This is a genomic window from Paenibacillus sp. FSL F4-0100 (genome assembly GCF_037993005.1).
Taxonomy (GTDB): domain Bacteria; phylum Bacillota; class Bacilli; order Paenibacillales; family Paenibacillaceae; genus Paenibacillus_AQ.
In genome coordinates, this window is sequence record NZ_CP150303.1 from 6,450,869 (window position 1) to 6,637,500 (window position 186,632).

181 protein-coding genes, 17 tRNA genes, 1 rRNA gene, 1 pseudogene, 3 riboswitches and 1 other annotated feature (1 of these 204 cut by a window edge) are annotated in these 186,632 nt (G+C 49.8%); of the genes and pseudogenes, 43 read left to right on the forward strand and 157 right to left on the reverse strand.

Annotated features, from left to right (window positions below):
* A protein-coding gene (locus MHH48_RS29305; RefSeq protein WP_076324730.1) for a M23 family metallopeptidase crosses the window boundary here: on the forward strand, positions 1–326 show its final stretch. Its footprint begins 646 nt before the window's first position; 326 of the gene's 972 nt are visible here — the last part of the coding sequence; its start codon lies off the left edge, out of view; the stop codon is at positions 324–326.
* Between the two features lie 32 nt (positions 327–358).
* Positions 359–778 carry a polymer-forming cytoskeletal protein gene (locus tag MHH48_RS29310; protein WP_076324731.1) on the forward strand — a complete coding sequence of 140 codons (420 nt, stop codon included), beginning with the start codon at positions 359–361 and terminating at the stop codon, positions 776–778.
* Positions 779–913: 135 nt separating this feature from the next.
* On the opposite strand, the gene MHH48_RS29315 is transcribed toward MHH48_RS29310, so the two are convergent.
* Entirely contained in the window at positions 914–1,687 is a 774-nt protein-coding gene (locus MHH48_RS29315; protein ID WP_256720732.1) for an ABC transporter permease, read from the reverse strand.
* Positions 1,680–2,597, reverse strand: a complete 918-nt coding sequence (locus MHH48_RS29320) for an ABC transporter ATP-binding protein (protein ID WP_076324733.1) — start codon at positions 2,595–2,597, stop codon at positions 1,680–1,682. Before MHH48_RS29320 ends, MHH48_RS29315 begins: the two co-directional genes overlap by 8 nt.
* Positions 2,598–3,183: 586 nt before the next feature.
* Between MHH48_RS29320 and MHH48_RS29325 the strand changes: the two are divergent.
* A pseudogene (locus MHH48_RS29325) lies at positions 3,184–3,375 on the forward strand (helix-turn-helix transcriptional regulator); the annotation flags it as partial.
* Between the two features lie 111 nt (positions 3,376–3,486).
* Here MHH48_RS29325 and MHH48_RS29330 read toward each other — a convergent pair.
* Together MHH48_RS29330 and MHH48_RS29335 are read right to left on the reverse strand one after the other, a co-directional pair.
* Positions 3,487–4,413 carry an LCP family protein gene (locus MHH48_RS29330; RefSeq protein ID WP_076324734.1) on the reverse strand — a complete coding sequence of 309 codons (927 nt, stop codon included), beginning with the start codon at positions 4,411–4,413 and terminating at the stop codon, positions 3,487–3,489.
* 387 nt (positions 4,414–4,800) lie between these two features.
* Positions 4,801–5,118, reverse strand: a complete 318-nt coding sequence (locus tag MHH48_RS29335) for a hypothetical protein (RefSeq protein ID WP_215157799.1) — start codon at positions 5,116–5,118, stop codon at positions 4,801–4,803.
* Positions 5,119–5,421: 303 nt separating this feature from the next.
* Between MHH48_RS29335 and MHH48_RS29340 the strand changes: the two genes are divergently transcribed.
* Positions 5,422–5,790 carry a helix-turn-helix transcriptional regulator gene (locus MHH48_RS29340; protein ID WP_076324736.1) on the forward strand — a complete coding sequence of 123 codons (369 nt, stop codon included), beginning with the start codon at positions 5,422–5,424 and terminating at the stop codon, positions 5,788–5,790.
* A gap of 91 nt (positions 5,791–5,881) precedes the next feature.
* On the opposite strand, the gene MHH48_RS29345 is transcribed toward MHH48_RS29340, so the two are convergent.
* The 4 genes from MHH48_RS29345 to MHH48_RS29360 all read right to left on the reverse strand — a co-directional run bounded on the left by MHH48_RS29345 (position 5,882) and on the right by MHH48_RS29360 (position 14,687).
* Entirely contained in the window at positions 5,882–6,028 is a 147-nt protein-coding gene (locus tag MHH48_RS29345) for a hypothetical protein (protein ID WP_179090689.1), read from the reverse strand.
* Positions 6,029–6,348: 320 nt separating this feature from the next.
* Entirely contained in the window at positions 6,349–10,944 is a 4,596-nt protein-coding gene (gltB, locus tag MHH48_RS29350; RefSeq protein WP_076324737.1) for a glutamate synthase large subunit, read from the reverse strand.
* Between the two features lie 696 nt (positions 10,945–11,640).
* On the reverse strand, positions 11,641–13,908 hold the full coding sequence (locus MHH48_RS29355) for a YhgE/Pip domain-containing protein (RefSeq protein ID WP_076324738.1): 2,268 nt from the start codon (positions 13,906–13,908) through the stop codon (positions 11,641–11,643).
* Positions 13,909–14,105: 197 nt separating this feature from the next.
* Entirely contained in the window at positions 14,106–14,687 is a 582-nt protein-coding gene (locus MHH48_RS29360; protein ID WP_076324739.1) for a TetR/AcrR family transcriptional regulator, read from the reverse strand.
* A 331-nt stretch (positions 14,688–15,018) separates the two neighbouring features.
* On the opposite strand from MHH48_RS29360, the gene MHH48_RS29365 reads away from it, so the two are divergent.
* Complete coding sequence (locus MHH48_RS29365; RefSeq protein WP_076324740.1) at positions 15,019–16,194, forward strand: glycosyltransferase; 1,176 nt, start codon at positions 15,019–15,021, stop codon at positions 16,192–16,194.
* 100 nt (positions 16,195–16,294) lie between these two features.
* Here the strand turns inward: MHH48_RS29365 and MHH48_RS29370 are convergent, their stop codons facing one another.
* The 3 genes from MHH48_RS29370 to thpR form a co-directional block, all read right to left on the reverse strand.
* Positions 16,295–16,978, reverse strand: a complete 684-nt coding sequence (locus MHH48_RS29370; protein ID WP_076324741.1) for a metal-dependent hydrolase — start codon at positions 16,976–16,978, stop codon at positions 16,295–16,297.
* 42 nt (positions 16,979–17,020) lie between these two features.
* Positions 17,021–17,920: a cell wall hydrolase gene (locus tag MHH48_RS29375; RefSeq protein ID WP_076324742.1), complete on the reverse strand. Its 900-nt coding sequence runs from the start codon at positions 17,918–17,920 to the stop codon at positions 17,021–17,023.
* A gap of 97 nt (positions 17,921–18,017) precedes the next feature.
* Positions 18,018–18,599 (reverse strand): RNA 2',3'-cyclic phosphodiesterase, encoded by a 582-nt coding sequence (thpR, locus tag MHH48_RS29380; RefSeq protein ID WP_179090690.1) that lies wholly within the window; start codon positions 18,597–18,599, stop codon positions 18,018–18,020.
* A gap of 301 nt (positions 18,600–18,900) precedes the next feature.
* Between thpR and MHH48_RS29385 the strand changes: the two genes are divergently transcribed.
* Together MHH48_RS29385 and MHH48_RS29390 are read left to right on the forward strand one after the other, a co-directional pair.
* Positions 18,901–19,854 carry a D-2-hydroxyacid dehydrogenase gene (locus MHH48_RS29385; RefSeq protein ID WP_076324743.1) on the forward strand — a complete coding sequence of 318 codons (954 nt, stop codon included), beginning with the start codon at positions 18,901–18,903 and terminating at the stop codon, positions 19,852–19,854.
* A gap of 180 nt (positions 19,855–20,034) precedes the next feature.
* Positions 20,035–20,346, forward strand: coding sequence for an MGMT family protein (locus MHH48_RS29390; protein ID WP_076324744.1), 312 nt, complete (start codon positions 20,035–20,037; stop codon positions 20,344–20,346).
* Positions 20,347–20,359: 13 nt separating this feature from the next.
* Here the strand turns inward: MHH48_RS29390 and MHH48_RS29395 are convergent, their stop codons facing one another.
* Genes MHH48_RS29395 through dgt form a run of 3 tightly spaced genes read right to left on the reverse strand, consistent with a single transcriptional unit; the run spans position 20,360 to position 23,762 of the window.
* Entirely contained in the window at positions 20,360–21,340 is a 981-nt protein-coding gene (locus MHH48_RS29395; RefSeq protein ID WP_076324745.1) for an RsmD family RNA methyltransferase, read from the reverse strand.
* A 40-nt stretch (positions 21,341–21,380) separates the two neighbouring features.
* Entirely contained in the window at positions 21,381–22,322 is a 942-nt protein-coding gene (locus MHH48_RS29400) for an LLM class flavin-dependent oxidoreductase (protein ID WP_076324746.1), read from the reverse strand.
* 24 nt (positions 22,323–22,346) lie between these two features.
* Positions 22,347–23,762 (reverse strand): dGTP triphosphohydrolase, encoded by a 1,416-nt coding sequence (gene dgt, locus MHH48_RS29405; RefSeq protein WP_076324747.1) that lies wholly within the window; start codon positions 23,760–23,762, stop codon positions 22,347–22,349.
* 585 nt (positions 23,763–24,347) lie between these two features.
* On the opposite strand from dgt, the gene MHH48_RS29410 reads away from it, so the two are divergent.
* The gene (locus MHH48_RS29410; RefSeq protein WP_076324748.1) at positions 24,348–29,309 is read left to right on the forward strand and encodes an alpha/beta hydrolase fold domain-containing protein; all 4,962 of its coding nucleotides are present in this window, start codon (positions 24,348–24,350) and stop codon (positions 29,307–29,309) included.
* Between the two features lie 302 nt (positions 29,310–29,611).
* On the opposite strand, the gene MHH48_RS29415 is transcribed toward MHH48_RS29410, so the two are convergent.
* From MHH48_RS29415 to MHH48_RS29570, 32 genes are all read right to left on the reverse strand, one after another.
* Positions 29,612–30,397 carry a glycoside hydrolase family 73 protein gene (locus tag MHH48_RS29415; RefSeq protein WP_076324749.1) on the reverse strand — a complete coding sequence of 262 codons (786 nt, stop codon included), beginning with the start codon at positions 30,395–30,397 and terminating at the stop codon, positions 29,612–29,614.
* On the reverse strand, positions 30,384–30,836 hold the full coding sequence (locus MHH48_RS29420) for a phage holin family protein (RefSeq protein WP_076324750.1): 453 nt from the start codon (positions 30,834–30,836) through the stop codon (positions 30,384–30,386). Before MHH48_RS29420 ends, MHH48_RS29415 begins: the two co-directional genes overlap by 14 nt.
* A 287-nt stretch (positions 30,837–31,123) precedes the next feature.
* Positions 31,124–31,261: an XkdX family protein gene (locus MHH48_RS29425; protein ID WP_076324751.1), complete on the reverse strand. Its 138-nt coding sequence runs from the start codon at positions 31,259–31,261 to the stop codon at positions 31,124–31,126.
* Between the two features lie 19 nt (positions 31,262–31,280).
* Positions 31,281–31,865 (reverse strand): hypothetical protein, encoded by a 585-nt coding sequence (locus MHH48_RS29430; protein ID WP_076324752.1) that lies wholly within the window; start codon positions 31,863–31,865, stop codon positions 31,281–31,283.
* 11 nt (positions 31,866–31,876) lie between these two features.
* Positions 31,877–34,513, reverse strand: a complete 2,637-nt coding sequence (locus MHH48_RS29435) for a hypothetical protein (RefSeq protein WP_076324753.1) — start codon at positions 34,511–34,513, stop codon at positions 31,877–31,879.
* Positions 34,514–35,059 (reverse strand): YmfQ family protein, encoded by a 546-nt coding sequence (locus MHH48_RS29440; protein ID WP_076324754.1) that lies wholly within the window; start codon positions 35,057–35,059, stop codon positions 34,514–34,516. It abuts the gene before it with no gap.
* Positions 35,052–36,113 carry a baseplate J/gp47 family protein gene (locus MHH48_RS29445; RefSeq protein ID WP_076324755.1) on the reverse strand — a complete coding sequence of 354 codons (1,062 nt, stop codon included), beginning with the start codon at positions 36,111–36,113 and terminating at the stop codon, positions 35,052–35,054. The genes MHH48_RS29440 and MHH48_RS29445 overlap by 8 nt, the downstream gene beginning before the upstream one ends.
* Positions 36,106–36,519: a DUF2634 domain-containing protein gene (locus tag MHH48_RS29450; RefSeq protein ID WP_076324756.1), complete on the reverse strand. Its 414-nt coding sequence runs from the start codon at positions 36,517–36,519 to the stop codon at positions 36,106–36,108. The genes MHH48_RS29445 and MHH48_RS29450 overlap by 8 nt, the downstream gene beginning before the upstream one ends.
* Complete coding sequence (locus MHH48_RS29455; protein ID WP_076324757.1) at positions 36,519–36,812, reverse strand: DUF2577 domain-containing protein; 294 nt, start codon at positions 36,810–36,812, stop codon at positions 36,519–36,521. The genes MHH48_RS29450 and MHH48_RS29455 overlap by 1 nt, the downstream gene beginning before the upstream one ends.
* Positions 36,813–36,818: 6 nt before the next feature.
* The gene (locus tag MHH48_RS29460) at positions 36,819–37,784 is read right to left on the reverse strand and encodes a hypothetical protein (RefSeq protein ID WP_076324758.1); all 966 of its coding nucleotides are present in this window, start codon (positions 37,782–37,784) and stop codon (positions 36,819–36,821) included.
* A gap of 12 nt (positions 37,785–37,796) precedes the next feature.
* Positions 37,797–38,516: a LysM peptidoglycan-binding domain-containing protein gene (locus MHH48_RS29465; RefSeq protein WP_076324759.1), complete on the reverse strand. Its 720-nt coding sequence runs from the start codon at positions 38,514–38,516 to the stop codon at positions 37,797–37,799.
* A gap of 1 nt (position 38,517) precedes the next feature.
* On the reverse strand, positions 38,518–40,395 hold the full coding sequence (locus tag MHH48_RS29470; protein WP_076324760.1) for a hypothetical protein: 1,878 nt from the start codon (positions 40,393–40,395) through the stop codon (positions 38,518–38,520).
* A 193-nt stretch (positions 40,396–40,588) separates the two neighbouring features.
* Positions 40,589–41,011 carry a phage portal protein gene (locus MHH48_RS29475; protein ID WP_076324761.1) on the reverse strand — a complete coding sequence of 141 codons (423 nt, stop codon included), beginning with the start codon at positions 41,009–41,011 and terminating at the stop codon, positions 40,589–40,591.
* A gap of 29 nt (positions 41,012–41,040) precedes the next feature.
* Positions 41,041–41,499 (reverse strand): phage tail tube protein, encoded by a 459-nt coding sequence (locus MHH48_RS29480; protein ID WP_076324762.1) that lies wholly within the window; start codon positions 41,497–41,499, stop codon positions 41,041–41,043.
* 1 nt (position 41,500) lies between these two features.
* Positions 41,501–42,820, reverse strand: a complete 1,320-nt coding sequence (locus tag MHH48_RS29485) for a phage tail sheath family protein (protein ID WP_076324763.1) — start codon at positions 42,818–42,820, stop codon at positions 41,501–41,503.
* Positions 42,821–42,994, reverse strand: coding sequence for a hypothetical protein (locus tag MHH48_RS29490; protein ID WP_179090691.1), 174 nt, complete (start codon positions 42,992–42,994; stop codon positions 42,821–42,823).
* Positions 42,991–43,428: a DUF6838 family protein gene (locus MHH48_RS29495; protein WP_076324764.1), complete on the reverse strand. Its 438-nt coding sequence runs from the start codon at positions 43,426–43,428 to the stop codon at positions 42,991–42,993. The genes MHH48_RS29490 and MHH48_RS29495 overlap by 4 nt, the downstream gene beginning before the upstream one ends.
* A 157-nt stretch (positions 43,429–43,585) precedes the next feature.
* Positions 43,586–44,821, reverse strand: a complete 1,236-nt coding sequence (locus tag MHH48_RS29500) for a hypothetical protein (protein ID WP_076324765.1) — start codon at positions 44,819–44,821, stop codon at positions 43,586–43,588.
* A gap of 1 nt (position 44,822) precedes the next feature.
* Entirely contained in the window at positions 44,823–45,389 is a 567-nt protein-coding gene (locus MHH48_RS29505; protein WP_076324766.1) for a YmfQ family protein, read from the reverse strand.
* Positions 45,382–46,536, reverse strand: coding sequence for a baseplate J/gp47 family protein (locus MHH48_RS29510; RefSeq protein ID WP_076324767.1), 1,155 nt, complete (start codon positions 46,534–46,536; stop codon positions 45,382–45,384). The genes MHH48_RS29505 and MHH48_RS29510 overlap by 8 nt, the downstream gene beginning before the upstream one ends.
* Positions 46,536–46,994 carry a DUF2634 domain-containing protein gene (locus tag MHH48_RS29515; RefSeq protein WP_076324768.1) on the reverse strand — a complete coding sequence of 153 codons (459 nt, stop codon included), beginning with the start codon at positions 46,992–46,994 and terminating at the stop codon, positions 46,536–46,538. Before MHH48_RS29515 ends, MHH48_RS29510 begins: the two co-directional genes overlap by 1 nt.
* Positions 46,987–47,376, reverse strand: a complete 390-nt coding sequence (locus MHH48_RS29520) for a hypothetical protein (RefSeq protein WP_076324769.1) — start codon at positions 47,374–47,376, stop codon at positions 46,987–46,989. Before MHH48_RS29520 ends, MHH48_RS29515 begins: the two co-directional genes overlap by 8 nt.
* Positions 47,369–48,346: a phage portal protein gene (locus tag MHH48_RS29525; RefSeq protein ID WP_076324770.1), complete on the reverse strand. Its 978-nt coding sequence runs from the start codon at positions 48,344–48,346 to the stop codon at positions 47,369–47,371. The genes MHH48_RS29520 and MHH48_RS29525 overlap by 8 nt, the downstream gene beginning before the upstream one ends.
* On the reverse strand, positions 48,343–48,987 hold the full coding sequence (locus MHH48_RS29530; RefSeq protein ID WP_076324771.1) for a LysM peptidoglycan-binding domain-containing protein: 645 nt from the start codon (positions 48,985–48,987) through the stop codon (positions 48,343–48,345). Before MHH48_RS29530 ends, MHH48_RS29525 begins: the two co-directional genes overlap by 4 nt.
* Before the next feature lie 66 nt (positions 48,988–49,053).
* Positions 49,054–50,826 carry a hypothetical protein gene (locus MHH48_RS29535; protein WP_076324772.1) on the reverse strand — a complete coding sequence of 591 codons (1,773 nt, stop codon included), beginning with the start codon at positions 50,824–50,826 and terminating at the stop codon, positions 49,054–49,056.
* A 17-nt stretch (positions 50,827–50,843) separates the two neighbouring features.
* Positions 50,844–50,978 carry a hypothetical protein gene (locus MHH48_RS29540; RefSeq protein ID WP_015737373.1) on the reverse strand — a complete coding sequence of 45 codons (135 nt, stop codon included), beginning with the start codon at positions 50,976–50,978 and terminating at the stop codon, positions 50,844–50,846.
* Between the two features lie 23 nt (positions 50,979–51,001).
* Entirely contained in the window at positions 51,002–51,436 is a 435-nt protein-coding gene (locus tag MHH48_RS29545; protein ID WP_076324773.1) for a hypothetical protein, read from the reverse strand.
* A 145-nt stretch (positions 51,437–51,581) separates the two neighbouring features.
* On the reverse strand, positions 51,582–51,989 hold the full coding sequence (locus tag MHH48_RS29550) for a phage tail tube protein (protein ID WP_076324774.1): 408 nt from the start codon (positions 51,987–51,989) through the stop codon (positions 51,582–51,584).
* A 93-nt stretch (positions 51,990–52,082) separates the two neighbouring features.
* Complete coding sequence (locus tag MHH48_RS29555) at positions 52,083–53,549, reverse strand: phage tail sheath family protein (protein WP_076324775.1); 1,467 nt, start codon at positions 53,547–53,549, stop codon at positions 52,083–52,085.
* A gap of 2 nt (positions 53,550–53,551) precedes the next feature.
* A complete protein-coding gene (locus MHH48_RS29560) occupies positions 53,552–53,761 on the reverse strand; it encodes a hypothetical protein (RefSeq protein ID WP_076324776.1) in 210 nt (69 codons plus the stop codon).
* Positions 53,762–53,771: 10 nt separating this feature from the next.
* The gene (locus tag MHH48_RS29565; RefSeq protein WP_076324777.1) at positions 53,772–54,611 is read right to left on the reverse strand and encodes a hypothetical protein; all 840 of its coding nucleotides are present in this window, start codon (positions 54,609–54,611) and stop codon (positions 53,772–53,774) included.
* Between the two features lie 456 nt (positions 54,612–55,067).
* Complete coding sequence (locus MHH48_RS29570) at positions 55,068–55,544, reverse strand: ArpU family phage packaging/lysis transcriptional regulator (RefSeq protein WP_076324778.1); 477 nt, start codon at positions 55,542–55,544, stop codon at positions 55,068–55,070.
* A gap of 297 nt (positions 55,545–55,841) precedes the next feature.
* Between MHH48_RS29570 and MHH48_RS29575 the strand changes: the two genes are divergently transcribed.
* Positions 55,842–56,261, forward strand: coding sequence for a transcriptional regulator (locus tag MHH48_RS29575; RefSeq protein WP_076324779.1), 420 nt, complete (start codon positions 55,842–55,844; stop codon positions 56,259–56,261).
* 70 nt (positions 56,262–56,331) lie between these two features.
* Positions 56,332–56,757, forward strand: a complete 426-nt coding sequence (locus MHH48_RS29580; RefSeq protein WP_076324780.1) for an ImmA/IrrE family metallo-endopeptidase — start codon at positions 56,332–56,334, stop codon at positions 56,755–56,757.
* 193 nt (positions 56,758–56,950) lie between these two features.
* On the opposite strand, the gene MHH48_RS29585 is transcribed toward MHH48_RS29580, so the two are convergent.
* The 6 genes from MHH48_RS29585 to MHH48_RS29610 all read right to left on the reverse strand — a co-directional run bounded on the left by MHH48_RS29585 (position 56,951) and on the right by MHH48_RS29610 (position 61,220).
* Positions 56,951–57,700: a hypothetical protein gene (locus MHH48_RS29585; RefSeq protein WP_256720733.1), complete on the reverse strand. Its 750-nt coding sequence runs from the start codon at positions 57,698–57,700 to the stop codon at positions 56,951–56,953.
* Positions 57,701–57,800: 100 nt separating this feature from the next.
* The gene (locus tag MHH48_RS29590) at positions 57,801–58,580 is read right to left on the reverse strand and encodes an AraC family transcriptional regulator (RefSeq protein WP_076324781.1); all 780 of its coding nucleotides are present in this window, start codon (positions 58,578–58,580) and stop codon (positions 57,801–57,803) included.
* 6 nt (positions 58,581–58,586) lie between these two features.
* On the reverse strand, positions 58,587–59,183 hold the full coding sequence (locus tag MHH48_RS29595; protein ID WP_076324782.1) for a LysE family transporter: 597 nt from the start codon (positions 59,181–59,183) through the stop codon (positions 58,587–58,589).
* A 331-nt stretch (positions 59,184–59,514) separates the two neighbouring features.
* Entirely contained in the window at positions 59,515–59,661 is a 147-nt protein-coding gene (locus MHH48_RS29600) for a hypothetical protein (protein ID WP_256720734.1), read from the reverse strand.
* Between the two features lie 222 nt (positions 59,662–59,883).
* Entirely contained in the window at positions 59,884–60,633 is a 750-nt protein-coding gene (locus MHH48_RS29605; RefSeq protein WP_076324784.1) for a polysaccharide deacetylase family protein, read from the reverse strand.
* The gene (locus tag MHH48_RS29610) at positions 60,630–61,220 is read right to left on the reverse strand and encodes a polysaccharide deacetylase (RefSeq protein WP_083659775.1); all 591 of its coding nucleotides are present in this window, start codon (positions 61,218–61,220) and stop codon (positions 60,630–60,632) included. The genes MHH48_RS29605 and MHH48_RS29610 overlap by 4 nt, the downstream gene beginning before the upstream one ends.
* A gap of 650 nt (positions 61,221–61,870) precedes the next feature.
* Between MHH48_RS29610 and MHH48_RS29615 the strand changes: the two genes are divergently transcribed.
* Positions 61,871–62,068, forward strand: coding sequence for a hypothetical protein (locus MHH48_RS29615; RefSeq protein ID WP_076324785.1), 198 nt, complete (start codon positions 61,871–61,873; stop codon positions 62,066–62,068).
* Positions 62,069–62,149: 81 nt separating this feature from the next.
* On the opposite strand, the gene MHH48_RS29620 is transcribed toward MHH48_RS29615, so the two are convergent.
* From MHH48_RS29620 to MHH48_RS29660, 9 genes are all read right to left on the reverse strand, one after another.
* Entirely contained in the window at positions 62,150–62,839 is a 690-nt protein-coding gene (locus MHH48_RS29620) for an ABC transporter permease (RefSeq protein WP_076324786.1), read from the reverse strand.
* On the reverse strand, positions 62,832–63,755 hold the full coding sequence (locus tag MHH48_RS29625) for an ABC transporter ATP-binding protein (protein WP_076324787.1): 924 nt from the start codon (positions 63,753–63,755) through the stop codon (positions 62,832–62,834). The genes MHH48_RS29620 and MHH48_RS29625 overlap by 8 nt, the downstream gene beginning before the upstream one ends.
* Before the next feature lie 143 nt (positions 63,756–63,898).
* Positions 63,899–64,831 carry a sensor histidine kinase gene (locus MHH48_RS29630; protein ID WP_076324788.1) on the reverse strand — a complete coding sequence of 311 codons (933 nt, stop codon included), beginning with the start codon at positions 64,829–64,831 and terminating at the stop codon, positions 63,899–63,901.
* On the reverse strand, positions 64,831–65,481 hold the full coding sequence (locus tag MHH48_RS29635; RefSeq protein WP_244878861.1) for a response regulator transcription factor: 651 nt from the start codon (positions 65,479–65,481) through the stop codon (positions 64,831–64,833). The genes MHH48_RS29630 and MHH48_RS29635 overlap by 1 nt, the downstream gene beginning before the upstream one ends.
* An 853-nt stretch (positions 65,482–66,334) precedes the next feature.
* On the reverse strand, positions 66,335–66,694 hold the full coding sequence (locus MHH48_RS29640) for a multidrug efflux SMR transporter (RefSeq protein WP_076324790.1): 360 nt from the start codon (positions 66,692–66,694) through the stop codon (positions 66,335–66,337).
* A 4-nt stretch (positions 66,695–66,698) separates the two neighbouring features.
* Entirely contained in the window at positions 66,699–67,268 is a 570-nt protein-coding gene (locus tag MHH48_RS29645; protein WP_076324791.1) for a TetR/AcrR family transcriptional regulator, read from the reverse strand.
* Positions 67,269–67,542: 274 nt separating this feature from the next.
* Positions 67,543–68,349 (reverse strand): energy-coupling factor transporter transmembrane component T, encoded by an 807-nt coding sequence (locus MHH48_RS29650; protein WP_076324792.1) that lies wholly within the window; start codon positions 68,347–68,349, stop codon positions 67,543–67,545.
* Entirely contained in the window at positions 68,346–69,977 is a 1,632-nt protein-coding gene (locus MHH48_RS29655) for an ABC transporter ATP-binding protein (RefSeq protein WP_179090699.1), read from the reverse strand. Before MHH48_RS29655 ends, MHH48_RS29650 begins: the two co-directional genes overlap by 4 nt.
* A 37-nt stretch (positions 69,978–70,014) precedes the next feature.
* Complete coding sequence (locus MHH48_RS29660) at positions 70,015–70,644, reverse strand: ECF transporter S component (RefSeq protein WP_076324794.1); 630 nt, start codon at positions 70,642–70,644, stop codon at positions 70,015–70,017.
* A 91-nt stretch (positions 70,645–70,735) separates the two neighbouring features.
* Positions 70,736–70,848: riboswitch (TPP riboswitch) on the reverse strand.
* A gap of 163 nt (positions 70,849–71,011) precedes the next feature.
* Here MHH48_RS29660 and asd point away from each other — a divergent pair.
* Entirely contained in the window at positions 71,012–71,815 is an 804-nt protein-coding gene (asd, locus tag MHH48_RS29665) for an archaetidylserine decarboxylase (protein WP_076324795.1), read from the forward strand.
* A gap of 65 nt (positions 71,816–71,880) precedes the next feature.
* Here asd and MHH48_RS29670 read toward each other — a convergent pair whose 3' ends face one another.
* The 3 genes from MHH48_RS29670 to MHH48_RS29680 form a co-directional block, all read right to left on the reverse strand.
* Entirely contained in the window at positions 71,881–72,735 is an 855-nt protein-coding gene (locus MHH48_RS29670) for an SDR family oxidoreductase (RefSeq protein WP_076324796.1), read from the reverse strand.
* A 626-nt stretch (positions 72,736–73,361) separates the two neighbouring features.
* Positions 73,362–74,147 carry an AraC family transcriptional regulator gene (locus MHH48_RS29675; RefSeq protein WP_076324797.1) on the reverse strand — a complete coding sequence of 262 codons (786 nt, stop codon included), beginning with the start codon at positions 74,145–74,147 and terminating at the stop codon, positions 73,362–73,364.
* 59 nt (positions 74,148–74,206) lie between these two features.
* Positions 74,207–75,670, reverse strand: coding sequence for a PLP-dependent aminotransferase family protein (locus MHH48_RS29680; RefSeq protein WP_076324798.1), 1,464 nt, complete (start codon positions 75,668–75,670; stop codon positions 74,207–74,209).
* 123 nt (positions 75,671–75,793) lie between these two features.
* On the opposite strand from MHH48_RS29680, the gene MHH48_RS29685 reads away from it, so the two are divergent.
* Both MHH48_RS29685 and MHH48_RS29690 read left to right on the forward strand, forming a co-directional pair.
* Entirely contained in the window at positions 75,794–76,408 is a 615-nt protein-coding gene (locus tag MHH48_RS29685; RefSeq protein ID WP_076324799.1) for a pyridoxamine 5'-phosphate oxidase family protein, read from the forward strand.
* 125 nt (positions 76,409–76,533) lie between these two features.
* Positions 76,534–77,832 carry an aminotransferase class I/II-fold pyridoxal phosphate-dependent enzyme gene (locus tag MHH48_RS29690; RefSeq protein ID WP_076324800.1) on the forward strand — a complete coding sequence of 433 codons (1,299 nt, stop codon included), beginning with the start codon at positions 76,534–76,536 and terminating at the stop codon, positions 77,830–77,832.
* 116 nt (positions 77,833–77,948) lie between these two features.
* Here MHH48_RS29690 and MHH48_RS29695 read toward each other — a convergent pair whose 3' ends face one another.
* Positions 77,949–78,623 (reverse strand): hypothetical protein, encoded by a 675-nt coding sequence (locus tag MHH48_RS29695; RefSeq protein WP_076324801.1) that lies wholly within the window; start codon positions 78,621–78,623, stop codon positions 77,949–77,951.
* A 135-nt stretch (positions 78,624–78,758) separates the two neighbouring features.
* Positions 78,759–78,935, reverse strand: coding sequence for a hypothetical protein (locus MHH48_RS29700; RefSeq protein ID WP_179090692.1), 177 nt, complete (start codon positions 78,933–78,935; stop codon positions 78,759–78,761).
* 123 nt (positions 78,936–79,058) lie between these two features.
* Between MHH48_RS29700 and MHH48_RS29705 the strand changes: the two genes are divergently transcribed.
* A complete protein-coding gene (locus MHH48_RS29705) occupies positions 79,059–79,190 on the forward strand; it encodes a sporulation protein YjcZ (RefSeq protein WP_083659776.1) in 132 nt (43 codons plus the stop codon).
* A gap of 131 nt (positions 79,191–79,321) precedes the next feature.
* On the opposite strand, the gene MHH48_RS29710 is transcribed toward MHH48_RS29705, so the two are convergent.
* The 4 genes from MHH48_RS29710 to MHH48_RS29725 all read right to left on the reverse strand — a co-directional run bounded on the left by MHH48_RS29710 (position 79,322) and on the right by MHH48_RS29725 (position 83,890).
* Positions 79,322–80,542 carry an ABC transporter permease gene (locus MHH48_RS29710; RefSeq protein ID WP_076324802.1) on the reverse strand — a complete coding sequence of 407 codons (1,221 nt, stop codon included), beginning with the start codon at positions 80,540–80,542 and terminating at the stop codon, positions 79,322–79,324.
* The gene (locus tag MHH48_RS29715; RefSeq protein WP_076324803.1) at positions 80,539–81,291 is read right to left on the reverse strand and encodes an ABC transporter ATP-binding protein; all 753 of its coding nucleotides are present in this window, start codon (positions 81,289–81,291) and stop codon (positions 80,539–80,541) included. Before MHH48_RS29715 ends, MHH48_RS29710 begins: the two co-directional genes overlap by 4 nt.
* 110 nt (positions 81,292–81,401) lie before the next feature.
* Complete coding sequence (locus MHH48_RS29720; RefSeq protein ID WP_076324804.1) at positions 81,402–82,748, reverse strand: DEAD/DEAH box helicase; 1,347 nt, start codon at positions 82,746–82,748, stop codon at positions 81,402–81,404.
* Between the two features lie 257 nt (positions 82,749–83,005).
* Entirely contained in the window at positions 83,006–83,890 is an 885-nt protein-coding gene (locus MHH48_RS29725) for a LysR family transcriptional regulator (protein WP_076324805.1), read from the reverse strand.
* Between the two features lie 211 nt (positions 83,891–84,101).
* On the opposite strand from MHH48_RS29725, the gene MHH48_RS29730 reads away from it, so the two are divergent.
* Entirely contained in the window at positions 84,102–85,382 is a 1,281-nt protein-coding gene (locus MHH48_RS29730) for an adenylosuccinate synthase (protein ID WP_076324806.1), read from the forward strand.
* Here the strand turns inward: MHH48_RS29730 and MHH48_RS29735 are convergent.
* Positions 85,369–86,121: an alpha/beta hydrolase gene (locus MHH48_RS29735; protein ID WP_076324807.1), complete on the reverse strand. Its 753-nt coding sequence runs from the start codon at positions 86,119–86,121 to the stop codon at positions 85,369–85,371. The genes MHH48_RS29730 and MHH48_RS29735 overlap by 14 nt on opposite strands.
* Positions 86,122–86,268: 147 nt before the next feature.
* On the opposite strand from MHH48_RS29735, the gene MHH48_RS29740 reads away from it, so the two are divergent.
* Both MHH48_RS29740 and MHH48_RS29745 read left to right on the forward strand, forming a co-directional pair.
* Positions 86,269–87,210, forward strand: a complete 942-nt coding sequence (locus MHH48_RS29740; protein ID WP_076324808.1) for a YafY family protein — start codon at positions 86,269–86,271, stop codon at positions 87,208–87,210.
* Positions 87,211–87,256: 46 nt separating this feature from the next.
* A complete protein-coding gene (locus tag MHH48_RS29745) occupies positions 87,257–88,090 on the forward strand; it encodes a nucleotidyltransferase domain-containing protein (RefSeq protein WP_076324809.1) in 834 nt (277 codons plus the stop codon).
* An 11-nt stretch (positions 88,091–88,101) separates the two neighbouring features.
* On the opposite strand, the gene MHH48_RS29750 is transcribed toward MHH48_RS29745, so the two are convergent.
* Entirely contained in the window at positions 88,102–88,875 is a 774-nt protein-coding gene (locus tag MHH48_RS29750) for an SDR family oxidoreductase (protein ID WP_076324810.1), read from the reverse strand.
* A 92-nt stretch (positions 88,876–88,967) separates the two neighbouring features.
* Positions 88,968–89,426: a chemotaxis protein CheX gene (locus tag MHH48_RS29755; protein WP_076324811.1), complete on the reverse strand. Its 459-nt coding sequence runs from the start codon at positions 89,424–89,426 to the stop codon at positions 88,968–88,970.
* Positions 89,427–89,844: 418 nt separating this feature from the next.
* Between MHH48_RS29755 and MHH48_RS29760 the strand changes: the two genes are divergently transcribed.
* On the forward strand, positions 89,845–90,747 hold the full coding sequence (locus MHH48_RS29760) for a LysR family transcriptional regulator (RefSeq protein WP_071222421.1): 903 nt from the start codon (positions 89,845–89,847) through the stop codon (positions 90,745–90,747).
* A 53-nt stretch (positions 90,748–90,800) separates the two neighbouring features.
* Positions 90,801–91,610 (forward strand): histidinol-phosphatase, encoded by an 810-nt coding sequence (locus tag MHH48_RS29765; RefSeq protein ID WP_076324812.1) that lies wholly within the window; start codon positions 90,801–90,803, stop codon positions 91,608–91,610.
* 235 nt (positions 91,611–91,845) lie between these two features.
* Here the strand turns inward: MHH48_RS29765 and MHH48_RS29770 are convergent, their stop codons facing one another.
* Positions 91,846–92,754 (reverse strand): metallophosphoesterase, encoded by a 909-nt coding sequence (locus tag MHH48_RS29770; RefSeq protein WP_076324813.1) that lies wholly within the window; start codon positions 92,752–92,754, stop codon positions 91,846–91,848.
* A 97-nt stretch (positions 92,755–92,851) separates the two neighbouring features.
* Here MHH48_RS29770 and MHH48_RS29775 point away from each other — a divergent pair, with 97 nt between their 5' ends.
* Entirely contained in the window at positions 92,852–94,231 is a 1,380-nt protein-coding gene (locus tag MHH48_RS29775; protein ID WP_076324814.1) for an aldehyde dehydrogenase, read from the forward strand.
* A 122-nt stretch (positions 94,232–94,353) separates the two neighbouring features.
* Here MHH48_RS29775 and MHH48_RS29780 read toward each other — a convergent pair whose 3' ends face one another.
* From MHH48_RS29780 to MHH48_RS29840, 13 genes are all read right to left on the reverse strand, one after another.
* Positions 94,354–96,252: a substrate-binding domain-containing protein gene (locus MHH48_RS29780; protein WP_076324815.1), complete on the reverse strand. Its 1,899-nt coding sequence runs from the start codon at positions 96,250–96,252 to the stop codon at positions 94,354–94,356.
* On the reverse strand, positions 96,249–97,451 hold the full coding sequence (locus tag MHH48_RS29785) for a response regulator (protein ID WP_076324904.1): 1,203 nt from the start codon (positions 97,449–97,451) through the stop codon (positions 96,249–96,251). The genes MHH48_RS29780 and MHH48_RS29785 overlap by 4 nt, the downstream gene beginning before the upstream one ends.
* 15 nt (positions 97,452–97,466) lie before the next feature.
* A complete protein-coding gene (locus MHH48_RS29790) occupies positions 97,467–99,233 on the reverse strand; it encodes a sensor histidine kinase (protein ID WP_340388727.1) in 1,767 nt (588 codons plus the stop codon).
* A gap of 137 nt (positions 99,234–99,370) precedes the next feature.
* Positions 99,371–100,417: an ABC transporter substrate-binding protein gene (locus MHH48_RS29795; protein ID WP_076324817.1), complete on the reverse strand. Its 1,047-nt coding sequence runs from the start codon at positions 100,415–100,417 to the stop codon at positions 99,371–99,373.
* Between the two features lie 72 nt (positions 100,418–100,489).
* The gene (gene yjfF / locus MHH48_RS29800; protein ID WP_076324818.1) at positions 100,490–101,518 is read right to left on the reverse strand and encodes a galactofuranose ABC transporter, permease protein YjfF; all 1,029 of its coding nucleotides are present in this window, start codon (positions 101,516–101,518) and stop codon (positions 100,490–100,492) included.
* Positions 101,515–102,525, reverse strand: coding sequence for an ABC transporter permease (locus MHH48_RS29805; protein WP_076324819.1), 1,011 nt, complete (start codon positions 102,523–102,525; stop codon positions 101,515–101,517). The genes yjfF and MHH48_RS29805 overlap by 4 nt, the downstream gene beginning before the upstream one ends.
* A complete protein-coding gene (locus MHH48_RS29810; RefSeq protein WP_076324820.1) occupies positions 102,497–104,032 on the reverse strand; it encodes a sugar ABC transporter ATP-binding protein in 1,536 nt (511 codons plus the stop codon). Before MHH48_RS29810 ends, MHH48_RS29805 begins: the two co-directional genes overlap by 29 nt.
* A gap of 304 nt (positions 104,033–104,336) precedes the next feature.
* Complete coding sequence (locus MHH48_RS29815) at positions 104,337–106,898, reverse strand: PA14 domain-containing protein (protein WP_083659778.1); 2,562 nt, start codon at positions 106,896–106,898, stop codon at positions 104,337–104,339.
* 317 nt (positions 106,899–107,215) lie between these two features.
* Positions 107,216–107,902 carry a potassium channel family protein gene (locus MHH48_RS29820; RefSeq protein ID WP_076324821.1) on the reverse strand — a complete coding sequence of 229 codons (687 nt, stop codon included), beginning with the start codon at positions 107,900–107,902 and terminating at the stop codon, positions 107,216–107,218.
* A gap of 212 nt (positions 107,903–108,114) precedes the next feature.
* The gene (locus tag MHH48_RS29825; protein ID WP_076324822.1) at positions 108,115–108,915 is read right to left on the reverse strand and encodes an AAC(3) family N-acetyltransferase; all 801 of its coding nucleotides are present in this window, start codon (positions 108,913–108,915) and stop codon (positions 108,115–108,117) included.
* 116 nt (positions 108,916–109,031) lie between these two features.
* Positions 109,032–109,796 carry a succinate dehydrogenase iron-sulfur subunit gene (gene sdhB, locus MHH48_RS29830; protein WP_076324823.1) on the reverse strand — a complete coding sequence of 255 codons (765 nt, stop codon included), beginning with the start codon at positions 109,794–109,796 and terminating at the stop codon, positions 109,032–109,034.
* Positions 109,797–109,815: 19 nt separating this feature from the next.
* Positions 109,816–111,558, reverse strand: a complete 1,743-nt coding sequence (sdhA, locus tag MHH48_RS29835; protein ID WP_076324824.1) for a succinate dehydrogenase flavoprotein subunit — start codon at positions 111,556–111,558, stop codon at positions 109,816–109,818.
* A 16-nt stretch (positions 111,559–111,574) separates the two neighbouring features.
* Positions 111,575–112,243 carry a succinate dehydrogenase cytochrome b558 subunit gene (locus tag MHH48_RS29840; protein ID WP_076324825.1) on the reverse strand — a complete coding sequence of 223 codons (669 nt, stop codon included), beginning with the start codon at positions 112,241–112,243 and terminating at the stop codon, positions 111,575–111,577.
* A gap of 261 nt (positions 112,244–112,504) precedes the next feature.
* Here MHH48_RS29840 and MHH48_RS29845 point away from each other — a divergent pair, with 261 nt between their 5' ends.
* Positions 112,505–113,422, forward strand: a complete 918-nt coding sequence (locus tag MHH48_RS29845) for a LysR family transcriptional regulator (RefSeq protein ID WP_076324826.1) — start codon at positions 112,505–112,507, stop codon at positions 113,420–113,422.
* A 36-nt stretch (positions 113,423–113,458) separates the two neighbouring features.
* Here MHH48_RS29845 and MHH48_RS29850 read toward each other — a convergent pair whose 3' ends face one another.
* Both MHH48_RS29850 and MHH48_RS29855 read right to left on the reverse strand, forming a co-directional pair.
* Positions 113,459–114,133, reverse strand: coding sequence for a TrkA family potassium uptake protein (locus MHH48_RS29850; protein ID WP_076324827.1), 675 nt, complete (start codon positions 114,131–114,133; stop codon positions 113,459–113,461).
* A 16-nt stretch (positions 114,134–114,149) separates the two neighbouring features.
* Positions 114,150–115,490, reverse strand: a complete 1,341-nt coding sequence (locus tag MHH48_RS29855) for a TrkH family potassium uptake protein (protein WP_076324828.1) — start codon at positions 115,488–115,490, stop codon at positions 114,150–114,152.
* A gap of 64 nt (positions 115,491–115,554) precedes the next feature.
* Positions 115,555–115,699, reverse strand: a riboswitch (cyclic di-AMP (ydaO/yuaA leader).
* Positions 115,700–115,990: 291 nt separating this feature from the next.
* Between MHH48_RS29855 and MHH48_RS29860 the strand changes: the two genes are divergently transcribed.
* On the forward strand, positions 115,991–117,679 hold the full coding sequence (locus tag MHH48_RS29860; RefSeq protein ID WP_076324829.1) for a CPBP family intramembrane glutamic endopeptidase: 1,689 nt from the start codon (positions 115,991–115,993) through the stop codon (positions 117,677–117,679).
* Here MHH48_RS29860 and uvrC read toward each other — a convergent pair.
* Together uvrC and trxA are read right to left on the reverse strand one after the other, a co-directional pair.
* Positions 117,651–119,657, reverse strand: a complete 2,007-nt coding sequence (gene uvrC / locus MHH48_RS29865; RefSeq protein WP_076324830.1) for an excinuclease ABC subunit UvrC — start codon at positions 119,655–119,657, stop codon at positions 117,651–117,653. The genes MHH48_RS29860 and uvrC overlap by 29 nt on opposite strands.
* A 135-nt stretch (positions 119,658–119,792) precedes the next feature.
* Positions 119,793–120,110: a thioredoxin gene (gene trxA, locus MHH48_RS29870; protein ID WP_076324831.1), complete on the reverse strand. Its 318-nt coding sequence runs from the start codon at positions 120,108–120,110 to the stop codon at positions 119,793–119,795.
* Between the two features lie 250 nt (positions 120,111–120,360).
* On the opposite strand from trxA, the gene MHH48_RS29875 reads away from it, so the two are divergent.
* Complete coding sequence (locus MHH48_RS29875) at positions 120,361–120,516, forward strand: hypothetical protein (protein ID WP_006212594.1); 156 nt, start codon at positions 120,361–120,363, stop codon at positions 120,514–120,516.
* A 117-nt stretch (positions 120,517–120,633) separates the two neighbouring features.
* On the opposite strand, the gene dnaI is transcribed toward MHH48_RS29875, so the two are convergent.
* From dnaI to MHH48_RS29890, 3 genes are all read right to left on the reverse strand, one after another.
* A complete protein-coding gene (gene dnaI / locus MHH48_RS29880; RefSeq protein ID WP_076324832.1) occupies positions 120,634–121,587 on the reverse strand; it encodes a primosomal protein DnaI in 954 nt (317 codons plus the stop codon).
* 33 nt (positions 121,588–121,620) lie between these two features.
* A complete protein-coding gene (locus tag MHH48_RS29885; protein WP_076324833.1) occupies positions 121,621–123,126 on the reverse strand; it encodes a DnaD domain protein in 1,506 nt (501 codons plus the stop codon).
* Positions 123,127–123,324: 198 nt separating this feature from the next.
* Positions 123,325–123,624, reverse strand: a complete 300-nt coding sequence (locus MHH48_RS29890; RefSeq protein ID WP_015737411.1) for a YuiB family protein — start codon at positions 123,622–123,624, stop codon at positions 123,325–123,327.
* A 250-nt stretch (positions 123,625–123,874) separates the two neighbouring features.
* Here MHH48_RS29890 and hemQ point away from each other — a divergent pair, with 250 nt between their 5' ends.
* A complete protein-coding gene (gene hemQ, locus MHH48_RS29895) occupies positions 123,875–124,624 on the forward strand; it encodes a hydrogen peroxide-dependent heme synthase (RefSeq protein WP_076324834.1) in 750 nt (249 codons plus the stop codon).
* Between the two features lie 156 nt (positions 124,625–124,780).
* Here the strand turns inward: hemQ and MHH48_RS29900 are convergent, their stop codons facing one another.
* Both MHH48_RS29900 and MHH48_RS29905 read right to left on the reverse strand, forming a co-directional pair.
* Entirely contained in the window at positions 124,781–125,041 is a 261-nt protein-coding gene (locus MHH48_RS29900) for a hypothetical protein (RefSeq protein WP_076324835.1), read from the reverse strand.
* The gene (locus MHH48_RS29905) at positions 125,042–126,235 is read right to left on the reverse strand and encodes an NAD(P)/FAD-dependent oxidoreductase (protein ID WP_076324836.1); all 1,194 of its coding nucleotides are present in this window, start codon (positions 126,233–126,235) and stop codon (positions 125,042–125,044) included. It abuts the gene before it with no gap.
* Between the two features lie 478 nt (positions 126,236–126,713).
* Here MHH48_RS29905 and MHH48_RS29910 point away from each other — a divergent pair, with 478 nt between their 5' ends.
* Positions 126,714–127,715 (forward strand): NAD(P)/FAD-dependent oxidoreductase, encoded by a 1,002-nt coding sequence (locus tag MHH48_RS29910; protein WP_076324837.1) that lies wholly within the window; start codon positions 126,714–126,716, stop codon positions 127,713–127,715.
* 197 nt (positions 127,716–127,912) lie between these two features.
* On the opposite strand, the gene sda is transcribed toward MHH48_RS29910, so the two are convergent.
* Together sda and MHH48_RS29920 are read right to left on the reverse strand one after the other, a co-directional pair.
* On the reverse strand, positions 127,913–128,056 hold the full coding sequence (gene sda / locus MHH48_RS29915) for a sporulation histidine kinase inhibitor Sda (protein WP_098748866.1): 144 nt from the start codon (positions 128,054–128,056) through the stop codon (positions 127,913–127,915).
* Positions 128,057–128,353: 297 nt separating this feature from the next.
* Complete coding sequence (locus tag MHH48_RS29920) at positions 128,354–129,016, reverse strand: YheC/YheD family protein (protein ID WP_076324838.1); 663 nt, start codon at positions 129,014–129,016, stop codon at positions 128,354–128,356.
* A 221-nt stretch (positions 129,017–129,237) separates the two neighbouring features.
* Here MHH48_RS29920 and MHH48_RS29925 point away from each other — a divergent pair, with 221 nt between their 5' ends.
* On the forward strand, positions 129,238–129,447 hold the full coding sequence (locus tag MHH48_RS29925; protein ID WP_076324839.1) for a hypothetical protein: 210 nt from the start codon (positions 129,238–129,240) through the stop codon (positions 129,445–129,447).
* 173 nt (positions 129,448–129,620) lie between these two features.
* Here the strand turns inward: MHH48_RS29925 and MHH48_RS29930 are convergent, their stop codons facing one another.
* Positions 129,621–129,980, reverse strand: a complete 360-nt coding sequence (locus MHH48_RS29930; protein ID WP_076324840.1) for an iron-sulfur cluster assembly accessory protein — start codon at positions 129,978–129,980, stop codon at positions 129,621–129,623.
* A 390-nt stretch (positions 129,981–130,370) separates the two neighbouring features.
* Between MHH48_RS29930 and mqnE the strand changes: the two genes are divergently transcribed.
* Both mqnE and MHH48_RS29940 read left to right on the forward strand, forming a co-directional pair.
* Positions 130,371–131,477 (forward strand): aminofutalosine synthase MqnE, encoded by a 1,107-nt coding sequence (gene mqnE / locus MHH48_RS29935; RefSeq protein WP_076324841.1) that lies wholly within the window; start codon positions 130,371–130,373, stop codon positions 131,475–131,477.
* Between the two features lie 157 nt (positions 131,478–131,634).
* Entirely contained in the window at positions 131,635–132,693 is a 1,059-nt protein-coding gene (locus tag MHH48_RS29940; protein ID WP_076324842.1) for an FAD-dependent oxidoreductase, read from the forward strand.
* 61 nt (positions 132,694–132,754) lie between these two features.
* Here the strand turns inward: MHH48_RS29940 and MHH48_RS29945 are convergent, their stop codons facing one another.
* Positions 132,755–133,003, reverse strand: a complete 249-nt coding sequence (locus MHH48_RS29945; protein ID WP_076324843.1) for a YuzB family protein — start codon at positions 133,001–133,003, stop codon at positions 132,755–132,757.
* 82 nt (positions 133,004–133,085) lie between these two features.
* On the opposite strand from MHH48_RS29945, the gene MHH48_RS29950 reads away from it, so the two are divergent.
* Entirely contained in the window at positions 133,086–133,331 is a 246-nt protein-coding gene (locus MHH48_RS29950; RefSeq protein ID WP_006212609.1) for a NifU family protein, read from the forward strand.
* Positions 133,332–133,518: 187 nt separating this feature from the next.
* On the opposite strand, the gene MHH48_RS29955 is transcribed toward MHH48_RS29950, so the two are convergent.
* The 7 genes from MHH48_RS29955 to MHH48_RS29985 form a co-directional block, all read right to left on the reverse strand.
* Positions 133,519–134,292, reverse strand: a complete 774-nt coding sequence (locus MHH48_RS29955) for an SDR family oxidoreductase (RefSeq protein ID WP_076324844.1) — start codon at positions 134,290–134,292, stop codon at positions 133,519–133,521.
* Between the two features lie 200 nt (positions 134,293–134,492).
* Positions 134,493–135,335 carry a MetQ/NlpA family ABC transporter substrate-binding protein gene (locus tag MHH48_RS29960; protein ID WP_076324845.1) on the reverse strand — a complete coding sequence of 281 codons (843 nt, stop codon included), beginning with the start codon at positions 135,333–135,335 and terminating at the stop codon, positions 134,493–134,495.
* A 68-nt stretch (positions 135,336–135,403) separates the two neighbouring features.
* Complete coding sequence (locus MHH48_RS29965) at positions 135,404–136,072, reverse strand: methionine ABC transporter permease (protein WP_076324846.1); 669 nt, start codon at positions 136,070–136,072, stop codon at positions 135,404–135,406.
* A complete protein-coding gene (locus MHH48_RS29970) occupies positions 136,072–137,088 on the reverse strand; it encodes a methionine ABC transporter ATP-binding protein (protein WP_076324847.1) in 1,017 nt (338 codons plus the stop codon). The genes MHH48_RS29965 and MHH48_RS29970 overlap by 1 nt, the downstream gene beginning before the upstream one ends.
* A gap of 107 nt (positions 137,089–137,195) precedes the next feature.
* A riboswitch (SAM riboswitch) is annotated at positions 137,196–137,342 on the reverse strand.
* Between the two features lie 121 nt (positions 137,343–137,463).
* Entirely contained in the window at positions 137,464–138,183 is a 720-nt protein-coding gene (locus tag MHH48_RS29975; RefSeq protein WP_076324848.1) for a Cthe_2314 family HEPN domain-containing protein, read from the reverse strand.
* 461 nt (positions 138,184–138,644) lie between these two features.
* Positions 138,645–139,619 carry a heme A synthase gene (locus MHH48_RS29980; RefSeq protein ID WP_076324849.1) on the reverse strand — a complete coding sequence of 325 codons (975 nt, stop codon included), beginning with the start codon at positions 139,617–139,619 and terminating at the stop codon, positions 138,645–138,647.
* A 244-nt stretch (positions 139,620–139,863) separates the two neighbouring features.
* Positions 139,864–140,208 (reverse strand): thioredoxin family protein, encoded by a 345-nt coding sequence (locus tag MHH48_RS29985; RefSeq protein WP_076324850.1) that lies wholly within the window; start codon positions 140,206–140,208, stop codon positions 139,864–139,866.
* Between the two features lie 138 nt (positions 140,209–140,346).
* Here MHH48_RS29985 and MHH48_RS29990 point away from each other — a divergent pair, with 138 nt between their 5' ends.
* Positions 140,347–141,738 (forward strand): DUF2515 family protein, encoded by a 1,392-nt coding sequence (locus tag MHH48_RS29990; RefSeq protein ID WP_076324851.1) that lies wholly within the window; start codon positions 140,347–140,349, stop codon positions 141,736–141,738.
* Positions 141,739–141,819: 81 nt separating this feature from the next.
* Here the strand turns inward: MHH48_RS29990 and MHH48_RS29995 are convergent, their stop codons facing one another.
* Genes MHH48_RS29995 through MHH48_RS30005 form a run of 3 tightly spaced genes read right to left on the reverse strand, consistent with a single transcriptional unit; the run spans position 141,820 to position 144,735 of the window.
* Positions 141,820–143,445: a polysaccharide biosynthesis protein gene (locus MHH48_RS29995; protein ID WP_076324852.1), complete on the reverse strand. Its 1,626-nt coding sequence runs from the start codon at positions 143,443–143,445 to the stop codon at positions 141,820–141,822.
* 56 nt (positions 143,446–143,501) lie between these two features.
* Positions 143,502–143,981 (reverse strand): DUF456 domain-containing protein, encoded by a 480-nt coding sequence (locus MHH48_RS30000; RefSeq protein WP_076324907.1) that lies wholly within the window; start codon positions 143,979–143,981, stop codon positions 143,502–143,504.
* A 7-nt stretch (positions 143,982–143,988) separates the two neighbouring features.
* Entirely contained in the window at positions 143,989–144,735 is a 747-nt protein-coding gene (locus MHH48_RS30005; protein ID WP_076324853.1) for a Cof-type HAD-IIB family hydrolase, read from the reverse strand.
* Positions 144,736–144,996: 261 nt separating this feature from the next.
* Here MHH48_RS30005 and MHH48_RS30010 point away from each other — a divergent pair, with 261 nt between their 5' ends.
* Positions 144,997–145,446: an SRPBCC family protein gene (locus MHH48_RS30010; protein ID WP_076324854.1), complete on the forward strand. Its 450-nt coding sequence runs from the start codon at positions 144,997–144,999 to the stop codon at positions 145,444–145,446.
* Positions 145,447–145,519: 73 nt separating this feature from the next.
* On the opposite strand, the gene MHH48_RS30015 is transcribed toward MHH48_RS30010, so the two are convergent.
* The 3 genes from MHH48_RS30015 to MHH48_RS30025 form a co-directional block, all read right to left on the reverse strand.
* Entirely contained in the window at positions 145,520–147,574 is a 2,055-nt protein-coding gene (locus tag MHH48_RS30015) for a penicillin-binding transpeptidase domain-containing protein (RefSeq protein WP_076324855.1), read from the reverse strand.
* A gap of 146 nt (positions 147,575–147,720) precedes the next feature.
* Entirely contained in the window at positions 147,721–148,869 is a 1,149-nt protein-coding gene (locus MHH48_RS30020) for a transglutaminase domain-containing protein (protein ID WP_144023501.1), read from the reverse strand.
* A gap of 109 nt (positions 148,870–148,978) precedes the next feature.
* Complete coding sequence (locus MHH48_RS30025) at positions 148,979–149,425, reverse strand: hypothetical protein (RefSeq protein ID WP_076324857.1); 447 nt, start codon at positions 149,423–149,425, stop codon at positions 148,979–148,981.
* Positions 149,426–149,605: 180 nt separating this feature from the next.
* Here MHH48_RS30025 and MHH48_RS30030 point away from each other — a divergent pair, with 180 nt between their 5' ends.
* Positions 149,606–150,775, forward strand: a complete 1,170-nt coding sequence (locus MHH48_RS30030) for an MFS transporter (protein ID WP_076324858.1) — start codon at positions 149,606–149,608, stop codon at positions 150,773–150,775.
* Positions 150,776–151,208: 433 nt separating this feature from the next.
* Positions 151,209–151,580 carry a toprim domain-containing protein gene (locus MHH48_RS30035; protein WP_076324859.1) on the forward strand — a complete coding sequence of 124 codons (372 nt, stop codon included), beginning with the start codon at positions 151,209–151,211 and terminating at the stop codon, positions 151,578–151,580.
* 59 nt (positions 151,581–151,639) lie between these two features.
* On the opposite strand, the gene MHH48_RS30040 is transcribed toward MHH48_RS30035, so the two are convergent.
* The 3 genes from MHH48_RS30040 to MHH48_RS30050 all read right to left on the reverse strand — a co-directional run bounded on the left by MHH48_RS30040 (position 151,640) and on the right by MHH48_RS30050 (position 153,780).
* Positions 151,640–152,257: an SCO family protein gene (locus MHH48_RS30040; RefSeq protein WP_076324860.1), complete on the reverse strand. Its 618-nt coding sequence runs from the start codon at positions 152,255–152,257 to the stop codon at positions 151,640–151,642.
* Between the two features lie 79 nt (positions 152,258–152,336).
* Positions 152,337–153,275 carry a heme o synthase gene (gene cyoE, locus MHH48_RS30045; protein WP_076324861.1) on the reverse strand — a complete coding sequence of 313 codons (939 nt, stop codon included), beginning with the start codon at positions 153,273–153,275 and terminating at the stop codon, positions 152,337–152,339.
* Between the two features lie 286 nt (positions 153,276–153,561).
* Entirely contained in the window at positions 153,562–153,780 is a 219-nt protein-coding gene (locus MHH48_RS30050; RefSeq protein ID WP_015737431.1) for an alpha/beta-type small acid-soluble spore protein, read from the reverse strand.
* A gap of 121 nt (positions 153,781–153,901) precedes the next feature.
* On the opposite strand from MHH48_RS30050, the gene MHH48_RS30055 reads away from it, so the two are divergent.
* On the forward strand, positions 153,902–154,069 hold the full coding sequence (locus MHH48_RS30055) for a hypothetical protein (protein WP_179090693.1): 168 nt from the start codon (positions 153,902–153,904) through the stop codon (positions 154,067–154,069).
* Between the two features lie 12 nt (positions 154,070–154,081).
* Here the strand turns inward: MHH48_RS30055 and trpS are convergent, their stop codons facing one another.
* A complete protein-coding gene (gene trpS / locus MHH48_RS30060) occupies positions 154,082–155,068 on the reverse strand; it encodes a tryptophan--tRNA ligase (protein WP_076324862.1) in 987 nt (328 codons plus the stop codon).
* 88 nt (positions 155,069–155,156) lie between these two features.
* Positions 155,157–155,399, reverse strand: a binding site (T-box leader).
* A 176-nt stretch (positions 155,400–155,575) separates the two neighbouring features.
* Here trpS and MHH48_RS30065 point away from each other — a divergent pair.
* Entirely contained in the window at positions 155,576–156,568 is a 993-nt protein-coding gene (locus MHH48_RS30065) for an aldose 1-epimerase (protein WP_076324863.1), read from the forward strand.
* A 212-nt stretch (positions 156,569–156,780) separates the two neighbouring features.
* Positions 156,781–157,002, forward strand: coding sequence for an alpha/beta-type small acid-soluble spore protein (locus MHH48_RS30070; RefSeq protein WP_076324864.1), 222 nt, complete (start codon positions 156,781–156,783; stop codon positions 157,000–157,002).
* Between the two features lie 93 nt (positions 157,003–157,095).
* On the opposite strand, the gene MHH48_RS30075 is transcribed toward MHH48_RS30070, so the two are convergent.
* A complete protein-coding gene (locus MHH48_RS30075) occupies positions 157,096–157,500 on the reverse strand; it encodes an O-methyltransferase (RefSeq protein WP_076324865.1) in 405 nt (134 codons plus the stop codon).
* A 287-nt stretch (positions 157,501–157,787) separates the two neighbouring features.
* Positions 157,788–159,581: a M3 family oligoendopeptidase gene (locus MHH48_RS30080; RefSeq protein ID WP_076324866.1), complete on the reverse strand. Its 1,794-nt coding sequence runs from the start codon at positions 159,579–159,581 to the stop codon at positions 157,788–157,790.
* A 144-nt stretch (positions 159,582–159,725) separates the two neighbouring features.
* Between MHH48_RS30080 and MHH48_RS30085 the strand changes: the two genes are divergently transcribed.
* Positions 159,726–159,911, forward strand: coding sequence for a YycC family protein (locus tag MHH48_RS30085; protein ID WP_076324867.1), 186 nt, complete (start codon positions 159,726–159,728; stop codon positions 159,909–159,911).
* Positions 159,908–160,138 carry a hypothetical protein gene (locus MHH48_RS30090; RefSeq protein ID WP_071222370.1) on the forward strand — a complete coding sequence of 77 codons (231 nt, stop codon included), beginning with the start codon at positions 159,908–159,910 and terminating at the stop codon, positions 160,136–160,138. Before MHH48_RS30085 ends, MHH48_RS30090 begins: the two co-directional genes overlap by 4 nt.
* 80 nt (positions 160,139–160,218) lie before the next feature.
* On the opposite strand, the gene MHH48_RS30095 is transcribed toward MHH48_RS30090, so the two are convergent.
* On the reverse strand, positions 160,219–160,914 hold the full coding sequence (locus MHH48_RS30095; RefSeq protein WP_256720735.1) for a DUF2225 domain-containing protein: 696 nt from the start codon (positions 160,912–160,914) through the stop codon (positions 160,219–160,221).
* A 57-nt stretch (positions 160,915–160,971) separates the two neighbouring features.
* A complete protein-coding gene (locus MHH48_RS30100) occupies positions 160,972–161,349 on the reverse strand; it encodes a globin (protein WP_076324869.1) in 378 nt (125 codons plus the stop codon).
* Between the two features lie 410 nt (positions 161,350–161,759).
* On the opposite strand from MHH48_RS30100, the gene ylbJ reads away from it, so the two are divergent.
* Together ylbJ and MHH48_RS30110 are read left to right on the forward strand one after the other, a co-directional pair.
* Positions 161,760–162,989 (forward strand): sporulation integral membrane protein YlbJ, encoded by a 1,230-nt coding sequence (gene ylbJ, locus MHH48_RS30105; protein WP_076324870.1) that lies wholly within the window; start codon positions 161,760–161,762, stop codon positions 162,987–162,989.
* 64 nt (positions 162,990–163,053) lie between these two features.
* Positions 163,054–163,857, forward strand: coding sequence for an NAD kinase (locus MHH48_RS30110; protein WP_009591431.1), 804 nt, complete (start codon positions 163,054–163,056; stop codon positions 163,855–163,857).
* A 42-nt stretch (positions 163,858–163,899) separates the two neighbouring features.
* On the opposite strand, the gene MHH48_RS30115 is transcribed toward MHH48_RS30110, so the two are convergent.
* Together MHH48_RS30115 and lipA are read right to left on the reverse strand one after the other, a co-directional pair.
* Positions 163,900–164,448, reverse strand: a complete 549-nt coding sequence (locus MHH48_RS30115) for a YutD family protein (protein WP_076324871.1) — start codon at positions 164,446–164,448, stop codon at positions 163,900–163,902.
* Positions 164,449–164,475: 27 nt separating this feature from the next.
* Positions 164,476–165,369: a lipoyl synthase gene (lipA, locus tag MHH48_RS30120; RefSeq protein ID WP_076324872.1), complete on the reverse strand. Its 894-nt coding sequence runs from the start codon at positions 165,367–165,369 to the stop codon at positions 164,476–164,478.
* 221 nt (positions 165,370–165,590) lie between these two features.
* Between lipA and MHH48_RS30125 the strand changes: the two genes are divergently transcribed.
* Positions 165,591–166,670: a M23 family metallopeptidase gene (locus MHH48_RS30125; RefSeq protein WP_076324873.1), complete on the forward strand. Its 1,080-nt coding sequence runs from the start codon at positions 165,591–165,593 to the stop codon at positions 166,668–166,670.
* A gap of 107 nt (positions 166,671–166,777) precedes the next feature.
* Here the strand turns inward: MHH48_RS30125 and yunB are convergent, their stop codons facing one another.
* The 6 genes from yunB to MHH48_RS30155 form a co-directional block, all read right to left on the reverse strand.
* The gene (gene yunB / locus MHH48_RS30130; protein WP_076324874.1) at positions 166,778–167,740 is read right to left on the reverse strand and encodes a sporulation protein YunB; all 963 of its coding nucleotides are present in this window, start codon (positions 167,738–167,740) and stop codon (positions 166,778–166,780) included.
* Positions 167,741–167,902: 162 nt separating this feature from the next.
* Positions 167,903–168,247: a metalloregulator ArsR/SmtB family transcription factor gene (locus tag MHH48_RS30135; protein ID WP_076324875.1), complete on the reverse strand. Its 345-nt coding sequence runs from the start codon at positions 168,245–168,247 to the stop codon at positions 167,903–167,905.
* 3 nt (positions 168,248–168,250) lie between these two features.
* Positions 168,251–168,676 carry an SRPBCC domain-containing protein gene (locus MHH48_RS30140; RefSeq protein ID WP_076324876.1) on the reverse strand — a complete coding sequence of 142 codons (426 nt, stop codon included), beginning with the start codon at positions 168,674–168,676 and terminating at the stop codon, positions 168,251–168,253.
* A 189-nt stretch (positions 168,677–168,865) separates the two neighbouring features.
* Positions 168,866–169,291, reverse strand: a complete 426-nt coding sequence (locus MHH48_RS30145; RefSeq protein WP_076324877.1) for a DUF1801 domain-containing protein — start codon at positions 169,289–169,291, stop codon at positions 168,866–168,868.
* A gap of 226 nt (positions 169,292–169,517) precedes the next feature.
* A complete protein-coding gene (locus tag MHH48_RS30150) occupies positions 169,518–170,315 on the reverse strand; it encodes an RNA methyltransferase (RefSeq protein WP_076324878.1) in 798 nt (265 codons plus the stop codon).
* A 72-nt stretch (positions 170,316–170,387) separates the two neighbouring features.
* Positions 170,388–171,050 carry a TrkA family potassium uptake protein gene (locus MHH48_RS30155; protein ID WP_076324879.1) on the reverse strand — a complete coding sequence of 221 codons (663 nt, stop codon included), beginning with the start codon at positions 171,048–171,050 and terminating at the stop codon, positions 170,388–170,390.
* Positions 171,051–171,190: 140 nt separating this feature from the next.
* Here MHH48_RS30155 and sspI point away from each other — a divergent pair, with 140 nt between their 5' ends.
* Positions 171,191–171,427, forward strand: coding sequence for a small acid-soluble spore protein SspI (gene sspI / locus MHH48_RS30160; protein ID WP_076324880.1), 237 nt, complete (start codon positions 171,191–171,193; stop codon positions 171,425–171,427).
* Positions 171,428–171,509: 82 nt separating this feature from the next.
* Here sspI and MHH48_RS30165 read toward each other — a convergent pair whose 3' ends face one another.
* The 28 genes from MHH48_RS30165 to MHH48_RS30300 all read right to left on the reverse strand — a co-directional run bounded on the left by MHH48_RS30165 (position 171,510) and on the right by MHH48_RS30300 (position 186,474).
* Positions 171,510–173,090 carry a peptide chain release factor 3 gene (locus MHH48_RS30165; RefSeq protein WP_076324881.1) on the reverse strand — a complete coding sequence of 527 codons (1,581 nt, stop codon included), beginning with the start codon at positions 173,088–173,090 and terminating at the stop codon, positions 171,510–171,512.
* Positions 173,091–173,211: 121 nt separating this feature from the next.
* Positions 173,212–174,759 carry a glucose-6-phosphate dehydrogenase gene (zwf, locus tag MHH48_RS30170; protein ID WP_076324882.1) on the reverse strand — a complete coding sequence of 516 codons (1,548 nt, stop codon included), beginning with the start codon at positions 174,757–174,759 and terminating at the stop codon, positions 173,212–173,214.
* A 137-nt stretch (positions 174,760–174,896) separates the two neighbouring features.
* Positions 174,897–175,745 (reverse strand): YwmB family TATA-box binding protein, encoded by an 849-nt coding sequence (locus MHH48_RS30175; RefSeq protein WP_076324883.1) that lies wholly within the window; start codon positions 175,743–175,745, stop codon positions 174,897–174,899.
* Between the two features lie 275 nt (positions 175,746–176,020).
* Positions 176,021–176,665, reverse strand: a complete 645-nt coding sequence (locus MHH48_RS30180) for a response regulator transcription factor (RefSeq protein WP_006212655.1) — start codon at positions 176,663–176,665, stop codon at positions 176,021–176,023.
* Positions 176,649–177,722 (reverse strand): sensor histidine kinase, encoded by a 1,074-nt coding sequence (locus MHH48_RS30185; protein ID WP_076324884.1) that lies wholly within the window; start codon positions 177,720–177,722, stop codon positions 176,649–176,651. The genes MHH48_RS30180 and MHH48_RS30185 overlap by 17 nt, the downstream gene beginning before the upstream one ends.
* Positions 177,723–177,763: 41 nt before the next feature.
* The gene (gene liaF / locus MHH48_RS30190; protein WP_076324885.1) at positions 177,764–178,408 is read right to left on the reverse strand and encodes a cell wall-active antibiotics response protein LiaF; all 645 of its coding nucleotides are present in this window, start codon (positions 178,406–178,408) and stop codon (positions 177,764–177,766) included.
* Between the two features lie 169 nt (positions 178,409–178,577).
* The gene (locus MHH48_RS30195) at positions 178,578–179,264 is read right to left on the reverse strand and encodes a PspA/IM30 family protein (protein ID WP_076324886.1); all 687 of its coding nucleotides are present in this window, start codon (positions 179,262–179,264) and stop codon (positions 178,578–178,580) included.
* A 1-nt stretch (position 179,265) separates the two neighbouring features.
* On the reverse strand, positions 179,266–179,745 hold the full coding sequence (locus MHH48_RS30200) for a PspC domain-containing protein (RefSeq protein ID WP_076324887.1): 480 nt from the start codon (positions 179,743–179,745) through the stop codon (positions 179,266–179,268).
* Positions 179,746–179,747: 2 nt separating this feature from the next.
* Positions 179,748–180,425, reverse strand: a complete 678-nt coding sequence (locus tag MHH48_RS30205) for a PspA/IM30 family protein (protein ID WP_076324888.1) — start codon at positions 180,423–180,425, stop codon at positions 179,748–179,750.
* A 68-nt stretch (positions 180,426–180,493) separates the two neighbouring features.
* Positions 180,494–180,793 carry a hypothetical protein gene (locus MHH48_RS30210; protein WP_076324889.1) on the reverse strand — a complete coding sequence of 100 codons (300 nt, stop codon included), beginning with the start codon at positions 180,791–180,793 and terminating at the stop codon, positions 180,494–180,496.
* Between the two features lie 616 nt (positions 180,794–181,409).
* A tRNA-Leu gene (locus MHH48_RS30215) sits at positions 181,410–181,489 on the reverse strand.
* 8 nt (positions 181,490–181,497) lie between these two features.
* Positions 181,498–181,574, reverse strand: a tRNA-Arg gene (locus MHH48_RS30220).
* 12 nt (positions 181,575–181,586) lie between these two features.
* A tRNA-Cys gene (locus tag MHH48_RS30225) sits at positions 181,587–181,660 on the reverse strand.
* A gap of 11 nt (positions 181,661–181,671) precedes the next feature.
* Positions 181,672–181,746 (reverse strand) — tRNA-Gly (locus MHH48_RS30230).
* A gap of 15 nt (positions 181,747–181,761) precedes the next feature.
* Positions 181,762–181,836: transfer RNA gene (locus MHH48_RS30235), tRNA-Gln, on the reverse strand.
* A 19-nt stretch (positions 181,837–181,855) separates the two neighbouring features.
* A tRNA-His gene (locus MHH48_RS30240) sits at positions 181,856–181,931 on the reverse strand.
* A 45-nt stretch (positions 181,932–181,976) separates the two neighbouring features.
* Positions 181,977–182,049 (reverse strand) — tRNA-His (locus tag MHH48_RS30245).
* 22 nt (positions 182,050–182,071) lie between these two features.
* Positions 182,072–182,145, reverse strand: a tRNA-Trp gene (locus MHH48_RS30250).
* 6 nt (positions 182,146–182,151) lie between these two features.
* Positions 182,152–182,236: transfer RNA gene (locus MHH48_RS30255), tRNA-Tyr, on the reverse strand.
* A 4-nt stretch (positions 182,237–182,240) separates the two neighbouring features.
* Positions 182,241–182,316: transfer RNA gene (locus MHH48_RS30260), tRNA-Thr, on the reverse strand.
* Positions 182,317–182,338: 22 nt separating this feature from the next.
* Positions 182,339–182,414, reverse strand: a tRNA-Phe gene (locus MHH48_RS30265).
* A 69-nt stretch (positions 182,415–182,483) separates the two neighbouring features.
* Positions 182,484–182,560 (reverse strand) — tRNA-Asp (locus tag MHH48_RS30270).
* A 30-nt stretch (positions 182,561–182,590) separates the two neighbouring features.
* Positions 182,591–182,667, reverse strand: a tRNA-Met gene (locus MHH48_RS30275).
* Between the two features lie 87 nt (positions 182,668–182,754).
* Positions 182,755–182,830 (reverse strand) — tRNA-Val (locus MHH48_RS30280).
* Positions 182,831–183,006: 176 nt separating this feature from the next.
* A tRNA-Glu gene (locus MHH48_RS30285) sits at positions 183,007–183,081 on the reverse strand.
* Positions 183,082–183,097: 16 nt separating this feature from the next.
* Positions 183,098–183,189, reverse strand: a tRNA-Ser gene (locus MHH48_RS30290).
* A gap of 5 nt (positions 183,190–183,194) precedes the next feature.
* Positions 183,195–183,270, reverse strand: a tRNA-Asn gene (locus MHH48_RS30295).
* A 155-nt stretch (positions 183,271–183,425) separates the two neighbouring features.
* Positions 183,426–186,474 (reverse strand): 23S ribosomal RNA (locus MHH48_RS30300).
* Positions 186,475–186,632: the final 158 nt, after the last annotated feature.

Sequence of the window (186,632 nt, forward strand, 5' to 3'; positions counted from 1 at the left end):
ACCCTTTTACCGGGCGTTCGGCCTATCATGCCGGCATCGATATTGCCGGTAAAACCGGTGATCCGATCTATGCCGCCGGTGCCGGTGAGGTAACGGCAGCGGAACGCAGCGGAGCCCGGGGGCTTTATATCGTGGTCAAACATCCGAATGGTCTGGAGACCTGGTACATGCATCTGGACAGTCTTGCCGTATCGGTAGGCGATCACGTCGATCAAGGTGAAACCATTGGCAAGCTGGGATCCTCCGGGCGAAGCACAGGCCCCCATCTTCATTTTCAGGTCGTCAAAAACAACCAGACGATTGACCCAATGCCTTATCTGCAGTAACATCATCCATTCATGATGAGGAGGAATGTAATATGAAAAAGAAAAACAAGAACAAGCGGGCTGCCCAGCGAACAGATACGCTGATTGGACCAGGTAGTGAAGTTGAGGGCGTGCTGCAATGCGAGGATAATCTGCGGATTGACGGGCGCTTTAACGGCTCCATCGAAAGCCAAGGCTGTGTAACTATCGGCGAAGAAGCGATTGCCCGCTCCAATATCTCCGCTCGGGAAGTTATCGTGGCCGGCAAGGTGTATGGCGATGTGACGGCGGAAAACAAACTGACCATCACACCTACGGGACAGATGTACGGGGATGTTCATGCCGCTTCCCTGATCGTTATGGAAGGCGGACTCCTCAATGGAGCAAGCCGAATGGAGCATCAAACCTCGACTCAAGAAGCTGCGGAGTCAACGGACACCACACTGCCACTTCAGCGCTCGGAAGCAGGTTAACCTGGCGTATGGACGACCACCCGAACCCGGCAGTTTTATATCGATCGGCCCGGTCTTTCAGCCGACATAATCAAAGAGCCCCTTCCCATCCATGTGATTCACAGGGGTAGAAGGAGCTCTTTTCTTAACCATAAATTAAGCTGCAACGTCTCTCTTCGTAAAGGCCAACCAAGAGATAAGCATGAACAACAAGCAATAAACAACCAGAATCGTGATGGAGAAACCCATCCCCACTCCTCCCGGTCCGACAGGCGATTGGATATAGCCGCTTAGGTCGATGTGGAGAAAGAGTAAATACTTCGCCCATTCAAACCGCTCCGGATTAAAGATAAAACCGAAAATATCCTTGGTGAACAAGAGCATCAGCGATAATCCAATCGCCAGACCGCCAGAACGAAACACCGTAGAGAGCATAAACGCAATTAACGAGATGACCAGCGCCTGGATCGTATCGGTCAACAGGAGAAGCAGCGAGTTGTTCATCGATGATCCCGCGAATCCGTCCGATAATCCGGTGTTGCCGGAAAACAACAGCAGCGACATAGCGATCCCTGCCACGGCCGTAATTCCCGTACAGAGCAGACCGAATAGAATCAGGGATGTGAATTTGGACAACAGAATCTTCCCTCGGCTCCACGGCCGGATCAGCAGCAATTTGATGGTGCCTCCGGCAAACTCCCCGGCCACGATATCCGCAGCGATAATTACCGTAAATATCGTACTTAGGTAGATGGTGAAACTCTCCGTCCATGTAAATACGGTCCAGACATCCATCGGGGCATTCGTATAGTACAGCATGATAGGCATGGCCGCATTAAACAAGAGGAGAATCGCCAGCATGACCCATGTCCTTACGCGATAGTAAATTTTCATATTCTCATTGGCAACAAGACGGGTAAAGTTATTCAACAACGGATCCCCCTCCCGTCATTTCCAAAAATTGATCCTCTAGCGAACGGGTCACCGGCTGAATGGCATATACGCGTATGCCTGCCCCAACCAATGCCGCGTTGATATCCGCAATCATATTCTCGTCGCCGCGAACAATGATTCGGTGATCGCGGGCTGACGCTTGATATTCCTGGAGCAGCGCTGCCGCTGCATCCGCATCATTGACGGTAAATGCGGTCTCTTCAAACACCCGCTCTCCCTCAGCCGTCCGCAGCTGACGGATATCAATCAGCTTACCGTGACGTATAATGCCAACGGTATCACACATCAGTTCCATTTCAGACAACAAATGACTGGAGACGAATACGGTCGTCCCTTCCTCCTGCGTCAATCTGCGCAAATAATCACGCAGCTCCCGAATGCCCTGCGGGTCCAAGCCATTCGTAGGCTCGTCCAGGATCAGAAGCTTCGGCCGGTGCAGCAGTGCCTGTGCCACGCCAAGCCGTTGGCGCATCCCCAGCGAATAGGTCTGCACTTTCTCATGAATCCGATTCCCGAGACCGACAAGTTCCACGACCTCATCGATACGTTCTTTGGTAATGCCCTGCATCATACGCGCAAAATGCTTCAGATTGTTATAACCAGACAAAAATTTATACATCTCAGGGTTCTCGACAATCGCCCCAATCTGAGCGGCTGCCTGTTCATAATTCTTCCGTATGCTGTAACCCCCGATGGTAATATCCCCTTGGGTAATGGACATCAGCCCGACCATCATGCGAATGGTCGTTGTCTTGCCTGCTCCGTTCGGCCCAAGAAATCCGAAAATTTGTCCAGGGGGGATATCTAAAGTCACATGATCTACCAAAACCTTGGACGAGATTTTCTTCGTAACCCCGAGTAGTCTTACCAGCGGTTCCTGCTTCATGTAATCTATTCTCCTTTGCCCTTGTATCATGTCAATCTCCACAATTATACAATACTAGGGCAAAGGACAAAATTGTTGAAATGCATGACCCCTACACTGCATAGGAATGGAGCCGTCTACTTGTAATGCACCAACAAAGCCGATTGACACTCCTTGCAGACTCCCGCCGGAACATTATGCTTATAGAAGCCGGTTTTATACAAGTTGTGGCATTGGGTGATGGGAAGCATCCGACAGCAACTGACGCAATACATCATCACTTCTTTCATCCCGTCATCTCCTCTTTCGGGATTGATGCATCTATTCTATGCACAGAATGATACATAATGTATCCACAATAAAAATTCTATATAAATTGTTACTCTTTGTCAAACGTAAATAAATCAAATCATGTTAAGACTATAGGACCTGAAATGTCCATTATATTAGAAGGTTAAAGATACATTTTTTTCTAAATTTTAAATAATTGCTACAATATGTATTGACGATAGACCGAAATTAAGATACATTTTGTATCATATTAGATGTTTTTATATGAATGTATGTTTGCTCTAAATTAATGGAACTTGTAGAGAGGTGAGTATGAATGTCATATGGATCTCGCATTGCAAAATTGCGGGAGCAAAAAGGTTGGACCCAAGAAGAGCTATCCGAGCGCATTGGAATCAGTCGGGCTTCTTTATCACATTATGAAAAGGATCGCCGAGAACCAAATCTGGAAACGCTAACAAGATTAGCGGACGTATTTCAAACCACGATTGACCAAATCATTGGAAGATAGTCTGTTCAATCCCCCTACTCAAAAAACAATCAAAATAACCTAAAACTTCGTTATTCTCCTTCACACACAAAACCCCCTCTACTCAAAAAGGGGGTTTTGTGTTACGAGTCATTCCATATACGCTCTTAAAGTAGACGTTATCTTGTCTCTTTCTTGATCACCGACGATATAATACCAAATTCCATTCATTTTTTGACCGTGGCCAGCAATTTCAACCTGCTCAACCTTTTTCAGTTTTTGACGGTACTCTGTTACAAACATCTTCATCTCTTCAAACGAAATATCCGTTTTGACACTGCTCCCAATGTTATCCAGAAGTGATTCCAGTTTAAAGACAGTCGAAATCCTTATTAACTTATTTAAGATCCCTTTCAGAACTTCCCGTTGTCTTGTATTTCTACCTAAGTCTCCCTTAGGATCTTCAAAGCGCATACGCGAGAATGCCAGTGCTTCATCACCGTTTAAGCTCAACTTCCCCTCATCAAAGTCATAGCCAGCATATGCGAACCCCATATTGTTATTTACGGTGACTCCACCCAATGAATCTACAATGCTGGAGAAGCCCTCCATGTCTACTTTAATGTAGTAATCGATAGGGTATTGCAAAAAATTCTCGACGCTGCTGACCGACATCTCAACGCCTCCAAAGGCATAGGCATGATTGATTTTATCCACCGTTCCATGTCCTACAATATCAGTCCTCGTATCACGTGGGATATTAAAAATCAGTACTGACCCCTTTGCAGGGTTTACTGCCATTAATATCATGACGTCGGATCGCCCACGATCGTAGGGCCTTTGGTCTACGCCCAAAACCAGAACAGTAAATGGATCAGCGTCCCTCATATTTTTATCGCCGACCTGAATTGTCGTCCGATCCTGTACGAAGGTTGGGACTACAGGCGAAGGCTCCCGTTCTTCGTAAATCCGATTAGCTGTCGATTTAATGGATTGATACGTATACAGAAGATACGCAGAAGGCAGCAGTATAAGAATAGCTAGAAGCCACAGGACCCATTTCCTTCTCATTTTCATCCAGTGATGCCCTCCATTGCATTGACCTTATCCTGTTCCGTTAAAGGTCAATGTTGAATCATTAAATACGTTGAATTCATAGTGAACAAGGGTCAGGGGATAAAGAACTCGCAGAAATATGTATCGAGGAGGTTTCATGATTACAATGAACTAGATATACAACTCCAATTCAAGATTGAATATAAATCTACATATGAAATCATATAAACATGTTCATTTATAGTAGGAGAAAAACAACGATATTCTAAACCCATCCCACATCATGCACAAGGATTTAAGGTAAAAGAACTAATGACCAAGCAACATAAATATAGTAGAATATCAATAAACCATGATAATGATTCATCGTGAATACCTGTTCGCTGCAGGCTATCCATGAATTACGTTTCAGTTATAGAGACTCATTTTATTCGACTCGCTGTGACCGAACATCATTCGGTTCAACATACCCACGATACGGGTCTTTTTATCGCCATCTGTATAGAATTCCGTATGATACAATTGGCGTCCATAAAAGAGTCCCCTTGATTCAATGTGGCCTGAAAGCAGAATATGATCCACATTATCATCAATTTCGTAACCCAATATAACATTAGAATGAATCGGTATTTCCCAAGGACATAGGAATACAAGACCACTTGGCAGCAACTCAAGCGGTGTAACGGAATGACTTTTCCCATGAATGGTTAATTCCCCGATCTGCATGACTCTAATCCTTACTGTAATTTGGTGTTGCCGTTCTCGTAACATTGGAGGTAACTCATCCGCTCCTTATTATAATTTTTTGGTATGGGACATTTCTGCACTGGATAAAATGATACTAACTGTACCCAAACCTTTACATTGCAGATACAATATGTATCTTATTAATGTTTATAATACGATACATATTGTATCTAGTCAATAAAAAGTAGTCTTTTTATGTATATAATAAACCGGCAATTTCAACTTATAGATCTATTCAATTAACTTCTATAGATACAAGCCATTCGAAAGGGGGATCAATGCGTGAACTACGGAGAACGAATATCTGAATTACGTGAACAGCATGGGTGGACTCAGGAAGAGCTCGCTACCTCTGTCGGTATTACACGTGCTGCACTATCCCATTATGAAAAAAATCGGCGCAAGCCCGATTTCGAAACATTGACCCGCCTGGCAGATCTGTTTGACGTATCCATAGATTATCTGATCGGGAGAACGACACAGGAAAAGACGGTGCTTGATGCGGAGGTTCGATCGTTTGTGGACGGACTTGAACTATCCGATGAGGATTTATTGGAACGCTTTAACCTTACAGTGGACGGCCGCAAGCTCACTGAAGATGAAGCCAAGCGATTTATTGCATTTGTTCGCATGGAACGGGCCATGAAATAACGGCTTTACGCCCAAGAACTACAAATCCCCGACGTGTAGGATACTACTATCACAACATGTCGGGGATTTTCTCGTCACCATGAGACCCTATCTAATCTTTTCGTAATTCCTCCATTTGCAGCCATTTATCAGGATGGATTCCCAATTGAGTCATGAGCTTATTGATGTCGATGTTCGTTTTCTGTTGGTCAAGCCGCTGCTCGGTGCTTCCGGAGCCTCTCTCCTTGTCCACACTCATTTCCACAACTACCTCGCTTATCTATAATTTCCTCTCCATCCCAGCTGCTCATACTTGTTGAAATTACATGTATACAGCAACAACCTATTAAACAACTTACTTACCAATATTATAACCAACGAATCCACATGATGCTGTCGTCTTATGGAGCCTTTGTCCTATGCTTCCGGTTCTAATTTTGTCGAATTTTCTTTTGAAATATTTTGTTGAAAATACAAATTTCTTAATAAGACTCATCGTAACTTATTTATATATGAAAAAAAACCACATTGCATTCATTAAAGAACACAATATGGTTTCTAATATCATAACATCAGATGTTAGTTCCCTGTACGAGCCAATTCTTTCATATTCGCCTCAAAAGCGGCGAGGAGTGCAGCTTCACCCGCCAGGCCTTGGTCTTGAGCCTTCTCGATATGCAGCAGCATGCGCTTGTAATCTTTCGGAATAATACGGACAAAGCGGCTGAGCGCCTGATCCCAATCTCCTAGAATTTGCTGTGCCGGCACACTGCCGGTGTACTGCTCATGCTGCTGGATAAGATGATGGAGTGCTTCCGCTTCTACTGTTTCCTCCACACGCTCAAGGAGTACCATCTCCAGATTGCAGCGATCCACAAAAGTTCCTTCAGGATCATAGACGTAGGCTACACCGCCAGACATCCCGGCCGCGAAGTTGCGTCCGGTTTCGCCGAGCACGACTACCCGGCCGCCGGTCATGTATTCACAGCCATGATCGCCAACGCCTTCAACCACAATGTTCGCACCCGAGTTGCGAACGGCAAAGCGCTCACCGGCAATGCCTCTTACGTAGGCTTCACCGCCTGTAGCACCATAGAACGCGGTATTACCGGCAATAATGTTCTCCTCGGCTTTGAAGGTTGCTTTTGGCGAAGGCTTCACGATCAGCTTGCCGCCGGAAAGGCCTTTACCGATATAGTCATTCGCATCCCCTTCCACCGTCAGCGTCATCCCTTTCGGCACAAAGGCACCAAAGCTCTGGCCTGCGGAACCCACGAAGTTAAATTGAATCGTGTCTTCAGGCAGTCCGGCAGCGCCGTATTTGCGCGTGACTTCACTGCCCAGTATGGTACCCACTGCACGATCCACGTTTGTGATTGGGAACGTTCCTTCCACCGCTGCACCCGATTCCAATGCAGGCGCAGCGCTGCTGAGCAGTGAACGCATATCCAGCGTTTCTTCCAGGCCATGATTCTGTCTTTGACTGCGATAGCGAGTGCTGCCTGCCGGAAGCTCCGGCGTATACAGCAATGCGGAGATATCCACGCCCTTCTTCTTCCAGTGATGATCCGCTTTGACGGCATCCAGGCAATCGGTACGTCCAATCATCTCATTAATGGTGCGGAAACCAAGCTCTGCCATCAACTCGCGCATGTCTTGAGCGACAAAGCGCATGAAGTTGGCAACATGCTCCGGATCTCCTGTAAAGTTCTTACGCAGCTCTGGATTCTGCGTGGCTACGCCAACCGGACAGGTATCCATTTGGCAGACACGCATCATGATACATCCGACGGCAACCAATGGTGCCGTAGAGAAGCCATACTCTTCGGCACCAAGCAGAGCCGCTACCACCAAGTCGCGTCCGTTCAGCATTTTGCCATCCGTCTCAAGCACAACGCGGTCACGCAGATTGTTCATGATGAGTGTCTGATGGGTCTCGGCAAGGCCAAGCTCCCAAGGCATACCAGCATGTCGGATCGAGCCTTGCGGCGAAGCCCCCGTTCCACCATCGTAACCACTGACCAGAATGATGTCCGCGCGGCCCTTCGCAACACCTGCAGCGATCGTCCCCACACCCACCTCGGATACAAGCTTCACGTTGATATCCGCACGCGGGTTGGAGTTCTTCAGGTCGTAAATAAGCTCCGCCAAATCTTCAATGGAGTAGATATCATGATGCGGCGGCGGCGAAATCAGGCCAACACCTGGCGTCGAACCACGAACCTCGGCTACCCAAGGATATACTTTACGGCCCGGCAACTGTCCACCTTCACCCGGCTTCGCGCCCTGCGCCATCTTAATCTGGATTTCGTCCGCATTCACCAGGTAGTTGGAGGTTACGCCGAAACGTCCCGAGGCCACCTGCTTGATGGCGCTGCGGCGGGAGTCGCCATTGGCCTCCGGGATGAAACGCGCCGGATCCTCTCCGCCTTCACCCGTGTTGCTCTTGCCTCCGATGCGGTTCATCCCGATCGCAATACTCTCATGCGCTTCCTTGCTGATCGAGCCGAATGACATCGCGCCCGTTTTGAATCGGCGCATAATGGATTCTACGGATTCAACCTCATCCAGTGGTACCGGTTCGCCGGCTGGCTTGATTTCGAGCAGTGAGCGCAGCGTAAGATGCTGCTCGTTCTCCCCTTTCACAAGCTCTGCATATTTTTTATAAGTTGCATAGTCATTGGTTCGGACAGCCTGCTGCAGCAAATGGATGGTTCTCGGGTTGAACAAATGCTCTTCCCCGTCAGCTCTCCATTGATATTCGCCAGCTGAATCCAGCGCTTTATCGTTCCCATCCTTATCGGTAAAGGCACGCTCGTGATGGGCCAGAGTTTCCTTGGCCACTTCTTCCAGCCCGATGCCCCCGATACGGGATGGCGTCCGCGTGAAATAGCTTTCTACGAAATCTTCTTTGAGGCCGACAGCCTCAAAGATTTGGGCCCCGCGATAAGATTGGATCGTGGAGATCCCCATTTTCGACAACACTTTGACAACGCTCTTGTTTGCCGCTTTAATGTAATTCTTCACGGCTTTCTCATGCGAGATCCCGCGAAGCATGCCTTCCGCAATCATGTCATCCAGTGTTTCGAACGCCAGATACGGATTGACCGCACTCACGCCGTAACCCAGCAGCAGGGCATAATGATGCACTTCGCGAGGCTCACCGGATTCAAGCAGGATCGCCACCTTGGTCCGGGTTCCCTGACGGATCAGGTGATGATGGAGAGATGAAACGGCAAGCAGCGATGGAATTGCAGCATTGTCTTTATCCACGCCGCGGTCCGACAAGATCAAGATGTTGTGGCCCTTGGCAATGACCCGGTCCGCTGCCTCGCAAAGGGTTTCGATTGCTTGGCGAAGCCCTTCTGCACCTTCCGCTGCCGGGAAGAAAATCGGAATGGTCATGGATTTGAAGCCGGGACGACGAATGTGGCGCAGCTTGGCAAAATCTTCGTTCGAAAGCACCGGCGAATCCAGACGGATGTGACGGCAGCTTTCGGGCTCAGGCTTCAGCAGGTTACGCTCCGGACCGATCGTTGTTGCGGTTGAAGTGACCAGTTCTTCACGAATCGCATCAATCGGCGGGTTCGTCACCTGGGCGAACATCTGCTTGAAGTAGTTGAACAGCCGTTGCGGACGATCGGACAACACCGCGAGCGGTGCATCATATCCCATGGATGCAACAGCTTCCGCACCCGTGATCGCCATCGGCTCGATTACTTTGCGCAGCTCCTCATACGTATAACCGAAGGCTTGTTGCAGCTGACGTACATTTTCATGCTTTGGATCCGGCAGTTCCGGTGGTTCAGGAAGATCATGAAGCTCTACCAGATGCTCATCCAGCCATTCAGAGTACGGAAGTTCAGCGGCGATACTTGCTTTGACTTCTTCATCGGAGATGATCCGGCCTTCCTGCGTGTCAACGAGCAGCATCCGGCCAGGACGCAAGCGGTCCTTATACAGCACATTTTCCGGCGGAATATCCAGTACGCCCGCTTCGGAGGACAGAATGATCAGATCATCCTTCGTTACATAATAACGGGATGGACGCAGTCCGTTCCGGTCCAGGGTAGCCCCGATCTGAACACCGTCCGTGAACGCCATTGCGGCCGGGCCGTCCCATGGCTCCATCAGGGTGCTGTGGTATTCGTAGAATGCTTTTTTGGTCTTATCCATACTCTCATGGTTGCTCCACGGCTCAGGGACCATCATCATGGCCACATGCGGCAGGGAACGACCGCTGAGATACAGGAATTCAAATGTATTATCGAACATACCAGTGTCGGATCCGTCCGGATTGATGACAGGTTTAACCTTCTCCAGATCGCTTCCGAACAGTTCATGCTCAAACAGTGATTGACGGGCGTGCATCCAGTTGACATTCCCGCGCAGCGTGTTGATCTCGCCGTTGTGAATCATGAAGCGGTACGGATGCGCACGTTCCCAGCTTGGGAAAGTGTTCGTACTGAAGCGGGAGTGAATCAGCGCGATAGCGGATTCCAAGCCTTCTTCCTGCAGGTCCAAGTAAAATTCCCCCACCTGCTCCGTCGTTAACATGCCTTTGTATACGATTTTCCGACAGGAAAGGCTGGACACATAGAAGCTATCGCCTTCGGGCTTGCCGCTGTAACGGATAGCCAGCTCGGCCCGACGGCGGATGACATACAGCTTGCGCTCGAACGAGAGATCATCCTGAATGTCGGCGCTTCGTCCTATGAACACTTGGCGAACATACGGCTTTGCCGCTTTTGCTGATTTACCCAGCATTTCATCATGGGTTGGGACATCACGGAATCCAAGCAGGGTCTGACCTTCTTCAGCAATAATCGAAGCCAACTGGTCTTCATGGGCCAAACGGACAGCAGGATCATGGGATAGGAACAGCATGCCGGCACCATAATGCCCGGCTTCCGGAAGCTCAAAGCCCAGTTTCGCTGCTTCGGAGGAGAAGAAAGAGTGAGGAATTTGCAGCATAATCCCAGCACCGTCACCGGAGTTCGGCTCGCTGCCCTGACCGCCGCGATGCTCCATATTAGCAAGCATGGTAAGCGCGCTGCTAACGATTTCATGGGATGGCTTACCCTTGATATGGGCAACAAAACCCATACCGCAAGCATCTTTTTCAAACTGCGGATCATAGAGGCCCTGTTTCTGGGGAAAATCAGTATGTTTCATAAGATGCAACCTTTCTTTGTATAGAATAAAATGCTGCTGATCAATAACAGAAAACATAAAGTGCGTGTTCAAAAAGGTCGGTTTTCAGCACCGAGAAGATTGGATGAAGCTAGGGACTGAGGAGTGGAGCGTACGTTTTTGGTACGTGAGCACCGGAAGGCCCGGCTGAATTCAAGATTCGATGCCGAGTGGCTTCCTGATTCACTTCGTGATCAAAAGCGGACTTTTTGAACAACCTCTTAAAGGTTGGACATCAATCCTCTCCTGCAGTGAACACACTGTCACGAGGCGATGCAGTATTGTGCAAAAGCGGCAAGGGGTAACATTTACCTAACACGTAAGATTTATTAGTTCTATATATTTTAGCACCGTCATACAGTGCAGGCAATTCAAAGTTTTTATGAATTTGATAAGAATTGTTTTTATGAGAGTTATCACAATACACTGTTAAAACTTATGTATAATAGTGCAAAAAAACATGCAAATAAAACATTCCGAACAGGCGGTTTTGTTCACCTTCTCTCATTTCCACACAACCATCCGCTCAGATTTACACTTCACCTTCATATTCGAAAGAGGCCTTTTCTTCTTTTAAAACACCCTCCCGCTCCCAACATCTCTTCAAAAAAAAAGACTTCCCCGAGATCTGATCGATCTTCGGGGAAGTCCTCTTCCTTCATATAATAGCTATCTTACTTATGCAGTCAACGCTGTATCGGTGTCTGCTGCTTTCTTGCTGTTTCGAGTAGCCAGGAAGTACACAGCGGTCAGTGCCAGGAATACGAGACCGAATCCGGCCAGTACACCAACATTGGCCCACATGCCGTCGAAGCTTCCTGTGGAAATGACGTCCTTGTATCCTTTTACGCTGTAAGTCATCGGCAGAAGCGGATTCAATGCTTTCATCCAGTTCGGAATCAGCTCTACCGGGAACGTGCCTGCGCTTGTTGTCAATTGGAGGATCAGGATAACGATGACGACGAAGCGTCCAGGCTGATCCAGCCATGTTACGAACATTTGCACCAGGAACATGAACGATAAGCTTGTAATGATGGAGAAGAGATAGAAGAGCGGAACGCTCTGTACCTCAAGCTTCAATCCGTACAGCATGACGACCGCTGCCAGCAGCGCTTGAATCAATCCCATACCGGCAAAGGAGAGCGTACGGCTGACAAACCGGTTCCAGCCCGATGCATTCGGTACCGATGCACTGCGGATTGGCATAATAATTGTACAGAGCAGGGCTCCGACAAACAAACCGAGCGACAGGAAGTATGGTGCGAATCCCGTACCGTAGTTCGGCACTTCGTTCACTTTGTGCTCTTCAACCTGTACCGGACCGGCAAACATGGTGACCGTTTCATCGGTTGTTTTGATATCGCCTGTCTTGTCGGCAGCCTCGTTCAGCTTGCCTGCAAGCTCTCCGCTGCCTTCCTTCAATTCATTCATTCCGTTTACCAGCTCACCAGCTCCGGAATCCAGCTTCTTCGAGCCGTCGGCAAGCGTTGTAACACCACTTCCGAGCTTGCCTGCTCCTCCAGCTAGCTGCTGCGTCCCTTGCGAAAGGGTCGCTGCGCCGCTTGCGAGCTGTTTACCGCCAGCTGCCGCTTCGCTCAGCTTCATGCCGAACAGCTTCATGCCGTCAGCCAATTGCTTTTGGCCAGCGTTCAGCTGTTTGGCACCAGCCAGCAGCTCTTGACCGCCAGCTGCGAGCTGTTTGCCGCCTTCAGCCAGCTGGTTCGCTCCTGCGCTCAGCTTGCCAGCGCCTTCCTGCAGTTGCAGCGTGCCTTGATTCAACTCGGCTGCGCCTTGTGCCAACTGTTTCTGGCCGGCATTCAACCCGCTTGTGCCAGTGGCAACGGATTGGCTCACAGCCAGCAGCTGCTGAACCTCCGGACTTTGCGCCAGCTCCGGATTGCTCTCAGCCAGCTTCTTCAATCCGTCTGCAACGGCTTTGGCACCTTGCTCCAAGGAAGCCGTAGCCTCCAGCGATTGATTCAGTCCGGCTTTCAGACTGCTGCTGCCATCATGAGCGCTTTTCGCGCCTGCTGCAAGCTGGGAAGCCCCTGCCTGGTTGGCTTGCAAGCCGTTATTCAGAGTGGTACTGCCCGCTGCGGCAGATTCAATTCCCGCTTGAAGCTTCGCACCACCCTTGCTCGCTTCCTCAGCTCCCGCTTGCAGCTTGTTGTGACCCGCTTTGAGCTGATCTAAGCCGGAAGCGAGGGTGCCCGCTCCTGTATTCAACTTGCCTGCACCGTTATTCAGTTCCTGCACGCCTTTGGTCAAAGGTGCGATTCCATCCTGAAGCTCCTGTGTGCCACTGACAAGTTTAGCCAGGTTTTCCTTCAGCTTCACGGCGCCATCATCGAGTTTCACGGCACCTTCGGATATCTTGTTCGCGCCGTCTCCCGCTTCGCTCAAGCCATCGGATACTTTGGCTACTTGATCGAACAGGGTTTCCGTATAGGCTTCCGTCACTTTCGCGGACACCTTGGCCTGAATCTGCTTCACCGCAGATCCACCGATCTGAGCTGCCAGGAAGTTGTACCCTTCATTCGGCTCAAACACGATTTGCGCAGGCTGCGGATGTTCATCCATTAAAGTTGTCGCCTGCTGTGAGAAATTCTCGGGAATGCTGATGGTCATGTAGTATTTGTTATCCTTCATGCCCTGCTCAGCTTCTTGCCGATCAACGAATTGCCAATTAAAATCTTTTCCCTTCTTCAGCTCGGCAACCAAATCCTCGCCAGCGTGAAGCGTCTTTTCTTCAAAAACAGCGCCCTGGTCATTATTGACGACCGCAACGGGCAAATCCTCCATCTTTCCGTACGGGTCCCAAAAGGCCCCGAGAAACATACCGCTATACATGACCGGTATGAACAGCACCGCGATGATCGGAATCAGTATTTTTTTATTCCGAACGGCAGCGCCAAGATCTTTTCCAAATACAGATAATGACTTCATCCAGTCTCTCTCCTTTTTTTCTCTAGATAACCAGCCGACATGAATCTGCATTCTCGCAGATCACATTCCAGTACATAATGACCAATATCCTCATCCAGTCAATTCGGGCCAAAAAAAACGATCCCTGGCAAGGAAGACGATCCCTCAAGCCTAGAGAGTCCGCCTTCCTCATCACGAAGGAGGTTCTTGCATCCTTCTTATGAAGTGGCCTTCAACCCGTTAGCCAGGAACACCATCATATATTCCTTGATCTGTTCCTTGCTCAGCGGCTTGTGAAGCTGATTAAAGTCCGTCGTGAGCGCAACATACAGCTTCAGCATCACGAAGGATACCACTTGAGCATCCAGGGGCTTGAGCTCACCGATTGAGATGGCCTGCTCCACAATCCCCTCGAGATACCCGACGATTCCGTTCTCCACCTTCGTCAACCCTTCATGTGCCTTCGGCGTGCCGATATCCCGGACTTCTTGCGATAGCTTAATGAACAGCTCATGCTCGCTTCGGAATTCAAGCAGCGCATCCAGCACCCGATACAGATTGTCGAAGAAATCTCTGTCCTTCTGGATCTCGCGCTCGGCAATACGTTTCATCTCCATAATGGCCGACAGCAAAATCTCGTCAAACAGTTCATCCTTATTCGTGAAAAACGTGTAAATCGTACCTTTCCCTACATTCGCAATCTTCGCCACCTGTTCCATCGTCGTCGCTTTATATCCGAACAAAGCAAACGACTTGGAGGCAGCATCTAGCACCTGCTTCCGACGGTCCACAGCTGACATGCTTACCCCTCCTTCTTGATCTTTTAAATTTGGCCTTCATTCCAAAACTGACCAAAATACTTTTTCGGTCATTCGGTCAAAAATCACTTTACCAGATAATCGGATTCATTGCAATATCTTTTCGTTAAATTTTTTAATATTTTATATGCAGGGTTCAAATCTGATCATGACGTCTAAGGTAAGGGTACTCTCTGACTCCTAGCCGTAAAATAATTGAAATGCTTTTCCCTTTCGCGCGTATACTTATGATGCATACTCTTTTTTTTCGCGCCGCTCTTCAAAAAATGATTCCTGTTTTGTAAGATAGAGGGAGAAAGAAGTAGGTGAAACCATGCGATATACAAGAGTGCTCCTCTTTTCCGAGGGTTTCGGCACAGGACATACGCAAGCAGCGTATGCGCTGGCTGAAGGTATACAACGGATGAACCCCGGCATCCACTGCCGTGTCATTGAGCTCGGCAATTTTTTAAATCCAACCGTGGGGCCGTTAATTTTATCCGCTTATCGAAAAACCGTCAGCACCCGCCCGCGCCTTGTCGGCATGCTGTACCGTTCGCAATATAAGAAATCGTTAAACCGATTGACGCGGCTCGCGCTGCACCGTATATTCTATGCGCAGGCCCAGCAGGTGATCGAGCAGCTGAAACCGGATCTCATCATATGTACCCACCCCTTTCCTAACGCTGTGGTCTCCCGCCTGAAGCGTCAGGGGCTTGAGGTTCCGCTCTATACGCTGATTACCGACTATGATGCCCATGGCACCTGGGTCAATCCGGAAGTGGATGAATATCTCGTATCAACACCTCATGTGAAACAGCTGCTGCTGCTGCGGGACATTCAGCCCGAATACATTCATGTGACCGGTATTCCGGTGCATCCCAAGTTCTGGGAAAGGGGTAATCGAGAAGAGCTTCAAGGCGAGCTTCAACTGAAGAACATGCCAACCGTGCTGATTATGGGGGGCGGTTGGGGTCTCGTATTCAACAAGGAGCTGCTCAGCAAACTAGCCAGCAGGGCCGACGATATCCAGCTGGTCTTCTGTATGGGACAGAACGAGAAGCTGGTTGCCAGCATGCGCGAAGACCCGATCTTTCAGCATCCCAACATTCATGTTCTCGGTTATCGTGACGATATACATAAACTTATGGAAGTATCCGATTTGCTCATTACGAAGCCAGGCGGGATGACGTGTACAGAGGGAGCTGCCAAGGGAATTCCTATGCTGTTCTATGAGCCTATTCCGGGACAGGAAGAAGTGAATTCCCATTTCTTTGTCAGCGAAGGCTATGCGGAAATTCTGGACTCTCCTGCCGTGATCGACAAATGGCTGAACCTGCTGTCCGATCATTATGATCAGATAAGTAAGAAACGTAACGGAGCAGGCCGGCGTCGCATACCGCATCTGGAGCCCGACCACTGTGCCAGCCAGGTGATGGGATTGCTGACCGAAGGACATATGCCCGGTAATCGTGAAGATCCCGTCAAACTGTTTGCGGACCAGCCCTAATATCTATAGCATGATTCTATGATTCCCGCTTTTGAACTTTCACCCCAAAAAAAGCTTCCCTGTCTTCGCGACAGGGAAGCTTTTTCCATGAACAATCCATCTATATTTCCAACGTTTCTCCAGCCTTCAATGGATGACCCTGAATGCCTGTTTTGGCTAGTTCGCCGCAAAAGGCCCCAGCGTCCTGTTTAATGCCCGGGAACGTGTCATAATGGACTGGGATGACATGCTTCGCACGAATCCACTGTGCGGCCAACAGGGCGTCCTGTGGCCCCATCGTCAATAAATCCCCAATCGGCAGCGCAGCTGCATCAATTTGGTTCATCTCTCCGATTAAGCGCATATCGCCAAACAAACTCGTATCGCCTGCATGATAGAATGTTTTGCCGCCCATCGTCAGAATGACGCCACCAGGCTGCCCTGCATAGATCCAGGTGTCCCCTACCGAAATGGATGAAGAATGAAAGGCTGGGGTAAACTTCACCTTAAAGCCATCGAATTGCGCGCTTCCGCCGATGTTCATCCCATGGGATTTGGCACCCAGGCTGCCGCAATACACGGCGAGTTCATAGACTGCGATAATCGGGCAATCATTCTGCTTCGCAATCTCGATGCAATCGCCAAAATGATCGGAGTGCCCATGCGTCAACACAACCGCATCCACCTTTACGTCTTTGGGCTCGATCCCGGAGCCTGGATTCCCTGATAGCAGCGGGTCGATGATCACACGAACTCCGCCTTCTTCCACCAAAATGCTAGAATGGCCGTAATACGTAATATTCATGCTTAAACACACCTCCTACATACTAGTTTACCCATACGGGCACTACTTGTAAAAAGAGTGATTCCCTATTTTTTTAACGAACGTTCTTGAATGGTGTACCGTCAGATCCTGAGCCAGCTTCAAAGAGAGGAAAAAGTACGTATCGTCCTTTACCTCTTTTTGGCCATGAAGTGCCGCATTCACGGATTTAATCGTCTCTTTGTTCGGCTTGACACGTTTAAGACGCCCGTTCGCTACAGGACTAAATTGGTGTTTTTGATAGATGACATCGGTAATGGTATCGGGAAAATTAGCTGACCGCAGCCGGTTTAAGACAACGTTAGCAACTGCTACTTTGCCTTCGTACGGTTCGCCTTCCGCCTCTGCCATGACAATCTTCTGGAGCAGAAGCAGTTCTTCAGCTGACAAATCATAGGTCCAGGTCGCTTTGGCTTTCTGATCCTGGGTTAACGTATTTGTTCTTGTGAAGAATAAAGTTGTGGGGGGTGATAAGCTTTCAGTCTGAGATTTGACGACATGCGTCCCCTTTTGTTTTGCCGGTTTCCCGTCCGCAGTCTGAGATTTCGATGGTTTCTTTTTCTCATCTGCAGTCTTCAATACTTGTTGCGAGTTCCAATATCCGTTTTCAGCCAAAACTATGCCTTTTGCGCTTGAAAAAGCATGACTCTTGCTCCCCGGCTTATTCCACTCTTGGAAAACAATTGAAGACAAAATATTGACAGGTTCCCTATCCTGCTTGGTACTCGCGTCTTTTACGAATAGATCAGGGTCATTTACAGGAGCCGGTGCAGCCGTCACAAACTTTGGCATATCCTGCTGCTGTTCTTCCCCTTTCGTTGTCTTTGTCTGCATTCCAAGTAAACTTATAAGAGACAAACTCACAAAGAGCGCTCCGATGAGCAGCGCAACCCAGCGATTTTGCCGTAGCACTTTCATAACCATATTTTTCCTCCTATGATGTCGGCACATTCCTACACTATGTAACCACATTTTTAGGCGTTGAAAACATGGTAATTTTATGAACATTCTATTTTCAATTTCAGAAAAATGTCGAAAGCCGCGCCACACCTACTGTTTCGTACATCGGACTTGCATGCAAATTTGTTCGAAAAAGAACGAGTTGCTGCACTTCCCACTGGATGGGTTTGGGTCCTGTTCCGATAACATCCAATGAAAATTTTTGATTCCCTTGAAATTTCCGGCCAATCGTAATATGCGGACGAAACGGTCGCTCCTCCGGCACAAATCCGAAAGCCTCCATCCTCGATACCACCGATTGCTGAAGCTGAGACAGAGCATTCAAATCCCCGCCGACTCCCGCCCATAAAATTCTTGGCGAGGCGCTTGCCCCAAACACGCCGGCATCATAAAGACCAAGCCTGAAGGGCTTATGCTCCTTGGCGACTTCCTGCAGCGCCGCTGTAAGCTCCGCTGTGCGATTTGACGGCGTATCGCCTAGAAACTGTAAGGTAATGTGGTAATCCTGCGGATGAACCCATTTTTTGAAATTCACTTGCTCCCTCAATGTTTCCGTCCAATCCTGAATCCGGGAAGACACCTCGGAAGGCAGATGTACGGCAACAAATAAACGATCCATAGCTCCCTCAGCCGAATGGCTCAACTAAGACACTTCCTTCCAATCCTCTTTTATCCTAAGCAGCCAACGGCTGCTATAAGCACCATGTTTTCACGGTTCGTTTATAGTTTGAGCAATATTACCTGAAAATAGTATGAGGGTACATCAAATTCGCCTAAAAATATGATGAAGCTTCAATTTACCACAAAACGGACAATAATTCATGTACAAATTTACCAATCTCGATAGTTCGTCCATGCGCAAAGTTATGATTTCTGATAATATGTTCCCAAAGAGCGTTACGCTTTTATTCTGGTTTATATCACATTCCTTAGGAGGTAGCACCATGCCGAAAATCGTTGCCATACACGACTTAACCACCGAACAACAGCAAAAAATCAAGGATATCGCCCCTGACTACGAGCTGCTGGTCACAAAAGCGAAAGAGCTTACGCCAAGCATCGTTCAGGATACCGAAATCATGATCGGCTGGTCACGCTCCATACAGGAGGATATATTGTCTGCCGACAGCAAACTGAAATGGATTCAAGCATGGTCAGCCGGTGTGGATAAAATGCCGCTCAAAGAGCTCGAAGAAAAGGGCATTCAGCTTACCAATGCCAGCGGCGTACATAGCGTTCCAATCACGGAGCATGTTTTTGCGATGATGCTGGCCTTCACGCGCAACCTTCATCTCGCCATTCGACAGCAATCGAACAACAAATGGGATACGTCCGGCACGTTCACGGAATTGGCAGGCAAAACCATCGTCATCGTCGGCGTCGGCCAGATCGGCAGTCATACGGCGCGCGTGGCCCAAGCGTTCGGTATGCGGACCGTCGGGGTCCGTCATTCCGGCAAGTCCGATCCTTATGTGGAAGCGATGTATAAGGTCGATCAACTTGATGAAGCGCTGGCGGAAGGCGATTATATCGTGAACATCCTTCCCCTCACAGATGATACCCGTGGACTGTTCAATGAGGCAAGATTCTCGGCGATGAAGGACTCCGCCTTTTTCGTTAACGTAGGCCGGGGTCAAACCGTGGTAACCGAAGACATGCTTCAGGCACTTCAATCCGGAGCCTTGGCAGGTGCGGGACTGGATGTCTTCGAGGAAGAGCCGCTTCCGTCAGACCATCCACTGTGGAACTTGGACAACGTCATCATGACTCCTCATATGGCTGGCGATACGGATCGCTATGGCGAGCGTGCCGTGGATATTTTCCTTGAGAATTTACAGAGCTATGTAAGCGGTAAGCCGCTGTCCCGAAATGTAATCGACTATAGCAAGTCGTACTAGGACCTGGTAACAAGTTCTTAAGTACAGCTTTTATCCCGCTCTCAAAGGAGCTAGGATCTTGCAACAAAGACCACAAGATCTATACTACAAAAGGAACGTCCCGAGGTTTTCATTTTCACACCTTCCGGGACGCCCCTTTTTATTTTTTACTACTTTTATACGCAATGGGAGAGAGAATCGATGCAACCGTATACGGAACGTGTAATTGAAGTGATCCGAAGCATTCCGGAAGGATATGTCATGACGTATGGACAAGTGGCCAGACTGGCTGGCAGCCCAAGGGGCGCCCGTCAGGTCGTCAGAATACTTCACACCCTCAGTCACATTCACAAGCTGCCTTGGCACCGCGTCGTCAACGCTAAAGGAGAAATCGCCATCAAGGACGATGAATCCAGGCTCATGCAGGAGTTGTATCTCCAGGACGAAGGCGTTGTCGTCAATCCCAAAGGTATCATTGATTTGGAAAAGTATCGATTTGATCCTGCCGAATAAATCGGGTAGCCGTTTATTCGCACAACCAAATATCTCTTACAAAACTCCCCTTGCGGGTCGTGCAATGACGCAGGATCTTCCAGCCCGTATTCATCAGTTGCTCGCGTAATGGCTCTGTGCTGACGATGACAGCTCGATCTGACAACCGACGTAAGCTATGCAGCATCTGCAATTTCTCTTCCTCCGGAAAAACGGAACACAGATTATACGGCAGGTCCAGGATCGCGGCATCATAATGACCTTGCAATGTATTCATATCCTGAATGGCAACTTTGTTATCATCATAACCGTAGTGACTCAGATTCACCCTCGCTCCCCGAATGGCAAGCGGATTGATGTCACGACCCTCGGCCGCGAGTCCCATCGACAACGCCTCGATCAATACATTCCCCATACCGCAGCAGGGATCCAGGAGCGTGACTCCGCCTAATCGAGGAACTGCCAGGTTGACCAGTGCCCTCGCGATCCGTGAGCTGAGGCCTGTAGAGTAATTTTGAGGCTTCTGTTTATGATTCAGCCATGCGCGTTCAGGTTCATGAAGGATTCCCAATCTCCAGATGCCGCCTGTGGACACCATACCAAGCGTGACATCCGGAGCTTTCATCTGTGCGGTTCCTGTTATTTGGCGGCCTACCATCCGTTCATACCCGCGGGATTGTTCATAACTGAATCGATCCCCCGCCTTGAGACAGACAACTTTGAAGGTTGCATTATTAAGGTGAATGCTGCCTGCTTGCTCGGCGATTCGTTCGATGGATTCTCCAGTTATCTTGACATCGATGCAGGCCGATAAGAACGGGCTCCGATCCGGATCAACCCATAACTCGCTTTCCAGCCACTCCTCACCGTCAGGCTCATGACCGAATAGCTCCGTCAGCTCCATCAAGCACAGCTCCCGCTCCGTTTCATGACAAGCATAAGTGTAAAAAAACGATGGCTCACCGCTTGTGGAAGACGGAGTAAAGGTAATGTCATACTCGTTCGTATTTATCATGTAATTCGTCTCTCTTCTATTATATATGTGCAGCAGTTGACTACTGCTCCATTAACAGCCGATAGGATTCCAGCCGTGCATTGTAATCACTTACCGGCGTGACGATCAGGAATTCGTCACACCCGTACTGCTCTGCCATATGCTGCAGTCTGTTTCGCACACTTGCAGGCGTACCGATGATAAGCCGCTGGGATGGGCCTGACGAATCGGAACCTGACGGTTCCGTGGGCATGGTGCGCTGCCCTGGTCGGGGAATTTGCGTTGCAAGCTTCTTTGCCTGTTCCTCCGTTTCCGCGCAAACCACACTTACCGCCACCATCGTGCACGGTTCTTGCAGATGACCGCTTGGCTCAAAAGCTTCCCTGTAAGAATGGAGAACTTCCGCCCCGTCCGTATCGCTCATAAACTGTCCGAATACATAACCCGTCCCGAATTCGGCCGCATACCCCGCACTCTTCGTGTTCGTGCCGAGCATCCACATCACGGGCGGAGTTGCGGGCACCGGTTTCGCTGCTACCGGCACGTCTTCATAGCGGTACCGATCCTCCAGCAGTTCGGTCAAAGCCCGAATCCGCTGCGGCAAATCCGCCACATGACCCAGGAAATTTCCGCTAAGCGCCAAACTCGTATGCGCTGAACCTCCCGGCGCCCGCCCGATCCCGAGATCGATGCGTCCGGGATACAGCGCTGCCAGCATGCGGAAATTCTCCGCCACCTTTAGCGGGCTGTAGTGGGGCAGCAGCACGGCCCCGGAGCCGAGCCGGATGCGCGTTGTCCTGGCACCGATATGGGACAGCAAAATCTCAGGCGATGCACAGGACAGATGCTCCAGATCATGGTGCTCTGCCGCCCAGTAGCGCCCGTAGTCCCATGCTTCCACTTTTTGTGCCAGTATCACCGCTTGCTGCAACGCTTCTTCGAACGAGCTCTCTCCCAAACGCGGAACCAGGTCAAGCACGCTCAGTTTCAATTGGCTATTCATGCCATCCCCCTTTTTCCGCCGATCCTAATCCAAATCATAGATCGAACCTACCTTGAGTCCATATAACTCGTTATAGATTTTCTCGGCAAAAGCGTCCGTCATCCCTGCGATATAATCAATCACCATATGCTCCCACGTCCAGATCGGCTGGGTCCGCTTCTGATCCGCCTCATAACGCTGAAGCCAGTCGGACGGAATAATCGCCGTTGACGCAACAGGATCCAGAAAAGCATCCCACAAGCGCTTGATGATCCATTCGCTGCGCTTCTGCAGGCGCTGAACCCGCAGGTCGCGAATCATAGTCACCCAAGCGAAACTCTTCAGGACGCTGACCGTACGCAGCATATCCTCATCTTCCACACCGTCTTTGACAAACGTCACCTTTTTCCAATCCCCGTTCGTAATTACGCCCAAGCTGCCTACAAACAGGCTGACCCAGTAGGCCTTGACCTCCCGCCGGGTACGGGAATAGTCATTCTCGCAGGTCGGCATTTTCTCGTTCCAGATTTTCAGAAACTCGTCCAGCACCGTATCCACCTTCGGATGAATCTGCTCCTTGGTCCATCCCTTCCATACCTCGTCTTCCAGCGTCATGATCTTCTCCACGATCAGTTTGTTCAGGTGACTGTCCCGCAAAAAGTGTTCGTGCACCTCGATCTTCCCGGCTTTGATGCCATCCTCCAGATCATGCGCGGAATAGGCGATGTCATCGCAAAGATCCATCAGCTGCGCTTCGAGCGTTCGATGCGTGCCGGGAATTTGCCACTCCTTCCGAATCTGGGAGATGTAATCCCATTCATGCCGGTACATCCCTTTATGATTATCCAACCCGGAGAACGGATATTTATTGATGCCAAGCAGCACCGCATCGGACAGATTGAGTCCGTTGACATTCTCTCTTTTCTCCAAAAACATGATCAGCCGAAAATTGTGCGCATTCCCTTCAAAATGCTCATATTTACGTCGCATCGCCTGCTGTACCTCGGCAGCCCGCTCCGGCGTCGGCGTACCCGGCTGACGCGTCAGCTCCTTCTCGGTTCTGCGGTCAATTAGCTTATCCAGAATGCCCTGCAGCACCTCTTCGCCCTTATGGCCGAATGGAGGATGCCCAAAATCATGGGCGATCGCCGCGCATTCCACCACCTCGGGATCAATCATCAGCCCAGCGTTCTCCGCCTGATCCGGCATCACTTCGGGATAATGGCGGCTCAAACTCCGTGCCGCTTCGCGCGCAATCTGCGCCACCTCGAGCGAATGCGTTAAGCGCGTCCGGTAGTAATCGCCGGTGCCAGCACCGAATACCTGTGATTTTCCTTGCAGCCTGCGGAACGTCGGCGAATGGATCAGGCGCGAATAATCCCGCTCGTATACCGCGCGTGAAGCATCCGACTTCGTTTGCTCCGGGTATTGGCGATGCTCTCTAAGCTCATTCAGTGTCATTTATCCCACTCCTGTTTTATCTGTATAGGGTCGATTCGGAATCGTTCGTTCTTTAGATTATATGCCATCCGGCAGCTGAAGAAAAATATGATTCCCCAGTAAACCCGTTCCTCCTTGTATACCCGAATTGTGTCAGACACTATCTGCTAAGCATGATAATTCCCGTCAAGGCGATGGGTGGTGCAAATCATGCAAAGATGGACTCCAGTCTCCACGGCCCTATTTTTACACCCTCGGGAGGGTATAAACGTCAATGAATCTTCCATTATGCAAAAACGCCAAGCGCTTATAGGATTAACACAAGACCTGTGCGCACATTCTTGCTACGTTGTTAGGTAAGCGCTGTCATTCACTTCTTGAAGCGCGTCACGGAAAGGAGGGAAATGATATTCCATAAGAGTCATAAAGCAAATCCGATACCACCCCGAATCAGTCCAACCATGTTAAAGCCACCTTCTTCTCCTATACCCACATGCACCTCTAACATTCATTGGGCTTCTTATGCCCGGGGGGCAGTCAAGCGCCTACTCCTCGGGTTTTCTTAAACACGCTTCAATCACAAATTGAAAAGCGAGGGATGGAACGTTGAAGAAGACACTTAACCGAATCTCATGCCTAATCCTCTGCCTGCTGATCACCATAAGCATCATGGCATCCCCAGGGCAGCTTCCTGTTGTATCTGCACAATCGGTTTCAGAATTCGATCTTACAGATGAATCTGTTGCCTCGGATTCCGATCCCCTGCCGGAACCAGAAGGGCCGGATATTCGCTTCTTCTCCGATAACTTTGATTCGGACCGCTACGGAACCACGGGCGGCGTCGTCATCCCGCTGCCTTGGGTTCAGACCGGGGATGGCGGGAGTAAAGCCAAAACCTCCGTATCCGGCAGCGCGCCGTCCACGCCGAACCTCATGAAAATCGACGTGACCGATTCCGTCTATCTGCCCGTCAATACGACGGGTTATGGCAACATTAAGCTGAGTTATTATACGAGAGCCTCATCCTATGTCAGCGGAAGCATTGTTGCCGAGTGGTCGGGCGACGACGGAGCGACCTGGAGCATACTGGAGGATTTCAAGCTGGCCCCGGGAACGCCCGAAGCGCCTCGCAGCGAATCCAACACGATGAAAACCTGGACGCTGCCGCCGGAAGCCAGCAGCGATCCGAACGTGCGAATCCAGTTCCGGGTAGGTGATCCGATGAACGCCAATATGTATATCGACAGCGTCTCGCTGTCCGGTCAGGCCATACCGGGCATTCCGCCTGCGGTCGATCCTGTGCCAGAACCCCCGCCGACCGAAACGGGCCCATACCCTGCGCCGGAAGGCGTAACCCTCTATGAGGACGTTTTGATCGGCAAAGCCGGCGACCGGGATCTCTTCACGTCCATCGCCGTTCCGAGCACTCCGCCAGCCGAGCCTATGCCGGTCATGATCTACATTCACGGCGGAGGCTGGAATAAAGGCGACCGCAAAAACGCTCTCGGCAGCATCTGCAACTATGCCCTTAAACGCGGGTACATCGGCGTTTCCTTAAGCTACCGGCTAACCCCCGAAGCGCCTTACCCGGCCCAGATTCAAGACGTGAAGCTGGCCATCCGTTATTTGCGAGCACATGCCGAGCAATACCACATTGATCCGAGCCGGATCGGCGTCTGGGGAACTTCGGCAGGCGGGCATCTCGCATCCCTGCTCGGAACGACCGGAGACCTGACGATCGAGGATACGGTCACGCTGGATACTGGGGATACCGTTCATCTTCCCGATATCGAAGGCGCAGGAGGCTGGCCGGAATACTCCACCAAGGTTCAGGCGGTGGTGGACTGGTACGGACCGGCAGACTTCACGACCGATTTTGCCGACCGCTACAGCTCGGTCACAAAGCTGCTCGGTGGGCATAACGCCCTGTCCGTCCCGATTGAGGCTCGGCTTGTCATGCCAGGGACGTATGCCACTCCCGATGATCCGCCGTTCTGGATCCGGCACGGTGACGCGGACGCCACCATCCCTTACACCGACAGCGTGACATTCGCGGATCAATTGACAAGCGCCGGTGTTCCGGTCGTGGATTTTGAGATCGTGCCCGGCCAGGGTCATGGTTTTACCGGAGAAGCCAAGTCAACCGCAGATGCGGAAGCTTGGGCTTTCATGGATCAGCACGTGAAGAACCTGGAAGTAACAACGCCGATCCTCTACAAAGACGGCTACACGCCCCCTGATCCGACGGACCCCACCGACCCAACCGATCCCTCTACGGGCATCCCCGTTGAGGTTGGCCGTTTGGTGCCCTCGGACGATGCCCTGATCGACAGTTCCAAACCCGACACCAATATCAATTCCGCTACAAGCACAAGCCTTGGCCTTTTTAGCGTATCGTCCGGTACAACCAACAAAAAGGTTGTCTATTTCAAATTCGATGCTTCCACCCTGAGCGATCCGGACTACCGCTACGAATTCCAGGTCGCCGCGAAAAAAGGCACCAGCAACACGGACCTGGAGCTCTCCCTCTACGGGATCGAGAATATAGCCTGGAACGAAAGCGAGCTGACCTGGAATAATGCACCCACGAATACCCTCGATCCGGCCGCTTATGTGGGATCGTTTACGGTAAAGGCCGAGAATGGTGGCCGGCCTGAGGTGTACAGCGTCGATGTGACGGACTATGTCCGCAGCCGTCTTGCGAATGGCAGCGTATCGTTTCTCCTTGCAGATGCGAACCAAACCGGTGTCAGCGTCAATATCTATACCAAGGAAGCCAACGGCTCCAGCAATCCAAGACCTGCGCTGGTCGTAAGCGAGTTGGTGGATTCCAGTCAGGATAATACGCCACCGTCCTGGCCGGACGGAAGCCGTCTGTCCATTAGCAGCATTGGCGAAGATTATGTGCATTTGGAATGGCCGAGGGCGGAAGACAACAAGTTAGTCGCAAAGTATAACATTTATCAAAACGACGTCAAAGTAACGGAGCTGAGTTCCGACATCACCCGCTATGAAATGGAAGGGCTGTCTCCGCACACGGAGTACAGCTATAAGGTCGAAGCCGTCGATGCCGCTGGAAACGTCAGTCGGGTTCCGCTGACGTTATCAGTTACGACGCTTAGTGCTCCCTTAGCGCCTTGGCCTGTGGCCTCAGTCACGGCAAGCGGCAGCGACGGCAACATCGAGGATAATACCTTGGACCAAAATCTGTACACCCGCTGGTCAGCGGCCGGCGACGGTCCGTGGATCATGTTTGATCTGGGCGAGGCCCGGGACATCGGTTATCTGGGCATCGCCTTCTATAAAGGGGACGCTCGGGCGACGGAGATCGATATCGAAACCTCCGATGACGGAGTAACCTGGTCTCCCCTCTTCAACGGTTCGAGCAGCGGTACCACCACCGCGATGCAGCCTTTTGACGTTCCGGATACGAGCGCGCGTTACGTGAAGTTGATCGGGCGCGGAAATTCGGACGGCAGTGTCTACACGAGTCTGACGGAAGTCCATATCTATCCGCCTTTTGCTAACGGGGATACGCCTGTGGCGATAATACCGGATTTTGTACCGCAGCCGCCGGAGGGTACGGTTCCTTTTACCGCTCCCGGCATGAAAAATGCGGACGGCAGCGACCATCCGGTACATCAGGCTTTTGCTGCAACCGGAAGGACACTGAACGTGGTCGATTACGGGGCTGATCCTGCAGACAATGCTGCGGACGATCGACCGGCGATTCAACGAGCGATGGATGAAGCGCTCCCGGGAGACGAGGTATTTTTCCCGAATGGCGTGTACAACTTAAAAAGTGCACCCGATGGACTGACCAATCTGATGCTGAAATCCGAGGTCAATTTACGCGGGGAAAGCCAGAACGGTGCGATTCTGAAAACCTCGCTGAACAAGGTCCGGAACAGTACGATGCTGAGATCCGCCAAGCAGCATGATCTAACCATCTACAACCTGACGCTGACATCTGTTTGGGAGGGTCAATATACGACGGATCACAGAATCAACAATCCGGATGCCGGCGGTCCTGACATGATGATCATTGCCGCCAATTATGGCGAGTCGCCTTCGTACAACATCACGATCGACAGCGTGACGATCGAGAAATTCAGCCGCATGGGCGTCCGCATCGAGAACAGCCATGATATCGTCGTCCGCAACACCACGTTCCGAAATGCCACGGATCTTGGACCTGGCGGTGCCGGATACGGCGTATCCATTCAAGGCGTACCGAAGGTCGACCGCAACGGTTTTGCCAATGATACCAGGTGGAATCTGGTCGAGGACTCTTCCTTCGAGGGGCCTTATCTTCGTCACGGGGCACTTATTCAATATGTAGCCCATAACAATGTGGTCCGGCACAATGAATTCCACCAGGTCCGGCTGGATGCGATTGATCTGCATGGGGAGCTGGAGTATTTTAACGAGATCCACGATAACCTGATCACCGACATGCCGTATGGCGGCGGCATCGGCATCGGGAATACCGGGGGGACCGCACCGACCAATCACAGCAAATCCGGCCCGCAAAACTATATCCACGACAACACGATCCGCAACGCGCGGCAAGGCATCGTTGTATCCATGGGCTCACCGGATACCATCATTGAGAACAACCGAATCGAAAATACCGTCGACATTCCGGATGCTGCCGGCATCCATATTTTGAACGGACCGGGCACGATCATCAAGGGCAACACGATCCGTCAGAACACGGCCGAGCATTATTGGGGCATCCTGCTCGAACACGACAACGGGGACACCAACGCGGGCGGCATTGGATCCGGAGACCCGGAGAACGTGCAAATTCTGAACAATACCATTACCGGGAACAGCAACGGGATTCAGCTCAAGGCGGGCCAGAATATCAAGCTAAGCAGCAATACGCTGGACAACATCGGCGAGAACTTTACGGTAGCCCCTGGCGTCACGTATACCGATCTCACCGCGGGCCTGGAGTACAGCACGACGGCCCCGACGAATCGAGACGTTGTTGCAGTCTTGGTGTCGAATCGTCCGTTTACCGTTACCAATAACAGCGGATCTCCAACATACAAATTTACCGAGAACGGTTCATTTACATTTGAATATGCAGATGAGAACGGTAACGAAGGTACGATGACGGCCACCGTATCGAACATCGATAAAATCGCCCCGGTGCTGAAGGTTACACTCTCGCCTTCCGTATTGAAGGCGCCAAACCGCAAAATGGTCGATATTTACGCTGACCTCGAATCTAGCGATGAAGGCTCTGGCGTTGCATCAATCACTCTAACCTCCATTACCGTGGAGAGTGCGGGCGGCAAGGGGCATGGCGGAGATACATCGGAGATTGTGAACGGTAAAGATAAGGACACGGGTAACAACAACAGTAAAGGCAAGGATAAGGAAGGCGACCGGGGACCGAATATTCAAGATGCCGAGTTCGGTACCTATGATACCCATTTCCGGCTGCGAGCTGAGAAATCGGAGCGCGGACGGAGCCGAATCTACACGGTGACTTATACCGTTACGGACCATGCGGGGAACCAATCGCAGGCGGTGGGGACGGTGAGGGTGAAGTGAGTTGAGTTTACTTATGTAGTGAATTTTTGGTATGAATATGTATGCACGGACACAGGGTTCATGGAATAAGCGAACGTGAATTGCGCCGAGAAAGTAAAGACGGCTCGAACACACTATAAAAGCACATTCCGGAAATGAATAACCGAGCATGAAGATGCTAGCAAAACACTAACTGATATAAACAACAAAAGCTGCCCATACCGTCCTAAACGGTTGGGCAGCTTTATTGTTCAACACAGCTCAAAAAACGCTTCATTATATAGATGGAACTTGCGAGAGCAGCTGCCATGTTAATTTTTGTATCACTTGCTCGGACTATCGAAGATCCCCAAACGATGCAGCACGGTCATGATTCGGTAAAAATCGTAGCTACCCTTAGGATCATGCAATACTTCTGCTTGCTGTGCAGCTTGTAATGCCGGTTCTGCCCAAGATGGAACTTTCGCCGGTTTCTCTGTCTCAACTGCCTTGAGCCTTACGTTCATCTGCTGAATGGTATTGCTTTGCTCCGTTAGCAGTTTCATCGCAGAAGCATATTGCTTGCTAAGCTGCTGAATCTGCTCTTCTGTTTTTTGCAGCTCGGCCGTTAATTGTTCGATTTTCATACGTTCCTCCTCCTCTGGACTAGGCACATCATATTGATAGAGCGAGTTCTGCTCCATAATGGAAATAAGCTTTTTCGGATAATTGGGGTCTGTGGCATAGCCCCCTCTCCAAATCTCGGTCGCAGCCGTTTTATAATCCGCCCACAATACGCCATGGTAGCGCTGCGGCTTGTCACGTGTGCCGTTCAAGATCAGCCGGGTATGATCGGCAACCGATTCATTCCAGCTGTTGTACTTACGAAACTGAGCTTGGGTCGTGTAGGGCGTCTGCCCCCGGTATTCGGTTGTCTGCATGGTGACACTTCCCGCGGGACCCGTTCCTTTGATCCCAAACAGATTGTTCGCTTTTTGCGTTAGACCGCTCAATCCCCAATTGGATTCCAGGATTGCCTGAGCAAGCGTAAGCGAAGCAGGCACCCCGTACTGACGCATGTCCTGATTGGCTATAGGTGCCAGCTTGGCTATAAATTCAGAGGGTTTCATCCTTTTTCTCCTCCTTTCGTACGGTTTGCTTGTCCCCTTCTTCGGATTTGATCTGGAATACCTGTACCACATTACGCAGGGACTGGGGGATCGGTACCCCCATTCTCCCAACGTTCTCAATAATAGACAGCAGCTCATTCGCGAGATAGAAGAAGATCACGGTATTCTGAAAATAATTCATCTCCCCCAGCACCCGGTCCACCAGATGCATCAGGGCGATGATGAGAAAAATGGTCATTTTGCGTGCAATCCCAGTATAACCAATACGGCTGCGCAGCTCGCCGTTCATCCAGGCCGCGCCCCATCCGGTCAACCAATCGATCACCACGAACCACAACAACAGATGCAGCGGCAGCGACCATCCGCCCCAGACGTAACCTGTCACGGCCCCCGTCCCCGCCACCAGCATCTTAAACAGCTGACCGATGTGCTCATACATAATTGTTCCTCCTTTATATGGTTTTGAAGTTGTGAAAAAGCCCTCGGAGGAGCCGAGGGCTTGCGTTACTGCTATTCACAGTTGCTCTAAGAGAGAGAGAATCCTTGTTAGCATGCACGTCACTTCGCCTGCGGATCATGCTTCCGATCGCTGTTGCCCACGGATTTCCTGAAATCTTATGGATAAGGTTAAAATCCGGGGACAAAGGCGACCGCTCCGCTTCTACAGCATGATTCCGCCTTCTTCGTTGAAGTTTCTTTTTAATCTAAGGTCATTCAAAGCAGCGTTTAGTAGGCCTCGCCAGTGATGACTTCATATTCTTCCGAAGTGATCACGCCAAACGCAACATATTGTCTCAGTTGGGGCTTCTGTGCCCACTTCTTTTCGTAGTAGTACTTCAATCGCTCAAAATCGTTCTCGAACATCGTCTTCCGCTCCTTTCGATCAGCTATTTTCAAGTGATAACAACCGTAACTCAAGCCCCACAATTTGAGCGCCCTGCGCCTCATTTTGCTGGCGCAACTCCATGGCCTCAAGCTCCCGTGCAACCATCTCAGAACCTAAGCGATCCACTTCATTAGGTTCCTGTGGTTGAGGTCTAGTTAGCTCCTCGATTTCTTCCGGGGTTAAACCTTCGATCCATAACGTCGGTTGCATCGGTGCTTGATAGATTGGCGGCTCCCCTCGTTCTTCCTCGGGTAATGCTGACCACTGATCATATTCTGACTGAAACGCGTCTTTAGCGGAGCTTTCCGCATCCTGGTACGCCTCCCACGCCGCCAAGTCGAAGCGCGGACGGTACAAGCCAGGAATAACCGGGATACCTACGATAAATCCGGCGATTTCCAGTTCCGGCGTATCCTCCGGCTGCTCGTCTTCTGGTGCTGTCTCTAGTTCAACTTCGCCCGGATCAGTGGGCAGCGTCGGAATAACCGGCGCATAAAAAGGGACGGCACCGGAAAAGGCATCGTCCACTAGCGTATCCTCTATATAGAGGCCGTTAATATTTACTTTAGGTGCGGCTTTCATATGATCCTCCTTTATTGCTCCGCTAAATAGGGAGTAATGTCCATAGAGACAGCGCCAGAATGCCCCACCGTACAAACTACAAGGCCGTCTGGTCGGACATAAATTACGCACGGGTTAAGGCCGTTACTATTACCATAAACATACGTTCTAACGATTTGTTTTGGCCTATAACCCTCCGGAAGTATGAAAATAGGGACATTATAGCCCGTTGTCCCGCCTTTTACCATTCCTCTTATATAGACACTGCCAGCGCTATCTTTTGTATACATGGGTATGTCGGGAAAACTATCCCATTGAGCAGTAACCCACCCATTCAGCAGCGTCGGCGTAATCCATCCACTTGACAGCTCCTTCTCCGCTTTCTTATTCCTCAGCACGGACACGGCGGTCGCATTTTGTTGCACGGCGTCGGTCAGCTCTTGGAACATAGCCTTTTCGTTAGCTGCGTACGAGCCGGTGAATGGAACAACAGGAGATTTGTCCCACATCAGATAGGTTGCAGAATAGGAGTATCTCTCATCCTCTTGCTGAACATTCAGAAGCTGGGCCATTGCTCCTAATGCTGTAGTTGAGTATGGGTACATTATCCATTGGGGATCATATTTTCCCTCTCGATATACTGCCAGCACGCTGTGGGCCTTATTTATAAAATGACTCGCTGGTACAGGCCACGCACCGTTATTTATGTTATACTTTCTATTCCCTGTATCTCTAACCTCATTATAAGGATTCACACTCTCCCGTAACACAATCCCCGTCCCAACCTCGATCTGATTATCGCCCTCATGAAATGTCAGCATCCCCTCGGATACGATAGGCTCGACGGTCGGCGTTGCGAGTTGGTATACGAGCTGGTAGGGTGGGTAAGATAATCCCTTACTGTCTGCACCAGCATTTTCCGTAGGCACAGCGCCCACATAGTCCCCTACTACCATTGGCGTGTTTGGATTATTCACCATAGTTGTTTTAATCCATACTTTTGATCCTGTCCCATTATACGGTACTGTTCTCGGTTGCCCTGACACACTCATAGTCCATCCCATAAAATACGCCTTAATCTCGTCGGCTGTCGGCGTGTAGTTGTCGCCCCATCCGCTGTCAGTAGATGAAATAACAAAAGTCAAAGATACACCATTAGAATTGAGATAAACTGAGTCTGCGACAGTCCCATTAGCATCAACAGGCATTATTTTGCCGTCATACTTTGTACCGTATTGAGGACCGGATGCTCCGCCTATTCCAGCTGAGGGTAATGTCATCTGTACGCGTTGTAAACCTGCTGCCTGTTTAGAACCTGCGTTGAAGGTGATTTTATCGTCAAACACAATACGATTAAATTTTTTGAGCTTGAAATACTGCCCGTCCTTCTCGAAAACTTCGTCAGCATTCGCACCTGTCAGCGGATGGGCGTATAAGTCCGTTTGCAACGCGAGCATGGAGTCTTCGCGTGGTTTGAATGGTTTGGGAGTGGAGCCGATGGTGAGCATAGGGTTTTTGAAGGTGTAGATTCCCGCCCCCTTTGTGCCAACACCAAGTATGATGCTTAGAAAAGCCGCGTTGCTTGACGTTCTTATACTCAGGCTTGTGACGTCCTGATAACCGCCGTTATTGTTGATAAGCGTCCTGGAACTGTCCAAGTCTTGTAAAGCCACCATCCCGTCTCCGCTGCTGTTCAGAACATAGTCGGTTTTTGGGGCGCAGGGTATTACGACTTTTAACCCTGCCGTATTAGCTGATGCAGTTACGGTATACTCGTATGGGTTGATGATTACCGGTCTACCTGCCAGTGGAGCCGTACTTTCCCACTCATAAAACGGCGGCAGCAAATTCTCCCCGTACCGGATCGCATACGGATTACGGACAGGCTGAACGCTATCGACGTATGGATATTTGGAGGCAATTAGTTCAGGCGTCATGCTCCCGAGTGCGGCGTATTGTGCTTGCGTAATTTCATATATTCGGATACCGTCATAGTATGCATACTCATTAGCTACGTTTGAACCTGTGTCAAATTTCAACCTGGCTGCCGTCGCCCCTGTTCCTATGTCGCTAGGGGAAAGACGTATATATGACAATTCAAAACTACTCGTATTTGATATTTTATTACCGAATACATTTGCACCGTTTTTATTAAGGAACGTTAGCCCTGCGCCTGAACCTACTCCCAATTTAACGAATCCGGCGATTAAGTAATACTTATCATTCGAGATTTCCGGAGTCATTCTATAAGCGCTTCCGTAAGTTCCGGCTGTCGAATTAGTAACTTTAATAGATGAACTTCCAAACATTTTATTAGCAGTATCCAAGACAACCGTTGCGGCGCTTGCGGGCCACTTACTTACGTCCTCACAATTCCCATCCCGCCCCAACAAATTCACCAACGTCCGCCCCTTAATTCCACTCAACTTAAAGGGCGCGCTTCGCTCCGCGTTCACGATCTGAAGCCCCGGCTGTAGTACGACTTCCCTGCGCTCTTCCGTGTCCAGGCGCTTTTCCAGAGCGTCGATGGACTCGCTGCTTTCACCCGCAAACCGATCTACGGCATCCGCATTCTGATCAATATACTTCTCCAGATCGAAATACGTCGTGGACGGCGAGGTTCGATCAATTTTGTTCAACCCGATATTTGGCGTAACCGGATTCGTCATTTAGGCTCCTCCTCCCAACAATCTGTCTTGTGTCGTTGCTGATATTTCCTCAAAGGTCATGCCCTCCACTTCAGCTATGGTGAGATAACGCAGTGCGTAATCGACCGCAATATGCGCTGGTTTGATCTCCTCGATGGCCGATTTCAAATCACTTAAATTCGGCGGGATGCCCAGTGTATCTCGAAAATGAATCGTCACTTTATACTCCGCTGGCTGGACGGATACCTCGATGCTGCCCCGCTCATAGGCTTGCGCCACATTTTTGAGCATGCTGGCAGACACCTTGCCGCTCCCCCGCATCTTCGAAATGATGACCGAACGACGTTGCTCGATCGGCTTGGCGAGGTTCACCGGAATGTTCAAGTCCTGCTCGAACCGGGATAGCGCCCACGTAGCGGTTTCGGGATAATACTGGTCCAACTGATCCTCCAGTTCCTGCGCCAGCTTGTCCAACTCAGCCCCTTCGGCTCCGGCAATGGCTTTCATTTCTCGAACATCGTGATAAAAGGACTGCAGGTAACCCAGCCAGGCTTCAGCTTTACTCATCTACTGTCACCGTCCCCAAGACAGCTACCGCTTCCGGCTCGATCAGAAGGCTGTCCGTTCTTCCGTTCACGGTCAATACCTCGTAATCGATGACTGCCGGAATATCCAAGATCACGTTGGCAATCCGGTTATACCGGACTAACGGATCGGACATTGCCAGGTCTTTGAGATACTGGCGGACCCCCTGTTCAATGGCTTCTTGCACGCCATCCATGCCGGCTCCATCCAGCAGCGTAACCTGTACTTCAATATGGACAGGCACTTCAACCGCCCCAACAACGGTGACAACCGAGCCGACGGGAGCTGCGCCTTCCCCCATGCCATCCATGGTCGGATCGATATGCTGCTGCACCGATTCCACTACGGAAGGCGTAGGCGATCGCATCTCGTTATCCAGCAGCACCACCTTGACGGTGCCCGGACCATCCCATAACGGAAAAGCTTTGGCCTTGCCAACCCCGGCTTTCTCCCTCGCCCACAGTTCATACTGATTCCGGTTTGCACTGGTCACGGGACGGGAGATTTTTTCGCGGTATCGGTCATACAACGCTTCATCCGATTCGGTATCTTCGCCAGGTACCCAGAGCTCCATCAGCTCCGCCTTCACCAAGCCTTCGACGTATTCCAGCGGAAGCAGCGAGCCGAATCGGCGGTTGCCTTCCTTCCCGCTTGTCTCGCATTCCAGCACATATTGCCCTGCATCCAGACGGGTGATGACTTTGTAATTCAGCGGATCCAATGAAAAACGACTCCCTAGAGGCACATCTACCGCGGTACCGTTATTGCCTGAGAAGTGTCCCAGCAGCTGTGCTTTTGTAGCCTGCTTCCGGGTCAGTCCCGACCAGGCAATACTCCGATCCAAAAATTCGCCCGATGCCGTAGCGGCAAATTTCAGATTCATGGAGTACCCCAATTCCACGTACATCTGGGCAAGCTCAGCAGCAGAAGGTGCCAACGCATCGTAAATGATGCTGCCTTCCCTTTTATCAATCCCATCCGGAATACGGTCTATCATCCGCTCCAGAATTGCTTCGTACGTCTGTTCCTCAACCATCCTCTCTCACCTCCTTGGTCATATTGAAAGCCCCATACACGCTTCGGACAGTAAATTCCGCAACGGCCTGATCGCCCACAAAGGTAATATTCATATCATCTACCGACAAAATGCGGTCATCCTGCAGCAGCGCTTCCTTGATGTGCCGTTCGATTTCAGCATAGGCCCACAGCGGGTCGCGGCCAATGACGGAGTCCAGCTCCTGCCCATAGTTACTGCTGTAGATCAGATGTTCAAAACGGCGTGTCTGAAGGATTTTTACGACAGCCTGTTTAACGGCCTCAAGACCGTCAATGTGACCGGATATCGTTCCTTCCTCCAGATTCAAGTCATATGTCAAGCTAGGCTGTGCCATTGTTTCCACGATCTCGCTACCCGGTTGCAGCGTTCCACCCTGCGGGATCATCACGGCTTCACCAACCGATCCAGCACGAGATACGTTTGTCCGCCCTGGTAACGAATGAGCAGCACCGTATCACCGATCTCCAGCCCTTTTCGAATTACATACTCCACGCCGCCAATGTTCAGCTTGTACTCGGTCATTGATTCTCCGATAACTAAAAAATCCTCCGTCAGGCTGAAACGCTGGTCCACGTTCACCTCGAGAGGATGTGTTGATGTGACTGTGCCATACAGCACCGCCATCGGGTTTGTGCTTCCCACGGCGCTGAGACTGGCTTTTTTGATAATATCCAGCATCACTACTTACACCACCTTCATATTCAGCGACATCGTGTGCTTACCATCCGAGAATTTATGCGTACACTCATCGATGAGATACGGCTTCAAGCCTTCTTCTGGAAGATTCACATAGATCGTGTTTCCGGCACGAACCCGCAAATCTCCAATAGCCTCGATCGACAACGTCTGCTGCTCCCTGTTCTTCAGCTCCAGCAAATTCTGTGCCAGTTGCTTCAATTGAGCAGGGTTCATGTTCTCGTCAGCAACCTCATACAGTTGGAGCAGTCCCCACTGGGCGATGTTCTGCCCATGCTGGTAAAGGTAAACGTCCCGCTTCCCCGTCTGCTTGTTGTCCCGCACGACTTTGACGCGGTTGTACGTCTCGTTGTCGATGCTTTTTTTATATGAAAAATCCGTCATGAGGCTGTCTTCTCCCACCGCGAGTTTAAGCAGCATGTCGTTAATGTTGGTCAACGTCAGTTCACCGTACTGATCGTAAAACATATAGTACTGCTTGGTCGCGATCAACGTGGCCTCCAGAGCCTTGCAGATCATATCGATCAGTTTTTTGTCCGCTTCCAGCATCGCAGGGATCGTATGGCCGGTATCGGCAAGCGTGCCTGTCTTCAGATTGAAATCCTTGGCAATCTTCCGGATGATATCCTCCACCTTGGCATTCGTGAACCGGTAGGTGTCGTTGCTGGACAGGTAACGCAGCTGGTCATACGCCATCACCTTGACCTCAGCATCCATACCCCACTCCTTGGAAAAAACATAGCCATAAAACAGATCCTTATTATCCTTGCGAAAGCGCACAATGTCGCCGTTATCCACTTCGAATTCCTTGCTCTGCGCAAGACCATCGTTCACATAGTTGATATCCAGACTCGCCGGCTTCGCCTGACGGCTTGTTTTCCACGTGATGTCGGTTACGATCTGCCCCAGATCCCACACGCTTCCGTTCTTACGGTCAATCATCAGTTCAATCATGGCGCCACCTCTTTAGGGAATCTTGAGAACCCGGCCGATAGCCAGCTTCCGGACCTCATGGTCCTTAATTCCGTTCAGTTTTTGGATGTCCGCATGACGGGAACCGCTGCCGAGCAGCTTTTGAGCAATGCTCCACAGGGTGTCGCCTTTGGCGACCGTGTAGGAGGTTGGTTTTTTGCGGTCATCCGGCCGGTCTTTCTTTTTCACGGCTGCCGCTTTTTTGTCTTTTACCGGTACCACCTTCCGAGCCCCATAAAACACATATCGTTTGAGCGAAATCGAGAACTCGATATCTTCCGGCGATCCGGACATCGTATTCCAGTTGAAACTTTCGATGGAGGCCGCCATGTTGATGCCAAAAGACTTCATGGCCCGCACCACATTCTTACCGTCCGTACCGCTCAGCGGATCGGGAACGAGCCCCGTCATGACAAAACGCACAGGTCTCCGGCTCTCCATCCAGCCCTTAATGGTATTTACGTAATCGATCGGAAGCTTCAGCTCCTGGTCAGATCCTAGATGGACAAAAGGATACACCCTCCCCGGAAAAAAGCTTTCAAACGAGATTTCCGTCAGCTTCGGATGCAGAATCGCATTCACTTCGCCAAGCCCCGCTACCGTATAGGATTTGCCTTCGCCGCTATCCTTCACGTCAATCCGCTCGGGGTTCACAGGAAATCGAAAAACCTCCTCCTGGTTATTGAAGCTCAGAAAAAATCCATAATCGCTCATGCTACAGATACACCCCCTCGGCACTGGACACAAACTGCTCTTCCAGCGTCCGGTTAATTCTCGACATGATGGTATCCAGATCGGCCCCGGAGTTAATATCTCCTGTTGTCATCTGCACGGTAGGCGTCAGGGTAATCATATTGCTGATCGCATTCACTTCTGCCAGATCACGCATGATTTTCAGATCCTCGCTCGCCACGTCCACCGAGTTATCCACTTTACCAATGGAATCAATGCTTCCACCCGCAGGGGCTACCGGGATTGGGGCCGTTGCCATGGCGGGCATGGACGGAGTTGGGGCTGTTTTTGGAACGGGAACATCGTATCCGGTTTTCCCCATATTGTACTGTTCCAATAATTCCTCGTTGCTCTTGCCCGTGTCCTTAGCTGGCATGAATTGATTTTTGAACTTATCTATGGAGAAATCTTCAATATAGTCTTGCCCTTTATCCTTGAATTTCGTAAAATCTGCCTTATATTCAATCTCCGCAATTTGCTTGGTATCAACGCCAAGAACCTTGCCAAAAAAGCCCGCTACCGCGTTAACACCTTTAATGATCCCGTTAATAACTGAAATGACCGTGTTAACCGTGTTTTGCGCCAGATCGACAATGAAACCAAATACGTTGCTAAATATCTGCTTAAGGCCCATAGTCACCACTTGCCAAGCCCCGAATGCGGCCATCGCAGCGATAACTAATGAAATTAATAGCATAAGAGGATTAGCCTTAACCACCATATTAAATAATCTCATTGCACCTGCCGCTATATTCGTAACCGTAGCCATCACAGTTTGCGCCGCAGTAAACGCGTAAGCTGATATTCTTCCCATGATCATCCCTGCATTTAACATTGCAAAAAAAACACCCACTAAAGCGATAACAGGAAGCAACCCCATAAATATAGTAACCAGATTCCATATAGTGTTACCGACACCAGCAATCGTAGCTTTAATGAATTCCCAGGCTGGAGGGATCATTTGCGCTACCCACAAAAACCCCTCAGCAATTACGGTTAATCCTATGGATATAGCATCAATAAAAGGCTGGAAAGTCCCGTTTTCAAAAGCTGCATTCAACATATCCAGAATTGGCATGATTGCAGCTAATGCGCCACCCCCCATCTGAACAAAAGAATTGTTGACGGATCCCATTAGTTGCTGCCACTTATTAACAGGCGAATCCAGCATGGTTTCCATAGCTTCCTGTGTCATACCTGATTTTTGCAGCAGTTTGTCCATGGATGAAAGAAATGCAGTAAAATTGCCTTTAGATGATATGATTTCTGCATTAAAGCTTTTAATCTGGGAATCAGGAATATTAAAATCTTTAGCTAGAGAGCTGGTATCGCCACGCATCGCACTCATAATCGCCCCTGTTGCATCTTTTGAACTCTTGCCGTCTGTTGATAGTGTGCTCATTCGATCAGCGAAGCCATTTAATTGCGCAATTTGATCTGAGTTTTTAGTCATTGACATGAATGTTAAAGCATTATTTAACGAATCATTAACATCTAACCCGGTTTTCAATGCATTCTGTTTGACGTTCTCGAATATAGCTGAACCTACCTCGGCATCACCAGTCTTAACTTTAAAGAAGTCTTCCGTTACTTGTTCTTTTGCTACTGGAATAATCGTCATTTTCGCAACAAAATCGGCTGCTTTATATGCGGATTTTAACAATTTAAAAGCATTCCCAAGCTTACTGGCTTTCTTTTCCCCTTGCTCAATCCGTTCATTAAGCTGCTCTTGTTCTGCTGCTGCCTCAGCAATTTGATCAACAGTTTGTTGAAAGCTGTTTTCAAGCTGTAACAGCTGATTCACGATCATTTCATTAGCCAAATTATTTAAGCGCATGAGTGCATCCTTTACACTCGCCATTCCTTCACCCCCTTTTCTACAACCTATCTCCGCTTCCGGACTCGCTCACGCTTCTCCTTCTCCACCCGCATCGAGATCATGGCATAGATGGCGGCCCGTTCCCGGACCGTCATCGCCATGAGCTGGTGAGGAAGGATGTGCAGTTCATGGAGGGCGTAGTACGCATAGTTCGCATCACCGTCGCCCTCTTTAATTAGTTTTTTACGTCATCCACCAGTTCGTTCATATCCCGGTCAAAACCGTTTAGGGCTTGTACCCGCTCGCCAAGCGCGGCAAATTCGCCGGGCAGCAGCATTTTGCGGAGCAGGGACTCTGCACCGAGCACGCCGTAGGATTTTTGCAGCTCGCTGTTTTTTAAATCCGGGAAGATGACACTTGATACCATCAGCTTCGCCATATAGTCATTCGGGTCGATTTCCGGGGTGAATACGCCGTTCTTGCCTTTGACCTTACGGGTAGCGGCTTTGCGGCACTCCTGGTTCTCTTCCTCCGTGATGCTGCGCAGCTTCCAAGGCACAGGGCTCCCTTCAGCATTCTTAAAACGAACAGAGACCACGAATTCCTCCGTGATCTCCGCAGACGACTGCCCAGCAAAAAACATACTAAAATCACTCATATTCCTTCCTCCTCATTCAATGTTAAGTATTAGGCCAATGGATTAAACGGCGTCTCAATCCGCACATTCTCAAACGTGAAAGCCACTTCTTCCTCCAACGCCTCCGCTTCGGTGTCGAGAGATGCCATAATCACGCTGTCGAGATTGACCCCTTCTAAAATCACCGTCTGACGCCCCGTCGACGAACCTGGATCCTCATTGCGCACTTCAATCATGAAGTAGGAGTCTTTCCCTGTCTGGATGTATTCCATCATCAGCTCGCGGAACAGTGAGGTCACATAATAAATGGTCATCGTGCCGCTGCCCTTCCAGCCAATGGCTTTATGCTGTACGGCGCGCTGGCCCATCGTTTTCAGCTCGGCTTTTTCCTTCTCCACCGTAGCTTCCAGTGTTTTGATATAGAACATTTCCTCCATACGGTCGCCAATTTTGACGAATGCCTTGCCCTCTTGCCCGGAAATCGTGTCGTTTGCCCGCAAAAATGCCATCTTAGACCACCTTCACTTTCATGTATACTTTTTCAATTGCATCCACCGGCTGTACCTTAATGTCCACAAACAGCACATCGCCTTCTGTCCCCGGCGTCACCACAATATCCTCGTTCGCATCGAAATTCTGAATAGCACCGATATTCTGCAAAGATGCAAAATACGCCGCACATTCCGCCCAGAACAAGGTCCGGCCATCCACGTTGTTGTCTACCTTCCCGATATAAGACTTCTCAAAAATGAGCTTTAAATCATTCGCAATGCCATCCAGAACGCGGACCACCCGATTTTTAGAAAAATGCCGCGCTTTGGCTGGCTCAATTGAGGTAAAGCTATTAATATCCTGCTCCACCACGGCCTTGCCGCCGCTGTAGTTGAACAGAAACTCGCCCTTCGTGAGTGCCGCTTCAATCTCCGTATGGCTCAAGCGAACATCGGTATCCACCGCTTCATCGTAAGCCGCGTACGTCAAAGATTCATTGACTGCTGCCGCTGCCGTGGCGCCAGTGACCCAGGCAACTGCCTTCACCTTGTCCACGACAGTGCCGTCGGTGAGAATAACGCCATTTTTCACGCTGATAATACCTTCATAATCCGCAGCCGAATAATCGGACAGTACAGCTTGGACCTTCTTGCCTTCCTGCTCACGAAGACGCTTGACGAATGCGGTATAGAGGGACTTGAGCGTTGGGTCAGACGACAACAGACCTACAGTCTGGAAGTCTTGGACCTCAAGCGCCGCAAGGAAATCTACATGCTCTTGGTTCGTTACGGTGCCGTTCGCGCCGCCTGTGAGAGCAAACCCAGCCGTTGCAGTTAGATCACCGGTATCCGGAGCAAAGGCCACGTACAAGTTAGGTTCTAGCTCGGCCGCACTGGCTACAAGCTGTTTGTCTACGACTTTGCCGGTCAACAGCGTGCTGACTACAAACTTGCCGGGATCATCCACGGCGTTCTCAACGACGATCTGGATGTCATTCCCACGTTCGCCGCCGTAAAGAGCAGTTGCTTTCAGTCCGGCAACCGAACCGGCCGCCTGCACGCCGCTGTTCAAGCGGTACAACAGAAGCGTGCCAGCACGCTTAAGTACTTCTTTTACCGAGAGCAACTGTGGTGATGTGATATCATAACCTAGCACCTCCACCAGATTGGTGCCTGGTCGGATCGTCAGGATTTTATGAGGCTCTCCCCATGGAAGGGACAAGCCCAACGCCGCAATCCCCCTTTCACCTACGCGCCCAATCGGCTGCTCCTGCGATGAGATTTGGGTGTAGACGCCTGGTCTTACTTTGTTTGGTGTTGTCCATGTTCCTCCGGCCATTTAGATGACCTCCTTTTTCAAAAATGTGGTTAATTGGTCTTTCGCTTGTTGAATGGTGTACGTCTTGCCCTCTTCGAGAATCGCGCTCAGCACATCCTTCTCGCGATTACTGAATTGATTGGATTGTGCCAACTGTTGCTTGTTGAACGTTGGTGCTGTTTCTTTTTTACTCATTTCAATCCGCCTCCCTGTTTCAATGTTTGCATCTTCATGTCCGTCTCTTCCTGATCCGTTGTCATCTGAATGACATACTCTGCGCGAAAATATCCTTCTCCCGTTGCCCCATCCTTCCCAGTTGGCCGCTCCCACGCCACTGAGGAAGCACGACATGGTCGACCGCCAACATCTAGTGAAGTCAACGCTTCTAGCATTTCGTCCATGATCGTTGCCACTGGCTTCCCTTCCATTGGCACGTAAGAGATGTGGAAACGAAAACGAGCCGCATATCGACTTGTCGATATCGGCTCGAACTCGGCTAGGGTTAGTTCAGTTAGGAAGTATGGGGCTGGTGGTAATGGTGCGGCATCCTCTTTGGAGATGGAGGGGATGTTGGGGAAGGAGCTTGTAAGTTTGGCTGTTAGAGCATCGTTTATGTGTGGGATTATCATGAGCGCTCCTTTCTTTTATGGTATTCATCTTCGCTAGTTCACAGGGTGATTATCGTGAGAATGGGAAGCCTCGATATATCCTTCAGCTTTGTACCTCAATAGACTCTTTAATGACACTATTAGCATCAAGTGCAACCAAAACTTTATATTGCACCTCCTAATATTCATAAGCGATTACGTGATAGGTACCACCGGCTGAATTAAGATACATAGTTAATCCTGTGAAAGTAAGGGTTGATATGTCAGGTGGATATTGGCCACCAGTAAGTTTGTATGTTCCCAAGGTACGGCTTAGCAGGCAAGTAGCATGCCCATTCGTATCTGATATAACTAATAACAGGTGCCAATTAAAACCAAATTCAACATTGAATTGGGTTGTTCCACTACTCGACTTATAAGTACGGTTAAAATACTTTTTCCCAAAATCCGTTGTCCCTACCAGTCCCGCAACATTAACCCCGAGCTTTAAGTTCTCTGGAGTTAGCCCAGGTACAGGAGTGGTCACCCATGTAGCTCCGTTATAGTATCCAGCAGGTGGCCGTATAAAAAAACGGTCCCCAGCCCAAACGGTTGATTCAAGACCAGGCATGTGGTGGTTCTCGGTACTTCGGTTCGGCATCTGTCCGTTTTTTTTAACCCCGTCATCATACCCTGATTGTCCAACAAGCAAATACTGAGGGTCTAACACCGCATCCGCTGTATCTACGACCGTTGATTTGCCTGGCACCCCAAAGATTGCAGTCCCGGCCTTGATGTTATCAGATTTAAGCGCACCTTCAGCTGACTGTAACTGAGCAGGAGTCACCTTGATTTCACCGTCACCTGGACCACCTTTTTGGTAACCCTTTTCTGGATATACTGCTAATGCTCCATCACCCCATTTTGCAATTCCAGTAGCATTTCTAATGCCTGTGAGATGCGGCATAATGCCATTTATCAATCCGTCCTCACCTGGAAATGTTTTGCCCTGGAGTACGTCTGAAGCGGTCGCCGTTCCTACCTCACCCCCTTCACCCTGTAAAATAAAAGCCTGACCATCATATACCAATGTGTAGACGCCATCCTGCTTAAAACTGGCAGAACTTCCGCTTGTTTTAAGCACTGGCTTGGCTCCCAATCCATTAACGTTGAGCATTGGGGCTCCGGTGCTTGCAACGTTAATTTTTATGGTAACTCGAATCCCAGCTGTAAGGCTCGCTGGGGCAGGCTTGAGATTAACCTCATATTCATTCGCTTTTGGCTGAGTCGTTACTCCGTATCCTCCTGTTCTCCCCACAGCCTCATCAACCTTATCCCAGTTCTCATTCAGCATTGTCTCGATGTTAAAGGTCTCATTGCCATCCACCATCGGGTCTTTCTTCAATAGTCCTAAATTCGGTGTGTTACTGGCCAACTCAAACACCTCCTGCAAATTTGTTTAATGGCGTTTGGCCCATGTCAAACAGGGTCATCACGTCATGAATATCGCGTATGAGCAAGTAGTTGAACGCATACGCCACCGCCAGATGCGCCGGCTTGATCTCCTCGATCGCAGACTTCAAATCCTCCAGATTCGGCGGGATGCCGAGCGTATCCACGAATTTAACCGTGAAGCCCCATTCCTCGGGCTGAAAAGATACCTCGACCTTCCCGCCATCGTAAGCCTCCGCCACATTTTTCACAAGGGCTCCCGAGAAGGTACCCGCTCCGCGCAACTTGGACTCCAGCACCGCCCGCCGCTGCTCGATCGGCTTGTTTCGATCGGTGGGAATGCCAAGCTCCATCTCCCAGCGCTCCAGGCCCCAAGTGGCAGTACGGACGAAGAACTGGTCTGCGGCAGAATTCAGCGCTTGGTAGAGCGCGTCCAACTCGCTTCCCTTAGCATCCATGTCGGATTGCATAACGCGGGAGGTCTCGTAATAGGCCGGAAGATAAGAAAACAGCTCACGCCCCCGCAAGCTGTTCATTCGGACATTATTCACTTACGCTCACCGTCCCCAGCACCGCTACCTGACCGGAGCCAATTTCGATATTTTGCTGCTCGGTGTGGCCGTTAATCGTCAAATCCGAGTAGTCGACGATAATCGGAATGTCCAACAGTACGGCGGCAATACGAGTGTATCTTACCAACGGATCTTTCCTATTAAAAGCAATCTGCTGTAAATACGTGCGAACGCCGTCCTCGATCAGCTTCCGGATTTCTTCCATCGTCGAAGGCTGCTCCTGCGTACGCTGCACTTTGACGGAGATATCAATCGCCACTTCCGCCGCAGGCATCACGGTGATAACCGGACCGGCCGGGGCAACGCCTTCGCCCTGTCCATCCTGGGACGGGTCAATATACTGCTGAACGGCATCCACGATATCCTGGCTTGCCGCACGCTTGTCCGTATCTATGAGATACAGCCCGACGGTACCGGGTCCTTTCCACAATGGCGCCACTTCGACGCCGCCAACACCGGCAATCTCATTGGCCCACTGCATGTACTGCGCTTTGTTGCCGCTTGTTCCCTGACTTCGGACTTTGGCGTAAAAGCGCTCCAGGAGCGACTGATCGCTTTCGGTATCCGTCCCGCTCCGCGTGGGCTCCGGGTTCGTAACCGATGTTACACCGCTGACCGACGTCATCATGAGCTGAATGACGCCTGCGGGAACATTGCCTATGCTGCCCGGCGTGACAGCTCGGATCGGCGCCGTCCCTGTACCCAAGTCACTCAGCGTAACGCCTGATGTGGTCACATACTCCACCGAGGATTCCCCGGAGCCCTCATCGGCTGGCGTAGCGACATAGGTTCCGGCAGGCACGGTTGTCCCCGGCTTCCCCGTAAACAGAACGCTGCCGGACGAAGCGACCGCTTCCCGCCTAGTAATCCCATGCTCTGCCGTCCTCAGATCGAGTTCAGCGGACCGAATATCTGGACGATCGCTTGCCACGGTGCTCGCAAAGCCTCGACGCAGCAGCTCCTGTGCCCACAAGGCTGCTTCAGACAGCATAAAAGCGACCGGCGCCTGCGCATCCCAAATAAAAGAGCCCTCCGACTTGTCGATGTCCGAAGGCACTTTGTTCAACATGCGGTTCATAATGTTCTCTTCCGTCTGATCCAACAAATACAACGGCAAATCTGCCATCAGATCACCACGCTTTCTATAATTTCCGTCTCATCCCGAACGCTCGTAATGCGGCAGCTGAAACGGCAAGCTTCTCCTTTCCATTCAAAAAGGAACTGATCCACACTCTCCGTCCGCGCATCCGCCAGCAACGTCTCGGTCACCATGCGCTGAATTTCGCTCTCTTGCAGAGATCGGTCATAGCCTTTGCCGACTAGTTCCTCCAGCTCGCTGCCATAATCGCGCGTATAGATCAAATGGCGGTAGCGCGGCGTGCGAATCGCTTTTTCGCACCAGATGACCCAGGCTTCCTTCTCGTCCGCAACCGGAATCTTCCGGGTCGGGGACATCACGAACTCGCCGGCTTCAAAATCATACCGCCAGCTCCGTCCAAAAACAGCCCCGTCTCCTTCCAGTACCTCCGGATCGGTCGCATCCGTCCAGATCATGTCATCGCCTTCCGGGAATAAATTAGCCACCACTGCTCACCACCTTGCACACGACCACCACGTCGTTACCGCTGTTGACCCTAACGGCGAGCACGCGGTCTCCCGGTTTCAGGCCTTTTCCCAATTCAAAAAGGGTATCTTCAACTTCGTTCTCTTCAGCATCAAACGTCATATCCTGCTGCTGGCCCCCCAAAGTCACGATGCCCTTTGCAGTATAACGAGGCAAGGACAGCATTCCTGGCAGTTCCGCCACCATATAGTCCTGCAGCTCATGCTTGAAATCATCCAGCTTGAGTCCCGTCGAGGTAATCGTGCCGAGCACGGCCCCTACGCCGCCCATGGCTTGACGGGTTTGCTTATTCATTGAGGCATATAAGGAGGACGCCAATTGTCCATAGGGGTCTTTATTCAAGGTAAAACCTCCTTTTTACATCATCATAACTCCCCAGCTCAAGCATCATGCTTCCGGGACTGCCCAGCTCCCGGCTGACGGAAATTACGAGCAGTTTCATCGAGCCCAGCATGACCGCATCTCCGGCGCGGATCGTATTGACATCAGGTGCATTCAGGGAGATCGTCTCCCGGATCCCTCTCAGTTTGCTTCGGGCCAGCTGGCGGGCAGCCGCAGGCGATTTCACTTCATCATCCTGGATAATAGCCTGGAGTTGGCCATATTTTGCGATATCCTTCTCCTCAATGGCCATCACCTTGGAAGGAACCTCTTTCCCGGTCTCGCTTGCGGCTGTCGCCAACACTTTGACCTTGGTCGCAGCGCCCTCCAACGTCCGCGATTGCGTAGTATCCGTGATGGCCTCCAGGATGTAGACTTCTTTGTTCGTTCCCAACTCGTACAGCTCAAGCCCTGAGGAGATCATCCGTGGATGATACAGCTTGCCGCCGGCTTTAGCCGTCTCTCGCAGATCAGCGAACATGCTGGCATAAATCGACTGCGTCCGGTAAACGGAACGCCCCAGTTGCTTCTCGGTATCCGGCAAAACCGCAATTTTCAGGTTCCAGTCCGCCGCGTACTTTTTGAAACGCTGGGTAGCGGTCTGCTTCGCCGGGAACAGATATTCATCCTCCGATTTGTCTAGATATACCGTCCGATCGTATAGCGTGAGGGTCATCCGCTTCACCCCGTTATTGGAGGTTTCCACCTCCCACACGACAGCCGGGTGCAGCAGGGGGACATAGTCCTTCTTACCGTAAGGAATTCCACTGATCCGGATCGCCATCCCCGGCGAGATCGGTGGCATATCCGGCGTTACGACCAGATTGACGGTTCCCTGGTAAGCGACTTGTTCAAGCGAATCTCGTAAATTGATAGCTTCCACCAAGGGAGACAGATCGTATTGATCCTGCAAAATCACCTTATAACTCATGACAGCACCAGCTTCTGGCCAGGCTTGATGGCGTTCGGATCTTTACCGATCATCTTCTGATTCAGCTTGTAGATCTGGTTCCATTTCGAGCTGTCCCCGAGCTCCAGCTTGGCGATTTTGGAAAGCGAATCCCCTGCCTTCACGGTGTACGTCTTGTTCTGTTCCTTCATGTCCGCCCGGGGCTTTTTATTCGTTCCAGATGCCCCGCTGCCGCCAGCCGTTTTGGCCACCTTCATTTCGCTCCATGTCCGGAGCGTGATGTCAAAATACACATCCCCGACCTCCCCGCCACGGAACGTGGACTGATGGGAGGCGATGTACACCGGCACATTCACCGCCGTCTTGGTAATGACGAATTGCAACGGCGTTTTATATGCCAGAAACTCGTTAAGTTTATTCATCGCGGTTTGCGGTTTAATATGATCCTTCTTCTGTCCTTTGCAATAAGCTGCATCATACTCTTGTGGGAAAAATGAAGAGAACGATATCTCTTTAATCCGATTGCCTTGAGGAAAATCAAACTCCCCGTAGTTGAGAATCGTAGCCGTTTCCAGGCCTTTTTGGCGTGAAATGCTCACCTCTTCGGGATTAACCGGGAATAGGAACGTCATGCCTTTTCCATTCTTCAACATAAACTCCACCTTGGCCCCCTCCTTTCTGTATGGATGCCTTCGGACCGACTCCATGTCTGCTGTTAACCATCATCTTCAATAGGCCATTGGAGTCGGCTTCCGGTTCTGCGCCGCTTTGCTGAATTCGGCTCTCAGCCGTTGTCCGATCTGAAGGATCAATCCTTCCACATCGATCGGGTGTTCCTCATGCACCGTAACCTGCACCGCGCCTGGAGGTAGATTGTAGTTCACGGATGTCTCCGTTTTGAAGTCCGTCAGCAGACCGGATATCGAACTCATCTGCTCCGGACTGATCTGAACGAGCTGAGGCGACATCGTCTTCCCGGAAACCGCTTGATTTTGAGCTGCGCTCGCAGGTGGACCAAATGTACTCATGCTTGTATAGCTAGGTGGCACATATGAACCATACATAGATGGATTCGGCAGCAGCGGCTTGCTGAAATCAGCCGGCGCTGGTTTCGGAATGATGGGGGCCGGAAGGGCAGCCGCACTGGAAGTTGGTGCCGTTGGAACATCCTTCGGTTGAGCAGCTTCCTTGTCTTTTTTCCCGAAGGAAAAAGCCTTGGAAAACCACTTGGATACCGTCTCCTTACCTTCTTTGAACTTCTCACCAATACCGGTAAAGGCGCCGCCCACTTTCTCACCAATATAGCTTCCTACGGTGCCGCCGAGCGTTGAGCCGATCATCGTACCTGCAACCGGGATCACGGACCCGATGATCCCTCCTATCGTGCTTCCTATACCTCCACCAACGGCAGAACCTATGGCTTGATTACGTTCTTTTCCGGGTTCGGCAGAGGCGATTGCGGTCGCATCGGCTATAAAACTCAATGGACCGAGGGCACGTTTACCAAGGCCCTTCATCAAGCCGGAGCCTAGACCCTTTTTGCCTGCATTTTTTACTGCACTTGCTCCAGGGCTACCGTCAGCTGCCTGTTTTATTGCATCTGACCCTGCAGCGGTCTTGGCAGCGCTTGCCGCACCTCCGGAAACGATGCCGCTAGAAGCTCCCCCGCCAAATATACCCTTGGTAATATCCATAACACCCTTGATTGATTTCATTGCACTAGTTCCCATATTGCCCGAGGTTTCGATAACGTCTCCCAATGTTTCTGCCTTCTTAAAACGCTTACCCCATTTGGTTAGTGGCTTTTCTCCTTGGCTATTCGGGGTCGTGGCAGCCTGGTTTTGACTGGAATTGGATCCACGGCCGCCCCCCCTTCTGACCCCATTGGGCCTAGGTGCCGTCCTAGGGGCTGGTGTAGGAGCTGGTTTATTTTTACTCCATGCTTCGCGCATCTTGCTTCCTTTACCATATAGTTGGCCCCCATTTTTCATAGTGGAACCAATCGCGGTTACAGTCCCAATAATATTTAGAGCAGTATCCCATCCAGATTTTTCTCCACCACCGCCACCTCCAAATTCAAGCGATCCAATCGTACTCGTAAGCTGATTCAACGCTCCGGTATTCGTCTCCAGCGCCTGTATCAACGGAGAAAAATCAAGACCTGCCGCCCGCAAATCCACCTGAACACTCGCCTCGATCTGCTTCTGCACGCTTACATTCAGATTCGTATCAACCTGCTTCTGCACATTCAGCTTCACATTTGCCGAGGCCTGGATCACTTGCGATTTCACCCGCTGCATTTTGGCGAGCAGGTTGTCCAGCCCCTTCGAGGCGCTGTCCTTCAGCACGATTTCAGGCGCCATGCGGGTACGCCCGATTCGCATGACGCGTCCCTGGATCCGCTCAAAATAACGCTCCATCGCCCGCAGCTCACGGTTGGCCTTGATCACGTTTTTCGGATCGATGACCAGATTCATGCGGTAGTTCATGGCTTCAGCCATTTCATTTCACCTCCTGTTCACTTCAAACTCTGACCAGCCATGCCCTCGATCTCCTCCTGGGAGAAAGCGAGCAGCAGCAGGCGCTCGCCTCGCGGGAGCCGCCAAAAATCTCCGGGACGAAGGTGATGCCGGACCCACAGATGATACAGCATCGTCGTCATTCCCCCGGAGCCAATCAGTTTTTTAGGTCAGCAATCTCGACTCCGAAGCCGGACAGCTCCAGCACTTTATCGCCTACGGCATCCAGCTCTCCGGCCAGCAGCATGCGGCGAACCGCCTGCTCTCCGCCCGACAGCTTCAAGCGGCTTGTAATCCGCGGATCGCCCCAGCCGCTAAGCGTCAAACCCTTCACCGACAGACTGCTCGTGGCCTCGGAAATCAGCAATGCATTAAACGTCTCCGTATCCACCTTCTCATCCACCGCACCCTTTACCGTACGGCGAACGGTGCAGCGCTCGCGGATGCTGTCCACCTTGCTCGAAGTCAAACCCTGCAGCACCATCTTCATATCCAAGCGCTTAATGCGAACCGTTTCCTCCGGCAGCTTCTCGGCTGCCTCAAACAGACTGTCCAAAATTTGCTCTTCGCTCATGTTCTCATGCAAGCTCATGCGTATATCTCCTTTGCTCATTAAATAATAGATTCCATTTCCTATTGCAGCGGGCGATGCTCGCCCGTATGAGGTACACCATCCCGGGCGAACCCCCGCTTTTTGACGTACTCAAGCACCGCTTAAGCAGAAACCTCTAAACCTCTTAATCCCCCCGAATCGGATCCAACAGCTCGTACCCCTCGAAGGTAAATGAGGTTTCTTCCTGCACTTCTTCACCGGCTGTCCAGTTAGCCAGCTGGATTTTGTCCGGCATGCAGCGGATCAGGCGAACACGCTCATGACCGTAGGACTCGGGATCATCCAGCTTGGAGATGATATCGAATTTGGTGAATCCGCGGGATATCATATCGGAAGTGACCTTGTAACCGCTCATCGTGCCGGTTCCTTTTTTGCTGCCGTTTTTGTGCACCGTCCAGTCGTTGCCGACCAGCTTCAGCTCGCGCTTCTCCAATTCCACGCTGGCTTCCAGCTTGTTGATGTGCGTCTGCCATACCCCGTCAATATACGCCTGGCCGTATGTCCCCATAATGACTCTTGAAGCATCCAACATGTTAAGTTCCTCCTCGATTTCTTTAAGTTTATTCTTAAAAAAGCCCTCTCCGGGCAGTCCGTCTCATCTTAAATACGCTGATCGACGTACTCGTTATTGCACGTAAAAAGTACCGAACAATTGCTCCATTACATCGGTCAGCTTCACGTTCCACTGCAGGAAGACCTGATCCGGCTCCGGCGTGTTCACAGCAGAATCGCCATAGTACGCCGGATCGAGAATGACGTCGTAGCCGTCTGGCTCGATGACATTGCTCAGCGACAACGAAGCGAGGTATTCCTTCACGGCGCCGATCAGCGCCAGACGGCCTTCCTCCGTGTTGTTCACCTTGCCGATGTAGGTCTGTTCCGCGGCCAGCTGCAAATCCGCATGAATCGCATCCATCACGCGGATGGAACGGATTTTTTTCCAGGCATTGTTTTGGCCTTCCGCCGGATTCACCAACGTGTTGATACCGCGCAGCACCTTCACCTGACGTCCGTCGTAGAATAGGACGAACACGCCATTGCGTACAGCCTGCTCCTGCTCGGAGCGCGTCCAGCGGCGGGTCACATCTTCGAATGGCGTTACCGCGTATGTAGCGGATTGGTTCAAGCGTTGACCGGCAATAAGCCCAGCTACATAAGCAGCCGTCTGGGCAGAACTATAGTTCACGCCGGACAGACGCACGCCCGTACCTACATTGATAATCCCTTCATGGTTCAATGCAAGCGAGCGGGCTGCCGCCAGTTTGGCTGCATCCTTGGAGGTATCGTCCGCAGCGCTGCCGCCGAATACGGCCATCACGCCGCGTCCTTCTTGACGAAGACGCTTCACCCAGGCCGCAAAGCTCTGCAGCAGAGCCATATCCGCAGCATAATCCAGCGCAAATACGTTGAATTCCTGGCCTTCGACCGCATCCTGCATCTCGATATAATCTGCATTCGTCAGGCCGCCGTTGCCGCTTTTGCCTCCGGACAGCACAGCTCCGTTCACATCAGCAGGAACGCCGGCCGCCTCCAGTGCGGTAGCGGTTACCCAGAGGTTCTCATCGTCTTCATTGATCTGCGCCGCAATCGACGCTGCTGTCCCGTCCAAGCTTGTATAAGTGCCAAGCAGCTTGGCATCTTCATAGAGGCGAAGCTCCCGTGCTGCCGGGTCGATCAGCGACGGCTGCACGGTTACGGAGAAGCCGTTGCCTCGACTGCCCGGATATTTCGCCTGCAGCTTCAGCACGTCGGAAGGCGTGGCTTCCGCATTTTGCAGCGTTACGCTAGCCGCTGCCGCCGTGCTATCTGCCAGGCGATAAGCCAGCAGCTTCTTCGGACCGCCAAGCAAGGCCAGATAGAGCGTTTCATAAGCCGTAGCCCCATCCTGGCTGTCCGCAGAATACATTTCGGAAATCGCCAACTCGCTGCCGATCTCTACGAACTCGCGCACCGGGCCCCAATTGGCTTTAACGGGCACGACGACCGTGCCGCGGGATCCGCCCTGAATAGCCGACGCGGCCGCCGCCTTGAAATTCATATACAAACCCGGAAGTACCGGTTTATTTGTGCTTTCCCATGTTCCACCTGCCATGATTAGACCACCTTCGCTTTCATAAATTGTTGGATTCTTTCTTTGACTTCGGTTACCGTGAACAGCTCTCCGTCTGTCCCATACATTGCACCTGCCAGTACTTCTGCCCGAACCTCGAACAGTTCCTTGGCGTGTGTTTCGAGTTCATCTAGCGCATATCGCGGAGCGTTGATACTGCGAGCTTCAGTCTTGATTGTTTTTTTCACAGCCATTGTGACCACCTCACTTTAAAATTGGATGAACGTTAATGCGCCTGATCAAGGCGGCTTCCTCCGGTGGACGCATCTTCCGCTGCGCTAAGGTTAGCTTCAGCTGCCCGTCCAGAATGGGATCGGCCTGCATATCGGAGGAAATCTCCGCAACGGATAAATAGCGGCGATTCTGCGAATCCAGCATCAGTTGGACCTGGGTGCCAAGCTCCTCCACCAGCCTTGCAGCCGTGAGCTGCTCGTCCGCGGAATCAAGAGCGGCAATATGCCCGGTAAAGGTTTTGCGAACCTCGAACATCGAAGCGCCCGCCATCTTGGTCTCGCAGCCCGTCATCCGCCATAGTACGGCGTGATCTTCCCGTCCCGCCGGCCATGCCGTATGATAGATGCGCCAAGGATCACCCAGCACATCTTCTGTCCAGGCTGTCAGCGTATGCAGCCATTCGTCGGGTTGTCCGGTGGAACCGGCCCCGGATGCCTGCGGCATATAGACGCCGAATCGCATGATCCGGATCATTTTGCCTGAAACAGAATCGAACTTGTCGGCTTCCGGCACACCCAAATAATGCAGCTTGAATGCTTTCCCATCAGCTCCGATAACCCGCCTGCGATGAAGTCCCGGGATTAGAAGTTCCACCAAGCGATCCAACTGAAGCAATTCGGAACGATCCGCATACAGCTTCAACCGCACCACCTGCCGGTACCCTGCCCATGAAGATTTCCAGACGTCCTCGCCGAGCGTGATCACAGCATAAAAAGGCTCGCTTACCCCATCCGGCGGATGTACGTCATATATTTGGTCTTTAAGCTCCGGAACGATATCTAGAGCGGCCTGCTTAATCGCCCCTCTCATTCCGCAGATAGCCGAGTGGCTTCCGGTCGGTTATGGGTTAGCCAGCTTCTTACGACGGTCATATGCTTGCGCAACACGGCCCCCTCCTTTCTAATTCATATAGTGAATCGAAAATGAAGCAATCGAAGCCTCGACCGCAGCAAAAAACCGGTCCTTCTCAAGGCCGGCTCACATATACACTGTGTGTGTTCGGTATGCTCTGTTTAACTTCATTTCCGATAATACAATCTTACACCCCTAAATCGGATGCGCTGACGTCTTATGGGACGGATAATGCGGAACTTTAAGTGGAATGTCGGCGGAAAATAGCACGAACTTATGTTCGTATTTTATAAATCCTCTTGGTCTCTATCTCAGGCAACGTCGCCCTCGACTTGAAACAGAAAAAAACCGGAGGGCCTCCATTCTGAGGTCCTCCGGTTTTGGCTCGTTTTGATTATTCACGCTCGGCGCTTATCAGCTCATTTTGCTCTTTGCAACTTTCTCCAATTCCTGCAGCTTCAGCAGCCCCCTGTCAGCTAAAGCCAGTGCCAGTTTATAGAAGGCTCGGGTGCGGATCTTGGTATACGTATCCTTGCTGACCGGCGGTTCGAGGATATGGTTGTACACCTTGTAATCAAATACGTCGTCTTGTTTCATATACCGTTCCCGAATGAGGGTTTGTTCCCGGTCGCCAAGCCGTTCCACGATCGACTCGATGATCTCGCAATACTGCTTCCTGGCCGCAGGCATATCTACATTATATATGGCAACCGCTGCCGTTTGATCCGAGGTGATGTTGGTCGGTCCGTGAAATCGTTCCGTGTAGGATGCGGTCACGCTCGTCTCCCTGACTTCAAATGTAATGGTTTTATAGATACGATATTTCTCGAATATCGCTTCAACAGCATTTTGGGTCTTTCTGCGATCCAATTCCGGTAAAAATGGATTCATTAGGAAACACTCCCCTTTTGATTGTCGTTGTCGAGGTTTGCTTTGCCATTTGGCAGAAGTTTATCTCATCTCAAGTGTTCGTATTTTGTTCGTATTTTTCATTAATATACCACTATTTGGAGACCGGCGTAAACCTTCAAATGGGCGAACTATTCAGGAGAATATGGATCATACCTTTCATATCCTTGCCTTTTGGCAATAATTCTCTCTTTTATTTTACCTGTTGGCAAAGGACAGGGATGTGTTTATACTATATGTAGATGTTTTAGATGGACTATGGTGAGGAGTGGCCGGAACGTGGATCACATATTTGGATCATACTTGAAAGAGATGAGGGAGAATAAAGGCTGGAGCATCAATCAGCTTGCCCAGGCCGCTGACATCAGTGGATCGCAAATCTCCCGGATCGAGAATGGGCTGCGGGGCATCCCCAAGCCGCAAACGCTTCGCAAAATGGCAGACGCACTCGAAGTTCCCTATGAAGAGCTGATGAATAAGGCAGGTTATCTGCAGCAGGATGCTGCCAAGCATGAAGACATCTCGGCTCCCGCTTGGGCAACCTCCAGGGATAAACGGGATTTCAAGAAAATGCTTGAGGATGACGGTGAGCTCATGTTTGACGGCGTCCCTCTAAACGAGGAGGACAAGCAGCGCATCAAGGATGTCTTGACCGGACTGTTCTGGGAAGCCAAGCAGATGAACAAACGCAAGAAATAATTCTATATGATAAGGAGCTACATACCGATTACAACGATTCAACCAAAACCAATATTGCAGGTGAACCGGCATGGATGATCATTTACAACCCTTAATCCGCCAGCTGATCAAAAAACATCATACCAACTGCCCTTTTGAAATTGCGACTTCCTTGGGCATACATATTCGATTTGCCGATTTAGGCCAAACGACCAAAGGGCTGTATTTCCGTAAGCTAAGGCGGAGATTCATCGTCATCCACAATCAGCTGCCACCGCCATGGCAGCGCTTCGTATGTGCGCATGAGCTCGGGCATGACCGTCTCCATAAGGGAATCAGCCGCTTTTTTCTGGAGGAGCATTCCTATTTCAGTCCCGGCAAACTGGAGCGGCAAGCGAACCGCTTTGCCATTGCCCTATTGACGGCGGGTCTGGCTCCCGGACCGGGTGAGTCCTTACACGAGTTCTATCTACGAGCTGGCATTCCACAAGAAATGCTATATTTTTTTAGATTTTAAACGAACATACGTTCCTGATTTGTAGTAAAGGATTCCAGATGGCTAGCTCCCTCCTACGAGCAAAAAAACAACCCGCTCTTGACATGACGTCAAAAGCGGGTTTCTATGCAATCCTCTTTTAGAGAAGAGTTCATCCAAGAGGTTAGCAGCAGGGGCAGACGGCTGTTCTATTGTTCGGTCCCCTATCCTCCGTTCAAAGCGGTTCAAAGATGGCTATCTGTCGTTTGCCCACCTTCACATGCTGAATCCGTTGAAACCGGTCATGCTTTAATTTTTGCCCTTTATCGGATATGACCGCAACCACGGAACGAGCAGGATCCAGGATGGAATGAATGCCGTTAAAGAAATCCTCCACCGGCACCTCGCTTCCGCCACCCCAGCTAACCAGGTCACCATAAGGGAGATCGGTCATGACGATATGGATTCCCTCGCAGGATGCCAGACTCTCCTCCGATTGAGTTATATCAGCTTGAAAACAAACCGTCTCTTCCACACAGGACGACCTAAGCAGCTCCTTCAATCGGCCAGCGCTTTGCAGCGCATCCTGGTGGGACGGCTTATGATACAACGCTAACAATTCTTTCAATTGTTCCGTGCGTTGTTCCAGCCCCTCTTCACGGAGCAGCGACAGGTTCTTCCCGGCTATTCCAAGCACCTCCGCGTTAATGTCAGAGCCGATGACGCGCTGAATGCGCTGCCCGTGCAGCAGCCCAACCACCGTTAACAGATACGCCCCGCCGCAGCAGGGATCGAACAAGGTATACGGCCCTTGTACCCCTTTTTTCTCCAATAGATGAAAGCACCGCTGGGCAATCTCGCTGGCTAGTCTGACAGGAAACGAAGTTGTTCCCTGCGCATTATACAGAACCCGGCCGCTGGCAAAATCCTCGTAGCTGCGCTGGGCTGATTCATAGATATATTCCATTCGAACGATTCCTTCCATCCGGCTAACGCCTGAGTAATATCAAATAATCCAAATACAGATTAACATCCCTAGGCCATATATCAAAATCCGCATGGTATATCTGCCCTGCAGCCCGCTTTTACTTATCCAGATGGGACATATAATCAAACGCCGTCGTGCCGTACACATTCTTGAAATGTCGATTCAAATGGGCAAGATCCGTGAAGCCGCACTGGGTAACGGCCTGATATACATCCCGGCTGTCCTCGATCAACTGCTTGGCGTGCTCCACTTTGCAATTCAGATAATACTGATACGGAGACAGACCCGTATTCGCTTTAAAGGTACGGATGAACTGATATTTCGACATCCCGAACTCCCCGCTTAATTCGTCCAAACGGAGAACATGCTCCAGATGATCCTGCATCATATTTTTCGCCCTCCGCGTAAACATACTGTCCTTCCGGCTATCAGGATTCAGAATATCCTCATTAAAATGCCCCGCCAAACCCAGAAGCAGCTCGCTGCTTCTAGCCTCCGGCTCACCGGTGAAGATGGACCTCGTCACATCCAGAATGCTCTTCCGCAGCCCGGCATGATAGACAATCGGGGATTGGAACCGGACGATATCCTTTTTCTGAATCAATTCCAGGAATAGCTCTGGATGAATGTATATCATCACATAATCGATGCCCGTTCGTTCCTGGGACCAGCCATCATGTTTCTGCTCCGGATGGAACAGCATAACCCCGCTTTGGTAAGAAGCCTGCTGACTGCCGTCCAGCGAGTACTTCTGAATGCCGCGCAGCGTGACGCCGAGGGCATACTCCTCGTGATAATGCTTTTTATATTTAAAATCCGTCAGGCTCGCGGACAGCGCCGTAATGCCCACCGCTTTTTTATAAATAAACTGCTCCATCTTCCATCACCCCTTTATGAGCTCCGGTATGCCGGATACGACGATTGCCGAGTACAGCAGAAACAAAGCCAGGATTGTGTTGGTCGTTCTCCGATATTTTTGCATAATTCCTTGAAAAAGGCTACCGCACACGGCCCAGGTCATATACGCGGATAGCCCGATTAACGATACCGCGACAACAAACACCGAGATGACAGGGCCTGCCGTATAATACGGCATGACGTAGCTGGGAATGACCGTCAGCGTGAACAATACCACCTTCGGATTGAGAAACTGCATCAGAAAGCCGGACGTGAAAGACGCCGTTTGATTAGTGCCGGACCGGGATACGTCCATGGTATATACTTGATACGTGAGATACAGCATGAACAGACAGCCGACGATCCGCAGGATCGGCAGAATGATCGGCATGCCGGTAGACAGCAGCTGGCCTAATACCACAGAAGCGGCGATTAATAAGAAAAAAGCGATGGAGGCTCCGGCAATGTAGCGCAAGGTCTTCTTCATGCCGGAGTTCTGGACCGAGGATAGAATAACGATATTGGACGGTCCCGGCGAGAAAGCCACGATAAAACAGTAAATAAAAAACGAAGATAGGTTCATGATGATAGCTCCTAACAAAGGAATTTCCTTTGCCATTATAGAGCCGGAAGCGAAGCAGGGCATAGTACATTATTGCAGCAGAAAAGAGCCGCACGAGTACGGCTCTTCCGCAGATTCCGGTTCATTCTATCGCCCTTAGTGACCGGACTGGTGCGTCTTTGGTTGTTCCTGCGCATGTGCGCTGCCGGATAGATTCAGCAGAACGACCCCGCGATGATTAGCAGGATCGAGAATACTGTCTTTCTTTCATATCCGATATATCAAATGATCCCGGCGTGTTTTCGATCGATTCGTCTCGTCATCCAATATTGAAATAACGTTGTTATAAGAATTACTGATTGGTATTTTGATTCTCGGTTGGGTAAACAAAAGAGCTCCGATCCAGTGCTCCAATAATTTTAATTCTCTGGGCGCTGCCCAGTAGTTTGGCCTGCTCCACGGAAATCTCGACGGATTGTGATTGTTGTTCGTTTTTCATTCATATATCTCCCCGATCTAATTTATAGTTCATTCTATATAATTTATTTATTCTAATTTTATAGATCGATTTAAAACCATAATAATCCACATTTTTCCATTTGTAAACAGGCAAAATAAAAAAGCACAACCTCAAAATCCATAAGGCTGTACCTTTATGTTCGAACACGACTTTATTAAAAGTATCTGGGTCCTTGATCATTCTTTGTTAATATTACATGCATCATCCAACCCGGAAGCCTTTTGAAAGTTCGCTGCGCGAATCATGCGGCTTATGCAGCAGTTCATCGGCGCGCACGCATTCATACCCCTTAATATGGACCGTGTCAATCACTTCCTCAAGGCTTGCGATCATTCGGCTCGGCGCATCAGGCTCCGCTCCCCAAGTATCTCCGCTGTCATGCAGCAGAATAATCGAGCCTGGCTCAAGCTGATCCAAGATCCGTTCTTTGAGCGGTTTGTTCTTGCTCCCCTTGCCCCAATCCCATCCCATGATCGACCACAGCACGATCCGGTATTTTCGCAAAGCAAATAAATCGCCTAAATTCAAAATTCCCCATGGAGGACGGTAAAATGCCGGGCGCTCGCCCGTGATTCGTTCGATGATATCGGCAGACTTGTGTACATGCTTGTTCCGTATATGGCGCGGACTCATTAGCCAATTGGGAAGATGGGAATAGTTGTGAATCCCGATTTGATGCCCTTCCATGTGGATGCGTTTCATAAGCTCCGGGTATCGCTCCGCTTTGCTGCCCAGTACAAAAAAGGTCGCCTTGATCCTTTTTTTCTTGAGAAGATCCAGCAGTTTAGGGGTATGCAGCGGGTCTGGGCCATCATCAAAGGTAAAAGCGATCTGCCGTCCACGCCGGCCGCGCAGGGTTACCCCAAATCCCCAGATCCGTGTGATCACATATGGAATGATCATATAGATAAAGACAAACATCAGCAGCAGATTCAGCATCACCATACTCATGCCGTTTCCTTAGAATAACGCAAAAGCAATGATTTTCTGGTCAGTATCAGCATTTTGGGCACAAGCTTGGGAGCATTTTTCTTCATGCGTTCCCGGCCCACCGGATGCAGCACCTTGAGTAAAAGCCGCAAATAATAAGTAGAGAACACGCGAAACCCCTTGGATTCCAGCGGATGCAGCTCAAAACCGAGCCCGTGAATAATACCGCGGTGCAGCAGCGTTATTCCAGTCAAAGCTTTGACCTGCGCAAGCTCCGGTTCCGTCTCCATCGCCTCGCTAATTTGCTTGATCGATCTCCGCAGCATTCTTGCGGTCAAAAGCGCGGCCCGGTCAGCCCCCAGCTCTCTGGAAAGCTCCAATACCTGCCGGTTGTCCAAATGGAGTTCACCGACCCAATCCCCCGAATAAATCCACTCTCCGTCCTGGCACTTCAGGTTTTTTCCATGATGCCGGCGGATGACCAGCTTGCAAATCCCGTATCTTTTTATTCCGGCGCTGCGCAGTTTCGTGATTTGATCAAAAACCGCTTCCCAAGCCATCCATACCGACTGAGCGCTTGCCTTCGTAATGGTAGCTAACATGTTCATTATTGGTCACATCTTTCTTTTCCATTTTTGAATCGGTCTTCTGCAGTTAGACCTCGCCTTTATTCCTGCAGGAAAGGCATTTGTTTAGTTAGACGGCGGATAACCGGAAACCCATGCCATTATTTTAAAAAATGATTCTATCTTTTCCCTTTCTTGTTTCTTAATGTTTTCTTAAGTCTTAATACTGGGGATATGCGCACTTTGTACGGCGGAATAGATGGTACCGATAATCCGGGCTGGAATTACCATTAACAAGAGACATCGAGTGATCGAAAAGAGTAATGTTACGCCTATCAGCGCGTGTTTGATCTTTACCTAATGATAGTCCAGCGGTCCGTTTTACGCGGTGGCAGTACCAGCGGGCTTTGCGTGGTGGCGCTTTTGCCGTGGTAGCAGTACCAGTGCTCCGATTTAGTGATTGCCCCTCCTACCTCTCTACAAAAAAAGAGGTTATTGGAATATTGATACAAAAGTGCACTTTTCCCCGGACTAAATCGCGCTCTTTTAGGAAAAACCTGCGAAAGTGCAAGCTTTTTCGACCCTATGAGCTCCAAACAAATTGATGATTTCGTCACGATCGAGCTCGTTGACAAAATAAATCAACTCGAATTAATTTATTAACATAAGTTAACGAATAGAGCATATCTTTTATGAACATCCGCGATATCCCCTTGGGGGAATTAAAAAAAGCCAAAACCAAAATCGCCCTCTATGAAGCCGGTATTTCATTCACTCATGACCGCATGTTTAAAGATGTGCTACTCGATGACATTATCGCTTTTTTATCCGAGATGGATATGCACTGCAAAATTGCCGGAGCTAAGCCGGGCCGAATTCCCCGGAGATGAACACCAAATTCATGTAGGTATCTCCGTAAAAAAGCACCCTTCTTTCAGGCGAAGCTGCCGTTAAGAAGAGTGCTTTTTTAGTTAAGCTACGTCCGTCTTATCTACGTTACGGAACGAGAGATAAGCAATCAGGAGACCGATAACTCCCAAGATCAACGGTATCGTTATATTTGTGCTAAGCGAAAAGCCCTGGCTGTTGTTGCTGACTAAGACCACGATAATGATCGAGGACACGATCGTTGTCGGTACGGATTTTTTTCGCATCCCGAAGAATAAAGGAATGAGGCTGAGGCACGCTGCTGACAGTGTTTGGATCAACAATTGGATCCCCGTATGCAGTAGTACGCCGGCCTCCAATTTTCCCGGAATATACTGAAAATGGCTGTTCAGAGCCAGAATGGATATACAGGTGATCAAAGTCGAGATGAGCATCGATCCAAACGTAAGAGCCAGAGCCAGCAGCATTTTCGCAATGATCAGTTTTTTACGCTCGACCGGGTACGTAAACAATAAGCTGATCGTTTTATTTTTGTATTCCTCAATAATAAATCTGCTTAGCAAGACTGAAGCAAACACGATAAATACCGCACGGCAAAGTAGCCCCGCTATCGATAACGCATCGGCGAAACTCCCGAATGCAGGATCTCTGCTCCCCTCCGTGTAGGCTATAAGAAACATGAAACCGGCGCATAGGATCGTTGCAATAACCGCCCCTCTAAAAAACCAGGCTAACTTCTGCTTTTTCATCTCCATCCGGATCAGCTTAAGCATACTGCTCACCTCCGCTAATCTGATGCATAAAATACTCCTCGAGCGAAGTATGCTTATGGTTTATCGATTCAATCGCCACATCATTCAGTACCAGCGCCTTGGTCAATTCCTGCTGCGTAAATTTGGACTCGTAAATGCGTATGACTGAATCACCGACGATTTTGAAATTGCTGACTTTCAGCTGATTTTCCAGTACAAATACAGCTTGTTTGCATTGTGGGGTCACAATTTCGATATAATCTGTGTTTTCGCTGCGCATCTCATCCATAGACACTTCGCGGATAAATTTGCCGCCCTGAAGAATGCCGATCGTATCTGCAACCTGTTCGATCTCGCTCAGCAAATGGCTGGAAACCAGCAGCGTCATCCGGTATTCCTTGCTCAGCATACGAAGCAGATCACGGAACTCCCTGATTCCGACCGGATCGAGTCCGTTGATCGGTTCATCCAGAATGAGCAGCTCCGGTTTGGTTATAATCGCGCGGGCCATGCCCAGACGCTGCTTCATGCCAAGCGAAAATTCGGATACCGATTTGCCTTGGATCGAAGTCAGATTGACCATCTCAAGCGCTTCGTTAATTGCATATTTGTTATAATAACCCATATATTCCGCATGCATCTCCAGATTTTCAATCGCCGTCATTTTATCGTAAAAAATCGGATACTCGATAATGCTGCCTATGCGTTTAAACATTTCAACCGATGAAGGCGTAAGCTTCTCTCCAAATATTTCAATTTCGCCGCTGGTTGGTTTGACCAGATTCAGCATCATTTTCATTAGCGTTGTTTTACCGGCTCCGTTTGGACCGAGCAGTCCGTAAATCTGCCCCTGCTTGATATTCATACTGACGTCAGAGACAACATCTTTGCCTTTATAGGTTTTGCTGACATGGCGGGTACTGATGACATAACTCATTTATATTTGCCCCTCTCACTTATCTCTTGATCATAGTATAACCGCCAACATTTTCATATTTCTTGCGCAATTCTTACGAATCTCTTAAGTGTGCGAGGTGGCCGCTCCGGTTTTTGTCTAGCACTAATATGCTGTTGAGCCCGCTACGACAGCTTCTTTAACGAGATCGTGAAAACGGTCCGTTCATACGGCTTGCTTTCGACGCGAATTTCCCCGCCCATCAGCTCGATCAGTCTTTTCGTAATCGTCAGACCCAAACCGCTGCCCTGGAATCTTTTATTCCTTGAATCCTCCAGCGTATACATCCGCTCGAAAATAAGCTCCTGATCCCGTTCATGAATACCTTTGCCTTTATCCCAAATGTCAATAAGCACCCGGCCCTGCTCATCCCGCAGCTTCATGCCGATCACCTTGCCCTGTGAACCATAACGGATCGCATTGCTCAGCACATTGTTTAATGCGCGGTTTAGTCCTTCTTCATTGCCCCATGCATAAAGCGGCGTTTCCGGAATATCGATGTCAGCCTGCAACCCTTCGGATTCGATCAGATCATAAAACATCAGCATGCTGTTTCTGGAAATTTCATTGATATGTATGCGGGTCAGGGGCATCTCCTTATCCCCCGATTCCAGCTTGGCCAGGTCAAAAAAACGGTTGATCAACTCTACGATCTCTACAGTCTTCGTATGCACCTTATCCAGTAGCCGCTCCCTTTCCTCCATTGGCAAGTCGGCCTTCTGGTTCAACGTTTCGATATAACCGAGCACCACGGTAAGCGGCGTCTTCAAATCATGCGATATGTTTGCCAACATCCGGCGCATCGCGATTTCTGTACGCATAAATCCTGTCTCGGACTGCCTGGTTTGCAAAAGCAAGTGATTGATAGCAATCAACAGTCTACGATATCCTGGATCCTCCGTAAAAAGCAGCAGTTGCTCCTGCGAGGACGAATCCTCAATCGTATTCAGTTTATCGATGATGTAGCCGAGCTGCTTAGCTCTTTTTTTCCGACCCATCCACTGCATCACATTCAGCAACGCCAACATGATCACAACAATCAGCAGAACGGCAACCACTAAAATTCCCCCAAACGGTAGCCGATGCCCCACAGCGTTTTGATGTACTGCGGATCGGAGGGCTGATCTTCAATTTTGTCGCGCAAACGGCTCATATGCACATTAATGACATTTTCATCGCCGAAATAGTCGTCATTCCAGACGGATGTGAAAATGTGCTGCTTGGTGAATACCTTTTTCGGATTCGTCATAAACAGCTTTAAGATTTGCAGTTCTTTGGCCGTCAGCTTGATCTCCTGGCCGTTTTTGGTCACGGTCAAATGATCCAGATCCATCTCTAGTTCATGGACCCGGATGATTTTATTTTGCTCAGTTGGGGGTGCTATTGCATAAGCCGTCACGCGGCGGATAGCGGCCTTCACTCTAGCCGTCAGCTCAATCATCGAAAAAGGTTTCGTAATATAGTCATCCGCGCCAAAACCAAGGCCGAGCGCCTTGTCCACTTCCCCATCCTTTGCGGATACGATCAGTACCGGCACATGGCTTTTCTCCCTGACTTTTTTAAGAAAATCCATACCGCTGATCTTGGGCAGCATCATATCCAGCAGTACGAGGTCATAATCTCGTTCGGCAAACCGCTCGAGCGCCTCCTCTCCGTCTTTGGCAAGCACCACCTGAAAACCTTCCATCGTCAAATAGCTCTCTACCATTTCGCCAATCGAGCTGTCATCCTCTACAAGAAGTATGTTCGAAGCCACGTCATTCACGCCTTTCTTTTTACGTCCATAACTCTAATATACTGGAAACAACGGCTCCGAGGTATATTCAGATTCATCTTCAAATAACCGCTCAAACTAAAATAACCCCACAAACCGATCTGTTGCAGCCTTGCGTACCGCCGAGTGTCGCATGAAGCACGTGTACAAAAATACAAATCGAAGGCTGCATGACCCGCATCTTTTAAATGTGAGGGATGCACAATGGACGCTATTTTAGAACGTTGTTGCGGTCTGGACGTTCATCAACTCCTGCCAGCTCTTGGGCGGGGGGATGTCCAGGCAACCATGAGAGTGCTGCAAAAAGAAAAGTTCTCGCATTCCTAAGGGCAAACGTATGGATCGTCAAACGATAAGGGAAGACGGATTGTAATATGAAGTGCGACACCTAAAACAAAATGGCCCATGCTGGTTTCGTGTAACATATTCCATTCGACTGATTCCTTCCATCCGGCTAAAGCCTAATTAGTTTCTAATGACTCCAAATACAGATTAACATCCCCGTGCCTTGTATCAAAAACCGCATGCTGAATACGGCGAGTACCGAAAATGTACCAAACATTGACGCTAATTTCATTCGCGACGCTGGTTGTGTTAATACTTTCGTTCCATAAAAAGAAATAGACCGCCCTTGGTCAGGATCACGGTCTATTTCTGATCGAATTCCTATAGTAAGGCCGCTCTTATGGCGGTACGTTGTACTCGGGGATCGTGTTCGCGCACGGTCCCTCTTCCATTCTACGCATGAGTACGGCTCTTCCGCAGATTCCGGTTCATTCTATCGCCCTTAGTGACCGGACTGGTGCGTCTTTGGTTGTTCCTGCGCATGTGCGCTGCCGGATAGATTCAGCAGAACGACCCCCGCGATGATTAGCAGGATCGAGAATATTTTCAGACCATTAATCTGCTCCGCAAAGAACATATAACCGATGACGGTAATGATCATGATGCCAAGTCCCGACCAGATCGCGTAAGCTACGGATATTTCAATCTGCTTCAAGCTCAGCGTCAAGAAGCTCAAGCTGCAAATATAGAACACCACCAGCAGAACGCTGGGCAGCGGTTTGCTGAACCCCTCCGACAGCTTCATGTTCAGTGTCCCAGCCACTTCAAATAGAATAGCCAAACTTAAATACAACCAATGCATAATCTCAAGACTCCTCCCGTTTCTCTGCGGCAATGCCGAACAATAAGATGTCCATGACGGACTGCAGCAGCTCCCCTAGCGGCAATTGATGCTTCACCGTTGCCCTCGAATCATAAATCTGATGGAGCGAGCCGAGATACAGATCAATGAATAGCGGCATATGAATTCGTTTGATACTTCCCTCGGCCATCCCCTGCTCCATCAGCTCAGTAACAATGCCCCATTCCTCTCTGAAAAAGGTGTCCAGCTTCTCCCATTGCGCATAATGCGAGCGCTTCAGATCCGGCAACATTCCCAAATCCATCTTCTCCATCTCCTGCGGCAGACAGATTAGAATCTGATGAATCTTCTCCAGAACGGTAAGCTCCTCATCCCCCGCAATTTCATGTTCGCGCTGCTGAATATGCCGGATCATTCCGTCGATGATATGTTCGACAATCTCTTCCTTGGATGAAAAGTGCTCATAGATCGTCCGTTTACTAATTGCAAGGCCGCGGGCCAGATCACTAACCGTAAAAGTAAACCCCTGCCGCTGAATTAAGCGGATCGTTTCATTCAATATTCGCTCGCGCAAGTGAACAAACTCCCCTTCTGGTACTGTAAATACTTTGTCGGTACCGTTAGTATTATAACGCCTCCATCGGCATAAAATCCAGACATGATTTCTATAAAATATACGTGTGAAGAAAAATGCGATCCGTGCACTTTCTCAAGAGCCAGACCGCCGCTTATAATAGAAAGTTTTTCTTGCGAGATAAACAGGCTAGACCCTCTGGAGTTAATCTGATCTCATAAAAAAAGAACCCGCTTATATACCTTAAGCAGGCTCTCATTGAGAAAACAACCCATTAATCAAACCGCACGTCGCCAATGCCGAACCAAGGAAAATTTCCGGCTGCAGCATAGGCGCAGAACGCGGCAGCTGTCAGTAATCCGACGACCAGAAGATCGTAGCGGGAATAACGAGACGGGTAATAATACGTTCGGGCCTTCGCCCGGTCTCCGTCAAATTGCTTGGCCTCCATCGCAGCGGCTACCCGATGGGCCCGGCGGATGCTCTGCGCCAGCAGCGGCACCACATACAGTCCTGCGCGATTCACCATGCCGCGAATCCCGCGAATCGGGCGAACTCCTCGCACTTTCAAGGCTTGGCGGCGAATTACATATTCCTCCCACACCATGGGCAGCAGCCGGATCGAAGCCATGAAGCTGTAGGCATATTTGGGCGCCAGCCTCAGCTTCTGCATCAGGCTGTAGAATAAATCCACCGAGGACGTTGTCGTAACGAGCAGCAGTCCCTCCGAAGCAAAGGCAATTCCTTTAAAGCCCAAATGCAGCCCCCGGTAGAAGCTTTCTTCCGATACCCGGAACAATCCCCACTCCCACCAGATCGTCTCCCCCTTACCGAACAGCATCATGGAAGAGGCGGACGATATGAAGGCAAGCAGAAACGGAATAAAGAACAACAGCATTTTCCACGGCTTCACCCCGCTGAGCACCACCAGACAGACCATAAAGATAAGCGCCTGATACATGACAAAATCAAGATCATGGGTCAGCACCGTCATGAAAAACAGCGCACAGATCAGTCCCAGCTTCACCACCGGATTCGCCCGGTGCAGCCAAGTGATCCGCACGGGGTTCCATATATTCATGCGTTCACCCCCGTGAGGCGATGATCGGCCGCGGCTAAGGTGCCCCGAGGATCGGCAGCGCCGTTTACTCTCTTAGCCGTCTGCTCGGATGCAATCCTGCCAGACCAGCGCGGGGAAGGCATGCTCGAAGTCAGCTGTCCCTCCCGGATTTCCCATATATGCGTGGCAACCCGCTGCGCGATCTCCATTTCATGCGTCACCATGAGAATGGCGGTTCCCGCGCGGCGCAGCTGCTCGCACATCTCCAGAATCGCGAACGTATTCCGCGCATCCTGTCCGAAGGTTGGCTCATCCAGGAGAAGGACGGACGGCTGTCTTGCCATGGCCGTAGCCACGCTCAAGCGGCGCTTTTGGCCTGTCGACAGCTGGTACGGATGCCTAGCCTCCATGCCCTCCAGTCCAAAGCGTTCAAGACAGCGGTCGGCCTGCGCCTTCGCTTCCTCCGGCGGCACATGATCCACCAGCAGCGAGTAAACCACCTCATCACCGATGCGCTCCGTCAGGAATTGAAGCTCCGGATTCTGAAACACGAATCCGATTTGGCGCAGCTGCTGCTCTCTCTTCTTCCGCACCTTTCGGCGCTTGCCCTGAATGACCTCTTCCCCACAAAGCACATAGGTCCCTTCGGAGCGCAGCAGCCCCATCAAACTTAACAGCAGCGAGCTTTTGCCTGCTCCGTTGGGTCCTACCACCGCAATGAATTGTCCCGGAACCACCTCCGCAGAAGGGAGAGCGATAACGGGTTTATCCCATCTCATTCCCCTAAAATCCGCCAGTTGAATGACAGGTTCCCCATGTTGAGCGTACGGCGGAGCAGCCTCATGTACAAGATTACCTGACTCATCGCCAAACACGTCTACCGGAGCAAACAGCTCCCGTCCTACCCGAGACTCCGCGTAATCTTCCCATACGCCGGGATACCAGATTCCATAGGCTTGGAGTTCCCGCTCATATTCAGCGAATATCGCTGCTGGGGGACCTTCGCCCAGAATCACCCCATCCGGGCTGAACAGCACGACACGATCCACATATTGGGCCATTTCTTCAATCCGGTGCTCCACGATGATCAGCGTACGCCCTTCCGATACGGCCTTCACCGCGGACCAGATTTGCTCCCTGCCTTCCGGGTCGAGCAGCGCAGACGGCTCGTCAAGGAACAGCACTTCCGGCTCCAGCAGCAGAGCCGATGCCAGCGCAAGTCGCTGCTTCATGCCTTGGGACAAATGCCCGATCGGCATATGGAGCTCCTCAAGATCAAGCCCCACCTCGCGCAGGGCCGCTTGCATCCGATCCTTCATCTCGTCACGAGGGACACTTAGATTTTCCAGTACGAAAGCCAGCTCTTCATCCACGTACGGCATACAGAACTGGGTATCCGGATCTTGAAATACATAACCCCAAGAGCGTGGAATCAGCTGGGCCTCGCATTTCATCGGCACCTCCGTCGCGTGGGGAATCATCCCGCTAAGCACCTGCAGCAGCGTAGATTTGCCACAGCCGCTCGGACCGAGCAGCAGCACCTTCTCCCCGCGGACAGCCGAGAAGGAGAGGTCTTTGAACATCAATTGCTCCTCGCCCGGATACTTCAGGCGCAATCCCTCCACATACACGGCCGGTTCCGGAAGCATCTCAACAGACTGAGCCGGAACCGGGCTAACCGTGGCATTAGACATGGCGCGGATCATCCAGTGCTTCGTAATCCTTCTTCGACGCTGGACGGAGCAGGGATGTCACGCCCGTACGGTCAAGCGCTTTAGCCAGCAGGAGCATAAGAAGGCCTGCAATGACGGCGCCGCTAAGTACCCGCATACCGTATTTAGCGAGGAACATCCACGTCTGCAGGTCATCCGTATAGCTGTAATAGAAGTCCATGATCATCGAGCCGATGGCTGCTCCGGCACCGGCAATCGCCAGCGTCCACGCCGAGGTGCTCCGATAACGGAACGCCGCGAATACCAATTCAGCCCCCAGTCCTTGAATGACGCCATACAGCAGTAGGGTCAATCCCCAGCCGCTGCCAAACAGCACTTCTACGTGGGCCGCCGCCACTTCCGCGATAATGGCCACTCCCGGCTTCCGGATCAACAAGTAAGCAAGCGTGGCTGCAGCGAACCACATGCCGTATAACAACTCATCCGCTTCAAAGAACAGCGGTTTTAACAGATTGTAAACCGAACCCCAGAAGTGATAAATGACGCCAAGCACCAGTGATACCAGTACCGTAACCAAAATATCGCTTAACCGCAGTCCTTTTCGGGGCTGAACCCCCAACTTCTCTTGCACAGACGTTCCCATAACAACACATTCCCCTCTCCACCTCTATTTTTGTGTAAACACAACAAAAAACCGTCTGGAAAAACGCGCAGACGGAAAAATAGGCCCTATGTAGGCAGGGTCGGATATTCTCTACGCTGGCATTACCCAGTTCAGATTAACGGTCAACAGCGGATAGCAGCTGCAATCTCAGCCTGATTCACTCAAGCCCCCGTATTCCTATTCGGTTTTATGTTAACTTTAAAATACACATTCACTCCGGAATAAGCAAGAACCTTTTTTCAAAAATGGCTATTTATTGATTTCCATCTCATTCTATGTCAATATCAGAGTGATTGGCTTTTCCACCAACGTTTATTGCTGACACCTATGCACAAAGGAGAATGACATGGCTAAACAATTGCTGCGTCTGATGACTGAGCTGTCTTCCCGCAAGTGGCTGTCCCGAATCATGGGGCATTGTTCCCACAGCCGGCTGAGCCGTCATCTAATACCTGCATTCATACGAATTTATCAAATTCCGGCGCACGAAGCGGAGAAAGAAATCAACGAATACCGCTCACTGAACGAGTTCTTTTCCCGCCGGTTAAAAATAGGCCTCCGCGCCATAGATGACACCGCCGACGCCATGGTAAGCCCAGTCGATGCCACAATTTCGGCAATGGGCGTCGTCAACGCCGGTACCATTCTGAGCGTTAAGGGACAGGATTATACCTTGAGCGAGCTGCTCGCGAAATCACCGAGAATGGAAAACTACATCCACGGTTATGCATTTGTATTGTATTTAAGCCCGACCGACTATCATCGCATTCATTCCCCGGTAACCGGTGTTCAGGCGGAAAGCGAGCATTTGAAGGGACGCGTTTACCCCGTGAACGATTTTGCGATGACCCATATCCGGAATGTGCTCAGCCGCAATGAGCGCCTCATTACCTATATTGCGCATGAGTTCGGCGAAGTTGCCGTCGTGAAGGTCGGAGCCATGAACGTAAGCAGCATCCGTTATGCTGACGAGAACGTGAAGAAATACGAAATCGGCGATGAACTCGCGTACTTTGAATTCGGCTCTACAGTTGTACTTTTGACGGAGAACGGCACGTTTACCCCTCGAGGTGACCTGGAACCCGGCTCCAAGGTGAAGATGGGAGAACTGCTCGGTTTGCTTCACCCGTCCCCAGCCAGAAAAGGGTGATTCCATCTACCTTACCAAACATCGCATGACAAGTTAAGGCCATAAATCATTGGCTGCATGAATGATTAACGCCGACCCAGCATCCGATAAATGATCCGCTGAAACAGCCGATCCGGCAGTACGCCCTTGATCCATGCGGTCGCCCGCGTGCCTCGGGGCAGCATATAGCGGAACCTGGGCTTAGCCATGGACGCAATTTTTGCCACAAGCCTGGCTACCTCCTGCGGATCCCCGCTTCCCCTGGCTGTCCGCTCGGAATAGTCCAGCACGCCCTTCAGCAGACCGCTGTAGGGTGATCCTTCCTTCACCGTAAGCTCCCCAAAGCTTTTGTTCCAGATCGGCGTACCATAGGCACCAGGCTGGATCAGCACGACATCAATGCCAAAGGGCATCACTTCCATGGACAGGCTTTCGCCAAACCCTTCCAGCGCAAATTTGGAGGACGCATAGGGTCCATAACCCGGAAATCCGACCACGCCGCTAATGCTGCTCATGAGAATGATTTTGGATTTTCCGGTTCGCCGGAGCAGCGGCAGCATATGCTGTGTCACCGATACGGTCCCGAAAAAATTCGTCTCCATCTGCTTTCGCCAGCCGCTGAGCGGCACTTCCTCCACCATGCCGCCTACCGCTTCCCCGGCATTGTTAACCAGCACGTCCAACCGGCCATACCTCTGCTCCAACTCCAAGGCAGCGGCCTTGACTTGTTCCTCGATGCAGATATCCAGCTGGAATACGTGAATACGCTTGGCAACATCGGCTTGTTCGGCTCGGGCCAACAGTTCTGCAGCCGTCTCCGGCCTGCGCAGACCCGCTGCCACGTCATAACCTGCTTTTGCCAGCTCCAAGCTGATGTGCAGTCCGAACCCGCTCGACGCGCCCGTGATCAGCGCAACCTTTCCTGCTCCCGCCGTTACCACCGGATCACCGCTTGCTCGGCCAATGCCACTCTCTCCATCACACCCATCACCCTTCCGTTATTCGAAATGCCTGCCCGGGCCATTTTTCTAACCCTGCGTTTAGCGCTTTATGCTTACTCCTAATATAACAAAATTTCGCAACGTAATCAGAGCCCCTATCCATATGTGCATCCTTTTACAACGTAATCAGAAAGAGTCCCTATCCACATATGTATCCACTAAATAGCCCCACAAAGTGGAGCCTATGCTTCGATGCTTATTCCAAATACTTTGCGGGGACCCCAAAACATATCGAAAAAAGGGAGCCATTTAGCTCCCTTTTGCGTTCATCCAGAGAAAAGCGTATATGATAACGGGATTCAACGTCACCCGTATGTAGGCCAGGTCTCATTTAAAACCATACATCCTGATGATCTTGAGTCGTTGTCTTCATACGGCGCAAGCGATTTCTGAAAATAGCGCAGCCACCACGACTGAAGAAACGTCCACGCACCCGTCTTCTTGGGCTCATTCCTCTCTCCCCCCTTCATAAAATAAAACTGTATCTCGTTTTTTACCCTAAATCGCTTGCTATGAAACCATTAACCCCTCCTACCAATCAGGTAAGTTATGGAAGGGCGAGGGAATCACCGAATCTCGGATGGGCTCTTGCCCGTATACTGCTTAAATTGCCGGCTAAAAAAGAAAATATCCCGGTAACCCAGCGCGTCAGCTACCTCCGTTACGTTCATGCCTTGGTGCAGCAGCAGATGCTGCGCTCGCTCGATCCGCATCTGAATGATGTATGATTGCACCGGCGTGCCGATCAGTTCCTTGAACTTGATCGAGAAGTAACGGGGGGACAACCCCGCTCTAGCGGCCAAATCCTCTACCCGATGGGGAACCCCCGGGTGCTGACGGACATAATTCGCGATTTCATGGATAGCCTCTGACAGCTGATTGCTTGCTTTTTTGACCACCGGCTCAGCAAGATCTGAACGCAGCAGATGAATCATCAGCTGTTTCAGAATAAGCTGCCCCTCCTCCAATGATCCATAGGGCTTGTCCAGATACAAACGCACGTAGCGCGCGAGCAAATATTCAAAATCCATCGTTTCCGTCAGCTTGCGATAGGATGCAGGGATATGCTGCACCGGGTCGGCCACATCAAAATGGATATATGTCAATACGAGCGGTTTCTGCGGATTGTGCGTCGCACTCGTATGATCTCCTGGTCGGAACAGGAAGCAGCTTCCTTTTCCCACAGCAAAGGGCTCGTCATTGAGCTCGACCGTGCCTTCACCGCTCCATACATAGAACAAATCATAATTCTGCATGGGTCTTTCGCGTTTTTGCCATTTCCAGCCTGGCTCACATACGATTTTGGCAAGCGCAGACATGATTATAAAAGAAGACGGCGATGCATTTAGCATCACGTCATAACCCCCTCATCTCATTCAAAAATTGACCTCTTTTCCATCATACCCGTTTTTTATGTTTTTTGCATGTCCAGCCATGCCTGCGCAATCCGGGTAACCCCTTCTTCAATGCTGGCTATGTCCAGATGCGAGAAGCCAAAGCATGCGGCAGGCAATCCGGGTATACGATGATATACCGATGCATCCCGAAACATGACACCGCGTTTGCGGGCAGCTTCTTGGAACTGGGCATACTCTTCCTCGGAGCGCAGCCAGTTCGCATAAACATGCAGGCCGGCATCGCCGGGATGAAGACGAAACAGTTCGGAGGCATGCGTATCCATCGCCTGGCGAAGCGCCTCATACCGTGTACCATACAGCCGAGTCATTCTTCTAAGATGCCGACCGTAACCCCCTCGCACAATAAAGCGCGCCAGCGCGCGCTGCTCCAATACGGCTGGTGAGATCGGCTCGTACAGAGCCTTAGCCTGCACAACCGCCTCAACCAGGCTTGGGGGCAGCACAGCATACCCGATGCGGAGCCCGGTGAACATCGTTTTGGAGAACGAACCGACGAAGATGACACGTCCCTCGCTATCCAGCATCCGCAAGGGCTCAATTGGCTTGCCGCCCCAGCGGAACTCACTGTCATAATCATCCTCGATAATAAAGGCCTGACGGCTTCGCGCCCAATTCAGCAGCGCCCGTCTTCGCTCCAGCGGCAGCACCGCTCCCGTCGGGTATTGACGGCTGGGGCTTACGACAAGCAGACTTGCGTCCCAGTCACGTGGTATCAATCCGGTATCGTCTACCGGGGATGGCAGCGGAATCCCGCCACTCAGGCTGATGCCCCGATAGATTCCTTGATAGCCGGGATCCTCCATGACCACCTGATCGCCAGGATCAACCAGCAGTTGAAACATGAGGACTAGCCCCTGCATGGATCCGCTGAAGATCACGATCTGCTCGGGGGCGGCCTGGATTCCCCGCGTAAAACGCAAGTGTCCGGCTATCGCCTGGCGCAGTTCGAGGTCTCCCTCCGGCGGCGCTCCGTTCTGCAGCTCGACTCCCCCGCTTCCACCTGCATAGGATAACGCGCTCCGCCACTCCGAATACGGAAAATCCTCCATGGGCATCCGTGCATTCGCGAATGAGATTGTACCTGGGGGAGGTTCTCTCAGCAGCATCTGTGCCGAGGTATAATCCCCGCTTTGGCTCATCAGTCGTTGCCCCCAAGTAGAGAGCACCGGTGCTCCCTCGGCCAGCGGCGGCTGGTCTACCATGGCAATCCCTTCCGCCACGTAAGTTCCGCTGCCCTGCCTGGACACAACATAACCTTCGGCCATCAGCATGTCATAGCTCTGCGCGGCCGATCCTCTGGACACACCATACAGCTTTGCCAGCTCGCGTGTAGCGGGAAGGCGGGTTCCTTCCGGCAGCTTGCCGCTATGAATGGCAGCGCGAATCGCGTGGTATAGAGCCAAATATTTATATCGATATTGTTCCACATACGTCTCGAACGGCAATCCCAGCTCCATCATGACGACTCCTATCATTCTTGATATAAAATTGGACTATATAAATTACTCTAAATTGGTGCTTTTTCCTTGTCAATATTCATCGTAAACTGTTATTCAAAATGATAGGGGGAGCGTTTAACCATGAGAAGAGACGAGTTTGCGATGGAGGATCAACAAGAGATCGAGGATTTCCTCAGCGGCATGAGCTTTGGTTTCCTTGGAACAGCCGATGAAGAGGGGATTCCACGTGTAACGCCATTGAACTTTGCTTATGTGAACGGAGCGTTCTATTTTCACGGCAGCCGGATGGGTGAAAAAATGGATCATCTGCGCCGGACGCCCGCCGTGTGCTTTACCATAGCTGATGAGTATGCACTGATCCCTTCCTATTTCTCCGATCCGGAGATGGCCTGCCCGGCTACGGCCTACTTCAAAAGCGTAACGGCGATCGGCGAGGTGGTGATCGTGGATGATCTGGAGGAAAAGGCTCTTGCGATGGAGGCACTGATGACAAAACTGCAGCCTGAAGGCGGATACCGCGCCATTGACGCGAATGACCGGGCTTATATCCCCAGACTGAAAGGGGTAGCGGTCATCAAACTCGCTCCGCAGCGAATGAGCGCCAAGTTCAAGTTCGGCCAGAACCTGAAGCCGGATTCGCTTCAGACCGTAGTCGAAGGGCTTGAATGCCGGGGCAAAGAGCGGGATAAAGAAACCGCCGGACTGATATGCAAGTACCATCCTGGACCGCGTTAAAGCATTACAATTATCCGTGACGGTTACTGGGCTAAGTGGTATAATGTTAGGCAATGAAAACGTAAAGGCAACTTGTCACCTACACTTACCTTAACCAAAAGTATTCGGAAGGAAGGAATCAGTTCATGAACCCATTGGTTGGTCAATTGAATGGAAAAATGCAAGCCGGCAATCCGCATGTGTACGACATGCTCTCCACACTCGGCAAAGAAATCTACTTCCCGAAAGAAGGCATCCTGAGCCAATCTGCGGAAGCGACGAGCCATGCGAAAAAATATAACGCTACGATCGGTATTGCAACCGAAGGCGGAGTCCCGATGCATCTGGGCGTCATCCAGGACAAACTTTCGGCTTACCAGCCGAAGGATCTGTACCCGTATGCCCCTCCAGCAGGCAAACCGGAGCTGCGCTCCGTTTGGCGAAACAAGATGCTTCAAGAGAACCCTTCGCTTGAAGGCAAGAGCTTCAGCAATCCCATCGTCACGAATGCGCTGACGCATGGTCTTAGCATCGTAGCCGATTTGTTCGTGGATGAAGGGGACGCCGTGATTTATCCCGATAAGAACTGGGAGAATTACGAGCTGACATTCGGCATTCGCCGCCATGGCATTCATGTAACCTATCCTCTCTTTACGGACGATATGAAATTTAACGCCGAAGGACTTCGTCAAGCTCTGCTCAGCCAGAAGGATAAAGGCAAAGCGGTTGTTCTGCTGAACTTCCCGAACAACCCGACGGGCTATACGCCTGGTGCTCAGGAAGGAGCTGCCATCGTGTCCGCGATCCAGGAAGCCGCCGAAGCCGGCATGAATATTGTCGTCGTTACGGATGATGCGTATTTTGGATTGTTCTTTGAAGATTCACTGAAGGAATCGCTCTTCGGACGTCTGGCAGGCCTTCACCCTCGCGTGCTTCCTGTGAAGGTCGACGGTGCGACCAAGGAAGAATTCGTATGGGGATTCCGTGTCGGCTTTATCACGTATGCGGCAGAAGATAAAGACGTGCTGGACGCACTGGAGCAGAAAACGCTCGGCATTATCCGGGCAACGATATCCAGCGCCTCCCACCCTTCGCAAACCTTTGTTCTGGAGGCGCTGAAGACGCCGGAATTCCACGAACAGAAGGAAGAGAAATTCGTCATCATGAAAGGCCGCGCGAACAAAGTGAAATCCATTCTCGACAGCGGCAAATACGGCGATGCATGGGAATATTATCCGTTTAACTCCGGCTACTTCATGTGCCTGAAGCTGAACACGGTAAACGCCGAAGAGCTCCGTTCCCATCTCATCCATGAGTATGGCGTAGGAACCATCGCCCTTGGCGAGCATGATCTCCGGATCGCCTTCTCTTGTATTGACGAGGAGTATTTGGAGGATCTGTTCGACCTGGTCTACAAAGGAATTCAGGACCTGCAGAAGGCTTAATGATCGGCTGTATATGAAGAAGATATAAGCTCCAAATAACGAGAACATTAAACTCTTCAGCCCTCTCACTTCCCTACAGGAAGTCGGGAGGGCATTATTTATGTTCTGCGACATTCCTAAAATACACCGTTCATGCCGCCAAATATCCGACCTAAAACATTAAAATAGATCATGATAAAAGACAATATAAGGGCTATAGGTAAAACGACTACAAATTGCATTTTATTTTTAGGAATGATAAGTAATAAAACTAAGATCATCATTAGATATACTCCCATAAGCCATGGGATTAAATAGTAATGAGTGTGAATGGGTAAGTAAGCATGACGTAATTCAAACCCTTCTGACAGCAAAGCTGTGATGGGAAGCGCCGAAACCATATGAGAAAACAATCCATTTCCACGCGCATACCACATAATATAAGCGCAAACAGGAGATATCACCGCGCATATACCCCAAAAGACAATGGCTCTCTCTGGGAAAAAGTGTAGAAAAAGCACGGTGTAAGCATAATAAACGGTAAGCATGGATCCAAAGAAGACGAATACTTTTACAGCTGCTATTTTGGGCGAATAGCTGAACACCGATAAAAGCGCGGCAACAAATACCCATATGCCAAGACGTCCACCGATATTGTCAAATATGGGGTTAATACCCGGAGCATCCACAAGTTTTGCTGCTAAACCCAAAATAGCTCCGATTATCATTGCACTTACTATTGAAAAGACTTTTTGTTTTGTAGTTGATTTGTTCTGTACTCTAATCTGATTCAACCTGTGATGTATATCCATTTCCCCCTCCAATTTTTCATGATTATTTTACATCCTAACATAAATGAAGGCCCCCTTCTTGCTGTTAGAAGACGCTCCATGTACGAATCGTTCCTCCCATCGCTGTTGCCCCCACAAACGGATCTACTCTTCTCGTCAGATCGCCAAAGCCGTTCGCGAGAATGTCATGTTCATGTGGATTGCCAGAAACAGCGTCCGGATTTCCGAACCATCAATCGCTTTCGTCCCGAGCGTATGAAAGACGTACTGGAGAAGATCTTCACGAGCGTGCTTCTGTTTCTTGCCCAGGAGAATTACGTCAAATTGGAACATTACTTTGTGGACAGCACCTTCATTTTTTCTTCTGCCCTATATAAACGCTCGCCCATACACATAGACGATTAGCCACATACAATACCGTGTACTACAAATCAACGAACTGAAAGGGGAATGAACATGGGTGCAGTTGAAGAAGTAAGACACGGTGGATACGGCGGATACGGCGGATACGGCGGTGGATACGGAGTTGGAGCAATCCTGGTTCTCTTTATCCTGCTCGTTATCATCACTCGTTCTTTCTGGGTGTAATGACAACGAGATAACAGCCGAACAGAAATCGCAGCTCGCCACACCACGCACTGCGATTTCTGCAAACGGAATAACCCATACTATAAATGACAATAGAAGGCCGGGACGCTAACGTCCCGGCCTCTTCCCATTTATTCGTCGTCATCGTCTTCACGCCGGCTCTTCCGAGCAGCAGCGCTTCGGAACAGAAATACAAGCACGATACCTGCAACCAGCGTACCCAATATACGCCCGGGGGCACTAAGAATGCCCGGAATGAGCGGGAGCCACAGCAGGACAGCCCAGAACAGCTGCACCTGGAAGATGAGCTTCCCTTCATTGTCGCGGCGCGTTCCTTCCGGAAGCGGGTAGACATGCAGCCAGAACGATTCCGGATGAAGCTTTCGCAGTGCAGACAGCTGGAGTCCGATGATCATCAGGCTGATCAAATACACAATCGCCGATACCAGACTCTCCCGGGTCGCCCACACAAGAAAGGCACCCAGCAGTCCGACCCGAATCAGTATACCCAGAATATCACTGCGCGTCAGGCTCTTAATAAGAAGAAATCGATAGGCGCTTTCCTTCTTCCACGCCAATCCCTTGCCCCATCCGGACAGCCATTTCCGCGCATGGATACGCTGCCCGCGCTGAGGCACATTCACGAACCAGCTCAGCACCATCATCACCCGGCTCGCCTGTCTCTCATCGACGGCGATTAATCGCTCCCAAGCGACCAAATGCTTGACGGGGACTGACAAGGCGGCTACATACGTGAGGCCGAGCAGAGCCATAAATAGGAGGGCGCGGCCCGATGGATGCCATAACCAGGCGGCTAAGCTCAGCGCTGGAACGATCCAGCGGAGTGCCCGGTAGGCTGCTGCCGCGTTCCTTGACACCATAAGCTGCTCCTTCCAGCTCCCATAGCTGGACAGCAATTTAAACAGCGTTAGAACAACAAACGTAGCGAGCAGCGGTTTTGGCGAAACATCGCTGCGTATGTATAGAGGCCATAGAATTAACATCACCAGTCCTAAACCGATGATTTTATAAATGACGCCGCTGAACCACGCTTTACGGAAGTATTCCTTCATCCGGGATTCCTGCGGAATGAGGAACACCGTATCCGCCGAACGCAGATACGTGCGGATACTGCTGTTGATCATGAGAGGCACAAGGAAAATCATCATGATCCAGCGAATCGGCAGATCTGGTGGAATATTCTGCAGTAGTGCGGTGTACCAGGCAGCGAATGCAATCAGAACGAACAGAAATACGACGGCTACCCCGCTCTGTATGACATAGCCCAGATAGGGGAAAATTTCACCCCAGAACTGTCCGCGTCGTTTGACATACAGTTCACGCAGATTCATTCGCCGTTACCGTCCTGAATCAGCACATTAAACAGCTCCTCCAGCGACATGCCGGGTCTTCCGGCTTGATCCTGAATTTCCTTCAGCGTCCCCTGAGCAATGATGCTGCCGCGGTGCAGCACGATGAACCGGTCGCAATAATTCTCAATCGTGGAGAGAATATGAGAGCTCAGTAAGACCGAAGCGCCGGACGCCTTCAGCTCCAGCATGAAGTCAAGCAGCGAACGTATCCCGAGCGGATCAAGCCCAAGGAAGGGCTCATCAATAATGTACAGCGACGGTCTGGCTACGAAAGCGCACATGATCATCACTTTTTGGCGCATACCCTTGGATAAATGCGTGGACAGGCTGTCCATCTTCTCTTCCATACGGAACATCTTCGCCAGCTGCTCCGAACGCGCCTCATAATCTTCATGGGATACGCCATAGGAACGTGCCGTAAATTCCAGATGCTCGCGTACCGTCATCTCCTCATACAGCAGCGGGGATTCAGGAACAAACGCCAGGGCGCCGTGATAAGCTTCCGAATGCTCTGTGCGGCTCTTCCCTTGAACCTGAATACTCCCTTTTTGCGGATTCATCAGCCCGAGAATATGCTTCATCGTGGTACTCTTGCCCGCGCCGTTCAGGCCGATCAAACCTACCATCTCACCCGGTTTAACCTGAAAGGTTACGTCATGCAGAACCGGTCGGTTCATGCTATACCCGCCGCTTAATCCTTGAACAGACAATACCGGCTGTTCACTCATTATTGATCACCTCTTATTCTGAAAAGTCCGGTCCTTATGGATTTCGACCACATCCGCTGAATCGGACCCGAAAACAACATACCGGTTACAAGCTTCGCGTTTATGGAGTATTAGCTCCGTGGAGGCTTGTTCTTCAACCATTTCGGAGCGCCCTTGTTCTTGCGGTCCCGCTCCCTTTCACTCTGACGCTGACCCGATGCCTTTCCGCTTCCCGCCTTTCCATGGGCGCTGGTGGAAGCAGGCTTTCGGGCTGGTTTCTCTTTACGGGCAGTATCCCCGGCTGACCCACGTGGACCATGTCCTCGATCGGTTGGTGTTGAACGCGGGGCTCTTACCTTGCCGCCATAAAGGGCGCGTTCTTCGATCGATATGCCCAGCTCGCGATTGAACTTGCGCATGATAAACGTCTGACGGTCCGTTACGAGCGTTATCGCCATGCCGCTCCGCCCCATGCGTCCAGTGCGTCCTGCGCGGTGTGTGTAATGCTCGGCATCAATTGGAGGATCGTAATTGATCACCATGCCGAGTCCTTCGATGTCAAGTCCGCGGGCAGCGACATCGCTAGCGACCAAGAGCTTGGTACGCCCTTCTCTAAACGAATTCAGAACCCGGCTTCTAGTCATCTTGTCGGCATCACCATAGATGGCAGCCGCATTTAAGCCGAGGTAGTTCAACTTCGCTTCAACCTCTGCCAAATTCTCGGTGGCATTGACGAAGACAATCGCACGGTCTGGATTGTAATGCCGGACCACGCGGCGCAGCATGTCCAACTTGTCACGCTCTTCCGTCACAAAATAATAATGCTCCAGCGCGGACGGCGTCCGCTGCTCCGGATCAATCCCGATTTCGACCGGCTGATCCATCTCCTTCTTAACGAGCTCTGCCGTTTCCGGACTTACCGTGGCGGATAAGAACACCAATTGACGGTCACGTAATGCACTGCGCAGAATGCGATCCACATCGCCGGCGCCGCCCAGATTAAACACCTGATCCACCTCGTCCACTACGATCGTAGTCACTTGGTGCATTTTCAGTTTCCGGATTTCGATCAGTTCACGCACACGTCCCGGTGTCCCTACGATCAGCTGCGGATGCAGCTTAAGCTTCTCAATCTGACGCTTGGCTGCGGCACCGCCGATAAGACCAAGCACACCGATTCCGCGGGCTTCCCCGTAACGCTCGCTCTCTCTCACAATCTGAACAGCAAGCTCTTGGGTCGGAGCAAGAATCAATTTCTGGGCTCCCTTGATTTCCGGATCGATCCCCTGAAGCACAGGCAGCAAATAAGCAAGCGTCTTTCCTGTGCCTGTCTGTGAAGTCGCGAGCACATCCTTGCCTTCGAGTATGCGCGGTATAGCCTCAGCCTGAACGGGAGAAGGCGTGACAATGCCAAACTCCGTTAATCTGGAGGACAAATCCTCGGCTATTCCTAATGTATGAAATGTAGTTGCAGTCATATGTTAGTCCATCCTTTTTTTAGATATCAGAAGTCTATCATTCCAAGGCGCGTCTGCCTGATATCGCTAGAAAAACCTTCCGATACATGTGGTTTGTTTACTTTAATAGGGGTGGTAGCAGGCGTGTTTCCTAATAAGTGTTATTCGCTCTTTTTCATTATATGCCAAAACAGGAGTCCTCACCAAATCAAACATCCTAAACGGCGTGAACAGCACATCATACATGGTCATACGAATAGGCTTGATCACCCATCTGTTTAAGGCAAAAGAGAAAGAAACGACTTCGCGGCAGCAGATAGCGGAACACCTCGAAGCGTTGCAATTCCTATGCTGCGCTCGGGAATTGGCGGATGGATCGGCACCTCGATCAGCTGACCTGCTTGCAATTCCTCGTTAGCATAGTCTCGAATGACAAAAGCCAAGCCAAAGCCGCTCCGGGCAAACTGTACCAGCAGCTCAATGCTGCCAAGCTCAAACTCGGGTTTTAGCGTGACACCCTGCAGCTCAGCATACTGATCGACATACATTCTTGTGCTCCCGCCCCTCTCCAGCATAAGCAGCGGGTAGCTCCCGATATCGCGAAGGGACAACGGGTGTTGTAATTTGGCCCGCTCCGCAAATGATTTACCGGCAACTAAACAATCATGGATCGGGGAACTCGCGCGAAAATCGATTTGTTTATCGGAGGCCGGTAAATGAACGATGCCAAAATCAATCTTCCCTTCCTTGAGTAGGGACAACGTTTCCGGGGTTGTGCGGTTAGTAATGCGGATGCGAATATCCGGATAGGCGGCGTGGAAATACTCCAAATGCGGCAGCAGGTAATACTTGCACAGCGTATCGCTTGCTCCGATATTGATTTCGCCGCTATGCAAATTATGCATGTCCGCAATCGCCTTCTCGCCGATCTCGATAAAGCTGAAGGCCTGCTCGATATAGCGAAACAGCACATCACCCTCCGACGTGAGTTTAACCCCCCTGGTTGTCCGGAAGAACAGCGGCCCTCCGATCGTTCCCTCCAAATGCTTAATGGTATGGCTGACGGCCGGCTGGGTGATATGCAGATGCTCCGCTGCCTTCGATAAACTGCCGAGCCGGGCAGTCCAATAAAAGACACGATACCACTCCATATTGATTTCCATCATGATAACCTCGATTTTATCAAATGGTAACGGGAACCTGTATTGAAAGATATAGCTAAAAAATTCATCCGTTACCCGTATTCTTCTCTACAGAATCGTATAACATAAATTAATCTAATGTCTACTATTACTAATATCAATTTTATTTATAATGCTACAACTCATATAATGAGCGCTGTAAAAGAAAAAGACCGTAGGAGGCGAACACGTTTTGACAGTCACAGCCATTGTAGGAGCCAATTGGGGAGATGAAGGCAAAGGAAAAATGACGGATGTTCTTGCGGCGCAATCGTCGTATGTCGTTCGATTTCAGGGAGGGAGCAATGCAGGGCACACCATTATTAACGATTATGGGAAGTTTTCACTGCATATGCTGCCGTCGGGTGTATTCTATCCCAACGTAACGAATATCATCGGTCCGGGAACGGCTTTGGATATGGAGGTATTGATCAAAGAGCTGCAGGAGCTGGAAGCAAGGAACGTTCCCGCCCCCAAGCTGTTTATATCGGAGCGCGCCCAAGTCGTGCTTCCTATTCATCGGCTGCTGGATGAACTGGAAGAAGAGCGGCTAGGTGCCCGGGGATTCGGTTCTACGAAACGCGGGATCGCGCCATTCTATGCGGATAAATATGCCAAGCTGGGCATCCAGGCCGCTGATCTGTTCCACCCCGAGCGACTTCGTGAGCGGCTCGAGCAAATGCTCGCCATCAAGAACGTGCAGCTGCAGCATCTGTACGGGAGAGACCCGCTAAGCGTTGATGAGATGGTCACGCAACTGCTGGAGTCCTTTCAGTTCCTGTCTTCGTATATCGAGGACACGACCACGCTGCTGCAGCAGGCCTATATAAAAGGCGATCCCATCTTGGTTGAGGGCCAATTAGGAGCACTGCGCGACCCGGATCACGGGATCTACCCGTTCTCGACCTCCTCCTCCACGCTGGCAGGCTATGCACCGGTCGGGGCAGGACTGCCGCCGTACGCCATCAGCCAAGTCATTGCTGTTGTTAAGGCTTATTCAAGCTGTGTCGGCGCTGGCCCCTTCGTGACCGAACTGCATGGGGATGAAGCGGATGAGCTCCGCCGCCGCGGCGGGGACGCAGGAGAATACGGTGCAACGACCGGCCGGCCAAGACGAATGGGATGGTTTGATACGGTAGCCACTCGATACGGCTGTATGGTGCAGGGAGCTACCGAAGCCGTTCTCACCAACCTTGATGTCCTGGGGTATCTGGATGACATCCCCGTATGCGTTGGTTACGAGTTAGAGGATGGAAGCATCATTGACCATTTTCCGGTTACGGCCGATTTGCAGTCTGCGAAGCCTGTTCTGAGAACGCTGAAGGGCTGGAAATGCGACCTGTCGCATATCCGATCCTATGACGAGCTCCCGGAAGCCGCGCAGCAATATGTTCAGTTCATTGAATCATCCATTGGCGTTCCCATCAAGACGATTTCCGTCGGCCCGAGACGGGATCAGATTATGATGAGATAACCGGGTGACGGCTTGCTTTCACTTGATTTACGAAGCCTTCCAGAATCCGCCGGACTCCACGGGAATCGCTCAGCATTGGCAAATGGCCGGTGCTGAGGCTTTCCACCCCATCCGCAGACAGATTGGCTATCATGCTTTCCTGCATGGATAATCCGAACTCTTTGTCTTGGGTGAGTTTCACATAAAGCTTTGGCACATCGGGGATAGACGCTTGAACGCGATCCGTATAGACTCTGCGAGCTTCCGGAACAAACTCCGCTACGATTCGGGAGGCCACTTCCTCCGGCAGATCACTGCACAGCCCAGTACGGATTGCAGATTCGGGCGGCTTCGTGCCAGCCGTTTTTAAGATGATCGGCATGATGACCCTCTGGGGAAACGGAAGCGCCGAAACAAACGAACCGCCGCGCTTAGGAATGACCGCACCGATGGCAACAAACCCGGCAACACGGCCTGTGAACCGGGATGCCAGTTCGATAGCCAAAACCCCTCCCAAGGAATGCGCAACAATGACAAACTTGTTCGTCCCCCACGTTCTCACCTGCTCCGCCAAATGGTTTACGTAATCCTCCAGCGCCAAATGATGTCCGGATATCTCTGCCCCATCCCGCAATGGATAATTCACTTTCAAACACGGATGACCCAGCCCTTCCACAACGAAATCCCATACTCCTCCGTTCAATCCTGCTCCATGAATAAAAACAAATCCCAGCTCTTCTTTAAACTTGTCTTGTTTCATCCTATATTCTCCTCCCATGATGGACCCTGTCCCAAGGATTCATCGTGAACCCTTGCTGCTTGAGAACATCATATCCCTTAAATAAGACAAATATTGTCTTATTTAGAGAATAAGATAAAATGAATGATATGAGACGGAGGTAGTTCTATGCAGAAATCCCAGCGCCTGATTCAATTAATGATGATGATCAATGCAAAAAAATCGTTTACCGTAAAAGAACTGGCCGATGAATTCGGTCTCTCCGTCAGGACCCTTTCAAGAGATTTGGATGAGCTGAGCGGGCTCGGCGTTCCCATCTACTCTGTGCAAGGTCGAGGCGGCGGCTACAGACTGCTGCAGGAGCGGATGCTGCCGCCGATCAGTTTCACGGAAAGCGAAGCGATCGCCATCTTTTTTGCCTGCCAATCCTTAAGCTATTTCAGCACCCTGCCATTCGGTGACGGAGCCGCCACGGCACTCCACAAGTTCTATCATTATTTGCCGGCAGATATCAAAGAGCAGATCGACCGTCTTAAGGATCGCGTTATGATTCACAGTCCATTCCGTGCGATGTCCACCGAGATTTTACAAACGCTAATGGAAGCCGTCATGGTTCGGCAAGCGGTCACCATCTCCTATCGTTCATCCGCCGGAAGCAGCCAGCGGCATATTCAGCCTATCGGTTTGTATGCAAGCTCGGGCTACTGGTATTGTCCGGCCTACTGTTTCACTCAAGAGGATACCAGACAGTTCAGAGTCGACCGGATCATTGCGGCCAGTCCCAATGCGTCCATCGCGATCCGTGAAGATATCGCTAACCAAACGCTGCGTGACATACCGGAAACCGGGAATGGGGAAATGAAGCCGTTTGAGGTACAATTAACTTCTAAAGGGGTTTGGCTGCTTGAAACGGATACTCGCCTCGGTCCCCACATCGATAAGAACAAAGATGGCAGCGGAGTCGCTCAGCTTGAAATACCAGCGACCGACGTCATCTTCTATTCGGACTATGTGTGGCGTCTCGGAGAGGAAGCAACCATCATCTCGCCTGCTGAAGCGGTTCAATGGACCCGGGAGAAAATTGAAGCCATGAGGCTAAGGTATACATAAGGGTAAAATCGATTCCGTATAAAACATATAAAGGAGGAGAAGATACATGACTTCACAAGTTGATCATTTAATCCAGCGGATAACAGAAGAACTTCGGGAGGTGCCCGGCGTGATAGGGGTCGTACTCGGGGGATCCAGAGCCAAAGGAACCGCCAAACCGGATTCCGATATCGATATCGGCATTTATTACGATGAATCACAAGGATTTAAGGTGGAGAACATCGCTAGGGTGGCGCAGAAATTAGATGACGAGCATCGGGATGGGATTATCACTTCATTAGGCGAATGGGGTGCCTGGGTTAACGGGGGCGGATGGTTAGTGATCGAGGGTTATCATGTGGATTTCTTATTCCGTGATGTACACCGCGTGTCCGGCATCATCGACGACTGTTCCGCAGGCTTGGTGTCAGCCCATTACCAAACCGGACATCCGCATGCCTATCTGAATGTGATGTATATGGGGGAACTTGCGATTTGTCGTATACTCTCAGATTCGGATAACCGAATACAGACCTTGAAAGCCAAAACGGTTCCTTATCCAAAAACATTAAAGGATGCGATGGTCGGCTTCTTTACCTTCGAAGCATCCTTCTCCTTGATGTTTGCGGATAAAACAGCTGCCAGCGATGATATCACTTATGTTACCGGTCACTGCTTCCGCTGCATTTCGTGCTTGAATCAAGTGCTGTTTGCCAAAAATGAGTTGTACTGCATCAATGAGAAGCGTGCGGTAGCCATGATCGAAACCTTTCCCATCAAGCCGGCCAATTACAAGCAACGCTTGGATCAGGTAATCACACTGCTCTCCTCAGATACAGAAAAAACAAAACAAGCCACTGCGCTGCTTCAGGAGCTTGTTGCCGAAACCGAAGCGTTGTAGCGCCGCAGCCGTTATTTCTTATTCATCCATTTGTAAGACACGCGGTCTGCAAACCTTGGAAACAGCTGGTACAGCCTTATGCCCAGTGAGGCCAGCCTCGGAAGATTGAGTTCTTCCTTGCGCTTTTTCACCAGCTTCACGACCTGTTCCGCAACATACTCGGCCTTCATCATGAACCAGCTCACATTATTGACATAACCGCCTGTCGGATCTGCCAAGGAAAAGAACGGGGTATCAATGGGGCCAGGGTTTACAGTAGATACGGTTATGCCCGTGTTCCGCAGCTCCTGCCGGAGTGAATTGCTAAACCCAAGCACGGCATGCTTGGTGGCCGAATAGGCGGTGGATTTGGCCGTTCCGATTTTTCCGGCCATGGACGCAATGTTGACGATTTGGCCGTCAGCCCGCTTCAGCATCCCTGGCAGCACAGCTTGCGTACAGCGCACGATGCCCATATAATTGACGTCCATCATGTCCTGAAACTCTTCTTGACGCATGTCCATAACAGCTTCGAACTTGCCGTAGCCGGCATTGTTAATCAGCACGTCGATTCTGCCATGGCGGCTAAGAAGGCCTTCCATGACAGACTGCACCTGCTCGGGGCTCTGAACATCCATGGTTGCAAGCTCATGGGGGCCTAGTATTCGCGCACCCACCTCCTGCAGACGTTCTGCCGAACGGGCGCACAGAACCACGTATGCTCCTTCCGCAGAAAGCTTCTCCGCGATCAAGGCGCCGATTCCGCTGGATGCTCCCGTAACGACGATAACTTTATTTTTCAGCATGATTTCATATCCCTTTCTTCGCCGGCACAGCTCTTGATTCCTTATCATTAAAGAGCCTTACATACTCGGCCATTGGGTTCGTTACTCCTATTTTATGAAATCATGACTTGAATATCCAGCTCTCCGATTCCTTCCATTCTCAGCGGAATACAAAGCGCCTTCTTCTGAATAAGAGTGGATGTGCTATCCGACCTCATTACTTTGGGAGGCGTAATATCCACGCTGACGCCCTGGTTCGATAAAATGGTGCTGGCATTGCCGCTGATCATGTTGCCGAGCTCCGAAATCGCGCTTTGTCCCATCTCATCCATCTCGGTAATGACATAGCCGCCCATCATCACCGATACCATCTGCAGGGCTACCTGCTCCTGAATTCCAAATACAATGTCACCGTTCATTTGGCCTGTCATGCCGATTTGGATCCAGATATGATTCTCCAAATATCCGATCTCTTTGACCCCAAGATTCCCCGTGGAAGGTGAAACCTGTATGACTTGTTCGATCACGTGTCGTGCGGACTCTAAAAAAGGATTGATGACTTCCGCTTTCATTCCTCATTACGCCCCTTTCACTAGGTTGTTGGTCAGGGTCCCAAAGTCCCACCTATATATTTAAACATTATAATGGATACCTTGTAATAAATCATCACAAAATAGCGACAGTCCTCATTCCAACAACTGTCTTGCCATGTCAGCTATCGCTTGAAACGCTTTAGTACGAAGATATTCCTTTCGCTTAAACGGGCCTTTGGTCTCACCTTTGTTCTATGTCTACTTTACTATTATCGGAAGGTTTCCCCATCTTTTAATAATAATTAAATGGAAATTAAAATGTTTTTCATTTTTTCGGCCGAAAACCACCAGGTTTGCTCCCTTCATTGCTCCACCGGGAAGAATAACCTATAATTTAAATAATACAGATTGCACGCGATAGATGAGCGGAAGAATATATCAAGTAAGGAGGAAGGCTATGAACATCAGCCAATTGGAAACGCTTATTACCATCTCCAAAACGATGAGCTTTCGCAAAGCGGGAGAGCTTCTTAATCTGACACAACCGGCGGTATCCGCCCAGATCAAGAGCCTGGAAGAAGAATTTAAAACGGTGCTGGTGGACCGGAGTCAGCCCGTGACGTTAACCGACCGGGGGCAGGTCTTCGTGGACCATGCCGAACAGATCCTCGGGATCGTGGATGAGCTGAAGCAGCGGCTATCCGACCTTGATCAAACTCCCCAGGGTCATATTCAGCTGGGTACAACCACTTCCATAGCGATTCAGATCCTGCCACGGGTACTTTCCTACTTTCAGGATCAATTCCCTCATATTAAAACAACCATTCAATCCATGGCCTCATCACAAATCTATCACAGCGTAGAGAACGGGCTCATCGACATCGGGATCGGTTATCTGATCGAGCGCAATCCCAACTTGAGCACATCCATTCTGTACTACGATACCTTTGAGCTTGTCGTATCCCCTCAGCATCCGCTAGCCAAACTCTCCACGGCAAGCATGGATGTGCTGGGTGGAACCCCCCTTATTCTGCTAACACGTGACACCGTCGGCCGCCGCTTCGCAGATGACGTAATGAAGAAGCACGGCATTGAGCCGCAGGTTGTCATGGAACTGTCAAGCAGTGAAGAAATTAAACGGATGGTCGAGATCAATTTGGGCGCAGCCATTATATCGAAGCAGTCCGTCGCGACGGAGCTGCGCAACGGCACCCTGCAGATTGTTCCCCTGAGCGAGCTTGAAGTTAGCCACCCTGTCGGCGTAATCTATAAGAGCGGACGATACGTCAGCTCCGCTATGCGTCAATTCCTCAGTGATCTGAAGGGCATGCCCGAGACACAGTTCATCAGCAGCGAATAACGCCACATCAAACCTAGAATAATAACCAATCAAGCGATATGAAGGAGGTCAACATGAAATTTGATCTGCACACCCATCATTTCCGCTGCGGCCACGCAGACGGCAACATTCGAGATTATATCGAGGCTGCGATTGCGGCAGATTTACAGGTGATTGGAATCTCGGACCACACTCCATACTTCGGGAGCCCGGAAGAGCAGCCCTTTCCAGCCATCTCCATGGCAAAAAGGGACTTTGCGGAGTACGTACAAGAAGTTCTGGACTTAAAGCGGGAATATGAAGGTAAAATCAAAGTCCTGCTGGGCATTGAATCCGATTATTTTCCGAATCATGCTAAGGTTTATCAGCAGGCATTAAATGCCTACCCTTTTGACTACATCATCGGCTCCATCCATCACGTTAGGGATGTCAGCATCTTCAATAAAAACCGCTGGAAGAACCTGACGCAGCAGCAGCAGGTTGCCGATAAAGAGGAATACTTCAATCTGATCCGCCAATCCGCGCGAAGCGGAATGTTCCAGATCATCGCCCATATGGATGCCATGAAGGGCAATTATCCGCTGTTCTCCGAAATCAAGGCCGACGAAGCGATCGAGGAAACGTTGAAAGTCATCGCGGAATCAGGCCTGGCGATCGAGATCAACACTTCCGGCAAAACCAAGCTGTGCGGCGGCTGGTATCCATCGGGCGCCATCTTGGAGGTCGCGCACCATCACGGCGTTGACGTCACCTTCGGCTCCGACGCCCATAAACCGTCACGGGTCGGAGATGAATTTGACGAAGTGGCCAAAGTGCTCAAAGAAATCGGATACACGGAATGGGTATATTTCGAACAAAAACAGAAGGTGACCGTACCTCTTTAAAGGGGGTACACCCTCCTTCTGTTTTTTTGCATTTACATAGGAAGCACAGCAAAATAGGCAAAAAAAAGTGGACCCGTTACCGGGTCCAAAACATAATATATATTCTCAAAAGGGGGTCATGTGATAAGTTTAACCCGCGGCTGTTAGAGTTTGATAACAGGTATATTTCATTTGTGTAACAAATTCCAAGTGAGCCTTTCATCTTGACATGTTCAGATCACAGATTTCATTCCCTTCATGCCATTGAGCGCAAGGTGAGCACGGTAAGCTCCGGTTTGCATAAGAAACGAAAAGGCAGCTGCGTCGTGCCGATTCCCCTATTTACATAGAGCAGCATTCCACGTGAACCGAGGGTATATAGGCCTTGCACATAACGCTTTGCCCCGGGCGGCGTGATCACCTCTCCCATCCAGGGCAAGCGGATCTGGCCCCCATGGCTGTGTCCCGACAGCTGGAGATGGAATGAATGGGCTGCAGTTGTGTCAGCATAATCCGGCTCGTGCATCAGCAGCAGCTTGAACATTCCGTCTGGTAAATCTTGAATGACTGCTGCCGGATCCGGCTGGCCCCAGAATGCATCGTCCAAACCTGCCACTGCAATGACAGCACCATCCCGCCTTAGCTTCACGGCGGTGTTCCGCAGCACCTGAAATCCGGCCTCTTCCTCCATAGAAATCAGTGTCTCCACATCTTTGTAATCATGGTTACCCAATATAGAAAATAAGCCGAGAGGGGCCTTCAGCTCGGTGAACGGTTGAATGGCGGCCCTCATATCCTCTGTGTTACCGTCCACCATATCCCCTGTGAAACAGATCATGTCCGGTTTCTCATTTTGAATCGCTTGTACCACACGGGCCACGTCTTTTGCCCCGGTGTGAAAGCCCAGATGCAAATCGCTAAACTGAACGACCTTCATCCCATCAAAAGCCTTAGGCAGTGAAGGAAGCGCCAATGTCCGTCTCGTAATGTCCAATTGATGAGGCTCCCATAAAGACGCGTAAGCCCCGCCTGCAGCGCCAACACCAACCACGGCGGAAACACCGATCTTCAGAAATTGGCGGCGCGTCATCTTCGTCTGCATGACGTCTCGCTTTGCCCCGTCCTGGACTGTGCCATGGGGAGTAGACGAGGATGGATTTCTCATAGGTGGACTTCCTCCTATATAATAATAAAAGAGTACAAGTTTTAACGGTCTTACGGTTATTCATATATATGGAATAGCAAGAGAAAGGGGTTTACGTATGACTGATAACGATTCAATCACAGCATTAGTTTCAGATCAGCGGCGTTTTTTTCATAAAGACATCACCAAGGAAGTGGATTTCCGACTGCAGCAGCTGACCAAGCTCCGCCAAGTACTGATTGCCAGGGAAAACGATATCATGGAGGCCCTTCGTAAAGACTTGAACAAAAGCGAGCAGGAGGCCTTCACGACTGAGATCGGGATTGTCTATAAGGAGCTTTCCTTTGTCATAAAGAATCTGAAGCGCTGGGCCAAGCCGCAGCGTGTCAAAACCGCACTGACGCATGTAGGCAGCAAGGGAATGGTCTACGCTGAGCCCTACGGGACGGCACTGATTATTGCTCCCTGGAATTATCCTTGGCAATTGGCCATCTCTCCACTGATCGGAGCTTTGGCCGCCGGAAACACCGCAATTGTAAAGCCCTCCGAGCTGACACCTAACGTATCCGGACTCATTACGTCCATCATCACGGAGACGTTTGAGCCGCAATATGTGGCTTCGGTGGAGGGAGGACCCGAGGTAAGCACGAGCCTGCTGGAGCAGCCGATGGATTATATCTTCTTTACCGGCAGTACCCATGTCGGCAAAATTGTCATGGAGGCCGCCGCCAAGCAGTTGATCCCGGTAACGCTGGAGCTTGGAGGCAAAAGCCCCTGTATCGTCCACGAGGATGCCCCCCTGGCCCTGGCGGCTTCACGTATCGCATTCGGCAAATATACAAATGCCGGCCAAACCTGCGTCGCGCCGGATTATGTTCTCGTACACAGCAAGGTGAAGGAGAAGTTCATCGCGCACCTGAAAGACGCCATCACTTCGTTCTACGGCGAGAACCCGCTAACCAATCCCGACTATGGGCGCATTGTTTCGGAGAAGCATTTTGACCGGCTGTCCGGCTTTCTGGACAACGGAACCCTGCGCCATGGCGGGAACAGTTCAAAGGAAAAATTGCTCATCGAGCCCACCGTGCTGGACGATATCACTTGGGATATGCCAGTCATGGAAGAAGAGATTTTTGGCCCCCTGTGCCCAATCCTGACTTACGAGAATGTACACGAAGCTGTCCAGGCGATTAATCACCGCCCCAAACCGCTCGCCCTTTACTTGTTCACGGAGAATGAAGACGTTCAGGATTACGTACTCTCCTCGGTTTCTTTTGGCGGGGGATGTGTTAACGATACGCTGATGCATCTGGCCACTCCCTTCCTTCCATTCGGAGGTGTCGGTGAGAGCGGAATGGGCGCCTACCACGGGGAATACAGCTTCCATACCTTCTCCCATAAGAAGAGCGTGCTCAAGCAAACCAACCGGTTCGATTTTAAATTCCGCTACCCTTCCAAGAACGGGCTCGGCATTCTGAAAAAGCTGATGAAACCTTAGTCTTAACTAAGACTTCGCTCACTTTCCATTTGCTAACATAAAGTAGGGGAGCCACTATCATGGCTCCCCCTTATCGAACCGCACGCTCCCTATTTCTTTGGGCTTGTGTCGTTTTCTGCTTGTTAAAATTCCCGATTTTGCAGCTCCCGCTTTGCTGTTTCCTGGGAAAACACGCCTTCTGAGGTGATGATCTTCATCGGCAGTTCCTTGCCCTCCATTAAATCCCGCACCGCTTTCATGAGCTGGGGTCCGAGCAGCGGGTTGCATTCGACGGCCATATTCAATTTCCCCGTAACCATCGCTTGGAACGCCGGGCGCGTCGCATCGATTGAAATGATGACCATATCCTTCCCCGGATGAAGTCCGTATTCTTCTATTGCTTGAATGGCACCAAGCGCCATGTCGTCATTGTGCGAGTATACGACATCAAAAAGACTTCCATGCTTCTGCAGTGCGCTCTTCATCATCTCCTTGCCGTCCTCGAAGGTGTAATCTCCACTATACGATTCCAGTATTTCGAAATTGCCGTGCTGACGGATCACTTCCTCGAAGCCTTTCTTACGGCCTACCGCGGGTGCAGATTTCTCTGTGCCTTGTAGTTCAACGATGTGATAACGTTTCTGCCCAGTCAGTTCGCCGGCGAGCCAGCGTGCCGCTCTTCGTCCCTCATCGATCATGTCCGAGCCGATATAAGCCGTCCAGAGCGTATCGTCGCTTACATTCACTTCCCTGTCGGACAGTATGACCGGAATACCGGCCTCCTTCGCTTCCTGCAGCACGTCCTCCCAGCCGGTCTCGGTCTTCGGCGAGAAGGCGATGACATCTACTTTTTGTTTAATGAACCGGCGGATAATATCGATCTGCTTTTCTTGCGATTGCTCCGCATTATCGTAAAGAAGTTCGATACCCGCCTCCTTGGCGGCGGCGATAACCGATTTCGTATTCGCCAGCCTCCAGCTGCTTTCGGTACCGACCTGGGCAAAGCCAAGCACAATAGACTTCCCCTCATCCTGTTTCTTCGTTTCACGCTTCTCCAGATCGCTTCGATCTTTAGCCGGATTTGAATTTTTTACCGAAAGTTCCCTCTGGGCAGTAATTTTTTGACTCCGCAAAATCACTTTCTTCGGAATGCCTTTCTCTTTGTTCAAAATGTCAATGGCATAATTGACTGCTTCTTTGCCGCCGGTAGGGCTTGTGAATGTGCCCGTCAACCGGTTTTCCGAGATTAACTTGAAGCTGCCGTTTTCCGAATTAACCCCGTCAATACCTATGATATCGATATTTTCCAGGCCTGCATGATGTGCGGCGCGATAAGCGCCGAGCGCCATCGCTTCATTATGCGCGAACACCAAATCGACCCGGCGATTTGCAGCGAACCACTCTGACAGCAGATCCTCGGCTTTGTCGCGTTGCCAATCCGCATTGAACGTTGCAGTGATTTCGATGTTCGAGCTTTCCGCCAACGCTTCGCGAAACCCTTTGCTGCGCTCTTCAACGCTGGGCGATCCTTTTAGCCCCTGCACCTCGATCATGCTCCCGCCGGCCGGACCCAATGTTTCAAGGGCAAATTCGCCCGCTTTCTTGCCGATCATCTCGTTATCTGTTCCGATATAAAGCGTATAATCGTAACCGGTTACGCCCCGACCCATGACAATGACGGGAATTTTGCGGTAAGCCTCACTAATCGTCGGCGTTAATGCCACCGGATCGTCAAGCGAAACGATGAGCAGATCGATACCGTACTCAAGCAGATTCTTCACATCATCCGCCTGCTGACTGCTGCTCTGGGCGGCATCTGTAAAGATCACGCGCACATCCCCTCGGCGCTCCACCTCCTTGCGGATTTCATCATTCATAACCACTCGCCAGGGCTCCGACAGATTCGGTTGGGAAACGCCGATCAAGTATCGAACGTCGTTACCGGCTTCCCTGCCGCTACCCTGTATGTAGTGCCAAATTAAAATACACAACAGAGCGATCACAAACAATTTGCCCCAGCTCCACAATGAACGTCTCATCATCGTTGACCTTTCCGGTATATCAACGGGGCGGTGCCGGTAATTCTTTTAAAGGTGTTGCTGAAATAATGCTGACTGCTATAACCGACCATTTCGGCGATCTCGTATACTTTTGCTGCAGGATCGTTCATCAACTGAATGGCCTTTTCAATCCGGACTTTGGTCAAATAATCGATAAAGGACAATCCCAATTCCCGCTTCAATTGTTTGCTTAAATACGCAGGACTCACCTGCACCCCGTTCGCCACTTCGCTTAAGGACAGCTCCGGCTGGTGATAATTGCGGTCGATGAACCTTTTGGCCAGCACAACGACCGGGGATAAACTTCCTTTCGTTGTCAGCTCATCTCCCAATCTCCGGTATGCCGCCGGAACTCCGGCAATTCCATCGTCTACTGCACTTTGATCAAGCAAAACCACCTTTTCGAGAATCGTTTCGAGCCTTTGTTGAATTTTATCGCCCAGCGCCAGCCAATCCATTGCTTCAGTTATCGTAACGAGTACGATGATTTGACCTTTCGCATCGTTCAAGACAACTGCGGATTCAGATCGGACAACGTCCTCGGTCACGTTTCTTGCGGCGAATTCCAGCAGTTCCCGGTCCCAAGCGCGGTGTGTGCCGCCAGTATCCAGATGGCTCATCACCTTCAGCAGCACGATGCCGAGCGTTGGCCCGAGCTGCAGCCCAAAAAAATCAAGATTCTTCCGCACCTCATCCTCACCCATCAAATGATCGATCCATTTCACCAGAAACTTATCGCGAATAAGGATTGAATTGGATTTTAGCTGGTAATCCACCCATTTGTGATGCTCCTCATATTGCCTGGTATTCTCTAATGTTTCAATGGCCCTGGCCACTACCGATTCGAGCTTGTTCCTTACCACCGGCTTCAAAATATAATCGAAAACTTTCAACTTTAAAGCCTGCTGGGCATAGGCAAACTCGTCATGGCCGGTAATCACGATCACTACGCAGCGCTCCAGCGCTTGCTTCATTTTCTCTAACAAATCGAGTCCGTTAAAAAAGGGCATATTGATATCGACAAACAAAATATCCGGTTTCAAATGATTGATCAAATCAAGTGCTTGCCGGCCGTCCTCGGCTTCCCCAACTACCTGGATGTTCAGTTCCTCCCAGGGCAGAACTTTCTTTAACCCTCTGCGAATTTTCGGTTCATCATCGGCGATTAACAGCTTCCACACGACCATATCCCCCATTTAAGTATTCACTAATGGTAGCCTTACTTCAACGACAGTTCCTTGTCCCGGAACGCTGTTTATGGATATTCCGTACTCGGGACCATGGGACAATTTGATTCTTTCGTTCACATTAAATAGCCCATAGCCCCGTTCCCTGCCAGTTTGCCGCGTAAATCGCATATCTTCCCTCAACTGGATCAGCTTATCTTCCGGCAAGCCTACCCCGTCATCCTCAACAATCAATCGCAAGCCATTGTCATCCTTAAAGCCGCGGATCACGATTTTCCCCCTGCCTGATTTGGTCTTGATCCCGTGGTATATCGCATTTTCCACGAGCGGCTGCAAAATAATTTTCAAAACACGGTATCGCTTGATTTCATCGGAAATCAGGATCTCATAATCCAGTTTATCTTCATATCTCGCCATCTGGATCACCAAATAGCTTTCGACATGCTGCAGCTCATCCGTTAGCGGAATAATCTCATTTCCTTTGCTAAGACCGATCCGAAAAAGATTCGTCAACGCAACGATCAATTCGACGATATCCTGGGCATCTCGATCCTGCGCCATCCATTGAATGGTGTCCAGTGTATTGTAGAGAAAGTGTGGTTTGATTTGAGCTTGAAGCGCTTTCAATTCTGCTTCACGTTTTTCTTTCTGTTCCATATAAACCATGTTGATCAAATTTTCGATTTCTTCTACCATTTTATTGAAACTGTTGCCGAGCTGTCCGATTTCATCATTCGTCCTGCCGGGAAACCTTAAATTTAATTCCCCTTCTTCAACTTTTCGCATCAAGCTGCGCAGCTTACCGACAGGTCGTACAATCGAATTGGTAAAAAACCATGAAGCGATAAAAGCAAAAAACAAGGTCACCATCGCAATGATAACGGTAACGGTTTGTAAATCAGATACGACCTTAAGTGATTCGCTGAGTGGAATGACCCCGACGATTCTCCAGCCGATATCCGGGAACGTGTTATAGATCATTTGGTAATTACGGCCAAAGATCGGCTTAACCAGACTGCCTGTCGTACCATCCAGCCACTCGCCTGAAATTCGATAGACGATTCGATTTACCGGCGAATATACGACCCCGTTCTTTTCATCCATAATAAAAATAAATCCGCTCTTGCCAAGAGACACCGATTCGACGATACTCCGGATGAAATCAAGCTTCATATCGATCATCACGACTCCGATGATTTCGTCCGTTACCGGGTCTTTAACCGCCTTCACAGCGGTCAGTACCTGATCGGCGCTTATGTTTTGCTTGACTCTAATATTCCGTCCGATCGGATGGCTGAATAAGTGAAGGGTATCCAGATTGCTAACCGCGGCCTGATACCAATTCTCTTCCGTCAGCGGGTCCCGCTGAATTCGCTCCATCGTGTTGCTGGCTGAGGCATTATTTCGATTGACGATCAGGATGCCCGCAATCTCGGGACGCTGTCTTTCGAAGACCGCTTCCCTCCGCTGCACCTCGGCACCCGTTTCAGCCAATGTTGCCCGATCTTGTTCGCCTGCCCGCATAAATTCAATAACTGCTTCTTCACCTGCCAAATAATCGACGATGTTATCCATCTCTTTCAAATAGACCTCGATGTGATTTTTGACTTGATTCATCATCTGGATCGTATGGGAATTCATCTCTTCTTCAATCGATTTCTTATAGAGATAACTGCCCAAAAAACCTAAGGTTAAGATAGACAGCGAAACAATAGTGATGAAATATAGGAGTAGTTTGAATCGTATGCTTCGATTGGCAATGAAACCAATACGCAAAAGCATCAGCCCATTCTATCAAAATATGTCAAAAGGTTTGATCCTTATCATAAAACAAAATGTGAAAATGCAAAAGAGTCAATCACTCTTTCGCAGCTTCACATAGATATTATTCATACACAGCAATGAAAAGAACGCTAGTATTTACGGTTTGGCAGTGCATCGATCGCTTTTTGTCCGAAATAAACGTCTTCTTCAGACTTAATCCATCTCGGAAGTTCTTTGCCTTCTTTATAATCCAGTATCGCTTGCTTCAATTGCGGTCCAAGCAGCGGATTGCACTCGATCGTAACGTTCATTTTTCCCTGGGCAATCGCTTCAAAGGCTCCTTTAATGCCATCGACGCCGATGATTTTGATGTCGGTACCCGGCTTCAGGCCTGCTTCTTCGATGGCTTGAACTGCGCCAAGCGCCATGTCGTCGTTGTGAGCATATACGACTTGAATGTTCTTATCTTTTTTCAGATAAGCTTCCATAACTTCCTTGCCTTTGGCCCTAGTAAAATCGCCGGTTTGAGAGTAAACGATTCTGTACCCCGCATGGCCTGCAATCGCCTCTTCAAAGCCTTTCTTACGATCATTCGCCGCACTCGCGCCGACGGTGCCTTCAAGCTGTACGATATTTACTTGCGCGTCTGCGCCTAACTCGTCAAGCATCCATTTGGCCGCGTTTTGGCCTTCAAGTACAAAGTCGGAGCCTATAAAGGAGGTGTACAGATCTTCATTGCCTGCCGTGATGCTGCGGTCAAGCAGGAATACCGGAATGCCGGCGTCTTTAGCTTCCTTTAACACCGTTTCCCAGCCGGACTCAACAACCGGAGCGAGTCCGATGGCATCTACTTTTTGAGCGATGAAAGAGCGGATCGCCTTGATTTGATTCTCTTGTTTTTGCTGCGCATCGGAGAATTTCAATTCAAAGTTCGAGTCATTTTCAAACGTTTCCTTAATAGATGCAGTCTCGGCATCACGCCAGCCGCTCTCCGCGCCGATTTGCGCGAAGCCCAGGACGATTTTCTTTGCCGCAGGTTTATCCGTCGGCGCTGCATTCGCAGGCTCGTTCGCAGGAGTGCTGTTTCCCCCATTTGCGTCTTTCCCCGGATTGTTATTGCTGCAGCCCGCAAAGATGGAAACAACCATCACCATCATAAGCAAGGTGAGCAGTAGACTTCTTCTGTTTGTTCTCATGTTCCTAGTTCCTCCCCTATAAGATTAAGTTCTGATGCAACTTCACTATAACGATTTGAATTTTGGATGTATTTACATTTTTACGTCATTCCTTGCTATTTTCCGAACTATCTTGATCTTGCCTCCGGCCGCCTTTTCCTTCTTCATCACAATCAGTCTTTGCAAGGCCATGAAGAGAAACAAGAGGAATCCGACGGCAATTTTCGTCCACCACGAGCTGAGCGTTCCCTGAAAGATAATCATCGTCTGAATCATTCCAGTACAGAGCACGCCCAGCATCGGACCGACCAAATAACCGAACCCGCCGGTCAGCAATATCCCACCGATGACGCAGGCTGCTATGGCATCCATCTCCATCCCCATCAAATGCAGGGAGTTGCCTGACAGCATATAAAAAGTAAATACGATGCCTCCAAGCGCGGAGCAAAAACCGCTTAACGTGTAGACAGCAATCGTGGTACCGGCTACCGGAAGGCCCATCAGTACAGCCGAGCGTTCACTGCCGCCGAGTGCGTAAACGGCCCGGCCAAAACCGCTGTAACGGCCGACGAATATCGCTGTGAGAACGAATAACAGGGCGATCACGACACTGATCGAAATAAAACTGTCCCCGGACAAGCGAATTTTATAACTGGAAATTTGCGTATAGATTGCGTCGGAAATGACGATGCTCTCCGTTCCGATCAAATAAGCGATCCCCCGGCCCAGAAACATCCCGGCGAGCGTAACGATCCACGGATGGAGCCCGAATTTGTTGATGAGATACCCCTGGCCGGCGCCGAACGTTATCCCGATCAACAGCGAAATGGCCATGACCAGATATGCGTTCATGCCTTGATTAAGCAGCGTAGCGGACATCATGCTGACCAGCGCGACTACGGAGGCTACCGATAAATCGATGCCGCCGGTAATAATGACGAAAGCCATGCCTGTTGCTACGATGATTAAGTACGCATTATCAATAAACAAGTTTAGAAATACTTGCAAGGAGAAGAACCCATTGTACATCGCCGATCCTGTTCCATAAAGCATGACTAGAAGGAGCAGCGTCGCCAATATAATGATATTGTTGCTGCTAATTCGAAACCGGAGCGATTTCACGACGCAGTCACCTTCCTTTTGATCGAAATTAGCTTTTGTCTGAACACATCAGATTGGATCAAGCATACAAGAATGACGACGATTGCCTTGACAAGCAGGATCGATTCCGGTGGAACGCCAAGGGAATAGATCGTCGTAGTCAGGCTTTGGATGAAAATCGCGCCGACTACGGTGCCGCCGAGGAAGAACCGCCCGCCGCGCATGGAAGTGCCGCCGATTACAACCGCCAGGATTGCGTCAAGCTCGTACCATAAGCCAGCGTTATTCGCATCTGCACTGCTCAGGTTGGAGCTGTAGATGATACCGGCCACTGCCGCCAGCAATCCGCAAATCGCGTAAGCCGTCATAAAGATCACCCGCGGCTTGATACCGGCGAACTCGCTGGATCTTCGGTTGGCCCCGGTGGATTCCAGAAATAATCCGAACGCTGTTTTTGTCTTCAGCAGATACACCAGAATGAATACGGCGGCAACGATGTAAACCGCAAAGGGAATCCCAAGCAGATACCCTTTGCCGATATATTCATAACGATCATTCGTCGTCGTTAGAATTTGTCCATTGGTAATCAGTTGCGCGATCCCCCGGCCGACTGTAAGCAGAATGAGGGTTGCCACCATCGGCTGGATACCCAGAATCGATACCAGCATCCCGTTCCATAAACCGCAGAGCAATCCAATCCCCAGCGCAGTCAGTATTGCCACCCATAGAGGACTGCCTTCCAATATGAAGATGGCCATTGAGCCGGCGATGGCCATCACGGAACCGACGGAGATATCGATCCCCTCTGTTGCAATCACGAGCGTCATTCCGATAGCCATAATAATGAGCGGCGTACCGCGGTTAAGTACATCCACGAGATTGCCATACAGGTGGCCGTCGATGATCTCGACTTTGAAAAAGCCTGGCACAACGATCAAATTGATCAAGTACAAAATAACAAGAGCTAGAAGCGGCCACACTATTTTGTGACGGGCCGCCTTACGAACCGACGCTGCCAGATTTCGCAAACACTTCAGCTCCTTCCGCGATCATCTGCATAATCCGGTTCTCCTTCATCTCTGCACCGGTCACTTCGCCGATTTGAATGCGGTCGCGCAGGACAATAACCCTGTTGCAGCAATTGACCAATTCCTCCAGTTCAGCGGAAATAATCAAGATAGAAATGCCGGAAACGGCCAGCCGTAAGATCAGTTTGCGAATTTCCGTTTTCGTACCCACATCGATGCCCCGGGTTGGCTCATCGAGAATAAGCAGCTTGGGCTCAGTCGCCAGCCATCTTGCCAGAACCACCTTTTGCTGATTGCCGCCGCTCAAGTTATCGATCCTTTGCTCCGTGCCAGGCGTTTTGATGTTGAGCATATCAATGTACTCCTGAGCCACATCTCTTTGCTTTTTGACCGGAATGAAAGGGAACCATCCTTTTTTCGCTTGCATGGCCAAGGCGATATTCTCACGAATGGTGAGTTCGCCGACGATCCCTTCTACCTTGCGGTCCTCCGGACAGAATCCGAGTCCGCGCTTAATCGCTTTCTGTGGATACATCGCGGTGATCTTCTCTCCTTCGAGCTCCAGCACCCCGGTATCGCTCTTGTCGATCCCGAATATCAAACGCGCTACCTCCGTCCGGCCTGATCCAAGCAGTCCGGCGAGACCAAGTACCTCTCCTTTATGAATAGTCAGGTCAAACGGCTGGATAGAGCCTTTTTTGCTAAGTCCCTCCGCCTGAAGGAATACCTTGGTCTGATTTGGTGTATCGGCTTTTTCTTCTGACTGCTCATCGGGATCCCATACCCGGCCGATCATATGGGAAACGAGCTCTGTTCTTGGCAACGCCTCCGTCTTAAATTCACCGACCAGCGTTCCGTTTCTGAGTACCGTGATGCGATCCGTTACTTCGTACACCTGGTCAAGGAAGTGGGTGACGAACAGGATACCCATACCTTCCTCTTTCAACCTGCGCATAGCGGAGAACAATTGCTTGACTTCGTTCGCATCCAAGCTTGAGGTCGGTTCGTCTAAAATCAAAATGCCGCTGGAAATATCCACTGCGCGGGCAATGGCCACCATCTGCTGAACGGCAACCGAATACATGGACAATTGCTGTCTTACATCAATATGCAAATCAAGCCTTGCGAGCAGTTCTTCGCTAAGACGGTGCATCGTATTCCAGTCAATCATGCCCCATTTGCGGGGCTGCCTTCCGACAAAGATATTTTCCGCAACGGACAAGTTCGGGCAAAGATTAACCTCTTGATAAACCGTACTGATTCCGAGTTGTTGAGCTTCCTGTGGAGATTTGGGATGAATCTCCCGTTCCCGAAGTTTGATCGTCCCGGCGTCCCTTTTATAAACCCCGGTCAGCACTTTGATTAAGGTGGATTTACCCGCTCCGTTCTCTCCCATCAGCGCGTGAATCTCCCCTTTCCGCAAGCAAAAGTCTACTTCCGATAAAGCCGCCACCCCGGGAAATTCCTTCTTGATTCCTTCCATTCCTAAAAGAATATCAGAACCCATATGCTCACCCTCTTTCTTTCCTTCACTACCTAATTTTAGAAAGTCAAAGGTCGGATTGTATTTAGAATAATGAGTCTTTTTTTAAGCATTTCGGTCTTTCGTATTCTTTCATTGCATGCAAAATACCCCCACAAAGTGGAGCCTACGCTTCGATGCTTATTCTAAATACTTTGCGGCGACCCTAAAACAGCGTACGGGGATTCTTTCCAGTGGCTGACATGAGATCCCTTATTTCTGCAATCAGCCCCAAATTGACCAAAAAGATGGAATCATGCATAAATAGCCATGATTCCATCGCACAGCATTATGGATTTTGTATCTTCGGGGTACCGATTAATTTTTTATGAGATTGCGCAAGACGTTTGAAATCCGCTTTCTCCACCTTACGGTCATAAGAGAGCAAGCCGTTGATCTCCATTTCAACGTCGGTGATTTGGGTATACACCGCAGCGCTAAGACCCGATCGCTTCAGTTCTTCCAGCTGCTTAATGAAGCTGATATAGCGATTGGTCAGTTTTGCTACACTCTCTTGCTCCTCATAATTGAATACATTGGAATTCCATTCATGTCCAGGCACTTTCAGACCCAGTCCCCCATATTCGCCAAGCACGGCTGCCCGTGCATCTGTTGGCTGCGGCATCGTCGGTGCCGGATAATTATGCGCATCGATGAAATGGCCCACGTTCTTATCCGTCCAACCGCTCGCATTATTAATGAGACGTGTCGGATCGTAATTCATCGCCCAATTGGTTAATCGCTCCGTATCATACTGCCCCCAACCCTCATTGAACACCGTCCAGACGACGATCGAAGGATGATTTCGGAACTGGTCAATCATTTCTTTGAATTCCTTCTCTAAGTGGGCGCGGTTGTCCTCCGAATCGCCAAATTTGCTCACCTGGTCCTGCCATACGACAACACCCAGCTTATCGGCCCAATAATACCAGCGATCCGACTCCACCTTCATATGCTTCCGGATCATATTCATGCCCAGCCGTTTCACGGCTTCAATATCGAACTTCATGGCCTCATCGGTTGGCGCTGTGTATAACCCATCTGGCCAATAGCCTTGATCCAGCGGCCCTATTTGGAAAATAAACTTGCCATTAATCAGCGGACGCGTGATGCCGTCAACTTTGCCCAGCTTCACTTCCCGCATACCGAAATAGCTGGATACTTCGTCAACTTTCGCAGTCCCTTTCACCAAGTTCACCTTCAGATCATACAAGAACGGATCATCCGGCCACCACAGTTTCGGATTCGGGATCGGAATGGAAAATTCCTCACCGACAGCTCCGGTCGCACGGGCTACTTCCTTCCCGTCCTCCAAAACAATAGCTTCAACCGCTTCATCTGTAACCCCTTCACTTCCGGTTACCTTCAATTTCAGGGAATTGCTCACAAGATCTGGCGTCATATCCAATTTATCAACGGATGCAGGAGCCACGGGTTCCAACCATACCGTTTGCCAAATTCCGGACACTGAGGTGTACCAGATGCCGCTTGGATTGTTTCGTTGTTTGCCAATCGTGTATCCGCCTTCATCCGTCGGATCACTGACATATACGATTAATTCATTCTCGCCGGCCACGAGTTGCTCCGTAATATCGAAGCTAAACCCTGTGTATCCACCGCGGTGTTTTCCAACTTCGTGTCCATTAACATATACAGTTGCTTCAAAATCAACCGCACCGAAGTGAAGCTGGACCTGCTTGCCATCCCAATCTGATGGCAGCGTAAATTGACGTTTGTACCACATCTTGTCTTCCTGTCGCTCAAGTCCCGAGAGTTGAGACTCGACGGCGAATGGCACAAGGATTTTTTCGCTTAACGTCTTACCCGTTGGAAGCGCCGTTTGCTTGCTGCCGCTCTCAAACTCCCATTCACCGTTCAGATTAAGCCATTGGTCACGAACCAACTGCGGACGCGGATATTCAGGCAATACATTGTTTTTGTCCACTTCATCTGCCCAAGGGGATTTAATTAAAAATTCAGAGTGATTCGTCACCTTCGTCCCGACGAACGCGGATAAAGGCTGACCGTCCGCTTTCTTAATTTTGCCTTGCCCGTCATAAGTCACGATGATGGATTTATCCGGCTTATAAATGGGAACATCCCACTTCAATTGAAGAACAGACGGGTCATCTGACTTCAAGGTGGCACTCGTCGGAATATGACTGCGACGACCTGCGATTATCGTGAAGTGCTTCGCTGCCGCCTTAGGAACCGCCTGCAACTTACTGTTGAACTGCAGCTCAGCTTGCAGGCCGTCTTGCAGAATTATACTTTGTTTCGGACTGTGGTTCACATACCCCGCTGGCAATGCAAATACCTCTTCAGGTACCGCTTGCTTCTGTAATGTGGAGTTGGACCATTTCAATTGAATGTATGCCCCGCCATAGTCCTGAAAATACTCTAATTTAAAGCTAACCTTCTTGCCGGCTTCCAAATGAATGGAGGCACTCGTCTGCTCGTTGTCCCAATCATTCACCCAATGGTCGATGGCCAGCTTATCATCCACCCATAAGCGGAATCCGTTGTCTCCCTTAATATAGAACTTGTAATCATCCGTCATCGGTGCCGCCAGTTGCCCTGTCCAACGGACCGTATTATATTCATCCTGTCCTGTAAGCGCTTTTAAGACCGGTGTGATATCATCAAAATCAATATTGGCATCGACCGTTGTCATCTTCAGCTCTTTGAAATCAAATTGTCCTCTTCCTGAGCTAGTGTAATACTCCGCTTTTAAACCTTGACTTTCCGAACTATCGCTTGGTTGACCTTCCCCTGCAAAAACCGTGGACACGCCGAAAACCTGCAAGATCATGATCAAGGTCATCATAAGTGAAACAGTACGTCTTCTCATATGTTTCAGCTTCTTTTCCTGATTCTTGATTTGACGTGCAATGGCAGTAACATGACGCTCATCCTTTGGCTACATCCATTCCCCCCTTCCTGTAAAGAGTATTTTACAAGGAAACGACTGGAATGTATTTGTAAATTTAGGTTCATAGTTGCAATTTTCCGCAGTGTTTTTTAATCGCCTTCAAAAGTTTATGTAATGCTCCTATCGATCCCGTTCCGATGGAACATATTTTAACAGATTATTTGTAGCGATTAACTCGCTAAAGTTATGACTGCCCGTCGCACATAAAAAGACGCATCGGCAAAGATGCGCCTTTATTACATGGATGAATGTTTTCTTCGATGCGGTTTATTGGCCTTCGACTTCTCTTCACTGTCATCCATCTCCAAGCCGTCATCGCCGGGCTTAAAGATCCGGCGCAGCGTCCCCAGCATGGACAGCGCATACGCAACGGTAATGAAACTGAAGGCAATCTCCATCACCACGACAAGCCGGGACGTATTATCGACTGGGGCTATATCGCCATATCCGACAGTGACAAACGTCGCCATACTGAAATACAGGAAGCTAATGAACTGGCTTAGCAAATCCTGGCCGATATTCTCGCCTTCGAAGGAAATGCCTCCGAACAGCTTATAGATCGACATATACACCATCGTGAAAAACAAAATGCACATCCCCGCCGCCATGCTAATCCGAACCAAGGTTGTTTTCATATCAACATGCTGATTGACGGAGTCTGCAATTCTATCGAATATATACAGCACATAAAAAATAACGGAGCATAATGCAAACAGCAGGATCAGAGCGCGCATGCCGCCTTCACCGGGCACCACGTTCATCAGATCGATCCACCCCAGCAAATCTTCAACCGATACCAGGACATAAATGAGCAGTGGAGCAAGCAGCAAAGGCCTGCTGGACCACTTCTTGTCCATACTGTAGAACAAATAAATCAACAGCAGGAAGCCCGTCAAATTGAGCAGCCACATCCACCATGACATCTTCAAGTCCCTCCTTTGGCTTGTGGCCCTCAAACGGCAGCCCGTACCATTACGTCTTTATTACCCTCGTAACGGTATTTATGCACCTGAAGGTCGCTGGTAGTCGGCCCCTGCTCGCTTTAAACTACATTCATCTCCACCTGATCTTTTGTTAAAAATAGCGACAAAACACGTACAGCGAGTCGAACGAAAGCCGTCCAACTGCTTTAGATCTAACGGTTCTTCTCCAACCACTGCGCAGCATGATCCACCATCGCCCGCTGTTCTGCCAACACACAGTCTGCCTTTCCTACACGGCCATGCTTATATGCATCGGGACATTGCGCTTCAAACGAGGCTCCAATCGCTTCAAAATCGTCGGAATGATAGTTGATATCCTGGAATGCCTCCCACTTTGTTATTCCCTGCATCCTGCGTACTGGCGCGTGGGCAGTTACCACCTTCTTGCCTGCCCAATCCGTGCGGTATTCGCTAAGGTGGAAGGAAGTATTATTGCCATAGCCACTACCCAGCATAAGCACGTAAGCACCCGCTTCATATAAGCGTGCCAGCGGCGAGGCTTCGCCCAAGCTATGATCGAGCGGATGGGATTGCATAAGTGCCTTTGCATCCCTGCCGCGTGCTGCAAACGAAACATGCGGATGACGGCTTCGGATGACCCCTTCTTGTTTACGGAACACTTCCGGAATGATCCCCATCCCTGATGTAACGGTCAGATCTGGGTCATAGGGAGGCATACTCTCGCGGATCAAATCCCACCATTTTGGGTCGGCCGGAGGGTTTCCCCATGTCTTCGGATCGGTTAAGTTCGCAGACTGCGTTGGCATCACCAGTGTCCCTTCATCGCCCAGTACGTCTTCCAGGGCCAGTATAACCGCCTCCGGACCACCGACAATCCATCCGCCCACGCTTTTGAGCGAGGAATGGACGAGCAGGGTCATTCCCTTCCGTACGCCAAGAGCGAGCAGGTCATCGCTTATATCCTTTATCGTAATCGGTTTTTCGATGATCAAGTGACTCATCTCCATTTCAATATCCTAATAAACACATGTTTTATATCATACAACAAAAAAAGCGCCTGCCCGAAGCCATGCCCCGGTCAGACGCCTTGGTGTTGAAGCTAAACCGATTAAACGCCAAGCCAGCGCTTAAACAGATGTTTGGTTGTGTCCTTGTTCATTTCCGCAATCGACGTAGTCAGCGGAATGCCCTTCGGACAAGAACGCACGCAGTTCTGCGAGTTGCCGCAGCCCTCGATGCCTCCGTCCTGCATCAGCGCTTCCAGACGCTCTTCCTTGTTCATCTCACCTGTCGGGTGAGCATTGAACAAGCGAACTTGGGAAATGGCAGCTGGTCCGATAAAGTCTGTTTTTTCGTTGACGTTCGGGCAAGCCTCAAGACATACACCGCATGTCATACATTTGGACAGCTCGTAAGCCCACTGACGCTTCTTCTCCGCCATTTTAGGTCCGGGGCCAAGGTCGTAGGTACCATCGATCGGAATCCACGCCTTCACGCGCTTCAGGGCCGTGAACATACGACTGCGGTCGATAACCAAGTCTCTTACAACCGGGAACGTCTTCATCGGCTGAATCCGGATCGGCTGTTCCAGCTTATCGATCAATGCCGCACACGCTTGGCGCGGCTTGCCGTTAATGACCATGGAGCAAGCTCCGCACACTTCTTCAAGGCAGTTGGAGTCCCAGCATACTGGTGCGGTGGTTTGGCCCTGTGCATTTTTGGGATTGCGCTGAATTTCCATCAGCGCACTAATGACGTTCATGCCGGGACGGTACGGAATTTCGAATTCCTCAGTATAGGATTTCGTCTCCGGATTGTCCTGACGTGTAATGATAAACTTAACGCTCTTTGAGGCGGCTGCCGTTTGAGACATCGTAAATCCCCCTTCCTTCTTACTTGTCTTTCGAATAGTCGCGAATACGCGGTGGGATTAAGGAAACATCCACTTCTTCGTATGAAATCTGTGGTCCATCAGGCGTCCAGGTTGCTTTGGTTGTCTTGAGGAACTCTTCATCGTTACGATCAGGGAAATCCGGCTTGTAGTGAGCGCCCCGGCTTTCGTTACGGAGAAGCGCACCCAGCGTCATGGCCTCGGACAACTCCAGCATGTTCCACAGCTGGCGTGTGAACGCCACGCCCTGGTTGTTCCAGCGGGAGGTATCCGTCATATTGATATTGCGGTAACGCTGCTTCAATTCCTTGATTTTGCCGATGGTAGCTTCAAGCTTGTCGTTGTAGCGAACAACCGTCATGTTGTTGGTCATCCATTCGCCGAGCTCTTTATGGATCACATAAGCATTCTCGGTTCCTTCCATCTTGAGCAGGCCTTCATACTTGGTCGTTTGCTCTTTCGCTACGCGGTCAAATACGGTGGAGGAAACATCCTCAGCGGACTTCTTCAAGCCTTTGACATATTCAATCGCTTTCGGTCCGGCCACCATACCGCCGTAAATGGCGGAGACCAGGGAGTTCGCTCCCAAACGGTTCGCACCGTGATATTGATACTCGCATTCTCCGGCTGCAAACAGCCCGGGAATGTTCGTCATTTGGTTGTAATCGACCCACATGCCGCCCATGGAATAATGGACTGCCGGGAAGATCTTCATCGGGATTTTACGCGGATCGTCGCCCATGAATTTCTCATAGATCTCGATGATACCGCCAAGCTTTACGTCCAGCTCTTTCGGATCTTTATGGGAGAGGTCCAGGTAGACCATGTTCTCGCCATTGATCCCAAGTCCCATATCGACGCAGACGGAGAAGATTTCACGCGTAGCAATGTCACGCGGCACCAGGTTTCCGTAAGCAGGGTATTTCTCTTCGAGGAAATACCACGGCTTGCCGTCTTTATAGGTCCAGATCCGTCCGCCTTCACCACGTGCCGATTCCGACATCAAGCGGAGCTTGTCATCGCCTGGAATGGCTGTCGGGTGAATCTGGATAAACTCGCCGTTCGCATAATGCACGCCTTGCTGATAAACGGCACTGGCCGCTGTTCCCGTGTTGATCACCGAGTTGGTCGTTTTTCCGAAAATAATACCAGGACCACCGCTTGCGAGTATAACGGCTTCAGCTTTGAACGCCTTAATCTCCATCGAGCGCAGATCCTGGGCAGCGATACCGCGGCATACGCCTTCGTCGTCGATGATCGCATTCAGGAACTCCCAGTTCTCGTACTTGGTCACAAGACCCGCAGTTTCCCAGCGGCGAACCTGCTCGTCAAGCGCATAGAGCAGTTGCTGTCCGGTCGTTGCGCCGGCGAATGCCGTCCGGTGACGCTTCGTTCCGCCGAAACGGCGGAAATCGAGCAGACCTTCCGGCGTACGGTTAAACATAACGCCCATGCGGTCCATCAAGTGGATAATGCCCGGAGCCGCTTCACACATCGCTTTGACCGGAGGCTGATTCGCAAGGAAGTCGCCGCCGTATACCGTATCGTCAAAGTGCTCCCAAGGAGAGTCACCCTCACCTTTCGTATTCACGGCTCCATTGATGCCGCCTTGCGCGCACACGGAGTGAGAGCGTTTAACAGGTACAAGTGAGAATAGATGAACGTGAGCTCCTGCTTCTGCCGCTTTGATGGTTGCCATCAGCCCGGCGAGGCCGCCACCCACTACAATAATATTAGATGCCATTTTTCGTTCACTCCCCTTAACTTAAGACTGTCTTAACTACATCGATCATTGCTGTCGCCGCCTCGAATTCGGAACTGCGGAATGCTGTCATAGCCAGAACAAACAGCACGCTCATCAATACGAACAAGCCCATGCAGATGTAAGTGGATACCTTCTGCGCGCGCGGACCGACGGTGATGCCCCAGCTAACGAGGAACGCCCACAGGCCGTTTGTGAAGTGGAAGGCTGCCGACACAACGCCGATGACGTACAGAGTAAACAGAATCGGATTGTTCATGATGCCGTGCATGGTCGCGCCCAAATCGTCATGCGTGATTTTGCCGATCATGATTTGGAAACGCGTATCGTACATATGCCAGATAACAAAAACGAACGTAATAACGCCGGTGATCCGTTGGACGGTGAAGCGGATGTTCCGTTCATAGTTGAAATTGCCCACGTTGTTATTTGCCTGGTAAGCAATGTATAACCCGTAGACACCGTGATATAGCAGTGGCAGCCAGATCAGGAACAGCTCGAGGAAAAATATCAGCGGCATGCTGTTCAAAAAATGGACCGCGCTTGCAAAGCCTTCCTTTCCACCCTCGAAAGCCTTAAAGTTGGAAATCATATGGCTGAGCAAAAATGCTCCAAGCGGTATGACACCGAGCAAAGAATGCAGCTTTCTGGAATAATACCCTTTCATCAGTCGACGTTCCCCTTTCCAATGTGCAGCGTTTTCATTTTCAATCTTTCCTATTTCCAGAACAATTACACTTACCCTGTCCTAAAACCGTTGCAACGACAAAAAGCTGCCTATTTCGGCAATCGTGTGAACAACTTGTGTCATGTTTCATGTTACTCCTTTTTTTCTTATAATGGAATTGCAATATAATTATTAATCGTTATAATCTATACGCATAAGCAATGTTTTGCACATATGTCTATTTTATATAGGAGGAATTCCATGTTTGAAGAACTGGACATGTTCGCCGTCGTTGTAGAGCAATCCAGCATAAACCAAGCCTCCAAGCTGCTTAACTTGTCACAGCCAGCCCTGTCCAGGAAAATAGCCAAGCTGGAGGACCAGCTCGGGCTGCAGCTGTTCAACCGCCGCGGCAAACGGCTGGAGCTTACCTCCATCGGACAGATTGTGTACACCTTTGCCCTGGAGCAGCGCCAGCAGCAGATCAAATTCATGCAGACGTTGGCCCATTACCGGGAGGGGGATCAGATCTCGATCAACCTGGGGGCCAGCCTAACCACACTGCAGACCACCTTGCCCCCGCTCGTTAACGCATTCATGGAGCGTCATCCCGCGGCCGAAATCAAGCTGATCACCGGCAAGACCCATGAGATCGTTTCTTATGTAAGAGATAAACGGGTCGATGTCGGCATTGTCGCCTCCTCCATCAACCAGCCCGGCTTAAACTGTATTCCGCTGTTTGATGACCATCTGGAGCTTGTCATCCCGTCTTCACACCCGCTGGCGGAGATCGAGGATGTCGGCATCGAGCAGCTTCAAGGCTTGCCGATGATCATTTTCTCAACCGGCACCTGGTACCGCAAGTTGACGGATGACCTGTTCCACCGCTGGGGCATTATGCCGGATATTCGGATGGAGATCGATTCCTTCGAAGCGATCGTCAGGCTCATCCCGACCTGCAAGGCAGCCGCGCTTCTGCCCAAATCCTATCTGAGACCGCAGCTGTTGTCCGATAACGGGCTTGTCGACATTCATATTCCGGCACTCATTGAAACCCGGCGAACAACTTCGCTGATCTACGGCCAAGCCTCGGAGCTGAGCAAGGCAGCCAGCCGCTGGATTGACGAAACGGAAATCCTGTTCCGTAAGCTGGAGGAGGATAAAACGAAGAAAACCTGACGGTATATAGGGTCGTCAGGTTTTTTTCTTCTTTATTTATTTTTCGAGCATATTCACGACCTCAGACTCAAAGAGATCCACATTATCATTGGAGCCGATAACGACCATAATGTCGCCGGAGTTCACCACATCCATGGCTGTTGGCGCTACGATGATGCCGGATTGTTTATTCAGGGCCACCACGCTGACACCGTAGCGAACCCTCGTATTGAGCTCGCTAAGCGTTTTTCCGTCCATGCAGTCCGTGACCGTCATCTCCACAATCAGATAGTCCTTGGATAATTCGATATAGTCGAGCAGGTTGGGCGTGACAAGCTGGTGAGCTACCCGGATCCCCATATCCCTTTCCGGAAAGATCACCCGGTCCACGCCCAGCTTCTCCAGCGCCCGGCCGTGCAGCACCGAAATCGCCTTAGCAACGACCATGGCGACACCAAGCTCTTTTAACAAGATGGCGGATAAGATGCTCATCTGAATATCGTTCCCGATCGCCACAATCCCGCAGTCGAAGTTACGGATACCGAGCGATTTAAGCACCTCTTCGTCCGTAGCATCCGCCACCACCGTGTGCGTCAGCAGCTCGCTCATATCCTCGACAACCTCTTCACTGCGGTCGATGCCGAGCACCTCATATCCCTGTTCCATCAGTTCAAGCGCCAGGCTGGCGCCAAATCGTCCCAAACCGATGATTGCAAATTGCTTTGGTTTCATGTCTCTCCTGTACTCCTTATCCAATAATCATTTTGCCTTCCGGATGACGATATAATTCTTTACCCTTTTTTGGCCCCAGTGCATAAGCAAGCGTCAAAGGCCCCAATCGCCCTGCAAACATCGTAATACTGATCAAAATCTTCCCGAATCCCGTCAGTTCAGGCGTTAAACCCATGGAGAGACCCACCGTACCGAAGGCGGATGTCGTTTCGAATAGGATCTCCAGGAAGCTCCCTTCCTCTGTCGTTGACAGAATCATCGATACGATTAGAACGAGCAGCAGTGCCAGTAATGCAATGGTCAGTGCCTTCAGCACCCGCTCCTGGGCCAGGCGATAACGGAACATGACGATGTCTTCACGCCCGCGCATCATGGCGATAACCGCCCCCACCATAATGGTGAAGGTTGTTGTTTTGATACCGCCACCGGTTGACCCCGGGGATGCTCCGATAAACATCAGAATCACGATAAAAAATTGCGTGGCCTGTCGAAGCCCCGTAATATCTATAGTATTCGCGCCAGCTGTACGCGGCGTTACGGACTGGAATAACGCACCGAAGAATTTTCCGCCCCAATTCAGAGAGCCGAGCGTCCTCGGATTGGTGAATTCAAATATAAGAATGACGATAAATCCAACCAGCAGCAAGGTAGCCGTCATGGTGAGCACCACTTTGGAATGCAAGGAAAGTCTCCGCTGTTTTCGGAAATCAATCAGATCGGATAATACGATAAAACCAATGCCACCTGAGACAATCAAAAACATCACGACTATGTTGACTACAGGATCGTAAACATACCCGGTCAAACTCCGAAAATCACCAAACAAATCAAAACCGGCGTTGTTAAACATCGTGACTGCATGAAAAACGCCATAATAAATCGCCTGGCCGATCGGCATATCAAACGCCCAGCGGATCGATAGAATGATGGCACCACAGGCCTCGATGATGAGGGAGTACAACAACACTCTGCGAATCAGCCTTACGATTCCTTCCATCGAGGACTGATTCATCGCTTCTTGCAGAATGAGACGATCCTTGAGCGATATGCGTCTTTTCAGAGCCAAGGCAAATAAAGTAGCCATCGTCATGAATCCGAGCCCGCCGATCTGAATCAGCAGCATAATCACGACTTCTCCGAAGGAACTGAATGTCGTTCCTGTATCCACCACAACCAGACCCGTTACACATGTTGCCGATGTCGAAGTGAACAAAGCATCGATAAATTCAAGCGGTTCACCTGTACTTGTGGAAATCGGCAGCATTAACAGCGCCGTCCCGATGAAGATAATAGCCGCAAAACCAAGCACGAGAATCTGCGGCGGAGACAACCTGAGCCAGTTAAATTTAGAGTTCAATCGGTCACCTTCTTAAAAAAAATCAAGAAAAAAGACACTGGAAAACGCAGTGCCCTTTACGGTCTGGTTCCTGTGCTGCAGCCTACGAGGTTAGCTGACGGATTCGGGCATTTCCACAGGTCGCCCTATTCATTATTCTAGGAATAATGAAATTCACCCCAATTACATGGTTCCCCCATTTTCAGTACGAAATTCGGCTGGAATATTCGGTTCCTTGAAGCATGATGTGATTATAACGCAATCTGGTACGTAACCCAATGCCGTTTTTCACCCAAAAAATCTTTAAAAGAGCGCGAATTGGGCATATTCAAGAATACAAGCATGGGGTTCTCTAACGTTTTCGAAACCTTTCATTCATTTTCATCGATTTGTTTCATTATTCCGGATATTGGGATAAGCTGCTTATGACTTTCATAACTATGTTATATTGACTCTATGCGTACTTAATCAGGCATATCGAATACCAGTGGGAGTATCAACTTTCCTAGAGGAGGAATTTCATGAATCGTGCAAGAGAGCCCTTGAAGCTGAAGCCCAATTTAAAACAGCTCATCGTGCCTGCCGCAGTCGGCCTGATTCTGTTCCTATTATTTCAGGTGTTTCCGTCGACGAATCCGGATTCTACCGAGATGGCATCTCCGAATATCATATCCAAGGAGCAGGCTCGGCAAGCGGCTTCAAGCTTTGCTCAGGAGCATTTGCAGTTTACGGCTGCAAAAACGGATGACACATTGGTTACATATCAATCCAAATCGGAACTTTACGGATATCTGGCGAAGGAAAAGAAACTTTCGGAATACAACAAAACCTATGAAGCCAAATATCCCTATGACGTATACCGCGTTCGCTTCAGCGAGCCGGGAGGCGATGCCCTCAATGTGGACGTGCACATGCAAAATTCTGGCATCGTCGGATTCTCGTACGATTACGCCCGCTCCAGCTATGACCGGATTGAGCTGAACAAGGGCGATGTACAAAGGCAGATGCTGCTTGTCGTCGAGGACGGCATGTCATTAGCCGAGAAGCAAGCGCTCGCGGAGCCTTGGCTCCAGCGAGCGGGCTATGACCTGTCGCGCCTTGAGCTGGTTACACGGGAAGGGGAACCCCGGCTCCGATATGTGGACCCGGAATCCAAAATTGGCGATTCCCGATTGGAGCACCGTTTCACCTTCGAACATGGGAAATTACGCTCCTATGAGCCATCCTTCTCAGTCCCGTCCGCCCATTCCGCCTATGTCAACAAGCAGACTCAGGATGCAACGCTGCTGACACTCGCAGGGTATGGCCTGTTCACCCTCATCCTTGGCATTCTTGCCATTGTGTACAGCGTAAAGACCAGAGCCTATACGTCGTTTAAGCGCGGCCTGTTCCTAGCGGTGCTGCTGTTTATCATTCAGATGCTAAATACGTATAATCTGATTCCCGTTTTCAAATCCGAGGGGATGTCGCAAACCGGTATATTCGGGATGATGATTTTCTATGCGGTCTATTCGCTCATATTCTCCGCCCTGCTCTATTTCTCCCTTGTCGGGGGCAACGGACTATGGCAAAAAGAAGACGGGCTCAATCCATGGCCGCGCGCCAAAGAACCCGGATACGGTCATTATGTACTGGACAGCATGAAGCTGGGATATATGTGGGCTTTCATCCTGCTTGGGGTCCAATCCATTATCTTTATCGTTCTGGGCCTAACCTTAAATACATGGTCCACCACGGATGCCACACAGTCGCCTTACAACATGCTCTATCCTTGGCTGTTTCCGCTGATGGCCTGGCTGGCCGGCATATCCGAAGAGGCCGTCTATCGACTGTTCGGTATCAAAATGGTGAAAAAGATCGTCCGCAATACGTTCGTTGCCAGTTTGATTACCTCGCTCATCTGGGCGCTCGGGCATACGCTTTATCCGATATACCCTGTAATTTCCCGGCCCATTGAACTGGTTATCATCGGCTTGCTGTTTAGCTACATCTTTTTGAAATATGGGTATTTGGCGGCCATGTTCTCCCATGTCATCTTTAATAGCATCTTGATGGGTATTAGCCTGATCTTGCTCAAGGACACCACCAACTTGCTGATTGGTGCTTTCTACATGGTGCTTCCTGCGCTTGTTGCGTATGCGATTTACCGTTTCAATCCAACAAAAAAAGAGAAGCCGTATGTCACGACTCCTCCTCACGAAGTGCCTTAAGAATTTCCGTTGCTAATTTCTCACCGATTGAAAGGGGCTTGAAGTCTTCGACTGAAGCCTCTTTTATTTTTTTGACCGAGCCAAAATGCTTCAACAGCAGCTTCCGGCGCTTCTCTCCAATGCCCGGGATGGAATCCAGCTTGGAGGATACCATCGATTTGCCGCGCTGTTCGCGGTGGAAGGAAATCGCAAACCGGTGAACCTCATCTTGAATACGCTGCAGCAAATAGAACTCCTGGCTGTCCCGGGGCAGCGTAACCGGCTCCGGCGGGTCTCCGACCATGAGCTGCGCTGTTTTATGCTTGGCATCCTTCACAAGCCCGCAGACCGGGATATACAACCCCAACTCATTCTCCAACACATCGCTGGCGGCGGAAATCTGTCCCTTCCCTCCATCGACCACAATCAGATCGGGAAGCGGCAAATTCTCCTTCAAGACGCGCTCGTACCGCCGCCGGATCACTTCACGCATCGTATCATAATCGTCCGGTCCCAGCACGGTACGGATCTTGTATTTCCGATATTCCTTCTTGTCTGGTTTCCCATTGGTGAATACAACCATGGCCGATACAGGGTTGGTCCCCTGGATGTTCGAGTTATCAAATGCTTCGATCCGGTTCAGCGACTGGAGGCCGATCACTTCGCCCAGATTCGCTGCTGCGACCGAGGTGCGTTCTTCATCGCGCTCAATCAAGCGGAATTTCTCGTCTAAGGACACCTTTGCATTATCCGACGCCATGCCCACCATCTGTTTCTTCAAACCACGCTGCGGCACATGCACCTTCACGCCGAGCCATTCCTGCAGGGCGGCAGCCCCTCCGGCTGCATCCACGATGCCAGCGGCTTCGGCCTGCTTCTCCTGTGCCTGGGCAAGGGCTGCCTGCTGCTCATCAGATGTTCCTGCGGAAAGCGTACTCGTCGAATCCACGCCTTCCTCTGGGTCTAACACACCTTCATCCACAGCCGTTCCAGCAACCGACTCTGGATCAGCCTCGCCTCCTATTAACAGAGGCTCAGGTAGCAGAATTTCTTGCGGCAATGCAGGATTATCACTGTAATACTGGGCAATAAAAGACATAAAGTCACTGTGCGCATCGCCGTAGAACGGAAAAACGGACTTGTTGCGCTGTACCATTTTCCCTTGGCGCATGTACAGAATCTGTACGCACATCCAGCCTTTATCCACAGCATAACCGAATACGTCGCGGTCCCGCGTATCCGTCGTCGTAATCTTCTGCTTCTCCATTAGCGTATCGATATGGATGATCTGATCCCGCAGTTCTTTGGCACGCTCGAAATACAAATCCTCCGCAGCCTCCTGCATCTTGCGCTGCAGTTCCTTCTTGATCTCTTCATGCCCACCGCTCAGGAATGACGTAATCTCCCCGGTAATCTGTTCATACGCAGAATTTGGAATTTCCTTTACACATGGAGCCAAGCATTGTCCCATATGATAATACAAGCACACTTCTTTCGGCATGACGCCGCATTTGCGCAAAGGATACATCCGGTCCAGCAGCTTTTTGGTCTGCTGTGCCGCATACGCATTCGGGTAGGGGCCAAAGTATTTGGCTTTATCTTTAAGCACTCTTCTGGTCACTTCCAGACGGGGATGCTCTTCATTCGTTATTTTAAGATATGGATAGGTTTTATCATCCTTCAGCAGCACATTGAATCTCGGCTGATGGGTTTTGATCAGGTTACACTCCAGAATCAAGGCTTCCATGTTGCTGCCGGTCACAATATATTCGAAATCGCGGATTTCCGAAACAAGCATCTGGGTCTTCCCGTTATGGCTTCCGGTAAAATAAGAGCGTACCCGATTCTTCAGCACTTTCGCCTTGCCCACATAAATAATCGTGCCTTCATGATTCTTCATCAGGTAACAGCCGGGCTGGTCCGGCAGCAATGCCAGCTTGTGGCGGATATTCTCCAGCGCCCTCTCCTGCTCCTGAAGCTGTTTGGCAAAATCGTCCATGCTATCCCTCCTCTCCAAGGAGATTATATAGTATTAACCATAAATATAAAACACTATGAATAACCACACAAAGCGCCTCCGGGTTTCACCGAAGGCGCTTTATGAAAGCAGATTGCAGTCTATGACCAATCCTGCTTATTGATGTTTTGCAATGATGCCCTTCAAGGCTTCTTTGGAGTTCAGACCTACCACTTTATCGACAGGCTGGCCGTCTTTAAAGAAAATCATAGTCGGAATGCTCATCACGCCGAAACGTGCTGCGGATTCCGGATTCTCATCCACGTTCACCTTAGCAATTTTCACAGCATCACCAAGATCTGTGGAGAGCTCTTCCAAAATCGGGGCAAGCATTTTACAAGGACCGCACCATGGCGCCCAGAAATCAACTACAACCGTTCCTTGACCTTCCACTTCACTTACGAAGGATTGATCGGTAACGTTTACGATAGCCATTATATTCTCCTCCTCACGGATAATTTACATATAGTACGAACATAATTGTCGAATGGGTCGACGAATTTAGTATACCACAATCAGTCAGAAAAAGTGAAATATACTCACCTAAAGAAAGAGGATTTTACGGGTTTTTTATGCAATCTTTACAAATGATTTGCGCATTGGGTATACTACTAGTAACAAGTCGGGTGACTGTCAAGTTTTTCGTGTTGGCACGGCATGTTCACCTTTTGAGGAGGCAAGCACCATGGATGTAAACGTACGCGTTAACGATCCACGGGAGCACATCAATGAAGAACCACGCAATGACTTTGGCGATTTGATGATGGGCTTCGTGGGAATGTTTGGTTTCATGACCATCATCTTTTTCGGATTCGTCATTATCAAGTTCTTGGTTGGCTAATTAGATGACTCCTTGTGCACAATAAAAAGTCTGATCCTGCCGCGTTCCACACGCTAACGGGATCAGACTTTTTACAATTAAGGGAAAAGCTTATCCATAGGAAGTCTGCTTGTAATACTAGAATTTCCCTCTCTGATTCTCACCAAATAAATGAACGACATCGACAAAAGGCGCAATTCGGTTCATCAACCGCTGTCCTTTGTGTGCCTCCTCCCCATCCTTGCTCGTGAAGCTCAGATGCTGTTCAAGCCCGTCGAGCGGATAGTTCGACGTATAGAAGGTCGGCAGCCGGTTCATCCGGAAATTCAGAATGGAACCGAGGACATGATCCCGAACCCACGGATTCAAATTCTCCGCTCCGATATCGTCAAAGATCAGCAGATCGCAATGCTTCATCGTCTCCACCATGTCCTTCAGCTTCTGTCCGTCCTGCATCATGGTCTTCAGATCTTCCACGAAATCAGGCATATACACGATAACGCCCGAATGGCCCGCTTTCGCGAGCTCATGCATCAGGTAGCCCATCAGGTAGGTCTTACCCGTACCAAACGAACCGGTGAGATACAGGCCCCGCGGGGACAAGCCATTCTCCTTCGTATCCCGGATGTATTTAAAGACCTGGTGCACCGCCGGTGCCCGCAAGCGGTCCTTCGCCATAATCTCCATGTTGTCATAACCTTCGTTCAAGGCATGCTCATCGACATAAAAGCTGCGAATCCGTTTTTTGATCTGATCCTCATTAGTTTTCGCAATCTGCAGGGAACACGGCGACTTACGCTCATAGATCTCCACGGTTCCGTTCATCCGCTGGATATCCAGCTTGCTGAAATGTCCCTGGAAATCATTCGGACACCGGTTCAGGCCGGGACACTCCTTGCAGTGGGCCTGATCTCCCGCATATTGATACAGTTTACTTAAATTCAATCGTATGACCCGATCATCGATCTCCGGGTATTCGCTCCGCAGAGCTTGAATCAGAGGATTCCTAAGCAAATCCTCCGTAATCTGCTCCGTTCTGCGCCGGAGCGCAGGACTTTTCATGCTTTCCAGCAGTTCACCAAGGGACTCCATCTCTTGTTCCCTCCTCTCTTCAGCAGGATTTCTTTATCCGCCCTTCTTGTTGCCAGCCTGCATTTCTGCCGCAAATCGCATCATTTCTTCGAATTCCTCATCCGATACGGCCTCCGCCTGATCGGACTCCAGAGCCACTGGAATTTCCGGCTTCACCTTTCCACCTTTAGCGTATGTACGCGTACGTTGTGTGGTTGCCTTCTGCTTGCCTTTCATCTTGGCTTGATCACGTATATACTGAACAGCTTTCTCATAGCTGTTAATCTGCTTCAGCAGCATATTGGAAGCAATGGCCTCCACGAAATTACGGTTGATTCGCTGCTCGCCGCCTGCGGCCATGAGTGACATTAAATAATGAATGAGCACGTTGATGACTTCACCCGGCAGCTTATAGCTCAGGTCGATCTTTTCGAAGATGTCCAGGAACTGCGCTGGGACCGAGCCGGGAAAGAAAGTCTGCAGCAGCCGGGTATAAGGCTCGTTCCGGAGCATCATATTATATTGGTGAATATCGCATTTCGATTGGAACTGGGCAGGAACTTCTACATAGTATTCCATCTCTACGGCATGCTCCTGTGCAGGCTCTTCCGGATCGGCCGTCATCTCCTGATGCAAAGCAACGACCTTGCCCGCGGTAATCTGCCGCTTCTCCTGCATCTTCATTCCCTGCCTAAAGTGAAGACTGGCCTTGTGCTGCAGATCATCCAGCACGACCTCACCATGCTCGGTAAATATGCCGTCCTCATCCAGCAGGCGACACAAATCCTGCGTGCTGAGATCATATTTGCGCACCACGTAATTCACAATGCCCATCTGTTCATGGTCGTAGCGAAGACGCTCCACAAAGACCCGATTGCGGGATTCACGCGGGAAACGGAGAATAATGTCCGCATAGTTCAGACCCTCTCCTTGCGGATTTGGCGGCACCACTGACTTCCGTGACACCGCGACCTCTTCCAGCGCTTGCTCCAGTTCATAATCAATGACATGCGTGTTCAGCTCAAAAATATCATAAAAGGGAACCGAAATGTTCTCCTTGTTGAAGGAAATACCAGACCATTCAAGGGGTTCCTTGCTCCAGAGCTCTTCTCTTAACGACAGAACGGCGAATTTCCCCACCTTGTCGCGAAGCAGCAGCGTCAGATGCTGAGTGTTGAAGAACTCTGCTGGACTGAGCGGTGCTTGCAGCTCATATTCATAGATATGGTCGTCCGTTTCCGGGACAAACATCCGGCTTGTCTGCAGTAAACCTACCGCTTCCAGCTTGGAGGTTTGCTCAATGAGAAAGCGGCGTCCTTTTTCACTAGGCTCAAGCCCTAATGTCAGAAATAATCTTCGCTGCTGTTCAATAGCCGAGTAACCCACCTTCTCCACCGGCACATGCGATACGAGAAGACGGTACAGACTGATCGCAAACGCGCCAACCATCGGTTGATATATCGAACCAAGCATTTTGTCATCCAGGCCACTTAAGCAGAAGTCACGGTATACGCAGTAACGGTGGTTCTCTGTAAAATGTAAAAAATTAGTCATGCGCATCGTTTATGCTCCCCCTGTCGCCCAAAAATAGACTTCCTCTATTCTATCATAAATCCGTCGTTTCGAAGTCGGTTCTTTCGCATCAAAAATTCTGGAATTCGTGCGCCCGCCATTTGCATGCTTCCACAAATAATAAATGACGGCCCCCGGGTATTGCAGAGCCGCCATCAACACTACATTCAATTTGCGCCACGCGCCTTAAAACATTCTAAAGCCTTTAATACGCAATGTCTTAATGGTCCATCCGCTCATGTAGGCACCAATCAGACCTGCAACTCCCGTTAAGTAATCCACCAATTGGAATGATCCGACGTGAGTCCAAAACGACATTTGGCCCCGATCCCACAAGCTGTATACAACGACCGGCAAAATGACAATCACGAACAGAAAGCAAGGAAACCAGGTCGTCTTCATCAACATATTTAGGATAAAACCGATACCGAACATCATGACAAAAAACAAAATCATCAGCACGAGCACAGGAATAAATTGAAGCATGATCGCTGTTTTCACCTCTTCTTTATCACCTACGCGTAGCAGCTATTCTACTTTATTGCAGCAAGAAACAGCACACCAAGCTTTAGCTAATAGCTAGTTTACTAAAAATAATGTCACAGATCAACGAACAATCGTGAAATCATTGTGTCGGCGTTTGCCCTTCCGACTGCGCTTACAGTACAATATAGGAAGTTAATGCAAGCGGCCATCCGCTTCTATAATAACGAACATAACGTTTAGGAGTGATCACATGAACGAAGCTGCAATGACGCTTGAGGGCTGGTATGCGCTGCATGATTTCCGCACCATCAATTGGCCGGCCTGGAAAGCTGCAGATGAAGAAGTACGTGCTTTTGCGCTGGACGAGCTGAATGCGTTCCTCGAGGAATGGGATGCCGTCGAAGCTGCCCAGAAAGGCAGTACCGCTGTATATACCATCGTCGGTCAGAAAGCCGATTTCGTATTCATGCTTTTGCGCGAGACGCTCGAAGAGCTGAACGCGATCGAGAACGCCTTTAACAAAACAACGTTCGCCCAGTTCACCATCAAGTCATATTCGTATGTAAGCATTGTCGAGCTGAGCAACTACCTGGCTGGCTCCTCCGATGAGGATCCGATGCAGAATCCGCATGTCATTGCCCGTCTGAAGCCGGCTCTGCCTAAATCGAAGCATATTTGCTTCTATCCAATGAACAAAAAGCGGGATTTGTCGGACAACTGGTATATGCTGAGCATGGATGAACGCAAATCGATGATGAAGAGCCATGGGATGATTGGCCGCGGATATGCCGGCAAGGTCAAACAGATCATCACCGGTTCCGTTGGATTCGACGATTGGGAATGGGGCGTAACCCTGTTCAGTGACGATGCGCTTCAGTTCAAGAAGCTCGTGTACGAAATGAGATTTGATGAGGTAAGTGCGCGTTTCGGCGAGTTTGGTCCGTTCTATGTCGGCAACCTGCTCGATCAGGCTTCGTTTACAGATTTAATGAAGGTATAATTCCTTCTGCACATAAAAAGGATGTACAAAACCCCACAAAGTGGAGCCTATGCTACGATGTTTATTCCAAATACTTTGCGGGGACCCCAAAAAACTTATAAATTCTAATATGTCAAAAAAGGGATGCTCTCTTCCATGAGAGCATCCCTTCTTCTATTACTCACTGTCGTCCTCATCTTGCTCTTGCTTGCGCAAGGTTTCAAGATATTCTGCCGTCGCCCGGTCCCGGGCACGTCCCTTATCCTTGAGCCGCTCAATTGCTGGAAGTATGAGAATGTCGACCTCCTGCTGAATGGTGTAAGCCAGATCGTAACGCTCTTGCGACTCCAAATAGGAGCCGACCTCCATCAGCGCGTTATAACGATCCAGCTCATCTCTTGTGAGCAGCCCCCGTACTTGAACGCTGCAGTGTCTCATTTATAGAAACCTACCTTTTTTCAGGACGAGCGGAATCCCTCCAATAATGAAGAGGTAGCGCAGATCAACCAATTTTTTCAGTTGAGCCGCTTTCCATCCCTGATATTTCTTATCGCCGACAACCGCAATGCCTTCGCCCCGGCCGAGGGAAGCAACCGTGCCTTTATTATGGAACTCGAATTTGCGCATGGACTTGTCCCGAATCGCCGCAACGATATTTTGGGCACAACACACGCCCTGCTGCATCGCCATTTGAGCGGTCGGCGGATAAGGTCTGCCTTCCTCATTAAAAATCAGGGAGTTATCGCCGATAATATAAATGTTCTCATATCCGGGAGCGCGCAAGTATTCATCCACCTTGACGCGGCCTCTCATCGTTTCGAAACCAGCTGCTTCCACCAGACGGTTCCCACGGATGCCGCCGGTCCATACCACCGTTGCCGCCCGGATCTCTTCACCATTGTTCAGAACGACTCCGCCTGGGAGGCATTCCTTGATCGCAATGCCCATTTTGAAGGTAACGCCTTTCTTCTCAAGAACGTTCATGGCGTACTCCACCAGCTCCGGTGCAAACCCAGGTAACGCGGCAGGCGCGGCTTCAACATTATAGATATTCACCAGCGTCGGATCCACGTCATATTCCTTGCACAGTCTCGGAATGCGGTCCGCCAGCTCGGCTACAAACTCGATGCCGCTGAATCCGGCCCCGCCAACCACAAAGTTAATGCGCTCTTGCGGTCTGCGCTCATTTTTATATAAAGCAAATTGATACTCAATATGCTCACGAATCAATCGTACCGAGTTGATGCTTCGGATCGTCATCGCATGCTCAGCGAGTCCTGGAATGCCAAAGGTTTCCGGCTCTCCGCCGAGTCCAATGACAAGATAGTCATAGGATAACGTTCCATCTTCAAGAATAACCTTCTTATCGTGGAGGCGGATTTCCTGAACCGAGGATTTGACCAGGTCGATTTTGAATTCGTCTATCAACTTGGAAATGGATACCCGGGTGTTCTCAATGCTGTCTGTTCCTGCTGCCGGCATATGCAAATGCGTTGTAATATAATGATAATCATGGCGATTCACCAATGTAACATCGGCCTCATTATAATTCAGCTCTTTTTGCAGCCGCTGCGCTGTCAATATGCCCCCGTAACCCGCGCCAAGGATTACGATCTTCGGTATGCTGCTCATTCTATTGCTCCTTCCAGCTTACTCTTTATATATACAGTATGGTACACATGTTAACATTCTGTGAAAATGCATCCAAAAAAAGAGAAGAGCCCTTATCAGAGCCCGTTTCATCATTTGACCTGAAGGTTCATTAAGGTTCAAAAACAGCTGAAACACTAAGTTTCCTTAATGCTGCTGCAGTTGATAATATATGGGACTACCCTGTAATGAACGCAAGTTATCACGTTAATCATATGCATAAACCATGCAAATATCAAGAAATTTTTTGCCATATAATGTGCAAATAATTCCGCCATTCATCCCCTTACTTACTAAGTAAGCGCATCCATTCCAATGTTAGGTATTTTAACTCAATTCTCGTCTTTTCATGCCGGTTCGGGACGATTATAATAGGTAAGGAATTCATGAATCAGCTTTATCCGGACAAGAACGTCTGTCTGATTCGAATATAAACTCATTTTATGGAGGTGCTTACCGCATGACAACGATGCCACAAGACAGCAATATGACGGATCTTTTGATTATCGGTGGCGGACCTGCAGGTATGTTTGCTGCTTTTTACGGCGGAATGCGCCAAGCTTCGGTAAAACTTATCGAGAGCATGCCTCAGCTTGGAGGCCAATTGGCTGCGCTGTATCCTGAGAAATATATTTATGACGTAGCAGGCTTTCCAAAAGTAACCGCTCAAGAGCTTGTGAACAATCTGTCTGCCCAAATGGAGCTCTTTAAAACGGACATTCGTCTTGAAGAGAAGGTACAGGCTGTGGAAAAACTCGAAGAACGTCATTTTGTCGTAAAAACGAATCTGGGTGAACACCACGCCAAAGCTGTCATCATTACAGCCGGTGTAGGAGCGTTCCAACCCCGTCGACTGGAGATTGAAGGAGCAGAAGCATACGAAAAGTCCAACCTTCATTATTTCGTCAACGATCTCAGCCGCTTTAAAGGTAAGAAGGTTCTCATTAGCGGCGGCGGCGACTCTGCGGTAGACTGGGCGCTCATGATCGAGCCGATCGCCGAGCAAGTTACACTGGTTCATCGCCGTGATAAATTCCGTGCCCATGAGCATAGTGTTGAACAGCTGATGGCATCGAAGGTGAACATCATTACGCCAACCGAGATCACCGAATTGCATGGTGAAGATACCATTACGAAGGTTACGCTTTCGCATATTAAGACCAAAGAGACGCAAGAGATTGAAGTGGACGATGTCATTGTCAATTTCGGGTTTGTGTCCTCCCTCGGTCCGATCTCCGAATGGGGCATCGCCATCGAAAGCAACTCCATTGTGGTGGATTCCCGTATGGAAACAAGTATCCCCGGTATTTTTGCAGCCGGCGACATCACCACCTATCCGGGCAAGGTCAAACTGATCGCTGTTGGATTTGGCGAAGCACCTACCGCCGTAAACAATGCCAAGGTTTACTTCGATCCTGAGGCCAGATTGGCTCCGGGCCACAGCAGTAACATGAAATTGTAAGGACAGCTCGGATTTTAACTTCATATACATCTATATTCATAGAAAAAAAGGTATCTTCATTCCGAGGGGGTATGCATCGCCCCGGAATCGAAGATACCTTTTCTATTCTTCAAACCATATGTAGAACTTGGTTGAAAGCTCCCACATTATATACGTATCATGTCGTAAGTTATCTATTCTATATACGAAAAATCTGATTAATGCAGGATGCTGCCGGAATCGGTGTCCAAGTTCCGTTTATGAATCTCGGCTAGCAGTAGAGTGATGAACTCTCGCTCCAACTTCAACTCAATAGCCATATGATAGGAATCGAGAAGCATCTCATCCGTCAACATAGCCATCCCTCTCACACCCCTTCCTCAAATTTCCTGAATCTATCATATCAGACATACCAAAACGGAACAACTGTTCGCTTATCCACAACCTCTTGTGGAAATCCTGTGTATAATTTGTTGGTAAGTGTAAAAAACAGGGTCATATCAAAGTGGATTATGGGGATAAATGTTATACACAGGATATTGGGGAAATCTACTATAAAAAAAATTGATCAATTATAATATCGGTAGATTATCGTTATTTTTTTATTACCCTATTAAAAAATCATTAAACGGCTTCATTTGGGAATATTAAACAAAAATTCAGCTTGGTCTTGTATTAACCTCCAAAATCCAAATCTTGCCCTCATTGTCTAATCCATAATCAAATCCCAGTTCGCCGATCCCTGGAAAACGGGATTCCAGTATTCCTATGCACTGTCTGGTTACTTGGCGCATTTCATTGCGCTTTTCCCTCGCATTAATATGGGGCAGTGACAGCCGGAGTGCATGACCACAACGAAGCAGCGTCCCCCCTTTACAAATATTCGTCACAAAAAGCCCTGGGTTCGCGAGTCGCCCCAGCATGGCCCGGAATTTCCATCTTCCTCGATCCTTGACTACCTTTACACGGTAATCCAGCGGACGTCCCTGAATATTAGCCAAATGAATACCCTGCTGTATCAAGTAGCGCCGTCTCAGTCTTATTCTGTTCAGTACGTATAACAGGGAATTCAATGTATCTACATGAACAGTACGCCTCTTATGGGTTACCAAGTATCCCGTTCCGTCTTTCTGTATTCGGATGACTCCGTTACCACCGGTTCCTACAATCGGCTTGATCACGACCATTTCGTGTTCGGCCAGCATTGAGACCAGGGTATCCCCTCCATACGACTGGGTAGCCGGAATGTAGGGAGCAACCTGCGGATCGGTCAGCAGCGCTTCTGTTTTCAACCACTTGCTGGCCAGTTGTCTTCCCGCCATGCTGCTTTCGCCTCCTTTTATTCATGACATACGTTATCCTATTCCCCAATCCGCTCTTTGTCTTGGATGATTGTCCGTGATGGTATGCCTAATAATTGAGGTTCTTGCTGCCTCAAGACAGCCTCCCTTTGCAAATGATGTGATCTGTCGTATAGTAAGAACAGAGCTTTGTCCGTAATAAATCCATCACCTTGGGTAACGATAAAGGAGGCTTTGTCACCTTGGCAGCATTGTTTGAAGTTTTATACTGGATCGCCATTGTCGGCATGTCGATTGCACTTGCAGCCGTAACCGTTCTTATCTTTGCCATGGGCTTCAAGTTCATCAAGGATAAGCGCAGAGGACTCGGAGCGGGCTGCATCATATTTTCGCTTGTGGCCGCCGGCATGATCGTGCTGATGCTGAACGATACCTTCTTCTTCCCGGTCTGAACTATGAAGAACCCGAAAAAGCAGCCTCTTCTTATCGCGGAGTTGGCTGCTTTTTCGGGTTCTTATGTCTATAGCGGATGTTCCCGATAACGCAAAAAAGACCTCCCCGACAAGATTGTCTGGAGAGGTCTTTCACTGTTGGACTCAGGCTTTAACCCTCTAGAGAGTCCTTATTAGCAAGGCTCTTCGTTCGGTTTGCCAGCATCCGTTGCCGTACGGAATGACGAACCGCAGCCGCACGTTACGGTCGCGTTCGGATTGTGGATGGTGAAGCCCCCGGTCATGCCGGATTCCTCAAAATCGATTTCCAGACCATTCAGGTATTTCAGATCGTCCTTCTCGACAACGACCTTCATATCCTGCAGATCCATATATACGTCAGCTTCCGTTTCATTATCGTCAAAGCCCATTGCATATGAAAAACCACTGCAACCGCCGGCAGTGACACCCAGTCGAAGGAACATATTGGGCGTTTCCTGTTCAGCAAGCATTTCTTTTAAACGTTCTGCAGCTGAGTCGCTGATTGTAATCATAGGTCACCCTCCTTTTCGTTCACTCCTTAAGTATACTCCTCTTCGCGAATTCGCTCAAGGTTGTTATGATGGCTTTTGATATGTAATGACAAACCTATTTTCAATTCCTCTATTTGTGTTGCTACCCCGAGGGGTCAGGTTTATAATAGGGAAGGAACATGGGCGGCAACTGTTGGATAATTGTCACATACCCCGGTTAAAAAGCGGCAAAGGTTATGGCTGGTCCACAGTTGTATATTTTTTCACAAACTCATTTATTTATTCAGCCCATTATTGATGTTGTTGTTATACCACTATAAACGGACCGTTCCCTTAGGGGAGTGATTCACTTTATGATCGCTTTTCTGCAGAATCTTCTAAGCAGATCAAGTGTGAACAGGAGGATTGAACATGTCCACAATTGTGACACCATTTACCGATCAGAGAATGGCCGAGATCGTTGCGAAAGTCCAACGCGGCGAACGCCTGAATCTTGAAGACGGTGTGTATTTGTACCAAACTGATGACCTGCTGACCCTCGGGCAGCTGGCTAATGAAGCAAATTTGCGCAAGAACGGGAAGAAAGTTTACTTCATAGAGAACATGAGTCTCTATTTCACGAATGTATGCGAATCCTACTGCGCTTTTTGTAATTTCCGGAAAGATCAAGGCGAGGAAGGCTCCTATACCCTCTCCGGCGCTGAGATGATTGAATATGTCGAGCAGCATATTCATCCCGGCATTCGTGAATTTCACATCGTTGGCGGACATAATAACCATGTGCCGTTCCAGTACTATGTAGATTCCCTGAAGGCATTGAACGAGCGTTTCCCGGAAGTAACGCTAAAAGCCTATACGGCGGCGGAGATTGAATTCTTCACTCGCATTAGCGGACTTAGCACAAAGGAAGTACTCCAGGAACTGCAGAAAGCAGGCCTTCAATCCTTAACAGGCGGCGGCGCCGAGATTCTGTCCGACCAATATCGTCAGAAGATGAAAGTGGACAAAGCCAACGTGGATCAATACCTCGACGTTCACCGTACCGCGCATAAACTTGGCATGAAGACACACACCACCATGCTGTATGGATCGATCGAGAGCCACGAGGACCGGATCCGCCATATGCTGCAAATTCGGGATCTTCAAGATGAAACGAACGGATTCATGGTATTCATTCCCCTATCCATGCAGCCGAAGAATAAGAATGCAGGCATCATGCGCCGCAATTCAGCCTACGAAGATTTGAAAACCATTGCCATCAGCCGTTTGATGCTCGATAATATCGATCACATCAAAGCGTACTTCATTAATATCGGGGCGCAATTAACTCAAGTTGCTCTCAGCTTCGGCGCTTCCGACGTCCATGGTACGATCCTCAAGGAACGTATTAGCCATGCTGCAGGAGCCTTAACACCGGAAGGGCTGACACGCAAAGAGCTGGTCTGGCTCATCCAAGGCGCAGGCCGGATTCCGGTTGAACGCGATACCTTCTACAACGAGATCAAGGTTTACGAATAAATCTTACCAGCAGGGATTTAAGCAAACGAGAGACGTTCCAAAAAACGGAAAACAGGTTAAAGAGATAATATAGCGTGGGTAACCTAAGCCGCTTCCAGCGGCGTTTTTCTTGCGAATCGGCGCTCACCTTCTTATCTCTTGAGAAAGGAAGAAATTTATGAAAAAGCTCGTCATTCTCGGCGGAGGCTATGGTGGTCTTGCCCTAATTCAAGAATTATTCAGCGGCTATCTTCCTCCGGACGTGGAGGTCGTGCTCATCGACCGCATGCCATACCAAGGACTCAAAACCGAATATTACGCGCTGGCAGCAGGCACCGTGGCCGATACCGCCGTTCGTGTTAAATTCCCGGTGTATGACCGCCTCCAAATTGTATATGGTGAAGTCACATCCATTGATCTAGAGAAGAGGCTTGTTAACCTGACGAACAACGATCCCGTGGAATACGATCAACTCGCCATTGCTCTGGGATGTACGGACCGTTATCATGGAGTACCGGGTGCTGAAGAATTCACGTTCAGCCTGCAATCTTTCTCTGCATCCCGGGAAACCTATCTGCACCTGAACAACCTCAGACCTTATGGTCATGTTCATATCATTGGCGGAGGCTTAAGCGGCATCGAGCTCGCTGCCGATCTTCGTGAAAGCCGGCCTGACCTTAATATCGCCATCTTGGACCGAGGACAACGGGTACTTTCTTCTTTTCCTAACCGTTTGTCTGCTTATATTCATCGCTGGTTTGAGGAACACCATGTGGACATCCACAGCGGCGTTTCCGTATCCCGAGTTGAGAAGGACGCCGTGTACAATCTGGATGTGCCAATCGCAACCGACCTGGCTGTATGGACGGCGGGTATTCAGCCCGTAAAGGTCGTACAGGATCTGGATCTGCCAAAAGACCGCAGCGGACGCATTATGCTGAACGAGTGGTATCAGGTTCCTTCCCATCCGGAAGTGTACGTGATCGGCGACTGCGCCAGCCTCCCGTTCGTCCCAAGCGCCCAAGCCGCTGGGGCTCAAGCCGAGCAAGTGGGACATGTCATGAAAGCTTTATGGCGGGATGATACGCCAAAGGTATCTCCGCTGAAGCTCAAGGGAACCCTCGGTTCCCTCGGCAAACATGCAGGCTTTGGACTCATGGGCAGCACCTCGGTTCTGGGCCGGGTACCAAGGATACTGAAGAGCGGCGTTCTCTGGAAATCCAAGCGTCACTACTAGCACTGAGCAGGCTGCAGGCGCTTTGTAGATCCTTACGGAAGGAATATGCCAGGAATCAGGGTCAGCTTTCCTCTTCGCTGTCCTGAAAGCTTTCCAGTTTGGCTATGACAACGTCAAGCAGTTCTTCAGCCGTGGGAGCCTCGACCCATTCGCCATCCACATAAGCGAAGGGCATCAGATAGCACTGGCCGCAGCTGGTCAGGCAGCCGTATTCGATGACTTGACAATCATACTTGGCTTCAAGCGTCTGTAGAACTTTATCCGTGCCAAAATAGGAATTGCTTGTGCAAAACTCAATGATTATGGACATTGTGATTAGACCTGCCTTAAGATTGGCATTTTATTTTGCCGGTTTATGTACTATAATATAGGGAGGAAAGGAGTTGAACAAGATGAGTGAAAACACGCAAACCACTGTATATGATGAAGTGGCTGAAGTGCTTGATAAACTTCGTCCGTTCCTGCAGCGCGACGGCGGTGACGTGGAACTGGTTGACGTTGAAGACGGCATCGTTAAGCTGAAATTGATGGGTGCATGCGGTAGCTGCCCTAGCTCCACCATTACTCTGAAGGCAGGGATTGAACGCGCCCTGGTTGAAGAAGTAGAAGGCATTCAAGAAGTAGTTCAAGTATTCTAAATCTTCTTTAACTATAAAGAGTCTTGGTTTCCCTCGTGGAACCAAGACTCTTTTTTTGAGATAAAAGAATGAATAAGTTTTCAGCGAAGCGTAAGCCATTCTTTAATCGCATTTATATGTTTTGGGGTCAGCAAGTATTGGGAATAAGCATCGAAGCATAGACTCCACTTTGTTGTGGGGTTGTATGTTATTCCGGCTTAATCAACGGGCGGATCGGGTCCAGCCCACCGGATATATCCATGATATTGCCAGTAATGAAATCCGAATTATCCAGGCATAAATATTCGATCACCCTGGCGATGTCCTCCCCGCTTCCCGATCGTCCGCGCGGGGTCAGCCCATCTTGAATGCCCGAAACTTCATCGATGGTCTTCTCTTTATTGGCTCCGCGGATGTCCCCAGGACAGATCATATTCACGGTGATTCCATACGGTGCTTCTTCCACCGCAAGCGTCTTCGTAAAGGAGACCAGGCCCACTTTAGCAGCCGCGTAGGCTGAACGCTGAGGCCACGCGCGGGCTTCTCCCGCATGTCCGAATCCAAAGTGGATGATGCGTCCCCACTTCTTCTCCCGCATGGCAGGCAGAACGCGGTGGTCCAGCAGCATGACGCCGGTTAAATTGCCATTCACCATATGGACGATTTCGTCCCGGCTGTACTCTGAGAACAGACGACGCTCCCGAATGAAAGGGCCTGCGTTGTTCACCAGGATATCGACGCTTCCCAGCTGCTCCTCCGTCTGATCCACCAATGAATACAGCTCACGCTCGCTGGCGATATCGGCTTTAATCGCAATAGACTTCACGCCAAACCCCTCGATTTCACGGGAGAGCGCCTCCGCTTCATCCTTGCTGTTTACATAATTTATAGCCAAATGACATCCCTGCCGAGCTAACGACAGCGCCGTCATTTTCCCCAAACCTGTCGCACTGCCTGTAATCAGCGCCACTTTTCCCTTCAAGGCTTTCCCTCCTCAGATGGATATCCTTCCTTCAGTATAAAAGATTTGATAAAGCCTAACAACTTGCAACCCGGCATAGATGGCCGCCACACAAAAAAAAGAAAGGACTTATCCATAAAGACCCACGGTCTTTTGGATAATGCCCTCTCTTCACGGATACGATGAACTAATCTACAGCATCATCGAGCCTTTGGCTCGAATTAGAATGCCGGAATGACAGCACCTTTGTACTCTTCTTCGATAAAGGTCTTCACGTCCTCGGAAGTCAGCGCTTTGGCCAATTTTTGAATGGCGTCGGAGTCCTTGTTATCCGGGCGAGCTACCAGCAGGTTGGCATAAGGGTTCTCTTTGTCTTCGATAAAGAGTGCATCCTTTGTTGGGTCCAGTCCCGCTTCAAGCGCGTAGTTCGTGTTAATGACAGCCAGATCCAGCTCATCCAGCATACGCGGCAGCATGGCGGCTTCAACTTCCTTGAACTCCAGGTTCTTCGGATTTTCCACGATATCCTTAGCGGTAGCTTCAAGCTTGGTTTCATCTTGCAGCTTAATTACGCCATTCTTGGACAGCAGAGTCAACGCACGGCCTGCATTCGAAGGATCATTCGGGATCGCCACAACCGCTCCATCCTTCAGCTCATCCGCAGATTTAATGGTTTTGGAGTAAGCACCCAGCGGCTCCACATGCACCGCGATCACGGATTCAAGATTCAATTTACGCTCTTTGATTTCGTTATCCAGGTAAGGCTTGTGCTGGAAGAAATTCGCGTCGATTTCTTTGGAGTCCACTTGCGTATTTGGCAAAACATAATCCGTGAATTCCACGATTTCCAGGTTCACGCCCTCTTTTTCAAGCGCTGGTTTAACATGCTCCAAAATTTTGGCGTGAGGTGAAGGCGAAGCGCCTACTTTCAAGGTTACGGTCTCTTGAGTGCCGCCTCCTGTTGTTCCCCCTGGCTCAGCTGCTTTATCCGCAGGCTTGCTGCCGCACGCAGCCAGCACCGTAACCAATGTCAAACTGATCAATGCCAATGTCCATTTTTTCATTCTAAAAACGCTCCCTCCGAAAATATATTATTTTTTATATTGTCTTCCTTGATGCCTCATCCATCCCGTTATTTTCTTGTAAAATGTCGGACCAGACGATCTCCTGCCATTTGCAGCAGCTGTACCAGCACAATCATTAATACGACGGCCAGAATCATGATCTCGGTCTCATAACGGTAATACCCATACTTGATGGCCAAATCTCCTAAACCGCCTCCGCCGACTTGACCGGACATCGCGGTATACGATACCAGGGTTACAATCGTGATGGTCATCCCAGCCAGCAAGCCCGGACGAGCCTCCGGGAGGAGAACCCTCCATACGATTTGGCTTGTCGAGGAGCCCATGGCATGAGCCGCTTCAATCACGCCTTTATCCACTTCATTCAAAGCCGTTTCTACGAGCCTAGCGAAGAATGGCGCAGCGCCGATCACGAGCGGCGGAATGGTTCCCAGCACGCCGTACGAAACACCTACGAGCGACTTCGTAATCGGGATCATCGCAACGATCAGAATAATGAACGGAACCGAACGCAGGATGTTCACAATGAACGACAGGATCGTGTAACCGAAGCGCACCAAACCGGATGTAGATCTTGCAGCCATGTAGAGCAGCACGCCAACCGGCAGTCCGATGATGAAACTGAACAATGCCGAAGCCCCCAGCATCCGAAGGGTATCCAATGTTGCCGTCCATATCTCTTTCCAGTCGATCTGGGTAAAATCAAGCCCGAACATTAATGAATCACCTCCACGTCTAATCCTTGTTCCAGCAGCTTCCGGATCGTGTCTTCTATGGCACGCTCTTCCCCTTCGAAACGGACGATGAGCTGGCCATACGGCGTTTCTTTGATCGTGGAGATCGTGCCCTGCAGAATTGCAAAATTCACGCCCGTCTCATGAACGGTATGGGACAGAATCGATTCGTACGTTTTCGATCCAAGGAACGTAATCTGCACCGCCCTCGAAGGTCCGTTCGCCTGGCCCTGAATGGCCAGCCGCAGCGCTTCGCCGCTGTCCATCTCCTGGCGGATAAATTCCTGGGTTACTTCATGTTTCGGCTTCAGGAACACTTCCGTTACCGGCCCTTGCTCCACAATGCCGCCCTGATGAATGACGGCGACCCGGTCGCATATGCTCTGAATCACATGCATCTCATGGGTAATCAGCACGATCGTCAGATGAAACTTTTTATTAATGTCCAGCAGCAGGCGCAGGATCGAATCGGTCGTCTGCGGGTCAAGCGCCGAAGTGGCCTCGTCGCACAGCAGCACTTCGGGATCGCTTGCGAGCGCTCTGGCTATGCCGACCCGCTGCTTCTGCCCGCCTGATAGCTGGGACGGGTATTTGTCCCGATGCGCCTCCAAGCCGACCAAAGCCAACAGTTCGGATACCTTGCGTTCCATTTCAGCCTTTGGTGTCTTGATCAGACGCAGCGGAAACGCAATGTTATCGTACACCGTCGCGGAAGATAACAAGTTAAAGTGCTGAAAAATCATGCCGATTTTGCGGCGTTCCGTCTGAAGCTGCTTCTTGCCAAGCGACGTTAAGTTCTTCCCGTTCACCCACACCTCGCCCGAGGTGGGACGCTCCAACAAATTGATACAGCGGATCAATGTACTTTTACCTGCACCGGAGTGTCCGATGACTCCGAAGATTTCTCCTTTTTCAATCGACAAATCCAATTCGGACAACGCAGTGGTTAAGGTTCCCGCTTTTCCGTACTGCTTCGTCAATTGCTTGAGCTCAATCAATCCGATAATCCTCCTTTTTCCGTAGCTTCATATCTATTTACCCAAAAGAAAAGAGCCTCTTTTTGTAGAATCAAAAAGGGCCCTCTTTACGTAAAAGTCAACGCCTTTTCTCATCTGTCAAAGCCAAGGGATATCCTGTAGCTTTGAAGGAATTAGCACCATGTCACTCCAAGCGTCACTGCGTTAAGCAATTACACGCTGGAGTCGGTTGCCGGGCTTCATCGGGCCTGTCCCTCCGCCTCTCTCGATAAGAAAACATCGATATGAAATTTTTCCGATTAATTTGATCTGATTTAATAACATTTAATGAATGCAATAGTTAGTATAGATTCTTTTCAGGTTTTTGTCAAAAGGAATTTCATGGCGATTTTGTGCCTAAGCCCTGACTCCATTTTTCCCCCAAAGCTCGTTCGTATATTTATAAGAGGCCGCCAGACTCCGGCATACCATATCGACACCTTGTTTGAGATCGTCCAGGTGCTGATCGATATCCTCCAGCTCGATCTTGTCCGACAGCCCTTGATGACGCTGCCATAAATCATCCTGCATCTCGGAATTCATGTAATGGATTTCGGCGTTGCGCCGTTTCCGGAGCGAGTTCAGCGGCGTTTTGTAACGCTCCTTGATCGCTTCCAGCTCTTTGGCCAGCTCTCCGTGGGCTTTCAGGAATTTAAACTGCCGCAGGACCGTAAAATAAGAGAAATGCGCCTTCACCTTGGAGGTATGAAGATCGTACAAATCGTTCAACACCGTCCCCAGCTTGTCAAGGATCGAGAATACCCGTATGAAGCCGTTTTTGTAAAAATACACATATCGTTGATATTCCCCTTGCTCCTGAATCGACATGTCATCGATGTAACCCGATTTGACCGATTGACTGAAATGCCTTGCCGCATTCCAGCTCTGTTCCAGCTCATCCAGGGAAACGATCAACCCCCGGGTCCAAATCTCAAGCTTGCGAAAGTCATGCGTCGGATCCTGATTTTCCTCCATTTCCTTCTGCAGCAGCCGGGTTGTCTTGACCATCGATTCGATGGCTTCCTCAAGCAGTCCGTTATTGTGCCGGGGCTGTTCCCCAAGTAACATACGAAGCATGGCGTTACCCCCTCGAGTCATCAAATTAATCTTCATTCTTGGACCGCTATTTATCGAAATAGTGATTCCACCGCGTTTAACCGTCTTCACGATATCCTCACGCGGGAACAACTCATCCCGGGTATCCCGATTTCATTCGTGTTTCAATGACCAGAGGATTGTTCTTATAGGATGTCCCCGAAACGACCAGACAACCCCCACAGAATGGAGCGACTTGAGATATCCCCGGGATATCGCCTTCGTCAATCTTAATAAATATAAACTAATCCGTTGCGGGATCAAACCTTTTCAATACTGCTTCCAGCGTCTCCTTGATATCGGACAGGTCGAGCGGAAGGTTTGGCTATCATCCACTTCCCTCCTCACTATACAACAAAGCCCTCGAACGCTGGTTCGGGGACTTTGCATAAACGACGTTGCCTTAAATTCGATCTTTTCGTTTAATGATTTTCGCTTCTTTTTTATACAATTTTTTCACGAGACATGCTATGATCCGGCCGCATTTCGGCTTTAACCGGCTTGCTGAGCTGCCATACCCTGACACTTAAATAACAGAGTACGCCGAATAAGGCCGCGATCAGCAGTGTATGTCCCAGCGCGGAGAATACGTAAACTTCCTCGTTATGCATCGTTGCCATAATGAGGGCACCGCTAAACACTTGCAGCAAGCAGAGCACGGTTGCCGAAATGCCCAGCATCTGTATCTCCCGGTTGTCGCGGTTCCGCCAATATGCAAAATGCCCCATTACCGCAACCACGATCAGCAGCAGAAGCGCTGCCACCCGGTGCATAAAGGCAATGCCGACTCCACCGCCGAGCTCCGGGATCACTTCCCCGTTACACAGCGGCCAGCCCGAGCAACCTTCTCTAGAATCGGTGTGGCTGACGAATGCACCAATATAAACGACGATATAGCTATACAGGGTTGTGCCCCAGACTAAATTACGGAAACCCTTGCTTACCCGAGGTAGACGTTCCAAGTCTACGGGCCCCTTCGCCTGTTCTACCCGCCGCATACCCAGAGCCAGCATGACGGAGCTAGCAAACGCAATCAGCGAGAAGCCAAAATGCAGCGCCATAATCGCAGCCGATTGAGGTTTAACCACCGCAAGCGCACCCATGATCGCCTGCACTACAACGAATACCGAGGTCCCGATAACATAAGCCATCAAATCCCGGCGATCCCGCTTGTACTTCCAGAACGCAATCAGCGAAGCCAGCGCGGCCAACCCCGCCATTCCGCTGACAGCCCGGTGGGAATACTCAATCATGGAGGATACCGTGTAAGCGGGAACAAATTTACCGTTGCACAGCGGCCACTCCTGGCCGCAACCGAGTCCCGAGCCCGTCTTTGTCACAACCATGCCTCCGAACGTCGCGAAGAACATAATTAAGCATGTTATGTAACTCAGCCATTTTAATTGTTTATCATTCACTTATCTCACCTGCTGCTCATAATCATTCACTATTTAAACCTTTACGGGATCGCATCGTACACAGTCCACATTTCATTATACCTGATTCTGCCGCTACGGTCACTTGAGCGATTGTGACAAAATGTTCAAAAATGAGAAAAACCTTCATGATACAGGTACTTGACTTCTTCACCCTACCTCTAACTGATATGTAAAACAACACCGCCGCCAGTTATAGATCAAGGCGGCGGTGCTATAGTCACTCTTACTTATGAATCGTACTGTATACGTCCACGGCACGCTGCAGGAAATCTTCAATCTCCTGGCGCGATTTGCGGAGTTTGTTAACGTAGCGAACCAACTCGCGTCCATCGGAGTATGCAACAAAGCTAGGGATACCCATAATATTTTGCTGCTGACTCACGTCACCGACAGCATCGACGTCAACCTCAACCAGAGTCAATTGGTTTGAGAACTTTGTCTCAACCTCCGGCATGAATGGATCGATAAACTTGCAATCGCCGCACCAGTCTGCTTTAAATACGGCAACAGTCAGTCGCGGAGACTGGATTGCAACCTGAAATTCTGCTTCTGAAGTGATTTTTTCCATTGATTATCTCCCCTTTACGTCGAGTTCCTTCACCCTTAGTGAATCAAAATGTTGAGTGGAAGTCAAATTTTAGAGCATACTGACATTATGATGCTCACAGGCTGGGATTAACCATCAGAAAGTGCAGGTGACCCCCGAATGCACTCGAATGGAGTCAATGATAATAAAAACCGGGGCAAGGATGTATGGTCATGGACGGCAGCTATTCCGCAAGCCCTGAGCGAATCATGGTCGGGGATGATCGCATCGTGGCGATTCTCCTTAAAGCTCCGGACAAGCAGAAACGAATTGCGTTGGGACTACACAGCCGTTAGAACGATTCGCAGGCAGCTCAAGGATATCCTCTCCTCCCATCCCTATCTGCAGCAGAGCGTTTCCCCGTTTCCGCTCCCTTCCATGCAAGGGTATAGCGATATTCGGATTCATGAGACCGGTCCAGAGGTTCAGCTATCTCCAGAAGAGCAGGAGTTGAGTCATCATATTCAAGAGGCCACAGCTGCAGCCAACCGAAGTAACGTGACCCGTACGCAAGCCTATTGGGACTGCTATGTATCACAACCTGAGCTGCATTGGGCCTTTCTGGCCCACATGGTATCGCGTAATGCCGGGTGGAATATGAGTGATCTGAAGGGTGGATTGATGTCGGATCTTATGAATCCGACATTTAAGAACAACCTGTATCGCTTCCTGGAGCGCTGCAATGCACTGATCTTCCAGGACGCCTATCCCCAGCTGCTGCTCTATATACACAGTCGAAAAAAAGGTAAGCCCCTATTTCATTTGCTCCCCCACTTTCATGTTTCAGCGTTCATGACACCGTTCTGGGAGCAGTTCTGGCATGATCAGAGCAGTTCGCTGCTTACGGTAGCCCTGATCATTAATGAGCAGAACTATATTGAGGGGCGTGTGGCGAGACACCCTTTTTACCTACAGCATATTCTACAGGATCCCTTCTTTCGGATGCATGAGCTGACCCGGTTGAATCAAATCGTGTTTCCGCTGGGTCAAGTCCATCGAACAGAGTCGGGCGAAAGCCCTGCCCAGAAGCCCTTATCCCCAGCCAGGCCGCTGGCTGGACTTACCTTACCCAAGTTTGACGACCTGTCCATTCGGATCAAGGCAGGCCGTTCGCTGTATGCTTTATTGTTTGGGTATGAGGAGATATACCGCGAGGTGCTGGCATTCGCACGATCCACCAAGCATCAGGGATCGCGCGCCGAATATTGGCCGGCCTTATTTACGCCGACGCTTGAGCAAGCCATGAATCATGGCCACGCGGGATCTGACCTCATCACATCAGAATGGCTGCCCGATGGCCAGCGTCTGTACAGCCCTTATCTTGAAGAGATCTGGGAGGATGAGACCCCCGAGCCGATTCCCCGGTACGACTGGTATCAGGGCCGGGCGATGTTTAGGCATATTCGTAAACCGTTACGGCCGCTGCTGCCGGATATCACCCATGCCCATCGGGCCGCTCTGGAGAAAACCTCCATCGTGCATGATGTGTCTGATCAGTTCCATCGGCATTAAAATAAAGAGACCGTCCCGATACTACAAGGATGGTCTCCATTCGGTTCTATTCACACGATAAGTGAAACTAAGTATATGTTTTTATCCCCGCTTCCGCATACGTGCAGGCTGCAGTCTCATAAGCGGACGGAACACTTTCTGCAAAATGCGCGGGTAACTGCTCAGCTCCGATTGCCGCAATACGCCAAACACCACCAGCAGGACAAGATATATAATGACCACGGCCACGCCTACAACCAGGCAAGTCAGCAGGAAGGCCAACCGTGCCGGCATGATATCAACCATTTGAATACCGGCCAGATTGAGGCCATATCCAATTCCCCCGGCGGCAATCACCGTCAACAAGAAGCCCGTCCAGCGTTTGCCCAGGATGGAGAAGGATACAATCGCTTTAATCGATCTTATATTCAGTATCGTAATAACAAGGAAACAGAGCGCCGTGCTCCCTATGATCCCGTAGATCCCAAAGAACGGAGCAAGCAGGAAGCTGGCTGCAAGCTTAATTGCAACCCCGATCATCACGTGAATCATCGAGAGTTTGGCCTTGCCGATTCCAAGAAGAATGGAATTTGTAGTCATCATCGTGATCTGGAAAATCGTACCGAACGTCAGAAATCCAATAATCCCGCTGCCGCCCAAGGAACTAAACAGCAATCCATTAATGGAATAGGATGCCACGCATAGCGCAATCACCATCGGCATCCCCGTCAATATGGCTATACGCATAGCCAGCGATACTTGCTGTTCCAAATGCTCCTGGTCCTTCTTCGCAAAAGCCGCAGAGATGATCGGAATAAGCGAGGTGCTGAGGGCAATGGCTAGAATCGGCGGAATCCCCGCCACGCTTTGAGCCCGGTTTCCCAACACCGCGAGGGCTGCTGTCGCCTGATCCAAACCAATCTGCCCGATCAACAGCGGCTTCACTATAGAACTGTCAATGAAGTTAACAGCCGGAACTGCCAGGGAAGACAGCACAATCGGTATGGACAGCGTGAATATATCCCGGTATATCCCGCCAAGCGGAATGGAACGGTCCGCCGCCGGCATCTTGAGCTCACGATCGCTTCGGCGAAGTTTAACCGTGAAGTACAGCATGACTGCAAACGCGCCGATACTGCCGAGTACGCCACCGAAGGAAGCTCCGGCCGCAATCCAGGTATCGTCGTATCCCATCCGCAGCAGCACATAGGCCAAGCCGATGGCTGTCAGAACCCGTGCAATCTGCTCGATGATCTGAGATATGCCGCCAGCTGTCATGTTATTACGTCCCTGGAAGTATCCTCGCATCATCGCAATGGCCGGAAACAGCAGAAGCGCTGGGGCGAGTGCCTGAATGGCCGCGGCTGCCTCCGGCTGCTTAGAAATATGGGTAGCATAATAAGGAGCTCCAAAATATAGCAGCAGCGTCATGACAATACCCGCTACCCCGGCAAAAATAAGTGCAGCATGATAGACACGCCGAGCCTCCGCAGGCTTATTCAAAGCATGACGCTCGGATACCATTTTGCTGAGCGTGCTGGGAATGCCTGCCGTTGCTACCGTTAACAGCATTAAATATACGTTATTGGCGATCGTAAATGAAGCGTCCCCTATATCGTTCAGCATATGCTCCAGCGGCACCCGCTGGACAAGACCCAGCACGCGGGCTACCAGCGCTGCAGCGGCCAAGATGATCGTGCCTTTAATAAATGACTCTTTCTTTGACAAAACCGTACCCTTCTTTCTCCTCCAAAGCGCCTCTTACAGCGATTCCTAAGCGTCTATTAGAAAACCCAAATGAAGAAAATAATAATCATCGCGAGCTGTAAAATAATCTTCACCACAATGCTGCTGAACAAGCCAATGACCGATCCGAAACCAACCTTCATGGATTTGCTTGGTCCCGAGCCTGCCAGCATTTCACCCAGAAATGCCCCGAGGAATGGTCCAATTATCAATCCAAAAGCGGGAATAACGAACGGTCCGATAATCAGTCCGATGGTGCTGCCCCATATCGAGGCTTTGGAACCGCCGAGCTTCTTAACACCCCAGGCGTTAACCGCATAATCGGCAATGAAGAGCACTACTAGAATGATCGTCTGAATAATCCAGAACCATGCATTGTAATGCTCAAATGTAAAGAACCAGCCGTAAACAAACAGCGCCAGGTAAATGGCGATAACCCCCGGCAGAATAGGGTAAATCGCCCCGGCCATCCCAATGATAAACAGAGCGATGACAATAATCCAGCCCAATATGTCCATCAACATCTCACCCTTCGATCAAAATATGATCCCTGATGACCTCAACGATGCCGTCCTCATTATTGCTGGAAACCACAAGGTCAGCTTCATCCTTAACCGTCTGCTGGGCATTGCCCATAGCCACGCCGAGTCCGGCCTGCTGAATCACAGCCAGGTCGTTCAGGCTGTCACCTACGGCTACGACTTCGGACATGCTAATTCCGAGCAGCTCGCACACCTGTCCGATTCCGGTCGCTTTGTTAACGCCCTGCGGATTGATTTCCAGGTTATCCGGCGAGGAGTTCGTGATCTCCAGTCCTCCCATATCCTGCAGGCGCATCAGAATGTTGTGGCGTACCTCATGATCATTCGTGTTGTAACCAAACTTCAGCCACTCCTGATTCGCGACATCGCCGATCCAATTCTCAGAGTTATATAATCTTTCTACTGAATACGCCCAGAACCATGACCCGGTTTCAATTGCTAGTGCGTGCATTTCCTCCACGAGCTTGCTGTCGAGCAGCGCTCGGCGGTGCAATTCATATGGCGCACGCCATACCTCGCCGCCGTTCACCGTTACCATCGGTGTCGTCAGTTCAAGCTGTTTGGCATACGGATAGGCATCCTGAAACGGACGACCTGTCGAGAGGCAGACGTGAATGCCGTGCCGTACCGCTTCCTTGATCCACTTCACCGTTTCCTCCGACACCTCATGATCGTCCCGCAGCAGCGTACCGTCCATATCCAGTGCCAACAACCGATATTTATATTTCATGGTATTAACCCCCTTACGAATCATCAGCAAACATAACGACATTTTACCACAAAAGGCAGGGTGTCAAAACATCCCCCCATGAATAGCAGCCACCTAACAGGCCAAAACTGAGATAAAGCCTAGCCACAATGAGGATTTCCCCACGCGCTCGAACCAATCACACGACCCTTGAAATAAATAAGCAATGTGAAAGAAAGAATATGACTTCCTTTGTGCTACGATATTTACTGAAAACAACCCTGAAAGGAGTCATAAAATCATATGACCAAACCTAATGAGAACCCCGTCGTGACGGCAGAGATGCTCATTCGAAGACCGGTAGCCCAGGTATTCGAGGCTTTCATCGACCCTGAGATTACAACCAAGTTCTGGTTTACCAAAAGCAGCGGCAAGCTTGAGGAAGGCCGTCATATCCGCTGGGATTGGGAGATGTATGGGGTACATGATGACGTGTACGTTCAACATATTGAAGTGAATCGCCGCATCACGATCGAGTCTTCAGACCGGACCCAAACCGAATGGACATTCACGCCACGGGGCGATCATGAGACCTTCGTTGCCATTACCCATTCCGGATTTACAGGCAGTGCGGATGAAATGGTGCAGGGAGCTATTGATTCCATGGGAGGATACACCATGGTGCTCTGCGGCCTCAAAGCGCTGCTGGAGTTTAACATCGTCCTGAATCTGGTAGCGGACAAAGCCCCCTGACGCCCATGTGTAACGGATAAAAAACGGCAGCCAACCCATTGAGGGCTCTTGGCTGCCGTTTTGCTGCTTATTATTATTGATTTGAATTTCCATCCTCATTCTCGCCCTCAGTATTTTTAGGGTGAGGCGTACCGTCGAGTCCGTAAATTTCGTCATAAGCATCGAAAATTTTGCGGGCAACCGGCGCGGCACTCTGGGAACCAAAGCCTGCTTCCGGTATGACGACGGCGACGGCCAGCTTCGGATTTTGCCGTGGTGCAAAAGCGATGAACACCCCGTTTTCCACCCTGATCCGAGAACCGTTTTTATAAATATCTTGCTCGGATGTTCCTGTTTTCCGTGCAAAATCATATTTAAAATCTTCAAAAGCTCGGAGCCCCTGCGTATTCATCCCTGCAATGACTTCATTCCAGTACTGCTGCGGGAATTCCGCTTTATTCAATACCTCGCGTTTGAATTCCTTAATCACATTGCCGTCCTGATCTACAATCTTGCTCGCAAGCTGCGGCCGAATGCGTTCTCCCCGATTGGCAAGCGTGCTGGCATACTGCGCCAATTGGAGCGTCGTATATTTACCGGACTGTCCGAATGAAGCGTATGCCATGGCAGCCAGATAACTTCCCGCCTGCTCGATATTGGTATACTCGATGATTCCTTTATGCTCCTTCGGCAGACCGGATTCGGTAGATACCCCAAGCCCGAATTCCTTCATGTATTCATCCCATTTTTCAACGGATTCGGAGCCGTATTTGTTATACAGTCGTTCTCCGATCCAGTCAACCATAAAGGCGTTGGAGGAATGCTCAATCGCTTGTCTCGCATTCAGAGATCCGTAGGCTCTACCGCCCGAGTTCCGGACTCTCGTATTATCCTTACCGAAGAATGCTGCACCGCCATCATAATAATAATCGTTCGGCCCGAACAATTTTTCATTAAGTCCAATCAATACTGTCAAAGGCTTCATGGTGGAACCGAGCAGCACGACCGATTCCAGATTGTTGCCGGATCGACCGGAACTATATGGAGAAATCGTTCCGTTGCCATAATACTTCATGACCGATTCCCAATCATCGGTCCCATTCTCCCATACATTCGGATCATAATCCGGCATGCTGGCCATGGCGACAATATTCCCGGTATCCACCTCCATCGCTACGGCATAACCCGTTTGCGCATTCGGATGCGTTTTACCGGAAACCGTATTGGCGTGAAGCCATTTCAGCTGATCAATGATCGCCTGCTGCGTAACCTTCTGAATATCCTTATGAATCGTCGTATGAATATTGTAGCCCTTCTCCGGGGCAATCATGGTCGGCACCCCGTCCGCCATGTTCTGCGGATTAATCGGAATCCCGATATATCCGTTCTTGCCGCGCAGCTCATCCTGGAACATCATTTCGAGTCCGTCTACACCGACCTTCTCCTGCTCCGTGTAGATAAGTCCCGGATCTTTTTGCTTCTTGTTCTGCTCATCAATCTCTTTATATTTTTCCAGTGTCTTAATTCCGCGGAACTCTTTCAAATAACCAATCGTTTGAACGGCAATTTTATCCTGGTTATATTGACGCTGGCTTTCTTCAACAACCTCTATTCCAGGATACTCGTTCTTATGCTCCATGAAGTAAGCCACTTCTTTAGTCGAAAGATCTGCCTTAATGCGTCTCGGCTCATAACCCGGCTGCTTGTTGAATTCCAGGTCCATCGCTTTGATCACATCATCCACTGTCAACTTTTCGGCTTTTGGATCACCATATTGTTCGAAGACCTTGACCATTTCCTCGGCCAGCTTTTCGATCTCCGGACGGTTCTTCTTCCCTCGTTCGGATGAACTGTAATCCTTTAACAGCGTTAAATACAGTGCTTGGGAGGGTGTTGAGTATGCAAGCGGCGTACCGGAAGCATCGATGATGCTGCCCCGGATCGGCTGAAGCGGGAAATTTTTAACCTGCCCACCGGTTTCGAGCTCTTTTAGCTCAGGCCCTTCAACGAACTGCAGTATAGCAAGACGTATAATAACGACACAGAATATGATAAAAGTGCTGAAAAAAAATAGATTAACCCGCAAGTTAAACTGACTGCCGGCATCTCGTTCTTCTTGTTTGCGCTTATCCGGCCTAAACCCTTTCACGTATGCTTCTCCCCTTTATCCACAATCACATAAACCCATATTAACATAAACGCCCCCCCACTTCATCTGGAAGGCTCCTCCTACGGGCAAGGGCGAACTTCCCTTGCTCAAAGTCCGCCCTTCTCCTCCGTATCCCAACACATCTATCAAAACACTTGTTCTTTTATATGTGTCTCATTGAAGCGCGGCGGATTAAACCAGTTGCCGCTCTGTGCCCAGGTCGGGTCCAGCGGTATCCATCGCTTCTCTTCGCTCAAGTAGACCTCATTCCAGGCGTGGGGACCATAACCGCCTTGACCATTATATCCCCTGCCAGTTACGACCCGAACTTTCAGATCCTGAGACCGGGCCATCATGGCATACAGCCGAGCATAATCAATGCACACGCCTAACCTTGTTTCGTACGTATCCTGCGGTGTCTGCTCTTTCCATATCCGCTGCTCTTCATACAATGTCACTTTGTCGTGATCATACGCTATTCTGCTGCCAACCCAATCATAGAGCTTTCGGGCTTTCTCTTCATCGGTTGACGCACCTTTCACGATATGGGCTGCCGTCTGCTCAATGCCCTCGGGAATCTTGTGGTCGATGACCTCATACTTCCGCTGAATGATCCCATTCAATTCTTCTTGAACCGATTGGGTAAAGACCGGCAGCTTCTCGCGGACGAGAGAACCCGACAAAGGTTCTATCACAGCCCTCGCTCCCTGCTGATAAACCGGTGAAGCCTCAACGTACCGGCTGAAGCCGTGGTCGGGATTTAGACTGACGTAGATGAATAAGATCGCAATAACAATAATGCTCCGGGCAGCACCCATGATGACGCCAATTCCCGCGCCTGTTAGCCGGCTCAGCAGCGATGCCGACGTATCTTTTCTCGTTCCGAAGAGTCCCAGCCTGCCTCCCATGATCAGGGAAACGAGCAGACGCAGCATAAATACGATAAGGGCGTAGCTTAACATAAACAGCACCGCAAACCGGAGCAGCGGGAAATCCGCCAGCGATTTTACGGCTGTATAATAAATCTGTTCCCAGAAGCGCAGCTCCCGATTCGGTAAACTGGAGGCCGTCCCTAGCCAATCGCCTGCCTTGGGTGATAACCATAATGTAAAAGGAACGGAGATCGCAAGCCCGACCAAGCGCAGCACCGCATCCCCCAGAAAAAAAACAAGCTTCCCGGCTGACCGGGAGGCTCCGCGACTCCATCCCTGCAATAGTGAAAAAACCACAATCAGCAGCAGCAAGATGGTGATTCCGTTCCCACTCAGCACACTATCCTTCCATGCCGACATCAACGGTATCCCCTCCTCTCCCCATGATGTCTTGTCAACCGATGTAAGCGAGCTGCAGCACTAAAAACGCTGCCGCCCTCGTACATTCGCTTCCGATTGCGTTTCATTTTTTTTATTTAGAGGCCGTATTGCTCTTGGCATCATCGATAAAGCTCTGAATCGTATCGTTGATATCCCACTTTCCTACCGAAACACCGCGGAAAGTGACTTCAACCTCTTCGGAACCGTCACTTCCTTTCAGCTCCAGATTAGGAGCTTTAATGGAGTAGGTACCGTCCCCATTCGAAGTATATTTTGCTTCCTTCGCTTCTTTCATCATCATGTTCAGCGCTTCTTTTTTTATCGTGTCCACCGTTTCTTCCTTCACCGTAGTTACAACCTCGCCGATTTTATCCAGGGAAATTCCGCTATACACCAACAATCCCACGATGATGAGTACGGCTAGCGCCCACTTAATGACGGTTCTCACCACATTCAGCACAATAAACAAGATAATTAAGGCGATGGCAATGACCAGCCAGTTTTGTTTAAGAAATTCAATCCAGACCTGAGTATCCAATTCAATTCACTCCCGTTCATCGTTTCAAAAGCGGCGGTTCATGCCGTCTTATTAATTATACATGATACCCCGCAAAGCTGTCAGCCAACCGGGTCTTTTCACAAAAAGGTATAAGCTTGCCCTTTCGAACGTACAAGTAGTAGTACCATATCAACTTTTGCCGGATAGGAGGGTGCCATATTGAAAACCGCATTATGGCTCTATATGTTTTTGTTTCTGGCGTTTTTTGATTTGCATGCTCAGTATCCAGTACTGACGCCCTTTGCCATCTCCCTTGGCGCAGCCCCTACGTTTATCGGCTGGATGATGGGCATTTATGCTTTAACTCATCTGCCTGGCAATCTGCTTGCAGGCAATCTGATCGATCGGCACGGCAGCAGACGCTACATTATTTTCAGCTTAACCGCTGCTGGTGTTATCCTGCTGCTCCAGGCTCATGTCCAACTGCCCTGGCAGCTGCTGGTGCTCCGCTCGATCAGCGGCTTCGTCTTGGCCTTTTTGTCACCGGCCTGTTTGGCGCTGCTTGCGTCTCTCTCCCGGGATCCTGTTACGCAAGGCAAATATATGTCCGGTCATGGCGTGATCCACACTCTTGCCTCTGTCTTGTCACCGGCCGCCGGCGCTTTCATTGTAGCCAAAGCAGGATTTTCCAGTACATTCCAGAGTCTGGGCTGGCTTTTGATTTTCACCGGCTTGATGGCGTTTCTCAGTCTCCCGAAGCCTCTGTCAGCCGCTGATAGAGATAAAGGGCAGGCTGTTCCGATCAACAGCGGGACACCGGCGCGGCTTCCTTTTAGCTTGCGCTTATATCTGATTCCATTTGCTATCGCATGCTCTCAAGGAATCCTGTTCTTTGAAATACCGCTGCGGGAAAGCGGGCTGGCAAGCATTATGTCCACCGGGCTTCTATTCTCCGTCATTAGCCTTGGAGCTCTGGTCACATTAAGCATGCTGTTTCTCAATCGTTATGCGCCCTATATCAGGGTGACCATCGGCGTATTGGGGCTCGCTATTTGCTTCTACGCCCTGGCTGCAGCAGACCATGTACCGATCACGGTCATCCTGTTTGCGCTCGGACTTGCTAAAGGATTGCTGTTTCCGGCATTATCCTCACTGTTCATAGAGCTAAGCGGCGGAGGCAGACTCGGGAAAGTCTTCTCATTGCAATCCATCGCCATGTCGCTGGGTTCCTTTGTAGGTCCTATTGCGGCAGGACAGCTCCGAACGGTGGTGTCCCCTTATTTTATCGCGTTTCTGATGCTGATGACCGTGCTGCTGCTGCTCCCCAAACGCAATCGTGAAGCACCTTTAACAGCTGTCTCACCAGAAACCCCAATCTCAACCGTCTAAGGAAGCTGTACCAGTCTTAAGCCAGCGCCCAAAAAGATAAGGATGGGCCAATACACAATCCATATGGGTAAAACCACATAAGATACAGTGTGGCAAATGACCACGTACATCTAACCAAGGGGTGAAGTAATCATGAGTCATGTTCATCATCATAAACATTGTCATACAGGAGGCCATGGAAATTCTGTAGGGATGGTTCTTGTATTGTATATTCTGCTCGTCATCATCTTGAGCTGTTTCTACTAGAATACATGGATTAACCTTGTTACGGCCATCCAGCGGATGGCCGTTTATTTTGCCCGCTTTGCATGATCGATAAAAAACAAGTTAAACTATACATACACCATTCGACACAACCATCATTCGACGGCGGATCATCATTTCCCGGGGAATGCTGCCAAGGATCTCCGTATCATGACAGAGGTGAAAAAAGATGCCGATATTCCTCATTGTAGAGGGCAAGAACGACCGGAGCCGACTACGCCGATTGCTGACATCGGATATAACCATCCTGTGCACATTTGGAACGCTAAACACCGCCAAGCTGGAAAGCCTTCATAAACAGGTGAAGGATCAAGAGGTGTATCTTTTTATGGATAACGACAGCTCCGGCAAGAAAATTCGCGGTGCCCTGCGCGACATCTTCCCTGATGCCGAACATATCTATACGCGCCGGGGATACGCAGGAGTTGAAGGAACGCCTGACGAATACCTGATTGCCCAGTTAGAGAAGGCCGGACTGGAAGAGTTCATCATTTACCCGCCTCCTGCTATTAACAACGCAGATCAGAAATCACTATTTTAAATAAAAAAGGCGTCCTCCATCTTTAACGATAGAGCGCGCCTTTTGGTTTTACCTATAGGTTATTCCTTAATTAAGGTCTTAATGTCCTTCACAATATCCTCGGTCTTCACTTGGGCCGGATCCGCTGCATTATAGGTCTTCCGAATATTGTTATTCCGGTCAACCAATGCAATGGAATTGCCATGCGTGAAATTCGTCGAGTTATTGCCGAGCAGCGGGATTTTGAAAGAGTCCTGCATCAGCTTCCGTGTTTCTTCCTGATCTCCACGAAGGAAGTACCAGCCGTTATAATCCGCATAGAAACGGTCCCCGAACTCCTTGATTTTCTCTTTTGTATCGGTTTCCGGGTCAAAGGAGATGGACACGAAGTTAACTTCTTTACCGAAGATGCCCTCTTTCTTCAAGTCTTCCTGTATTTGCGAAAGAACCAGTGTTGTAATCGGGCATACATCCGGGCAGCTGGTGAAATAGAAGTACATGAGCTTAACTTTGCCCTTGGTATCGTCCGATGTGATCGTCTTTCCATCCACATTCTCCATGGAGTAAGCGGCTACCTCACGAACGATTGGAAACTTTTCTTTTCCGAATCCTAACGAGTTGTATACCAGGTAAATAGCTGCTATTACGCAGACAGCGAGTAGTACCCAAGTCCATTTGTAACGTTTGAATGCATTCATGACCTTCCCCGTTCTCCCTTCGTCTCAGGCAATCCCTGTTCTTGCCAGGTTTAGTTCAGCGTTAAAGCCCTTCCACCTATTAAAAAGTGGTATTGAGTATGAGAACGATCAGGCTCAAGGTCAAGTAGTTGATGGAGATAATAAATACTTTTTTGGACCAAGCTTCATCGTCCTTAGCACGGAAACCTTGGAGCGCGGCGTAAAGCCACCAAATAGCCAGAAGGAGTCCGATAACCAGAAAGAATATACCGGCGTATCCATACGTGTACATCAGGATGGGGATCGGTATAAGCAGTACCAGGTAAGGGATCATCTGATACTTCGTGCGTTTAATTCCTTTAACTACCGGCAATAACGGAAAGCCCGCTGCACGATATTCTTCAACCCGGCGAATGCCCAGTGCCCAGAAATGAGGCGGCTGCCAGAGAAACAGAAGAGCGAACAGCAAAACCGCAGCCATATCTACGGTTCCTGTCACGGCCACATAGCCGATCACCGGAGGCATCGCTCCGGAAATAGCGCCTACCGATGTGCTCCATGTTGATGAACGCTTTAACCATAATGTGTATACCACAACGTATACGAACATTCCGATTGCTCCGAATATACCTGCCAATACCCCTGAGAACAGGAATAACATGGCTAGTCCAACGACCCCAAGAATGATGGCATACCAAAGAACAACCTTTGGTGTCAGCCGTCCGGTTGGAAGTGAGCGATTCCGTGTACGCTCCATCTTCATGTCAAGCTCTCTGTCGAAATAGTTATTGAAAACACAGGACGAAGCCATAACAAGCACGGTTCCGAGAAGTGTCATAATCATCAATCCAAATTGGATATCCCAACGCGATGCTAGCCAAAATCCGGCAAAAGCCGCTATCAAATTTGACCGGATGATTCCGGGCTTCGTTACCGTGATAAAATCTTTCCAAGTCCCCGCCTTATCGGGAGGTGCAGGCGCTGCCGAGGCAAGTGCTGCGGATTCTGAAGGAGCTTGGTATCTCAAGTGATTATCCACGTGTAAACGTTCCTCCTTGTATCTGTCGTTATGGAGGAAGTACTGCCTCCGCTATAAAGTTTATCATATCATTAGTAAAAAGTGTTTAGCAATCCTTCGGAATTCGTTCCATCTATATGACAATTCAGTGACATTTGGAAGCGATATATTCTTGACGTTATGCCGTTGTTTAAGGCACAATTTGTCTATGTAGCAAAGATGGGTGTCGATCCCTTAATATGAATACAAAGCCCGGAGCGCAATTGATAGCGCTCCGGGCTTCCATACTCACGTTATGAGAAAGAGATTACAGCGTGCGGCCAGACCCCGAAAGAGCCTGTTCTGCTTGCTGTACCAAACGTTTTGTAATGTATCCACCCAGGGATCCTGTTTCACGGGAAGTATAGTTACCATAGTAACCGTCCTGAGGAATCGTTACGCCTAGTTCTTGAGCAGCCTCGAGTTTCAAACGTTGTAATGCTGCAGTTGCTTGAGGTACAACCAAATTGTTGCTGCGGCGTGCCATATTAAATATCTCCCTTCACTGAATGTCTGTTATTCCAGTGCAAGCTTGCAAACTTATTATGGCTCCTTCTTGCAACGTTATACGTATTTTTTTAATTTTTATCTTTGGAGGTTTTTTTCATATGAGTAAAGGCTTATCCCTATGGTTTGCGGTCTCTTCGATCATCCTGCTGACCGCCTCGGCCATATCCATCAGCTACAACGGATTTCTGGCCGTCGGTCTGGCTCTGCTCTCCATTCTCAACATAGGCTGGGGATTCATTATCAAATCCAAACGCAAGCCTTCGTAAGAAGAACCCTGCTTATTTACGAGCCAGAAAGCCCATCTTGTCTTTGACGCCATCCAGTATTTGAGCTGCAGTCTTCTGTGCCTGCTCTGCTCCCTTGGCCAGAATGTCATGGATTTCACCGGTTTGGCGAATTTCGTAGTATCTGTTTTGGAGTGGCTCCAGAGCGGCTACTACAACTTCGCCAAGCTCCTTCTTGAATGCCCCGTACATCTTCCCTTCAAAACGCGCCTGTACTTCCTGCAAGGACACCCCAGCACATTCCGAATAGATACTCATCAGATTGCTAACCTCTGGTTTAGCGGATGGGTCATAGACCACTTCGGCCCCGGAATCGGTTGTAGCTCTACTGATTTTCTTGCGGATTTGGTCCGGCTTATCCAGCATCGCAATATAACTGCCCTCAACCGGATTACTTTTGCTCATCTTTTTAGAAGCATCATCCAGCGACATAATTCGTGCGCCTACTTCCGGAATGAACGGTTCCGGCATATTGAAATAGGAACCGAACCGATGATTGAACCTTGAAGCTAAATCGCGCGTGATTTCCAAATGCTGCTTTTGGTCATCTCCGACCGGTACCAGATTGGCATTATACAGCAATATATCTGCAGCCATAAGCGCTGGATAGACAAACAAACCGGCTCCTACGGAATCTTTACCTTCCGATTTGTCCTTAAATTGTGTCATCCGTTCCAATTCGCCCATATTCACCATCGTTGTCATGATCCATCCCAGTTCGGCATGCTGAGGAACATGGGATTGTAGGAAAATATTGGCGCGACTTGGGTCGATCCCGGCTGCAACGTACAGTGCCGCAACCGACTCTGAGCGATCTCGGAGCGAGCTTGGCTCCTGCGGTACCGTAATGGCGTGCAGATCGACGACCATAAAGTAACAATCATGCTCGTCTTGAAGCTTAACAAAATTTTTAATGGCTCCAATGTAGTTGCCCAGTGTCAAATTGCCACTTGGCTGAATTCCCGATAATACTGTTTTCATGACTAGCCCTCCATTTATTTAAACTTTCTTAATCCAAAGTCTGCCCCGCTCGAGGGAACATATATGAACGCAAAAAGGCCTCACATCCGCAAGGGACGTGAGACCGTGGTGCCACCCTTATTCGCTGCACAAACTCTAATACTTAAGCTGCAGCCTTCTATTCTTGTAACGGAGAACACCCGGCCGGCATATTAAGGAATAACAGTATAATCCCTGTTCAGCCTGGCACTCAAAGGTCCATTCAGCAAAGCGGATCCACCGGTTCACATCAACCACCGGCTTTCTGAAGGATGGGCCGCACCTGCTTACTTGTCCTTGTCATCGTGTTTCAATCATTTTGGATCACTATTACATGCAATGATAAAACTCTTGCTCTGCCTTGTCAATTCTATTTTGGAATCAAGTCGTGCGATGTTTTGAAGCATTTCTTTTACCCTTTCCGCAAAAATCTGTTATGATGTGGTTAATCGTCAAGACCATGATTTCTGTTAGTAAAGGAGCATCGATATGAATCAAGTGACCAAAGGCCAGTGGAATGGTTACGACACCTATATTTTAAACAGCGGCCGTCTTGAAGTGACTCTCCTTCCTCGTCTAGGTAACAATGTCATTGGAATCAAAGACCTTGAAAACTCACGCGAAATCCTTCGAAAGCCAGATGAAAGTGAGCTTGCATTCTATCTTCAGAAGCCCTACCACTTCGGCATCCCGATGCTCATTCCGCCAGGCCGGATTTCCAAAGGCCAGTTTGAGTATGGCGGAACAACGTATCAATTTGATCAAAATACCGCGAACAACAATCATATCCACGGTCTCCACCGATCACAGGCTTGGTGTGTCAGCGACATAGAGGAAGAGGATGATGGGTGCGCCGTTTCGACAGAGTTCATATCATCGGATGATCCGAAATGGATCGCCCAATTCCCAGTACCGCTGAAGCTGGAAATGACCTTTCGTCTTCAGGGTGCCCGCTTATCACAGAGTCTTCGTGCAACGAATCTGGGTTCTAGCCCTGTGCCGTTCGGTATGGGTTACCATACGTGGTTCCTGCTCGATGGTGAGCCCCATCGCTGGACGCTGGATCTGCCTGTAGAGGGCATTTATACCTTGAATAATGAACTGATTCCAAACGGCGATCTTTCACCGCTTGGCCATCTGGAACAACTGAATTCCGGACTCAACCTGAAGGAAGCCGACCTTGATACGATATTGAAAATCCCGGAAGGCAAACCAGCCGAAGCCATGCTTCAACGGGATGATGGTTACCAAATTCATTATTCGGCAGACCGCGCCTTTTTCAAGCACTGGGTGCTCTATACGAAAGGCGTCGCAGAGGAATTCCTCTGCATCGAGCCGTATACCTGGCTTCCGAACGCGCCCAATTTGAATCTGCCAAACGAAGAAACCGGCCTGATTCATCTGGAACCGGGACAGACCGTGAACCTGAATACCCAGATCAGCATCCAAAAAACGTCGCCGGAGGCAGAGCAGGGTAGTTAAGCCATTTCATGTGAGCCATAAGATCTTCATATACTTAATGTTTCAACAAGAGCAGTCCTTTGAAATCAAAGGGCTGCTCTTGTTTGTCTAAGATAACGACCATTCCAGCGATTAGGATAATTTTACCACCAAATGATCTGCCTCAAGCACGAATGAGATTCCTAGGATTCAGTCATAATATCCATATACAACATCAAAGGAGGTGACATGACATGGCTCAAGGTCGTTCTTCTAACAATCTTGTCGTACCTCAAGCAACTGCAGCTCTTCAACAATTGAAAGTAGAAGCAGCTCAAGAACTGGGTGTAACGCTTCCTCAAGACGGTTACATGGGTAACTATACTTCCCGTGAAACAGGTTCATTGGGAGGTTACATCACCAAACGTCTGGTACAATTGGCTGAGCAGCAATTATCGGGTCGTTCGAACCAGTAATTCGCATCTCTTCCCTCCAGCCGTAATTAGAAAGAGGCGATCTTCTCCCCAAAGATCGCCTCTTTCGTTATATATTCTATATGATAAATGATTTCAGGATTCCGAAGCAGCTTCGGCATATGTATTACGAGGGTACCGAATCATCAAGTTGGCCATGTTATAGTTGGATTCAAGTATAGCATCTACAACGACAATGCCTTGTCGTACCATAAATTCATAACTGATTTCGCCGTGTGTCCAGTGGCGTTTATGTTTCAGACTTTCAAGCGCCATCGTACGAAAAGAGAGTTGTTGAGCTTCACTTAGCCCCTCCTCAAGTGGAGCTATGACCCCGTTACGCCCAGCCAATGGATTATGCCGTATGCCAAATTTACCAATTACATTGTTTCGTATTTGTACAAATACTGTCCCTGAACTTAGACCTCCCAACTCTTCTTCCAGCTCTTTAAAAACGATGTCCAATTGTCTAGCCAGTGATAATTGATCTAGTTTTACCATCTCTTCTCCCCTCCTTTATTAGTAAATTCTCCCTATTACTAGGGCTTATGACTCATTATAGGGTAAAGGAATCAATGTATCAACAATATTCAACACATTTGGGTATTTATTACTAAAATTGCACAAATAATTTAGTTTTCAGCTCCTTTATTGCGTCAACTTTCATTCTTTTACGACAAAAAAAGAAGCCCAAACGGGCTTCTTCATAGGTTGGAATTTGCATGTACTTGGGAGGCAAAATCCTCTAGCAAATTCTTTTATCTGTTATTCCGATGAAAATCAACAAATCACGCCATATGTTCCGTCATTTGCAAGAATTGTCTAATATCGGATACGCAAGAGTCGGCTGCACTTTGCCAGAATTCGCGCTGGGTCAGATCCACATTCAGATGTTTCCTTGCCAGATTCTCCACGGACATCACGCCGGTGTCACGAAGTAGGGCATCATATTTATCTGCAAAGGTCGGACCTTCTTCCAATGCCCGAACATAAAGGCCGGTACTGAACATATAACCGAAGGTATATGGGAAATTGTAGAACGGCGTCCCTGTGATATAGAAATGAAGCTTGGATGCCCAGAAATGCGGATGGTATGATGTCAGAGCATCACAGTAGGCTTCCTTCTGCGCCTCAACCATCAATTCCGAAATTTCCTCGCTGCTGAGCAGACCGCTCTTCCGTTTGTCATAGAAGCGGGTTTCGAACAAGAAACGGGCATGAATATTCATAAAGAAAGCTACGCTGTTCTGAATTTTCTCTTCCAGCAGTGCCAGCTTTTCTTCTTCGCTGCCGGCACCCTTCACCATGGCATCAAAAACAATCATTTCAGCAAAAGTAGATGCCGTCTCGGCAACATTCATCGCATACTTTTGGTTAAGCACCGGAATTCCGCCCATCAGATGCTGATGGTAGGCATGGCCCAGTTCATGCGCCAGGGTCGAAACGTTCGAGGCTGTTCCGCCAAACGTCATGAAGATTCGGGTCTGGCCGCTAGCCGGGAAGGAAGTGCAGAAACCACCCGGTCGCTTGCCGGCGCGATCTTCGACCTCAATCCAGCTCTTATCAAACGCCATTTGCGAGAAATCCGCCAATCTCGGGCTAAACTTACGGAACTGCTCCACAATGTTAACAGCGGCATCGTCATATGAGATTTTGGTTGCGGAAGTACGCAGCGGGGCATCTACATCAGTCCAAGACAAGCCTTCCAGACCAAGCAGCTTCGCTTTACGGTTTAGGTACTCCACAAGCACCGACTTGGTGTCCTGGATAACAGCCCACATGGTATCAAGCGTCTCACGGCTCATACGGCCAATCGCTAGCGGCTCCTTCAAGATATCATCCCAGCCGCGATTCTCGTACAGCTTCAGGCGGTAGCCGGATAAATGGTTAAGGGTATCCGCACAGTAATCAGCGGAGTCTCCCCATGCCTGCTCCCACTTTTCGAACATGGATTGGCGTACTTCCCGGCGAGGATCATGCATTTTATTGAATGCCTGTCCTGCGGACAACATGACCGTCTTACCGTCTTCCTCATACGGAATCTGGATTTTCTTAACGATGGTATCGTAGAACTCTCCCCATCCATGATAACCGTCTACGCCAAGCGATAGAGCTAAGCTCTCTAACTCAGGGCTCATCTTATCCTTTGCGAGATTACGGCTTTCGTTCAATACGAAATCAAGCTCGGACACCTTATCTGTACCGGTCCAAGCGGTCCAGAGTTCGTCATCCATTCCACGAAGAATGTTATCGAATTGGTTCTTAACCGATTGCAGGGTCGCGGACAACGACGTTACCCGTCCGGATAATTGAACGGCCTTCTTGTCATTCACATTTTGCGCGGTCAGGCAACCCACGAATGCAGAGACTTCACGGATACGGGCATAGGCGCTCTGGAACTGCTCAAGGAAGCGTTCAAGGCTGGAGGCGCCCTCCATGGTTTCCGGAACGGTCAATGCTTTAACGGCTTGCTGAAGATTATGTACATCCTGCTCAAGAGACTCAAGAAAGCTGACGAGCTGCGTTGAGGAAGAACCTCCGGGAAATATCGATTCCAAATCCCAAGTTTGTTGAAGTGCCATCGAACATTCATCACCTTTCAAAATAAAATATGAATTCAAGCGGAATACCATTTGTGTGGACTTAGGGAAAAGTGTATAACTATATATAACTCAATTTATGTTATCCCTGCTACAACCAATTTACTGCTGAAGGAGCCAAAAGCCATGAGACCTTTGCAAATATCACCGGAGACGGCCGTTACACTATCCAAGCAGCTGGGCGTTCCGCTGGAACAGCTGATGCATATGCCTCAGCATATATTAATGCAGAAAATTGCCGAGCTTGCCAAGAATGAGGAAGCGAAAGCAGCGAAACAAGATGATGAGTCCCCATCATCGGAGAACTCATGATTCCTTTTTCCAATACTTGGCCTTATGATGTCGTTGGAAACGACGTGTATGTACACAGCTGCCCATTCTGCGGAACCGACAATGTATTGCTGCCGATGAAACCCAAGGAACTGATAAGCGTAAGGGAAGGGAAAAAGAAGCTGCTGATCTTCCCCTGCTGCCACAACAAAGTAACCGTGCTGGACAGCGACATCGACTACTTGCTCACGGATCAGCGATTACGCTGACTTCACCGTAGAGCATGAGTTCAGCCTATTCGTGTTTATCCAAATAGCCTGCTGACCCACCCTTCAGCGGGCTATTTGCATTAGGACTCTGCCTGAAGTGCCGTGTTCTTCTGCTCCCGAATCTGCTCGGATATCAGCTTCCACTGCTCTCTGGATGCGCGTATCATCGCGGCATCCATAATCTTGTCATCCTGGACCACTCTGGAGAACCATTGAACCGCCTCCTGAAACTGTCCCAGCCTTCTGTGGATCTCCCCGATCAGATACAGCAGCCTAGCATCATTCGCCCCTACCCCTTCCAGCTCAAACACTCGGACATAGGATTCCAGGCTATAACTCAAGAACCGCTTCTCTTGATCCTCGTTGCCCTGATAACGGTACAGCCAAGCGATATGATGCAGCAGGCTGGCCACAATACGATCCCGCTCCCCGATCACTTGCGCACAGAGGAGAGCCAGCTTGTACGACTCCAGAGCATCCTCCAGATTGCGCGAGCCGCTCATATCCCTCTTCTCCCAGCGGCGTCCGACTTGCTCATAAAAGAGCGCCTTCTGCCGTTCGTTCAATTTCAGGGTCGAGTTTTCCGTGGAGGCAAAACCGCATTCAGGACAGATCCGCACCACGTAAAAATCGGGATTCTCCGATTTATAGTAAGCGCAAAAATCCGTATCTGTACGGTATGCCTTTTTAAAGCTGGGTCTCACCCTGGACGTTACATATTCATGCTCACAGTGCGCACAAATCACCTTGATGGAATACAAGGGTTCCAATTTCACGCCATTCGCCATCCCTTCATTCGTGTCTAATTCCTGTTTAGATGTAGGTATATGGCACTAAGGAGTATTCACGAAATGGTGGGCGGGACCGGACAGACGCTGCAGCACAAAATCACGTAATTCATCCTCCACGCCAATTTCGATTAGGGCTCCTGCCATGCAGCCAAGCCATTCTTCGGCATGGCGATCCGTAATCGGGAATTTCATGTGCCTGGCCCGCATCATCGGATGTCCGAATGCTTCCGAGAACAAGGCTGGCCCTCCAAAAAACTGGCTCAAGAACATATATTGTTTCTCCATCACCGGCATAATGTCTTCCGGAAACAATGGCGAAAGCAGCTCATTTTGCTGCACTCTCGGATAAAAAGCTTCGACGAGCGAACGTACACCCTCGGCACCCCCGAGGTTATCATAGATGCTTAAGTTCGGATCCATATCCGCTAATTCTCCCATCTGTTATATGATTCGCTTTCGATTGGATGTACCTATCCATTATACCAAAAAACAACAAAAAAAGGCGCTAAGCCATGGTTAGCACCTTTTAGAACTTATTAATAACTGCGCCAGTCCTCTTCACTCTGGACGAGAGAAGCACGTATAACATAAACGAAGGCGCATACTAGGATACCTGCGACTATGCTCATGATCATCACTCCATCCAAACATAATACGAAAGATGTGCTTTGATGTTTTTTATTATAGCACAATATCCCCGAAAATAAAGCATAAATGTAACCGCTTTCTCATGTTTTTTTATACTGTTTGTCCTATATCCTGCATAGATTTTTAATAACGGACCTATATTTCTATCATTCACATCGATGCCAGGGGGCGTATTCCTTATTATGACCATGAAAAAAATGGGCTGGCTCTTGCTTGTGACGGCACTGCTCAGCGTAATTGTCCTAATGGCTTTATTTCCCGAAGCTGCGCTTCAATCCGCACTCCGCGGCCTGTCGATATGGTGGGACGTGCTATTCCCTTCCCTATTCCCGTTCTTTGTTATTTCAGAGGTGCTGCTGGGGTTTGGCGTAGTGCACCTGATTGGCACGCTCCTGGACCCTATGATGAGGCCGTTGTTTCGTATTCCGGGCGCAGGAGGATTCGTGGCAGCGATGGGATATGTTTCAGGATACCCGGTCGGTGCCAAATTAACCGCCAAGCTATGGGAACAAAAAATGGTAAACCGGGAGGAAGGTGAGCGGCTTGTTGCTTTCACTACCTCTTCTGACCCTATATTTCTAATTGGAGCGGTCTCTATCGGGTTCTTTCACGACCCCAAGATTGGTTTGATCCTTGCCTTGTCCCATTATGGTGGAGGTTTCCTCGTGGGCTTGATTATGAGATTTCATGGCAGGCATGAATCCAATAGAGCAACCGATTCACTCCACCTGTCCCAGGCTAAGACAAGCAGACTAAAGGCCGCCCTGCATGCCATGCACGCGGCACGTGAGCAGGATGGCCGAGACCTCGGCACCTTGTTAAGACAAGCGATACATTCATCGCTTCAGCTCATTATCGTTGTCGGCGGGCTCGTCGTTTTCTTCTCCGTATTTCTTGAGCTCTGGACCCAGGCCGGCGCCATGCCAGCGCTAACTGAAGTCATCAGTTTGCTGTTATCTCTAGTTGGGATGCCTGAATCCTTATCCACAGCCATCGTAGGAGGATTGTTTGAGGTCACACTCGGTGCTCGATATGCCGGCGAAGCGGGGGCGGCAATTCCATTGCCATACAAAGTGGCCGCGGCTGCCTTTATATTGTCATGGGGCGGCTTGTCCGTTCATGCCCAGATCATCAGCATCCTGAACTCTACCAACCTTAGATACTTCCCTTTTGTCATTGCCAGATTGATACATGGTGTGATTGCCGCGACCGCTGTATTACTGCTGTGGAGAAGTGTCATGGGATCTTCGATACCGACCATGGCGCTGCCGGCTGTTTCGGATTCCGCCCTAAACGGGTATACCCATATTATGGCGGCTTTCTGCATCCTGCTCGGTTTCCTGATTGCGGTTGCGTTGTTTATTCAGATCATTCGAGGACTGCAGCAGAAAATCCGCAAATTCCCAAGGTGAACATTGTGTTCTTCTCCAAGATTGATTATCATCTTTATATAACCTTACAAAGGAGCTTATCAACTTGAGATATTATGTTCTGGACCGCGGTGACCCATTGTCTGTCGAGCTGACCCAGCAATTTCACAAGCTGGCGGAACAGCGGGGGTTTGTGCTGGATGCAGAATCTCCGGAAATTGTGGTCTCAATCGGCGGAGATGGTACAATGCTGCATGCTTTCCATACTTTTATTGACCGTATTCCTGACCTCGCTTTTGTCGGTGTCCACACGGGCCACTTGGGATTCTATGCTGATTGGAAGGCCGATGAACTGACAGAGCTGATTGATCATATGAGCGGAGAAGGCGAACACGGCAACGTGAAGCCGCGCCTCGTCAAGTACCCCCTGGTTCAACTGGAAATTCATAAAAAATCAGGAACGTCCTCTTACATTGCCTTAAACGAATTTACGCTTAAAGGCGTTGACGGTACCGTTGTCGCGCAGATTGACATTAACGATGTAACCTTTGAGATGTTCCGAGGAGACGGGATCTGCGTGTCCACGCCGTCCGGAAGCACGGCCTATAACAAAAGTGTCGGCGGAGCGATGGTTCATCCTTCCATCGATGCTCTGCAGATCGCGGAAATCGCCTCGATTAACAATCGGATTTTCCGTACGCTGGGCTCACCGCTGCTTCTGCCTAAGCATCATCATTGTGATATATTCTCGCGTAAAGAACAGCGTTTGCTGCTTACTATCGATCATGTGAATATCTCGATTGACGACCTCGTATCCGTACGCTGTCAAGTGGCGGAACAGCAGGTCAGTTTTGCACGCTATCGGCCGTTCCCGTTCTGGAATCGTGTCCGTGATGCATTTCTTGGCTAAAAAAGAAGAACGGCCACCTGACTTACTGGTGACCGTTCTTTTTTATTGTGGCTGTTCAGCTGGAGGATTAGGCTCCTTGGAAGGCTTTGCTTCCTTCTCTTTGGACTCCTTAGCATCCTTAAGATCACGTGGCTCGCGTCCGGATTCCTTTGCTTCGCGCCGCTCGCGTTGGTCCTTGTGCTCTTTGTCTGGTTTAGGATCCTCCTGCAGGGTTTCCTTACTTCCCTTCGCTTCCCCCTCACCCTTGGTTTCCTTGGGGGGGAATTCACGAATCTCCACAGGCTCTTTGGAATTGGATTGCTCTTTGCCATCCTTCTGCTCCTTGGTTTTCTGAAGCACGAAGTGAGCACAGCCAAAATTGCAGTATTCGTTAATGTAATCAGACATGCTGGAGAAGGTAGAATCCTTGGCAGCCTTAGGATGATTATCCCGATAGAAACCTTTAAGCCGAAGCTGATTGTAACCCCAATCTCCCACGATGTAGTCATAACGGTCCAGCACCTCGCTGTACCGCTCCCGGAAAGCTTCCAGATTCCAGCCGTTTCGATGGTCCTTTAACACTTCATAACTCTTGTTTCCGATAACGATCATTGAAAGCTTCCCCTGCCTTTCCAAAGGTTAAGACTGCACGGTCTCTTCCTTGTTGCGTTCTGCAGATTTCACTTGCTCGTGTGCATGATAGGAGCTGCGCACCAGAGGGCCGGACTCCACGTGGCTGAATCCGCGCTTCATTCCCTCTTCCTTCAAGATCGCAAACTCTTCCGGCGTATAGTATTTTTCCACATTCAGATGCTTCGGCGAAGGCTGCAAATATTGGCCGATTGTCATGATATCGCAACCCACCGAACGCAGGTCATCCATCGCTTCCAGAATTTCATGCCATTGTTCGCCGACACCCAGCATAATGCTGGACTTGGTCGGAATATCAGGCTGCATGGCCTTGGCATTCTGCAGCAATTGCAATGAACGGGTGTACTTGGCTTTGGCGCGAACCCGATCGGACATTCGCTCCACCGTCTCAATGTTATGGTTCAGGATGTCCGGTTTCACATCCATCACGATCTTAAGTGCTTCTTCGCTTCCCATAAAATCTGGAATCAGCACTTCCACCGAGCATAGCGGCAGACGTCTGCGAATGGCTTTAACCGTTTCAGCGAATATGTAGGCTCCGCCATCTTTCAGATCATCCCGTGCCACACTTGTTACTACGCAGTGACGCAGGTTCATCTGTTCCGCCGCTTCCGCTACGCGTTCCGGCTCCTGAAGATCCAGTTCCGTTGGAAGTCCCGTATTGACAGCGCAGAATCGGCAGGCGCGAGTACAAATATCACCCAGAATCATAAAGGTTGCCGTACGATTAGCCCAACATTCATAAATATTCGGACAGCGAGCCTCTTCACACACCGTGTGCAGTGTCTTGGATCGCATCATGCTTTTGATTTCTTTATAATTATCGCCAGTAGTCAGCTTGATTCGAATCCAGTCAGGTTTTGGCTGTTTGGTTTTAGACAAAGAAAAAACCTTCTTTCGAATTTATTGATGTAACTCAAGACATACCCCATCGTTTGCTGTCCCATATTATATCATGAAAACCATCACATTACTTGTTTCGCATCGATATGAGATTAATCTAGTTGCGGCATGGATAAAAATCCTTGTTTCGTTTCACCCTACAGTATAGGCATGACTGTCCGTCCTTAATTATGACAATCCAAAAGGAGGAGAAGGACACATTGAGGATTTTTAAACCATTGAGCGCAAGCGGCATCATGATTCGCTGCACTGCTGCAGCTGTGGCTGCCTTGACAGCTGCCTGCTGCATGTGCGGGCCTGTGTCCGCATCCACCTCTATTGCGGTCAGCATAACTGACGATACGGTAAAAACAACGAATGCTAGCGCCATTTTCGCAGACCGGAAGTCGTTATACGATGAGATTTCCACCGTTACCCAAATTCCTTGGTATCGCCTGGCTGCCATTGACCAGTATGAGCGGACACTAACTAGAGTCCACCCCAAGGATCGCAAGCATTCGGACCGGACGCTCGCCATCTTCATCCCCTCCACAAGATGGGCCGGGGCGTTAAATCCCAATCAGGAAGATGTAAATCCGACGTCGATCAGCGTATTTTCCGGCATCGGGCTGGATGGAGATGGGGATGGCAAGGCAGACCGGAATAATGATATCGACCTGCTATATACCGTTGCGGCAAGACTCTCACCCTACGGGCATGCTGCTGATGATTTCAGCATCGGGCTCTGGTCATACTACCAGAACACGCGGGCCGTACAGCGCGTCATGCAATACGCCAAATTGTATGAAACCTTTGGAAAGCTGGACTTGTTTGACCATGCATTTCCTCTCCCGGTCAAAAGCAACTACTCATACCGAAGCACATTTGGAATGGGCCGCAACTGGGGAGGAAGAAGAGTTCATGAAGGCACGGACTTGTTTGCCAATTATGGAGTCCCTGTCCGGAGTACGTGTTACGGCGTTGTCGAAATTAAAGGCTGGAATAAATATGGCGGGTGGCGCATCGGCATCCGTGATTTGAACAATCATTATCACTATTACGCCCATCTGCAAGGCTTTGACAAAGGGATCTCGCTCGGGGATGTCGTTACGCCGGGTCAAACCCTCGGCTGGGTTGGCAGCTCCGGCTATGGCAAGCCGGGAACCCAGGGCAAATTCCCTCCACACCTCCATTACGGCATCTACCGGGATACCGGATTGACCGAATGGGCATTCGATCCTTACCCGCTGCTGAAACACTGGGAAATGGAAGAAAAACGCTCGAAAAAAACGCGCTCCTGAGTTCAACCCAGGGGCGCGTTTTCTCCGTAAGGACATACATAACTGGCCAACTGAATCATGGTGCAGGCTTCCATACGCTGGCGCCAAAATGGAATTAGACAGCGCTCTTAGCCTCCGGTGTTGTTTCCCCCCGTTTGTCCGGATAAATCCGCTGCGCCAGGTGAAGGTTCCAGAGGCGGCGTTGTTCCATCTGGAGGATGATCCGGCGTTGTTGCAGGCGGGATTTCCTGCTCCGTATTATGGCTGTTCTCATTCGTAACGGGCGGCGGTATCGCTATGCTCGGCGCACTTGCCTTGTTCTCACCGACGGCCTTTCCTTGCCCGTCATAATAATACATCGGCACATCGCCGACCACGAGCAGATAAGAGATGGGAATATCGGTTTCCACAATCTGCGGCTCCATGTCAAAAGGAACAACAACCGCTACTTCCGTTACAATGTGGACGAATACCTCCACCAGAATCATGTTGATGCCTGCACCCTGCTGCCTGGTGTCCAGTTGAACCTTCACCGCTCCCTGCGGCTCGATCTTTAATGGAATTTGCGGACCGAATGACGCGATGATCGGGCTTTTTAACACCTGACCAAGCGGAATATGCTCCTTGCGCTTATGGATATCGTCCAATGTGCTCTGAACAACCTCCGTTGTATGGGACGTGATTTTTAAATGCTCGGCATAATTCAGCATGAATCCCGTCACTTTGCCGGAGCTATCCGTTTTCCAATTGACCAGATTATCAAAATCCTTGCCCTGCGTCACCTGAGAGGTGATCGCTTTATTAATCGCTTCAGTGGCAATCTGTTTGACCCTTATTTGGGCTAAATGCATGATCGGCGGCCGCAGATTCTGTTCAATATACATAAAAAACTCAACGATCCCAAACACAAGGAGCAGAGCACCGATCAGCCACCATTTTTTCACGCTGCGTCGTTTGGCAACCTGAGGACGCCCTCGGCTCTGCGGTACGGTCCGGAAACCTCTGCGCGGTGGTTTATAAGCTCTCCTTGGTTTGGGCCATGATAGGGACGGAAAAGATAAACGTCTGCTTCCCCATCTCTTTCGTCTCATGCTTGGTCCCCCCTATTTACTCCCAGAGGAGCATCTTTACCATGGCAAGCTATCCTGTATAGAGGGTATGCGGACAAACGGCAAAAAAGAAGAGCAAGGTTGGCTTATCCTCACTCTTCTTCCTTATAGATACTCATTTTCAAGAAAGACTGAATCAAGAATCTACTGGTCGTTCTTTGGATGGTCTTCTTGATCTTCCACATAATATTTCAGCATCGACAGTTTATTCTCCCAGAAGCGGTCGAAATAAGCCAGCCAATCTTTTAATTCCTGAAGCGGTTCAACATCCAGCCGATAGCGGGTTTCGCGTCCAACCTTGCGGTCCTGCACAAGTCCCGCTTCCTCCAGAATTCGGAGATGCTTGGAGACAGCGGTCCGCGTCATGGAGAAGTGCCCTGTAATTTCTTTAACCGGCATTTCCTTATCACTTAACAAGCCAAGCAGCTTACGGCGTGTCGGATCTGCGATCGCTTGATAAACATCATGCTTCGGAGCAGCTTGCGACATAGATTAGGCCTCGACGTATCCCGCAAGCTTCTGAACAATGCCTGCCCAGCCTTTGTCCATACGGCCCCGTACGATATCGTGAGCTTCCTCGAACTCGGTCACTTGATCCGCTGTCCAACCGCCGTGTATGAGCGTGAATTCCGTATGATCTCCCTGCTGTACCAGTTCGAACGTAACGCTCCAATCCTTGCCCCAGTTAAAAGACAAACGGTTAGGCTTGTCAATAAGCGTGACCTTGCAAGGAGAATTTCCCCATGGGCCTGCATTCAATTGAAACTCAAATCCTTCCACTGGTTCAAAATTGTTGGGCATGAACCAAGCCGAAATTCCTTCAGCCGTTGCCACGGCTTTCCACACCTTCTCGATGGGTGCTTTCAGCACAAGCGTATGACGAATATCCAGCAGCTTGCCGTTTGATGTGTTATCCATATCACATTAACCTCGCTTATGTTTAAAATTATGAAACCATTTGGTTTCCCTTATTGCATTATAGGACACCAAATGGTTTTACGTCAAATACCAATATTCACCTTATACCCATTCAGCACACCTAGGTCCAGCTCCCCTTGAAGCCAGGCAAACCAGGCATCTTGCCAACATCTCATGACTTTGAACTCGCTAGGTCTGAGCCGGGTAGGTCTTGTTCAAGAAGGCGATCGATTCCCGAATCAACTGCTTTAGGACCTCCATATCAATGTCCGCCACTTTATTAATATACACGCAGCCTTTTCCCGCCGTATGTTTACCGAAACTCGTCAACAGCTCCCCCCGCCGCTCATCGCCCGGCGCAAAATACAGGCTGATTTTTGCTTTGCGCGGCGAAAAACCTACAAACGGCGCATCTCCTTCATGCCCGGTAGCGTAGCGGTAATGGTAGGAGCCAAAGCCGATGATGCTGGGTCCCCACATCTTAGCCGGAAAACCGCTCGTCTCCTCAAAGACCTCCAGCAAACGATAAGCATCCTCCCGTTTTTTTGGCGAATCCACTTGCTCTATAAACTCCACCACGCTGTGATCCGTTTCTTTTGTTTTTTGCTCGTACATGGGTTTACTCCTTTCGAACACTCTGTTATTATTACCATCCTTATCAAAAATAAGAAAAACGTCATCGACGTACTTGCATAGAAGACAGACCGCATTTGTTTTTCTTGCGAGATAAGAAGGGTAAGCCTCTGAAGCTTACGCTTTCTTATCTCTTAAATAAAAAAAGCCGGATATGATTAGCAATTGCTTTCTAATCACTTCCAGCCTTGTCGAACCGCTCCGGTCATTATTGACCGGCGTACTCTCTTTGCCGTAAAGCCTCATACATCAATACCGAAGCAGCCATAGCCGCATTCAACGATTCGGCTTTCCCCGGCATGGGAATCCGGATCGCATCGTCCACAAGTTCCGCAACCTCAGGTGAGACACCGCGCCCTTCGCTTCCGATCACGATCCAGCTTGTCCCTTGGAAATCATACTCGAAGCAGGAGCGATTCCCTTCCAGCATGGTTGTGACCAATCGAGCTCCCCGTTCCCTGGCTTCCGGCAAAATGCTCAGCAGATCACCCTCCAGCACAGGTAGATGAAACAGGGATCCCATGGTAGAGCGCAGGGTCTTGGGGTTATACAAATCCGCACAGCCGCGTCCCAGAACCACGCCTGCAGCCCCTACGGCATCTGCGCTTCGTATGATGGTTCCCACGTTCCCCGGGTCCTGAAGACCGTCCAGAACGACAACCAAACCGTTCTCGCGCAGGATCAGATCCTGCCATTGACGTGCTTCTTTGCGAACCACGGCAAACACCTGCTGCGGTGACGGCGTATCACTGACCTTCGAGATGACGGCATGGGATACGCCAATCCATTCGGCGCCTTGTCCTGTATCCGATATATGACGGAGTTCTTGGGGAATCCCCTTCTCCACATCATAAGCAACGCACTCGATGTCCGCTCCGGATGACAGTGCTTCCTGTACGAGATGAATGCCTTCCACCACATACTTGTTCTGCTTGTCTCGATGTTTTTTCTCCTGCAGCTGTGCCCAGCCCTTCACTCTGGCATTCTGCGGCGATAGTATCTCCATGTAATCCATCCGTTCTTTACTTATATACAAAACCGAGTCCAGCTCAACCCAGCATACCGCAAATGGACAGTATTACTTCGGATAAGCAAGCTCCAGCTTCGTTAAGTCATTCTTATGCCCCACAATAACGAGAATATCGCCTTCCTCAATCCGGTCATCCGGACTTGGCGAAATGTTCATGTCCGCATCACTTCGAATCGCCATGACATTGCAGCCGAACCGTGCCCGAATATCCAGCTCTATCAGATTGTGACCGACCAGATCTCCTGTAGCAAGCATCTCCATAATGCTGTAGTCGTCTGACAAATCGATGTAATCCAAAATATTCGGTGACACCAGATGATGGGCAACCCGAAGCCCCATATCCCGCTCAGGGAAAATCACCTTATCTGCACCGATTTTGTTCAGCACTTTTCCGTGCAGTTCATTCTTCGCTTTCACGATAATGGCCGGAACGCCAAGATCCTTCAAGATCAGCGTAGTCAAAATGCTGGATTGAATATCCTCCCCGATCGCCACGACAACCACATCAAAATTCCGTATGCCCAGCGCCCGAAGCGCTTCTTCATCGGTCGAATCCGCCGATACGGCATGCGTGACCATACTCGCGATTTCCTGAATGCGCTGTTCGCTCGCGTCTACGGCTAATACATCAAATCCCATGCTGCTCAATTCCTTGGCAACACTCGTGCCAAAACGCCCCATACCGATTACTGCGTACTGCTTCTTAGCCATTTATATATCCCCCCACGAGCCTAGGTCATCCATAATCATAATGATAATAGTATATCATACTGTCCCGAATACTTGAATGTAACTGCCCTGGAACGGGTACATTACACAATGACCCTTTCATAACAAGGAGGAACATATCCATGTCCATATTGTTAGATCTAAGGCAGGCTGTCATTCATAAAGTCCACAATCAGGACGAAGAAGAGCTGCGCTCCATGATCGAGGGTTCCGTTGACGGGCCTGAAGCTGCCCTGCCGGGACTCGGTGTAATGTTTGAAATGATGTGGAAAGACATGAATGCTTCCCAGCAGAACAGCCTTGTCTCTTCCCTGCATGATCATTTGAAAACCGTTACGCCTGGCAAACTTCAAGGATAATCCCATAGTCAACAAAAAGAACAATCCCCTAAGCTGTGAAAGCTGGGGGATTGTTCTTTACATTGTATATTTATAACATCACTTACGGAGCAGTCTCAAGAAACTGAGCGGTTGGATTCTTGTCGATGGCCGTTCTCATCGCATACTCATTTTCGAACAAGACAACATAGTTATCCTTCTTGTCCTTGACCAGTGTTGAGTTAATCCGGAACTTGGACGGATCAAGATTGTCATCCACGATCCAGCGAGCGAACTGATACGGCATCCGTTGAAGCATGACATCGACGCCGTATTCTCCCTTCATCCGGTACTCGAAGACTTCGAACTGGAGCTGTCCGACAACCCCGAGAATGGTCTCATCGAAACTCACGGTACGGAATACCTGAATGGTACCCTCTTCCGTCAGCTGATCAATCCCCTTCTGATACTGCTTATGCTTCAGCGCATTCTTCACCGTTACTTTGGCAAAGATTTCTGGTGAGAACGTTGGAAGCTCATCGAATACAACTTCACGTCCTTGACTGAGCGAGTCCCCAATCCGGAAAATGCCCGGGTCAAACAGACCGATAATATCGCCAGGGTATGCCTCCTGCACAATATCTCGATCCTGGGCCAAAAACTGCTGCGGCTGCGCCAGCTTGATTTCCTTGCCTACCCGAACATGCTTCACGCTCATACCGCGTTCGAACTTGCCCGATACGATTCGCAGGAAAGCGATACGATCCCGGTGAGCCGGATTCATATTGGCTTGAATCTTAAATACGTATCCGGAGAACTTCTCTTCAGTGGGTTCCACCAAACCGTCCTTACTATGGCGCGGCTCCGGTTTCGGTGCAAGCTGAAGAAAGTTCTCCAGGAAGGTCTGGACGCCGAAATTATTGATCGCACTTCCGAAGAATACAGGTGTTAACTGACCCTGCATAACTTTCTCCAGATCAAATTGGTCTCCGGCAACATCCAGCAGCTCGAGGTCTTGACATAACTGATCATGCAGGTAATCGCCTGCCATCTCGCGAATGATCGGATCCTCATAGCCCTCGACCTTCTGTACTTTAATCGTGGAATGGTCGTCGCCCTGGAACAATTCAACTTGATTCTTAACCCGGTCGTACACGCCGCACAGGTCACGCCCGGAGCCGATCGGCCAATTCATCGGTACGGAGCGGATGCCGAGAACCTGTTCAAGCTCCTCCATCAGATCAAACGGGCTGCGCCCTTCGCGGTCGAGTTTGTTGATAAAGGTAAAGATTGGAATGCCCCGCTTCGCACACACCTGGAATAATTTAATCGTTTGAGCCTCGACCCCTTTGGCTACGTCAATTAACATGACGGCGCTATCAGCAGCTGTCAGCGTACGATAGGTATCCTCACTGAAGTCTTGGTGACCCGGCGTATCCAATATATTAATTCGATGCCCTAAATAATCAAATTGCATAACAGACGAGGTAACCGAGATTCCCCGCTGCTTCTCGATCTCCATCCAGTCACTCGTTGCATGCTTGCTCGCTTTACGAGCTTTAACCGATCCAGCCAGACGAATGGCGCCCCCGAACAAGAGCAGCTTCTCGGTCAGTGTTGTTTTACCGGCGTCAGGGTGGGAAATAATCGCGAACGTACGGCGCTTATCCACTTCCTGCTGCAGTTCATCTATTAGCTTTGCCATTTCACTTATCCCTTCGTAACTAAAGTCATGTATATCATTGTACCACAATTCATACGCAAATCATCCCCATGCGCCGTGCGCATGAGGATGATTTTTAATACGTAAATTTTAGAAAATGATCTTAGTTTTTCAACCACACCACATTATCCTCGAGCTGACCGTTAACCGGCCACCAGTGGAATCCGTCTTCCTTCAACAGCTCATCTGCCTTGTCAGGTCCCCACGAGCCCGCAGGATACGATTCCAGCTCGCCCTGGTTCTCTCTCCATGCGCTGGCGATACGATCCACGAAGGACCATGCGGAGGCCACTTCGTCCCAGCGTGTAAAGTATGTGGAATCTCCACGAGCAGCGTCATGCAGTAGACGCTCATACGCTTCAGGAGAGTTAATGCCCACGATGCAGCTTTGGCAGAAGTCCATCGCTACAGGAGCGATCTCGGATTCTGATCCTGGCTTTTTCGCATTTATCTTCACGTAAATGCCTTCCATCGGATTCACGCGGATGACAAGCAGGTTAGGCTCCAGGGAATGCTTTTGGCCCAAATATACGTTCGTTGGCATCCGTTTGAACTCAACAACCACCTCGGTTGTCTTAACCGGCAGACGTTTGCCCGTGCGGATATAGAACGGTACACCCGCCCAGCGGAAGTTGTCCACGAATACTCTGGCCGCAAAATAGGTTTCCGTATTGGATTCCGGATTAACCTTGTCCTCTTCACGGTAAGCCGGCAGATCTTTACCGCCCGCTGAACCGCTTGTATACTGACCACGAACTACGTTGTTCTTCACTTCTTCATGTGTGGCATACGGACGCAAGGAACGAAGCACTTTTACCTTCTCGTCGCGGATATCCTCTGCGAGCAGACGGCTAGGCGGTTCCATCGCAATCATGGTTAGCAGCTGCAGCATATGGTTTTGGCCCATGTCCCTTAGTGCACCGGCATGATCATAGTATCCGCCGCGCTCCTCGACACCAACCGTCTCGCCAAGCGTGATTTGGATGTTGGCGATATGCTTGTTGTTCCACAGCGGCTCAAAGAAAGCATTCGCAAAACGCATAACTTCGATGTTCTGTACCATTTCTTTACCAAGATAATGGTCAATCCGGTAGACCTCTTCTTCCTTGAATACTTTACGGATTTCTTCGTTCAGCTTGGCAGCCGATTCCAGATCGTAGCCGAATGGCTTCTCGATCACAAGACGGTTCCAGCCTTCTCCGTCGAGCATACCGCCCTTCATCAGGTTAAACGATACGCTGCCGAACAACTCCGGTGCAAGCGCCAGATAAAACAAGCGATTACCCGGTATATTAAATTTCGTTTCCAATTGCTCCGTTTGTTCACGAAGCTCACGGAAACCGTCAATATTGTTAATATCTAAAGATTTATATTCAAAATGCTGTGCAAATGCATTCCATTCACTATCCTGTTCCGAACTGTATCGGCAGAATTCCTGAATCGAACGATACACGTCCTCACGAAACTCTTCCTGTGTGCGCGGACGCCGCGCCACGCCGATTACCGCAAAATCCTCATCCAGTTTTCCTTCACGATAAAGACTGTAGATCGCCGGAAACAACTTACGTCTTGCCAAATCACCAGTCGCTCCAAAGATGAAAAATACAGCTCCCGGTGTCTTCATTGTATCTAGATTTTGATTTTCAGCCATGGCTCCTCATTCTTTCTATGAATTATAGTGTATTTTTATGCATCGGCACATAACTCGATGTGATGACATTTTAGCATATTCATTTCAAGTATGCTATCTCATTCCGTATTTTTTCATCGGAGTTTCAGAAATCATTTTCAATATTCTATTGTAATGACGGGAAATCCGATCGTTATTCTACTACTTTTCTTCATCGAATCTTCATGCACTGCGATCTGCATATGAATCGGCGTGTCGCCACTCATCACAAAAGCACCAAGTGAAGGAACCTCATAAGAACGGCTTTGTGTTTTGTCATCTGCATAATCTTCAACGGAGCGAAGTAAGATTTTTTGGGCTATGGCCTCTTCTACTTGAGCCATTGTCCTATCAACGCTTGCGGTCTCCGTTGCATACCCTTGAATGGACGCATTCCATGTGTTCGGTATGCCGGCTTGCTTCATCATTTCTTGAATCTGCTGCTGTAGGGCCATCATTTCCCGTGTCTGCCCAGCCGCTTCTCCAACAAGCATGGCTCTGATATAACTATGGCCCTCCTTTGTGAGGGCCCAATCCAGATGCACGGATACACCTGAGAGCAAGCCTTCTGCTTGAAACACTTCATTTCCTTGAAGCTGGGACGTCGTAATTCCGGAGAGCCCCATTGTACGAGCCAGGTGCTCAGCTGCTGTCTTAGCTTGATCCTTAGGAACAGAATTTATCATTTCTCCTTGAATTTTTACCGTGAGCATTGCCGAAGGCTCCATATGTTCTTGCCCGAGCGCTGTCAGAAGCGTTAGATCGCTTTCTGCAGCTACCCCGGCTCCAGTTGTTCCATCGATATCTTTTTCTCCCGTTCCACCTGAAGCTGAAGTTGACGCTTCTCTCGTATGCGGAGCTGATTCATTTCGATTGCTTTCCGTTGTTCCTGCAAAACCCGCCATCATACCTGCTGCCCCGCACAGCAACAACATCATCACAATGATCTGTAAACGCATTTTCCGCATGGTCAGTCACGCCTCCCCGTTCGAATCTATCAATCTAGTAAAAAGGATGGCCTCATCTCCGCGGATTTATACCTCGCTTTTTTTAAAACATTCTTCTTCCGGCTTCCCTGTTCATAAATAAAAGACTCCCGATCCGGGAGTCTTTAAGCCTGATCTCTCAGTGTTTACATGGATATGTCATACCACAAGCAGCATCATGGACTGTTTTGTACCACGCCTAGCATGTTGGATCTGATTATGTCACGCTCGTCGCATAAAAAAAGAGCTGGCCTTCCTTACTCAGCCAGCCCATTTTTATAAGCGTAGATGGCAGCTTGGGTCCGATCCTCTACCCCCAGCTTGCCTAAAATATTCGTTACATGAAATTTCACGGTTTTGATGCCTATAATCAAATCATCAGCAATATCCTGATTCGACTTGCCCTGCGCCACCAGTCGCAGCACTTCCATTTCCCGGTCCGTAAGGTCGTTATGCGCCGGAGCTTCATTTTGCGGATGCCGGAATCGATTCATCATCTTGGAGGCAACCTGCGACTCCAGCACCGACTGCCCGCGTGCGGCTGCACGTATAGCATCAGCTACTTCAGAAGCACGGGATGTCTTCAATAAATAACTGAACGCACCTGCTTCAATAACCGGATACATCTTCTCATCGTCCAGATAGCTGGTCAGTACAATGACCTTAAGATTCGGAAACTGATTCATCAATTGGCGCGTCGTCTCGATTCCATCCATTCCGTCCATCACCAAGTCCATCAGCACCACATCAGGATGATATTCCTGCGCTAAGCGTATCCCTTCCTCGCCGCTGCCCGCTTCACCAACCACCTCGATGCCGTCCTCTGTACCAAGCACAGCCGCTAAACCGATCCGGACCATCTCATGATCATCCACCAGCAGCACCTTAATCGGCGTTTCCATCTACATCCCCCCGTTTACGTTCATCATTTATAAGTGGCACAACGATCTCAATTCGAGTCCCTTTACCCGGTGCTGTTATGAATTGTACCGAGCCCCCGATCTCCGTCACCCGTTCCTGCATCGTCGATAGACCATAGGAAGTCTGTTTCTTGTCATCCAATTCAAATCCGATCCCATCGTCCCGCAGCATTACTCGAACAGTATTCTGCCTGCGGTGAATCCGGATGTCCATTTTCTCCGCTTTCGAGTGTCTGAGGGTGTTCGACATGGCCTCCTGGATAATACGGAACAGATGATTTTCGATCCCTTTAAGCAAATGTATGTCATCGTCCATCTCAAACGTAATTTCCATAGGTACTTTAATCCGCAATTCCTTGATCAGATCCTTCAGCCCTTGCTCCAGTGCTTTCCCTTCGAGATAAACAGGCCGCAGATGAAGAAGAAGCGCTCTCATCTCGGACTGGGCCACAGCCGACATTTCCTCAATCAGAGCCACCTGGCGCTGCGCTTTGTCAAAATCCTTATCCAATGTCCTACCCACAGCGGTTGCCGTCATCGAGATGGCAAACAGCTGCTGAGAAACCGCATCATGAAGCTCGCGCGCCAGACGCTGCCTCTCTTCCACAATTGCTGTTACCCTGGCCTGCTCGGCAAGCTGGGCGTTATTCGTAGATAACCGCTGCAAAGATGAAACCTGATCCTCCCAGCGTTTGCTGATCTTCACCAGCTGTTCTCCAAGCCGTCCCACTTCGTCTTCGCCGATGTCCGGCATCACGTCCGTAAGGCTGCCTTTTTCCCAGTTCACCAGTGTTTCCCTTACAAGATCAACTCGTCGTTTTACCCGGTATCCCTGGAAGAAGCCATAGATCGCACCCAGCCCGATCGGCAGCAATACCAGAGTGATGCCGGCTTCGATCCGGTTCTTCCACGTCTCGAATGGTTGAAGATAACCATATGTATATAATAAATATAGGACAACGAGCATGACAACCAATCCCAGAAGGGTCCCCTCACGCATACTTCGGGTAATCATATTTGCTTTCTTTTCCGTTTCCACGGGGCAACCCTCCTGAATGGTTTACACAAGACATACGTTTATTATGTCATTTTTATATTCAAATCTCCGCCTAAATAGGAAACAATAAATTTCACTTTATATTCACTGGCCTCGTAATTGGGTGATATATACCGCACGCGGTTTAATATGCCGGTTTCCTTCCGGTCGTCCATATGAATCGAGCCAAACAGGATCGAGGCTTCGATCTCCACCCCATAATAGTCCGGGATCATCAGATCAATATCCCCCAGCATTCCATGGAACATAAGGACCGTTTGGCGTTCCTCCGGAAGCGCCAGGGACAGATCCACATCCGCTTCTCCAAGTACATGCCACACACTCAGACTGCGCATCACCCATGGAGTCCGGTCCCAATCAAAGTTAGACATAAAGTTCTGCTTCTGAACGTACTTTGTCGTGGTATGGGCTCGCTTGGACTTGCCATAAAAAATACCTAGTGATATCAAGCTGATGCCGATAATCAACATGAGATGCTCCAGCAGCAGCAGTACGGCACCTACTCCGAGCAGAATGTATCCCTTCTTCAAATGGCCTTGTCTGATCTGAAGGACACCTGCGAACATGAGTAACAGGGCGACAATGGTGAAGAAACCAAACCATCGGCCGAAAAGCATAATAAAACCCAAGCTGATTAAACCAACTGCTATCCAGCGGTTTCTGTCCATGTCGCACCTCCTTGATGACCAAGATATAAGCTCGGAAAAGCCATAGCAGTGAGACGTTCTCCACTGTATGGCTTTGCCTGTACTATACGACAATCTCATTCGTATAGCATATCATATGAACATGGTGTTCGAATACGGTTTAATCTTATTTTGCTGACTTGTTAAGGAATTACTCGGACTTCGAAGAATTCCCCATTTTGTTTTTCAAAGCTTGCAGCTGCTCATCAACTTTCAATTGCTTCTCAGCATCCACTGGGCTTGTGTATACTGCATTGTTAGGACGGTATGGGGCGCGAAGCACATCAGCTTCTGCTTCCAGTTGCATGATTTTTTCCTCCATGCGGTGGAAGCCCATCGAAGCACTACCGCTTTCGATCGTATGCAGGCTGCTCACTTGAGACATTTGCTTCTTCGCTTTAGCCATTTGAGCGCGAGCTACAAGCTCATTGCGCTTGTTGCGCATTTTGTAGAACTCGTCTTTCATTTCATGCAGCTGAGCTACAAGTTCTTTCGCTTGAGCCTCGGATTGCAGGTGCAATTCCACGTACTCGGTTTCTTTTTGATCGAAATAGATTTTTTCTTCAAGCAGCTTGCGAGCCACTTCTTCTTGACCATTTTTAAGAGCCAATTCAGCTTGAGCTTCACGTTGTGCCGCCATCTTCACAGCCTCATCGACGCGCTGCTTCATACGACGCTCGTTAGCCATTTGCTTCGCTACTGTTACCTCTGCTTCATGAATTTCTGCCTCCATGTCGCGCAGGTACTGGTTCAACATTACGATTGGATCCTCTACTTTATCCAGCAGTTCATTCACCGATGCTTTCGTCATATCCTTAATTCTTTTAAATACTCCCATGTTATTTATCTCCCTTCTCATAGTTCGAAAGTTTTTTCTTCAATTCTTCGATTTCTTTTTGCATTGCTTTTCTCTCAATATCCTTCATCATCGCATCCAGATCGGAATCCGCAGACGCGTTGTTTCTTGTGCCATTGGGACGGTCATATTTGGGGCCAAAACTTCCATGCTCATTAGGATAGCCTTGACGTCCATAAGCATCGTTATAGCTGTTGTAGCCTGGTCCCGGGCCCGGATGATCGTTGTAACGGTATCCGCCACCATGTCTTCCCTGTGGACCATACGGATCGTGATAGTACGGCTCCTTAGGTACTACAAGGGATGCAATCAGATAGATCAACAGCGTTGTACCGCCTGTGAAAAAGATACTGACTACAAATATGATTCTAAGTAGGGTAGATTCGACTCCGAAATGATCGGATATACCGCCGATCAACCCTGTGAACATCTTGTCTCGGGTGGAACGGTACAATCTAGTCATGGTTACTCCTTTCCGCTGTTATTCAGCTTTTGCTTCAGGCGGGCAAGTTCTTTTTCCAATACAGTGGAGACTGTTTCACCAGCCTGATCCATGTATTCCTGCCCCATGCGGCGTAAATCGCGAAGACTTCTGGCTTCCAGTTCCCAGTCGCTGATACGGTCTTCGAGACGATTGAACATCTTCGGTACATCAGGACCGCCGCCATAGGAGCCTGTACGTTCATTCATTTTTTGCTGAAGACGAAGGGTTTCCACTCGGGCAACATAATACTGACGTTTGCTGTATACCGTCTGATATTCCATCCGCAGCTCGCCGAGCTGCTCCTCGATTTCTTTTAACGATTCCAGGCTTGAGGACAACAGGCCTTGATACTGTTCAATCTTTTCCTCATAGATCAGCTTCTCCTGCAATGCCAGCTTGGCAAGATGTTCTTCACCGGCCTTCAGTGCAAGCAGTGCCTGCTCTTCGCGTTTATATCGCATGGTTTCTGCTTGATCCACCTGCTGCTTCAGCTGTCTGGAATGTACTTGACATTGCTGCTGCAGCTTCTCAGCCTCAGCAATGTCCTGTCTGGTTGAATGTAGGAACTGGTCGATCAATCGAACCGGATCCTGGCTCTGCTCGAGCTTTTCATTCAATGTTGCTACGGTTATGTCTCTTATCCGCCGGAAAACACTCATATTCGCTTAGCCCTCCTCATCTATCATGATCTGTTGTTTTTGCATGTTATTTAATGTAGTGGTTTTTATCAATAACGGGGTCTACCATTCTTCAATCGGGACACCCCGTAGATGATCAAGATGATTCCAAGGATCGGACCGATCAGCCAAGACAGTTTACCCATCAACCAGATCACACCGATACCGAGAATAACCCATCCCATCAAGGTGTTACCTCTCCGGATCCCGTAGTATCCCAAAGCGACCATCAGGATTGGAATTACAAGACTGAACAACCATCCAAGCAGAGGACCGAATACTCCCAGGAGAACCAAGATCCCTACACCAATCAACAGGATACTCATTCCATTTCCTTTTGAATTTCTCATTTATACACCGCCTTTCTGTTGTTTGATCGTTGTTTCATTTGTTCAACCTTATGACTCTATTCTAGGTAATTTCGAGTTTAACTAAAACGGCCTGGGGACGGTTTTTGCACCTAGACCTAAGGCGGGGCCTCCTATAGACCTGCGTCCAACCCTGCACTGGATCAATGATTCGATAAGCTGACCTGTGTGGATGAATCCTCCGGTATCCTTGCTTTTGTTTTACCTAATAAAGAGACGTGGTTTCTAATGTTAGTTTAGTTTGATGAGTATAGCTTCAGCTCTAAGGTGATAGTAGTAAAGCCCGTGGAACGGTAGGTTAAGGTAGCGGTAGGATGAAGCATGGGGCCGAATATGAAAATCATGAAGAAGGATAGCATAGTAAAGGAAATGAGATTGATCTAAGGAGGTTGCATCTCAGAAGTTTGCATAGGATTAAGGTGTATTGCTTGCGAGTAATAAAATGAAGTGACATAACACTTAAGCTCATCAAGATTAGCCTTTTATCATGAAGAGTAACGGATCTTCAGCTTAGCTGCTACCGAGCAACGAAGCTATCGATGTAGATGCAACGAAAAAAGGAATGCAGACGTTTATAGTCTACATTCCTTTTGGATGATGCCGGTGAAGGGACTCGAACCCCCACGGTTTCCCTCACGATTTTGAGTCGCGCGCGTCTGCCAATTCCGCCACACCGGCTTACTTTATGGCGTGCCCTAAGAGATTCGAACTCCTGACCTTTTGATTCGTAGTCAAACGCTCTATCCAGCTGAGCTAAGGGCACATAGTTTTGTTATGGAGGCGCCACCCAGATTCGAACTGGGGATAAAGCTTTTGCAGAGCTGTGCCTTACCACTTGGCTATGGCGCCAGAAATAAAAATGGAGCGGACGACGGGAATCGAACCCGCGACCCTCGCCTTGGCAAGGCGATGCTCTACCGCTGAGCCACGTCCGCAAACATAAAAATCAATGGCTGGGGATATAGGATTCGAACCTATGCATGACGGAGTCAAAGTCCGTTGCCTTACCGCTTGGCTAATCCCCAACATTTTTTAAAAAAACTATGGGGCGACCGATGGGTCTCGAACCCACGAATGCCGGAACCACAATCCGGTGCGTTAACCCCTTCGCCACGATCGCCATAATGTAATAGTTTTTTTAGAGAATAATCATAATGAAATAATGGGCGACCGATGGGTCTCGAACCCACGAATGCCGGAACCACAATCCGGTGCGTTAACCCCTTCGCCACGATCGCCAAGTTCATTATAAATATTCAATGGCAGGGGCAGCAGGAATTGAACCCACACCAACGGTTTTGGAGACCGTTGTTCTACCTTTAAACTATGCCCCTAAAAACTGGTGGAGGATGATGGATTCGAACCACCGAACTCGAAGAGAGCAGATTTACAGTCTGCCGTGTTTAGCCACTTCACTAATCCTCCAGAATGGTGCCGGCGAGAGGACTTGAACCCCCAACCTACTGATTACAAGTCAGTTGCTCTACCAATTGAGCTACACCGGCATATAAAGTTATAAAACGTACATGGTGGCTCGGGACGGAATCGAACCGCCGACACGAGGATTTTCAGTCCTCTGCTCTACCGACTGAGCTACCGAGCCTTAAAGCTCTTCGCGAACTTTGACGGAACCCAATATCGGATACTCATCTCATCCCAAAGTTATAAATAATGGCGGAACTGACGGGATTCGAACCCGCGATCTCCTGCGTGACAGGCAGGCATGTTAGGCCTCTACACCACAGTTCCATGAGGCATTATCGCTATCGCGATATAAATTGGTTGCGGGGGCAGGATTTGAACCTACGACCTTCGGGTTATGAGCCCGACGAGCTACCGAACTGCTCCACCCCGCGTCATTAAAAGGGTTGCTTGTATGGGTTCCCCGAAAAGTAATCGGAATTACTTGCGAAGCATGAGCTTCACTTTTTGGGGATAAATCATGGTGGAGGCTGAGGGGATCGAACCCCCGACCCTCTGCTTGTAAGGCAGATGCTCTCCCAGCTGAGCTAAGCCTCCATAACAAAGCGACTTTAATCATACCAAAATCTGATATAAGAAGCAAGTGTTTTTCAAAAGAAATTGGTGACCCGTAGGGGATACTCTCACTTCGTTCGAGACTGCGAAGCCTATACTTACGAAGTTATCCTCCGACGAACCGACGGGATTCTCATCCCCTGATGCAATAAAGAAAGTGGTGACCCGTAGGGGATTCGAACCCCTGTTACCTCCGTGAAAGGGAGGTGTCTTAACCCCTTGACCAACGGGCCTTGCTTGAAATAATAGTGGCGGAGAGAGAGGGATTCGAACCCTCGAGACGCTTTTGGCGCCTACACGATTTCCAATCGTGCTCCTTCGGCCAACTCGGACACCTCTCCATAAGTGGCTCCCCGAACAGGACTCGAACCTGTGACAACTCGATTAACAGTCGAGTGCTCTACCAACTGAGCTATCAGGGAACAATATTTAATTCAAGTGATTGATCACCTGAAAACTAGATACGAAACGAATTTGCGTGTTTTAGAATCCGTAGCATTTCCCCCATGCAATATCGGGGTCCCCGGAAAGTATTCGGCGTTGCTTCAAAGCTTCGCTTCACTTTTTGGGGTGTTTTTTGGATAAGCCCTCGACCGATTAGTATTGGTCAGCTCCATGCATTGCTGCACTTCCACCTCCAACCTATCTACCTCGTGGTCTTCAAGGGGTCTTACGAATTGGGAAATCTCATCTTGAGGGGGGCTTCACGCTTAGATGCTTTCAGCGCTTATCCCTTCCGTACGTAGCTACCCAGCCATGCTCCTGGCGGAACAACTGGTGCACCAGCGGTACGTCCATCCCGGTCCTCTCGTACTAAGGACAGCTCCTCTCAAATTTCCTACGCCCACGACAGATAGGGACCGAACTGTCTCACGACGTTCTGAACCCAGCTCGCGTACCGCTTTAATGGGCGAACAGCCCAACCCTTGGGACCTACTTCAGCCCCAGGATGCGATGAGCCGACATCGAGGTGCCAAACCTCCCCGTCGATGTGGACTCTTGGGGGAGATAAGCCTGTTATCCCCAGGGTAGCTTTTATCCGTTGAGCGATGGCCCTTCCATGCGGTACCACCGGATCACTAAGCCCGACTTTCGTCCCTGCTCGACTTGTAGGTCTCGCAGTCAAGCTCCCTTATGCCTTTGCACTCTTCGAATGATTTCCAACCATTCTGAGGGAACCTTGGGGCGCCTCCGTTACTCTTTAGGAGGCGACCGCCCCAGTCAAACTGCCCGCCTGACACTGTCCCCGTACCGGATTACGGTACCAGGTTAGAACCTAGATACGATCAGGGTGGTATCCCAACGTCGCCTCCACACAAGCTGGCGCTCATGCTTCAAAGGCTCCCACCTATCCTGTACAGATCGTACCCAAATCCAATATCAAGCTGCAGTAAAGCTCCATGGGGTCTTTCCGTCTTGTCGCGGGTAACCTGCATCTTCACAGGTATTAAAATTTCACCGGATCTCTCGTTGAGACAGCGCCCAAGTCGTTACGCCATTCGTGCGGGTCAGAATTTACCTGACAAGGAATTTCGCTACCTTAGGACCGTTATAGTTACGGCCGCCGTTTACTGGGGCTTCGGTTCACAGCTTCGGGATTACTCCCTAACCGCTCCCCTTAACCTTCCAGCACCGGGCAGGCGTCAGCCCGTATACTTCGCCTTACGGCTTCGCACAGACCTGTGTTTTTGCTAAACAGTCGCTTGGGCCTTTTCACTGCGGCCCCCTCGGGCTATTCACCCTACCGAGGCACCCCTTCTCCCGAAGTTACGGGGTCATTTTGCCGAGTTCCTTAACGAGAGTTCTTCCGCGCGCCTTAGAATTCTCTTCTCGCCTACCTGTGTCGGTTTGCGGTACGGGCACCTTCACCTGACTAGAGGCTTTTCTTGGCAGTGTGAGATCATGACCTTCGCTACTATAATTTTCACTCCCCATCACAGCCCAGCCTTATCGATGTGCGGATTTGCCTACACATCAGCCTCACTGCTTGGACGGACATCCATCAGTCCGCGTCACTACCCTCCTGCGTCACCCCATCGTTCATAACGGTTTACGGTGGTACAGGAATTTCAACCTGTTGTCCTTCGATTACGCCTTTCGGCCTCACCTTAGGTCCCGACTTACCCTGAGCGGACGAGCCTTCCTCAGGAAACCTTGGGCTTTCGGCGGATCAGATTCTCACTGATCTTTTCGTTACTCATACCGGCATTCTCACTTGTGTACTCTCCAGCGCTCCTTACGGTACACCTTCAACGCATACACAACGCTCCCCTACCCCTGAATCGACTTCACTCCGCCTTCGAAGTGTGTTTATCCCCTGAGAGCATTTGGTCATCCTTGATTTCATCTCAAGTCTGACAAAAATGTTCATCTCAGTCTCACTACCTCAAAGAAGCAGTGAAGTCGATTCAAGCCATAGCTTCGGTGGTGTGTTTAGCCCCGTTACATTTTCGGCGCAGAGTCACTCGACCAGTGAGCTATTACGCACTCTTTAAATGGTGGCTGCTTCTAAGCCAACATCCTGGTTGTCTGTGCAACTCCACATCCTTTCCCACTTAACACACACTTGGGGACCTTAGCTGATGGTCTGGGCTGTTTCCCTTTTGACAATGGATCTTAGCACTCACTGTCTGACTCCCGGATATAAGTCTATGGCATTCGGAGTTTGACTGAGCTTGGTAACCCTTGCGGGCCCCGCACCCAATCAGTGCTCTACCTCCACGACTCTCAATTCCGAGGCTAGCCCTAAAGCTATTTCGGGGAGAACCAGCTATCTCCGAGTTCGATTGGAATTTCTCCGCTACCCCCACCTCATCCCCGCATTTTTCAACATACGTGGGTTCGGGCCTCCAGTGCGTGTTACCGCACCTTCACCCTGGACAGGGGTAGATCACACGGTTTCGGGTCTACGTCCACATACTAAGTCGCCCTATTCAGACTCGCTTTCGCTGCGGCTACGGCTTCTCGCCTTAACCTTGCATGGGAACGTAACTCGCCGGTTCATTCTACAAAAGGCACGCCATCACCCTTAAGAATCGGGCTCTGACTTCTTGTAAGCACACGGTTTCAGGATCTATTTCACTCCCCTTCCGGGGTGCTTTTCACCTTTCCCTCACGGTACTGTTTCACTATCGGTCGCTAGGGAGTATTTAGCCTTAGCAGATGGTCCTGCTGGATTCATACGGGGTTTCACGTGCCCCGCACTACTCGGGATCCGTCTCGGAGGGAATATACTTTCGGCTACAGGGCTTTTACCTCTTATAGCGGGCCTTTCCAGACCTCTTCGCCTAATAAATTCCTTTGTAACTCCATGTGAGACGTCCCACAACCCCAGAGAGCAAGCTCTCTGGTTTAGGCTGTTCCGCGTTCGCTCGCCGCTACTGACGGAATCACTCTTGTTTTCTCTTCCTCCAGGTACTTAGATGTTTCAGTTCCCTGGGTATGCCTCCTCGTATCCTATGTATTCAGATACGGGTAACTGACTATTACATCAGCTGGGTTTCCCCATTCGGACATCCCCGGATCGAAGCTTGCTTACAGCTCCCCGAGGCAGTATCGTTGTTCGCCACGTCCTTCTTCGGCTCCTAGCGCCTAGGCATCCTCCGTGTGCTCTTAGTAGCTTAACCAATTGCTCCGGTTATATGGATCGATGATCCCAAAACCTTCGCTGCTACTTTTATAAAAACTTGATCAATTACTTGACACAAGTTCAGCTAAAAGAATATTTCTAATTGCGCAAATTCGTTTCGTTATCTAGTTTTCAAGGATCAAATGAGAGTTGAAC

Excerpts from the sequence above, each read along its gene's own strand:
- mqnE (WP_076324841.1), top strand. The coding sequence starts at position 130,371 with ATGTCCACAATTGTGACACCATTTACCGATCAGAGAATGGCCGAGATC.
- liaF (WP_076324885.1), bottom strand. The coding sequence starts at position 178,408 with ATGGACAGAAACCGCTGGATAGCAGTTGGTTTAATCAGCTTGGGTTTT.
- MHH48_RS30100 (WP_076324869.1), bottom strand. The coding sequence starts at position 161,349 with ATGGATCCGAACTTAAGCATCTATGATAACCTCGGGGGTGCCGAGGGT.
- MHH48_RS29600 (WP_256720734.1), bottom strand. The coding sequence starts at position 59,661 with ATGAAAAACGAACAACAATCACAATCCGTCGAGATTTCCGTGGAGCAG.
- sspI (WP_076324880.1), top strand. The coding sequence starts at position 171,191 with ATGTCCATATTGTTAGATCTAAGGCAGGCTGTCATTCATAAAGTCCAC.
- MHH48_RS29480 (WP_076324762.1), bottom strand. The coding sequence starts at position 41,499 with ATGGCATTTTTGCGGGCAAACGACACGATTTCCGGGCAAGAGGGCAAG.
- MHH48_RS30200 (WP_076324887.1), bottom strand. The coding sequence starts at position 179,745 with ATGACTAGATTGTACCGTTCCACCCGAGACAAGATGTTCACAGGGTTG.
- MHH48_RS29440 (WP_076324754.1), bottom strand. The coding sequence starts at position 35,059 with ATGAGTAAAGCTGAAGCCTGGCTGGGTTACCTGCAGTCCTTTTATCAC.
- dgt (WP_076324747.1), bottom strand. The coding sequence starts at position 23,762 with ATGACACTGAATGAGCTTAGAGAGCATCGCCAATACCCGGAGCAAACG.
- MHH48_RS29755 (WP_076324811.1), bottom strand. The coding sequence starts at position 89,426 with ATGAAAGCGGAAGTCATCAATCCTTTTTTAGAGTCCGCACGACACGTG.
- MHH48_RS29990 (WP_076324851.1), top strand. The coding sequence starts at position 140,347 with ATGCACTCGAATGGAGTCAATGATAATAAAAACCGGGGCAAGGATGTA.
- MHH48_RS29330 (WP_076324734.1), bottom strand. The coding sequence starts at position 4,413 with ATGAAAATGAGAAGGAAATGGGTCCTGTGGCTTCTAGCTATTCTTATA.
- trxA (WP_076324831.1), bottom strand. The coding sequence starts at position 120,110 with ATGGCTATCGTAAACGTTACCGATCAATCCTTCGTAAGTGAAGTGGAA.
- MHH48_RS29555 (WP_076324775.1), bottom strand. The coding sequence starts at position 53,549 with ATGGCAGGTGGAACATGGGAAAGCACAAATAAACCGGTACTTCCGGGT.
- MHH48_RS29985 (WP_076324850.1), bottom strand. The coding sequence starts at position 140,208 with ATGGAAAAAATCACTTCAGAAGCAGAATTTCAGGTTGCAATCCAGTCT.
- MHH48_RS29590 (WP_076324781.1), bottom strand. The coding sequence starts at position 58,580 with ATGGAGCAGTTTATTTATAAAAAAGCGGTGGGCATTACGGCGCTGTCC.
- MHH48_RS29695 (WP_076324801.1), bottom strand. The coding sequence starts at position 78,623 with ATGGATATACATCACAGGTTGAATCAGATTAGAGTACAGAACAAATCA.
- MHH48_RS29615 (WP_076324785.1), top strand. The coding sequence starts at position 61,871 with ATGAACATCCGCGATATCCCCTTGGGGGAATTAAAAAAAGCCAAAACC.
- MHH48_RS29375 (WP_076324742.1), bottom strand. The coding sequence starts at position 17,920 with ATGGTTATGAAAGTGCTACGGCAAAATCGCTGGGTTGCGCTGCTCATC.
- MHH48_RS30050 (WP_015737431.1), bottom strand. The coding sequence starts at position 153,780 with ATGGCACGCCGCAGCAACAATTTGGTTGTACCTCAAGCAACTGCAGCA.
- MHH48_RS30195 (WP_076324886.1), bottom strand. The coding sequence starts at position 179,264 with ATGGGAGTATTTAAAAGAATTAAGGATATGACGAAAGCATCGGTGAAT.
- MHH48_RS29550 (WP_076324774.1), bottom strand. The coding sequence starts at position 51,989 with ATGTTGGATGCTTCAAGAGTCATTATGGGGACATACGGCCAGGCGTAT.
- MHH48_RS29815 (WP_083659778.1), bottom strand. The coding sequence starts at position 106,898 with ATGAGAAGACGTACTGTTTCACTTATGATGACCTTGATCATGATCTTG.
- MHH48_RS29580 (WP_076324780.1), top strand. The coding sequence starts at position 56,332 with ATGGATGATCATTTACAACCCTTAATCCGCCAGCTGATCAAAAAACAT.
- MHH48_RS30205 (WP_076324888.1), bottom strand. The coding sequence starts at position 180,425 with ATGAGTGTTTTCCGGCGGATAAGAGACATAACCGTAGCAACATTGAAT.
- MHH48_RS29570 (WP_076324778.1), bottom strand. The coding sequence starts at position 55,544 with ATGAATCCATTTTTACCGGAATTGGATCGCAGAAAGACCCAAAATGCT.
- MHH48_RS29565 (WP_076324777.1), bottom strand. The coding sequence starts at position 54,611 with ATGAGAGGGGCGATTAAGCAGGCCGCTCTAGATATCGTTCCGGAGCTT.
- MHH48_RS29425 (WP_076324751.1), bottom strand. The coding sequence starts at position 31,261 with ATGTTCGAGAACGATTTTGAGCGATTGAAGTACTACTACGAAAAGAAG.
- MHH48_RS29445 (WP_076324755.1), bottom strand. The coding sequence starts at position 36,113 with ATGGTTGAGGAACAGACGTACGAAGCAATTCTGGAGCGGATGATAGAC.
- MHH48_RS29965 (WP_076324846.1), bottom strand. The coding sequence starts at position 136,072 with ATGTTCGGGCTTGATTTTACCCAGATCGACTGGAAAGAGATATGGACG.
- MHH48_RS29685 (WP_076324799.1), top strand. The coding sequence starts at position 75,794 with ATGAGAAGAGACGAGTTTGCGATGGAGGATCAACAAGAGATCGAGGAT.
- MHH48_RS30065 (WP_076324863.1), top strand. The coding sequence starts at position 155,576 with ATGAATCAAGTGACCAAAGGCCAGTGGAATGGTTACGACACCTATATT.
- MHH48_RS30000 (WP_076324907.1), bottom strand. The coding sequence starts at position 143,981 with ATGGACATATTGGGCTGGATTATTGTCATCGCTCTGTTTATCATTGGG.
- MHH48_RS30180 (WP_006212655.1), bottom strand. The coding sequence starts at position 176,665 with ATGGAAACGCCGATTAAGGTGCTGCTGGTGGATGATCATGAGATGGTC.
- zwf (WP_076324882.1), bottom strand. The coding sequence starts at position 174,759 with ATGGCTGAAAATCAAAATCTAGATACAATGAAGACACCGGGAGCTGTA.
- MHH48_RS30140 (WP_076324876.1), bottom strand. The coding sequence starts at position 168,676 with ATGGATAACACATCAAACGGCAAGCTGCTGGATATTCGTCATACGCTT.
- MHH48_RS29625 (WP_076324787.1), bottom strand. The coding sequence starts at position 63,755 with ATGAGTTATGTCATCAGTACCCGCCATGTCAGCAAAACCTATAAAGGC.
- MHH48_RS29705 (WP_083659776.1), top strand. The coding sequence starts at position 79,059 with ATGGGTGCAGTTGAAGAAGTAAGACACGGTGGATACGGCGGATACGGC.
- MHH48_RS29810 (WP_076324820.1), bottom strand. The coding sequence starts at position 104,032 with ATGGGTTCTGATATTCTTTTAGGAATGGAAGGAATCAAGAAGGAATTT.
- MHH48_RS29620 (WP_076324786.1), bottom strand. The coding sequence starts at position 62,839 with ATGCTTAAGCTGATCCGGATGGAGATGAAAAAGCAGAAGTTAGCCTGG.
- MHH48_RS29365 (WP_076324740.1), top strand. The coding sequence starts at position 15,019 with ATGCGATATACAAGAGTGCTCCTCTTTTCCGAGGGTTTCGGCACAGGA.
- MHH48_RS29890 (WP_015737411.1), bottom strand. The coding sequence starts at position 123,624 with ATGCTTCAATTTATTCCTGTGCTCGTGCTGATGATTTTGTTTTTTGTC.
- MHH48_RS29455 (WP_076324757.1), bottom strand. The coding sequence starts at position 36,812 with ATGCTGGATATTATCAAAAAAGCCAGTCTCAGCGCCGTGGGAAGCACA.
- MHH48_RS29900 (WP_076324835.1), bottom strand. The coding sequence starts at position 125,041 with ATGAGACACTGCAGCGTTCAAGTACGGGGGCTGCTCACAAGAGATGAG.
- MHH48_RS29655 (WP_179090699.1), bottom strand. The coding sequence starts at position 69,977 with ATGCTTCCGGAACCGGCCGTGTATGTGGAGGGATTGCGCCTGAAGTAT.
- MHH48_RS29945 (WP_076324843.1), bottom strand. The coding sequence starts at position 133,003 with ATGTCCATAATCATTGAGTTTTGCACAAGCAATTCCTATTTTGGCACG.
- MHH48_RS29495 (WP_076324764.1), bottom strand. The coding sequence starts at position 43,428 with ATGATAATCCCACACATAAACGATGCTCTAACAGCCAAACTTACAAGC.
- MHH48_RS29905 (WP_076324836.1), bottom strand. The coding sequence starts at position 126,235 with ATGAGCAGCATACCGAAGATCGTAATCCTTGGCGCGGGTTACGGGGGC.
- MHH48_RS29485 (WP_076324763.1), bottom strand. The coding sequence starts at position 42,820 with ATGGCCGGAGGAACATGGACAACACCAAACAAAGTAAGACCAGGCGTC.
- MHH48_RS29360 (WP_076324739.1), bottom strand. The coding sequence starts at position 14,687 with ATGTCAGCTGTGGACCGTCGGAAGCAGGTGCTAGATGCTGCCTCCAAG.
- MHH48_RS29680 (WP_076324798.1), bottom strand. The coding sequence starts at position 75,670 with ATGGAGCTGGGATTGCCGTTCGAGACGTATGTGGAACAATATCGATAT.
- MHH48_RS29750 (WP_076324810.1), bottom strand. The coding sequence starts at position 88,875 with ATGCTGAAAAATAAAGTTATCGTCGTTACGGGAGCATCCAGCGGAATC.
- MHH48_RS30005 (WP_076324853.1), bottom strand. The coding sequence starts at position 144,735 with ATGAAATATAAATATCGGTTGTTGGCACTGGATATGGACGGTACGCTG.
- MHH48_RS29770 (WP_076324813.1), bottom strand. The coding sequence starts at position 92,754 with ATGAGAAATCCATCCTCGTCTACTCCCCATGGCACAGTCCAGGACGGG.
- MHH48_RS29700 (WP_179090692.1), bottom strand. The coding sequence starts at position 78,935 with ATGTTCCAATTTGACGTAATTCTCCTGGGCAAGAAACAGAAGCACGCT.
- MHH48_RS29875 (WP_006212594.1), top strand. The coding sequence starts at position 120,361 with ATGGATGTAAACGTACGCGTTAACGATCCACGGGAGCACATCAATGAA.
- MHH48_RS30175 (WP_076324883.1), bottom strand. The coding sequence starts at position 175,745 with ATGCGGAAAATGCGTTTACAGATCATTGTGATGATGTTGTTGCTGTGC.
- MHH48_RS29775 (WP_076324814.1), top strand. The coding sequence starts at position 92,852 with ATGACTGATAACGATTCAATCACAGCATTAGTTTCAGATCAGCGGCGT.
- MHH48_RS30080 (WP_076324866.1), bottom strand. The coding sequence starts at position 159,581 with ATGGCACTTCAACAAACTTGGGATTTGGAATCGATATTTCCCGGAGGT.
- MHH48_RS29585 (WP_256720733.1), bottom strand. The coding sequence starts at position 57,700 with ATGGAAGGAATCGTTCGAATGGAATATATCTATGAATCAGCCCAGCGC.
- MHH48_RS29310 (WP_076324731.1), top strand. The coding sequence starts at position 359 with ATGAAAAAGAAAAACAAGAACAAGCGGGCTGCCCAGCGAACAGATACG.
- MHH48_RS29345 (WP_179090689.1), bottom strand. The coding sequence starts at position 6,028 with ATGAGTGTGGACAAGGAGAGAGGCTCCGGAAGCACCGAGCAGCGGCTT.
- MHH48_RS30150 (WP_076324878.1), bottom strand. The coding sequence starts at position 170,315 with ATGGAGATACTATCGCCGCAGAATGCCAGAGTGAAGGGCTGGGCACAG.
- MHH48_RS29415 (WP_076324749.1), bottom strand. The coding sequence starts at position 30,397 with ATGAAACCCTCTGAATTTATAGCCAAGCTGGCACCTATAGCCAATCAG.
- sda (WP_098748866.1), bottom strand. The coding sequence starts at position 128,056 with ATGGCTATGTTGACGGATGAGATGCTTCTCGATTCCTATCATATGGCT.
- MHH48_RS29335 (WP_215157799.1), bottom strand. The coding sequence starts at position 5,118 with ATGCAGATCGGGGAATTAACCATTCATGGGAAAAGTCATTCCGTTACA.
- MHH48_RS29840 (WP_076324825.1), bottom strand. The coding sequence starts at position 112,243 with ATGAAAGGGTATTATTCCAGAAAGCTGCATTCTTTGCTCGGTGTCATA.
- MHH48_RS29355 (WP_076324738.1), bottom strand. The coding sequence starts at position 13,908 with ATGAAGTCATTATCTGTATTTGGAAAAGATCTTGGCGCTGCCGTTCGG.
- MHH48_RS29860 (WP_076324829.1), top strand. The coding sequence starts at position 115,991 with ATGAATCGTGCAAGAGAGCCCTTGAAGCTGAAGCCCAATTTAAAACAG.
- MHH48_RS29960 (WP_076324845.1), bottom strand. The coding sequence starts at position 135,335 with ATGAAAAAATGGACATTGGCATTGATCAGTTTGACATTGGTTACGGTG.
- MHH48_RS29540 (WP_015737373.1), bottom strand. The coding sequence starts at position 50,978 with ATGCTGTATCATCTGTGGGTCCGGCATCACCTTCGTCCCGGAGATTTT.
- MHH48_RS29435 (WP_076324753.1), bottom strand. The coding sequence starts at position 34,513 with ATGACGAATCCGGTTACGCCAAATATCGGGTTGAACAAAATTGATCGA.
- MHH48_RS29560 (WP_076324776.1), bottom strand. The coding sequence starts at position 53,761 with ATGGCTGTGAAAAAAACAATCAAGACTGAAGCTCGCAGTATCAACGCT.
- MHH48_RS29850 (WP_076324827.1), bottom strand. The coding sequence starts at position 114,133 with ATGAAACCAAAGCAATTTGCAATCATCGGTTTGGGACGATTTGGCGCC.
- MHH48_RS30055 (WP_179090693.1), top strand. The coding sequence starts at position 153,902 with ATGAGTAAAGGCTTATCCCTATGGTTTGCGGTCTCTTCGATCATCCTG.
- MHH48_RS30070 (WP_076324864.1), top strand. The coding sequence starts at position 156,781 with ATGGCTCAAGGTCGTTCTTCTAACAATCTTGTCGTACCTCAAGCAACT.
- MHH48_RS29385 (WP_076324743.1), top strand. The coding sequence starts at position 18,901 with ATGCCGAAAATCGTTGCCATACACGACTTAACCACCGAACAACAGCAA.
- MHH48_RS29450 (WP_076324756.1), bottom strand. The coding sequence starts at position 36,519 with ATGATCCCGCAGGGTGGAACGCTGCAACCGGGTAGCGAGATCGTGGAA.
- MHH48_RS29465 (WP_076324759.1), bottom strand. The coding sequence starts at position 38,516 with ATGAGCGATTATGGATTTTTTCTGAGCTTCAATAACCAGGAGGAGGTT.
- MHH48_RS29510 (WP_076324767.1), bottom strand. The coding sequence starts at position 46,536 with ATGGCAGATTTGCCGTTGTATTTGTTGGATCAGACGGAAGAGAACATT.
- MHH48_RS29795 (WP_076324817.1), bottom strand. The coding sequence starts at position 100,417 with ATGAGAACAAACAGAAGAAGTCTACTGCTCACCTTGCTTATGATGGTG.
- MHH48_RS29740 (WP_076324808.1), top strand. The coding sequence starts at position 86,269 with ATGCAGAAATCCCAGCGCCTGATTCAATTAATGATGATGATCAATGCA.
- MHH48_RS29975 (WP_076324848.1), bottom strand. The coding sequence starts at position 138,183 with ATGCTTCGTATGTTACTTGGGGAACAGCCCCGGCACAATAACGGACTG.
- MHH48_RS29885 (WP_076324833.1), bottom strand. The coding sequence starts at position 123,126 with ATGCGCATGACTAATTTTTTACATTTTACAGAGAACCACCGTTACTGC.
- MHH48_RS30115 (WP_076324871.1), bottom strand. The coding sequence starts at position 164,448 with ATGATCGTTATCGGAAACAAGAGTTATGAAGTGTTAAAGGACCATCGA.
- uvrC (WP_076324830.1), bottom strand. The coding sequence starts at position 119,657 with ATGGACGATTTTGCCAAACAGCTTCAGGAGCAGGAGAGGGCGCTGGAG.
- MHH48_RS29930 (WP_076324840.1), bottom strand. The coding sequence starts at position 129,980 with ATGATTACAATCAGCGACTCAGCTGCAGAACGTTTAAAAGAAATGCTT.
- MHH48_RS29725 (WP_076324805.1), bottom strand. The coding sequence starts at position 83,890 with ATGGAAATCAATATGGAGTGGTATCGTGTCTTTTATTGGACTGCCCGG.
- MHH48_RS29650 (WP_076324792.1), bottom strand. The coding sequence starts at position 68,349 with ATGAATATATGGAACCCCGTGCGGATCACTTGGCTGCACCGGGCGAAT.
- MHH48_RS29525 (WP_076324770.1), bottom strand. The coding sequence starts at position 48,346 with ATGAGTTATAAGGTGATTTTGCAGGATCAATACGATCTGTCTCCCTTG.
- sdhA (WP_076324824.1), bottom strand. The coding sequence starts at position 111,558 with ATGGCATCTAATATTATTGTAGTGGGTGGCGGCCTCGCCGGGCTGATG.
- MHH48_RS29320 (WP_076324733.1), bottom strand. The coding sequence starts at position 2,597 with ATGAAGCAGGAACCGCTGGTAAGACTACTCGGGGTTACGAAGAAAATC.
- MHH48_RS29660 (WP_076324794.1), bottom strand. The coding sequence starts at position 70,644 with ATGGGAACGTCTGTGCAAGAGAAGTTGGGGGTTCAGCCCCGAAAAGGA.
- MHH48_RS29605 (WP_076324784.1), bottom strand. The coding sequence starts at position 60,633 with ATGAGTATGGTGATGCTGAATCTGCTGCTGATGTTTGTCTTTATCTAT.
- MHH48_RS29720 (WP_076324804.1), bottom strand. The coding sequence starts at position 82,748 with ATGACTGCAACTACATTTCATACATTAGGAATAGCCGAGGATTTGTCC.
- hemQ (WP_076324834.1), top strand. The coding sequence starts at position 123,875 with ATGAACGAAGCTGCAATGACGCTTGAGGGCTGGTATGCGCTGCATGAT.
- MHH48_RS29400 (WP_076324746.1), bottom strand. The coding sequence starts at position 22,322 with ATGAATAGCCAATTGAAACTGAGCGTGCTTGACCTGGTTCCGCGTTTG.
- MHH48_RS30085 (WP_076324867.1), top strand. The coding sequence starts at position 159,726 with ATGAGACCTTTGCAAATATCACCGGAGACGGCCGTTACACTATCCAAG.
- dnaI (WP_076324832.1), bottom strand. The coding sequence starts at position 121,587 with ATGGAGTCCCTTGGTGAACTGCTGGAAAGCATGAAAAGTCCTGCGCTC.
- MHH48_RS29475 (WP_076324761.1), bottom strand. The coding sequence starts at position 41,011 with ATGAGTGATTTTAGTATGTTTTTTGCTGGGCAGTCGTCTGCGGAGATC.
- MHH48_RS30035 (WP_076324859.1), top strand. The coding sequence starts at position 151,209 with ATGCCGATATTCCTCATTGTAGAGGGCAAGAACGACCGGAGCCGACTA.
- MHH48_RS30145 (WP_076324877.1), bottom strand. The coding sequence starts at position 169,291 with ATGTACGAGCAAAAAACAAAAGAAACGGATCACAGCGTGGTGGAGTTT.
- MHH48_RS29545 (WP_076324773.1), bottom strand. The coding sequence starts at position 51,436 with ATGAGCTTGCATGAGAACATGAGCGAAGAGCAAATTTTGGACAGTCTG.
- MHH48_RS29635 (WP_244878861.1), bottom strand. The coding sequence starts at position 65,481 with ATGGTAGAGAGCTATTTGACGATGGAAGGTTTTCAGGTGGTGCTTGCC.
- MHH48_RS30165 (WP_076324881.1), bottom strand. The coding sequence starts at position 173,090 with ATGGCAAAGCTAATAGATGAACTGCAGCAGGAAGTGGATAAGCGCCGT.
- MHH48_RS30155 (WP_076324879.1), bottom strand. The coding sequence starts at position 171,050 with ATGGCTAAGAAGCAGTACGCAGTAATCGGTATGGGGCGTTTTGGCACG.
- MHH48_RS29610 (WP_083659775.1), bottom strand. The coding sequence starts at position 61,220 with ATGAACATGTTAGCTACCATTACGAAGGCAAGCGCTCAGTCGGTATGG.
- MHH48_RS29675 (WP_076324797.1), bottom strand. The coding sequence starts at position 74,147 with ATGCTAAATGCATCGCCGTCTTCTTTTATAATCATGTCTGCGCTTGCC.
- MHH48_RS30010 (WP_076324854.1), top strand. The coding sequence starts at position 144,997 with ATGACCAAACCTAATGAGAACCCCGTCGTGACGGCAGAGATGCTCATT.
- sdhB (WP_076324823.1), bottom strand. The coding sequence starts at position 109,796 with ATGTCTCAAACGGCAGCCGCCTCAAAGAGCGTTAAGTTTATCATTACA.
- MHH48_RS29390 (WP_076324744.1), top strand. The coding sequence starts at position 20,035 with ATGCAACCGTATACGGAACGTGTAATTGAAGTGATCCGAAGCATTCCG.
- MHH48_RS29595 (WP_076324782.1), bottom strand. The coding sequence starts at position 59,183 with ATGAACCTATCTTCGTTTTTTATTTACTGTTTTATCGTGGCTTTCTCG.
- MHH48_RS29640 (WP_076324790.1), bottom strand. The coding sequence starts at position 66,694 with ATGCATTGGTTGTATTTAAGTTTGGCTATTCTATTTGAAGTGGCTGGG.
- MHH48_RS29910 (WP_076324837.1), top strand. The coding sequence starts at position 126,714 with ATGACAACGATGCCACAAGACAGCAATATGACGGATCTTTTGATTATC.
- MHH48_RS29940 (WP_076324842.1), top strand. The coding sequence starts at position 131,635 with ATGAAAAAGCTCGTCATTCTCGGCGGAGGCTATGGTGGTCTTGCCCTA.
- MHH48_RS29920 (WP_076324838.1), bottom strand. The coding sequence starts at position 129,016 with ATGGCGGGAAGACAACTGGCCAGCAAGTGGTTGAAAACAGAAGCGCTG.
- MHH48_RS29845 (WP_076324826.1), top strand. The coding sequence starts at position 112,505 with ATGTTTGAAGAACTGGACATGTTCGCCGTCGTTGTAGAGCAATCCAGC.
- MHH48_RS30075 (WP_076324865.1), bottom strand. The coding sequence starts at position 157,500 with ATGGTAAAACTAGATCAATTATCACTGGCTAGACAATTGGACATCGTT.
- MHH48_RS29715 (WP_076324803.1), bottom strand. The coding sequence starts at position 81,291 with ATGAGTGAACAGCCGGTATTGTCTGTTCAAGGATTAAGCGGCGGGTAT.
- yunB (WP_076324874.1), bottom strand. The coding sequence starts at position 167,740 with ATGAGACGAAAGAGATGGGGAAGCAGACGTTTATCTTTTCCGTCCCTA.
- MHH48_RS29780 (WP_076324815.1), bottom strand. The coding sequence starts at position 96,252 with ATGATGAGACGTTCATTGTGGAGCTGGGGCAAATTGTTTGTGATCGCT.
- MHH48_RS30090 (WP_071222370.1), top strand. The coding sequence starts at position 159,908 with ATGATTCCTTTTTCCAATACTTGGCCTTATGATGTCGTTGGAAACGAC.
- MHH48_RS29490 (WP_179090691.1), bottom strand. The coding sequence starts at position 42,994 with ATGAGTAAAAAAGAAACAGCACCAACGTTCAACAAGCAACAGTTGGCA.
- MHH48_RS29470 (WP_076324760.1), bottom strand. The coding sequence starts at position 40,395 with ATGGCGAGTGTAAAGGATGCACTCATGCGCTTAAATAATTTGGCTAAT.
- MHH48_RS29735 (WP_076324807.1), bottom strand. The coding sequence starts at position 86,121 with ATGAAACAAGACAAGTTTAAAGAAGAGCTGGGATTTGTTTTTATTCAT.
- MHH48_RS30210 (WP_076324889.1), bottom strand. The coding sequence starts at position 180,793 with ATGAGAAATTCAAAAGGAAATGGAATGAGTATCCTGTTGATTGGTGTA.
- MHH48_RS29535 (WP_076324772.1), bottom strand. The coding sequence starts at position 50,826 with ATGGCTGAAGCCATGAACTACCGCATGAATCTGGTCATCGATCCGAAA.
- MHH48_RS29710 (WP_076324802.1), bottom strand. The coding sequence starts at position 80,542 with ATGAATCTGCGTGAACTGTATGTCAAACGACGCGGACAGTTCTGGGGT.
- MHH48_RS29820 (WP_076324821.1), bottom strand. The coding sequence starts at position 107,902 with ATGTCATGGTGGATGTGGCTGCTCAATTTGACGGGCTTCCTGCTGTTG.
- MHH48_RS29420 (WP_076324750.1), bottom strand. The coding sequence starts at position 30,836 with ATGTATGAGCACATCGGTCAGCTGTTTAAGATGCTGGTGGCGGGGACG.
- MHH48_RS29370 (WP_076324741.1), bottom strand. The coding sequence starts at position 16,978 with ATGAATATTACGTATTACGGCCATTCTAGCATTTTGGTGGAAGAAGGC.
- MHH48_RS29765 (WP_076324812.1), top strand. The coding sequence starts at position 90,801 with ATGAAATTTGATCTGCACACCCATCATTTCCGCTGCGGCCACGCAGAC.
- MHH48_RS29395 (WP_076324745.1), bottom strand. The coding sequence starts at position 21,340 with ATGATAAATACGAACGAGTATGACATTACCTTTACTCCGTCTTCCACA.
- MHH48_RS30135 (WP_076324875.1), bottom strand. The coding sequence starts at position 168,247 with ATGTCGCAAGCTGCTCCGAAGCATGATGTTTATCAAGCGATCGCAGAT.
- MHH48_RS29430 (WP_076324752.1), bottom strand. The coding sequence starts at position 31,865 with ATGAAAGCCGCACCTAAAGTAAATATTAACGGCCTCTATATAGAGGAT.
- MHH48_RS29760 (WP_071222421.1), top strand. The coding sequence starts at position 89,845 with ATGAACATCAGCCAATTGGAAACGCTTATTACCATCTCCAAAACGATG.
- MHH48_RS29690 (WP_076324800.1), top strand. The coding sequence starts at position 76,534 with ATGAACCCATTGGTTGGTCAATTGAATGGAAAAATGCAAGCCGGCAAT.
- asd (WP_076324795.1), top strand. The coding sequence starts at position 71,012 with ATGGCTAAACAATTGCTGCGTCTGATGACTGAGCTGTCTTCCCGCAAG.
- trpS (WP_076324862.1), bottom strand. The coding sequence starts at position 155,068 with ATGAAAACAGTATTATCGGGAATTCAGCCAAGTGGCAATTTGACACTG.
- gltB (WP_076324737.1), bottom strand. The coding sequence starts at position 10,944 with ATGAAACATACTGATTTTCCCCAGAAACAGGGCCTCTATGATCCGCAG.
- MHH48_RS29460 (WP_076324758.1), bottom strand. The coding sequence starts at position 37,784 with ATGATTGAACTGATGATTGACCGTAAGAACGGAAGCGTGTGGGATCTG.
- MHH48_RS29950 (WP_006212609.1), top strand. The coding sequence starts at position 133,086 with ATGAGTGAAAACACGCAAACCACTGTATATGATGAAGTGGCTGAAGTG.
- ylbJ (WP_076324870.1), top strand. The coding sequence starts at position 161,760 with ATGACCATGAAAAAAATGGGCTGGCTCTTGCTTGTGACGGCACTGCTC.
- MHH48_RS30040 (WP_076324860.1), bottom strand. The coding sequence starts at position 152,257 with ATGAATGCATTCAAACGTTACAAATGGACTTGGGTACTACTCGCTGTC.
- MHH48_RS29745 (WP_076324809.1), top strand. The coding sequence starts at position 87,257 with ATGACTTCACAAGTTGATCATTTAATCCAGCGGATAACAGAAGAACTT.